This window comes from Sanguibacter sp. TS_SC_8 (genome assembly GCF_055361235.1).
Genome location: NZ_CM143955.1, coordinates 3,315,924 through 3,546,609, shown reverse-complemented (window position 1 = coordinate 3,546,609; position 230,686 = coordinate 3,315,924). Strand labels below are relative to the sequence as shown.

The following is a 230,686-nucleotide window of genomic DNA, read 5'->3' as shown; positions in this document are numbered from 1 at the left end:
GGCCCTGGCGCACCTGAACTTCTTCACCGAGGACCTCTCGCTGACCGGCCCCCTCGACCCGCTCGACGTGGGCGGGATCCTGCACGCCATCCTTGGCACCCTCATCCAGATCAGCATCGCCCTGGTGATCACTATTCCGCTGGGGCTGTCCACCGCGGTGTACCTCAACGAGATCAAGGGCAAGTTCGCGACCTTCGTGCGGACCGTGGTCGAGGCGATGACCGCGCTGCCGTCCATCGTCGCCGGCCTGTTCATCTACGCCGCCGTGATCCAGGGCCTGGGGCTGCAGAAGTCCGGGCTGGCGGCGGCGTTCGCGATCACCGTGATGATGCTCCCGATCGTCATCCGGGCGGCCGACGTCGTGCTGCGCCTGGTCCCGGGGAACCTGCGTGAGGCGAGCCAGGCGCTCGGCTCGACGCAGTGGCGCACCGTGTGGCACGTGGTGCTGCCCACGGCCCGGCCCGGCCTGGCCACGGCGGTGATCCTGGGGACCGCCCGCGGGATCGGGGAGACCTCACCGGTGCTGCTCACCGCGGGCATCTCCGCCGCGGTCAACCTCAACCCGCTCTCGGGTCCCATGATCTCCCTGCCGCTGCAGGTTTTCGAGTTCGTGAAGTCTCCCGAGCCGGCGTTCATCGCCCGCGGCTTCGGCACCGCGGCGGTCCTGCTCATCCTCGTGCTCATCCTCTTCGCCGTCGCGCGCGGGCTGGGCGGGCGGTCGCCCCAGCAGCTCTCACGGCGGCACGCGCGGGCCGTGGCCCGGGCCTCCCGCCAGGACGCGGCCAGGTTCGCCGTGCGCGACGGCGCCCGCGGCGCCCGCGACGCCGACGACGCCGGCTCGCCCGGGCGTGCCACCGCGCCGGCGGACAGCTCCACCCCATGACCGGGCCACTCACGCCACCAGTCCCAGAAGGGCAGTTCCCCATGCATGCCTCCCTCATGTCCCCGGCCACCCGGCCGGCCCGCAGGTCCCAGCTCTCCTTCGCCGCGCTCCTGCTGGCGCTCGTCGTGCTCGTGAGCGCCGGAGCCGTCACGGCCCCGGCCCGGGCCGACGACTATGCCCATATCACCGGGGCGGGCTCGACGTGGTCGCAGAACGCGATCGACCAGTGGCGCAGAAACGTCAAGGCGAACTACGCCATGACCGTCAACTACGAGGGTGTCGGCTCAACCGTGGGGCGTCGCCAGTTCATCAACAACCAGGTGGACTTCGCGGTGAGCGAGATCCCGTTCCAGGTCAAGGGTGACGCGACGACCGAGCAGGAGCAGGCCCCGACCGGCACCTACGCGTACATGCCGATCGTGGCTGGTGGGACGGCGTTCATGTACAACCTCAAGATCAACGGCAAGCAGGTCACGAACCTGCGACTGTCCGGTCAGACGGTCTCGAAGATGTTCACCGGGGTCATCACCAAGTGGAACGACCCGGCGATCCAGGCGGACAACCCTGGCCTCGTGATGCCGGACCGGGCGATCACGCCGGTGGTCCGTTCGGACGGGTCGGGGACCACCGCGCAGTTCACCATGTGGATGTCCAAGCGGCACGGTGACCTGTGGAACGCCTTCTGCGCCAAGGTGGGGCGCGCCACACCCTGCGGCCTGACCTCGCAGTACCCCGTGGCGGACGGCTTCAAGGCGCAGAACGGCTCGCTGGGCGTCGCCGGATACGTCTCCCAGGGCTACGGCGAAGGCGCCATCACCTACGTCGAGTACAGCTACGCGCTCAAGGCGGGCTTCCCCGTGGCGAAGCTCTTGAACGAGTCCGGGTACTACGTGGAGCCGACCGCGTCCTCGGTCGCGGTGGCGCTGCTCGCCGCGCAGATCAACACGGACGAGAGCTCTCCCGACTACCTCACCCAGATCCTCGACGGGGTGTACGCCAGCCCGGACCCACGGGTGTACCCGCTCTCGAGCTACTCGTACATGATCATCCCGACCCAGGTGCGCCCGGGTGGCACGTTCAGTGAGGCGAAGGGTGAAGCGCTGGGTGCCTATGCCCGGTACTTCCTGTGCGAGGGTCAGCAGCAGGCGGAGGCGCTGGGGTACTCCCCGCTGCCGATGAACCTCGTCCTGGCCGGCGCCGAGCAGATCAAGCGCATCCCGGGGGCGGGGGCGGCCGGGCTGGACATCAACGCGTGCAACAACCCGACCTTCAAGGCGGGGGAGAGCCCCGCGGACAACCAGCTGGCGAAGTCCGCGCCGCAGCCGGCGGCCTGCGACAAGGTGGGCTCGACGCAGTGCGCGACCGGCACCGCCGGTGCCAAGGGCGACACGCCGACTTCCGCCGGACCGGGTGCAGTGGCCACCGATACGGGGGCCGGCGGGGCCGGCGGCGGGGTGCAGGTAGACACCGGTACCTCGGACGCCGGGGCTGGTCCGGCGGACGGCGGGGCCAGCGGGGAGACGGGCGTGGTGGACGAGGTGGTCGACCCGGCCCTCTTCGACGCCGACGGCGTGCCACTGGCCGGCTCGGCGGCGAGTGCGCAGTCGCGGGGGGTGGCGTCAGCGACGCCGGTGAGCCTGGCGACCGCAGGCGGGTGGGGGCCCGAGCAGATGCTCATGGTCCTGGCGGGGTTGTTTGTGCTCGGCCTGGTCGTGGCCCCGCCGCTGGTAGCGACGAGGCTGCGCCGGGGCGCCGGTCCGCGGGGGTGAGCTGGGGATCGCGCGGGTGGCCCCGAGCGTTCATCCACCTCTCATCCGGTGTTGGTTCTCCGGTGCTCGACGAGGTGGAACTCTTGGGAATAAGAAAATGAATTGCGACAAGGTAATCACTGGCGACGGAACGCTGGACACGCCCCCGCCTCGACACAGCACCGAGAGGTCACGATGACTGCAACGACAGCCCGCCTGCGGGGCGCCCGCCTGGCTGCCTGGGCGGTGGGGGCGGCTTGCCTGCTCGGCACGGCGCTCGGCCCGGTCGCGGCCGCCGCGCCGCTGGACTCCGTCGCGGTAGCCTCCGTGGACACCCTCGTGGGCGGTGCGACGCAGGCGGACGGCGGTTCTGCGCAGACCGTCACGATCCCCGCCGACCACCCGGACGCGAGCCTGCGCGGCCTCGAGGTCACCGTCTCCCAGACCGAGGGTCTGGTCAACCAGGCCGTGCAGGTCACCTGGCAGGGCTGGCAGCCAGGAGACACGCTCCGCGCGTACAGCGGGAACTACTTCGTCCAGGTGATGCAGTGCTGGGCGGACGAGGACCCCGAGGTCCCCGGCCTCCCCGACCGCAGGTCCTGCGTCTGGGGTGTGACCACTACTACCTATGGGAACCGCGAGTCGCGGTACACCACCAGCGGCAGCAATCCCGTCCCGTTCCTCGCGGTCACGGGTGAAGAGATCAGCACCGAAGGCGCGGCCACCGGAGCGAACCAGTTCTGGACGCAGAACACGACCAACGCCGTCGGCGGCGTGATCAGCACCGGCTCCGGGACCGGTGAGGTGAACTTCGAGCTCCAGACGGGGGCGGAGAGCCCGGGGCTCGGGTGCGGGGACCGGATCACCGCGACGACGGGTGCGGTCGAGGGACGGCACTGCTGGCTGGTGGTCGTCCCGCGCGGTGCCGGGGACACGACCGAGTCACCGATGAATCCCGCGGTCTGGGCGACCGCCCTGGCCTTCAAGATGGACTTCCGCCCCGCCGGCCAGGCCTGCGAGATCGGCTCGAGCGAGGTGCGGATCGCCGGCTCCGAGCTCCTCGTCGACGCCAGCCTCGCCTGGCAGCGCCAGCTCTGCCGGGAAGGGACCGCCTTCGCCTACAGCCAGCTCGGCGAGCCGGAGGCGCGGCGTCAGATGCTCACCGGCTCGGCCGGGGCGCCGCAGGCCAGCGTGACCGTTCAACCCTTCGGTGCTGACGACCTCGCGGACGGGCAGTCGGTCGACTACGCGCCGATGGCCGTGACGGGCGCGGTGATCGGGTTCAACTTCGACGCCAATCCATACGCTGGTGCGCCGCCTGAGGTCTACGCCCAGCTCGGCATGCGGATCGACGACATCAAGCTCACCCCCCGCCTCGTAGCGAAGATGCTCACGCAGTCCTACCGCGGGTCCCTGTCTCAGGCGCTCTCTGGCAAGTGGGTGAGCGGGGTGTTCTACGACTCCTACCCGGCGTCGGCGGCCTACCGCTGGGGCGAGACGAACCCCCCCCACCTGTTCAAGGACCCGGAGTTCCAACGGCTCAACCCCGGAGCGAAGTACTGGGACGACGTCGATGGATTGGGGACCCAACCCATGGTGTCCCTGGACAACAGCGACGTGGCCTCCGCGGTCTGGTCCTGGATCCTCGCCGACGAGGCGGCGCGCAGCTGGCTGGCCGGGGCGCCCGACGAGGACGGCATGCGGGTCAACCCCTACTTCACCACGACCGCCGAGCTGAACGCCTCGGGGCAGGCCATGGAACTGCCCCGGACCGGGTACCCCCTCGCGGACCCGTGGTGCGACCAGTACCCGCTCCTCATCCCGGGGCTGCAGGGCGGTCAGGAGACCCGGACGGAGCGGTGCGCAACCGACATCACCCCCTACGTGAGCGACATGCACCAGGGGGCCCAGTACGCCCTGGCCGGCGTGCTGCCGGCAAAGAGCGAGTGGGACAGCCTGGCGAGCCCGCCGGCGTGGAAGGGCGCGCCGCGCCAGATCGCCAGCCGCAAGCTCCGCTTCACGATCACGGACGCCGCGTCGGCCTCCCGGTACGGCCTGTCGGTCGCCACCCTGTGCAGCAGCGCGGGAACGAGCTGCGTCAAGCCGTCGCAGGAGTCGCTGCTGGCAGCGGTGCCCGCCATGACCTCGATCGAGGGCACCCGCGTCCGCCAGCTCGAGGCGAACGCCGTCCCCGAGGGGGCCTACCCCCTCACCCTCGTCCCGTACCTGGCGGTCCTGTCCGGGGACGAGGACGGCGACGGGACCGACGACCGTCCGGCCGAGCTGCGCGAGGCGCTCGCGACGTACGTCACCACAGGGGTGACCACCGGGCAGGAGCCCGGCGGCGGCGACGGGCAGCTCCCTGGCGGGTACGCCCCGCTGCCCGAGGGCCTGCGGACTGAGGCCCTCGCGGTGGCCACGCGCCTCACCTCCGCCCAGACGCCGCTCCCCGTCGTCTCGCCCGGACCGGCGACGTCACCGGGGACCGTCCCGTCAACCGCCGCCCCGTCGACCACCGCCCCGCTTGGCGGCGGGACCGCGCAATTCACGGTCCCGGGAACTGCCGACGCGCTCGGTTCCCCCGGCGCGGACGCGGTCCCGGTCCTCTCCACGACGGCCGGCGACCCCGCCGGGGCGGCCGACCCGCTGGGCGCCGGCCAGCGCTCGAACCCGCTCGCGGGCTCGGCGACCCCGGCCGACCCCTCAGGGCTGCGTGGGCTGCTGCTCCCGGGACTGCTCGGCGCGGGTCTGCTCATCGCGGTGACCATCCCGCTGCTGGGCCGCTTCAGGCGCGGCGACGTGCCCTAGGCCTCGCCCCACGAACGCTGCCGGCCGGACGGGTCCTCGACCCGCCGGTTCGCAGTGCCGGAGCCCGGGCGACCGGGCATCGGCTGCACCACCCGCAAGACCCGCAGGGGCGCCCGTCCCTGCGGACTGAGCACTTGACGAAAGAAGTGTGACATGCGCGTTACGCGTATCTCGGCTGTCCTCGGGACAGCAGCAGTGGCCTCGGTCCTCCTGACCGCGGTCGTCTCACCCGCCTCGGCCGACCCGGCCGCTGGCACGTTCCCCTCCCTCGCAGGCACCGGCTCGGACACCACCCAGGAGGTCCTCAACGGCCTCGCCAACCCCTCGACCGGCAGCCTGACCAACGTCGGCTCGTGGAACGCCACCGGGACCCCCACGATCTCCGTGACCTCCGGCGGCGCCGCCTTCAAGCGCCCCAACGGGTCCAGCGCCGGCATCAAGGCGCTGAGCCGCTCGATCGACGGCGGCCTCTACGAGACCGTCTCGGTCGCCGGCCAGCTCGACTTCGCTCGCTCCTCCCGGGGCACCAAGGCGGGTACGGACCTCGGTGCTACCGCACCGCTGACCTTCGTCCCCTTCGCCCGCGACGCCGTCTCCTACGCCTACAACGGCTCGGGCCTGGGCACCCTCACCATCGCCCAGCTGAACCAGATCTACTCCGCCAACTCTGCCGCTGCTGCCGTCGTCGGGGGCGTCCAGACGTACCCGATCCTGCCGCAGACGGACTCGGGAACCCGCGCGTTCTTCCTCAACGCCATCGGCGTGACGACCGTCGGTTCCTTCGTCAGTCAGCCGGGCGTCCAGGAGAACCAGGCCGACGGCGTCCTCACCACCGCGGGCCAGGTCGTCCCGTTCTCGGTCGCCAGCTGGATCGCCCAGTACAACGGCGTGAGCGCTGACCACATGAGCACCGCTTACGCCGCCGGCGCGGACCTGGGTACCCCGGTCCGGAACCTGGGCGTTCCCGTCGCGCCGACCGCGGTCTCGGGAGGTGACCTGGCGCCCAACGGGGCGTTCTACTCCAATGGCACCTTCGGTCGGGACGTCTACAACGTCCTGGAGACCGCGCGCATCACGCCCGGGAACGCGAAGTACGACTCGACGCTGGTGGCGACCTTCGCCGGCAGCACCTCACAGATCGCCTCGGCGGCCTCGGACGCGACGGTCGCCACCTTCGGGTTCCTGCCCGTCGCCTACGCCGGTGACACCGACATCCCCGGCGCTCCGACGGACCTCTCCGGCGACCACGCCCGCGGCGGAGTGCTCGAGTAGGTCGTTCTTGCCTCCTGCAGCTCCTGACGTGGTACCCGCTTGACCTGGTGGGGGCGGCCCTGGGTCGCCCCCACCAGCCCCGCACGCCCCACCAAGAACACGACCATGTCCCCGAAAGGACACCCTGATGACAGCACGACGCACCGTCGCCACGACGATCGCGGTGGCGCTCGCCGCGCTTGCCACCTTGACGAGCGCGACCACGGCCGGCGCCCACGAGGTAGACGGCCACGAGTTCCTCCCCCTGACGCTCGTCACCGACGTGACCCCCGCGTTCGTCCCCACGGCGATCCTCACCATGACTGACCCCGGTGACTGCCCGGCGCCGTCACGCTCCATGTACGCCTTCTCCCGTCCCGGCGAAGAGCTGCAGCCGGCGAAGTGGATGGGGTTTGGCCGGACGTTCAACAACGGCCTCACAGGAAGGAGCCTCTCTGGGCTGGTGGAGGCCACGGTGTCACAGGACACCCTCGCCGTGTGGGAAGAGTCAACCAACTCCTACGGCACCACCTGGTCGTTCTCCGTCTCGTGCTGGAACAGTGCGGCCACCGAGCAGGCCGCGGGCACGCCCGTGTACATCACCTCGATCCAGAAGCTCACCGAGGCGGAGTCCGCCGCGGCGGGCGTGGGTCCCGGGTACTACACCGTCGTCCCGTACGCCGCGCCCGCGGTCGAGGCTGTGCCGTCGGCCCCGACCGGCCTGACCGTGACGCCGGGCATCTCGACGCTGAGCGCGACGTGGACCCCCGTGGCGGCCTCACCCGCCGTGACCGGTTACGCGGTCTCCGTGACGGACGGGGGTGGGACTCCAGTGACCGGCTCGCCCTTCGTGACCGCCGCCGGGGTGACCAACGCGGTCGTCAGCGGGCTGACGCCGGGGGTGTCCTACTCGGTGAGCGTGACCGCCACGAACTCCCTCGGTGCGAGCCCGGTGAGCACGGCGGTCCAGGGGACCCCGCTCGCCCCGCCCGTCGTCGAGGGAACCGGTGACATCGTCGCCGAGGTGACGGTTCCGACCTCGACCGTGGGAACCATCTCGCTCTCGGTCCCCGCCTCGGGCAAGGCTGATCTGGGCACCGCGGCCGAGCAGACCGACGGCACCTTCAAGGCGAGCGGGAAGCTGGGCACGGTGACCGTGAGCGACCTGCGCGCGGTCGCGAGCCAGTCCGCATGGACCGTCCAGGCGACGGTGGCGAACTTCCAGTCCGCGCAGACACCGGCGAACACGTTCTCCTTCGCCCAGCTGGGCTCGGTGCCGGTCGTCACCGGCACCGGCGTCACCAAGGGCGCGGACCACGCCGTCGGCGGCGCTGCGGCGGTGCGCAAGCTCGCCACGGGCGCAGCCGGAGCATCAGGCACCGTCGACGCCGATCTTGACCTCGTGGTCCCCAAGGGCACCCCCGCCGGGGCCTACTCCTCGAAGATCACGATCGACCTCGTCAAGGGCTGATCCACCCGCCCTCCACACGCGACGGCCCGGGACCCGATGGGTCCCGGGCCGTCGCCATACCAGGAGTTCACCGCCATTTCACCTGGTGGTGGCCCGCGGTCTGCTGCATTGCGTCAATCTACTCGGGTGCATCCATTCCAGAGCATCTCCCGGCCGCTTGAGCCCCACCCCGCACGTCGTAGCCGCTGGCTGGTCGCCGGGCTGCTCACGGCGCTGCTGCTCGGCCTCGCCGGCGGACCGAGCCGCGCGGCCGAGCCGACCGGACCGGCCGTCGTCGCGCAGGTCGGCACCGAAGCAAGCACCGAGGCACCTGCCTCGGACGCCGCCTTCTCGGCCGACCCCGCGACCGCCGACGGCCGGGACGGCCGGCAGCGGTTCTCCTACCAGCTCGACCCGGGACAACGGGTCGACGACTACGTCGAGGTGACCAACGAGGGCGCGACGGCGCTCACGCTCGGGCTGTACGTCACCGACGCCTACAACACCCCCGACGGCGCCTTCGCGGTGCTGACCGCCGACCAGGCCCCGCAGGACGTGGGCGTCTGGTCCGACCTGGGGCAGCGCTGCGACCCGCAGGCCGACCCCGCCTGTGTGATCCCCTCGCGAGCCGAGGTGACCCTCGAGCCGGGGGCGAGTGCAACCGTGCCGTTCTCGGTGACAGTCCCCGCCGACGCCCGCCCAGGCGACCACGGCGCCGGCCTGGTCGTGTCGGTCGCGTCGGGGGAGGGGCAGGTCGCCGTGGAGAACCGGGTGATCACCCGGATGTACGTCCGGGTCGCCGGCGAGCTCCAGCCGCACGTCGCGGTCGGCGGGGTGCTGACGGACCTGGAAGGGGGCCTGCTGCCGACGGGGCGGGACCTCGACGTCACCTACACGCTGACGAACACCGGCAACATCGCCCTGGGCGGGCGGCTCACGGTCGTCGCCACCGGCCCGTTCGGGAACGTCGCCGCGTCCGCGGAGCAGGCGGACCTCCCCGAGCTGCTCCCGGGCCAGGCCCGCACGTCGAGCGTCCGGCTGACCGGGGTGTCCCAGCAGGGCCTGCTGACCGTCAAGGTCCGCCTCGAGCCGTCCGTGGCCCCCGGCGCCCTCGACCCGGGGGTGCTGTCGAGCTCGACGCGCGAGGCCACCGTGGTGGCGGTCCCGTGGCTGGTCGTGGTGGTCGTCCTCGCGGCGGCCGGAGGGCTCTGGTGGCGGCTGCGCCGTCGTCGGTCTCGGGCCGCGGCCCAGCACGCTCTCATCGAGGAGGCCAGGGCGGCCGGGCGGGAGCAGGCCCTCGCCGACGCCGAGGCGCACGCCGAGCCCCTCACCGACGCAGGTGCCGACGCGCCTGCAGGCCACCAGCGCGGACTGCGGGTGTGAGCAGCGGGTGGGGGCGAGCAGCGGAGTTCACCGAGCATTCACCTGTTCGTAGCCGTCGCCCGATGTGCATTGTGCCAATCTATAAGTGGCGGACATCTTCGCCACGACCTCCCGGTCGCCACGACCGCCTGAGCGCTCCGGTCAGGCCCTCCGATCGTCTTCGTACCGAAGGACACCCGTGACCCTCCTCGCACCCGCACGGTCCCTGGCTGCCGTGATCGCCGTCGCCGTCTCTGTGCTCGCGAGCCCCGTCGCCCTGGCGGCCGAGCCGACTGCGGACCCGAGCGCGCCGCCGTACTCGGCCGAGGTCGTCGTCCCGCAGGCCACCGGTCCGGTGACCGCGACCATGCACGAGTTCCGGCTCGTCAGCGACGACTCGCTGATCACCAGCGTGCCCCAGCTCATCACCGGGCAGCGGGTGAGCCTGCTCTGGCGCGGGCTTCCGGCCGGCGACTGGCTGGGTGTCCTGACCGGACCCGCGTCGTCGGCCCGCGTGGAGCTCGGGCTCGTCGAGGTCACCCAGAGCGAGCTGGCACACACCTTCTCGGTCCCGGCCGGCCTCGCCACCGGGACCTACACCGTCAGCTTCACCCTGGACGGACGCGAGCTTCGGCCCGCCTTCACCTTCACCGTGGCGGCGGCGCCCATGCCGGGGACGGCCGCTCCCGCGACGCCGGCCGCAGCGGGCGTCCGCGGCGCGGTGACGGCCCCCGTCTCGAGCGGAACGACGAGTTCCCCCGCGTCACGCGGGCAGGGCCCTGCCCCAGTCACTGGCGCGGCCCCGACGACGGAGACGACCCCGGACACCGACGTCGCCGGGGATCCGGCGACAGGTGCCCCTGAGCTCGCCGCGGCGCAGCCGATCCTCAGCATCGGCGGGGTCCGCACGATCTACCAGGGTGAGCTCAACCCCTTCGACGGCGCGCTCGGGGTGACGTACACGGTGAGCAACACCGGCAACACGCCCGTGGCAGGACACGTGACCTTGACCGTGCGCGGTCCCTTCGCCGAGCTCGCCAGCCTCCAGGACGGGGACGTCGTCGCCCTCGAACCGGGGGAGAGCCGCACCATCTCCACCGATGTCCCCGGCGTGGCCCAGGCAGGCATGCTCCGCCTGGAGATCAAGCTCACTCCCGACCCGGCGACGGCCAGCAGCACCGAGCTGGCCACCGTCTACCGCGAGGCGTCGACCTGGGCTGTCCCGTGGGCTGCCCTGGTGGCGATCGCGGCCACCGGCGCCGGCTGGTTCGCCTGGTCCCGACGCCGGCGCGCGGTCGCCGGGTTCCCTGCCGCCGCCGAGGCCGCCGAGGTCACCGAGGCTCCCGCCGGGGCCCCCGCTGAGCGCGGAGACGACCGATGACCCTTGTCACCGACCGGCCCTCCCCGCAGCCCGGCACGCAACCAGACGCCGCCGAGGGCCAATCCCCTGAGGTGGAGGTCTCGCCCGTCCGCTCCGGTCGGCGGCGCACTCGGCGCGCGGCTCGGCCCGCACCGCGCCCGGCACCCACCCCGGTCGGCCCGCCCAGGCCGCCGCTGCCCGCGTCGGTGCGCGCCGTCCAGGGTTCCCTCACGGCGCTCGCCGCGATCCTGCTCGGCGTGGTCCTCAACCTCGTCCTGGTCAGCCCCATCACCCACGACGCCCGCCAGGCGACGGCCTTCGACGAGTTCCGTCAGGTGCTCGCGAACGGCACCGCCCCGGTCTCCGAGCTCACCATGGACGGACTGCTGCTGGCCTCGGGCACGCCCGTCGCGCTGCTGCGCATCCCGTCGATCAGCATGGAGGAGGTGGTCCTGGAAGGGACCACCTCCGGGGACCTCACGCAGGGTCCCGGGCACCGCCGGGACACCGTGCTGCCCGGGCAGGAGGGCACCAGCGTGCTGCTGGGCCGGGCCGGGGCCTACGGCGGTCCCTTCGGCCGGATCGAACAGCTCGCGCCGGGGGAGACCTTCACCGTGGTGACCGGTCAGGGCGAGCACACCTACCGGGTCATCGGCGTCCGCTACGCCGGCGACTCGTCCCCACCGCCCCCCGGAGCCGGGGAGTCCCGGCTGGTGCTCACGACCGCGCGCGGACCGGCGTTCATGCCCTCGGGGGTGGCCCGGGTCGACGCCGAGCTCATCAGCCCCGTCCAGCCCGCGGGCGGGCGGTACACCACGGCCACCACCCGAGGGGCGGCCGCGGACCCCATGGCCAACGACCTCTCGACCCTGTGGGCGCTCGTGTTCTGGCTCCAGGCCCTCGTCGTCGTGGTGATCGGTGCGGTCTGGGCCTTCCACCGCTGGGGCCGCTGGCAGACCTGGATCGTCTTCGTCCCGACCGTCACCGCGGTGGGCTTCCAGGTCGCCGACCAGATCACCCGCATGCTTCCCAACCTGCTCTAGCAACGACTACCTCTGCGAGGACCCCATGCCCCACCCCCTGGACCGCTCGTCCGAGCGCACCGTGACGCTAGCGCGGGTCTCGGCGTTCCCGACGACGGTCGACGACGTGCCCGCCCTGGCGGTCCTCGGCCCCAGCGTGGACGAGGGCGGCGACGTCGCTGAGGCTGGTATCGAGCCCGAGGCGACCCGCTCGCGGGCGAGCAGGCGACCCGCCGCAATCCTGCCCGTGCCGGAGCCGCTCGCCGAGCTCGACGCCCGCAACATCTCCGCGTGGTTCGGTGACCACAAGGTGCTCGACCGGGTGTCCCTGACGATGCCCGCCGGTCGGGTCACGTCGCTCATCGGACCGTCGGGCTGCGGCAAGTCGACCTTCCTGCGCATCCTCAACCGGATGCACGAGATGATCCCCTCCGCCTCCCTCGCCGGGGCGGTGCACCTGGACGGCGTCGACATCTATGACCCCGCCCGCAAGCTCACCGACGCGCGCCGCGCCATCGGCATGGTGTTCCAGAAGCCGAACCCCTTCCCGGCGATGAGCATCTACGACAACGTCCTCGCCGGGCTGCGGCTCACCGGCACCCGGGCCGACCGGGACACCAAGGACGAGCTCGTGGAGACCTGCCTGACCAAGGCGGGGCTGTGGAAGGAGGTCCGCGACCGGCTGCGTGCCCCCGGTGGTGGCCTCTCCGGCGGCCAGCAGCAGCGGTTGTGCATCGCCCGGTCCCTGGCCATTCGTCCACGGGTGCTGCTCATGGACGAGCCGTGCTCGGCCCTCGACCCGACCTCCACCCGGGTCATCGAGGAGACGATGCTCGAGCTGGCCAAGGAGGTCACCATCGTCATCGTCACCCACAACATGCAGCAGGCGGCCCGGGTCTCTTCCCAGTGCGCGTTCTTCCTCGCCGCGCAGGGCACCCCGGGCGTGATCGTCGAGCACGGCGACACGGACGCGATGTTCGACTCGCCCCAGGACGAACGCACAGCCGACTATGTCCACGGCCGATTTGGGTGACCGGCGCGCGGTGAGCCACCGGCCCCGGCACCGGCAGGCCACCCGACCTCGGGGCCGACACCGGACCGCCGCCCAGGCGCTGCGCATGACGTTCACTGCGGGGCTCGGCATGGGACTGGGGCTCGTCGTGGCGAGCGCTGTAGACCCGGGGTGGGGTGGGCACAGCGGTGGTCTCCCGCTGGCACAGATGACCTACCTCGAGCTGTCGACCCCGTCGCTCAGCTCCGCGGGCGCACCCGGGCGCCCGCTGCTCGACGGCGTCCCGCTGCCGTCCGTGCCTGACGACGCCGGCCCCGACCGGCTGCGCCCCGCCGTCGATCCCGGACCGGGGGTGCCCTACGCATTCTCCGAGTACGACGGGCTGGGCGCCCCCGTCCGGGTCGACCCGTGCCGGCCCGTGCACTACGTCGTCCGTGCTCGGAACCTCCCGGCGTCGGCCCTGGAGGCGCTCCGGGCTGCGGTGGATGAGGTCGAGCGGCTCTCCGGACTGTCCTTCGTCGAGGACGGCGCCGTGGACGAGGCGCCGACCCTGGACCGGGCGGCGATCCAGCTCGGGGTGTACGGGGACCGGTGGGCTCCGATGCTCATCACCTGGTCCTCTCCCCAGGAGTACCCCACCCTGGCCGGATCGGTGGCTGGGCTCGGCGGCGCTGTCGTCGTGGAGGTGCCCGCGGGCGACCGCCCGCGGATCGTCAGCGGGTCCGTGATCCTCAACGCCGAGGTGCTGGACCCGATGCTGACGACGAGCCAGGGACGCCGAGACGTCGAGCTGGTCCTCGTGCACGAGCTGGGGCACGCCCTCGGGTTGGCGCACGTCTCAGACTCCTCGGCCCTCATGTTCGACGGTCCGATCACCGCTACAGGCCCCGGCCCGGGCGACCGAGCGGGGTTCGCCCTGGCGGGGGCGGGGGAGTGCCGCGATGACACCTGACCACGCCAGCGGCGCGGACGACGTGACCCGGACGACCCACCCTCGGCGGGCGGGCAGGCAGGGCCGGACCGTCCTCGTGCTCTCCGGGCTGGGTGTGCTCGTCGGCTGCCTCGTGCTGCTGGGACGGGTCGCGGCGGCGAACCCGGTCGGATGGGGCGAGGTCACCGTCCCTCCGCAGGCCCCCCGTCCCGTCCTGGCAGCGGGAACCGACCCGGCCCCACCGGCCGGCGTGGAGTCCGCAGGCGGGGCGGCGCTCTCCGCGAGAGCCCCGACCGGTGCGGGCGACGGCGCGGGGGACGTCCCTACGACGCTGCAGCTCGACGGCGCTTGGGTTGAGCGGGTCGCGGCCGCGAGCGGGATTTCCGAGCGCGGACTCACCGCCTACGCCCGCGCCTCCCTCCTGCTGGAGGCGGAGGACCCGGCGTGCCGGGTGGGGTGGACGACCCTGGCGGGCATCGGCGCGATCGAGTCCGGGCACGGCACCTTCGGCGGGACCTCGCTGCGCGCTGACGGGCGCACCGAGACACCCATCCTCGGTCCGGCGCTCGACGGACGTCCCGGCTTCGCCGCGATTCCCGCCACCCCGCAGAGCACCGCCTTGCACGGCGACCCGCAGTGGGACCGGGCCATGGGGCCGATGCAGTTCATCCCCTCGACCTGGGCGCGGTGGGCCTCGGACGGCGACGGCGATGGGACCTCCGACCCGCACGACCTCGACGACGCGGCGTACACGGCCGCCCGGTACCTGTGCGCCGCCGGCGGTGACCTGAGCACGTCGCAGGGCTGGGGGCCGGCGATCCTCAGCTACAACAGGTCGCAGGAGTACGCGCTCGACGTGCTGGCCCGCGCCAACCACTACACCGAGGTGGCGTCAGGTGCCTGACGGCGCCCGCACCCCGGCGCGGGCCCCGGACGACGCCGACCCGACCCCAGACGTGGTCCTGGGGGGCCGCTACCGGCTGGGGCGGGTGCTTGGGACGGGCAGCTCGGCCACGGTCTATGAGGCCGTGGTCCTCGAATCGGTCGTCCTCAAGCCCGGCGCTACGCACCCGACGGGGGTCGACAGCGCCGAGCGGCGGGTGGCCGTCAAGGTGCTCCACCCCCACGTCGCCACGGACGCCCAGGCCCTGGCGGCCTTCGCGGGGGAGGCGCGGTCCGCCGCCCAGGTGCACCACCCCGGGATCGCGGCGGTGCTCGACGTCGGGCAGGACCAGATCGCCGGCGAGCCTGTGGCGTGGATCGCCATGACGCTCGCCCCTGGTGGCACGCTGGCCGACCTCATGGCGTCCTCGCCCCACGGGCTCCGTACCCTCGACGCGCTCGACATCGCCGCCCGGGTGCTGCACGCGCTCGCGGCCGCGCACGCGGTGCCGCTGGTGCACCGCGACGTCTCGCCCCGCAACGTCCTGGTCGAGGTGAGCGCCGATGGGCAGGTCCGGGGGGTCACGCTGCTGGACCTCGGGCTGGCTCGGGTGCCCGGGACGGTACCGGAGGGGATGGGCGTCGGCGGCACGGCCGCTGACGGCGCGGGCGCACCGGAGGAGACGGTGGCCGGGTCGGCCGCGTACATGTCACCCGAGCAGGCGCGAGGGCACTCGGTCGACGCTCGCAGCGACCTCTACGCTGTCGGCGCCCTGCTCCACCTCATGCTCACCGGCCATCCGCCCTTCGAACGGTCTGACGACCGGTCCGTCCTGCAGGCTCATGTCGGGGCACCCGTCCCGTCGCCGTCGGCCCGCCGCCCCGGCCTGTCGCGGTCGGTGGACGAGGTGGTGTCTCGGGCACTGTCCAAGAACCCCGCCGCGCGGTGCGCGTCGGCGCTGGAGATGTACCAGGCGATCACGGACCTCCGCGAGGAGGAGCTGGTGAGCACGGGGGGGGAGGGGTCCGAGCTACGGGTCCACCCGCTCGATGGCCGCAGCGGCCCCGCGCACGTCCCGGCGTCACGGGGCGCAGGGCGTGGCGGACCTGTCAGCCGGGACGCCGCGCACCTCCGAGGCGCCCTCCGGCAACCCGGATCCCCGGACCCAGGGGCGTCGGCTCACCCGCGAGGGGGAACCCGTCATGAGGGCAATGGGCGCCGGGAGGGCCTCCGTGGTCCTGCTCGCGCTCGTGGTGGCGCTCGGGGGGATCGGGTGGTTCGCCGCCATCGAGCAGCCGCGCGCAGCCGGCGCATCGGCGACGACATCGCCCGCGAGCCCCGAGCCGGAGACGACGGAGCCCGAGCCGGTCCCCCTCGCGCCCGCCGGACCCGACGCAGACGTGCTCGAGCTCCCCGCCGGGCCCGTCGAGGTGAGCGTCCCCGACATCACGGGCCTGGGGCTGGCCGAGGCCACCGGGAACCTCACCGCGCTGGGTCTGGTGGTGGAGGAGACGACGGCGGACGGGGTCGCCCCGCTGGGTACCGTGATCGCGAGCGACCCCGCCCCAGGCGCCCGCGTCGCTCCGGGCAGGGTCGTGAGACTGACGACCGCCTCCGGTTCGTCGACGGTCCCCCTGGTCACGGAGCTGTCCTCGGACCAGGCCGCCGCGGCGGTCGTAGGCGCCGGGTTCGTCCCGTCGCTGGTGGCCCGCGCCGACGCCAGGGTGCCTGCCGGCCATGTGGTCGTGACCGACCCGGTTGCTGGCACCCGGTTGCCGCTCGCCTCCGTCGTGGCCGTGGTCGTCTCGGACGGACGGCCGGCCGAGGCCACGCCCCATCCCTCGGCGACGCCGACCACGAATCCCCCACCCGAGCCGCCCCCCGGCGCGACTCCAGGTCCGTCACCGGCACCGACACCGACCGGTGGACCGACGGACGGACCGCCCTAGGATTCGAGTGCGCAGGCTGTCGGTGGAATGATGAACCCCATGACCGAATCAGCGAGCCGTCCGCACCTCTCCGCGTCTCCGCAGGCGGTGAGCCCCTTCGAGCCCGAGGGGATCGTCTGGCAAGGTGTCTCGGCCAAGTTGGCGACCGCACGGTTCATCCTGCTCGGCGTGTTCTTCGGCGTCCCGCTCATCGCGCTCGTGGTGCTGGCTGTCGTCCTGCCCCAGGCCGGCCCGTGGCTGTGGATCGGCGCAGCGGTGGTCGCGGTGCTCACGGCGTGGATCGCCGTCGTCATCGGGCGGCAGGTCCGCGCGATCGGGTTCGCCGAGCGCGACGAGGACCTGCTCATCCGCAAGGGCGTCATGTTCCGGAGCCTGGTGGTGGTGCCCTACGGCCGCATGCAGTTCGTCGATGTGACCGCCGGCCCGCTCGCCCGCAAGCTCGGCATCTCTTCCCTCCAGCTGCACACGGCCTCTCCCGGGACCGACGCGACGATCGACGGGCTGGTCCCGAGCGAGGCGGCCCGGCTCCGCGACCGGCTCGCCTCCCGCGGCGAGGCCAAGCTGGCCGGACTGTGAGCGACATGCTCCCTCCGTCTCCGTCTCCGTCTCCGTCTCCGTCTCCGTCTCCGTCTCCGTCCTCCCCGGACACGGCCGTCTCCGGCGCGCCCGGGCCGGACGCCCCGCCCTCCGGCCTGGACTGGAAGCGCCTGCACCCGGTCACCCCGTTGGTGCGCGGCTGGGCGGTGGTCGCGGTCCTGCTGGTCGTCGTCGGGCAGCGGTCGATCGAGAGCGCGCCCGAGGGTGGTATCCCGGTCGATGCCGGCAACTGGTGGATCTTCGCGTCGGGGTTCGCCGTGGCGGCGATCATCGGCGGTGTCTACGCCTGGCTCTCCTGGCGGGTGACCCGGTACGCCTACGACTCCGACGCGGTGTACGTGCACTCTGGCATCCTCTTCCGGCAGCAGCGCAAGGTGCGCCTGGACCGGCTCCAGGCGATCGACATCGTCAAGCCGCTGCTGGCCCGCTTCTTCGGGCTCGCCGAGCTCAAGCTCAGCGTCGCCGGCGGCGGGGACTCCGGCGCGAAGCTCGGGTTCCTGCGCGACGCCGAGGCGAACCAGCTGCGCAACGTCCTGCTCGCCCGGGCCGCAGGTCTGGACGAGACGCCCGACGGCGAGCTCATCCCCGAGGCCCCCGAGAGCGAGGTGCTCCAGGTCCCGCCGGGCCGGCTGGTCGCGTCGCTGCTGCTCTCCGGCGCCACGATCGTCTTGTTCCTCATCATCGTGGGTGCGGTGGGCGCTGTCGTCGCGGCGCGCAGCGCCGCCCCGCTCGCGTCGATCCTGCCGGGCCTCATCGGTGTCGGTGCCTACGTCGCGTCCCGGTTCACGACCGAGTTCAACTTCACCGGGGCGATCTCCCCGGACGGCATCCGGCTGCGTCACGGCCTGCTCGAGACCCGTTCCCAGACGATCCCGCCCGGGCGGGTCCAGGCGATCCGGCTGACGCAGGGCCTGCTGTGGCGCAAGGCCGACTGGTGGCGTGTCGAGGTCAACGTGGCCGGCTACGCGGAGTCCTCGGACGGCAACCAGGCCGGGACCGTGCTGCTCCCGGTCGGCTCCCGCGAGGAGGCGCTGCGGGCGCTCTGGCTCGTCCTGCCCGACCTCGGTGTGGAGGACCCACGTCCGATGCTCGAGGCGGCGCTGAGCGGATCGGGTCCGGGCGAGGGGTTCACCACGAGCCCGCGCGCTGCCCGGTGGGTCGACCCGCTGGCCTGGCGGCGCAACGGCTACCGGGTCACGGACCGGGGCCTGCTCATCCGCCGTGGCCGGCTGACCCGGCGCCTCGAGGTCGTCCCGCACGAGCGGACCCAGTCGCTAGGGCTTGAGCAGGGCCCCCTCCAGCGTCGTCTCGGGATCGCGACCTTCGTGCTGCACTCCACCCCGGGTCCCGTCTCGCCCCGGGTGCCGCACCTGTCCGACGCCGACGCCGCGCACCTGCTGCGCGCCCAGGCCGACCGCGCCCGCGCCGCCCGTACGCAGGCCGGACCGGAACGCTGGATGCAGGCCCCAGCCACCGAGCACCTCCCGGTTCCCGCCCCACCCGCCCCACCCGCCCCACCCGCCCCACCCGCCCCACCTGCGCCACCCGCCCCACCCGCTCAGCACGACGACGAGCCGGTGACGAAGGACCTGCCGTGAACCTGGACGGTCTCGACGGTCCCCGCAAGCCGGGCCGCCTCGGCGTGGGGATCGTCGGCGGCGGGCGCGTCGGTGCGGTGCTCGGCAGCGCCCTGCGCGCGGCCGGGCACGCGATCGTCGGGGCGAGCGGGATCTCGGCCGAGTCCCTCGAACGCATCGACGCCCTGCTGCCCGGTGTCCCGGTCCTGGAGGTCCGCGACGTCGTCGAACGCAGCGAGCTCGCTCTCCTCACCGTGCCCGACGACGTGCTGCCCGGCCTGGTCGCCGGCCTCGCCGAGCTCGGTGCGTGGCAGCCCGGCCAGCTCGTGGTGCACACCTCGGGGCGCTACGGCACCGACGTGCTCGCCCCGGCCCGCGCCGCCGGTGCCATCCCGCTGGCCATCCACCCGGCGATGACGTTCACCGGGACCTCCCTCGACCTGTCCCGGCTGGAGGGCACGACCTTCGCGGTCACAGCCCCCGGCCCGGTGCAGCCGATCGGTCAGGCGCTCGTCGTCGAGCTGGGCGGGGAGCCGGTGATGATCGACGAGGGCGACCGCGGCCTGTATCACGCCGGGCTCGCGCACGGCGCGAACCATCTGGTGATCCTCGTGGCCCAGGCCGCGCAGGCGCTCCAGGTCGCCGGCATCGAGAACCCTGGACGTGCGCTCGCCCCGCTCCTGCATGCCGCCCTCGACGGTGCGCTCCGCGCCGCGGACGGGGTGAGCGACCCGATCCGGACCCTGACCGGCCCGGTCTCCCGCGGCGACGCGGGGACCGTCGCCGAGCACCTGGCGGTGCTCGCCGACCTCGCCACCCACCGCGAGGCGAGCGACACCGTGGAGAGCTATCGGGTGCTCAGCCGCGCCGCGACGATCCGGGCGCTGAGCGCCGGACGGATCAAGGAGGCCCAGGCCCAGGCGCTGCTCGACGTGCTCAACACCCCCCAGAAGGACACCTGATGGCCCCCGCCCCCACCAAGCCCTTGGTCGTCACCACCCGAGCCCAGCTCGCCGAGGCCCTCACCCCCTCGGTGGACGAGCCTGTGGACGGTGCGGTGGACCCGACCGGGAAGGTGGGGCGGGCCGTCGTCATGACGATGGGGGCGCTGCACGCCGGGCACCTCGAGCTCGTCCGGGCGGCGGTCCGGCTCGCCGACCAGGTCGTGGTGACGATCTTCGTCAACCCCTTGCAGTTCGGCCCCGGCGAGGACTTCGAGCGCTACCCCCGGACCCTCGACGCCGACGTCGCGCTGCTCGCCACGGCCGGCGCCGACGTCGTCTTCGCCCCGTCGCGAGAGGAGATGTACCCCGGTGGCGCCCCGATCGTGACCGTCTCCTCGGGGCGGTTCGGCACGGTCCTGGAGGGGAGCTCGCGCCCCGGGCACTTCGACGGGGTGCTCACGGTCGTGCTCAAGCTCCTCCACCTCACCGCTCCCGACGTCGCGGTGTTCGGGGAGAAGGACGCCCAGCAGCTGCTGGCGATCACCCGGATGGTCGCCGACCTCAACGTCCCCGTCCGCGTCCACGGCGTCCCGATCGTCCGCGACGACGACGGCCTCGCCCTGTCCTCGCGCAACGCCTACCTCGCCGCCACCGACCGGGCCCACGCCCTCGCGCTCTCCGGCGCGCTGCGCGCCGGGCGCGAGGCTGCGGCGTCGGGCAGGGACGCGGTCGGTGTGCGCGCGGCCGCGGAGGGAATGCTCGCCGCGACCCCCGGCGTTGTAGTGGATTACCTGGCGCTCGTGGACCCGACTACCGTGGAGACTGTTCCACAGGCCTACGTCGGTCCGGCCCTGCTGCTCGTGGCAGCCAGGGTGGGGGCCACCCGACTGATCGACAACATGGCGGTCGAGCTGCTCGCAGCTCCCCAGCCCGCCAACCCAGGAGGCACCCAGTGACGTCCTTGCAGCGTCCCATGATGATCGGCAAGATCCACCGCGCGACCGTGACGCAGGCGGACCTGCACTACGTCGGCTCGATCACGATCGACGTGACCCTGCTCGACGCCGCAGACCTGTACCCCGGTCAGCGGGTCGACATCGTCGACGTGACCAACGGCTCCCGCCTGACGACGTACGTCATCCCCGGCGAGGCCGGGTCCGGGCAGGTCTGCATCAACGGGGCTGCGGCGCACCTGGTGCACCCCGGTGACACGATCATCGTCATCGCCTACGGCATGATGGCCGACGCCGAGGCCCGCCACTACCTCCCCCACGTCGTCTTCGTCGACTCCGGCAACCGCATCGTCGAGGTGTCCGAGGAGCCCGGGCTCGTGCCGTCCGGCTACGACCTCGAGCCCAGCGGGCTGCCCATCACCCCCTTCCAGGTAGTTGCCGCCCCACAGGCGCTCGGCGCCGACGCGTGAGCACCGGCGCCGTCGACCCGGTCACCCCGGTCATCCCCGTCTCCCTCGTCACGACCCTGGCGGCCCCCGAGCCCGGGTGGACCACCGAGGCCGACGTCATCGTCGTCGGCTCCGGGATCGCCGGGCTGACCGCCGCCCTCGAGCTGCGCTCCCGGGTGCCCCGGGTGCTCCTGGTGACCAAGGGTGAGCTGTCCTCGGGGTCGACCGTGTGGGCACAGGGCGGCATCGCCGCGGCCCTCGCCCCGAGCGACTCCCCGGCCGCGCACCTGGAGGACACCCTGGTGGCCGGCGCGGGGGTCTGCGACCCGCGGGCCGTCGAGGTGCTCGTCACCGAGGGCCCCGCGCGGGTCCGTGAGCTCGTCGCGCTCGGCGCGCTCTTCGACACCGACGGCGGCGGGGAGATGTCGCTGACCCGCGAGGGCGGCCACCACGCGGACCGCATCGCCCACGCCGGCGGGGACGCGACCGGCGCGGAGATCTCCCGCGCCCTGGTCGCCCAGCTCGAAGCCGTGCGCAACGACCCCGGCATCGAGATCATCGAGCACGCCCTCGTCATCGACCTGCTCACGAGCGCCGGACCGGTCACCCCGGCCACGCCCGACGGCGAGCGCCGCGCCGCCTGCGGGGTCACCCTGCACGTGCGCGGGGAGGGCAGCCGGGACGGCGTCGGTGCTGCCCGGGCCCGCGCCGTCGTGCTCGCCACCGGCGGGATCGGTCAGATCTACGTGTCCTCGACGAACCCGCCGCAGGCCACCGGTGACGGCATCGCTGCTGCCCTGCGGGCCGGCGCCCCCCTCGGGGACCTCGAGTTCGTCCAGTTCCACCCGACCGTGCTGTGGCTCGGCAGCGGCGCCCGCGGTCAGCTGACCCTCATCTCCGAGGCGGTCCGCGGGGAGGGTGCCTACCTCATCGACACCGACGGGCACCGCTTCATGCCCGCCGTCCACGAGATGGCCGAGCTGGCCCCCCGGGACGTCGTGGCGCACGCGATCGTGCACCAGATGGCCGTCACCGGCTCGGACCACGTCTTCCTCGACGCCCGCCACCTGGGCGCGGACTTCCTGCGCAAGCGGTTCCCGACGATCACCGAGCGGCTGCTCGACCAGGGCTTCGACATCACCGAAGAGCCGGTCCCGGTCGCCCCTGCCCAGCACTACCACTCCGGCGGGGTCATCACGAACCTCGACGGGCGCAGCGGGGTGCGCGGGCTGTACGCGATCGGGGAGGTCGCGTGCACGGGTGTGCACGGGGCGAACCGGCTCGCCTCGAACTCGCTCCTGGAGGGGCTCGTCTTCGCCCACCGGGCCGCCGCCGACATCGCCGCCCGGATGGCGGCGGGGGAGCTGCCGCTCAAGGAACCGGTCGCCCGCCCCGGACCGACGGGTCTGGTCATGGCCGCCACCCGGTCGCGGATCCAGCGCGTGACGACCGACGGGTCAGGGGTGCTGCGCTCGGCGGACAGCCTGGCCACCGCCGCGCGCAAGCTCGCCGCGGTGCGCACCGACGCCAACTTCCCCGAGGCGATCGCCGGTGACCTCAGCGCCCAGCCGCAGACCGCGGAGTGGGAGACGAGCAACGTCCACCAGGTCGCCTCGGTCCTCACCGCTGCGGCTGCCGTGCGCACGGAGAGCCGGGGTGGGCACTTCCGCACCGACTTCCCGGACCGGGACCCGGCCTGGGAGCGCCGGGTGGCCGTCCAGCTGGAGGACGACGGCACCTTGACGGTGACCGCCCCCGCGGTGATCCCCGCCGCCCCCGACCCCGCGCCCCCCGCCGCGCCCCTCGCCGCGCCCGCCCCCACACCCGCCCCCACCCCCGCCCCGCCCCGCTGAGTGCGGTCGAACGGCTGCCTCCTGTCCGATGTGGGCAGCCGATCGCCCGCACTCAGCGAGGGGCGGGTAGGTTTGGGCGGGTGACTTCGACCTCGCTCCCCGCCGCGTCCGGCCCCGCCCCCACGCCAGCCCTCACCTCCGGGCTCGACCCGGCGTGGGTGACCGAGACGGTGCGCCGCACCCTCGACGAGGACCTGGGAGGCTACCCCGGGCGGGACGTGACGAGCCAGGCGACGATCGCGGCGTCGTCGGGCGCGGTCGCCCACCTCATGGCCCGCGCGGACGGCGTGGTCGCCGGGCTCGACGTCGTCCAGGAGACGGTCACCCAGGTCAGCGACCGGTTCGGGCTGGCGCCCGTCACGGTCGTCCTCGACGTGGCCGACGGCGCGCGGGTCACCGCAGGTCAGCGCCTCGCCGTCCTCACCGGCCCGGTCCAGGCGATCCTCGTCGCCGAGCGGTCCCTGCTCAACCTGGCCAGCCGCGCCTCCGGGGTCGCCACAGCGACCCGTGCGTGGGCGGACCGGCTCGACGGGACCGGCGCGATGGTCCTGGACACCCGCAAGACCACCCCAGGCCTGCGCGCGCTGGAGAAGTTCGCGGTCCGGGCCGGCGGCGGCACCAACAAGCGCATGGGCCTGTACGACGTCGCGATGGTCAAGGACAACCACATCGTCGCCGCCGGGTCGGTCGCGGCTGCGATCGACGCCGTCCGCGCGGCCTTCCCGGACGTGCTCGTCCAGGTCGAGGCGGACACCCAGGATCAGGCCGTGGAGGCGATCGGCGCGGGCGCGCGCTTCCTGCTCCTGGACAACATGACCACGCCGGTGCTCAACGCCACGGTCGCCGCCGTCCGGGCGCTGGAGGCCGAGGTGGGCCAGGTCGAGCTGGAAGCGACCGGGAACCTCACCCTGGACCGTGCGGGCGAGGTGGCTGCCACCGGGGTCGACTACCTCTCGGTCGGCGCACTGACCCACTCCGCACCGATCCTCGACCTGGCGCTCGACCTCGTCTCACGCTGACCGTCGGTGCGCGGGCCCGCCGCCGTCCGATCATCGCGGGCGCACGACTAGGATTACCGAGTGACTTCTGAGCAGACCGTAGCCCCCACACAGCCCACCACCGCCACCGGCGACGAGGACCTCCCCGAGCAGTTGAGGGTGCGCCGGGAGAAGCGGGACCGGCTGCTCCAGCGCGGCGAGGAGGCCTACCCGGTCTCGGTGCCGCGCACGCACACCATCGCCCAGGTCCGTGAGCAGTACGCCCACCTCGCCCAGGGCGAGGAGACCGACGACCTGGTCGGTGTCGCCGGCCGGGTGGTCTTCCTCCGCAACTCGGGCAAGCTGTGCTTCGTGTCCCTGCAGGACGGCGAGGGGAACCGGCTGCAGATCATGCTCAGCCTCGCGGTCGTGGGGGAGGAGTCTCTCGCGGCCTTCAAGACCGATGTCGATCTCGGCGACCACCTCTTCGCCCACGGTCGGGTGATCAGCTCCAAGCGCGGTGAGCTGAGCGTCTTCGCCGACTCCTGGCAGATCGCTGCGAAGGCCCTGCGCCCGCTCCCGGTGCTGCACAAGGAGCTCTCCGAGGAGGGGCGCGTGCGCCAGCGCTACGTCGACCTCATCGCCCGTCCCGCAGCCCGCGACGCTGCGCGTCTGCGCGCGGGCGTCGTGCGATCGCTGCGTGACAACCTCCACCGGCGCGCGTACCTCGAGATCGAGACGCCGATGCTCCAGACCATTCACGGCGGGGCTGCCGCGCGACCATTCACGACGCATATGAATGCCTTTGATATGGACCTCTACCTGCGCATTGCCCCCGAGCTGTTCCTCAAGCGGGCGGTCGTCGGAGGAATCGAGCGGGTCTTCGAGATCAACCGAAACTTCCGCAATGAGGGGGCCGACTCGACCCACTCACCGGAGTTCGCAATGCTCGAGGCGTATGAGGCGTACGGCGACTACAACACGATGGCCGCCCTCACGAAGGACCTCATTCAGACGGCCGCGGACGAGGTGCTCTCCACGACCGTCGTCACGCTCCCGGACGGTTCGGAATATGACCTCGGCGGAGAATGGGCCGAACTGACGATGTATGGGTCGTTGTCGGAGGCGCTCGGTGAGGAGATCACTCCCGAGACCACCGTCGCGGAACTCCTGGTGCACGCGGGACGAGCAGAGATCACGATGGACCCCAAGCGGGTCAGCCACGGAAAGCTCGTCGAAGAGCTCTGGGAGCACCACGTCGGAGATGCTCTCTACGCGCCGACCTTTGTCCGTGATTTCCCGGTCGAGACGTCCCCCCTGACTCGGGACCACCGGTCGATCCGCGGGCAGGTCGAGAAGTGGGATCTGTACGTGCGCGGATTCGAGCTCGCGACGGCCTATTCCGAGCTTGTCGACCCGGTCATCCAGCGGCAGCGGTTCGAGGCGCAGGCGGTGCTCGCCGCGGCCGGTGACGCCGAGGCGATGGTGCTCGACGAGGACTTCCTCACAGCGATGGAGTACGCCATGCCGCCGAGCGGTGGCATGGGCATGGGCCTGGACCGCCTGCTGATGGCCATGACCGGCCTCGGTATCCGCGAGACGATCCTCTTCCCGCTGGTCAAGCCGCAGCGCTGAGGCCCGACCGAGCCGTCCGGCCTGCCCCGCCCCCCTCGCGGCGTCGAGGTGGCGGGCGGCCGCGGGGCCGCAGACGGCGCACGCCCCCCCGGCCGCGCGCCGTCCGCGTGGCGGCACACCTCCGGGCGCGCCGTAGAGTGGATCTGTGAATACGTTCTGGAGTGCCCTCGCCGCGTTGGTCCCCTCGCTCGGTGTGGGCGTCATCTTCTACTTCGCAATGCGCTTCGTGGTGCGCGCCGACCGCAACGAACGCGCCAATCTCGCCGAGCTCGACCGCCTCGATGCGCAGGCTCGTGATGACAGCGAGACGACTCCGGGAACTCCGACCGCCGCCTAATGTCACGCACCAAATTCCTGAGCGTTTGACGCCCGTCGAATATGGGTGTGATGATTGCCTCTCGACGATCTATCAAATTGTGAGGTGTCCCAGTGGCTCAGAAGGTTCAGGTCATTCTTGTCGATGACCTCGATGGCGGAAGCGCTGACGAGACCGTCACGTTCTCCCTTGACGGTGTCTCCTACGAAATCGACCTCTCGACCGGGAATGCCGCCGCTCTGCGCGACTCCCTTGCGTCCTGGGTCGGTCACGCTCGAAAGGTCGGCCGTTCCGCTGCCGCCCGTCCTGCGCGTCGTGCCGGTCGTTCCGGCGGTTCCTCTGACGCGAACGCGATTCGCGAATGGGCTCGCGAGAGCGGTATCGCCGTGAGCGAGCGCGGACGTATCTCCGCAGAGACCAAAGCAGCATATGCGGCAGCTCACTGAGAGCTGCTCGACGAGCTGCTCGACCGGATGAGTGGGTGGTGAGTCCTCGGACTCACCACCCACTTCTCTGCCATGACGTGCGTCCTGTCGGCGTCTGCCCCCGATCCCCAGAGGTGAAGCTGTGCAACGGTTGATCATCGGTACCTACCCCACGGGCGAGACGCCAGACTCGGGCGAAGGGCTCTGGGAGGTTCACCTCGACCCGGCCTCCGGCGGGCTGAGTGGCGCCCGGCTGGTCGTGGAGACGGCGTCCCCCTCCTTCGTCGCGCTCCACCCGGACGGCCGGACGGTCTTCGCGGTCGCTGAGCTCGACGAGGGACGCGTGACGTCGTTCACGCTCACCGGTGGCGCCCTCGAGGAGCGGGAGAGCCGCCCGACGGGCGGGGTGCACCCCTGCCACGTCGTCGCGCGGGAGGGGGCCGTGTGGGTCACGAACTACAGCTCGGGCACCTTCACCGTCCTGAGGCTCGACGCCGACGCCGCCTTCACCGGCGACGTCGCGTCCTTCGGGCACACCGGGTCAGGACCGGACACGGATCGCCAGGAAGGACCGCACGCCCACTTCTGCCTGCCCGCACCGAGCGGGGACGGTGCGTGGGTGGTCGACCTGGGAACCGACGAGATCCGCCGGTACGCGGAGGGCGCCGCCGCAGGTATCGCCGCGCGTCTGCCGGCCGGCGCCGGCCCGCGGCACGCGGTCACCCACCCGGGCGGCACGGTGTTCGTCGTCGGCGAGCTCGACTCCCGGGTGCACCTGCTGCGCGCCGACCCGGCCTTCGGGGAAGCCGGGGAGCCCGGGGAGACCGGGCAGGCGGGGGAGACGTGGCAGGCCTACGCCTCCGTCCCCGCCTGCGTGAGCGCTGACCCGGGGACCGGGTCCTTCCCCTCGCACGTCGCGCTCAGCCCCGACGGCTCGCGGCTCTACGTCGCGGTCCGTGGTCCGGACGTGCTCTCGACCTTCGCGGTCGCCGCCGACGGCGCGTCGATCACCCACCTCGCCGACACCCCGATCGGCGGGGTGTGGCCGCGCCACTTCGCCGTCGTGGCCGCGGGTCCTGCTCAGGGTGCTGACCGGGGCGATCTCGTCGTCGTGGCGAACCAGAACTCCTCCACCCTCGCGGTGCTCCGGATCGACCCGGTCACCGGCGCGGGGACGATCACCGACCGGCTCGACCTGCCGGCGCCGGCCTGCGTGCTGCCGGTCTGACCCGCCCGCCGCGGGCAGGCCGCAGCCCAGACCACGCAGCACGCACAGATGCCGGTGGGATCCGCAGGGGGATCCCACCGGCATCGGCGAGTGGAGGGGAGTCAGACGACCGGCGGACGGCTCAGCTCGACCTGGACGAGGCCGGCGACCACCGGCAGGCAGTGACCACAACCGCCACCCGCCCGGGTGACCACCTGCACGTCGTCGAAGCTGGCACATCGTCCCGACCGAAGGACTTCCCGGATCTCCCCGGCGCTGACGTTGTTGCAGCCGCACACCAGGTGATCGTCGGTCAGGGCCTCGCACTCGGCGGCGGGAGCGGGGACAACCGGCTGGGGCTGCTCCGGGCTCTCGTCGAGCATGAGGCGCAGGGCTGCGAGTGGGTCCGCTGTGCGCTGAGGCGCTGCCTGCTGTTCCATGGATCAATCGTCCCTGACGCACCGCCTTCGCGGTAGGACCTTCGACCCTCGCGCACCCTGCCGCGGCGCTCCTCGCTCCGACGACCCCCGTCCCGGCCCTGCCTCGAGTCGCTGTCCGGTGCCATCCCACCCCGCCCCGGAGAGGTGGGAGACTGGGGTATGCGTACAACCCCTGGACGGCTATGACCAACGACTCGCCCCGCGTGGCGATGCTCTCCGTCCACACCTCCCCGCTCGCTCAGCCCGGCACGGGCGACGCCGGCGGCATGAACGTCTACATGACCGAGCTGTCCGCGGCCCTCGCCCGGCGCGGGGCGAGCGTGGAGATGTTCACCCGCCGCACCTGCTCCGCCCAGCCCGACGTCGTCGAGGTCGCCGACGGCATCCTCGTGCGGCACATCACCGCCGGTCCGTTCGAAGGCCTCGACAAGAACGACCTGCCCGGCCAGCTCTGCTACTTCACGGCCGGTGTGCTGCGCACGGAAGCGGCCCGCCGGGCCGGCTGGTACGACGTCGTGCACTCCCACTACTGGCTCTCCGGGCAGGCCGGGATGCTCGCGGCCGACCGGTGGAACGTCCCGCTGGTGCACGCGATGCACACGATGGCCCGCGTGAAGAACCTCACCCTCGCTCCGGGCGACGTCCCCGAGCCGATGGGACGGATCATCGGGGAGGAGCAGGTGGTCGCGGAGGCGGACGCGCTCATCGCGAACACCCCGGCCGAGGCTGACGACCTCATCACCGAGTACCAGGCGGACCCGGCCAAGGTGCACGTGGTCACCCCCGGCGTCGACCTGGAGACGTTCTCCCCGGCCACCGCCTCGGGCCCGGGCAGCAAGGCCGCCGAGCGTGCCGGCCTGGGCCTGGACCCCGCCGGCAAGATCGTCGTCTTCGCCGGCCGGGTGCAGCTGCTCAAGGCGCCCGACGTGCTCATCCGCGCCCTCGGCGTGCTCGCAGACCACGGCGAGGTGGTGCCGACCCTGGTGATCATCGGCGGCGCGAGCGGGCGCCCGACGGCGCTGCGCGAGCTCGAGGCGCTCGCCTACCAGGTGGGGGTCAGCGAGAACGTCCTCTTCCGCCCGGCGGTCCCGCGCACCGAGCTCGCGCGCTGGTTCCGCGCCGCGGACCTCGTCGCGGTCCCCTCGCGCAGCGAGTCCTTCGGCCTCGTCGCGGTCGAGGCGCAGGCGTGCGGCACACCGGTGGTCGCGGCCGACGTCGGCGGGCTGCGGACGGCCGTCGAGGACGGCACGTCCGGCGTCCTGGTCCCCGACCACGACCCGCACCGCTGGGCCAAGGTCCTCACCGAGCTGCTGCACGACGACGTCCGTCGCGCCGCGCTCGCGCGCGGCGCACTCGCGGTGGCGGCCCGGTTCCGCTGGGACACCACGGCCGAGGAGACCCTCAAGGTCTACTCTCTCGCCGCGCGCGGCTGACCCCGACGCAGCCGGCCCGACCAGGAGGCGTCCATCGGTCGAAAGGCCCATGCGCGTCGAGCCGAGGATGCGGCAAGATAGGGACCATGACATACACCCTTGTGCTGCTCCGCCACGGCGAGAGCGACTGGAACGCAAAGAACCTGTTCACCGGCTGGGTCGACGTGCCCCTGTCCGAGAAGGGCACCGGCGAAGCCAAGCGCGGCGGCGAGCTTCTCAAGGAAGCCGGCATCCTGCCCGACGTCGTGCACACGTCGCTCCTGCGCCGTGCGATCACGACCGCGAACCTCGCGCTCGACGCCGCGGACCGCCACTGGATCCCGGTCAAGCGCAGCTGGCGCCTCAACGAGCGCCACTACGGTGCGCTCCAGGGCAAGGACAAGAAGCAGACGCTCGCCGAGTTCGGCGAAGAGCAGTTCATGCTGTGGCGTCGGTCCTTCGACGTGCCGCCGCCCGCGATCGAGCTCGGCTCGGAGTTCTCCCAGGACAGCGACCCCCGGTACGCCGACGCCCCCGTCGTGGCGACCGAGTGCCTCAAGGACGTCCTCGAGCGCGCCCTGCCGTACTGGGAAGGTGAGGTCGTCAGCGACCTGCGCGCCGGCAAGATCGTCCTCGTCGCCGCGCACGGCAACTCCCTGCGCGCGATCGTCAAGCACCTCGACGGCATCTCCGACGAGGCCATCGCCGGGCTGAACATCCCGACCGGCATCCCCCTCGTCTACGAGCTGGACGAGAACTTCGTCCCGGTCGTCAAGGGCGGTCGTTACCTCGACGCCGACGCTGCCGCAGCCGCGGTCGCCGCAGTCGCCAACCAGGGTCGCTGACCCCGGTTCTTCCGACCTGCACGACGAAGGGCGCATCACCCACAGGTGATGCGCCCTTCGTCATGCGGAGCGGCCTCGCCGAGCTCGTGTCCGGCCCGCCCACTCGTGTTCCCCTCGCCGGCCTCGTGACCGGCCCGCCGAGCTCGTGTTTGCGCCGCCGAACTCGTGAGCGAGAACGGTTCAGAGCCGAGGACGGCCCGTCGCTCACGAGTTCGCCGAGCCATTCACGAGCTCGGCGGGGCCTTCGGGCCGGGGCCGGGGCCTGGCGGCCCGGCGCCGGCCCGGCGCCGCTTCGGCGCGGGTTGGGGCTAGGCGGAGATCGTGGGGACGCCGCGCTCGTCGGCGAAGTCTCCGGTCACCAGGTACACGACCCGGCGGGCGATCGAGACGCCGTGGTCGCCGAACCGCTCGTAGTAGCGCCCGACGAGCGTGACGTCGATGGTCGCCTGGGCGTCACCGGTCCAGGCGTCGGTGAGCAGGGCGGCGAAGGTGTCCTGGTGCAGCTGGTCCAGGAGGTCGTCGTCGCGCTCGATGTTGGCAGCGACGGTGAGGTCGCGGGTGGCCAGGAGGGTCGTGGTGCGCTGTGCGACGCGGGTCGCGGCGTCGTGCATCGCGGCGAAGGTGGGCTCGACGCCGGGGGCGATGGCGTGGCGGGGGTAGCGGCCACGGGCGACCTGGGCGATGTGCCGGGCGAGGTCGCCCATCCGCTCCAGGGTCGCGCTCATCCGCAGCGCGCTGACCACGATGCGCAGGTCGGTGGCCACGGGCTGCTGCTTGGCCAGCAGCAGCACGCACCGTTCGTCGAGCTCGCGCTCGATCTGGTCGATCGCCCGGTCGTCAGCGATGACGGCCTGAGCAAGCTGCAGGTCCGCGGTGAGCAGAGCGGTGCCCGCGCGGGTGACGGCAGACTCGACCAGGCGGCTCATCTCGGTCAGGTCATCACCGACCTGCTTGAGTTCGGCTTCGAAGATCTCGCGCATGTGTTCCCTCTCGTGGTGTGGTGCAGCGGCAACGATGACAACCTCAGGTGTGGGGCGTACGGCGCGAGGGTGAACGACGCACCGACTCCAGGTGAACACTTCACGACGTCGCCCCGCAGCCGCCGCGGATTGCCGCGGTTCCGAACGTCGCGACCAGGGGTGTCCGTCCTGGTCTGTGCGGGGCAGCAGGGCGAGGACCGTAGGGTGGTCGGCGTGGATGGACTTCAGATCGTAGTCGCTGGTCTGCTCGGTCTTGTGACCGGAGTGGCCGCGACCCTCGCTTTCCGGGTGAGCGAGCATCAGCTGCGCACGGTCCCCGAGCAGCCGCCGGCTGAGCTCGACCCTGGCGTCGTCCGGGTGCTGGCGATCCTGCGGTCCGCCGCGGTCGTGCTCGACTCGGACAACACCGTCATCCGGGCGAGCGCCCCGGCGTACGCCCTCGGCCTCGTCCGCGGAGACGTCATCGCCCACCCCGCCATCCAGGACATGATCGACGCCGTCCGCCGCGACGGGGTCATCGCCGACGAAGAGCTCGAGCTGCCCCGCGGACCGGTCGGTCGCGGACGCGTCATGCTCCAGGTCCGGGTCGCCAACATCGACACCGAGCACGTGGCGGTCCTCGCCGAGGACCGCACCGAGGCCCGGCGCATCGAAGCCATCCGCCGCGACTTCACGGTCAACGTCTCCCACGAGCTCAAGACCCCCGTCGGGGCCATCTCGCTGCTCGCCGAGACGATGCAGGACGCCGCGGACGACCCCGAGGCGGTGCGCCACTTCGCCAGCCGGATGCAGCAGGAGTCGACCCGGCTCGCCGCCCTCGTGCACGAGATCATCGAGCTGTCCCGGCTGCAGGTCGCCGGGGCGCTCCGGGAGATCGCGGTGATCAGCGTCGACGCGGTGATCGACGAGGCCGCCGACCGGGCCCGCGTGGTCGCCGCGTCCAAGGACATCACGCTCGCCCTCGGCGGGGACTCCGGCCTGACCGTCTACGGGGACCACTCCCTGCTGGTCACCGCCGTGCGCAACCTGCTCGACAACGCCGTCGCCTACTCCGGGCCCAACACCCGGGTCGGGGTGGGGGTCAAGCTCGTGGGCGACCTCGTCGAGATCGTGGTCGTGGACCAGGGGATCGGGATCTCCCCCGCTGAGCAGAGCCGGGTCTTCGAGCGGTTCTACCGGGTGGACCCGGCACGCTCGCGCGACACCGGCGGCACGGGCCTGGGCCTGAGTATCGTCAAGCACGTCGCCGCCGACCACGGTGGGGACGTGAAGATCTGGTCCGAGCCCGGCCGGGGATCGACCTTCACCCTGCGGATCCCGGCCGCCCACCCGGACGGCGCCCCGTTCAGCCACCTGTCCGCGTCCGACCCCGTCGACGCGACCACCCCGTCCGACCCCACCACCCCGTCCGACCCCAACGATTCACCCGACTCTCAGAAAGAGGTGGATGCGTGATCCGCATCCTGGTCGTCGAGGACGAGGAGTCCTACCGCGAACCGCTCACGTACCAGCTGACCCGCGAGGGCTTCGACGTCGTCGCCGTGGCCACCGGCCCCGAGGCGCTCGCCGCCTATGACGCGGGCGGCGCGGACCTCGTGCTGCTCGACCTCATGCTGCCCGGGCTCTCGGGCACCGAGGTGTGCCGCGAGCTGCGTCAGCGCGGGGACGTCCCGGTCATCATGCTCACCGCCAAGGACGGGGAGATCGACAAGGTCGTGGGCCTCGAGCTCGGCGCGGACGACTACGTCACCAAGCCGTACTCCTTCCGCGAGCTGCTGGCCCGGGTGCGTGCGGTCCTGCGTCGGCGCCAGCCGGCGTCGGAGTCCGAGGACGACACGGCCGAAGACCTGCTCACCACGGGCCCGGTGGTGATGGACGTCGAGCGGCACGTCGTCACGGTGCGCGGGGAGGTCGTGCCCCTCCCGCTCAAGGAGTTCGACCTGCTCGAGTTCCTGCTCCGCAACGCCGGCCGGGTGCTCACCCGCGGCCAGCTCATCGACCGCGTGTGGGGATCGGACTACGTCGGTGACACCAAGACCCTCGACGTGCACGTCAAACGGCTGCGGGCCAAGGTCGAGGCCGACCCGGCGAGCCCCGAGCTGCTGCTGACCGTGCGCGGCCTCGGCTACAAGCTCGTCGAGACCACCTGAGCGTCCCGGCTCCACCCCGCGTGCCCGACGGCGCGTGCCCCACCCGGGCACGCGCCGTCGGGCATTATCGGAGCCCGCAACGGCGCAGGCTCGCCGTGGCGCCGAACTGTCTGCGAACTGTTCATCTCCCGTTCACCCTCGCCACCTCGACGCGTCACCCGGGGTGCTTAGCGTCATCGTTGATCGCAGAACCTCCTGTGACCAAGACTTTGAGGATGGGTAAGACAGTGAAGCGTGTGAACAACCGCAGCCTCGCCAGCATCGCGCTGGTCGGAGCACTCGCAGCAACCCTCACCGCATGTGGTTCCGACGCCACGACGTCGAACACCACGACCGGAGCCGGGACGGACGCCGCGGCGACCGACGCGGCCGCAGACCTCTCGGGCAACCTGGCCGGCGCCGGTGCGAGCTCGCAGGAGAAGGCCATGGGCGGCTGGATGGCCACCTTCAGCCAGACCGCGCCCGACGTCACCGTGAGCTACGACTCCGTCGGCTCGGGCGGTGGCCGTGAGCAGTTCCTGTCCGGCGGCGTGCTCTTCGCCGGCAGCGACGCTGCCCTCAAGCCCGAAGAGCTCACTGCTGCCGAGGCACGCTGCTTCGGCGGCGAGGCCATCGAGGTCCCCCTCTACATCAGCCCGATCGCCGTCATCTACAACCTGCCGGGCGTGGATGCCGACAACATCAACATGTCGGGCGAGACGATCGCCAACATCTTCAACGGCACCATCACGACGTGGAACGACCCCGCGATCGTCGCCGAGAACGACGGCGTCGAGCTCCCCGACCTGGCGATCATCCCGGTCAACCGCTCGGACGAGTCGGGAACGACGGAGAACTTCACGGAGTACCTGGCGGCCGCCTCGAACGGTGCCTGGACCTACGAGGCCAGCGGTGACTGGCCCATCTCGGGCACGCAGTCCGGCAACAAGACCTCGGGTGTCGTCGACACCGTGACCGGTGCCGAGGGTGCAATCGGCTACGCCGACGCCTCACAGGCCGGTGACCTCGGAACCGTGGCGCTCAAGGTCGGCGAAGAGTACGTGCCGTTCTCTCCTGAGGCTGCCGCGATGGTCGTGGACGCCTCCCCGCGTGCCGCCGACGCCACCGACAAGCGTCTCATCGTCGAGCTGGACCGCTCGACCACGGCCGCCGGAGCGTACCCGCTCGTGCTCATGTCGTACTCGATCGCCTGCTCGCAGTACGAGACCGAGGCCGACGCCGCGAACGTCAAGGCCTTCTTCAGCTACATGGCCAGCGCAGAGGGACAGGACCTCGTCTCTTCGGCTGACGTCGCCGGCTCGGCTCCGATCTCGGACGCTCTGCGCGACGAGGTGCTTGCCGCGGTCGAGTCGATCTCGGTCGTCAGCTGACCTGACAAGAACTCCAAGGCCGCGTCCGGTGCACACCGGACGCGGCCAAGGTGCTTCCGCACCAGTGCCAGCGAGCACATCCCTGCACCGCACATCGGGGCCAGTCGGCCCCAGAGAGCTGACGGAGATCCCGTGGCCGTTCTGAGCCCCGCCCCCACGAAGAAGACCTATGAGGAAGAACCCCCCGTGAAGAGCAACAAGGGTGGCCTCGCCGGTCGGGTGTTCCAGTACCTGTCGACCGCGGCCGGGCTGACCATCCTGGTGACCCTCGCGGCTGTGACAGCCTTCCTCGTGATCCGCGCCTGGCCGGCCATCACGGCCTCGCCCGAGGAGCTCCAGCAGATCTCCTGGTTCAAGGCGGAGTCCCTCCTCGGGTACACCGGCCCCCTGATCTTCGGCACGCTGCTCGCATCGGTGCTCGCCCTCGGCATCGCCGTCCCGCTCTCGCTGGGCATCGCGCTCTTCATCTCGCACTACGCGCCGCGTCGCCTCGCACAGGGGCTCGGGTACATCATCGACCTGCTCGCGGCGATCCCCTCGGTCGTCTACGGCCTCTGGGGCGCGCTGTGGCTCGCGCCCACCCTCGACCCGGTGTTCCAGTGGCTCACGGGCTTCCTCGGATTCATCCCGCTCTTCGAGGGCTACCAGCCCCCGGCCAAGAACATCCTCACCGCCTCGGTCGTGCTGGGCGTGATGATCCTCCCGATCATCACCGCGGTGGCCCGCGAGGTGTTCCTGCAGACGCCGCGCCTCCACGAGGAGGCCGCGCTCGCCCTCGGCGCCACGCGCTGGGAGATGGTCCGCATGGCGGTGCTGCCCTTCGGCCGGTCCGGTCTCATCAGCGCCTCGATGCTTGGCCTCGGCCGCGCCCTCGGCGAGACGATGGCCGTGCTCATGATCTTGTCCCCGGGCTTCCTCTACTCCTTCTTCCTCCTCAAGCCCGGCCAGCACCAGTCCATCGCCGCGAACATCGCCGCGAAGTTCCCCGAGGCCTCCGGCCTCTCTGTCAACGCGCTCATCGCGACGGGTCTGGCGCTGTTCGTCATCACCCTCGCGGTCAACATGGTCGCCCGCTGGATCATCTCTCGCCGCAGCGAGTTCTCAGGAGCCAACTGATGACCACCGCCTCACTCAGCGTCTCGCCCTCCGGTTCCGCACCGGACGGACCGAGCTCGGCCGCCCTCGACGGCTCACGTCGTCGGACCCGCCTCAAGCCGTGGGCCCCGTGGGCCGTGGCAGGTGGCGCGCTCGTCGTGTCCTTCCTCCTCGTCCTGGTCCTGGGGACACCGACCGTCGCCTCGGTGGGTGCGCTCACCGCGGTCCTCTACGCGGTTGCGGTCACCATCGTCTCCCGCGTGGTGGAAGGTCCGCGCTGGGCGACGGACCGCCTCGCGACGACGCTGGTGAGCTTCGCCTTCGGGCTGGCGCTCATCCCGCTCGTCTCGCTGCTCTGGACGGTCCTGTCCAAGGGGTCGGCGCTCTTCAGCCTCACCTTCCTCAACACCAACATGGTGGGCGTCTTCGGCGACATGACCGAGGGTGGGGTCTACCACGCGATCGTCGGCACGGTCCTCATCACCGCCGCAGCCGCGGCGATCTCGGTGCCGATCGGCATCCTCACGGCCGTCTACCTCGTCGAGTACGGTCGCGGGCCCCTGGCCCGCGGGATCACCTTCCTCGTCGACGTCATGACGGGCATCCCCTCGATCGTGGCCGGTCTGTTCGCCTTCGCGCTCTTCACGCAGGTCTTCGGTGCGGCCTTCCGCGCCGGCATCATGGGGGCCGTGGCACTGTCCCTGCTCATGACGCCGGTCGTCATCCGCTCGGTCGAGGAGATGCTGCGGCTGGTCCCCAACGAGCTGCGCGAGGCGTCCTACGCCCTCGGCGTGCCCAAGTACCTGACGATCATCAAGGTGGTCCTGCGGACGGCGATCGCCGGCATCGTCACCGGAGTCATGCTGTCCGTGGCCCGGGTCATCGGGGAGACCGCACCGCTGCTGCTCACGGTCGGCATCATCGCCCAGGTCAACTGGAACCTCTTCGACGGGCGTATGACCACCCTGCCGGTGTTCGCCTACAACCAGTACTCCCAGGGAGGCGTGGGCGTCGACCGGGCCTGGGCGTCCGCCCTCACACTCATCCTCATCGTCATGCTGCTCAACGTCATCGCGCGTCTGATCAGCAGGTTCTTCTCCCCGAAGGCTTCTCGCTGAGACTGCCCTCCCCGGGAGTCCGCACAGAAAGGCAGCACATGTCCAAGCGCATCGAGGTCAACGACCTCAACGTCTACTACGGGGACTTCCTCGCGGTCGAGGACGTGTCGATGACGATCGAGGCACGGTCGGTCACGGCACTCATCGGTCCGTCCGGCTGCGGGAAGTCCACCTTCCTGCGGACCCTCAACCGCATGCACGAGGTCATCCCGGGTGCCCGCGTCCAGGGCAAGGCCGTGATGAACGGCCAGAACCTCTACGCGGCCGACGTCGACCCCGTCGAGGTCCGCCGTCAGGTGGGCATGGTCTTCCAGCGCCCCAACCCGTTCCCGACGATGTCGATCGCGGAGAACGTCCTGGCCGGGGTCAAGCTCAACAACAAGCGGATCTCCAAGTCCGACGCGAACGACCTCGTGGAGTCCTCCCTGCGGGCGGCCAACCTGTGGAACGAGGTCAAGGACCGCCTCGCCCGTCCGGGCTCCTCGATCTCCGGCGGGCAGCAGCAGCGCCTGTGCATCGCCCGCGCGATCGCGGTGCGCCCCGAGGTGCTGCTCATGGACGAGCCCTGCTCGGCCCTCGACCCGATCTCCACGCTCGCGATCGAAGACCTCATGGCCGAGCTCAAGAACGACTACACGATCGTCGTGGTCACCCACAACATGCAGCAGGCCGCTCGGGTGAGCGACCGGACGGCGTTCTTCAACATCGCCGGGACGGGCAAGCCGGGCAAGCTCATCGAGATGGACGACACCTCGACGATGTTCTCCTCACCCACCCAGAAGGCGACCGAGGACTACATCTCCGGCCGCTTCGGGTGACCTGCCCCCACCCCACCCCCACCCGCTGAGTGCGGTCGAACGGCTGCCGGATGTCCGGTGTGGGCAGCCGTTCGACCGCACTCAGCGGGGTTCCGGGGGGAACGACGACGGCGCCGGCTCCCCGCAGGGGGCCGGCGCCGTCTGGCGTGCTGGGGTGTCTGGTGCGCTGGGGTCAGCCGTTGGTCGGGACCGCGTCCGCGTACTCGGGCCACGAGCCGTCGAGCACGGGGACGAAGACCGTCTTGGACTCCCCGCCGAGGTCGGTCACGGTGACCTCGAGGGTCTGCCCGGGGGCGGCCGGGACCGAGGAGATGAGGCCGAGCTCCTTGCCGTCCTGGAAGAAGTTCACGGTCGAGTTCGCCTTGACCGGGACGGGGATGTTGACCGATCCGTCCTCCGAGACCAGGGTGACGCTGCCGGCCGACCCCGAGGAGTTCACCGCGGCGCCGAGCAGCTGGCCCGGCTCACCCTTGGCCAGCGTCACGATCGAGAGGTTCTCCAGAGTGAAGTCGCCCAGGGTGGCGCGAATGCCGTCGGAGGCGGCGTACGGCTTGTTCGTCGTGGTGGGGGAGCACGCGGACAGGGCCAGGCCCAGTCCGGCCACGCCGACAACCAGTGCGGCTCGGGACTTCTTCAGCTGACGAATCACTCGAACTCCTGTGTTGGCACGTGTGCGGGAAGATCTTCGGCTGACCGAGTCGGTCCGCCGGATACGGCCGCGCCGCGTGCGGTGATCGCTCGCAGCCGCTACGCGGGGAGACACAGGGAAAAGGCCGTATGGCGCAAGCCTAGTCCGTCTGCCCCGCCCGCACGTAGTGAATTCGGTATGGTTCGCGACACACCGGCCGGTCGCCGGGCGGCCGCACACCGGCCACCTCCTGCAGATCAGGGGCGTGGGGCGCCCGTGCGGCGCGTGGGGCTTCGCGAGCGAGACCGCACGGCGGGCGCGGAATTTCAACGATCTGACGTGGTAAGATGGGGTTCCGCGAAAGGGGACATCCACAGATGACGTTCACAGTTGGGGAGACGGTTGTCTACCCGCACCACGGTGCCGCTCTTATCGAAGAGATCAAGACCCGCACCATCCGCGGCGAGGACAAGCTCTACCTGAAGCTCAAGGTCACTCAGGGAGATCTGACCATCGAGGTCCCGGCAGAGAATATCGACCTCGTCGGCGTCCGGGACGTGGTTGGTCAGGAAGGCCTCGACCGCGTGTTCGAGGTGCTCCGCGCGCCGTACACGGAGGAGCCGACCAACTGGTCGCGCCGCTACAAGGCCAACGTCGAGAAGATCGCCTCGGGCGATGTCATCAAGGTGGCCGAGGTCGTCCGCGACCTCTCACGTCGTGACGCCGACCGTGGACTCTCGGCCGGTGAGAAGCGGATGCTCGCTCGCGCCCGTCAGATTCTGGTCTCCGAGCTTGCGCTCGCCGAGCACACAGAAGAAGAGAAGGCCGAAGCCATCCTCGATGAGGTCCTGGCGTCCTGACGACGGGCGTCAGCGGCATCACGGTCGTCTCGCGTGGACCAGGTCAGATGACATGGTCGACGGAGGCCTGCGCATGAGGTCCGGAGCCGTCGCCGTCCTGACGGCGGCCGGTTCCGGCGCCAGGCTGGGCCTCGGTTTTCCCAAGGCTCTCGCAGAGCTGGCGGGGTGCTCCCTGGTGGGGCACGCCGCCAGTCGTCTGTGCGCGACCGGTCAGATCGAGGGCATCGTCGTGACGGCACCCGTCGAGCACCTCCCCGCCTTCCACGCCGCGCTGTCGGCCGCGGGGCTCACCGTGCCCTGGCAGGTGGTGCCCGGGGGGCCGAGCCGGCAGGCGTCGGTCGCCGCCGGACTTGCCGCGCTCGAGGCGGCGCGGGACCCCGACCATCACTACGACGTGGTGCTCGTCCACGACGCCGCCCGCGCCCTCGCCCCCGCTGCCATGATGCGGGCGATCATCGCTGCTGTGCGCTCGGGCCACGCGGCCGTCGTGCCCGGCCTGGCGGTCACCGACACGATGCTGCGGGTCGCTGACACGAGGTCCGACGACGCGCACCCCGCCGCTGGCGACGCCGCCCACGGCGCTGCCCCTGACGCTGAACCTTCCGCCCCCGCCGTGCTGCGATCGGCGGGCACCGTGGACCGGATCACCCTCCGGGCCGTCCAGACCCCCCAGGGCTTCGCGTGGGACCTGCTGCGCAGAGCCCACGCCGCCGGCGCGGCGCGCGCCGGCGACGAGGCGACCGCCGCGACCGACGACTCGACGCTCGTCGCAGCGCTCGGTGAGCACGTATGGATCGTCGCCGGAGACACGCGCGCCATGAAGATCACCACGCCCCAGGACCTGGCGCTCGCCCAGATCCTGGTCCTGACCGAGGAGACCTGATGGACACCGCACCGCCCGCTCTTCCCCGGATCGGGATCGGGACCGACGTCCATGCCTTCGCCGACCCCGCCCAGGGGCGTGAGCTGTGGATGGCAGGGCTGCGCTGGCCCGGGGAGAACGGGCTGGCCGGCCATTCCGACGCCGACGTCGTCGCGCACGCCGCGGCGGACGCGATCTTCTCCGCGACCGGGCTGGGGGACCTCGGGTCGAACTTCGGGACCAGTGCCCCGGAATGGGCCGGCGCGAGCGGGGCCAGCCTGCTCGCCGAGGCGGCAGCCCGCGCCCGCGCCGCCGGGTTCCGGATCGGGAACGTCGCCGTGCAGCTCGTGGGGAACCGGCCCCGGCTCGGTCCACGCCGCGCCGAGGCCGAGGCCGTGCTCAGCGCGGCCGCCGGTGCCCCGGTCACGGTGACCGCGACCACGACCGACGGGCTGGGGCTGACCGGGCGCGGCGAGGGCGTCGCCGCGATCGCGACCGCCCTCGTCCTCGGGCCCTGAGCGGACGGCTCCTCTCACCTTCCGCGACGCCGGCGTCCGGTTTAGGCTGAAAGCCCAGCTGTCCGACGCCGCACACCCTGGAGCCCACGATGAACACGATCTTCCCCTGCCTGTGGTTCGCAGACCAGGCCGAGGCCGCCGTGACCTTCTACGTCTCGGTCTTCGACAACTCCACGATCGTGGAGACCGCACGCTACGGGCCGGGAGCCCCGCTGCCCGAGGGGACGGTGCTGAGCATCGACTTCGAGCTCGACGGCAACCGGATGCAGGCCCTCAACGGCGGTCAGGACTTCCCCTTCACCGAGGCGATCTCGCTCTCCGTCGCCGCCAAGGACCAGGCGGAGGTGGACCACCTCTGGGACGCGTTGACCGCCGACGGCGGCGAGCCAGGACGGTGCGGGTGGCTCAAGGACAAGTACGGGCTGTCCTGGCAGGTCGTGCCGGACGCCCTGGGCCCGCTCATGTCTGACTCCGACCCGGCCCGGGTGAACCGGGTGATGCAGGCGCTCCTGGGCATGGACAAGCTCGACGTCGCCGAGCTGCAGGCCGCCTACGACGGCTGACGTCCCCGGCCAGCCGCAAGCCGCCCGCCACCCGCCGCCGGCCGGCCTCGCCGCCGGCCGGCGCTCAGTCCCCGAACACCCGACGGGTGTAGGCGTTGGCGAACAGCCCGGCCGGGTCGTGGCGGTTGCGCATGGCCTGGAAGTCAGCGAACCGCGGGTAGAGCTCGCCCAGCTCACGGGCGCCCAAGGTGTGCAGCTTTCCCCAGTGCGGGCGCCCCTCGGCACGGCGCAGGATCGTCTCGACGCCGGCGAAGTACCGCTCGTACGGCGTCCTGATGTACTGGTGGACGGCGATGTAGGCGGACTCGCGGCGGTACGCGGTGGACAGCCAGACGTCGTCGGGCGCGGCGAAGCGCACCTCGACGGGGAAGGACACCCGCTCGCCCGACGCCTCGATCCACCGGTCGATCTCACCGAGCACCTCGGGCAGATCGGCCCGCGGGACCGCGTACTCCATCTCCCGAAAGCGCACCCTGCGGTGGGTGATGAACACCTCGTGCGAGGGCGCCGTGTACGTCCGGGCGGACAGCCCGCGCGAGGCGAGCTGGTTGACCCGGGGGATCGTTGACGGCGCGAGGACGCCCAGCTCGTTCGTGACGGTGAACACCCCGTTCGAGAGCAGCTCGTCGTCGATCCACCGCCGGGCCCGCGACCAGCGCGAGAGGCCGCCGCCCGGGCCGCCCACGCCACCTGGCCCGCGGTTGTTCCGCTTGGTGAGCGTGCCCCGGGTGTGGGGGAACCAGTAGAACTCGAAGTGGTCGTTCCCGTCGACGAGGTTGCCCGGACCGGTCAGCCCGTCCAGGACCGCCTCGAGGGCCCACGGCTCCTCCTGCGCGGTGAGGGAGTAGGCCGCAGCGGTCCGCAGCGTCACGGTGAGCAGCACCCCGATCGTGCCCAGACCCAGGCGCGCCGCCTCGAAGAGCTCCGGGTGGTTCTGAGCGTCGGCGTCGTAGACCGACCCGTCGGCGGTGAGCACCCGCACACCGCAGACGAGCGCGGCCAGGCCGGTCAGGCGGGCGCCCGTGCCGTGGGTCCCGGTGCTCAGCGCACCGGCCAGCGACTGACGGTCGATGTCGCCCAGGTTGACCATCGCGAGCCCGTTCTGGGCGAGCAGGGTGTTGAGGGCATGCAGGCGGATGCCCGCACCGACCGTGACGAGGGACCCGCCGTCGGGCAGCGGCACGAGCCGTTCGAGGTCGGTGAGGTGGTCCAGGCTGAGCATCGTCCCGGCGGTGGCCGCCGCGGGGGTGAAGGAGTGCCCGGCGCCGACGGCGCGCACCGTCTCCCCGCGCGCGGCAGCCCCCAGCACGGCGGCGCGGACGCCCTCCTCGTCCCGGGGAGCGACCGCCCGCGCGGGGGTGCACGCCGCTGTGCGGGCCCAGTTGGTCCATGGCTGTGGGCGCGGCGCCTGTGGCCGCGGCGTCGAGGTCGTCATGGCGAGAACTCTAGCCACCCGGCAACCCGCACAATGCACATAAATGGTGGTTCCGGTGGGATCGGGGTGCTGGATGTAGTCCATGATGGACTGGGCACGAGGAGGTACCCGAAGCACTCGACCGAGGAGAGAGCATGGGATGGACGCTCGAAGAGCGCCGCGACCGGATCGTCGACGGGGCCCTGCAGCTGGCAGCGGACCAAGGGATCGAGCACGTGAGCCTGCGCGCCGCGGCCCACAGCGTGGGGATCTCCTGGGAGTCCGCACGGGAGGTCTTCGACGACCACACCGAGCTCCTCAAAGCCATGAGCGTGTCCGTCACGACCAAGAACATCTCCCCGGACAGCCTCAAGCTCGATGCCGACGGTTCCGTCGCGGAGGTCCTGGACGCCGTCGCGGGCCAGGTGTGGGTGGCGCTGTCGGCCCGGCGTGACTACCAGCTCGTCAGCTATGAGCTCGCCCTCTTCGCGTTGCGCCGCACCGCGCTGCGCAGCCTGGCGACGGCACAGTACGACAAGGGGCGTGCCTTCGCCGCCGCACTGCTCACCGCCTTCGCCGAGCACCAGGGCATCACGTGGACCCGGCCGATCGAGGAGATCAGCCGGTTCACCTCCAGCTTCCTCGACGGGGTGTCGTTGGCCTGGGTCGTCGACCGCGACGACGCCGCCGCCGCGCAGCAGGTGCTCATGATGGCGGAGTACATCGCGTCCCTCGTGGAGGAGCGCTGACCCTGGGCCGGCGTCTCGACGCCGCGACGGCAGGGCTGCCGGCCCCGCTCGCGGTCGTCGACCTCGACGCCTTCGAAGCCAACGCAGACGCGCTCGTGCGCCGCGCCGGCGGCACGCCGATCCGGGTCGCGTCCAAGTCCGTGCGGGTGCGCTCCCTGCTCACCGCAACGCTCGCGCGCCCAGGGTTCCGGGGCGTCATGGCCTACTCCCTGCGCGAGGCCCTGTGGCTGGTCTCGACCGGGGTCGACGACGTGCTCGTGGCCTACCCGAGCGTGGACCGCGGCGCGCTCGCCGCGCTGGCCTCCTCCCCCCGCGCCCTCGCCCAGATCACGATCATGGTCGACGACGCGGCCCACCTCGACCTCATCACCGCGGCCCGCGCCGGTATCCGAGGCGACGGAGTGCCCGACGCCGACGACCTCCCGGTGCGGCTGTGCCTCGACGTCGACGCGTCGCTGCGGCTCGAGCTGCACGTCGCGGCGGCGGTGGCGACCGTGCACCTGGGGGTGCGGCGCTCACCCGTGCACACCCCGCAGGAGGCCGCCCGCTTCGCCGCCCGCGCCGCGGCCACCGACGGGGTACGCCTCGTGGGCGCCATGTTCTACGAGGGGCAGGTCGCCGGTCTGCCGGACACGAGCCTCGCGCTGCGCCTGGTGAAGAAGTTCTCCGTGCTCGACCTCGCCTCCCGCCGCGGTGAGGTCGTGGCGGCCGTCGAGGCGCACGTCGGCCCGCTCGAGATCGTCAACTCGGGGGGGACCGGGTCGCTCGAGACGAGCTCGGCCGACCCGGTGGTCACCGAGGTCGCCGCGGGTTCCGGGCTCTACAAGCCCGGCCTCTTCGACGGGTACCGCACCCTCGACGCGGTCCCGGCAGCGTTCTTCGGCCTGGACGTCGTGCGCCACCCCACCGACCACCACGTGACGGCCTTCGGCGGCGGGTACATCGCCTCCGGCCCGACCTCGCGCAGCCGCCAGCCGCTCGTGGTGTCCCCGCACGGGCTGGGGCTGCTGCCGCGGGAGGGCGCCGGCGAGGTGCAGACCCCGCTGCGGGTCCGGCGTCGGGCAGGGCGCGGGGCGCCCGCTGCGGCGCTGCCGGCGATCGGGGACCGGGTGTGGCTGCGCCACGCCAAGGCGGGGGAGCAGTACGAACGCTTCGACGAGGTGCACCTGGTCCGCGGTGACACCCGGGTCGAGACCGTCCCGACGTACCGCGGCGAGGGCAAGAACTTCGGCTGAGAACTGCGCGCCACGCGCACAATTCCACGCAGGAGCGGGCCCGCCGGTAACCTTGCCTCTGTGACCCTCCGCCTGTACGACACCGCTACGCGAGACGTGCGCGACTTCAAGCCCCTGATCGAGGGCGAGGTCGGCATCTACGTGTGCGGTGCGACGGTGCAGAGCCCCCCGCACATCGGGCACATGCGCTCGGCCGTGGCCTTCGACGTGCTGGTCCGCTGGCTGCGCCGCAGCGGCAGCACGGTCACCCATATCCGCAACGTCACCGACATCGACGACAAGATCCTCGCGAAGTCCGCCGCTGCGGGCCAGAAGTGGTGGGCCTGGGCGTCGACCAACGAGCGGGCCTTCAGCCAGGCCTATGACGCGCTCGGCAACCTGCCCCCCACCTACGAGCCGCGTGCCACCGGTCACGTCACCGACATGATCGACCTCATGGACCGCCTCGTCGCGGCCGGGCACGCCTACCAGACCGGCCCCGGCGACGTGTACTTCGACGTGCGCTCCTGGGAGCCCTACGGGTCCCTGACCAACCAGCGCCTGGAAGACCTCACCCCCGCCGTCGACGAGGCCGAGGCGAGCGTCAAGCGCGACCCCCGCGACTTCGCGCTGTGGAAGGCCGCCAAGCCCGGCGAGCCACAGACCGCCTCCTGGCCGACGCCGTTCGGGCGCGGGCGCCCCGGCTGGCACCTGGAGTGCTCGGCGATGGCTCAGCGCTACCTCGGCCAGGAGTTCGACATCCACGGTGGCGGCCTGGACCTGCGCTTCCCGCACCACGAGAACGAACAGGCGCAGTCGCAAGCGGCCGGCTACGGGTTCGCTCGACACTGGATGCACTCCGCGTGGGTCACCCAGGGCGGGGCGAAGATGAGCAAGTCCCTGGGCAACGGTCTGCTCGTCGCCGAGGTGCTCTCCCAGACCCGCGCGGCGGTGCTGCGGTTCGCCCTCGCCGGGGTGCACTACCGCTCCATGCTCGAGTGGACACCGGAGACGGTCGCGGAGGCCGACGCCACCTGGGACCGCTTCGCCGGCTTCGTCGAGCGAGCCACCGAGCGCGTGGGCCCCCTGCCCGACGACGAGGTGCGCACCGCCGGTCTGCCCGACGCCTTCGTCGAGGCGATGGACGACGACCTCAACGTCTCGGCGGCCCTCGTCGTCGTGCACGAGCGGCTCAAGGCCGGCAACACCGCACTCGCGGACCGGGACGACGCCGCCGCACGGGCGGCCCTGCTCGCGGTCTGCTCGATGCTCGACGTGCTCGGGCTCGACCCGCGCCAGTGGACGGCAGGGACCGGCGACAGCCGGTACCGCAGGGCCCTCGACTCGGTCATCACCTGCGAGCTCGAGGCACGCGCCGAGGCGCGTGCCGCCCGAGACTTCGCTACTTCCGACGCCATCCGGGACCGCCTCGCGCGGGCCGGGATCATCGTCGAGGACTCAGCACTCGGTGCGCGATGGACACTCGCGGCCACAACTACGGAGGACCAGAACTGATGGCAGGCAACTCACAGCGCCGCGGAGCGGTGCGCAAGCCCGGTTCGAAGAAGGGCGCCCGCAAGGGATCCGGCGGATGGGGCGAGCAGGCCCTCGAGGGCCGCGGCCCGACCCCCAAGGCCGAGGACCGGCCCCACCACCCGGCCGGCAAGCGCAAGGCGTCCGCCGAGCGCACCGGTGCCGCGCCGGCGTCGGGTCGCTCGGAGTACAGCCGTCCGGCTCCCGGGCGCAGCTCGGCCCGCCCCGGTGCGGGACGGTCCAAGCCCGCCAAGCGCACCGGCTCGGCCACCCACGAGATCCTCTCGGGCCGCAACGCCGTCCTGGAGGCGCTGCGCGCCGAGGTCCCCGTGACGAACGTCTACATCGGGTCCCGGCTCGAGTCCGACGACCGCACCCGGGAGATCCTGCAGATCGCCTCCGGGCGCGGGTACAACCTCCTCGAGGTCACCAAGCCCGAGCTCGACCGGCTCACGGACGACTCCGTGCACCAGGGCGTCGCGATCCAGGTCCCCCCGTACGTGTACAAGGACGCCGAGGACCTGCTCGACGTCGCCGCCGAGCTCGGCCAGCCCGCGCTCATCATCGCCCTCGACGGGGTGACGGACCCGCGCAACCTCGGGGCCGTGCTGCGGTCCGCCGGCGCCTTCGGTGCGCACGGCGTGCTCCTGCCCGAGCGTCGCTCGGCCGGGGTGACGGCGTCGGCCTGGAAGGTCTCCGCCGGTGCGGCGGCCCGGGTGCCGGTGGCTCGCGCGACGAACCTCACCCGCACGCTGGTGGAGTACAAGTCGGCCGGCTGCTTCATCGTGGGCCTCGACGGCGGCGGCGAGGTGTCGGTCGGTGACCTGGCGTTCTCGGTCGACCCGATCGTGCTCGTGGTGGGCTCCGAGGGCAAGGGCCTGTCCCGCCTGGTGCGCGAGACCTGCGACGTCATCGTCTCCATCCCGATCGCCTCGACCGTGGAGTCGCTCAACGCCGGCGTCGCTGCGGGCATCGCGCTCTACGAGGTCGCCAAGGTCCGCGCCGCCCAGGCCTGACCCAGCGCGACCCACGACGGGCGGTGCACCTCACGGTGCACCGCCCGTCGGCGTCCCCGGCCGGTCCGGCGCCGCCCGCCGAACTCGTGAGCGGTTCGCCGAGCTCGTGAGCGAGGGGCGTCTGGCGACCCGGAACGGGCGTGGCTCACGAGTTCGGCGGGGCTGGCACGAGCTGGGCGCCGGGCGGGGGACTACTCCTGCTGGTCGGCGGCTTCGGGGGGGAGGCCGAGGATGGCCATCTCGTCGGGGCGGTCGACCAGCACGTTGTCGATGTAGCTCGCGACGGCCTCGGACAGCGGGACGTCGCGGTTCTGCTGCTCGGACATGAACCAGCGGTGGTCGAGCACCTCGTGGAAGAGCTGAGCGGGCTCGAGCTTGCGGCGCTGGTCGCGGGGGACGGCGCGCACGGTGGGCTCGAAGACGCCGGAGAGCCAGTCGTGGGCGACGAACTCCTCGTCGTCGTTCTGGCGGTCCGTCGCGGCGCGGTAGGAGTCGAGGTCGTTGAGCAGGCGCCGGGCCTGGTTCTCCTGGACGTCGAGCCCGGTCAGGCGGAGCAGACGGCGGGAGTGGTGCCCGGCGTCGACCACCTTGGGCTGGATCTGGACGCTCGTGCCGTCGATGTCGGTCGTGATCTCGAGCTCGCCCACGTCGAAGCCGAGGTGGTTGAGCCGGTCGATGCGGGCAGCCACCCGCCACCGCTCGTTGGCGCCGAAGGACTCCTCGTCGGTCAGGGCGCGCCACAGCTCGTTGTACCGCTCGACGAGCGCGTCGCCGATCGCGATGGTGTCGATGTCCTCGTCGAGCAGCTCTCCCGCGGCGAGGTCCATGAGCTCACCGATGATGTTCGTACGGGCCAGGTCCAGGTCGTAGTTGCGCTGGCCGGGGCTGAGCTTGTGGTGCAGGTCCCCGGTCTCGGCGTCGACGAGGTAGGCCGCGAAGGTCTCCGCGTCGCGACGGAACAGGGTGTTCGACAACGACACGTCACCCCAGTAGAACCCGATGAGGTGGAGGCGGACGAGCAGCACGGCGAGGGCGTCGATGAGCCGGGTCGCGGTGTCTGGTCGCAGGGTCTGGCTGAACAGGGACCGGTAGGGCAGGGAGAACTGCAGGTGCTTGGTGATGAGCACCGCCTCGAGACGCTCACCGTTCTTGTCCTGGCGGCCGGTGATCACCCCGACCGGCTCGACGCTGGGGACGTCGATGCGGCTCAGCTGCCGCAGCAGCTCGTACTCCCGGTAGGCGACCGACTCGCCGATCTCCTTCACCGCGATGACCCCACCGGACATCCGCACGAAGCGGACCACGTGCCGGGAGAGTCCTCGTGGCAGGGCCGCGAGGACCTCGGCGGGCCAGTTCTCGAGCGGGATGTCCCAGGGGAGGTCGAGGAGCGCCGGGTCGGGTGCGGAGGCGGTGATCTGGAGGTTCTGCGCCACGGGGACATCCTTTCCGTGGTGGAGGAAGCGGGCGACCCCGTCGGGGTGGCCGTCGCGACAGGCGGAGGGTGGGTGCGGAGACATGCGGTGACGTGCGGAGATGCGGAGACGTGCGGTGGGACGGAGACAGCAAAAGGGCGGGTGCGGCTCTAAGCCCGCACCCGCCCCTTAACCTACGTCACTGGCTGGAGAGGCGAAGACCCGAGGTCGGGGAGAACACGTGCTCCTGGCCGGCGCGGATCGAGACGTGGATACGCTCGCCCTTGGCCGGCGCGGTGCGCGGGTTGATGCGGACGATGACCTCGTGGTCACCGGCTCCGGCGGAGGCCAGGTCGGCTCCCGCGAGGTCACCCTTGAGGGTTCCGTAGACGTACGCGTCGGAGCCGAGCTCCTCGACGATGTTGACCTCGATCTCGATGGCCGACGGGTCGCTCTCGGAGACGATGTCCAGGGCCTCGGGGCGGAAGCCCAGAGTGACCTTGCCGTTGTCCGCGGCGGTGAGACCGGCGACGGCGTCACGCGTGAGGGGGATCTGCGCCTGGCCGATCTTGGCCACGCCGTTCGCCACGGAGAAGGTACCGATGTTCATGGCCGGGGAGCCGATGAAGCCGGCGACAAACACGTTCTTCGGGGTGTCGTACAGCGCGCGGGGGGTGTCGACCTGCTGGAGGACGCCGTCCTTGAGGACCGCGATGCGGTCACCCATGGTGAGGGCCTCGACCTGGTCGTGGGTGACGTAGACGGTCGTGACGCCGAGGCGGCGGGTCAGCGACGCGATCTGCGTGCGGGTCTGGACGCGGAGCTTGGCGTCGAGGTTCGACAGCGGCTCGTCCATGAGGAACACCTGCGGGTTACGCACGATGGCGCGGCCCATGGCAACACGCTGACGCTGTCCACCGGACAGGGCCTTCGGCTTGCGGTCGAGGTACTCGGTGAGGTCGAGGATCTTGGCGGCCTCTTCGACGCGAGAGCGGATCTCGGCCTTGGGCTTGCCGGCGATCTTCAGGGCGAAGCCCATGTTGTCGGCGACGGACATGTGCGGGTACAGCGCGTAGTTCTGGAACACCATCGCGATGTCGCGGTCCTTGGGCTGCACGTCGGTGACGTCGCGGTCACCGATGAGGATGCGGCCGGCGTTGACGTCCTCGAGGCCGGCGAGCATGCGCAGCGAGGTGGACTTACCACAACCGGACGGGCCGACGAGGACGAGGAACTCGCCGTCTTCGACGTGAAGGTTGAGCTGGTCGACGGCGGGACGCTCGGTCCCGGGGTAGATCCGGCTTGCGTGGTCGTAAGTGACAGTTGCCATGAGATTTACAGCCCTTCACCGGCAGGTACGTGCCGGACGATCCGTTGTGAAAGGTGTCAGAAGCGTCTTCGCTGACACAGCCCCAACCAGCGATGGTGTGAGCCAGGACTCATCCTGCCACACATACGCCCTCCGGGGGCGACTGTGACCTAGTCGTGACTGCCCGCCCCGGACGCGTCCGAGAGCGCGTCCGCGAGCGCGGACAGGACGGCTGCGGCGTCGTCGGGGGTGGCGACACGGAACCGGGCCGCCGTGGTGCCGGGACCGACCTTGACCGTGAGGTCGCGGGGGCCCAGGGCCTCGAAGGCACGCTCGTCGGTGACGTCGTCGCCCATGTAGAAGACCGCGACCGCACCGAGCTCACGGCTCAGCGCGGTGAGCGCCCGGCCCTTGGACACCTCGACCACGGCGATCTCGACGACGTCCTTGCCGCGCATCGTGTGCGCCCCGAGCTCGGTCCCCACCGCGTGCCCGGCGTCGGCCGCCTCGGTGCCCTGGGGGTCGGCAGCCAGCCGGGTGTGCAGCACCGCCGCGGACGGCTTGTGCTCGACCCAGGCGCCCTCGACCCCGGAGGCGATCTCCTCGAGCCCGCTCCGCACCCGGAGGAGCAGATCGGCCTCCTGGGTGCTCAGCGCGAACGGTGTCCGCGCGACGTCGGCCGCGCTGGGCAGCACCTCGCCGCGCTCGGCGCCGTGGCTGCCGATGAGCAGCGTGCCCGACGGCGCGTGCGCGAGCGCGTCGAGGGAGTCCAGGGTGCGGCCCGAGACCAGGGCGAGACGGGCCCGGTCCTCGGGCAGCTGCGCCAGCCGGGCGAGCGCCGCCGCGGCGGCCGGCGTCATGCGCGAGGCGGACGGGTCGTCGACGAGCGGGGCCAGCACCCCGTCGAAGTCGCTCGCCACGAGCAGCAGGTGCCCGGGCGAGGCGAGGCCCACGAAGGCCGCGACGGCGTCGAGCAGGTCCGCGTCGAGCGGGTGTTGCGCGTCGGTCATGAGTACTCCTGAGTCATTGCCAGCGTGGTGGGAGCAGGTCGCTGGGCGGGCTCGGCGCCCAACGCGCCCAGGAACCCGGCCGACCACTTCGCGACGTCGTCGGTGAGGACCTTGCGCCGCAGCCGGCGCATGCGCTTGCGCTGCTCGCGGGAGTCCATGGTCGCCGCCCGGTAGATGGCGTCCTTCATGCCGTCGATGTCGTGCGGGTTGACCATGATAGCGCCCGCGAGTTCGTCCGCCGCCCCGGTGAACTCCGAGAGGACCAGCACCCCGGCGGTGTCCGAGCGGGCCGCGACGTACTCCTTCGCCACGAGGTTCATGCCGTCGCGCAGGGACGTGACGAGCATGACGTCGGCGGCCAGGTAGAGCGCCGCCATCTCCTCGGGCGGGTAGGAGTGGTGCAGATAGTGGATGGCGCTGTGACCGATCTCGCCGTACTCGCCGTTGATCCGTCCGACGAGGATCTCCACGTGCTCGCGCAGCTCCTGGTAGGCGCCGACGTTCTCCCGGCTGGGGCTGGCGACCTGGACCAGGGTGCACTCGGCCGGGTCGAGGCGGCCGTCCTTGAGCAGCTCCCCGTAGGCCTTGATCCGGTGCCGGATGCCCTTGGTGTAGTCGAGGCGGTCCACCCCGAGCATGACGATCTTGGGGTCGCCGAGGTCCCGGCGGATCTCCCGGGCGCGTTCCTGGACCTGGGGTGAGCGGGCGAGCTCGTCGAAGTGGTGGGAGTCGATCGAGATCGGGAACGGGGCTGCGCGCACGGTGCGGGCGGGGGCGTCCTCGGTCGCGTCGATCGTGATGTGCTGACCACGGGTGGTCAGGTCGGTGAGACGGCGCACCGCGCGGACGAAGTTCGACGCGTCGCCACCGCGCTGGAACCCGATGAGGTCCGCGCCGAGCAGCCCCTCGAGCACCTGGCGGCGCCAGGGCAGCTGCTGGAAGATCTCCAGCGGGGGGAACGGGATGTGGTTGAAGAACCCGATCCGCAGGTCCGGGCGCAGGTCGCGGAGCAGCTTGGGGACCAGCTGGAGCTGGTAGTCCTGGACCCAGACGATCGCGCCGTGGGCGGCCTGGCTGGCGGCTGCCTCGGCGAAGCGCTGGTTGGCCTTGCGGTAGCTGTCCCACCAGTGGCGGTGGAAGGCGGGCGGGGCGATGACGTCGTGATAGAGCGGCCACAGGGTGTCGTTGGAGAAGCCCTCGTAGTACTGCTCGATCTCGCTCGCGCTCAGGGTCACCGGGACCAGGCGCATGCCGTCCGCGTCGAAGGGCTCGGCCACCAGATCGGGTGCGCCGGACCAGCCGACCCACGCACCGTCGGCCTGCTGCATGACCGGCTCGAGAGCCGTGACCAGACCGCCCGGAGACCGTTGCCAGTCCACCGTTCCGTCCTCTGCGACGGACATGTCGACTGGCAGCCGGTTGGCGACGACGACGAGATTGAACCCATCTTTACCCATACATGATCAACTCCTTGTAGTACCCCTAGGGTATCGACACCTGGAGAAACGCGCCGCGCGCACCGCCCGAGCGGCTCCTGCCAGCTACCGTAAGCGTCATGGAGCGGATCGGCATCGAGCCCGGAACTGAGATCGGCGGATACCGCATCGTCTCGCCCCTGGGCGCGGGTGCGATGGGTGCCGTGTACAAGGCCGTCGACGGCGGCGGCCACCTCGTGGCGTTCAAGCTGCTGCACACCCAGCTGTCCGCCGACGCCGAGACCCGACGCCGGCTCGGGCGGGAGATCAGCGCGCTGCAGAAGGTCCACCACCCGGCCGTGGCGCACCTGCTCGACGCCGAGGCCGACTCCTCGGAGATGTTCATCGTCACCGCGCTCGTGGACGGCCCCACCCTCGAGGAGGAGGTCGCCGGCGGCGGGCCGCTCGACGCCATCGACCTCTACGAGCTCGCCGAGCAGCTCCGCGACGCTCTCGAAGCGGTCCACGCCGCTGGAGTGATCCACCGCGACCTCAAGCCCGGCAACGTGCTGATCAGCAACGCCGGGCCGGTGCTCATCGACTTCGGCATCGCCCACGGGATGGAGGACGCCCGGGTCACCTCGGTCGGATTCGTCATGGGCACCCCGGGGTACCTCGCTCCTGAGCTCCTCGACCGGATGGACCCCTCGGCCGCCACGGACTGGTGGGGCTGGGCCGCGATGCTCGTCTTCGCCGCGACCGGACGGGCACCGTTCGGGGTTCGCCCGTTCGAGGCCGTCATCGCCCGAGCCCGCTCCGGAGACCCGGACACCGCGGGGCTCGGGCCCATCACCGCTACCGCGCTGCGCGGCGCGCTCGTGGCTGACCCGGCCGCGCGGTGGGCGCCGACCCGGGTGGTGGCCGCGCTTCGCGAGGCCGCCGAGAATGGCGACCCGGTCGTGGCCGGAGTGGCGGCGGGCGGCGTGGGCGCGCTCGGTGGTGCCGGTGCTGTCGGTGGTGCTGGTGCTCTCGGTGGTGCTGGTCTGGGAGGGGAGGGCCGGACGGAGATCCTCGGCGCGGATCGTGCGCTCACCGAGGTCGTGGGCTCGGACGAGCCCCGGACCGAGGCCTTCGACGGCCGGGTAGGCCAGCACGAGCCGTTCGCCGACGCCGTCAACGTCACGCACACGTCGGTCCTGCCGACGACCCCACCGGCACCACCTGCGCCACCTCCGCCACCGGAAGCCGGGCTGGGCGCGACCCAGGTGCAGCCTGCGGTCCAGTGGCCGGTTCAGGGCGCCGGCGCGGCGTCGACCGAGCGGATGGCCCCGGTGGGGCAAGGGGGCCCGGGGCCCGGTGTGCCGGCGTCGTACGCCCGCGACCCCTACCCCTACGACATGATGAACCCCGACCCGGCCCAGCACGGCCCCGGCCCCGGGTTCCCGGCGCCGCAGGGCTACACCGCGCCGCCGGTGCGGCGTCGGCCCTTCGCTGTGCTCGCGCTCGCCGTCCCGCTCGTGCTGGCCGGGGCCACCTACCCGGGCAAGACGCTCGTGACGCTGCTCGCGCTGACGGTCGTGGCGCACATGGTCGGGATCGTCCACTCCACCTTCCACTCCCGCCGCGAGGTCCGGGGGGTGCGCGGCGGCGACGGGCTGCGCGCCGTCGTGCGCAGCCCGTGGCACGCGGTGCGGGCCGTGGTCGCCGAGATTCCCTCGCTCCTGGTCGCTGCGAGCACGGTCGTCATCGTCGGTGGGGTGGCGTGGTGGGCGCTGACCACCGACCGGGTGATGATCAGCTCCGGCGGCAACGAACCGTGGGTCTACTCGGTCGTGCTGGCGACGGCGACGGCGATCGCTGCCGTGCTGCTGTGGTTCGGCCCGGTGACCTCGCTCGTGCGACACGGGGGGAGGGTGGCACTCAACCGGGTGGCACCCGGGTGGATCGGCACCCTGATCGTCGTCGTCCTCGCCGCGCTGGCGTCCTGGTTCTTCCTCGACCTGGTCCAGTCCGGGCACGCGATCGACTGGTCGCCCATTCAGGAACCGCCCAGTTTCGGCCAGTAAAGTCTGCCGTGCACCGGGCCCTTCTCACAAAGGCAGTAGAACGCAATGGTTACCAAGGAACCTCAGCTCTCGAAGGCTGACCGCCGCGACGCCGCTCGCGCGAACGCCCTGAAGCTGCAGCAGGAGCAGATCCGGCGTGAGAAGCGCACGCGCAACGTGATCATCGCCTCGGTCCTGGCCGGTCTGCTGGTGGTCGTCTTCGCCGGGTACATGATCATGAAGAGCGCCGGACCGACCGTCTCCTCCGGGATCACCGAGTTCCCGGCCGGGCTGGCCGTGCCGTCCGTCTCGGACGATGCAGGCGGAATCAGCTTCGGCGAGTCCGGCGAGGCCGGGTCGACGTCGGGCGACGACGCCGTCCGGGTCGACGTCTACCTCGACTACATGTGCCCGATCTGCGGTCAGTTCGAGGAGCTCAACGGACCGGAGCTCGACGAGCTGCGAACCAACGGCGACATCACCCTCGTCCTGCACCCCGTGTCGATCCTCGACGCCCAGTCCCAAGGTGCCTCGTTCTCGACCCGGTCCGCGCAGGCCTTCGCCTACGTCTCCGAGAAGTCGCCCGCCCAGGCGCTCGCCTTCAACACCGAGATGTTCGTCCAGCAGCCCGCTGAAGGCACCAAGGGGCTGACCAACGACGAGATCGCAGCTGTCGCCACGAGCGTCGGCGTCCCTGAGGACGTGGCCGCAGGGATCGAGGACGGCACCTACAACAAGTTCGTCGAGGCGCTCACCGAGATCGCCTTCAACAACGAGAAGCTGCTCAACGAGCAGGGTGGCTTCGGCACACCGACGATCCTCATCAACGACGAGAAGATCACCAGCAACTGGCTCCAGCCGGGTGCGCTCGCCGCGGAGATCGCCGCCGCTGCAGCACCGGCCGTCGCGCCCTGACCCTGGGCCGGGTCGGCCGGTCGACCGCCGTCTGACGACGGTCGACCAGCCGCCGGCCCGGGTGCTCCCCGGGGCGGGCTCGGGTGGTCCCGGCCGCAGTCCCGGACGGGCCCGGGCGACTGGCCAGGTTCCGCGGGTAGGGAAGTGGCGGTAGGGTTCTCACCGCACGGACTCGTCCGTGCGTGCCGCCTTAGCTCAGCTGGTAGAGCACCGCTCTTGTAAAGCGAAGGTCGTCGGTTCGAATCCGACAGGCGGCTCCATCGAAGGCCCCGTTCCGTGATCCACGGAGCGGGGCCTTCGCCGTGGGGGAGGCGCGTGGCGCGCCGGTCCGGTCCGGGGACGCGCACGGTGCAGTTCGTCGCCGAGCTCGTGAATCGTTCGCCGAACTCGTGAGAGAGGGCCCGTCCGCGCGCCGAGGCGCCCGTGGCTCACGAGTTCGGCGGGCCGTTCACGAGGTGGGCGAGCCGTTCACGAGGTGGGCGAGCCGCTCACGAGTTCGGCGCGCCGGGCGGGAGAGCGGAGGGGACCCGCGGGGCCTACGGGTTGTTCAGGAGGGGGCGGTGCTTGGAGAGGAGGGACTCCTCGAGCTCGCGGGCCTCGTCGGCGGAGGTGGTCTCGATCCAGCCGATGGTGCACTCGCGGACCCACGCGTTGACCGCGGCGACGTCCTTGGCGTCGAGGACGCTGGCCCGCTTGCGGGAGGTTGCCGGCGGGGTCGTCAGGACGTGCCCCGCGACGGCGCGCCGGAAGGCGGACCGGGACAGGTCCGTGGTCGTCCCCAGGTGCGTGCGGATCCGCGACTTCAGTCCCGAGGCCGCAGCGGCGAGGTAGACGACCTCGTCGTCGTGAACCCACGCGTAGACGCCGGGTGACGACGGAATCTGATAGGCCGCGATCGAGGTGGCGGGCGTGAAGGTCGGTGCGGGGACGGAGGTCCAGGGCCAAGAGGCAGTCATGGTTCGACTCTGTCACGGATGCCGCAAGCCGACGACCACACCCGACCCGCCAGCGGTGCCGCAGGGCAGACGGGTTGTTAGGGTTCCCGGATGGATCGCCCCGCGCAGCCCGAGGACCCCAGGACCGCCGACCCCGCCGACCCCGCCGACCCCGCCGCCCCCGCCGACCCCCGGACCGCCGACCTCGCCAGAGTGCTGGCCGCCTGGTCCCCGGTGGGTGTGGCGCAGCGAGCGCTCCGTGACGACTACGCGGACTTCGTCGCCGCTCGACCAACCACTGCGCTCGAGCGCGACGGCGGCCCCGAGCACGTGACCGGCAGCGCCTTCGTCTTCAGCCCCGACCTCACCGAGGTGCTGCTCTGCTTCCACCGCAAGGGACAGTTCTGGGTCCAGCTCGGTGGGCACGTCGAGCCGGGGGACGTCTCGGTGGCCGAGGCGGCGCTGCGCGAAGCGCGGGAGGAGAGCGGGCTCGACGACCTGGCCCTGCTCCGGAAGGCGCCCGTCGACGTCGACCGGCACGGGCTCGGTGACGGCTTCGGCCGCTGCGCGGTCCACTGGGACGTGGGGTACGCCGTCGTCGCCCGCGGGGGTCTGGAGGGCTCGGTCAGCGAGGAGAGCGAGGCGCTGGCCTGGTTCCCGGTCGCGGCGCTGCCGGGGGACACCCCGGACGGGTTCGCGCGCCGGGTCGCCGGGGTCCTGCGCGAGCTCGGCGCGTAGCCGGGCCCCCGCCCCAGCTCGGCGCGTCGCCGGGCCCCCGCCCGAGCTCACCCGAACGGCGTGAGCTCGGGGTATTTCGCTGCCCGGGCGTCGCCGGAGGACTGCTTGCGCAGGCGGCGGGTCGCCCACGGGTAGACGTGCTCACGCAGCCAGTGCGCGTTCTCCCGCACCCACTCGATGCGTGGGACCGGCGCGAGCGGGGTGAGCGGGTCGTCCCACGCCTCGTCGTCGGGCAGCTGGTCGAGGCCGCGCAGCGCGGCCTGGGACACCCTGCGGTGCCCCTCAGGGGTGAGGTGGATGCGGTCCGTGGACCACATCCGCCAGTCCCTGAGGGACCGCATGCCCCACACGTCCATGACGAACGCGTCATGGCGGTGGGCGATCGACCAGATGAGGGAGTTGTAGATGCCCACCCGGCCGCGGGTCATCGACACGATCGGGCTCTCTGCGGTGTCGAAGCCGGTGCACAGCAGGACGTCGGCGCCGGTCGCGCGGATCGCCGCGACGGCGTCCTCGAGGTTGCGGGCGATCTGGTCGATGTCGACCGTGGGGCGCAGGATGTCGTTGCCGCCCCCGATGATGCTCACCAGGTCCGGCTTCATGTCCAGGGCGGCCGGCAGCTGGTCGCCGATGATCGAGCGCATGAGCTTGCCGCGGATCGCGAGGTTTGCGTAGAGCAGCGGGTCGTGCCCGGCGTCGATGCGCCGGTGGGACAGGGTCTGGGCGAGCAGGTCTGCCCAGCCGCGGCACTGGGTGTCGTCGTCGGGGTGCACGTCCCACAGGCCTTCGCTGAACGAGTCGCCGATCGCCACATAGCGTGACCACGGCCCCGGCGACGGGAGGTGCTCCACGCCGTCGGTCGAGGGGTGCGGCGGGGCAGACGGGCCGGACAGGCCAGCCGCGGCCGACGGCGCGGCCTCGGTGGGCGGGCCAGCCGGGGCGGGGGACTGCGGGTTCGGGGAGCTCTCGGACTCGGTCATCCTCCCATTCTGACGCAGATCAACACCGGCGCCTCAGAACGGTCACCCGTGTCGCACCAGCAGCCCGCTCCAGGGCAGCGCGGCCGGGGGCTAGAACAGCACCCCGGCGGGTTCGACGGCCGGCGCGGCAGGTAGCGTCCAGTCGACGGGCGCGGCGCCCTGGGCGACCAGCAGCTCGTTCACCCGGGAGAACGGACGTGAGCCGAAGAACCCCCGGCGGGCGGACAGCGGGCTGGGATGTGCGCTCGCGATGATCGGGACGTCCCCCAGCGCGGGGGTGAGGGACTGCGCGTCCCGTCCCCACAGCACGGCCACGAGCGGCCCGCCCCGGGCGACGAGCGCGGCGATGGCACGGTCGGTGACCGCCTCCCACCCGAGTCCGCGGTGCGAACCGGCGTCACCGGCGGCGACGGTCAGCACCCGGTTGCACAGCAGCACGCCCTGGTCCGCCCAGGCGGTGAGGTCCCCGGTCGCGGGCGCGGGGGCACCGACGTCGTCGTGCAGCTCGGTGAAGATGTTCTGGAGCGACCGCGGCAGCGGGCGGACGTGCGGCTGGACCGAGAAGGAGAGCCCCATCGCATGCCCCGGCGTGGGGTAGGGGTCCTGCCCCACGACGAGCACCCGCACCCCGGCGAGCGGCTCGCGGAAGGCGCGCAGCACCGCCGCGCGCTCGGGGAGCACGAGGTTCGCGGTGGGCACTGTGGGCGCCGACGGTCCCACGGCGTCTGCGGCGTCGGCCGCGTCGGCGACGGGGCGCAGCAGCCGGGCGTCGAGGTCGTCGATGAGGGCGGCGACCGGGGTGAGGGCCGCCGCCCAGTCGGGGGCGACGGAGTCGAGGAGGGGCATTCTCCGAGGGTCCCAGACGAATGACTCCCATGTCATTCGCACGTAAGATGCAGGGATGGGCCGCCCGGTCCTGACCGGTCGGCGAGGTGACGTCTCCCCGCCACGGGCCGGGGAGGTCCTCGGCGGATGTGGTGTGCACGCCGTGCGGACCGCGAGGAGCGGAAGCGCGGGCCGCAGGACATCGAGCAGGACATGAGCCGGACGTGAGCCGGACGTGGACCAGGACAACGACCCGAGCGGGAGGACCAGCAGGTGGGAGTCAGCATGTTCGAGGTAGTCGCCGACCCGCCCCGGTCCGAGGACCAGGCGGGCGACCAGTCAGGCGTCCAGCCCCTCATCCACGCGGAGTCCCCGACAGGCGCCCCGGAGGCCGTTCAGGAGGCTCCGGCCCCGGACACGGCGGTGCTGAGCGAGCGCGACGCCGCGATCCTGGCCTTCGAGAAGCAGTGGTGGAAGTACGCGGGCGCCAAGGAGCAGGCGGTCCGCGAGCTCTTCGATCTGTCCGCGACCCAGTACTACCAGGTGCTCAACACGCTGCTCGACTCACCGGCAGCGCTCGCCGCGGAACCCATGCTCGTCAAGCGGCTCCGTCGGATGCGCGCCAGCCGTCAGCGTGAACGCACCCAGCGCCGCAGTCAGCCCTGAGGCCAGCGCGTCCGTCGAAGTTCTCCGTGGCACCCGCTAACCTTGGGCCGTGAGCAAGCCGACTTCGAAGTACCCCGAGGACGAGTTCGACGTCCTGGAGCCCGACACTGCGCCCTCCGGCGTGCACCGTGCCCCCAAGTCCGCCTGGAACAAGGTCGCGCCTTTCGTCGTCGTCGTGGTGACCTGCGCGGTGCTCGCGGTGGGAACGGTCTACTACCTCGCGCAGTCGCCGACCTCACGGCTGAACATCGCACCGACCCAGGCCGCGACGGCTCCTGTCGAGCCGACCGAGGACGCGGACGCCGCGACCCCCGACGCCACGGATGCGGCGACCCCCGACGTCGAGGCCACTGAGGAGCCTACGGTCGAGCCCGAGGAGCCGGTCGAGCCGCCCGCCGTCGCTGACACCGCGACCTCCGTCCGGGTGCTCAACGCGACCGGCCGGTCCGGCGTGGCCGCCGGTGCCGCCGAGACCCTGGCCGACGCCGGCTGGACCGACGTCGTCGCCGACAACTTCACCGGCACCAAGCCGACCAGCTCCCTGGTGTACTTCAAGGACTCCGCCAGCGAGGCCTCCGCGCGCGAGGTCGCCCAGCTGCTGGGCATCACCCAGGTGATCGAGGCGCCCAAGCTCGTCGGGCCCGTCTCGGTCGTCCTCGCGGGATCGTTCGGGAACTAGTCAGCAGGTGACCGACGTCGTCGTCGTCGGGTCCGGGCCGAACGGTCTCGCGGCAGCGGTCACCCTGGCTCGGGCCGGGTTGACCGTCCTGGTCCTGGAGGCCCAGCCGACCCCTGGTGGGGGCGCCCGGACGGAGCCGCTCGGCCTGGCCGACGGCGTCGAGCACGACCTGTGCTCGGCCGTCCATCCGCTCGCGCTCGCCTCCCCGTTCTTCCGGGCCTTCGACCTGGCCGGGCGCGGCGTCGAGCTGCTCCAGCCCGAGGCGGCGTACGCGCACCCGCTCGACGGGGCGCGCGCCGGCATCGCCTACCGCGATCTCGAGCGGACCGCGCAGTCCCTCGGGGCCGACGCCGGTGCGTGGCGCTCGCTCCTGGGGCCGCTGGCGGCCGCGCCCGCCGCGGCGGTCTCCCTCATGCTCGGGGAGCGGCGCCTGAGGTGGCCCGGGGAACCGGCACCCGGGAGCCAGGCCGGATCGCGGGGCTGGCGCTCGGGAGCTGCGGACCTCGCCGCCACCGCCCGGGTCGCGGCGCACCTCGGGCTGGCCGTCGCCGAGCAGGGGAGCGCCGCGTGGGGGGCCCGGTTCTCCGGTGAGGTCGCCCCGGCGCTGCTCACCGGCGTCGCCGCGCACGCGATCACACCGCTCCCGTCCCTCGCGGGTGCCGGGACCGCGCTGCTGCTCGGGTCCCTCGCCCACTCGTCCGGCTGGCCGATCCCGCGGGGCGGCTCGGTGGCCATCACCGCAGCGCTGCTCGCAGACCTGGCCGCGCACGGGGGAGAGGTGCGCACCGGCGTCGTCGTCGGGGCGGGTGACCTGCCGCCGGCGCGGGCCTACGTCTTCGACACCTCCCCGCGGATGGCCGCCCAGATCCTCGCCGAGACCATGCCGTCGCGGGCACGGCGGGCGCTGGGACGCTTCCGCTACGGCAACGCCGCGGCCAAGGTCGACTTCGTGCTCTCCGGACCGGTCCCGTGGGCGCACGCCGAGGTCGGGCGGGCCGGGACCGTGCACGTGGGCGGTTCCCGGGCGGACATGGCCCGCGCCGAGCACGACGTCGCCCGCGGCCGCCACGCCGCCCGGCCGATGGTCCTGGCGAGCGACCCTACCGTGGCCGACCCGGGCAGGGCGGCCGGCGGGCTGCGACCGCTGTGGACGTACGCGCACGTCCCGGCGGGGTCCGAGGTGGACCCGACCGAGGCGATCACCGCCCAGCTCGAACGCTTCGCCCCCGGGTTCCGCGACGTCGTCGTCGCCTCACGGGCGGTCACCGCTCAGGGCATGGCTGCCCACAATGCGAACTACGTCGGCGGTGACATCGCGGCCGGTGCGGTGACCCCGTGGCAGATCCTCGCGAGGCCCACGCCGTGGCTCGCGCCCTACGGCACAGGGGTGGACGGGGCGTACCTGTGCTCGGCGTCGACCCCGCCGGGGCCCGGGGTGCACGGCCTGGGCGGGTGGTACGCCGCCCGCCGCGTCCTGCGCGAGCGGTTCGGCATCCGCGAGCTCCCCTCCCTCGCCCCCTAGCCGACCCTCAACCCGCCCGCCCGCCCGCCCTCCCTCCCTCCTCCCTCCCGCCCTCCCCCCTCCCTCCCGCCCTCCCTCCCTCGCTGAGTGCGGGCGAACGGCTGGACAAACCGGACGCCTGGCAGCCGAACGGCCGCACTCAGCGGGAGGTGGGGCCCGCCCGGGGCCCGCAGCCGGCCCGGCCTCCGGCCTGGCCGGTGGGCGGGGCGGGTCAGTTGTTGAGGTAGGTGAGGGCGAGGAGGACGTTCGCGCTGCTCCACGCGAGGGGGGCGAGCTGGGCGGGGGAGCCGTCGAAGAGGACCTTCTCCGGGATGGACCCGGTCGTGGTGCGGTGCTCGTCGACCCACCGCAGCCAGCCGACGGCCGCCTCGTCCTCACCGAGCGCGGCTGCTGTCATCGCGAAGACGGTCGTGGTCGGGGTCCAGGAGATGCCGTCCTGCTTCCAGCCGGCCCCGGGCGCGAGGCCTCCGCCGGAGCGCGCCATCGCCTCCGGCGCGGCCGCCCACGCGGCCAGCACGTCGTCGTCGACCGCGTCGGCGAACGGGGGGAGCAGAAACGCGACGGCGGTGTCGACGTCGGAACCGCCCTGCTCCCGGGGGAAGGTCGGGCCGAACTTCTCCCGCACGACGCCGTCGAAGGTCGTCGCGGCCCGCGCGACGGTGGTGGCCCGGAAGGGCTTGTCGAGCAGGACGAAGAGGTCGTCGGCCCCCTGCAGGGCCATGAGCAGCGGGGCCGACGTCCCGAGCGTGGCCTTGCGGGTGCGCTTCTCCCAGTAGTCGGGGGAGGCGGGGGGCAGGGTGGTGCCGTCCTCGGTGAGCGCAAGGGCGTGGGTGGTGCTGCGCTCGATGAGCGGCTTGAGCAGGCGGGCCGCCGCCGCCCGAGCCGCCGGGTCCTTGATCTCGGCGAGCACGGTCGAGGTGCTCCACAGCGCCCACCCGGTCGCGTCGGTCTGCACGCCGCGGTCGTCGGGCGGACCGGAGCCGTCGGGGAGGTAGCGGGCCTCGAAGGACCCGTCCGGGTGCTGGACCTTCTGCAGGAACTCCAGGATCTCCAGGGCGTCGTCGGTGTGCCCGGTCGCGGCCAGCGCGGCGGCGACGAAGGCGTTGTCCCGCGGCCAGGCGTAGCGCCAGTGCGGGGTCCACCCCGCGACCACGGCGCCGTCGTCGAGGGTGAGCGCGTACAGGTCGAGCAGCGCGTTCTCGGACATGTCCTCGAACTCGGTGCCGGCGCCCGGGACGGTGCCCGAGGCGACCCAGTCGCGCATGTCCTGCGCGGCGGCGAGCTCGGCGGGGGTCGCCGTGGCGGGGTCGGCGACCGCGACCCGGCTGCCGTCGAGGAAGACCAGCCCGCTGTCCGGGGCGAGCGGAGTGCGCGTGCCGTCGGGGGCCACCGCGAGGCCGGTCGAGGCGAGGGGGACGACGGCGGTGGTCTGGGCGGGGGCGAAAGGTCCGCGCTGGGAGTGCCAGGCGGCTGCGGTCGTGCCCAGGACGAGGGCGGTGACGACGGCGCCGGCCGCGACCGGGGGGAGGCGGCGTCGGGCACTGTGACTGAGTGGGCGGCGCGGGGGCCATCCGCGCAGGCCACGGCTGCGCACGGGGCGCGGTGGCGACTGCGGCGGCGCGGGAGCCACCTCGACGTCGGCGTCCTGTGTGGTGAAGGTCACGGAAGAACAGTATCGCGCGCGGCAAGACCTGTTTCCGCCGTCGGCGTACCGCTGAGGGGCGTGGAATGGTCGGTCGGCCTTGCACTCTCGGGGGTCGAGTGCCAATAATGGCGTTAGCACTCTCGCACCGAGAGTGACAGAAACATGGGTCGACCAGTGAGGCGCGGACCCGGCGGCGTGACATGAACGCCACCGATCCACGCCGTCCGTCGCGGGCACGAGCCGACCATCACACGCCACCAGTGGAGGATCACACCCCAATGGCAAAACTCATCGCCTTCAACGAGGAGGCCCGTCGCGGTATGGAGCGTGGACTCAACATCCTCGCCGACACCGTGAAGGTCACGCTTGGCCCCAAGGGCCGCAACGTCGTCCTCGACAAGAAGTGGGGAGCGCCCACCATCACGAACGATGGTGTGAGCATCGCCAAGGAGATCGACCTCGAAGACCCGTTCGAGCGCATCGGCGCCGAGCTCGTCAAGGAGGTCGCCAAGAAGACGGACGACGTCGCCGGAGACGGAACGACCACGGCTACCGTGCTCGCCCAGGCGCTCGTGCGTGAGGGACTGCGCAACGTCGCCGCCGGGTCCAACCCGATCGCCCTCAAGCGCGGCATCGAGAAGGCCGTCGAGGGTGTCATCGAGCAGCTGCTCATCGCTGCCAAGGACATCGAGACCAAGGAAGAGATCGCCGCCACCGCTGCGATCTCGGCCGGGGACACCGCGATCGGCGAGCTCATCGCCGAGGCGCTGGACAAGGTCGGCAAGGAAGGTGTCATCACCGTCGAGGAGTCGAACACCTTCGGCCTCGAGCTCGAGCTCACCGAGGGTATGCGCTTCGACAAGGGCTTCCTGGCCCGCTACTTCGAGACTGACGCCGAGCGTCAGGAAGCTGTCCTCGAAGACCCGTACGTCCTTATCGTCGAGTCGAAGATCTCGAACGTCAAGGACCTGCTGCCGCTGCTCGACCAGGTCATGAAGGCCGGTCGCTCGCTGCTCATCATCGCCGAGGACGTCGAGGGCGAGGCTCTTGCGACCCTCGTGCTCAACAAGATCCGCGGCACGTTCAAGTCCGTCGCCGTCAAGGCTCCGGGCTTCGGAGACCGCCGCAAGGCGATCCTCCAGGACATCGCCATCCTCACCGGTGGACAGGTGATCTCCGAGACCGTCGGTCTCAAGCTGGAGACCGCGACCCTCGACCTGCTCGGTCAGGCTCGCAAGGTTGTCGTCACCAAGGACGAGACCACGATCGTCGAAGGCTCCGGCGACGTCGACCAGATCGCTGGCCGCGTCAAGCAGATCCGCTCCGAGATCGAGAAGTCGGACTCCGACTACGACCGCGAGAAGCTCCAGGAGCGCCTCGCCAAGCTCGCCGGCGGTGTCGCGGTCATCAAGGCCGGTGCCGCAACCGAGGTTGAGCTCAAGGAGCGCAAGCACCGCATCGAGGACGCTGTCCGCAACGCGAAGGCTGCCGTCGAAGAGGGCATCGTCGCCGGTGGTGGCGTCGCTCTCATCCAGGCCGGCAAGCTCGCCTTCGAGACTGCTGCCATCCTCGCCCTCGAGGGCGACGAGGCGACCGGCGCGCAGATCGTGCGTGCCGCGATCGACGCTCCGCTCAAGCAGATCGCGATCAACGCGGGCCTCGAGGGTGGAGTTGTGGCCGAGAAGGTCCGCAACCTCCCCTCCGGTCACGGCCTCAACGCCGCCACTGGCGTGTACGAAGACCTGCTCGCGGCTGGTGTGAACGACCCGGTCAAGGTGACGCGCTCTGCTCTGCAGAACGCTGCCTCGATCGCGGCCCTCTTCCTCACCACCGAGGCAGTTGTCGCCGACAAGCCCGAGAAGGCCGGCTCCATGCCGGGCGGCGACGGCGGCATGGGCGGCATGGACTTCTGAGTCCACCCCGCTCCACCGCGCGCTAGCGCTTGCAGAGGGCTGGTTCACCCGGGATTTCCCGGGCGGACCAGCCCTTTGTCGTGCCCGACGGCGTGGGTCCGGTGGTGTGGGCCGGCGACGCCGCCCGGCGGTGGCGCCCGGTGGCGCCCGGTGGCGCCCGGTGGCGCCCGGCGGCGTCGGCCCCGCCGAGCTCGTCCGCGGCTCGCCGAACTCGTGAATGGTTCGCCGAACTCGTGAGCGACGGGGGTTCTAGGGTCGCGGACGGCCGTGGCTCACGAGTTCGGCGAACGGCTCACGAGTTCGGCGCGGGATTCGCGAGCTCGACGGGCGGGCGGCCGCGGCGGGCGTCCGCGGCGGGCGCCCACGGACGCCCGAGTGCCGCGTCTCAGGTTCCCAGGGATCCGATGTTGTTCTGGATGGCCACGGCGGCGGCGCCCTGGGCCCAGGCGGTGAAGCCGGTCGTGTCGACGAGGAGCTCGAGGGGGCTGGCGTCAGGGTCGCGGTCCGCGGCGAGCGTCGCCTCGAACTCCGGGCCGACGGCGTCGAGCAGGGCGATGCCCTCACCCGAGAGCACCACGGTCGAGACCATGGCGATGTTGGTGACCGCGGCGACCAGGCGGCCGAGCGCACGCCCGGCGGACTCGACGACCGCGCGGGCGGGGGCGCTGCCGGCGGCGGCGAGGTCGAGCACCTCTTCGTAGGTGACGGGGCGGCCCAGTGCCGTGGAGACCTGCGCGGTCATGCTCGGCATCGAGAGCATCGCCGTCGAGCAGCCCCGGTGGCCGTCCATGCACAGCGGGCCGCTCGCGTCGAGGGGGAAGTGGCCCAGCAGACCCAGCCCGACGTCGGGGGTGCGGATGAGGCGGTCGTTGACGACCAGGCCGTAGCCGACCCCGGCGCCGATGGTGATGACGGCGAAGTCGGTGCGTCCGCGCGCCGCCCCGAACCAGTGCTCGGCCGCGGTCAGCGCGACCACGTCGTTCTCGACCGTGGTGGGCAGCCCGAGGCGGTCCCGGACCGCGGTCGCCAGGTCGACGTCGCGCCAGCCGAGGAAGGGCGCGCGCTGCACGACGCCGTCGCCGGTGACGTTGCCACCGATGCTGATGCCGATCCCGGCGAAGTGCGACGGCCCGCCCAGAGCCTCCACGACGGCGACGATCGCCTCCAGGACCGCGGGCAGGTCGGTCGTCCCGAACGTCGCGCGGGCGTCCTGGAGCCCGTTGGCGCGCAGGTCCGTGCTCACCCCGAGGGCCGCGTCGCCGGTGATCTTGATGCCGACGAAGCTCAGGGCCCTGACCTGGATGTCGAGCGGGCGAGCGGGGCGCCCGACGCCTCCGTCGGTCAGCTCGGTGCCTTCGATGAAGATGCCCTGGTCGAAGAAGGGCTTGCTCAGGCGGGTGAGGCTCGCGGGGGAGAGACCCAGACGCCGCCCGACGTCGCCGCGCGAGATGGGACCGCGGACGAGAACTTCGCGGGCGAGGTCGCGGGCGGAGTCGCTGAGCGGAGGGCTCGACTGCGAGGTCATGGAGTGTTTCTCCTTGTCGGAGCGTATTACGTTCCATCATCATACTATTTCCAGCCCTGTGCGACGAGAGCATTTCTCAAACCTCTCAAATCGTAGGGGTTGACAGGGCAATTCTTTCCGTCTAGAAATTAACCATGCAACGAAGCACTCTCCACCTGCGCCACGGCGGCACCAGCGTCGTCCTCGACCTCACCACGGGCGGGCTCCCCGCCATCGTGCACTGGGGGACCGACCTGGGCGAGATCAGCCCCGCCGCGCTCGACGGGATCGCCCTCGCCGCCGCGCCTCAGCGGGTCTCCGGCGGGATCGACGTCCCGGCCCGGCTCACCCTGCTGCCCCAGGACGCCTTCGGCTGGCAGGGCACCCCCGGCCTCGACGGCCACCGCGCCGGACGATCCTTCTCCAGCGCCCTTGCGCTCACCGACGTCGCCGCGACCGAGACCAGCGCCACGGTCACAGCCCGGGACGACGTCGCCGGCCTCGAGGTCGTCGTCGAGCTGCAGGTCACCGCGGCCGGTCTGCTCACCCAGCGCCTCACCGTCACCAACCTCGCCGACACCCCCTTCGAGCTCGTCGCGCTGACCCCCACCTTCCCGCTGCCGGCCACCGCGACCGAGGTCCTCGACACCACCGGACGCCACCTGCGCGAGCGCTCCCCCCAGCGCCGCGACCTCACCGTCGGCATCCACCTGCGGGAGAGCCGCAAGGGCCGCCCGGGCGCCGACGCGAGCGTGCTGCTCGCGGCCGGGGAACGCGGCTTCGCCTTCGAGTCCGGACTGGTCCACGCGGTCCACGTCGCCTGGAGCGGCAACCACCGCCTCGCCGCCGAGCGCACCATCACTGCCGAGGCGTTCCTGCAGGCGAGCGAGCTGCTGCTGGCCGGTGAGCTGGTGCTGGCCCCGGGGGAGTCCTACGCCACCCCGCTCGCGATGGGCTCCTGGGGCGAGGGCCTCAACGAGCTGTCCGGGCGCTTCCACACCGAGATCCGGGGGCGTGACGTCCACCCGCGCCGCCCTCGCCCGGTCACCCTGAACACCTGGGAAGCGGTCTACTTCGACCACGACCTGGCCACCCTCACCGCCCTCGCCGAGCGGGCTGCCCGCGTCGGCGTCGAGCGGTTTGTGCTCGACGACGGATGGTTCCTCGGCCGCCGCGACGACACCGCCGGTCTGGGTGACTGGTACGTCGACCCGGCCGTCTGGCCCCAGGGCCTGGACCCGCTCATCTCCATCGTGCGCGGCCTCGGCATGGAGTTCGGGCTGTGGTTCGAGCCCGAGATGGTCAACCCCGACTCCGACCTGGCGCGGGCGCACCCGGACTGGCTGCTGCAGCCGGGCGGGCGCCTGCCCGTCCCCGCCCGCCAGCAGCAGGTGCTCAACCTCGCGATCCCCGAGGCCTTCGACCACATCCTCGCCCGGATCGACGCCCTGCTCAGCGAGTACGACATCGCGTACATCAAGTGGGACCACAACCGGGACCTGCTCGGAGCCGGTGACGCCAGCACCGGACGCGCCGTCGTGTACGAGCACACCCTCGCCCTGTACCGGCTGCTGGACGCGCTCAAGGAACGCCACCCCGGGCTGGAGATCGAGTCCTGCGCCTCGGGCGGGGCGCGCGTCGACCTCGGCATCCTGGCCCGGACCGACCGGATCTGGACGAGCGACTGCATCGACCCGATCGAGCGCCTCGACAACCAGCGCTACACCGGTCTGCTGCTCCCGCCCGAGCTCATGGGCGCGCACATCTCCGGCCCGCGCTCGCACTCCACGCACCGCAGCCACGACCTCTCCCTGCGCGCGGGCGTCGCGTTCTTCCAGCACCTGGGCATCGAGTGGGACATCTCCCACATCACTGATGCCGAGGAGGCCGAGCTCACCCGCTGGGTCGGTGCGCACAAGGCCGCCCGCGACCTCGCCCACACCGGCCGCACCGTCCACGCCGACCTGCCCGACGCGTCGATGGACCTGCGCGGGGTCGTGGCCGCCGACGGATCGCGGGCCCTGTTCACCTTCACCCAGCGCGCGACGAGCGCCACCTACCCGCCCGGGCGCCTGCACCTGCCCGGACTGGACCCGCTGCGCACCTACACCGTCCGTCTCGCGGAGCCGTTCGACGCCGTCCCCGGCCCGGGGCAGTCCCCGTTGCTGTGGGCCCAGCGCGGCGTCACCACGACCGGGCGCGCACTGGCCACCGCTGGCCTGCAGGCCCCCGTCCTCTACCCGGAGCAGCTCGTGCTCCTCGACGTCGAAGCCACCACCTGAGGGCCCGCGTCACCGGGAGCGACCACGCCACCAGCCGGGGCGCTCCCGACCAGCCTCGACAGCCCCGCACCGGGTCGTGTCGTCACCGTTTGCTCGCGCAAGGAGGCGCAGAATGCATCCCACACCGTTCCCGATCAAGACAGACCCGCCCCGTTCCCGCCCAGGGCACACCCACGCCCGACGCCGGCTGCACCGCGTCGTCGCCTCGGCCGCCGTCGCGGCGCTCGGGCTCGTCGCCGCCGCCGGGTGCGCCCCTGAGTCCGAGGGCGTCACCGTGAACTTCTTCCAGTTCAAGCCGGAAGCGATCGCCCAGTTCGACGACCTCATCGCCGGCTTCGAGGCGGAGAACCCGGGGATCACGATCGTGCAGAACCACGTCCCCAACGCCGACACGGCGCTGCGGACCCTGCTCGTCAAGGACAAGGTCCCTGACGTCATGACCCTCAACGCCGGCGCCACCTTCGGTGAGCTCGCCCAGGCCGGCGTGTTTGCCGACCTCAGCGACACCGCGGCGCTGACCACGGTCGCCCAGGAACCGATCGACATCGTCACGGCGCTGGGCCAGTTCGAGGAGGAGATCAGCGGCGTGCCCTTCGCCCTGGCCGCCTCGAGCATCATCTACAACAAGACGATCTTCGCCGAGCAGGGCATCGAGGTGCCCACGACCTGGGACGAGCTCATCGCCGCCGCGGACGCCTTCCAGGCCGCCGGGATCACGCCGTTCTACGGCACGCTCAAGGAGCAGTGGACGGTCCTGCCGGCGTTCAACAACCTCGGTGCGGCGCTCATGCCGGAGAACTTCTTCGAGGACCTGCGCGCGCAGGGGACCGACGTCAGCCCAGACTCCGGGGCCTCCTTCAGCGCGGACTTCGTCGAGCCCGCCGAGAAGCTCAAGCAGCTCTTCTCCTACAACCAGGACAACCGCGACTCGCGCGACTACAACGCCGGGAACAAGGCCTTCGCCGACGGGGAGTCGGCGATGTACCTGCAGGGGACCTACGCGATCGCGCCCATCCTCGCCAACAACCCCGAGCTCGACCTGGGGACCTTCCCCTACCCGTCCTCCAACGACCCGGAGCGCAACCTGCTGGTCACCGGGGTCGACGTGGTGCTCGTCGCGGGGCGGGACACCCCCCACCGCGCCGAGGTCGACCTGTTCATGGACTACCTGATGCGGGCCGAGAACGTGGCCACCTATGGCGAGGCGCAGTCCACCTTCTCCCCGCTCAAGGACGCTGAGCCCTCGACCAACCCCTACCTCGCCGGTCTCAACGACTTCGTGGCGCAGGGGCGAATCACCGGGTACATCGACCACCAGATCCCGTCGGCGATCCCGCTGCAGCCCATGCTGCAGCAGTTCATCCTCGACGGCGACACCGAGAAGTTCCTGACCGACCTCGACAGCGAGTGGCGCAAAGTCGCGTCTCGCTCGTCCAAGAGATGACGGAGCACGACCATGGCACTGGCCTCACCCCCGCTGAGCCCGACGGTTCCTGAGCCGTCGAGCACGAGCAGCGCCCCACGACGCAGCAGCATCGGCCGCGTCGCACCGACCTTCTACTGGATGGTCATCCCGGCCATCGCGCTGTTCTTCATCCTGCACACGATCCCCGTGCTCTCCGGCATCTTCTTCTCGATGACGAACTACGCCGGCTACGGGACCTGGGACTTCACGTGGTTCGACAACTACGTGAACCTGTTCAAAGACGACCAGGTGATCGACGCGTACCTGTTCACCTTCGGCTTCGCGATCGTCGCCACGATCGTGGTGAACGTCATCTCGCTGGCGATCGCCCTGGGCCTCAACGCGAAGATCAAGTTCCAGACCGGGATGCGCGGGATCTTCTTCATCCCCAACATCCTCTCCATCCTCATCATCGGCTACGTCTTCAACTACCTGTTCTCCAACTCCCTGCCCGAGATCGCGGACCGGCTGGGCATCACGGCGTTGTCGACGAGCATCCTGGCCAACCCCGACCTCGCGTGGGTGGGCATCGTCATCCTCGCGGTGTGGCAGGCCGCAGCGTTCAACATCATCATCTACCTCGCCGGTCTCCAGACCATCCCGGGTGAGCTGTACGAGGCGGCGTCGCTGGACGGGGCGGGGATGGCCCGCAAGTTCACCTCGATCACGTTCCCGCTGATCGGTGCGTTCTTCACGATCAACATGGTGCTCTCGCTGAAGAACTTCCTCCAGGTGTTCGACCACATCGTCGCCCTGACCAACGGTGGTCCGGGGACGTCGACCCAGTCGGTGTCGCTGCTCATCTACCGCGGTGGCTTCCAGGGCGGGGAATACGCCTACCAGACGGCGAACGCAGTGATCTTCCTGCTGGTCATCGTCGCCATCTCACTCATCCAGCTGCGTGTCCTGAACCGTCGGGAGGCTTCGTTCTCATGACCACCACCCTCAACCCCGAACCCGCCGAGATCTCCCCGGCGACCCGCGCTGCCCAGCCCAAGACCCGACGTCGGCCACGGCGTGACGAGGAGGGCCGCCAGATCAACTGGTGGATCACCGCGCTGCTCATGGTCTGCGCGCTGACCGTCCTCATCCCGCTGTACTTCACGGTGATCACGGCCTTGAAGACCCCCGACCAGCTCGGCGGGACCGGCTTCGAGCTGCCGACGTCGATCAACCTGCAGAACTTCGCCGAGGCGTGGGAGCTGACGAACTTCCCGCGGGCGCTGATGAACACCGCGTTCATCACGGTCGGTGCGGTCCTGCTCACCCTGGCCACGAACTCGATGGTCGCCTACGCCATCGCCCGGAACATGCACCGCAAGTTCTTCAAGGGCATCTTCTTCTACCTCGTCTCGGCGATCTTCGTGCCGTTCCCCATCATCATGCTCCCCGTGGTGAAGCAGACGGCGCTGATGGGTCTGGACAACCAGGCCGGGCTGATCCTGCTCTACACGGTGTTCGGGCTGTCGACGAACACGCTCTTCTTCGTGGCGTTCATCCGGTCGATCCCGATCGAGCTCGAGGAGGCCGCGCTGCTCGACGGCGCGACGACGTGGATGGTCTTCCGCAAGGTCGTCTTCCCGCTGCTGTCGCCGATGCTCGCCACCGTCGGGATCCTCACCTGCGTGTGGGCGTGGAACGACTTCATCCTGCCGCTCGTGGTGCTCTCCGACCCGTCGGCGCAGACGCTGCCGCTGGCGAACTACGTGTTCCAGGGCCAGTTCAACACCAACTACACCGCTGCCTTCGCGTCCTACCTCATGGCCATGGCACCGTTGCTCCTGGTGTACCTGTTCGCCCAGCGTTGGGTGATCTCCGGCGTGATGAGAGGCTCGATCAAATGACCATGCCCGACGCCGCAGCAGCGGTCCCAGAGACAGCCGCCGGTCCCGCGGTGGGCACCACGCCCACCGCGCCGGTGGCGCCCCCCGCCCCGCCGTGGTGGACCTCCGCGGTCGTCTACCAGATCTACCCGCGCAGCTTCGCGGACGGCAACGGCGACGGGCTCGGTGACCTCGCCGGGATCCGGTCCAAGCTGGACCACCTCGCTGACCTCGGTGTGGACGTGCTGTGGCTGTCCCCGATCTACCCGTCCCCCCAGCACGACAACGGCTACGACATCAGCAACTACGAGGACATCGACCCGCTCTTCGGGTCCCTCGCCGAGTTCGACGAGCTGCTCGCCGAGACGCACGCCCGCGGCATGAAGCTCGTCATGGACCTCGTGGTCAACCACACGAGCGACGAGCACCCGTGGTTCGTCCAGTCGCGGTCCTCGCTGACCGACCCGAAGCGGGACTGGTACTGGTGGCGCTCGCCCCGGGCCGTCGCGGAGTCGGACCTGCCGACTGAGCCGGCCCAGCCGGCCCAGTCGACCGAGCCGAACGCCTGGCGCTCGGCGTTCAGCGGCCCGGCGTGGACCCTGGACGAGCGGACCGGGCAGTACTACCTGCACCTGTTCGCCCCCCAGCAGCCCGACCTCAACTGGGAGAACCCCCAGGTCCGGGACGCCATCTACGCGATGATGAACCGGTGGCTGGACCGCGGGGTGGATGGCTTCCGGATGGACGTCATCAACCTCGTGTCCAAGCGGCTCGAAGACATCGACGGCGACTCTGCCGTCGGCGGCCTCGGCTTCTCCATGGGACCCCGGCTGCACGAATTCATGCACGAGATGCACGAGGCGGTCTTCGCCGGCCGGGACGCGCAGCTGATCACCGTGGGGGAGATGCCCGGGGTGAGCGTGGACGAGGCCCGGCTGTTCACCGACCCGGCGCGCCGCGAGCTGGACATGGTCTTCCAGTTCGAGCACGTCTCCCTCGACCAGGGCGCGGACAAGTTCGACCCGCTGCCGCTCGACCTGGTGGCGCTCAAGGCGTCCCTGGGCCGGTGGCAGGACGGCCTGGCCGACGCCGGGTGGAACAGCCTGTACCTCAACAACCACGACCAGCCGCGCCTGGTCTCCCGGTTCGGGGACGACGGCCGGTTCCGCTACGAGTCCGCGACGGCCTGGGCGACGGTGCTGCACCTGCACCGTGGGACCCCGTACGTCTACCAGGGCGAAGAGCTGGGGATGACGAACGTCCCCTTCGCCGACATCGACGAGTTCCGTGACATCGAGTCGATCAACTACTACCGCGAGGCCGTCCTCGAGCAGGGCCGCGACCCCGGACCGGTGCTCGCGGGGCTGCGCAAGATGGGCCGCGACAACGCCCGGACCCCGGTCCAGTGGGACGGGACCGCCCACGCCGGGTTCACCACCGGTGAGCCGTGGATCCCGGTCAACCCCAACTACGTCACGGTCAACGCCGCGGCCGACCGCGCCGCCGAGAGGTCGGTCTTCGAGTTCTACCGCGCGCTCATCGCGCTGCGGCACACCAACGCCACGGTGGCCCTGGGACGGTTCGCGCTGCTCGAGCCCGAGCACCCGACGCTGTACGCCTTCACCCGGGAGGGTGAGGGCGAGCAGCTGCTCGTCGTCGCGAACATCTCCGGTGCGCCGCTGGCGGTCCCGCTGCTCGAGGACTGGCTCGAGGAGGAGGTCCTCGTGACCAACTACCCGACGCCGGCCCACGGGGCGGGCACCACCCTCGCCCCGTGGGAGGCCCGGGTCTACCACCGCACGACGACCTCGTAACCCTTCGTCGACCTCGTGCCCCCTGCGCCGACCTCGTGACCTGTTCGCCGAACTCGTGAGCGACGGGCGTTTGCACCGTCTGGATGCCCGTCGCTCACGAGTTCGCTGGAGCGCTCACGAGTTCGAGGGTCGTTCGGCTACAGGAAGTTGGTGCGGGCGGCGAGCTCGGCCTCGTCGTAGGTGGCTGCGGTGCGGCTCAGGGCCGCCGTGATCGCGTCGAGGCCGCTCTCCACCTGGACCTGCGTGGCCTGCCACTGGGCGACCACGCCGGAGAACGCGAGCGCGGCGGCCCCCGTCCACGAGCCCTGCAGGTCGGCCAGGTGGCGCTGCATCGCGGCGACCTCCGACCTCAGGGTGGTCACCGAGGTGGCGACCACGACGCTCGCGTGGGAGACCTGGCTGACGTCGACACCGAACTTGCTCATCGTGACTCCTGGGGTCGGTGGTACCCGTGGGTACCCGGTGCGGACTCCCTGGGTGGACTCCGTCGCCTGGGCACCACGCTAGGGAGGCGGCCGGGCTGCCCACCGGCTGTCCCCGCAGACCTGTGGGCCCCGATGGGGCGGGCGGCGACGTGTGGACGGGCTCTTGCCCCGGGCTGACCCCGGGCTGCCCCCGGCAACCCGGGTCACGGCCGAGCTCAGCCCCCGGTGGACTCGCGCACGACGAGCCGGCTGCGCAGGAGCGGCGTCGCGGCGTCGGGCTCGCGGCCTTCCATGAGGGCCCGGAGGTGGGCGCCTGCGGCGTACCCGAGCTCGCGGCCGGGCAGCTCGACGCTCGTCAGGCTGGGCCGGCTGACCTGGGAGTAGGGGAGGTTGTCGAAGCCGGTGACGGCGAGGTCGCCGGGGACGTCCAGGCCCAGCCCGCGGGCCCCGGAGAGCACGCCGTAGGCGTGGGTGTCGGTCGCGCAGACGACGGCGGTGACACCCTGCGCCCGCCAGTCGTCCCACGTCTGGCGGAAGGCCGAGGCTGACTCCTCGAGGTCGATGATCGAGCGGACCTCCGGCCCGGGTGCCCTCTCCATGCCGAGCTGCTGCGCCCGGTCGAAGAAGGCCTGGCGGCGCAGCACGAAGGTCGCGGTCTCGGTGATCGAGTCGAGGTAGGCCACGGTCCGGTGCCCGCGCGCGGCCAGATGCTCGGCGAGCGACCGGGCCCCCGCCGCCACCTCCATGTCCACCGACGGAGGGCCGCCGACGATGTCGGGGGCGTCGAGCAGGACCGTGGGCGCCTCGATCGCCAGGTCCTGGAGGAACTGGGCGTTGGGGGCGTCGACGAGCAGGCCGGCGGGGCGGAAGGCGAAGAGCGCCCGGACGTCGTCGGCCTGGGGGACCTGACCGACGTCGCTCACCGAGAGCAGGAGCTGGTAGGTGGGCCCGAGGGCGTCCTTGACCCCGGTGATGACCTTGGCGAAGAACGGGTTGGCGATGTCGGGGGCGACGAGGATGACGAAGCTGCTCGACCCGCGCGAGAGCGAGCTCGCGACCTTGTCGACGACGTAGTTGAGCTCGCTGATCGCCTGCTCGACGCGGGTGATGATCTGCGGGGACACCCGACCGGCCGTCTTGCCGTTGGCGACCAGGGAGACGGTCGCGGGAGAGACCCCGGCCCGCGCGGCGACCATGGCGGCGGTGACGCGCTGGTACGGGCCGCGGGCGGTCCCGCCCTGCTCAGTCCTGTCCATGCCTCAGATCGTAGCGACCCCAGACCCGCCCATGTCGGTCCGCGCTGGTCCGCGAGTCGTCAAGCGCGTAACCCCTGGTGAACGTCAAGCGCTTGACGTAGCCACCGAGGTGTGTGCAGAATCACTGGAGATCAGCACGGCGACGAGGCCAGCTCACGGTTGCGGCGGAGTGCGGATGACGAGACGAGCAGCCGTTGTGGTCTGCTCACCCCGATGAAGTGGAGACCCTCATGCCCAAGAAGATCATCCTCGACTGCGACCCCGGTCATGACGACGCGATCGCCATGCTCCTCGCCCACGGCAGCCCCGAGATCGACCTGCTCGCCGTCACCACGGTGGTGGGCAACCAGACCCTGGAGAAGGTCACCCGCAACGCGCTCTCCGTCGCCAAGATCGCCGGGATCACCGGCGTCCCCTTCGCCGCCGGCTGCGCCCGGCCGCTGGTACGCGGCATCGAGACCGCCCCGGACATCCACGGCGAGTCCGGCCTCGACGGGCCCGTGCTGCCCGCCCCGGACCTCGAGCTCGACCCCCGCCACGCGGTCGACCTCATCATCGACCTCGTCATGAGCCATGAGCCGGGCACCATCACCCTGGTGCCCACGGCCGGCCTGACGAACATCGCCCTCGCCGCGCGCAAGGAGCCGCGCATCGTGGAGCGGGTCAAGGAGGTCGTGCTCATGGGCGGCGGCTACCACGTCGGGAACTGGAGCCCGGTCGCGGAGTTCAACATCAAGATCGACCCCGAGGCCGCGCACATCGTCTTCAACGAGAGCTGGCCGGTCGTCATGGTCGGCCTCGACCTCACCCACCAGGCGCTCGCCACCGACGAGGTCGTCGAGCAGATCAAGGCCGTGGGCACCAAGGCGTCCCAGTTCGTCCTCGAGCTCCTGGAGTTCTTCGGCGAGACGTACCGCCACGCGCAGGGCTTCGACCACCCGCCCGTCCACGACCCGTGCGCGGTCGCCTACGTCATCGACCCGACGATCGTCACCACCCGCAAGGTCCCGGTGGACATCGAGCTCACCGGCTCCCTCACCCTGGGCATGACCGTCGCCGACTTCCGTGCCCCTGCGCCGCCGGACTGCACCACCTCCGTCGCCGTCGACCTCGACCACGAGCGGTTCTGGAACCTCATCACCGACGCCCTCGTCACCATCGGGGACGTGGAGTGATGACCGCATCGACCGCTCTCACCCCCGGGGGCCCCACTCCCACCACCACGACGCCGCGGGTCCGCGTCGCCGTCCTCATGACAGCGCTGCTCGCCGCGTGCGTCGCCTTCCAGCTCAACGCCTCGATGCTCAGCCCCGTGCTGGTGACGATGGCCAAGGAGCTCAAGACCGACGACGCCGCGGTCGGCCTCTCGCAGACCATGTTCTTCACCGCGGCCGCGCTCTTCTCGCTGTTCCTGCCCCGCCTGAGCGACATCGTCGGGCGCCGCAAGGTGCTCGTCTGGATGCTGGCGATCATGACGCTCGGCACCGTCCTGGCCGCCCTCGCCCCCAACATCGGTGTGCTCTACGTCGCGCGGATCATCCAGGGCGTCTCCGGTCCGGTGGTCCCGCTCTGCCTGCTCATGCTGCGCCACGAGATCTCCGACCCGAAGAAGTACGGGACGATGATGGGCCTGGTCACGGCGGTCAACGGCGGCATCGCCGGCGTCGATGCCCTCGCCGGGGGCATCCTGGCCGCCAGCTTCGGCTTCCGGTCGGTCTTCTGGGTGATCGCCGTCGTCGCCGTGGTCAGCACCTTCCTCGTGGCACGCTTCGCGCCCGAGTCCAAGCCCTCCGCCGGGGTGAAGATGGACTGGCTCGGGGTGCTGGCCCTCGTCCTCTCCATCGCGAGCCTGCTCATCGGTCTCAACGAGGCCGGCAAGACGAGCGCGGCGAGCTGGACCTTCGTGGTCGGTGCCCTCGTGGTGTCGGTGGTCGCGTTCATCGCCTTCTGGACGATCGAGAACCGCACCGCCGAACCGCTCGTGCCCACCCGCTACCTCATGCAGCGCTCCACCTGGGCGCTGCTGCTCACCACGCTGCTCACCATGACCGGGGTGTTCGCGACCGTGAACGGGCTGGTCATGTCGTTCGCGCAGAACCCGACGGCGGGCTTCGACCTCGGCGCCGACGCCGCCTCGCTCGCCTTCCTCACGCCCTACGCCCTCATCGGCTGGATCGTGGGCCCGTTCTCCGGGCGGCTGGCTCCCACCTTGGGATACGGGAACGTGCTGCGGATCGGGCTGGTCGGGTCCGCGGTCTCGATCGCCCTCATGATGACCGTGGGCATCAACTCCCTGCCCGTGCTCGTCGTCGCCACGATCCTCACCGGCGCCTGCTACGCGGGCATGGTCAACATCATGCTCAACGGTCTCGGTGTGGTGCTCTCGCCCAAGGACAACCCCGGGTTCCTGCCCGGACTCAACGCGGGCGCCTTCAACCTGGGCGCGGGCCTGAGCTTCGCGCTGCTTCCCGCGGTGCAGATCATCGGCAGCCCGGCGGGGGAGAGCTCGAGCGACGGCTACGTCAAGGGCATGATGCTGGGACTGGTCATCACCCTCGTGGCGCTGGCCGTCTCGTTCCTCATCCCGCGCCCGGTCGACGCCGAGATCACGGGCTGATCCATGAAAGGCACGAACATGTCCCAGCAGCCGGGCACGATCCTCGTCGTCGGCTCCCTCAACGCCGACCTCGTGGTCCAGGTCGAGCGGATGCCCGCACCGGGTGAGACGGTCCGCGGGTCTGAGCTGGTCGTCTCACCCGGTGGCAAGGGCGCGAACCAGGCCGTGGCCGCCGCGCTGCTCGGCGGGCACGTGGCGATCGTGGGCGCCGTCGGCGACGACGCCCACGGACGCCTCCTGGTCGACGCCGCCGCCCGGGCCGGCGTCGACACCAGCGGTGTGGTCCGCCTCGACGGAGTGGCCACCGGGACGGCGGTGATCTCGGTCGACTCTCGTGGGGAGAACTCGATCATCATCTCCCCGGGTGCGAACGGGCACCTGTCCCCGGACGTCCTCGAGGCCGAGCTCTTCGCGGGGGCGGCGGTGCTGTGCCTGTGCCTGGAGGTCAGCGAGGCCACCGTGCTCCAGGCCGCCCGGTACGCCCGGGACGCCGGGACCCAGGTGCTGCTCAACCTCTCGCCCTACCACCGGGTCGACGACGCGCTGCTGAGCCTGGTGGACGTGCTGCTCGTCAACGACCACGAGATCGCTGACCTGCTCGGACCCGCCGTGGTCGAGGCCGGGTGGGAGGCGGTGCTGTCAGCGCTGACCGCGCTCGGCGTGCGGCGCGCCGTGGTGACACTGGGGTCCCGCGGGTCCGTGGTGCTGGACGCCACCGCCACCGGTGGCGGCCGGGTGGTGGACGTGCCCGCGGTGGCGGTCGAGGCCGTGGACACCACGGGGTGCGGCGACGCGTTCACCGGGGCGCTCGCCCAGCAGCTTGCCGCGGGCCGCACCCTGGTCGAGGCGGCTCACTTCGCGGCGCGCGTCGCCGCGGTCGCGGCCACCCGCGCCGGCGCGCAGCCGTCCTACCCGAGGATGGACGAGCTGCCCGACGCCGGTCCCGGCGACGCCGGTCGGCTCGCCGCCGGGCCGCTCGGCTAGGACCGCTGCGGGTCCCCGGCGCTCTCAGCCAGCGCCGCGGACTCGTCGAGCTTGCGGAGCTCCTTCTGGAGCCTGGCCTGCTCGGCCGCGAGGTTCTGGCGCGCGGCGTCCTCCCAGCCGGTCGCCAGCGGGCTCGTGTAGAGCGCCTTGCGGTCGAGCAGTCGGCTGATGATGCGCAGCCGTGCCCCGAGGTAGTCGCGCACGGGGATGTGCTCGTACTCCTTGCGGATGTCGATGAGGTACGCCTTGTAGCGCTGCGGCTCGGTGGCCAGGATGCCCATGTCGGCGTCGCAGAGGACTGCGCAGTCGTCATCGCCGGCGAACGGCTTGTGCCGGGCGAGCGCGGTGACGAGGTCCTTGACGCGCAGGGCCTTGGGCTCGGGGACACCCAGCGCCACGAGCTCGGTGCGGGCCAGCGCTGCGCTGGCGACCTCGTCCTCCCCGCCCTGGGTCGCGTAGGCGACCGACGACGCCGCGGAAAACACGGCACCGTGGTACCAGGCGGCCAAGCGGACCAGGTCCGGGTCGTGGGTCTCTTCGGCCAGCTCGTCGACGCGGCTCAGCACGTCGGCCAGGTGGCGGACGTTGTGATAGATCCGCCCGGGCTCGTTCCACCGGTCCAGGAGGCTGAGCCCCATGTCGCGGATCTCATTCTCCGGCACGGTTGCTCCGGCAGCCCGGGTGCTGCGGCTCCACGACGACAGCAGCCATTGTGGTGCGTCTGCGCTGACAGGAGGCATGATCCAGCTTTCGACGGGTGGGCGGCGGGCCGCTCACGGTGGTGTCTCAGACGACCGGCAATGGTAACCCTTCGGGAACCGAATCGCTCTCCTGCGTGGCGGCCGGCAGGCACACGCGCACGGTGAGGCCGCCGCCGGGGGTCGCGGCGGTGCGCACGGTCCCGTCCAGGCTCCCCACGATCGCGGCCACGATCGCCAGCCCGAGCCCCGATCCTCCCGAGGTGCGGTTGCGAGAGGAGTCCACCCGATAGAACCGCTCGAAGATGCGCTCGGCGTCGGCGTCGGCGATCCCCGGCCCGTGGTCGCGGACCTCGAGCTGGATGCACCGTCGGCCGCCCACGGTGACCTCGCCGAGCGCGATCTCGACCGGGGAGCCGGCCGGGGTGTGGGTGGCGACGTTGCCCACCAGGTTGGCGAGCACCTGACGGAGCCGGTCGTCGTCGCCGATCACCAGGTGCGGTCCCATCGGGGCGCCGGGGGTGAGGGGGGCCAGGCGGACCGGGCGGGAGGGGTCGAGGGCGTGCAGGTCGCTCACGGCGTCGGCAGCCAGCACCGTCAGGTCCACAGGGACGCGCTGGAGCGCACGCCCTTCGTCGAGGCGGGCCAGGTGGAGCAGGTCCTCCACGAGGGTGCCCATCCGCTTGGCGGAGTCCTCGATCCGGCGCATCGTGTCGTCCATCGCCTCCGGGGTGGTCAGCGCCCCCATCCGGTACAGCTCGCCGTACCCGCGCACGGTCGCCAGCGGGGTGCGCAGCTCGTGGCTGGCGTCGGAGACGAAGCGGCGCATGCGCTCCTCGGATGCTTCGCGGGCGGCGAACCCCTGCTCGATCTGGGACAGCATGACGTTGAGGGAGTGGGAGAGGCTGCCGACCTCGGTCGAGAGCGGGGCCTGGGGGATGCGACGGCTCAGGTCACCCTCGGCGATTGCGGCCGCGGTGCGCTCGATGTCCCCGAGCGGGCGCAAGGAGCGCCGCACCGCGAGGAGCCCGACGACGGCCCCCAGCACCGTGATCGCGAGGGCGCTGACCGCCAGGATCTGCTTGATCTGCACCACGGTGCTCGTGACCGTGTTCAGCGGCAGCGCGACGTAGACGTCGGCCACCTTCGTCCCGTCCCCGCCGACGACCGACCCGGCGAGCACCCGCCACTGGGACCCGTCGCCACCTGTTCCTTGCACGTCGACCGAGGAGGTGGTGAACGGCCCCGTGGGCCGGTTCTCGTCGGTGAAGGTGTAGGCGGTGATCTTGGGGATGCCGTACTTCTCGACCGTCTGGACCTGCACCTCCACCCGCGGCTTGTCGCTGACCGGGTAGATCGCGATGTAGTAGTCGCTCGGCAGGAACTGGCGGATGGCGGCGTCGGAATTCTGGAGCATCACCTGGTTGAAGCGCTGATCGGCGGTGGTCCGCAGCTGGGCGTCCAGCTGGTCGACGAGGAACCTGGACAGGACCGTCGTGGTGAGCACCACGGAGATGCCCAGGCCGGCGAGCAGCACGAGGGTGACGATCCCCACGAGCCGCACACGCAGCGGGGTGCGGACCCAGAACGAGCGGATCGGGCCGACGTGCTCGCCGGTGTCGGGGGTCTCGCCGTCGGGCACTGCGGTGTTGGCGGGTGCGTCGGGGGTCTTGCCGGTCACGTGGACCTCTTCGCCGCCGGCTGCCGCAGCATGTAGCCGATGCCACGCTTGGTCGCGATGAGCGGCTCCGGCATGGTGCCGTCCGGGCGCGGGGCGTTGTCGATCTTGCGGCGCAGGTAGGAGATGTAGGACTCGACGATGTTGGCGTCTCCGCCCCAGTTGTACTGCCACACGTGGTCGAGGATCTGCGCCTTGGACAGCACCCGGCCGGGGTTGAGCATGAGGTAGCGCAGCAGCTTGAACTCGGTCGGGGACAGGTCCACGACCTGCCCGGCGCGGCGCACCTCGTGGGAGTCGTCGTCGAGCTCGAGGTCGGCGAAGCGCAGCACGGCGTCGTCGACCGGCGTCGGGTGAGTGCGGCGCAGCACCGCGCGGATCCGGGCGACGACCTCTTCGAGGCTGAACGGCTTGGTGACGTAGTCGTCTCCGCCCACGGTCAGCCCGGTGATCTTGTCCTGGGTGTCGTCGCGCGCGGTGAGGAACAGCACGGGCATGTGCTGGCCCTTCTCGCGCAGGCGCCGGGTGACGGTGAACCCGTCCATGTCCGGCAGCATGACGTCGAGCACGATGAGGTCGGGCTCGACGTCGCGGACGAGCTTGAGGGCGCTCATGCCGTCCTCGGCCGCGAAGACCTCGAACCCCGCGAAGCGCAGCGAGGTCGCGAGGAGCTCTCGGATGTTCGGCTCGTCGTCGACGACGACAAGGCGTGCTTCGGCTTCGGTCATGGTCCCAGTGTGCGACGTGTTTCTGAGGATCGCCTGAGAGGGTGCTGGGCCTGCGGCGCTCAGATGTAGCGCAGCGGGTTGAACTCTTCGATCGGGATGATGCGCACGCGCGGCAGCGGAGTGGTGAACGCCCCGACGGCCTCTTCGAGGTCGAAGAACTGCAGCCCGCGGCTGCTCAGCTCGGCGAGCTTGCTGTTGACGAACTCCCGGAAGCACAGGATGCCGACCCGGCGGGTGCCGTCGAGCAGCGCCTCCACCTGGGGCAGGAAGTCGCCGTCGTGGCTGGCGAGCAGGACGTCACCCTCGACGTCGGCGATCGCCTCGAGGGTGCGCTGGATACCGATGTCCACGACCTTCTCGTGGCTGGCGCCGGCGAGCGGGATCGGGCGGTAGCCCATGGCGAGCAGCGCCTGCACGAACGGCATGGGCATCTGCCCGGAGGAGGCGTTGAGGAAGAAGAGGGGGTTGACGGGCTGGTTGTCCCAGACCGATCCGGCGAACTCGGAGATGCGGTCCCACCGGGGCCGTTCCTCGGGGCTGGGCCGGTGGCCCAGGACGTTCATCCCGAGGGTCGCGTCGATGTTCTCACCGTCGACGAGCAGGTACGTGGGGCGCTGAGCGCGTGAATCTGAGCCGGACATGGGACCACTCTATGGGGTGTTGATGGTTGGGGGCCCTGACGCGCGGCCGCAGGTAGGGATCCGGCCGGTGCGCGTGGGGGCATGGGGCGAGTTTGGACGGACGGCTCAAGCACGGAGTTGCGAAGCGGTGAGGGCCATTGTCGCCGACGGGTCGATTCTTCCACCGCCCAGTTCTCCAAGGCGGATGTCATGACGTCGCCGTACGCGACGGGACTCCTATGTTTCGGACTCGCGGTCGGTTTGCCCGGTGACTAGCTTGCGGACCCGGACCCGTGTGTGGTCACCGTCCGAGCGACCAGGGTGAGCAACTCCCGCATCCGGCTGTGCTGGCGTCCGCCCCGGCGATCCGCCTTCTGTTGGCGGGTCGCGGCCGTGTATTGGGCGTGCTAAGGGTGAAGTTTCGACAGGTTCTGAGCCGGTTGATTTGGCCTGCGCGTCGACGCCATAGGTCCGGGTTGTGGCCGGTTGAGGACCCCTGAGGGATTCCCGCCGAGCGCGCGCATCGCGCTCAAGCGATGCATGTTTGTGCAGGTCAGAACGACTTTCTGGCCCTGCGCAGCGGGTGCAGGGAGCCTTGTCACAGGGCCTCGCGGCTGGCCCGTCCCGTTGCCAGGCCTTCGGGAAGTCTTCATTGGCAGAGCGAGCGGCGCGTGGGTGGGGCGATGGCTCGGTTGCTGACGAAATGGCCGATTGTGCTAATTTTGCTCCGTCGCGACGAATCGGTCACGGTGTTGAAGCAGGGGGCTGCTCGTTGTCGCGGTACGCGTTGGCATGTCGGCACCGGCGGTGTCCCCTTCATGGAGGGTCGGGTCAGGGTGGTCGCGTCGTCGTTGGTGCGGGCGGACGGGGCCAGAGGACGTCGGACAAGGCCGCCCGTGCAATGGCCTCGATGGGCGCAGCGGTGAGGACGTTCACGGTTGGTGTGGCCGATTGGGTCGAGGCGTTACCTGTGATGACGCCGCGTGCGCTCACGGCGACCGGGTCGGCAGGACCGTTGAGTTTCCTTCGGGGAAGTGTTTAGTGCGCTCTGTTCAGGCTTGCTTGGTCGTCGTGCGTATTGATGGTGTGGGGGACAAACGTATGAATTTTGGTAGCAGCCGGGGACGTGCGGGCCGATTCGTTCTGGTGACACTGGTGGGTGCTGCGGCGCTCCTCTGGAGTTCTGGGACGAGTGCGTCTGCGGCGAGTCCTGTCGAGATCGCGGCGTGGACGTTGTCGGCGTCGCCGGTGGTGGAGTGCGATCCGGGGGACTTGAGGTGTGACGTCGATGGTGATCGGATCCCAGACGTGGTGGAAGAAGTGGTGTGCGGTTCTGCGACGTGCGCAACAGGTCGTGAAGACCGTGACAGCGACGGGCTGGCTGACTGGGTCGAGATGCAGGCTGGCGGTGATGTAACTGGGGTGGATGTCAAAGATGACGTCGATGGTGACGGCATTCCTGACTTTGCGGAGAAGATCGTGTGCGGTTCGGCTCGTTGCGCGACGGGTCGTGAAGACGTCGACGGCGATGGTGTGGGCGACTGGGCTGAAGTGGTGATCTGCGGTGACGTCACATGTTCAGACGGGCAGGAGGACTACGACGGTGATGGCGTGAAGGACGCCACGGAGCTGGCGGCGTGCGTGAGGTACGGGAGCGGGGACGGGTGGTTGGCCCTGACAGGGGTCCGGATCGGATTGCTCGTGGTCGTGGCAGGTCTGTTGGTGGGTGGCGGAATCCTGGTGCAGTCTCGCGTCAGACGTGGACGTGCTGGCGAAGCGGTCAGCGCGCTGTGAGGCGCGGTCTAGGAGCATGGCCCGGGCGTGGTCTGCGCACTGTCGTGGCGGGGACGGCCTGCTCGTCGTTGCTGCTTGCCTTGGCGCCGGCTGCTCTCGCTGGACCGATGCAGCAGGTGCTTCCAGCTTCTGAAGTGATCGAGATGGCGCGGGTAGCTGCCGATGAGTCGCGTGGTGCGCCGAAGGTTGATCCTGGCGATCTCGACCGGGCGGTGTCGGACGAGCCGGACGACGCAGCCGTCTCAGAAGCGGGCGGAGGCGACTCGTCTGTGCAGCCAGCTCCTGCGGCCAGCGTGGTGGGAACTTCGACGGTGACGGCGCCAGACGGCACGGGGACGATTGTGGCCGGGGTCGCATCGACGGTGGATGCAGGTTCCGTGCAGGCCACCTTCTCTGGCCTGGACCTGGCCGACGACGTGGATGTTGCTGTCGGTCCCGTGACGGATACGAGGATGCGTCGTGCCTCCGGGGACGGGCTGCCTGCCGATGCGGTGGTTTTGGCGGCGCCATTTGAGGTTGACGCCACAGGGCCTGGTGGCGAGGTGAGGAGCTTCCCGACGTCCTTCGATGTCGTCGAGTACGCCGATGGTCCGGACATGATCGAAAACGTCGTCCCAGGCGTGGTCTTGGACGTCGACGTCGACCCGAAGGCTCTCGAAGGGCTGGATGCGGGGTCGGTGCGGATCCTGACCCGTGAGACGACTGCTGACACGTGGGTCGAGGTTGCTTCGTACCTGGATCCGAACGGCGCCGTAGTGCGCGGCGAACTTGATCACCTCTCGCAGTTTGTCGTCATCGGGACTCCGTTCGTGCCTGCCGCGGGTCCGCGGGTGGTTCTTGATCCAGACAACGACATCGCCAATACGACCGGTCCGGCGGGTCCGGTCACGGAGCTGCCGTTCAATGCGGCGTTGGCGACCGAGACGGCGAACCGTCTTGCGGCCTATTGCCGTGCGGACGTGCTGATCACGCGCGGTGCGACGCCGGCCGTGGTCTCGCAAGCCACTCGTGCTGGGATGGCGTCGGCGTTCGAACCGGATCTGACGATGACGTTGGCTTTCGACGCGTTGCGTGGTCACCCGTGGGGAACCGAGGGGACCGGAGGCTCGAAGGTCTACTCCCGCGGCGGTTGGGGCGATGACACGGTAGCTGCGTCTCTCAACGAGCAGTTGCCCCTCTACACCGGTCGCCCGTCAGCCCTGCACGGCCCTGGCCGGATTCCCTATGACGACTTTGCGGGGGTGCCCGGTGCGATGGTGCACCTGGAGGCGCTCTACCTGGATCACAACTTCGACTGGGAAGTCATCGCAAACGGCTTCGGGTCTCTCTCCGACGGTGTCTTCACAGGCGCAGGCATGTACCTGGAGAACGTTGGATTTGACTGCACGGACCCCGCCACGGGTGGCTGGCCAGCCAGGCCCTCGGCGGCGGAGCTAGCCCGGTGGCGGCACCTGGGGCATCAGAACCACCTGGCCTTCGGCGCCGACCCTGTCTCCTTCTCCACGGGCAACCTTGTCGAAGACTTCCCGCTGGTGTCATTGCCCGGGGCGGGTGAGCAGATCATCGACCTAGGGCTGACGTACAACTCTCAGGACGGGCGCCCCACTCGCACGGGCGCAGGATGGTCGTTCACCCTGGGCTCGCGCGCACAACGGTTCGACGACGGCTCTGTGCTCGTGGCCAGGTCCGACGGTGCGTCGTTCGTGTTCGACCCCGACGGTGCAGGTGGCTATGTCACCGACCCTGGTGCGGGGTCCACCCTTGCTGAGGACGGACACGGCGGGTTGGTGTGGACGGACGCTGAGGGTGGTGTGTGGACCTTTGATGCCAGTGACATCGAAGGCATCGGAGAGCTGGCCTCCTACACGAATCCCTCTGGACAGATCCTCACGCTCACATATGGGACACCTGATGGTGACGATCAGTACCTGCCGTTGACGGCGATCACCGACTCCGCCGGTCAGCAGGTCTCCGTGACCGCAGATGCGGTGGGTCGTATCGCGGGTTTGAGGCTCCCAGACGGACGAACCTGGTCGTTGGCGTACGACGGGGCGGGTGACCTGGTCTCGATCACCGACGCTGCTGGTGGTGTGCGCTCGTTCACCTACGACGCCTCCCACCAGATGCTCACGGCGACAGATCCGGCGGGAGTCACGTACCTGGTCAACGAGTTCGATGCCTCGGGCCGTGTGGTCAGGCAGGTCGATGGTGGCGCGAACGTGCGCACCTTCAACTACACGGATACCCCCGACTCCAATGGTCTTCGTTCGGTGGTCTATACCGACAACGCCAACCGCGCTCACACCTACCGCTTCGACGCCTCCTACAGGATCGTCTCTGTCACTGATCCGGCTGGGGAGACGCAATCGTTCACCTACGACAGCGCCTCCCAGGTGACCAGCTACACCAACGCGGGCGGACGTACGACTGCATACGCCTATGACGCCGACGGAAACGTGGTCACCGAGACCGCTCCCGACGGGGTCGTCACCAATTACGCATATGCGGGCTCTTACGTGAAAGCCCTGGACGAAGACTCAGGTGACGGCGGTCGACGAACGACCACTTTCGACCTGACGCCAACGGGTCTGGTCACGGCGATCACCGATGCGGGGGGTGGCCTGACGGTCTTGGACCGCAATGCTGGCGGAGATGTGACTCGCGTGGTGTCACCGGGTGGGGCGATCACCACGAAGGCCTACGACGCGCGCGGTAACCTCGTCTCCGTCACGGACCCTCTCGGCCAGGTCACCTCCATCGACTACGACATCTCGAACAGGCCTGTGTCCACGACGAACTCGGCCGGGGCCGTCGTCCGGTACGAGTGGGACGCCAGTGACAAACTCGTCGCCCAGACCGGCCCGGACGGTGCCAGTTCATCGTTCGCGTACGACGCCAACTCCCTCCTGACGTCTTCGACGGCACCTGACGGCGGTGTCACCTCCTACACGTGGGACGCGCTGTTCCACCAGACCTCGACGACTGATCCGCTCGGCGCGGTCACCTCGTTCACCTATGACAGCGAAGACAATCTCACTGCAGTCACCGGTCCGACAGGCGCCGTCACGACGTTTGTCGTCGACGGTGCCAACCGTGTCACCGAGATAGTCGACCCGACCGGTGCCGTATGGGCGAGCGAGTACGAGGGCAGCCTGCTCACCGCACAGGTCGACCCGCTGGGCGGACGCACGCTTTACACCCACGACAAGGCGGCGCGGGTGGTCGGTGTGACCGACCCGACCGGTGCGACCTGGGGCACCGGATACGACGCGGCCGGCCGGGTCGTCAGTACGGTCAACCCGCTCGGGGTGACCACGACCTACACCTACGACGCTCTCGACCAGATGGTCTCGAGCACCGACCCCGCGGGGACTCTCACCTACGCCTATGACGGCGATGGTCACCAGACCCACATGACCAACCGCCTCGGGCAGGTCACCACCTCGACCTTCGACGCGGCCGGCCAGCTTCGGACCGAGACTGACCCCGCCGGTGGAGCGATGACGTTCGACTACGACGTGGTGGGACACCTGGTGACGGTGACCGACCCGGTCGGTGGCGTGAACAGCTACGCCTATGACGCGGCGGGCAACCTCATCACCGAGACCGATCCCGCCGGGGGGACGCGGACGTTCGGCTACGACGCTGCGGGCCGGGTGAGCTCTGAGCAGGACCCGCTCGGGGCAACGCAGACAAACACCTACGACCTGGCCGGGAACGTGCTGACCACGACCGACCCGCTCGGCGCGGTCACGACGCACGCCTACGACGGAGCCGGGAACCTGGTGTCCACAACGGACGCTGCGGGGGACGTGACCGTGTTCGCCCGTGATGAGGTTGGCCGGATCACGACAGTGACCGACCCAACAGGGCAGGACTGGACGTCAACCTACGATCTGGCAGGCCAGCTCGTAGTCGAGACTGACCCGGAGGGTCACCAAACCACCTACACCTATGACAGCGCTGGTCGCCAGACCGGCATCAGCGATGCCGCAGGCGGGACGTGGGGGTCGGGGTATGACCTGGCTGGCCAGGTCCTGGCCACCGTTGACCCTGTGGGTGCCACCACGACGTTCACGTACGACGACGCCGGTCGCACCACGGCCGTGACCGACCCGGCCGGTGAGGTGACCTCGTACGCCTACGACGCCGAGTCGAACCTTGAGGCCGCGACCGACCGGCGCGGGCACACCACCACCTACACTTACGACAGTGCCTCACGTGTGAACGAGATGACCGGTCCGACCGGTGGCGTCGAGTCGTACTCCTACGACCTGGCCGGGAACCTGCTCACGACCACCGACCCGCTCGGGGCTGTCACCGCGTACGCCTACGACGGTGTGGGGCGTCGGGTCTCGGTCACCGACGCGATGGACGGGGTGAGGCGGACAGAATACGACTTGGCCGGGCGCGCGGTCACCCAGATCAACGCCAACGGAGCTGCCACGTCCTACACGCATGACCTGGTTGGTCAGGTCGTCGCAGTGACCGACCCGATGGGCGCGGCCACCGAGCACGCCTACGACCTTGTGGGCAACCGGGTGTCCTCGACCAGCCCTGACGGACAGGTCACGACCTGGGCGTACGATCCTGCGGGCCGGTTGACCACGGTGGTCGAGGCTGACACGACGGGCTACCCCGGGGTCGGTACGGACCCGGTTGGGTTCGTTGGGGACCCGGCCGATTTCGACACGAACCTCACGACCACGTACGCCTACACACCTGCAGGCAACCTCGCCTCAACCACCAACGCGCGAGGCAAGACGACGACCTACACCTACGACCGGGTCGGTCGTGTCTCCTCCGAGCAGGACCCGACCGGTGCCACGTGGTCGTACACATACGACCGTGCTGGTCGGCCGGTGTCCTCCACGGACGCGGAGGGGCAGATCACCGAGCACGCCTATGACGCGCGCGGTGACCTCATCGAGACCTCCTACCAGGTCGGTGCGAGCGCGAGCTTCACTTACGACGAGGAACGCAACCTCATCGCCATGGTCGATGCCACAGGAGCGACCGGGTGGATCTACGACGGTGCTGGGCGGGTCACCTCTCAGATCGACGGCGCCCGCAACGAGCTGACCTACGCCTACGACGACGCTGGCCAGCTGATCACGGCAGGAGTGGGCGAATCCCTGATCAGCTACTCCTACGACGCGGCGGGCCGTCCCGTCCGTCAACATACCCAGTGGGGCACCGCAGAGTACACATGGGACGCGGCAGGTCGCCTGAACGCACTGGCTCGCACGACGGCGGACGGGCTGGACGGCGTGACGTCCACGTTCGCCTACGACGACGCCGACCACACCCTCGCGATCGCTCACCTGACCCCGCAGGCGCCCGCTGTCCCAGGTAGCGCTTCCGACGATCTGGGGGAAGTCGAAACTCCAGAGACCGGTTCTGCCGCCCTGGTGCAGGTCGGCCAGCCGGAAGCTCCGGCCTTGTCGTGCGCGAAGGGTGGGAACTCCGGCCCCTATGTGGCTGGACGCCAAGTCCCATCGACAGTTGCGTGCGAGACGACCGACCACTACCTGACCAGCCGAAACCTCCCGTCGATCGAGCCGGTCGCAGCGCAGGGGGAGGGCATACGGTTCGACTACACCTTCAACACTGCCGGGAACCTGACCGCCGCAACCCGCCAGATCGGGATCGTCTCAGAGGCAACAACGCCCGATGGTGCCGACACGTTGCAGGAACCGCAACCACAGGTCGAGTCCCGGACATACTCCTACGACCGAGCAGGCCGGCTGAACGCCTCGACCTCCTCCACGGGGGTGGAGTCGTCGTATTCCTACGACCAGGTCGGGAACCGCACAGCGTGGTCCGCGACCGACGACCCGCGGACGCTGGTGACGGACTCGTTTGAGTCGGAGACCACCTATGACGATGCCAATCGGGCGAGCACGACGACCCAGGCCCGGGCCGGTGTCAGGTCGCAGGAGTCGTACACCTACAACGCCAACGGTTCCCGGGTGGCGACCACCGTCACCGGTGACCAGGTCGCGGGAGGCGAGCTGGACAGTGTGTCGACCTATGACGGGGCCGGGCACCTGGAGTCGGTGTCCACCGCGGGACGTCAGGAGACCTACGTCTACGACGGCCTCGGGCGCCGGACCCAGACGGTGACGAGCACCGACACGTTCGAGCGTGCGACGACGAGCATCTGGGACGGGTTCGCCCCCGTCGGTCAGTCGATCGTGACCGGTACCGGGGGCGGCGAGAGCGCCGACACGTCGGTGTTCGTCCGCGATGTGTTCGGTCGAAGCCTACTGGAGAACGCTACGGCTCTTGAGGCAACAGCCTCGGGGGAGGCTAGGTGGGCGTTGCTCGATGGCTTAGGGTCGTCGGTGGCGACGGCGTCCGGTGCGGTGATCACGGACCTGGCCTCCTACTCCGACTTCGGTGTCCAGGGCTTCGCCACCGCTGGGTGGGCCAGCACCGCCGGGTTCACTGGTCAGGTCTCCGACCCGGTCATGGGGACGGTCTCGTTCTACTCCCGCACTTATGAGCCGGGTGCTGGCGTGTGGACAAGTGCGGACTCGTGGCGCGGGACGCAAGGCGAACCCCTCTCCGCCAACCGGTACGCCTACACCCAAGGCAATCCGGTCACGATGATCGACGCCGGCGGGTACTTCTCGATGGACCCGCGCCAGTGGATCACCCAGGGCACGAAAGCCCTGAGGAAGATAACGCAGGCGATCACCCCCAAGCTCAAGTCGACTGCTGCAACGTTCGTCAATGCTCTCGCCAAAGTGACCGTGTCGGTGAAGACGGTCGCGACGCGGGTCCTGGGTCAGAGCGTGACTAACCACCTGGCGCGCGCCGTGAGCTTAGCTGTGTCGTCGGTGACCAAGGCGATCAGCAAAGTCACCTCCACGGGCCGAGGCAAAGGTCCGTCCGTCGCAGCGGCCTCGAATACGAACCAGACCTCCGGTCGACACACGGAAACATCCCCTGATGGAAAAGTGGTCCCGGAGTGGCTGTTATGTATGGCGAACCCCGGCCGGGAACTCACCAAAGACGAGTCTGACAGACTTGGAAAGATAAAATACGATCGGTACAACGCACGGCTCCCCGACTGCCCGGACTGGGGCAAGATCCGTTTGCCAGACGGCTACCACGATGTCAAACCCACCTGGTGGGGCTCCATGATCACCGCGACAGTCGGCATCGACGACGCCCTCTCATGCCTTGAAGGACAATCCGGGGGCTGCGTCATGGTGGGGGTCGGGTTCATTCCGATCGGCAAGGCGGCCGCACTCGCGAAAGCCGCCAAGGCCGCCGAAAACACGGCCAGCACGGCAAAAGCCGCCGAGAAAGCAGCAGAAGCCACAAAATCCGGTGACGACCTCGTCGGGCTTTCCACCAAGGGCAGTTGGGCGAACCTCAAGACCCTGGATGACCACTTTGCTCGCCACGGCGCGGACTTCGGTGCCAAGTCGGCAGACGACTACGCGCGGATGGGCTCGGAATTTTTCCAGCGCGGCGCTGCGCAGCACCTACCCACAAAGATTGCTTCGGATGGCACAATCCGGATGTTCGACCCAGCAACCAACACGTTCGGATCATTCGCTCTAAACGGGATGACGAAGACGTTCTTCAAGCCGACCAGTCCGGATTACTGGTCGCGGCAGCCAGGAGCCTTGCAATGAGCAACCTTTTCACTTGTCCTGTCTGTGGCTATGACGAACTGACGGAGGTGCCGCGCACCGAAAGTGGTGGGTCGTATGAAATCTGCTGGTCGTGCGGATTCGAATTCGGAGTCACTGACGATGACCTCGGCTACACCTACGACACCTGGCGTCAGGTTTGGGTAGAGCGAGGCATGCCCTGGGACAGCGAGCCGCTCCACCCCCAGCCCCTCGGGTGGGATCCTGCCCGCCAACTGGCGGCACTTCTTGGTGACGGTGCCGACTGATGGTGGCTCTTCAGAGTTGCGGTGGGAGGGGTGATCCGCCGGCGACCCGCAGCGGTCTTGGCCGGCGATGATCGCCGTGCAGACGATGTCACTGGCGCGGTGATCGGGGAGATGGAGCATCTCCCCGATCACCGTATCGGTCGGGAGCCGCGGACCGCAGAACTGACCTCGACCGCCACGTCTCTACGTCGACCTACACCCAGCTCGATGTCAGCGGTCCCGCGGCCTTTCGCATTGCCCCAGACAGAATGTCAGCCCTCGATGGCCGGTGTGACGGGGGTCGGGGTGATCTGCGGGGCCCCGGCGGAGCTGCCCGTCTTGAGCGCGGCGAGGCGTGCCTCGATCTCGATCTGGGCGCTGGACACCTCGAGCTCCTCGAACTGGGCGTCCAGGGACGACGCCGCGACCTCGGCCTGACCCATCGCCTTGGCCTCCTCGCGGCGCACCTTGTCCTCGAAGCGGGAGATCTCGCTCGTGGGGTCTAGGACGTTGATCGAGTTGAGCGCGCCCTGCACGGACTGCTGCGCCTCGGCGGTCTTGGAGCGGGCGACCAGGGAGTCGCGGCGCGACTTGAGGTCGCCCAGCTTGTCCTTCATCTGCGCCAGACCGGTCTTGAGCTTGTCGACCGTCTCACGCTGGGAGGTGATGAGCGGCTCGGCCTGACGGACCTCGGTCTCAGCGCCGATCTGCTTCTGCAGCGCGATCTTGGCGAGGTTGTCGAACTTGTCGGCGTCGGCGGTGTTGCCCGAGGCACGCAGCTGGTCGGCGCGCTGGGAGGCGGCGACGGCCTTGTGGCCCCAGTCCTGGACCGCGGTGACGTCCTCGTTGTAGTCCTGCTCGGCGAGGCGCAGGTTGCCGATGGTCAGCGCGACGGCGTCCTCGGCCTCGGCGATGTTGTTGGTGTAGTCGCGGACGAGCTGGTCCAGCATCTTCTGCGGGTCCTCAGCGCCGTCGATGAGGGCGTTGATGTTCGCCTTCGCGAGCTGGGCGACGCGTCCGAAGATGCTCTGCTTCTGTGCCATGGGAATGCCTTTCCTCTGGTGTGCGCCCGGAGAACCGATGATCCGCGTGTGGGCTGTTTCACGTGGATCAAGACTGAGAACGTGCCGTGCAGTGGACCTGCAGTGGACCTGCGGTGCGGTGGTTAGAACCGTCCACCCCGGCTGCGGGTCCCTCGGCTGCCGCCGCCGAAACCGCCTCCGCGGGACCTTCCCCCGCCGCCGAAGCCGCCCCCGCGAGACCGGCCCCCGCCGCCGCCGAAGCCGCCGCCGAAGCCGCCACCCCCGCCGCCGCCGAACCCGCCACCACCGCGCAGGATCGAGTCGATGAGAATCCCGCCGAGCACCATGCCGCCGATGTTCGACCCGCCCCCACCGCCGCCGAAGCCGCCTCCGCCGCGCTGCTGGTTCTCCCAGCTCTGCACGTCGGACTGGGCGAGCTGCTGGGCGGACTGGATGAGCTGCTCGCACCGGCGCGTGGCGTCCAGTGCTGCGACCGGGTCGGTGGCCTCGAGCGCGCGCGCTTCCCCGAGCAGGCGGATCGCCTCGGAGAGCCGGGTGCGTGCCTCCGGCCCGACGGCGCCCTTGCGGGTGGCGATGAAGTCGTTGACCGCGCGGATCTGCGACTCGGCCCGGCCCAGGCTCTCCCGCAGCAGCGCCGCGGCGCGGGCGCGCTGCTCGGCGAGCTCCCGCGAGGGGGCGAGGGCGGAGTCCAGGCTCGCTTCGGCGTCGGCCAGGGCGGCCAGGGCGGCGAGCGGGTCGCCGCCGGACCTGGCCCCCTGCGCCTGGGTGATGACCTGCTGGGCGCGGGCTGCGGCGTCGGTCACGGCGGGGTCACCCGCGCCGATCGCGCGCGCGTCGGCGAGGTCGGACTGGATCGAGGAGAGCGCGGCGTCCAGGCGCGGCCCGGCGGAGGCGAGGTCCGCACCGGCGCGGTCCACCGCGTCGAGCAGGGTCACCGCCTGCCCGACGGCGTGGGTCGCGGCGCGCAGCTGCGCGACGGCGGAGGCGCGGTCACCGGCGGCGACGTTCGCCTCCCCGGCGGCCACGGCCTGCGCGGCGGCGTCGAGCAGCTGGGTGGCCTGGTCGGGGTTGGTCGAGATGGAAGCGAGCGCCGCAGGAGGGTAGGTGAGGGCGAGGCCGGCCAGCGCGGCGCGGGCGGGTTCGATGCGGGCGCGGACGGTGGGCACGTCGCGGCCGGCCGCGGCGAGCAGGTCCGGGGCCTTGGCCTGGAGGTCGCGCAGGTCGTCGAAGGGCTTGGAGCTGGCGGCCAGGGCGGCGTCGACCTCGGTGCACACCGTGATGATCTCGGCCATCATCAGGCGGGCCTGCGGCTCGGCCTCGGCGACCTCGTCGTCCAGTTGCTGACGCAGGGTGAACGCCCTGGTTACGCGCTGGCGGGACTGCTCGAGCACCGCGGCGAACTCCCGGGTGGCCTCGTCGCCGAACTGGGCCTGGGCGAACCCGAGCTCCTGCTCGGCGGTCTTGAGCTCGTCGTCGATCGCGACGAGCGCGCTGCTCGCGCGGCGGTTGAGGTCGACCGTGGAGAGGGTGGCGAGCTGGCCCTCGGCGGGGTTGCCCGCGGTGCCGCGCTTGCGGCTGGAGCGCCACATGATGAAGGCGACGATCGCGAGGACGGCCAGGCCTCCCACGAGCAGGACGGTGAAGGCGCTGGTGCCCCCGGCTCCGCCACCCCCGGTGAGCGCGTCGCGCATCGTCTCGGCGGCGGCGATCGCGGCGCCGTCCCAGTCCCCGTCGGAGAGGTTGCCCTCCACCGTGCGGGCGATGCGGTCGAACTCCTCGTCGGTGATCGGCGCCTCGAGGTCGATGACGAGCGAGTAGCTCTCGTCCTCGATCGCGACGGCGAGGAGCGCGTCGTCGACACCCATCCCGGAGAGCTCGTAGGTCTGGTTGGCCCAGTCCTCCCCGCTCAGCCCGTCGAAGGTGTCGACGTAGACGACGAAGAGCTGCATGTCCGTGTCCGTGCTCAGCCGGTCCAGCGCGTCCTGGACCGCGGCGGTGTCGGTGAGCGCGCCGGCGGGGTCGGTGATGTCGCCCGGGACGTTCATCGGGTCTTCCGCCCGGGCCGAGGACGCACCGGTCGCGAGGAGGCCGACAAGCAGCGCGCAACTGACCAGCACCCCCGCGAACAGGCGGATGAGCAGGGACTTCTCTGTCAGGAACGAGCGAATGGGCACACAGCGATCCTCAACCACCACGGTACAAAGTGCAACGTCAGCGGATGGGGACCCGGTCCTGCACGCGGCTCGCGAGCTCTCGAGGGTGGTCCCGATCGGGCTCGCGATCGAGCTCCCGGCACCGCGCCGGGGCTCCCGACCTCGTGAGCGGTCCGCCGAACTCGTGAATCGGCTCACGACCTCGTGAGCCACGGCCGTTCCGGGCCGGCTGGGAGCGCTCGCTCACGAGTTCGGCGAGCCGCTCACGAGTTCGGCGGGGGAGGGGGCCGGCGAGGGGGCGGGACCGGAGGGCGGGGCGACCGTCAGGCCGACCCGCTCACGCGCCCCGGACCCGCTCACGCGCTCGGCGTCGGGGTCACCTCGTCCGCGTCGACGATCCGGTACGCGTACCCCTGCTCGGCGAGGAACCGCTGGCGGTGCGCCGCGAAGTCCTGGTCCACCGTGTCCCGGGCGACGATCGCGTAGAAGTGGGCGGTGCGCCCGTCGGCCTTGGGGCGCATGATCCGGCCCAGCCGCTGGGCCTCCTCCTGGCGCGACCCGAAGGACCCCGACACCTGGATGGCGACGGAGGCCTCGGGCAGGTCGATCGAGAAGTTCGCCACCTTGCTCACCACGAGCTTGGTGATCTCCCCGGTGCGGAAGGCGTCGAAGAGCCGCTGGCGCTCGCGGACCGGGGTGGCGCCGGTGATGATGTCCGCGCCGAGGTGGTCGGCCAGCTCCTCGAGCTGGTCGATGTACTGCCCGATCACCAGGGTCGGCTCACCCTCATGCCGCGCCACCAGGAGAGAGACGAGAGCGTTCTTGCCCGGTGCGCACGCGGCCAGGCGGTACTTGTCCTCCGGCTCGGCGGTCGCGTAGATCATCCGGTCGCGCTCGGGCAGGGTGAGGCGCACCTCGACGCAGTCGGCCGGGGCGATGTACCCCTGGGCCTCGATGTCCTTCCACGGTGCGTCGTAGCGCTTGGGCCCGATGAGGGAGAACACCTCGTCCTCGCGCCCGTCCTCACGGACCAGCGTCGCGGTCAGCCCGAGCCGGCGCCGGGCCTGCAGGTTCGCCGTCATCCGGAAGATCGGCGCGGGCAGCAGGTGCACCTCGTCGTAGATGACCAGGCCCCAGTCCCGGGCGTCGAGCAGCTCAAGGTGGGTGTAGACACCGCCGCGCTTCGTCGTGAGCACCTGGTACGTCGCGATGGTCACCGGCCGCACCTCCTTGCGTGCCCCGGAGTACTCCCCGATCTCGTCGTCGGTCAAGGTCGTCCGGCGCAGCAGCTCGTCGCGCCACTGCCGGGCGGAGACGGTGTTGGTGACGAGGATGAGCGTCGTGGTCCCCGACCGCGCCATCGCCGCGGCCCCCACGATCGTCTTTCCGGCCCCGCACGGCAGCACCACGACGCCGCTGCCACCGTGCCAGAACCCGTCGACCGCATGGTTCTGATAGGGCCGCAGCGTCCACGGCGCCCCGTCGCGCGCCGGATCGGTGGGGCTCAGCGCGATGGGGTGCTTCTCGCCGTCGACGTACCCGGCGAGGTCCTCGGCCGGCCAGCCGAGTTTGAGCAGCACCTGCTTGAGGTGCCCGCGCTCGGAGGCGTGCACCACCACCGTGTTGTCGTCGATCCGCTCCCCGACCAGCCCGGCGGTGCGCTTGGACTTGAGCACCTCGGCGAGCACGGCGCGGTCGGTCGAGGTGAGCACGAGCCCGTGCACGGGGTGCTGGGACAGCTGCAGGCGCCCGTACCGGGACATCGTCTCGGCGACGTCGACGAGCAGGGAGTGCGGCACGGGGTACCGGCTGAAGTCGAGCAGCACGTTGACGACCTGCTCGGCGTCGTGCCCGGCGGCGCGGGCATTCCACAGACCCAGCGGGGTCAACCGGTACGTGTGCACGTGCTCGGGGGCGCGCTCGAGCTCGGCGAAGGGGGCGATCGCGCGGCGCGCGGCGTCGGCCTGGGGGTGGTCGACCTCGAGGAGCAGGGTCTTGTCGCTCTGGACGATCAGCGGGCCGTCGGGCATCCGGGGGTTCTCCGTACTCGTAGATCAGGTCAGGGTTCTACCGGCGCGGCGCCGGCGATGCGGTGCACCGCGACGGTCAGCTCCGACTCGCGGGCCACATCGACGGCGCGCAGCCGCCCGGCGTCGATCTGCAGCGGGCGGACCCGGCGCCGGGTCACCCCGCCCGCGGGCCCGACCATCTCCAGCCACACCTCGCGGCCGTCGGCCGCCGCCTCACGCAGCAGTCCCAACGCGACCAGCGGGTCAGATGTTCCCGCACCGCCCCCCACGAAACCACCCCTGCCGCCGTCCCCGCCGCGTCCCGTGCCCGACGACGCAACGACCGGCCCGCCGGGCCCCGCGCCCTGGGCGCGGCGCGCCTGGGTGAGCTCGCTCTGGTCCCGCAGCCGGGTGATGAGGCCCTGGAGACGCTCGGTGCGCTCGGGGGCGCTGAGCACCCGCTCGGGGGCGCCGTCGACGGACCTCGAATGGCTCACTCGCCGGCTGCGTCGTCCCGGGAGGCGCACGTGCGCGGCGCGGCGGTCGGCCACGACGACGTTCCCGTCGCGGTCTTCCATCGCGGGGGACAGGCCGCGCTCGCGGAGCGCGGCGAGCAGCGTGGCGGCCGGTGCGGTGGCCGCCAGGACGGTCGGGGCCAGGGCGAACAGGCCGAGGGCGGCGAGCTTGGGGTCCTCGACCAGGCCCGCCAGGAGCACCGGGTCCTCGACCCGGACGTAGCTGGCCGCCACGCCCAGGCGCACGCGGCCGTGGCGGCGCGCGGCGTCGTGCACGAGGTAGTCCAAGGGCTGGGGGATCGGGCCGCGGGAGTGGTGGGCCAGCTCGTCCAGGAGGCCGGCGGCGGTGCGTCCGGCGTCGAGCGCGCGGGTGATGGAGGCCCCGGTGAACCGGACGGTGATGGCCGCCCCGCGGGACTCCACGTCGGCGGAGTCGGCGAGCAGCGCCTCGAGGGCGGGCGTGGGGCGCCCCGGCACGATCCCGGTGAGGTCGCCTTGCAGCAGGACCTCGTCGACGGGCTCGGGGAGCGTGGCGGCGAGGGAGGCGGCGAGAGCAAGGCGGGTGGCGTCGTCGGGCACGGTGAGCGGGGGAGCGGCGGCGAGCAGCTGGCCGCCGGTGGCCAGCGCGCCGGCGCCGGTGATCCCGAGCAGGGCCGCCTCGCGCAGCAGCGCGGCCACGGGGCCGCGGGGTGGGGCGGACCGGGGGGAGCGCCAGGTGAGGACGTCGGTGACGGCGTCGGCGTCGACGGCGGCGAGCGGGGCCTGGGCGAGCAGGCGGAGGATCTCCGAGCGCAGGCGCGGGATCCACACCCGGTGCAGCTCTGGCTCCAGGGCGCTGCGCAGGGTGCCACGGTCGTCGCGCGCCCCGACCAGCCAGGGCGCCCGGGCCGAGGTGCACCAGGGGGCGACGAGGGCGACCCAGCGGTCGGGCAGGTCGGCGGCCAGCCAGTCGTCGGCCTCCAGGGTGGGGGCGAAGACGGCCGGGTCGCCGCCGTCGCCGGTGATGAGGGCGGCCACCTGGGCCAGCTCGACGACGAAGGCCGTGGCCTCCTCGTCGAGGTCGAGCTGCTGGGCGAGGCGGCGCAGCTCGCGGACGCCCAGCCCGCCGGACTTGAGGGCGGGGGCGGGGGTGACCTGCCAGGTGGCCACGACCTCGGCGACCAGCCGGACGATCTCCTGGGCGGCGCGAGCGGACTCGGCGTCGACGGTGGCCTGGGCCAGGGACGGCGCCGGGAGGGTGGGGGCGGGGGGCAGCCCGCGGTGGGTGCGCCCGGAGCGCAGGTCCATCGCGATCTCGCGGGGGAGCAGCACGTGGTGGGCGTCGACCTGGCGGACGAATCCCGCGTCGATGAGCCAGCGGGTGGGGGCGGAGGTCGGGCTCGTGGGGGCGGTCGGGATCCGGCCCACCGGGGGCCCCCACTGCAGGGCCGCGAGGATCGCGCGGGCGCCGGCCGGGGCGTCCGGGGAGTCGAGGAGCGTGAGGTCGGGGCGGTCGTCGTGGGGGCGCAGCGCAGGGCCGAGGCCGGCGGGGTAGGCGTCGAGGGTGTCGTCGATGCCGGGGGCGGGGCGGTGGGCGCCCGGGTTGCTCTGCCAGAGGAGGGCGAGGTCGGTGAGGTGGTCGAGGACGGCGGGGAGGGCGGCGGCGTCGGGTGCGTCGGGGGAGGCCGCGATCGCGGCGATGACGAGGTCGATGGTGACGGTCTCCCCGAGGGAGTCGAGGACCGCCACCGACTCCAGGACCGTGAGGTGCACGGCGTCGAGTGCGGCGGTGGCGCGCTGCAGGCTCGCGCGGCTGGTCGCCCGGGCCGCGAGGGAGAGCAGGGTGGACGGCGACGGCGATGCGAGGTCGGCGCGGTGGGTGAGCAGTGCCACGAGCTGCGCGTCGGAGCGCGCACGGAGCCAGTCGCTGAACGTCACCACGGGTGTGACTTTACGTCGTCCCCGCTCGGTGCTGGGTCGTGCGTCTGGTCTGCAGGTACCAGGCGGCGAAGAATCCGAGGGCTGCCCCGGCGGTGTTGGCGAGGACGTCCTGGAGGGTCCCGAACCGTTCCGGACGCAGGACCGACTGGGCGATCTCGGCCAGGGATGACAGGATCGCGGCGCTGCCCACCACCTGCCACCAGCGCAGACGCGGAGTGGTCAGTGCCACGAGGAAGCCGATCGGGACGAAGAGGGCGACGTTCGCGGTGAACTCGATGCGGGAGTACGTCACCCAACCGAGGCCGTGGGCGGCCAGAGAGCGCGTCAGCGTGGCGAGTGGACCGGCGGCTGAGGCATCAACCGGGGTGGGCCAGGCGAGCACCGCTAGAACCCCGAGGGCGTAGACGGCGAGCACGGCTGCGACGAGGTGACGATGGTGCCGAGAGATGATCCTTGCGCCCCTCATACAACGTCGAGTACTGCCGATAATGACCCCAAAGCCCGGGTGCGGTGTCCGGGCTGATTCGATCTACATGGGAGAATCTACCGTGGGTCTCGCCGGCCTTGGGGGTTCTAGGGGGATTCGTGACTGCGACCGAACTTGTCCAGCGCGCCGTTGTCGAAGGGCAAGGTGGCCAGGCAGCGGGTGGGTCAACCGCCCAAGCGCGGAGGTTCCGGCCGTATGTCCTTCGCATCGCGGGCACCGACGTCATCGCCGCTGCTGTTGCCATCGCCGTAGCTTTTGTCGTGCGGTTCGACGCCGATGGGGCGGCGCGAGTCGGCGGTGAGTTCTCCCCGAGCTACCTGGTGGTGTCCGTGGTGCTTTTCGCGGCATGGACCGGGGCGCTGGTCCTTGGGCGTACATATGACCACCGCATCGTCGGCGTAGGGCCTACCGAGTACCAGCGAGTCTGGCAGGCATCCTGGCGGCTGGGCGCTGCCGTCGCAGTCGTGGCCTACATGCTGCGCATGGAGATCGGACGAGGTTACCTGGGCATCGCGTTCCCCCTCGGCCTCGCGTTCATCCTCCTGGGGCGGTACTCATGGCGCCAGTGGCTGCACCGACAGCGCGCGGCTGGGTTGCTCCAGTCCACAGTGCTCGTGGTGGGACACCTGCGCAAGGCGGCGTTGTTGGTCACGGAGCTCAAGGATGCACCGAACACCGGATTCGGTGTGATAGGAGCATGCGTGCCCGCCGGCGAAGCGCTCGAAGGCGAAGCCGTAGGTGTTGAGATCCTGGGGTCAATGGACGATGCTGCGACGCTTGCCATCGACCACGAGGTGGACATTGTTGCCGTCGTCGGGTCGGACAACATGACGACTGAGGCGCTACGCCGACTGGGCTGGGACCTCGAGGGAACTGGCATCGATATCGCGCTGACGATGGCGATCAGGGATGTGGCGGGACCGCGCGTGACGATGCAGCCGGTCAACGGCCTGCCGTTGGTCTACGTCGATGAGCCGCGGTTCGCTGGACCCAAGTACGCGCTTAAGTCCGCCATGGACTGGGTGTTGGCGTTCGTGATCCTCGTGGCCATCTCTCCAGTACTCGCGGTGATTGCTGCTCTTGTGAAGGCCACCAGTCGCGGACCTGTGTTCTACCGGCAGGAGCGGGTGGGGGTCGGCAGCAAGACCTTCAAGATGATCAAGTTCCGATCGATGGTCGCGGACGCGCATAGCCGACTGGACGAGGCGCTGGCGGCCGAGGGGATAGAGAGCGTAGGACCTTTCTACAAGCCGAAGAACGATGCCCGCGTAACGGGCCTGGGGCAAGTGCTACGAAAGTACTCCTTGGACGAACTCCCCCAGCTCGTGAACGTGTTGCGCGGGGAGATGAGCCTCGTTGGTCCTCGGCCGCAGATAGACCGCGAGGTCGCGCAATACGACAGGGTGGCACATCGCCGTTTGCTGGTGAAGCCCGGGCTTACAGGACTCTGGCAAGTCTCAGGCCGTTCGGAACTCAGTGTTGACGAAGGGATCCGGATGGACGTTTTCTATGCGGAGAACTGGACGATCTTCGGCGATCTCCTGATCCTGGCGCGGACTGCGAAAGCGATGGTCGCGGGTGAGGGTGCCTACTAGTCGCGTGCGCGCTACCCAGGACCTCGACGCAACGCACTCCACCTCAACTACCGCCTCAGCGCGTTTGCAGATCTTCTTGAGCGCTTGGGATCCGTGTCCAGCCATGAACGAAATCCGAAATCCCGGCGCCTGAGCGCCCACGTCCCCTGGGAGGCCCCGGACGAGAAGTACCCTACAGATTGCTGGAAGATCTGGTGCGCCTCTCGTCGAGCCAACCCGACTCGATGTCTAGCCCGTCCGAAACTCGCGAAATTGGATGCCCTCTGACCATGGCCGTCGTGGTAGTTGTAGCCGTCCGGGGAAACGGAGCCTCCCGGTGCCGTGCGCGCGGGGCCATATGCTAAGAAAGGTCAACCATGCCATCCACTGAAACAGCACCCAAAACGTCTCGATCACGGGTTGTCTATACGGCACTGTTGGGCGACTACGAAAAGATGATTCCTCGCACGCCATTGCGGGAAAGTGATATCGACTGCATCATTTTCACTGATTCGCGGACTGCGGTCGCACCCGAGGGTTGGCGATGTGTCCACGTCTTCCCGCGGTTCCCCCAAGACACGGTAAGGAGCGCCAGATTCCTAAAGATTATGGGACACCCCGAGTTGCAGAAGTATGCCGAAACGCTGTGGGTGGACAACAGGGTTGTGCTGACAGGGGATGTGCATCAACTTTTCGACCTACTCGGCGATCACGACATTGCGATTCCTCAACACTCGTTCCGCGAGTCAGTTTTGAACGAGTTTACAGAGGTGATTGCATCCGGCTATGACGCGCCAGACCGGGTTCGGATGATGTACGAAATTGCACGAGAGGCGGGAGTTCTTCAGGAACGACCCCTTTGGACGGGCCTGATGGTGCGCAGACAATCGCCCGTGACGACAGGAGTGATGCGAATTTGGTACGAACTGCTACTACTCACAACTCGTCGGGATCAGTTGTCAATAAATGTTGCACTCACCAGATCACCCGCACGTGTACGGGTCCTGGACATCGACAATCTGCAATCACGGTTCCACGGGTGGGAATCCCACAATAATATGGGACGAGATAAGTCGATCCAGATCTGGAGGTCGCGGCGCTCAATGATTCTGCTCGTTGGGGATGTGATCAGGTCAATTCCCGGGGGCCGGAAAGCGCTTCGGGGCCTCTCCCGCATGGGACTTGTGTTGCCGAGTCTCCCGAAGTAACAAGTCGGACAGGAACGGAACCATGAGGCACAGAGTGCGTCTGAGATCGCGTTGGGATGAGAACCCAGAGTGTTGCCGAGGCCAGGAAAAACCCGGCAACTGCAAACCAAGTACTTCCGAGAGCGGGTGTCAATGCCCATGATTTCCACGCTTCCACCGAAAGATCCGGCGCCCTTAGCCCGTCGACAAGCAAAAATCTCGCGCCGTTCTTCCAAAGCAGACGACGAAATACACGAAGCCAGAAGACGTTCGAGGGCTTTCGCTTGGCTCTGCACTCTGCAGGCGCTCGCAAGTATGTCCACAGGAGCACTGACTTTCACGAAGCACCCTCACGATTGGCGAGTGCTTACGGGATCGCTGGAGACAGAGTCATGGGTCTTGGCTGCGGCCACCGTCCTGCGGTTGCTCGTTCTTCTCGTATGCGTCGGGATCTTCTTTTCGCATGGGGGGATGAGTACGACTCCGACTTTGGGACTATTCGTCTTGCTAGCGATCCCTGCCTACCTGTTCTATGCGGGGCTGCACGATGGGACTGGCTTCACTGGAAAGCTCCTGGAACTCGTACAGATTCTTGTCTTCTGTATGGCGCTCGTAGCCCTGAGGCCGAGGCCCCATGACCTTTCGGTGATTGGGGCAATCGGCGTTGCGACTGCTATGTTCTCACTAGGCTATGCTGGAGCATTTCCGGACAACGCATTTATGCCCGATGGTTGGAATCAGAAGTGGCTTCCAGCTATACCAGCTCTCGCGGGTCCGTTCAACCACTCGAATACCCTTGGCCTGCTCCTCGCACTGTCGGCGCCGTTCACGCTGTATTTCAAGAAGCGGCGGTCACGACGGTTGGCGATTGCTATTTTGGTTCTGGTCGTCGTATCGAGTGCGTCAAGGACCGCAATGATTGGACTCGTCGTCGCGGCGGTGCTCTACTGGGTGTGGACGATAGCAGCCGAATCGCGGCGGAAACTTTTCCAGACGGGGTTAATTGGAATGGGTCTAGCCATTGTCGGGGTACCGCTAGCATCGCAGAATGCTAGTGATTTCTCAGATCGCGGAATAATCTGGTCGTGGGCGTTTGATCAGTTCACACGCGACAGTCAATATATCTTGGGCGCTGCGGCAACCTGGCCCTCTCGTGCCACACCGTGGAGTGAGGGAGCGCCCGCCACCTCGGCTCATAATCTAGCCGTACACTGGTTCTTTACGGGGGGGCTGTTGCTTGTAGTCGTAGGCCTCTTTGTGCTTGTAGCGTATGCTCGTCGCGCGCTCAGTCTCGAGATACTCGGCGACTCGCCCGCCGTCGCGTTGCATCTCGCGACGCTGTTGTTTGTCTCTCTATTTGAGTTTGTGTTTGTGATTTCGCCTGGATCTCCGCTCTTCTTAGTGGTCGCGCTCCCGGTAGGTGCTGTACTGACTATCCAATCGGGCGCGGAACGTCGTCCGGGCATACAACGAAGGCAATGGTGAGCACGGATGCGCAAGAACACCAGAACTGTGGGAAGAGTCGCACCTGGCGGACGCCATATTCTCAACGAGGAATTGAATGCGGAGAAGGCCGCGTCTCAGATTGGACCGTCGAGCGTAGTTGTCGCGGGAATCGTCACATACAATCCGGAGATTGATCTCCTGCTCGAGAATGTGCGGGCGATCGCGCCCCAAGTGAGCCGCGTCATTGTCTTTGACAACGGATCCGAAAATGTGGATCTCCTGCGGGAGAGCCTTCGGCAGTACGCCAGGACTGAACTGGTCGAGCATCCGGACAATCTGGGAGTTGCTGGTGCCCTAAATAGACTAGCAGAACGTGCCCGCGGTCACGGGGCGTCTTGGCTGGTGACACTTGATCAGGACAGTGTCTCCGGTCCTGAGATGGTCTCTGAAATGGTGCTCGCCTCGGAGGGGTCTGTGGGTATGGTGACACCCTTCATCATCGACCGAAACAAGCTCACGCTGCCAGAGTATCAGCGCGCCGATCTTCCTTCAGTTCAGTACTACAAGCACGCGGCCAGCAAAGGTGCGATCACATCGGGGGCGCTTCTTAGTTTGGAAGCACTGCTCAGTGTCGGCGGCTTCGATGAGCGATTCTTTATTGACTATGTTGACTATGATTTGAACATGCGCCTATTTAGGGGCGGCTATCGAATTGCGCGTGCAAATCGGGCTTATCTACATCATCAGGTTGGGGATGCTTGGGCAACGAGGCTTTGGACACCGCGACGCTCGATGGATGGGCACTGGAGCTGGGAGCGATTCTACGCTTTTGGGCACGGGTCAACTCGCTGCTACCACAAGGCGCGGAATCGGATCTTCTATTCTCGGAAGCACTGGCGCAGCATCGGCTGGGCAAATGAGGGGATTGTTCAAATTCCCCAGCAGGTCATATTGACCGTGCTATTTGAGACGGACCGTGTCGCCAAGCTTCGCTCGTTCGGCCGAGGAATCATTGATGGTATGCGTACTCCACTCAGATAGGCCCGGCATAGGGGCATTCCGGTTCACGGTGTTGCCAGGATTCATCTGGGCGACAAGTCGCGGAGGGTGATGAGCGCGATCCGGTCGGGGCAATGACCAGAACCAACACTACGTCTAGTATGCGCGTGCCAAACTTGGCCGCAGTCGTCCCTCACGTGTTTTGCGATTTCTCGCATAGATCCAGGAGCAATTGCTATGAGTCCGAATGAACCTGCCAGTGATAGTGTCGTTGACCTTCCGACGTCGACTGGCGTCGACAAAGGCTCGTCATTGGGGCGCCGTCCACATACGATGTCGAGGAATGTTCTGGTCGCGGCTATCGGAAACTTCGTGCCGCCTCTTGCTGCGATAGCCACACAACCAATCCTCGCGCAGAGTCTGGGTGTCGAAGGAAGGGGGGAAGTTGCCGCGGCAACGGCTCCGCTTCTGCTGGCCATTGTAGTAATGGGTCTGGGGATACCGGAGTCTCTCACTTTTTTCGTTGCCCGTCGTGCGGCTCAGATGCTCCGTTTGGCACTGTGGGCGATGTTCGCGCTTTGCATTGCCGGTTTCGTTGGTACTTTGCTGGTTTTCGCTTTCTCAAGTTCGCTGAGTGCGCAAGACCAAGAGTTGGCAGGACTTATCGGGTTGGCTTCACTTGCGCTGACTCCTGGACTTTTCGTGAGTGGCCTTCGCGGCGTGGCGGCGGGCCAGCAGCGATGGAGTCTGATCGCCTGGGAGCGCAGCGCTTCTGCGTGTCTCCGCTTCACCTTGATAGGCGTTTTGGCTATAGCGGATCAATTGTCAGTTGTCTCGGCTACTGCTGTAATCGGATTGACCACGTTCGCTGGTGGATTGGCCTACGCCGCTGTGCTTCGTAGGCGAGCCTATAACGGTGCTCGGGAGCAGATTGGAGAGCTTCCAAGATTCTACACCTATGCTGGTCGTATTTGGTTGGGAGCATCGGCGGGAGTCTTGTACTCGAGGGTCGATCAATTACTAGTTGCACCATTGTCTGGAGTGCAACAGCTGGGTGTGTATGCGGTGGCAGCCAGTATCAGTGAAGTGGTACTGCTTTTGAACTTGGCGATTCGGGATGTCGTGTTTTCGGCGGAGTCTGCAGCTCTCCACGATGTTCGTTCCCGGGAGGCTGCGCGCATTTCGACGCTTATCACTTTCTTTGGAGGTGGAATCTTGGCCCTGGTTACCCCTTGGATGGTGCCCTGGCTTTTTGGCGATGATTTTCGTGCTGCGGTGCCTGTCGTGCTAATTCTCATTGCGGCAGCGATTGTGGGAAACCCGGGATCAGTGGCGGGTGCGGTGCTGAGCGGTCGTGGGCGCCCTGGGCTTCGCAGTCTTTCGCTCGCCATCGGTCTAGTGGTCAACGTTGTCGGAGTGTTGTTGTTGGTTCCGGTCCACGGGGCGGTTGGGGCTGCTCTGGCCACTCTCATTGCTAGCGCCGTCGCGGGCAATAATCTCAACGTCGTGTGGATGCGAGTTGTGTATGGTGTTCCTATGGCTGATTTCTTTCTGGTGCGGGGTGCGGACATTCGTGTCTTGTGGACTCTAGCGGGGCGGTTATTGCGAAAAGGGATTGGATGATGCTTGACTATTCGGACGGTCGGCGTGACTCCCCGTCCACTTGAGTTCGATCACCTGGGATGTAGCTTCCCTGCTTCGGACCCGCTGATGACAGATTGGCTGGATGGAGGCGCGGGTGCTCGGGGAGGTCGCCAGATGCAGGGTAGGGAAGCTCAGGGCACTCTGATGGGCAGGAGTCGCGACCTGTGGTCAGGTGAGTGTCTAGCTGGCTTGCAAGATCGTGGCGGTTTCGTGTTCCCTTCCATTCCTACATACCGCGCGGTCAGGACCCAACCGGCCTAGCGCCGTGGTGGACGTAGAGATCAGAAGGTGCACGGTTGCCCACCTGCTCGGTGCCGCCTGGGTTGAGGCGCGACCTTCACGCTAGGTTTGGCCCATGCGCATCTCAGTGATCGGTTGTGGCTACCTCGGTGCTGTCCACGCTGCCTGTATGGCAGACCTCGGCCACCACGTCGTCGGCGTGGATGTCGATGCAGGCAAGATTGCCGCGCTAGCCGAAGGACGAGCCCCCTTCCACGAGCCCGGCTTCCCCGAGCTCCTCGCTCGCGCCCTCGACTCCGGACGCCTCGAGTTCACCACTGACCTCGCCCGCGCGGCCGATGCTGAAGTCCACTTCGTGTGCGTCGGCACCCCGCAACGCCCAGGCAGCGACGCGGCAGACATGACGTATGTCGACGCTTCCATCACCGACCTGGCCGAGGTGATCAGGTCGAGTGAGCGGACCCCCCTGGTCGTCGGCAAGTCCACCGTCCCCGTCGGAACCGCAGCCCGCCTCGCCGCCCAGCTCGAGTCCGTCGGATCCGCGTTGATCTGGAACCCCGAGTTCCTCCGCGAGGGCTACGCGGTCCACGACACCCTGACCCCGGACCGCATCGTCTACGGCCTTCCGCCCGGCGCCGCCGGCGACGCAGCCCGCGACACCCTCGACGACGTCTACGCCGACCAGCTCCGCCGCGGTATCCCTCGCCTGACCACCGACTACGCCACGGCCGAGCTCGTCAAGGTCGCCGCCAACTCCTTCCTCGCCACGAAGATCTCCTTCATCAACGCCATGGCCGAGATCTGCGAGCTCACCGGGGCCGACGTCACCCAGCTCGCCGGCGCGATCGGGATGGACGACCGGATCGGCAAGAAGTTCCTCCAGGCCGGCGTAGGCTTCGGGGGAGGGTGCCTGCCCAAGGACATCCGCGCCTTCACCGCCCGGGCCGACGAGCTCGGTGCCCACGACTCGGTGGGCTTCCTCCGTGAGGTGGACAAGATCAACCTGCGGCGCCGCGACCGCGTGGTGCACCTGGCGCAGGAGGCCCTGGGTGACCGGCTCGCCGGGGCGAAGGTGACCATCTTGGGCGCCGCCTTCAAGCCGCACTCCGACGACCTGCGGGACTCACCCGCCGTCGAGGTCGCGACCCGGCTGCGCGACCTGGGCGCCGACGTCGTCGTCACCGACCCAGAGGCGCTCGCCCCGCTCGCCCGCCTGCACCCCACGCTCCGCCAGACCGACCAGACTGACGACGCGCTCAAGGGCGCGGACCTCGTGGTGCTGGTGACCGAGTGGCGCGAGTACGTGGTCCTCGACCCCGTAGAGACGGCAGCCCTCGTCAACAGCCCCGTCATCATCGACGGCCGCAACGTGCTCAACCCGGCCAAGTGGCGCGCCGCAGGGTGGACGTACCACGGCCTGGGACGGCCCTGACCGAGGCGGTTTCGGCCGCCGGTTAGGCGACTGGCCCGTTCTGCACGGATAATGAGCGTGACTCACTGTCGGGCGCAGGCCCGATACCCTGTGAGGTCACATCCCGACGAGCACTGGCGAGGACTCACGTGCCCACCGGCAAGGTCAAATTCTTCGATGTAGAACGCGGTTTCGGCTTCATTGCGAGCGATGACGGCGAGCAGGTGTTCCTGCACGCCTCGGCGCTGCCCGAGGGCATGACGTCGCCCAAGCCCGGAGCCAAGGTCGAGTTCGGCGTCGCCGACGGACGCAAGGGCCCCCAGGCCCTCTCCGTGAAGTTCCTGGACCCCGTGCCCTCGGTCGCCAAGGCGCAGCGCAAGTCCGCTGACGACATGGCGGTCATCGTCGAGGATCTCATCAAACTCTTGGACGGCTTGGGGAACTCGTTGCGACGGGGACGCTACCCGGAGAAGTCGGCGGCGTCGAAGGTCGCGACCGTGCTCCGAGCTGTCGCGGACGACATCGAGGCTTAAAACACATGCCAGCAGCAACATCCACAAGCCCGGCCCCGCGCACGCGGGCACCCCGGGCGAAGCCGGACGCGGTCCTCCTGGGGGCCGTCGACATCGCCCTCCACGCGGCCCAGGACGCGGCCGAGCACGCCGGCGACGTCGGTGAGCACCTCGGTGCCACGACCGACGCCGAGCGGCTCGTCTCCCACACCTTCGCGTGCACGATGCGCGGCTACCGGGGGTGGCACTGGACGGTCACCCTCGCCCGGGCCCCCCGCGCCAAGAACGCCACGGTGTGCGAGGTCGAGCTGCTCCCCGGCGACGACGCGATCCTCGCCCCCGAGTGGCTGCCGTGGTCGGAGCGCCTGCGCCCCGGCGACATCGGCCCCGGCGACGTGCTGCCCTTCGCGGCCGACGACCCGCGCCTGGAGCCCGGGTACACCCCGACCGGCGACGAGGAGCAGGACTACGTCGCGATCGAGGAGCTGGCCCTGGCCCGCATCCGCGTGCTCTCCCCCGAGGGCCGCGACGCGGCCGCGAAGCGCTGGTACGAGGGCTCCCACGGCCCGACGACGCCCGGCGCCATCCAGGCCGCAGCCGGCTGCGGATCCTGCGGGTTCATCGTCCCGCTGCAGGGCGCACTGGGACAGCTCTTCGGCGTGTGCGTCAACGAGTGGTCGCCCGACGACGGCCGCGTGGTCTCCCTCGACCACGGCTGCGGCGCGCACTCCGAGACCGACGTGCCCGCGCACCCCACGGACTGGCCGGACTCCGACCCCGTCATCAACGAGATGAAGCTCGAGATGGTCGACATGGTCGAGCGGGACACGACCGACGCCGCAGCGCCTGAAGCCGCAGCGCCGGACGCCCAAGCTGTGGAGACCGCAGTGGCAGACGCCGCAGTGCCGGAAGCGGACGCTGCACCCGAGTGACGACCGATCCGTTCGGGACCGCTGAGCTGCGCTCAGCGGTCCTGGACGCCTGGCAGCGGTCACCGGCCCGGTTCCGCGAAGACGCGAACACCGAGGAAGACCACGCGACCGGGTACTACCGCGACCGCGTGATCGTCGAGCTCGCCCAGAACGCCGCCGACGCCGCCACCCGCGCCGGAGTGCCGGGCCGCCTCGCGCTCCGGCTGGTCGAAGACGACCACGGAGCCCGCCTCGTCGCCGCGAACACCGGCGCAGGCCTGGATGCGGACGGCGTCGCCTCGCTCGCCTCCCTGCGCGCCTCCGCCAAGACCGGGGCACCGGCCGCAGGAGCGGTCGGACGGTTCGGCGTCGGCTTCGCCGCCGTGCGCTCGGTGTCCGACGACATCACCGTCACCTCCCGCGACGGCGGCGTGCGGTTCAGCCTCGACGAGGCCACCGCCGCGCTGGCCCACCTGCCCGCACTCGCCGAGCAGATCAGCGCCCGGGGAACCGCGCTGCCGATCCTGCGGCTGCCTTTCCCGGCCGCCGACCACTCGCCCGCCCACCCCTCACCCACCGACCACGCACCAACCGGCGACCTCACCGGTTTCGACACCGTCGTCACCCTGATCCTGCGCGACGCCGCGGCCGTCGCCGCGGTCCGGCACCAGCTGGCCGCGGTCGACGACGCGCTCCTGCTGGCGCTGCCGGCCCTCGACGAGGTCGAGATCACCGACGGTGACCAGCGCGTCCTGCGCGACGCCCCGGCCCGGTGGATCGCGGTGACCCGCACCGGCGCAGTGCCGCCCGCCCTCCTGGCCTCCCGGCCGGTCGAGGAGCGGACCCGCACCGGGTGGTCGGTCACCTGGGCCTCCCCCCGCGACCCCGCCCACCACGTGACGGACAACGTGCTGCACGCCCCGACCCCCACCGACGAACCGCTCTCCCTGCCCGCGCTGCTCCTGGCGACCTTCCCCCTCGACCCCTCGCGCCGACACGTGGCCGAGGGTGATCTTGCCCAGTTCATGGTCGCCGCCGCGGCCGCGACCTACGCCGAGCTGGCCCTCCAGGTCCCGCACCCGCTCGACCTCGTCCCCACCAGCCTGCCGCGCGGGCGCCTCGACGCCGAGCTCTGCGAGGCGGTCATCGAGGAGCTGCGCACCGCGCCAATCTTCTCCGGGCGCCCCGCCGCCGACGTCACCGTCATCGAGGGGGAGGTGAGCGGCGCCCTGGTCGCGGCGCTGGCCCCCACCGGCCTCGGCGTCGTCGACGTGGACCGGCGCCACCTGGCCGCCGCACGGCGCCTGGGTGCACCCGTGCGGTCCCTCGCCGACGTCATCGACGCCCTCCCCGACGCGCTCACCCCCCGCCAGTGGCATGGCCTCTACGACGCGCTCGCGCCCTACGCCGACCAGGACCGCGCCGCGCGCGAGGCCCTCGACGCGATCCTCGTCCCGTGCACGGACGGCGGGACCGTCCGCGGCCTGCACGGCCTGGTCCTCAGCCAGGGCGCGGCCCCGGCGGCGATCGAGGGGCTGCGCGTCGTGCATCCGGACGCGGCGCACCCCCTGCTGCACCGCCTGGGTGCCCTGCCCGACGACGACCCCGCCGTCCTGCACCTCCCAGCGGTGGAGCAGGCCGTCCGGCGCGCCGGTGAGGACCTCCTGGACCGCGACGTCGACCGGCCCGGCGCCTCTGCCGTCCCGGGCGAGCTCGCCGCGGTGATCTCCCTCGTCGACCGCGTCGTCGCCGCCCGTGACCTCACACCTGCGGACCTGCCGGGCTGGTTCTCCCTCCTGCCGCTGCCCGGCGACGACGGGCTGTGGCAGCGCGCCGACGAGCTGTCCTGGCCGGGCACGTGGGCCGCCGAGCACCTCGACCTGGCCTCGGTGGATACCGCGAGGATCCCGGTCCTCACCGAGGAGACCGCCCGTGTGCTCGGCGTGCGCTTCACCCTCGCGGCCCAGCTCGTGGATCCCGCTGGCGACGTGACCCTGCCCGGGTGGGCCGACTACGAGGACTACCTGTCCGGGCTGCTCGAGGGCCGGGAGAGCGCCGACGCGGTGTGGACCATCGCCGACCTCGACGTCGTCCACGACGCCTCCTGGCCCGCGGTGCTCGAGCGCCTCACTCACGACGGCGACCTCAACCGCGCCCTCGTGACGCGGGTGCGCCCCGGCGCGGCCGGGACCGGGACGGTGACCGAGGCGCTCTCCTACGCCGCCTGGTATCTGCGCGACGTCTTCGGCGCACCGTGGGTGCTCGATGCACCGGCCGGGCGGGGGAGCAGTGACGAGGCGGGACGGGACCCGCGGGAGGATCTGCGGGTTATTCTCGCGCCGCAGCCGGCGGACCTGGGGGACCTGGGTGAGGTTGACCCGGAGCTGGTGCGCGCCCTGGGCGGTGTCGCGACCTCCCGCGACCTGGACCGGTTCCTGGCGACACCAGACCCCACGGCCTGGGACGGGTTCTTCGCGGGGCTGAGCGGCTCCCTGGACGATGCGACGAGGATCGGGACCGCGGTAGCGCTGCCGCTGGCCCGGGTCGTGTGGACCGCGCTTGAGCGCGCCTGCCAGGGCGGACTCGAGCTGGATGCTCTGCCCGAGGTGATGATCGCGCTGCAGGGTGTCACCGCCCGGATCGTCGCCGCCGACGACGTCGTGGTCACCGACGAGCCGATGTGGGCGCAGGTCCGGGCGGTCGTCCCGGTCACCGCGCCGCATCTGCTCGGGGCGGTCGCCGACGCCCTCGACTGCGATATCCCGGACGCTGCCGCCGTGTCGATCCAGGGCGGCAGCGACGACGCCGACGACACGGACGAGCCCGGCGCCCCGGTCACCCGGGAGGTCCCGGACTGGATCGCCGACCTCGTGCCGGGTGTGCCCGGTGGCTGGACCGAGCACCCCCAGCTCAGCGTCGACGGCCGCGAGGTCGACTGGTGGGTCGGGGCGGGCGGTGAGGTGCACGTGCGGGCCGGTGGGCCGGCGTCGGGCATCGCTCAGGCGTGCGCGCAGGTGGCGGGGCGCTGGGAGACCCGCCACCTGCTCGAGATCGCCTTGGGGGAGGGCCGGCGCCGCGCGGACCTGGCGTCCGCGTGCGCCTGGGACGACCTCACCCCCCTGACGAGCTCAGCCCTTGACGGCGCCGCTCATGACGACCTCGGCGATGGCCCGTACCGCGGGAGCGAGCTGGGCGAACGACTCCCCGTAGACACGCGCCGACCGACCGTACGGGTCCACGACGTCGTCGTCGTCGGGGATGGAGTGCACCTGGCCGCGCTGCGCGGCGGCCAGCGGGAGCAGCGCGGCGAGGCGCTCGGCGGGGGTGCCCAGGGGGAGGGCGTCGGGCGGCACGCTGTCGCTGAGACGGGCCAGTTCGCGGACGGTGAAGGTACGCCGCAGCGCGCCGGGGAACAGCTCGACGATTCGCGAGCGGTGCGAGCGGGTCAGGGCCAGGACGAGGCGGGTCTCGCGCAGCATCGTCTCGGTGAGCTGCCGGGCGGCGAAGCGGTCGGGGGACGCGCCGTCGGCGGCGAGCAGCCGGGCCATCTCGTCCGGGATCGGCGACCCGACCATCGCGTGGGTACCGGCCGAGGCGACCGCGATGCCGGAGTCCGGGCCGAGGGAGGCCGCCAGCAGACGCTCGACCGCGGGGGACCGGCAGATGTTGCCGGTGCAGACCGCGAGAACGGTGAAGGGGGCAGCAGGGTCTGGCACTGACACGGGCAGGCTCCAGTCTGTTGGTGAGGCGACGCCCGGTGGTGCGCACGAAGGCGTCACCACCAGGTCGGGTGCGACCAGTGTCCCGCACCCGGGCGGGCTGACGGCACGGCTAAACTCGCGGTGCTTGTGTGGCCTGCTCGAACGACCCTGGGGGAACGCTGTGACGCACGAGAAGTGGGGCAGCCAGTGGCACATCCCTGAGGGTGCCGGTCGAGCGCCCGACCGCGACCGCAGCGGCGCGCGACGGCACGTCCGCTCATCCCCTCGCCGCGCCCGCCGCACCGCCCGCCGCGTCCTCCTCGCGGTGACGGGTGTGCTCGTCCTCGTGGTCGGCTGGGGGGCGTGGCTTGCCGTGGACGGCCTGCAGGCCTACGACGACCTCCAGGCAGCAGCCGAGCTTGTCTCCACGTTCGAGGAGCAGGCGCTGACCGGTGACGCGGCAGGGAGCGCTGTGACTCTCACGGCGCTCCAGCAGCACGCCGGCGCCGCTCGCGACGCGCTGCACGGCCCGCACTGGTCGCTGGCCGCGCAGGTGCCACGCCTGGGCGCCAACGTCACGGCGGTGCAGGTGGTCAGCGAGGTGGTCGACGACCTCGCCCAGCGCACCCTGCCGTCCCTCCTGGACGTGCTGGACCAGGTGGACCCCCGATCCTTCGAGCTCGTGGACGGCCGGATCGACCTCGCTCCCATCGCCGCTGCGGCCCCAACCGTGCTGGCGGCCCAGAAGTCCGTCCAGGACCAGCAGACCCGGATCGGTGACGTTGCCGCGCTGCGCCTCATCGGCGCGGTGGCGACCCCGGTCAACGACCTGGACGGCCAGCTCAGGGACCTTGCCTCGACCATGAGCACGGCAGGCAAGGCGGTCCAGCTGCTCCCCTCGATGCTCGGCCACGACGGCCCGCGCCACTACCTGCTGCTCGTCCAGAACACCGCCGAGCCTCGCGCCACCGGAGGAATCCCCGGATCGGTCCTGCTGCTGCGCGCCGAGGGCGGCGCCGTGAGCATCCTCGACCAGCGCTCCGGCGGCGAGATGGGCAACCTGGCTGCCCCGGTGCTCGACCTGACCTCCGAGGAGATGTCGCTGTTCGGCCCTGACCTGGGGGCGGACATGCGCGACGTGAACTTCACCCCCGACTTCCCCCGGTCCGCCCAGATCGCCGCGGCGATCTGGGCCCAGGAGGTGGGCGGGGAGATCGACGGCGTGCTGTCCATGGACCCCGGAACGCTCGCCCTGGTGCTGGGGGCGACCGGCCCGGTCCCGATGCCACCGGGACCGGTCGCCGACGTCGCCGGCCCGCTGCTCACCGCGGAGAACGCGACCCAGGTGCTGCTCAACGAGGTGTACCTGAGCATCGAGGACCCGGCCGAGCAGGACGAGTTCTTCACCCTCACCGCCGCGATGGTCTTCGCCGCAGCGGTGTCCGGGCAGGGTGACCCCGCAGCCATCGTCGACGCGCTCGTGGCGGCGGCCGGCCAGGACCGGCTCATGGTGTGGTCCTCCCGCGCGGAGGAACAGGCGCAGCTGACCGGCACGGTCATCTCCGGCGACCTCGAGGGAGCCGACGGCGACTCGCCCGTGGTGGGGGTGTACCTCAACGACGGGACCGCCGCCAAGATGGGGTACTACCTGCGGGCCGAGGCCACCGTGGACGCAGACGTGTGCGTCGGTGAGGGCTCCCGGCTGGTCACGGTGAGTCTCACCCTGACGAACACCGCACCCGCCGACGCGGCCGACCTGCCCGCGTATCTCACCGGCGGCGGGACGGTGGTCCCGGCGGGAGAGATCCGCACCAACGTGCTCCTCTATGCCCCGGCCGGCGGTCTCATCGAGGATGTCCGGCTCAGCGAGGGCCAGCCCGGGTTCTCCTCGCAGGTGCACGACGGCCTCGCGGTAGCTGCTCTGACGCAACAACTCATACCTGGGCAGTCGGTGACGATGAGTTACGACGTGACGACTGGCCCGTTCTCGGGACCTGTCACGATTCGGGCAACTCCGCTCGAGGACTTGCGGGTGACCAGCGCAGAGGCTCCAACACAGTGTGGCTCTGACGTGTAGCATCGCAGGGAAAACAGTTTCCGTCGTGGTTCTACGGCGGTGCACCGCCAAAAGGGGATTCTTTCCATGAACCGTCGTTCTGTTCTGATCGCGACCGCAGCTGTCTCGCTCATCGCGCTGCCCTCCGCCGCCATGGCGTACGAGGCGCCGGGCGTCGACGTCACGGTCACGGATGCCACCCCCGCCCTGGGCGCGCCGATCACACTGACGATCTCTGGTGCTGAGCCCAACGAGCTCGTCGGGCTCACCGTGACGTCGAACCCGACCTCGCTGCCCAACGACTCGATCACCATCGCCGGGACCAAGTCCTTCGCGAAGGTCGCCAACGCCAGCGGCGTCGTCACCTTCACGGTGACCTTCAGCTCCGGTGGAGTCTTCACGGCCGTGGCCGAGGGCACCGCGAGCGGCCTGCTCGGTGACCAGGTCCTGACCGCCGCAGACGGTGGAGCGGCAACCCTCCCCGTGACCGGCGCCACCACGACCGGTGGCGCACTCGCGATCACCGGCTCGAACGCGACCACCCTGGCGCTCGGCGCCGGCGTGCTCGTCGCCGCCGGTGGCGCAGCAGTCGTCGTCGCGCGTCGTCGCAAGGCGTCGCAGTCCGCCTGAGCGCCCCTCGCGCCTGTGGCTTGAGTGAGACAGAAGGGCCCGAACTCCACTGGAGTTCGGGCCCTTCTGCGTGCTCCCGGGTCCGGCGCGTCTCCGCCGAGCTCGTGAACCCTCCGCCGAGCTCGTGAGCCAGCGCCGGTCACGAGCGGAGTCCGGCGGTGGCTCACGAGGTCGGCGAGCCGCTCACGAGGTCGGCGAGCGGTAGACCTAGTGCCCCATCGGGGCGCCCGGCCAGGTGCGAGGCGACTCGGCCTCGTCCTGCAGCACGCTCGCGAGGGACGCGACCTCCTGTCCGTCCGGCATGCGCCGGGAGCGCTGCGTCGCGCTGACGCGCTCCGGGCCGGCCGATGCCGCCTGAGGAGCCGGGCTCTTCCGGGCACCGGACTGCTCCTTGGCTCGCGTCGTGGATGCGGGCCTCTTAGAACCCTTGTCACTCTTGGTGCCCTTGGACTTCTTGGTGGGCTTCGCCGGTTCCAGGGGGGCGTAGTCGTAGTACGAGTAGCCCTCGTTCTTCTTGTGGGTCAGGCGGTTGACGACCAGGCCGAGGACCCGGGCACCGACGGTCTCCAGAGACCGCATCGACTCACCGAGCTGCTGGCGGTTGACGGTGTTGGCACCCACCACGACCAGCGCACCGCCGGTGATCCGGGAGAGCACGGCCGCGTCGGTGACGGGCAGCAGCGGCGGGGTGTCGATGAGCACGATGTCGTAGGTGTTGCTCAGCGTCTCCAGCAGGTTCGCCATCGAGGTCGACCCGAGCAGCTCGCTCGGGTTCGGCGGAATCTGCCCGGAGGCGAGCACGTGGAGGTTGCCGTTGCCCCACGGCTGGACCACGTCCTCGATGCTCGCCTGGCCGATGAGCACCGTGGTGAGGCCGACGCTTCCCTCGATCTCCATGTACGGGGCGATGGACGGGCGGCGCAGGTCGGCATCGACCAAGATGACCTTCGCTCCGGAGTCGGCCAGCGTGATTGCCAGGTTGACCGACGTGGTCGACTTCCCTTCACCCGGAAGGGTGGAGGTGATGACGATCGTGCGTGGGCGGCCGGCGACGTCGAGGAACTGCAGGTTGGTCCGCAGCCGGCGGAAGGCCTCCGCGCGCGGGCTCTGCGGGTGGGTCTGCACGATGAGCGGGTGCTTGGGCGCGTCCTCGTCGAAGTCGATCTTGCCGATGATCGAGGACTCGGTGACCTGGCGGATGTGCGCCTCGGTCCGGATGCCCGTGTCGAGAACCTCCCGCAGCACCGCGATGCCGACGCCGAGCGCGAGCCCGACGAGCATGCCGAGCGCGATGTTCAGCTTGGTGTTGGGAGCCGCGGGGAAGACCGGTGCCGTCGCGAGACGCACCGGGCTGATCTTGACCGGGGAAGCATCGTCGTCGGGCTTCTCGAGCTCGGTGACCTGCGTCGCGAGGGAGTCGGCCGTCGCGTTGGCGATGTCGCTGGCGATCTGGGGATCGATATCGGTCGCGGTGATGTTGATGAGCACCGTGTCGAGGGGAGAGTCCGCACTGATCATCTTGGCGAGCTCGTCCGGCGTGGTCGCCAGGTCCAGGTGCTCGATGACCGGGGTGAGGACCCGGGGGCTGGTCACCAGGTCGGTGTAGGACTTGACCTGCTTCTGGGTGAAGCTGCTGCCCTGGAGCAGGTCGTTGGTCGTCCCACCGGTCCGGACTGAGACGAAGACCTGTGCGCGGGCCTCGAACGTCGGTGTGGTGAGCATCGAGACCAGGAGACCTGCTGCTGCCGCGAGGACCGTGATGACCGTGATGGAGACCCATCGCGCCCGGAGAATCTTGATGTAGTCCTGAAGTTCCACGCGCAACTACTCCCGTTGTGGTTCGGCTCTTCGGCCGAGGCCGCGACGAACCACAATTCTCTCATGATGGGCATGCCGATCCGGGTGCCACTCGCAGGGCATAGAGTCTCAGAAGTGCTGATGACGAAGGAGAATCCCGATGCCTGACGGCCAGGCGCGCCGAAAGCGAGCAACACTGCTGGTAGGCGGCGTGGTGGTGGCTTCCCTGGTGGCGACCGGCGTCGTGTGGACGCTGCGTGACGACCCGGTCCCCGTCGTCGCAGCACCGGAATTCACCCCGTCCGAGCAGGTCGCACCCCCGGTCCAGGTGCCCCCTCCGGTCACTCCCGCACCGACCCCCGCCGGTTTCCCGGTCGACGCCGCGGGCTACGAGCTCTCGGCGTTGCCCGCGGTGGGAGCGCGCGAAGTGGTGCGGGCACTCGAGGTGGACGCGACGCCCGGTGACCCGGCGCTGCCCCTCTCAGCGACGCCGACCGGCACAGCGATCCCCGTGTTCCGGACCCCGGGGGAGGTGCCGGTCGCCCAGATGCTGCGTGAGCAGGACCACGACGGCACCCTGGTGCCCGTGATCGAGCAGCAGGACCACTGGCTCAAGGTGCTGCTGCCGTCGCGGTCGGGCCTGCCGTCCGAGGGCGTCGTCGGCCAGCAGGCGGGGTGGGTGCGGGCCGCCGACGTCACCGTGACCACGAACACCTACGCCGTCTCGCTGAGCCTGTCGAGCGGCGAGCTCGTCGTGACCAGCGCGGGGGAACCGATCGCCACCCTCCAGGGATTCGGCTACGGCGTGCCCAACACACCGACTCCGATCGGGCGGACCTACATCATGACGATGTTCACCGACCCGGGGCTGCGGTACACCCGCGGTCTGCCCGTCGTCGCGCTGGCCGTGCAGTCACCGACGCTCGACGGGTTCTCCGGGCAGGACGTGGCCGTCACGGCCTTCCACTACCACGACGCACGCGCCGGGGCGATCTCCAACGGGTGTGTGCGGGTCGATGAAGCGACGATGCTCGTGCTGGCTGGGCTGCCGCTGGGGACACCGGTGATGGTCACCGCATGAGCAGAGTGGTGACTGCGGCGGTCGCGGCCGTGCTGCTGTGCGGGCTCGCGGCGTGCGGGCCGGACAGCGCTGAGCAGCCGGCGCCTCAAGCGACGCAGGGCGCCGACATGAGCTCGCCCGAGGATTATGCAGCGGCGCTCTTCGACGGGACGAACGGTGCTCGGACCGCCGAGGGGCAACCGGCGCTGGCCTGGTCGGATTGTGCCCAGGACCAGGGCGCGGTCCGCGCGCAGGCCCTCCGCGACGCCGGCGAGGAGCTCGTCCACGCCCCGCTCGGTCCGGTGATCGAGGCTTGCCCACCGGCGTCGACCGCGGGGGAGAACCTCAGCCGCGCGAGCCTGGGCCCGGACGCCGTCGTCGACGCCTGGATGCAGTCGCCAGGGCACCGCGAGAACATCGTCACCCCGGACTTCACCGAGCTGGGCATCGCGTGTGTGGTCAGCGGCGAGCCCGGGGATGAGCAGATGCTCTGCGCGCAGATCTTCCTGGGATAGATCAGGCGGTCAGGCCAGGTTGAGCTGGCGCACCGTCTCCAGGGCCCACGGCAGGGCCGTGAGGTAGGCCCGCGCCACCTGGTCCGGGGTCCACGCCGTCGCGGTGATGGCGGCGGCGTCGCCCTGCTCGTGCGCGATGACCGCTGCCAGCGTCGCACCGAGGGGCCCCGCGAAGCTCTCGAGCGCGGCTGCGACCTCGGAGGAGACGAGAGACTTCTCCACGAGCACGCTCGCCGGGATGCCCGTCTCCTCGGAGAACGCGGAGAGCAGGCCCACGGTGTACCCGGTGTCGTCGCCGTAGAGCTCGCGACAGGCCGCGGCGCGGGCGAGCAGGAACCACAGCGCGTCCATCTGCTGCACTCGGGAGCTGATCAGCGACGCCATGACGAGGGTGGTCAGGCTGGTGGGGCCGAGCATGATGATCGCGCGGTGCAGCGAGTCCACCCGTTGGGGCAGACCGACGGCCACGGAGTTCACCATGTGCAGCACCCGGACGGTCATCTCGGGGTCGCTCGAGAGCACCTCGGCGATCCGGGCGGTGTCGACCTCGGGGGCGGCGAGCAGACGGACCGTCTCGAGGCACTGGATCTCTCCGGCGTCGAGGGCGCGGTGCTGCAGCCGGGGCTTCTCGTGCTGGTAGATCGAACCCATGATGTAGTCGACGCCGTACTCCCAGGCCTTGGCCGGGCCGAGCTTGCCCTGGACGTTCTCCGCGATGACGGACACGCCGGAGTTGTGAGCGATCGTGACGAGGTCGGCGACCTGCGCCTCGGGGACAGACGCGTCGACCATGACGTGGGAGACGAAGGGCAGCAGAGCGCGCTGGCCGGGCTCATCGGTGAAGTCGACGAGGATCGTGCGGATCGACCGCTCGGACAGGGCGATGATGTGCTCGGCACCGTCCGCGCGCAGAGCCGCGTCGGGGTGGATGAGCAGACCGACCCCGCCGGTGCTCGGAGGGATCGAGGCGTCGCCGGTCAGCATCTCGTCGGTGGCCCAGATGAAGGCCGGGCGGTCGGCGACGTACTTCCCCAGATCGACCGTGCGGTAGGCGAGGTGCAGGGCCTCGGTGAGCTCTGCCGCGGTGGGCTCGGGGTCGCTGATGATGGGCAGGGCGTAGGCGAGGACCTGACGGCGCCGGTCGACGATCGCCAACCGTCCGAGGACCGGGGGCACGGTGGGCTGGGCGGTACGGGTCGCCCGGGTGTGGATTTGGGACAGCGAACTCGTGTGGTCCATGGAGTACCTCGGGTGTGGGGCGCCGGGCGGGCGGGGAAACGGGACGTTCAGGCAGCGACGAGCGGGGCGCGCAGGGGCCAGGGAGCCCCTTCGAGGATCACCTGGAGCGCCTCCCCGGTCTCGGTGTTCACGACGACGGGAGCGAGGAGGTTCGCGCTGGCCGGCGCCGTGTCGGTGCGGGGGGTGACGATGACGAGCACCGCGCAGCGTGCGTCGGTGCCACCGTCGAGATGGATCGGCGCGAGTGTCGAGCCGTCGAGCGTGGGCTCGTACTCCGAGAAGTAGGGACCGGGCTGGATGAGGAACAACCGGGTCGAGTCGTCCCCGGTGCCGCGCAGGCTGAACAGCAGACCGTTGTCGTCGAGCGGGGCGAGGGTGAACCGGGTCCCAGAGGACAGCCCGGGCAGCGGCTCGACGAACTGGACCTCGGTGATCACCGCAGGTAGTCCAGGAGGCTGGGCTGCAGCACCCGGGCGGTCGCGCCGAGGGCCGCCTTGTAGGCGACCTCCTGCATCTGCAGCTCCATGAGGGACTGGGGCAGGTCGATGTCCTCGACCCCGGAGATGTCGCCTTTGAGGTTCATGATCTTGTTCGTGAGGTTCTCCTGGGCTCCGGTGAGCTGGTTGGTGCGTGCGCCGACGCTCGCGGCCTGGCTGAGCATCGACGACATCCTGGAGTCGATCTTCTCGAGGTCGGCTGAGATGTTCCCGCCGGCCCGCAGCGTGTTCGTGATGTCGGTGAGCACCGCGAAGATCATGGGGTCCGCGCCGTCGGGGTCTGCGTCGGTGCCGAACACCGCACCGCCGGGTGTGTCGACCCGCACGGTCGTGCCGGCACCCACCCGGCGCTCGACGGTGCCCTGGGTGTTGGCGAAGGTGTAGGCGCCCGTCGCTGTCTTGGTGAACGCCGGTCCGTCGGCGGTGCCGGCAAAGACCGACCGGCCGAGGAACGTCGCGTTCGCCTGGGCAGCGAGGGCCTCGGTGATGCTCTCGAGCTCGGCAGCGATGCCCTCACGGCCCACGGAGCCAAGCGTTCCGGTGTTGGCTCCTTGGACGACAAGGTCGCGGGCGCGCTGCAGGTAGGCCACTGACGTGGTGAGCGCGGTGTCGGTGCTGGTCAACCAGCTCACGCCGTCCTGGGCGTTGCGCGCGTACTGGGTCGAGGCGCGCTCCTCCTTGCGCAGGGCCATCGCGTCGGCGGCCTTGGCCGGGTCGTCGGAGGCCTTGGTGATGAGCTTCCCGCTCGAGGCCTGAGCCTGCAGGGTCGACATCTTGGCGAGGTTGGCCTGCAGGTTCGCCAGCGAGGTGCGCTGGGTGGACTGGTGCGTGACACGGGTGATCATCGGCCAACGACTCCTGTTCGGTTGATGAGCTGGTCGAGCATCTCGTCGATCGCGGTCATGACCCGGGCCGCACCCTGGTAGGCGCGCTGGAAGGAGAGCATGTTGACGCTCTCCTCGTCCTGGTCGACGGCCGTCTGGGAGAGCTGGATACCTTCTGCGGTAGCCCGCGCCACCTCCGAGACGGTCGCGCTCTGCAGGGCGGCCTTCGCCTTGACCCCGGTGCCGACCACGAAGGCCGACCACACGGTGTCCGGGCTGTCCTTGGCCTCGCCGATCTGGGAGATCTTGTCGGCGACAGAGCTGTCGTTGGCGCCCATGCCCGGGGCGCCGGTCGCGATCTGGAGCGTGTCGGTGATGGCGACTCTGAGGCCGAGCGCGGGTGGGGAGTTCGCATCGAGCGTGAAAAAGTCGACGCCCGGGACCTCGGCGCCGGCGACGTGCGTGACACCGGCGGTGTGGATCGCGTTCACGGTCTCGGCCAGCTTGGTGGCCAGGTCGTTGTAGGACTGGGCGGCCTGAGCCAGCAGCCCTCCGGTGCCCTGGGCATCAGCTGGAGCCAGCACGCTGAGCACTCCGGCGAGCTCGCCGCCCTCGAGAGCGGCCTTGGTACCTGCGGGCACCCGGTCCCACTCGACGCGGACGGTCTCGGTGCCGGTGGCACCGGCCATCTCCGGGCTGCCGACGAGCTTGAGCTTGTTTGCGCTCACCCCGGTCACCAGGGGGTTGCCAGCGAGGTTGACGTCCACCGTCCCGTCCTCGCGGTGGCGCACGGTGGCGCCAGCGAGCGCGGACAGCGACGTGGTGAAGACGTTGCGCCGGTCGATCAGCTCGTTGGCGTTGCCGCCCGAGACCGAGATTGATCGGATCTTGTCGTTCAGCTCGGCGACGGCGGAGGCGGTGGCGTTGATGTTTGAGACGAGCGCAGCGGCCTTGGACTGGGTCTGGTCCCACTGGGTGACGACCGCCGAGTAGCCGGTGGCGATGGCACGCTGGGCGGAGTTGGCGCCCTCGAGCAGGACCTGGCCGACGGCGGCGCTGCCGGGAGAGGCAGCCATGTCCTGCCAGGTCGCCCAGAAGTCGTCGAGCTGCTTGGCGATGCCGTTGTCCCCGGGTTCAGCGATCGTCGACTCGAGGCGCTTGTACGCGTCGGTGCGGGTGGCGAGATAGGACGCTGAGGAGGTCGTGGTCCGCACCCGGGCGTCCATGAACAGGTCACCGAGGCGAGAGACTCCGGTGCCCTGGACGCCGTTGCCGATCAGGCTGCCCTGGGAGAAGAGCGTGGCACCCTGCCCGGCGCTGACCGATGCCATGTCCAGCCGCTGCCGCGTGTAGCCCACGGTGTTGACGTTGGCGATGTTCTGGCCGGCGATCTCCAGGGCCTGACGCTGGGTGGTCAGGGAGGAGAGTGCCGTGGACAGGCCGGAAAAGGTGCTCATAGGGTTCTCAGAGTTTCTGGTCTAGGAGACGAGCCGCGACCTCGCGCTGGGCGGTCGAGCCGGTGGCGTCATAGGTCTGGGAATCGTGGTGGAGGTTGGCGAGGGCCTCTTGGGTGGCTCGGTGCGACGTCGAGATCAGCTCGCGGTTGCCCGCCGCGAGGGTGTCGATCTGCGTGGTCAGCTCGAGGAAAGCCTGGCGGTGGGCGCGCAGCAGCTCGTCCCACGGGGACGGGGCCGCGTCGGCGAGCTCGTGGAGGGAACGGCCGGCGTCCAGACCCAGGCTGCGGGCGACGGCGTCAGACTCCACGGAGCGGCCGAGCTCGACCTCACGGATCTGGTCGAGGACGTTCTCGACCTCGCGGGTCGCGTGGCTGAGCCAGCGAGTCTTGCCGTTGGTCAGCAGCAGCTGTTCTTCTTCGAGCTTGAACAGCAGGAGTTCAAGGAGCTGGCGTTCGCGCCAAAGGACACTGGTCAGCGCTTGCAGGGTCATGCGGGCTTCGCTCCTTGTCGACGGTCGGCGGCATGGGGTTTCTCTCTTGGTTAACATCGGGTGACGAAACGCATCCATGAGAGTTCCTGACCGGCGACCTCACCTCCACCCCGTCACGTGGGTGGCCTCGGGGGTGAGGCGGCCGGTTCGGAGATCGCGATCCAGGTCAGGATAGGCCTTGACGGGGCTGAGCGCTCGCGACGGACAGTGTTTGTGCAGGTCGGAGGGAGATCCCGTGAAAGCGCTGTCCGCAGCGCGGGACGAGATGGGTACTACTCCCCATTGCCATACGGTCACGGTTCTGCATCCGAGCGGGTGAAAACGATCGTCAATGGTTGAACAAATCCGATTCACCCTCGATATTGGTCACATGCAGCCCATGGACGCCGACCAGACCCAACTGGTCACGAGAAACCTCCCGCTGATCGGGTATCACGTCAGCGAGATGCTCATGCGCGTCCCTAGTCACGTGTCCCGGGACGACCTGGCCTCGGCCGGAGCGCTGGCGCTGGTGCAGGCTGCCCGCGCCTATGACGTCACTACCGGCGTCCCCTTCAACCGCTATGCCTCGATCCGGATCAAGGGCGCCATGGTCGACGAGCTCCGCTCGATGGACTGGGTCACCCGCGGTGCCCGGCAGCGTGCCCGCCGCCTCACCACAGTGGCCGACGAGCTCACCGCAGACCTCGGCCGCGCGCCGACCCGTGACGAGCTCGCCGCCGCGCTCGGCGTGGCCGTGAGCGAGGTGGACTCCGCCCGCGAGCACGCCGCGACCCGGGTGCTGAGCCTCGAAGGCTACGACGGCGCGCTCGCCGAGGTGCTCCCGGCCCGCGAGATCGGTCCAGAAGAGTCGGTGCTGGTCGACGAACGGCTGCGCTACCTCAGTGCGGCGGTCGAGGCGCTGCCCGAGCGGTTACGCGTCGTCGTCGAGCAGGTGTTCTTCCACGACCGGTCGGTCACCGACATCGCGGTGGACCTCGGGGTGACCCAGTCCCGGGTGAGCCAGCTGCGCGCCGAGGCCATGGTGCTCCTGCGGGACGGGCTCAACACCCACCTCGACCCAGCGATGATCGCAGCACCCGCCCAGCCCGACGGCGTGGCGCAGCGACGGCGCGAGGCGTACTTCACGGCGATCGCCGAGCGGGCTACGCGCAGCGTCTCGAGCGTCGCCATCGCCGGGATGGCCGTCGCCGAAGCGATGCAGGCGAGCTCGCTGGCGTCAGCGAGGCCTCTCGGGTCGGACGACCAGCCGGGCCTCGTGGCTGTGGGCTGACACTCACGCCCAGCGCTCGACGGCCCCGTCCGCACGGTCTTCAAGACCGGCGCAGGCGAGGCCGTCGGCGTTGCGGACCCCGCTGCAACTGAGCCTCTGGCGCGACGTCCTCATTCCTGCCGCCCAGTGGCCGATGGGCTGAGCGTCACGACAGAGGGAGCACAGCATGTCCAGCTCGTCCACGAGACCTACGATCTCGGCCGTCTACATCGTCAAGGACGAGGAGGACGTGCTCGACGCATCGCTCGCCGCAGTCGCCTGGGTCGACGAGATCATCGTCTACGACACCGGGTCGAGCGATGCGACGCGCGATATCGCTGCCCGGCACACGCCGCACGTCATCGAGGGCTACTGGGACGACGACTTCGGTGCAGCGCGCAACCGGGCGATCGCGCACGCGACCTCCGAGTGGATCCTCGTCATCGATGCTGACGAGATCTTCGAGGGAGACACGGCGCACCTGCGCCGCCAGCTGGCCTTGGGCGCGACGAATCTCTTCCTCGTGTCTGTCGAGGAGACCGGTGAAGCAGGCAAGCTCGACGGGACGATCGTCACGGGCCGCATCTTCCGACGCCCGGACTACACGTACGCCGGGCGGCTCCACGAGCAGCTCAGGCTCATCGATCCTCGAACACCCGCGGTGCTCGAGACCATGCTCCATGTCCGCATCAAGCACTCCGGGTACTCAAAGGAAGCGATCGCCAAGCACGACAAGGGAAGGCGCAACGTCGACATCGCCCAGCGCGACCTCGACGAGGCCCTCGAGGCTGGAGCCGCTCCGCGGGTCCTCGACGTCCTGCGGATCAACCTCGCACGCGCGCTCGGGATGGCCGGAGAGCACGAGGAGGCGCTGGTGATCGCCGATCTCGTCCGGGGGAACGGGATCGCCAGCCGGCCCGACATGACCCAGCTGGCGACGTCGGCCGTCGGCTGCGCCGCAGCACTCGGTCGCGAGGATGCGGTCGACGACTGGTTGACCGTCTGGGAAGAGGCGGACCACTCGCCCGTCTGGTCCCGCGCGGTGCGGGTGCGGGCCCTCTCGGCACGCGGACGACCTCAGGAGGCGCTCGACGTCCTCGACCAGCTGCCAACGACGACCGTCGACGCCGCCTGCCGTCGCTTCCACAAGCACTCGCTCGCAGCATTCGAGGTGTCGGCGCTCCTTGCGACCGGCCGTCGACGGGCTGCTGCCCGCAGAGCGGCCGAGACCGTCCGGTCCGGACACATGAGCGTGGGCCCGACCGACCTCGCACAGATCTTCGCGGACGACACCCAGCTCGAGGCCTACATCGTCGCGATCCCGGACGTGCTGTGGCGCGAGCACGCCGTCTGGTGCGTGCGCGAGGCGTCTGCCGAGTCGATCCGCTTCTTGTTCACCATGGCCGACATGCGCGGGGGCGACGTGACGGCGCTCCTCTGCCTGGCGCGACTCGCACCCGCACTCGGGATCGAGGAGCTCGCCGTGTGCGCGACGGCGGTCCGGCGAGCGGGACTCGCCGAGCACTGCCCGCTCGTCGCCGTGAGCACGGACGCGGACGCGGCACCGGGTCGACGGGCTGTCGCTTCGGCGATCGCCCTGTCCATCCACCAGGACGAGCGAGCACTCCCGGGACTCGAGGCGGCACTCGCCGACGTGGCTCCCGAAGACGAGGCGGACGTGCTGAAACAGCTCGAGATCCTCGCTCCCGGCCTCGTCGGCCCAACCTGAGAAAAAACTCCTTCTCAGAAAACCTCATGACTGTCGGCTGGTGCCGATAGGCAGAGTGGCAGCCCACGGACGGGCACCGCACTTCGGCCTCACTCACGGAAGAAGAACATCATGGGTCTCTCGATCAACCAGAACATTGCGGCAGTCAACTCCTACCGCAACCTCTCCAACACCCAGAACGACCTGAGCAAGTCGCTCGAGAAGCTCTCCTCTGGTTTCCGCATCAACCGTGCCGCTGACGACGCTGCCGGTCTTGCGATCTCCGAGGGCCTGCGCTCGCAGGTCGGTGGCCTCAAGGTTGCCGCGCGCAACGCCCAGGACGGCATCTCCGTGGTGCAGACCGCTGAAGGCGCACTGACCGAGGTTCACGCCATCCTCCAGCGTCAGCGTGACCTCGGTGTTCAGGCCGGTAACGACTCGAACAACGCAGCTGCCCGCACGAACATCAAGGCCGAGTCGGACAGCCTGTCCGAGGAGCTGACCCGGATCGCCGACTCCACGAACTTCAACGGCGCCGACCTGCTCAAGGGTGGCACCATGGCGTTCCAGGTCGGCGCGGGCAGCGCGACCGCGACCAACCAGATCGTGGTCGACCTCGCCGACATCTCCACGCTGGGCACCAGCATGGCGGCCCTCGCGTTCACCGATTCAACTTCGGCCGCCGCCTCGATCGGCCTGATCGACGCCGCGATCGAGGAGGTCTCGACCGCTCGTGCCGGCCTCGGTTCGGTCCAGAACCGGTTCGAGCACACCATCAAGAACATCAACGTCTCCGTGGAGAACCTCTCGGCTTCCGAGAGCCGGATCCGCGACACCGACATGGCGTCCGAGATGGTCAGCTTCACCCGTGCGCAGATCCTCTCCCAGGCCGGCACGTCGATGCTCGCGCAGGCCAACCAGATCCCCCAGGGCGTGCTCTCGCTCCTGCGTTGATCCGGTCAGCTCTGACTGAGTAGCAGCACCGCACGACAGCACCACTGAACGGCAGCAACCGCAGCACACACTGGCGGTGGGGGGACCTCGTCCCACCACCGCCAGTCGTGTTTGCCGGCCCGAACCACCACGCGCGACCGCGCGGACAGCAGCGACCGTGGCACCCGGCACCCAGCATGCGTGAGGCAGGGCCACACTTCGAGAAGGAGCACCTCATGGCAGGGATGGGCATCGACGGACTGGTCAGCGGCCTGGACACCACGGCACTGATCTCCCAGCTCATGCAGGTCGAGGCGATGCCGCAGACACTGCTGAAGTCGAAGGTGACCAGCTCGCAGGCGTACATCAGCGCCCTGCAGGGCCTCAATACGAGGATGGCCTCCCTCGGAGACGTGGCGAAGCTCGCCGCGAAGCCCGACTCCTGGAACGCCACCACGGCTGCGAGCTCCGCGACATCGGTGACGGCGACGACGTCGACCGGGTCGCAGGCGTCCTCGCTGAGCTTCACGGTCGACAAGCTTGCCACCGCCCAGACATCCGTAACCGGCAGCCTGTCGTCCCTCAACAGCCTCTTCGGCCCCACGATCCCCGCCACGGTCACGCTCGCCTCGGGCGAGGGCGCAACCGCCAAATCGACCGTGGTCGACCTCACCGGCGTCACCGACCTCGCCGGGTTCGCGCAGAAGCTCAACGCCTCCGGCGCCGGCGTGACCGCGAGCGTCGTCAGGATCTCCGACACCGAGTCCCGTCTGCAGCTCACCAGCAAGGGGACCGGTGGTGTCTCGGCCTTCGACCTGCACGCGGGAACCGTCGCCGAGGCGGACATCCAGGCGGGCACCGCCCCGGCCCCGCTCATCGCCCGGGGGGATGCGAAGACCCAGGCAGGTGACGCGGAAATCCTCGTCTGGGGCACCGAGCGGGTCACGTCCTCGACCAACACCTTCTCCGAGGTGCTCACCGGCGTGAGCTTCACGGTCTCGGCCGTCGAGGCGGACCCGGTCACGGTGACCGTCGACCGCGACGACGCCGCGCTGAAGAAGCTCGCCTCCGACGTCGTCGGCTCTCTCACTGTGGTCCTCTCCGAGATCAAGTCACGGACAGCGCCGACGACCACGACGGTCGACGGACGGACCGTGGTCACCGCAGGCGTCCTCGGCGGCGACAGCGCGACGCGGTCCCTGAACCAGAACGTCCTCACGGCAGCCTCCTACCCGATCGACGGGACCTCTCCCTCCGAGGTCGGGATCGTCATCGGCAGGGACGGCACCATCACCTTCGACGAGGCGAAGTTCACCGCCGCCATGGCGGCCGACCCGGCGAAGGTCCAGAAGGTCGTCTCTGGCGTCGCCGAACGGATCGCGGAGGTCGCGACCCAGACCTCGGACAAGTACGAGGGCAGCCTCACCCTGAAGATCAAGAACCAGGAGGGCTTCACCAGGGACCTCTCCGCGCAGGTCGAGGACTGGGACCGTCGTCTCGCAGTGCGCAAGGAAGGCCTGCAGAGGACCTACTCGGCTCTTGAGGTCACCCTCAGCGGGCTCAACGCGCAGTCCTCGTGGCTCGCGGGTCAGCTCTCGTCGCTGCCCTCATGGAGCTGACCTGGCAGGACTGACTCACCAGCACGTCCCACACGTCAACCGGAGGGGCGGTAGGAGGAGCACGACTCCTCATACCGCCCCTCTGGGCGTCGATATGGAAGTTATGAGTTTCTCGACGAGTGCGACCCAACGCGAGCGGTTCCTCAACGACACCGTGCTGAGCGCGAGCCCCGCGCGCCTGCTGACGATGCTCTACGACCGCCTCGTCCTCGACCTCGACCGGGCCGGCAGGGCGCAGGTGGCGGGCAACCACAACGAGGCGAACACCCACCTGACCCACGCCCAGGACATCATCAGCGAGCTCATGGTGACCCTCGACGTCACGGCGTGGGAGGGCGGTCCGGGGCTCCGGGCCCTCTACACGCACCTCCTCACCGAGCTGGTCCGAGCCAACATCACCCACGACGTGGACCGGACCGCTGCCTGCCGGGAGATGGTGGAACCCCTGCGGGACGCCTGGCACGAGGCCGCAGCCAGCCTGAACGCGTCGGCGCGTCCGCCTGCTCGCGCGACGTTGGTCGCCGCTGGTGGTGTTCTCGGTGTCGGCTGACACTGCCACGGAGACTGACACCGTCACCGCCAGATGGTCCCAGCTCCTCGATGAGCTCGAGGCGGACATCCGCCTCGCGCAGGACGTCCTCGTGGGTGCTCCCGGCGGCACTGGCGTCAGTCAGTGGACCCCGCCCTCGGACCTGGGGACGATGCCAGAGAGCCTGCGCGCGCGCGCCCAGGCCGTCGTCAACCTCCAGCAGGCCCTCACCCGGTCGCTGGCCGACGCGCGGGACTCCACCCGTGCCCACCTGCGCATGGTCGAGACCTTGAGCCAGCGCAACGCCCCCCAGGCCGTCTACCTCGACACCCTCGGGTGAAGTAGACGCACGTCGTTCGGGCGCCGGTGAAGAAGTCCTCATAGCTCCCGTCAGGCAACCGATGAGTTGAGGTGAGCCAGGACGGCTCATGCAGCAGGCCAAGGATCGGCCGTTCAACCCATGAACCCAGGGGACAGCCGTGTTCGATTCAGTGACCTATGTGGCGCTCAACAGCGCCCTCGACGGCCTCGCGCTCCGCCAGCGCGTGATCGCGAACAACGTCGCCAACATCAACACCCCGAACTACCTCGCCGGCCGGGTGTCCTTCGAGAAGGAGCTCGCCTCGGCGGTGCGACGCGGCGACGGAGCCGTGAGCGCCCGCGAGGCCAGGTCCCTCGAACCGACCCGGCTCGACGGCAACAACGTCAACCTCGACGCCGAGACGCTGCTTAACGTCGACACCAACCTGCGCTACCAGCTGGCCACCCAAGCGGTCGACGGCACCTACTCCTCCCTACGCGTGGCCATGAGGAGCAACTGATGACGACCTTCGGCGCGATCGGTATCGCGAGCACCGGCATGACGGTGAACCGCAAGTGGCTCGACGCGGTGAGCGACAACCTCGCGAACATGAACACCGTGGCCGCCACCGACGGTGCCGCCTTCCAGGCGAAGTACGTCGTGGCCACCGCCGTGGGCTACCCCGAGAACGGCCAGGGCGTCCAGGTCGCCGGGATCGAGCTGGGCAGCGCCGAGGGGCGCATGGTCTACGAGCCCGAGCACCCCCTGGCCGACGCCGAGGGGTATGTGAAGTACCCCGACATCGACATGGGCAGCCAGATGTCCCAGATGATCATGGCGCAGCGTGGCTACCAGGCCAACGCCGCCGTCGTCGACCGCGCCAAGGCCACCTATGAGGCCGCACTCCAGATCGGACGCAACTGATGCCCATCCCCGCCCTCGAGGCCGTCTCGGCCCTGACCAGCGGCGCCTCCGTCGCCCCGACCGGATACCTGACCGGAGGCGACGTGATCGACCCGAGCCGGGTCGCGGCCTCCTCCGGTGCCTTCGGCAGCGTGCTCACCGGCGCGGTCGACAACCTCCAGGGGCTGCAGGCCACGTCCAACGCCCTCGCGGTCCGCGCCGTGACCGGTGACCTGGACGACATCCACGACTACACGATCGCCTCGACCGAGGCGAAGATCACCCTCGAGCTGACCGCCGCGATCCGCAACAAGGCCGTCGACGCGTTCACCGAGATCATGAGGATGCAGGCCTGATGCCACCGCAGATCACCTCGGCCGTCGGCCGGATCACCTCCTCCGTCCGCGAGTTCACCGTCGCCCAGCGCACCCTGGCGCTGATCGGTGTGGCCGTCTTCGCCGTCGCAGTGATCGCGCTGACCGCCTGGTTCTCCCGCCCCCAGTTCTCCCCGCTCTACACCGGCCTGGCCCCCGCCGACGCGAGCGCGATCGTCGACCAGCTCACCACCCAGGGCGTGCCCTACGAGCTCACCAACGGCGGGACCACAGTCCTGGTGCCCTCGGACCAGGTCTACGACATGCGGCTCAAGGTGGCCGCGAGCGGCATATCCCCGACCAGCGACGGCGGGTACGCCCTGCTGGACTCGATGGGAATGAGCTCCTCGGAGTTCCAGCAGGACGTCACCTACAAGCGCGCCCTCGAGGGCGAGATCGCCAAGACCGTCTCCTCGATGACCGGCGTCGAGCTGGCCACGGTGAAGCTGGCGATGCCGGAGGAGAGCGTCTTCGTCTCCACCAAGGCCGACCCCACCGCGTCCGTCTTCATCCAGACGAAGTCCGGGGCCACGCTCAACGACGACCAGGTCCAGTCGATCGTCCACCTCGTCTCGGCCAGCGTCGAGGGGATGAAGACCACCGACGTCGCGGTCATCGACTCGACCGGCACCGTGCTCTCCGCAGTCGGCACGGGAACTGCCGCCACCGGTGCCAACAAGCAGACCGTCGCCTACGAGGAGCGCGTCGCAGCCTCCATCCAGTCGATGCTCGACCCGATCGTGGGGGCCGGCAAGGCCGTGGTGACCGTCACCGCGGACCTCGACTACGACGCGACCGAGCGCACCCAGGAGACGTTCACCGCGACCGAAGGGGTGCCCGCGCTCACCGAGCGCAACACCCTCGAGGAGTTCACCGGCACCAACTCTGCCGCAACCGGCGTGCTCGGCCCGGACAACATCGCCGTGCCCGCCGGCGAGACCGGGGACGGTGCCTACCGCAACGAGTCCACCGAGGCGAACAACGCCGTCGACAAGCTCACCGAGCACACCGTCGCCGCTCCCGGGACGGTGCGCCGCCAGTCCGTGTCCGTCGCGGTCGACCAGGAGGCCGCCGCCGCGATCGACATGGCCGAGCTGCAGGCCATGGTCGCCGCCGCGGCCGGGATCGACCCCGCCCGTGGTGACGTGGTGACGGTCTCCCGGATGGCCTTCGACACGGCCCCGGCCGCTGCCGCGCAGGAGGCGCTGGCCGCGGCCGCCGCCGCCGACGAAGCCGCCGCGAAGGCCAAGAACCAGCAGACCCTCATCATCGCCGGCGGAGTGCTGCTCGCCCTGGTGATCCTCGGCGTCGTGCTCGCCCGCCGCCGCCGCCCCAAGGAGGACCCGCGCGAGTCCCTCGACCTCGGTGAGCTCTCCCTCGTCGACGACGCCCTGGCGCTGAGCGCCGTGGCGCTGGCGAAGGCGGAGATCCTCGAGCTGCCGGAGAGCCCGAGCGGGCCCACCCCCGAGCAGCTGCAGGTCGAGCGCAAGCGCTCCGACGTGGCCAACCTCGTCGACGAGGAGCCCGAGCAGGTCGCCGAGCTCCTCCGCGAGTGGATGGGTTCGAGGTCCAAGGCATGATGACGGCGACGCTCACCGGGACCCAGAAGGCGGCGCTGGTCCTCATGCAGATCGGCCGGGACCGTGCGGTCAAGGTGCTGGCCCAGCTCGACGACGCCACGATCGAGGAGATCACCGCCGAGATCCTGCAGATGGAACGGGTCGACCGGCAGGTCGCCGACGAGGTCATCGCGGAGTTCCACGCGATCACCCTGGGCGGCTCGTCGAACATCGCCAACGGTGGTCTCGGCTACGCCCAGCAGCTCCTCGAGGCGTCCATGGGAGCTGACCGCGCCCAGGACATGCTCGGCCGGCTCGCCGCGTCGATGGCCGGGCAGCCCTTCGAGTTCCTCCAGCAGGCCGATGCCCGCCAGGTCCTCGCCCTGCTCTCCGGGGAGCACCCGCAGACCATGGCCTTGGTCCTCGCGCACCTGCGCCCCGAGCACGCCTCGGCGATCCTGGCCGGGCTGCCCAGCCAGACCCAGGGCGACGTAGCCCACCGCATCGCGCTCATGGAACGCGCCGCACCCGACGTCGTGTCGGTCGTCGCGGAGTCGCTGCACCGCAAGGCCTCGGCCGTGCTCACCCCGCGTGAGACGTCCGCGATCGGCGGAGTCGGCCCGCTCGTGGAGATCATCAACCGCGCGGACCCCGGGACCGAGAAGCTCATCCTCGAGGGCTTGGAGACCCGCGACGTCGCGCTGGCCGAGGAGGTCCGCTCGCGGATGTTCATCTTCGCCGACATCGTGCTGCTCGAAGACCGTGCGCTGCAGCTCGTGCTGCGGGGCGTGGAGTCCGCGAACCTCGCGCTCGCGCTCAAGGGCGCCGGCGGCGGAGAGCGCGACGCCGTGCTGCGCAACCTGTCCGAGCGGGCCAGCGAGAACCTCCTCGAGGAGATCGAGATGCTCGGCGCGGTGCGCATGTCCCAGGTCGAGGAGGCGCGCTCGGCGATCGTCCAGGTCATCCGCAGGCTCGAGGAGGCCGGTCAGATCGTCATCCGCCGCGATGGCGAGGACGAATATGTCTCCTGAGAGCACCTCAACCTTTGGTTCCACCCGCCTCACCGTGGTGACCGACGACCGCGTGCGGCTCACCTCCGAACGCGCCCACGTCGCCGGGTATGCGGCCGGGTTCGCGGCCGGCAGCCGCGCCGCGGCCGAGGCCACGCAGGGCCTGCACGAGCAGCTGCGCCGTCAGGCGGCCGCGGCTGAGGCCGCCCGCGAGGACGCCCACCGCGCGGCGGTGCTCGCCCTCGCGCGGGCCACCCAGGCGGCCACCGCGCGCGTCGTCCCGGTCCTGGACGAGGCCCGGGACCTGCTCTACTCCCGCGCCCTCGAGCTGGCGGCGGCCGTCGTCGGCGCCGAGCTGTCCACCGCGGAGACCTCCGCGACGACGGCCCTGGCCCGCGCCTGCCGACTGCCCCACGACGTGCGGGTCCAGACGGTGCGCCTCCACCCGAGCGACCTCGCGGCGCTGACCGCGGCGGGCGGGGCCCTGGGCGGCGCTGCGCTGGGTGAGACGACCGGCGTCGAGCTGGTGGCCGACTCCACGCTCGCTCCCGGCGACGCGGTGAGCACCTTCGAAGGCGGGTTCTTCGACGCCCGGATCGAGACCGCCTTCGACCGGGCCCGGGCAGCCCTGCTGGCCAGCCCGGCGCTCATGCCGAGTTTCGCCGGAGGGCTGTGATGTCGACCGCGACCGCGACCGCGACCCCGACCGTGGCCGGAGACTGGGCGCGCGTGCTCGGGGCCGCCCGGCCCGAGCGGGTCGGTCGGGTCAGCGCCGCCGTCGGGCTCTCCCTCGACGTGGTCGGCCTCGACTGCGCGCTCGGCGACGTGCTCACCCTCGGCGAGAGCGACGACCCGGAGTCCTCGATGCTCGCCGAGGTGGTAGCCGTGACCGAGACGGCCGCCCGGTGCATGCCGCTCGGCGCCATGCGCGGGGTGCGCCCCGGGTTGGCGGCCCGGACAACCGGCGGCGCCCTGCAGGTACCCGTGGGATCGGGTCTGCTGGGCCGGGTCGTGGACGGCCTCGGGCGTCCCATCGACGGCCGCGGCCCGCTCACCGGGACCACGACCGTCCCGCTCGACGGCCGCTCGCCCCACCCGTTGGAGCGCCAGCGCGTGCACGCCCCGCTCACCCTCGGTGTGCGGACCCTGGATACGCTCACGACCGTGGGCCGCGGCCAGCGCATGGGGCTCTTCGCCGGATCCGGCGTGGGCAAGTCCACCCTGCTCTCGATGATCGCCCGCGGCACCGACGCCGCCATCTCGGTGATCGCCCTCGTCGGGGAGCGTGGGCGCGAGGTCCGCGAGTTCCTCGAGGACGACCTCGGCCCCGAAGGCCTGGCCCGGTCCGTCGTCGTCGTGGCGACCTCCGACGAGCCCGCCCTCGTGCGGCTGCGCTCCGCCTTCGTGGCGACCCGCATCGCGGAGCACTTCCGCGAGGAGGGCCAGGACGTGGTGCTCATGATGGACTCCCTCACCCGGGTGGCCATGGCCCAGCGGGAGATCGGCCTGTCCGTCGGGGAGCCCCCGGCCACCCGCGGGTACCCGCCCTCCACCTTCTCCCTGCTCGCCGGGCTGCTCGAGCGCGCCGGGACGTCCGCGCGCGGCTCGGTCACCGGGATCTACACCGTCCTGGTCGACGGCGACGACCACAACGAACCGATCGCCGATGCCGCCCGCTCGATCCTGGACGGCCACGTCGTCCTGGACCGCAAGCTCGCCGTCGCCGGCCACTTCCCGAGCATCGACGCGCTCGCGTCCATCTCCCGCGTCGCCACCCGGGTGACCGACGCCGGTCAGCGAGCCGACGCGACGACACTGCGCAAGGTCATGGCCGCCCGCCGGTCCGTGCAGGACCTCGTCGATGTCGGTGCCTACGTCTCGGGCAGCAACCCGCTGGTCGACGCCGCGCTCGCCAACCAGGGCGCGATCGACGCCTTCCTCCAGCAGGGCGTCGACGAGTGCGCACCGGCTGCGCAGTCCTGGGCTGCGCTGCGCGCCCTCGTCCGCGGTCCGGGGATGCCCGCATGAGCCGCCCCTACCGCCTGGCCGGGCTGCTGCGTCTGCGCAAGCTCCAGGAGGACCAGGCCGCCTCCGACCTCGCCGTCGCGAACGGCGCGCGGCGCGCCGCGCTCGCGCGCCAGGACGAGGCCGTGCAGGAGCTGGCCGGACACGGCTTCTCTCCGGTGACCGACGTCGGAGCGTGGCGGTCGGCGATCGCGAGCCGGGTCGCGCTCCGCGGGCTCATGCTCGAGGCGTCCGCGGGCGCCGAGCTGGCGGCGACCGAGGTCGACCAGCGTGAGCTGGCCTGGGCCGACGCGCGCCGGCGGGCGGTCCCCCTGGAGAAGCTCGCCGAACGCCACGACGAAGCCGAGATGGTCGAGGACCTGCGCCAGGAGCAGATCGTGCTGGACGAGATCGCCTCCCGCGGGGCGCTCCGGGACACGCTGGGAGATCCGTCATGACCCAGATCACCGGAATCTCCGCGGTCAAGGACCGGATCGGGGAGATCACGTCCCGGATCGACGCGCTGGCGTCGTCGGTCGCGGCGGGCCCGACGGCGCAGCAGGCCGGCACGGCGTCGGCCGCGTCGACGGCGTGGGCCGCGTCGACGACGTCGACTGCTGCGGCTGCCGGGTCGAGCGGGCGGGACTTCGCCTCGGTCCTGGCCGGGGCCGACCTCACGACCGCGACCGGCGTCGACGCGCTGATCGGCGCGGCCTCTGCCACGACCCCCTCGTCGGGTGCCTCGACCGCGACCTCCACCTCGACGTCCACCGCGACCGGGGACGCCCTGGTCGCCGAGGCGCGCACGTACCTGGGCGTGCCCTACGTCCTGGGCGGAACGACCGCGGCGGGTCTCGACTGCTCGGGTCTGGTCCAGCGCGCCCTCGGTGCGCTCGGCGTCGACATGCCCCGGGTGGCCCGGGCGCAGATGACCCAGGGCGCGGCCGTGGCCTCGCTGGCCGAGGCGGTGCCCGGTGACCTGCTGGTCTTCGGCGGTGGCTCGCACATCGCGATCTACACCGGCAACGGGCAGATGATCGACGCTCCGAAGCCCGGGGACGTGGTGCGCGAACGCGCCGTCTACGAGACGCCGACCGCCATCCGCCGCATCGTGGGGGCCCCCGGGGACTCCCCGGCAGGCTCGACCACACTGGCCGCTGCTGCGGCGGCCTCAACCACCAGCACGGCGGCTGCGCTGCAGGACGTCCTCGCGGCGTCGGCGGCCCAGCGATCCGCACTGTCCCTTCGACTTGGAGACGTCGCATGAGTCCCATGACACCGCCGGGCCTGCGCGCCCAGGCCCCTTCTGTGGCAGGGGTCCAGGGCGCTGCCCGGCCGGCCCGGACCGGCTCGGGTGACGACTTCGCCCGCGCGCTGCGTCAGGAGACGCACGACCGGGTCGCGCCGCGTCCGCACGACGTGGCGCGCCCCGAGCGGGCAGCCGACCGCTCGGTGAGCCGTCCGGTCACCGGAACGGTCGATCGCCGCGACCGCCCGGGTGCCGACGGGAGTGTCCGCACCGACCGGGTCGACCGGGCCGACCGGGCCGGGGGGCCTGACCGGGCCGACGCCGCACAGCAGGCTGAGCCCAGCGCTGAGATCGTGGCCGAGACGACCGAGGGACCGGTTACCCCCGCCCTCGACCCGGCGCTCGAGGCCGTCCCCCTGGTGGTGAGCGGTCTGGTGGCGAGCGGTTCCTCCTCGGCCGAGCTGCTCGTCCGGGGTGCCGTCGTCGTCCCGGCTCCCGCACCCGCCGGTGCCGGAGGCGATGTCGCCGGGTCGGTCGGCGCCGCGTCCGCCGTCACTGCTCTCCCGAGTACTCCGGTGTTCGCCGCCGCGCTGCCGGGTGGCCTGGTCGCCGGTGCGGTGCCCGGCGTCGGATCCGGTGCTGTGCCCGGCGTCGGGCCGGGTGCTGCCGGTGCGCCGGTCGCCGCCGGCCTGCCCGACGCGGCACCGTCCGGGACCCACCTACCGCCGGTCGCTGCGTCGTCGGCCACTGCGAACGCCACTGCGAACGCCGCGTCGATCGCCGCGTCGTCGGCGGGAGATGCCGGGACGGGCGCGGCCCAGGCCGGGCTCCCCGCGGCGGCGGGGCCCATCGTTCCCGTCGTCGTCTCGCCGGCGCCGACCGCCCCGGCCGAGCTCTCCGTGCTTGCGCCGGGCCTGGCCGGCACCGGCGCCGCACCCGGTGGCCAGGCGGGCGGTCCTGGCACCGGCTCCGGTGCGCCGGGGACCGAGGGCATGACGCCGGTCGCCGCACCCACCTCGGGGGTAGCCCCGGCGAGCGCGTTCGCGCAGGCACTCGCCGGGGTCGGCGCCGTCGACCGGGTGGTCGCCCCAACCACGACCGGGCCGGCGTCGCAGGTCTCGTTCGCGGAGCAGGTCCGCGGACCGGTCCTCGCGCTGCGGACCGCGGCACCGGGGGAGCACCTGCTCACGCTCAAGGTCACCCCGGACAACCTCGGCCCCGTCCAGGTGCGCGCCCACATCGGGGCGGAGGGCATCCGGATCGAGCTGGTCGGTGCCACCGACGCGGCCCGTGAGGGCCTGCGGAACCTGCTCACCGACCTGCGCCGGGACCTCGCCGGGACCGGCATGAACGCCTCGCTCAGCCTCGGGTCGGACTCCGGCCCGGGCGCGCGGACCGGCCAGGGGGCTCCGGGTGACCTCGGGGCCGGTTCCTCGCAGGGTCGCCCCGGACATCCCGGTGGCGGCGCGATCCCTGACCTCCCGGTTCCCGCGCCGGCTCCTGTCCCCACCTCCTCGGGCGCCCACGGCGTCGACGTACTCACCTAAGGACCGCACATGCCCATCGACACCACGATGACCACGCCGGTCGACACGACGGCGGTCAAGAACGCCTCCGGTCTGTACACGGGCTCGGCCGGCGTCCGCGAGCCCAAGAAGAGCCTCGACTCTGAGACGTTCCTGACCCTGCTGGTCGCCCAGCTCAAGTACCAGGACCCCAGCTCGCCGATGGACACCAACGAGATGATGGCCCAGACCACCCAGCTGGCCAGCATGGAGCAGCTCACGGCGCTCACGACGACGATGTCGGAGAGCTTCGCGCTGCAGATGCGGGACACCGCCTCAAGCCTGATCGGCAAGCAGGTGACCTACACCGGCGAGGACGGCGTGCCGGTCTCGGGGATCGCAGCGTCGGTCTCCTACAAGTACTCCGTCCCGCTGATCATGGTGGGCGGCAAGGAGATCACGCTGGACGCCGTCGCCTCGGTGCGCCCGGCGGGGGCTGCGCCCGATCCGGTCGACCCGGCGGACCCGGCGGACCTGGTTGATCCGGTCGATCCCGCTGATCCGAATGCTGCCTGACGCGGCCTGACCCGCGGGACTCCCGCAGCGTGACCCGCAGCTCGACCCAGCTCGACCTATAGACCTCTCCAGCACCGCCCACAGCCGCACCTTCCGAAGGGACACTCCTCATGCTTCGCTCACTCTTCTCCGGCATCTCCGGTCTGCGTGCCCACCAGACCATGCTCGACGTCACCGGCAACAACATCGCCAACGTCAACACGACCGGCTTCAAGGCCTCCCAGATCCAGTTCAAGGACACCCTGTCCCAGGTGCTCACCAATGCCGGTGGCGCCCAGGGTGGGGTCGGTGGCACCAACCCGGCCCAGGTGGGGCTCGGGGTCCAGGTCGCCGGCATCACCACGAACTTCCAGCAGGGCGCCGCGCAGGTGACCAACCGCAGCACCGACATGATGATCTCCGGCGACGGGTTCTTCGTCGTGAGCAAGAACGGTGAGGACTTCTTCACCCGCTCCGGCGCCTTCGACTTCGACGCCAACGGCAACCTCGTCACCGGCGAGGGAGCGCTCGTACAGGGCTGGGCCGCGGTCAACGGCGTCGTGGACCCCAACGGCCCGCTGAGCGACCTGCGCCTCCCGGTCAACGCGCTCAACGGCGCCCAGGCCACCACCACCGTGAGCTTCGACGGGAACCTGCCCTCGGACGCGGCGGTCGGCACCGTGCTCAACCGCGACGTCGAGGTCTTCGACGCGTTGGGCGCCTCCTCGGTCATCACGCTGACCTTCGACAAGGACGCGACGGGATGGAACGTGACGCCGTCCGGTGGCGGTGCCACCCAGCCCGTCACCTTCGACGCGAACGGTGTCATGACCGGAACCACCTCGGTCGCCGTCGCCGGGGTCACCGTCGACTTGTCCACGGTGACCGGCTTCGCCAAGCTCTCCACGGTCGAGGCCGCTTCCAAGGACGGCCAGTCCGCGGGGTCGCTGCAGTCCTTCACCATCAACCCGGACGGCACGATCATCGGCGCGTTCTCCAACGGCATGAAGTCCGCCGTCGGACGCATCGCACTGAGCACCTTCGCCAACCCGGTCGGCCTGGAGAAGGTCGGTGGCTCGCTCTACACGACCTCGGTCAACTCCGGCGACCCGCAGGTCGGCACCGCCGGCGCCGGCGGCCGCGGGGCGCTCGTCGGCGGGGCGCTCGAGATGTCGAACGTGGACCTGTCCTCGGAGTTCACGAACCTCATCATCGCCCAGCGCGGTTTCCAGGCGAACTCGCGCGTCATCACCACCTCCGACGAGCTCCTCCAGGAACTCGTCAACCTCAAGCGCTAGCCCGCTAGCCCGCTAGCCGCTAGCCCCTCGCCGAACTCGTGAGCGCCCCGCCGAGCTCGTGAGCCACGCCCCTCCTGAGCCCAGGACGTCCCGTGGCTCACGAGTTCGGCGAACGGTTCACGAGTTCGGCGGCGGGTTCGCGAGCTCGGCTAAGGGCTCGTGCGCCCGGTGACCTCGGCGAACCGGTCTCGAGTTCGGTGAGGGGTGGGGAAGTCCTCATATGTGCCGCTCAGCGGCCGAAGAGAGACCCGAGACGGTTCATGGATGGACCGGAGCACTTTCCACGGATGGATGTACAAGTGATAGTCGTGACGCGTCTGAACGGGCCGCCCTTCGCGGTCAACCCGGACCTCGTGCAGCGCATCGACAGCGCACCCGACACGATCCTCACGCTCGTCGACGGCACCAAGTACATCGTCCAAGAGTCCATGCACGAGATCATCGAGCTGGTCAACGAGCACCGCTCGCACATGATCGCCCGGGCCCAGGAGATCCAACGCGGGGACCTCGAGTCCGCACGCGAGGGCCGGGCGAGCCTGCGCAGCGCCCCCGACCTTCCCCGTGACGACCGTCCGCGAGACGACCAGGATCACCGATCCGGCACCTCGCCTGCGTCGCAACAACCCGAGCTGGCCTTGGTGAAGCGCATTTCCGAGGAGGACGCATAGTGGATCCGGCATCTCTGGTCGGGCTGCTGATCGCCTTCGGGGCGATCATCGCGGCCATCTACATCGAGGGCGCCACGCCCATGTCGGTGCTGCTCCCGGCGCCGATGATCCTCGTGTTCGTGGCGACCTTCGGCGCCACCCTCGCCGGCGGGACGCTGCGCGACGCGATCGGTGGGCTCAAGGCCCTGCCCGGGGCCTTCACCCGCAAGCCGACGTCGGCCGACGAGTCGATCGACACGATCGTCGGCCTCGCCGAGCGGGCCCGCCGTGAGGGTCTCCTCGCGCTCGAGGACGCCGCCCGCGAGATCGACGACGAGTTCCTCAAGTCGGGCCTGCGGTCTGCGATCGACGGGACCGACCCGGAAGACCTGCGGGTCATCCTGGAAGACCGCATCCACTCCAAGCGGCAGTCCGACAAGACGTCCTACAAGTTCTTCAACGACATGGGCGGGTATGCGCCCACCATCGGGATCGTGGGAACCGTCGTCTCCCTCGTGCACGTGCTCGAGAACCTCGCCGACCCTTCGGAGCTGGGACACATGATCGCGGCGGCCTTCGTCGCGACCCTGTGGGGCATCGCCTCCGCGAACATCATGTGGTTCCCGATCGCGAACCGGCTCAAGCGGCTCTCCGAGCTCGAGTGCGCCCAGATGGAACTGGTCGTCGAGGGACTGCTCTCCGTGCAGGCCGGTGCGAACCCGCGGCTCGTGGGAGAGCGGCTGCGCAGCCTCGTGCCTGCGAACGAGCTGCGGGCGAAGGAAGCAGCGTGAGCAGCGCGCCGCGCGGCAAGAAGCGCGCCGTCGAGGAGGAGCACGACGACAAGGAACGCTGGCTGGTGAGCTACGCGGACATGATGACCGTGCTCGTCGCGCTGTTCATCGTGCTCTACGCGATGAGCGCGGTCGACGTCGACAAGTTCAACGAGCTCCGCACCTCCCTGGCCGCCGGGTTCGGCGCCCCACAGGTCTCGATCCTCACCGACGGGGCCGGGGTCATGCCTGACACGAGCTCCCAGGTCACCGTCCCCACGATCGACTCCATCATCCCCGTGCTGAGCAAGGACGTGGCCGACCAGGCCGGGGTGGCCGGGGACGGGACCGCCTCCGGGACCGCGACCGGCGAGGACATCGCGGCGGCCGACCTGGCCGCTGCCCGCGCCGAGTACGAGAGCCTGGAAGACCTCGCCGCGCGCATCGACGTCGCGCTGGCCACCGAAGGCCTCGGCGGGGCGCTGCAGTTCCGGATCAACGAGCGCGGGCTGATCATCGGTATGGTCACCGACGAGGTGTTCTTCGCCGCCGAGAGCCCCGCGCTGACCGCGACGTCCCAGCTCGTCGTGGACACGGTGTCCCCCTTCCTGGTGCCTCTCCCCAACGAGATCTCCATCGAGGGGCACGCCAACTCCGTGCCCACGACGTCGTACACGACCAACTGGGAGCTGTCCTCGGACCGGGCGACGCAGGTGCTGCGCCGGCTCGTGGAGGTCGGCGGGCTGCCCGGCGCCCGAGCCGCCGCGGTCGGCTACGGAGACGCCCGCCCGCTGCTGCCCAACGAGACGGCGGAAGGCCTGGCGGGCAACCGGCGGGTCGACCTGGTCGTGCTGAGCGACAAACCCGAACGAATCCGGGAACTCCTCCCGTTGATTCCCAACAGCGAGGGGGAGTAAGCACGATGCCCATCGAACAGCGAGTGATGAACGCACCGCGCACGCCGATCGGCGGACGCCCGAGCGCTGCCCCGGCCGAGACGCCGGCAGCTGACGACGCACCGAAGTCCGGCAAGAAGAAGAAGATCCTGATCCTTGTCGTCGCGCTTCTGGTGGTGCTGGTCGCCGCGGCGGCCTACTTCCTCGTGCTCGCCCCGAAGGGCGAAGCGAGCGTCGAACCGCCACCTGAGCCGGGGGAGGTGCTCACCGTCGAGGCGATGAGCATCAACCTCGCGGAGGGTCACTACCTGCGCCTGGGGCTGGGGCTGCAGATGACCGCCGAGGCGCTCGAGGCAGACTCGGCGAAGGCCCGCGATGCAGCCATCGCCCTCTTCTCCGGCCGCACGGTCGAGGAGATCTCCGACCCGGTCACGCGCGAGGCGCTCAAGACCGAGCTTGCCCATGTGCTTGCCGAGCTGTACGAGGGCGAGGTGATGGGGGTCTACCTGACCGACTACGTCACTCAGTGAGTGACCAGTGACCGGCACGGACGCCGGTGATCCGGGGCGCCATGGAGGGCGCCGCACGACCTGACGACGCACGCTGACTCCCCTTCGGGGGACGGGGTGCTGCGACGTCCAGGGGTGGAGAGCACGCGAGCCGCTTTTCCTCATACCCGCACCGCGCGTGCCGATGTTGGCCTTCGTGACGGTTCAGGACAAGGCGCGCACCGCGACGCGCCGACAACGCCCAGCTCAGCCGGAGGCCTACGACTTCCGGCGCCCGATGACTCTTGCCCGTGAGCACGGTCGAGCGTTCGAGATGTCCTTCGAGACCTTCGCCCGCCAGTGGGGCACCCAGCTGACCTCCCGCCTGCGCGTCATGGTCGGGGTCTCCCTCGACGGCGTCGAGATGGTCTCCTACGACGAGTACGTCCGCCGGCTTCCCACGCACACCACCATGGTGCTGTGCTCGGTCGAGCAGACCCGCTCGACGGCGGTGCTCCAGTTCCCCAGCGACACGTCGCTGCTGTGGGTGGACTACGTGCTCGGCGGGCCGGGGCTGGTCCGCGAGGAACCCCCGCGCGAGCTCACCGAGATCGAGTCGACGCTCATCTCCGAGATGCTCGCTGGAGCGCTCGCCGATCTGCGCTATGCCTTCGCCGCCGTCGTGCCGCTCGACGTGCGGGTTCGCTCGATCCAGTACAACCCGCAGTTCGTGCAGGCCGTCCCGGCCTCCGACGCGGTCATCGTGGCGACCTTCACCCTGGTGATCGCCGAGCGGGCCACCTCGGCCACGCTCATGATCCCCGCCGACGTGCTGCTGGCGTCGCTGCGCGCGGGGGAGGGCGTGGTGCTGCGCAGCAAGGAAGAAGAGGCCGACCGCGCGACCGCGAGCCGCCGCCTGCATCAGACCATGCACACCGTGCCCGTCGACGTCGGGGTGCGCATGCGTCCGCTGACCATCCACCCGCGCGACGTCGTCCACCTCGCCATCGGTGAGGTCATCCACCTGAACCACCCCGTGTCCCGCCCGCTCGACGTGGTGGTGGGCGACCTCGTCCTGGCCCGCGGCGTGGCAGGGAACAACGGACGACAACTGGCCTGCAAGATCGTGGACGCTGAGGAGACAGACTGATGAACACCACCGACGCGGGGCTCACCCCCGAGATCGCCCAGCTCACCCAGGGCGCCGCCGACGCGCTCGCCCTCCTCGTGCCCTCCGACGTCCCGCTCACCGCGGTCGCCCAGCGCTCGGGCTACGGGCCCTCACCCGACGAGGTGTCCGTCACCGCGTCCCTCGTCGGCGCACGGAGCGCCGACCTCGTCGTCGTCGCCAAGTCCGCGATCGAGGAGGCGCTCTCCGGCGCCGGCGCCGGCGCGCTCATCTCGGTCGCCGACGCGCTGCGCCCGGCCCTCGAGGCCGCCGGTGCCACCCTCGGTGAGGGGGTGCTCGGGGAGGCGCAGATCCGCGACGCCGGCACCGCCTTCGGAGCCGACGACGTGCACGTCTTCTCCCTCGAGGCCGCCGGACAGGTCCGTGGCTGGTTCGGGCTGCGCCTGCGCGCCGATCACAACGTCGCTGCGGTGACAGCCGCCGCCCCCCGCGGAGGCATGGTCGGGGACAACCTGCGCCTGCTCTACGACGTCGAGATGACGCTGACCGCCGAGATCGGCCGGGCCAAGCTGCCGGTCCGACAGGTGCTCGAGCTCCTCCCCGGCGCCATCATCGAGCTCGACCGGGTCGCGGGCAGCCCCGCTGACCTCATGGTCAACGGCCGACTCATCGCCCGCGGCGAAGTTGTGGTCATCGACGAGGACTACGGGATCCGGATCACCGAGATCGTCGACCAGGCGGAGGCCTCTGCCTGATGGACACCGCCGTCCTCGCCGTGCGCACGATCCTCTCGTTGACAGTCGTCCTCGGCCTCATCTGGTATGCGGGCCGCCGCTTGAACGACTCGACGAGCGGACGCGACGCCCGCGGGGACGGCATGCTCGCCGGCTGGGTACGCAAGGCCGGCGGCGTCGTCGGCCGCGCCCCGGCCCGGGGAGGCCGCCGCGCCGCGCGCGCGCCGGTCGTGTCCGTCGTCGGCCGCCAGGCGATCGGCCCCAAGGCGAGCGTCGCCGTGGTCGACGTCGGTGGTCAGCGCCTCGTGCTCGGTGTCAGCGAGGCCGGGGTCACCTTGTTGACGACGATGGACACCCCGATCGAGGAGGTCGTGATCGAGGAGGTCGCCGTCGCGGCGGTCACCACCCCGGCGGTGACTACCCCGCCGGTCGACCTCCCCACCTTCGACGAGGCGCTGGCCGCGGCGACCGCCGCCCCCAAGACCGCCAACCCCAGGGCCGCCGCTCCCCAGACCGTTGACCCCCGGACCGCCGCTCCCCAGACCGCCGATCCCCAGACCGCCGCCCCCCGGACGGGCCGCGTCGCCGGCTCCGTCCTCTCCCCGGCCACCTGGCGCCAGGCCCGCGCCGCGCTGCGCCCGGGACCCACCCCATGACCCGGAACCCCCCGCTGAGTGCGGCCGAACGGCTGCCCACACCGGACATCGGCCAGCCATCTGCCCGCACTCAGCGAGGGGGAGCGGGGTGGTGGGCCCGCGGCATGCTGCTTGCGGTCGTCGCTCTCGTGACGGTGCTGGGTGGCGTGGCCACCTCCGGAGGGGACGCGTACGCGGCCGGGGCCGACAGCATCACCGTGGCTGCGGCGTCGGGCACGGTGCTGCCAGCGCTGCCAGCGCTGCCGGCCGCGCCCGGGGACCCGCTCGACCCGCTCGACCCGATCGACCCCGTCGCCCCGGTCGAGGAGGCCCCCGGCATCGTCTCGATCAACGTCAACGGCGACAACGCGAAGCCGTCCAGCTCGGTCGTCGTGCTGCTGGGCATCACCGTGCTGTCCGTGGTGCCCTCGCTGCTCCTCATGATGACAAGCTTCACGAAGATCTTCGTGGTGCTGGCCCTGACCCGCAACGCCCTCGGGCTCACCGGTGTGCCGCCCAACCAGGTGCTCGCCGGGCTCGCGCTGTTCCTCTCCCTGTTCATCATGGCTCCCGTGCTGACCAGCGTGAACGACCTCGGTGTCCAGCCCTACCTCAGCGGCGGTCTCGACTTCGCCGCCGCCCTGGACGCCGGCTCCGCGCCGCTGCGGGAGTTCATGCTCGGGCAGACCCGGGAGGAGGACATCGCCCTCATCACCCGGGCCGCCGACCAGGCCAACCCGACCGACGCCGCTTCCGTGCCGATGCTCACGCTCATCCCGGCCTTCATGCTGTCCGAGCTCCGGGCCGCGTTCATCATCGGCTTCGTCATCTTCATCCCCTTCCTCATCATCGACCTCGTGGTGTCCGCCTCGCTCATGTCCATGGGCATGATGATGCTGCCGCCGGTGATGATCTCGCTGCCGTTCAAGCTCCTGCTCTTCGTCCTCATCGACGGGTGGGGCCTGATCGTCACCGCCCTCGTCGGAAGCTACGGATAGGCCCCCCGTGGACACCTCAGCCGTTCTCGACCTCGGCGTGCAAGGCCTGATCATCGCGGCCAAGCTGTGCGCCCCCATCCTCATCACGGCCCTCGTCGTGGGCTTCGCCGTGTCCCTGCTCCAGTCGATCACCCAGGTGCAGGAGGTGACCTTGAGCTTCGTCCCCAAGGCCATCGCCGTCTCGTTCGCGCTGCTGATCACCGGTCACTGGATGATCGCGGAGATGGTGGCCTTCACCCACGAGCTCTTCGGGCGCATCCCCGGCCTGCTGGGCGGCTGACCCGCGATGACGCTGAGCCTGTCGCTCGCCACGGTGGAGTCGCTCATGCTCGTGAGCGTGCGGATGATCGCCTTCCTCGTGATCGCCCCACCGTTCGCGCACAAGGGCATCCCCGCCACGGTCCGAGTCATGTTCGCGCTCGGGCTGGCGCTCGCGGTCACCCCGCGGGTGAGCGGCCCGTCCGCGGCGGACACCGCCGCCTACATGGGCGCGCTCGTCCAGCAGGTCCTGATCGGCGCGGCGCTCGGCTTCCTCGTCGCCCTCGTCTTCTCCGCCGTGCAGTCCGCGGGTTCGCTCATCGACCTCATGGGCGGCTTCTCCCTGTCCCAGGGGTTCGACCCGATGACGCAGGTCAACGGTGCCCAGTTCGCCCGCCTCTACCAGCTCACCGCGATCGTGCTGCTCTTCGCCTCGGAGGGCTACCAGATGGTGATCCTCGGTCTGGTGCGCACCTTCGACGCGGTGCCGCTGGGCGCCACCCTCGACCTGGCCCGGATGGGCGCGGCCGTCACCGAAGGGCTCACCGGGATGTTCCTGGCCGCCCTGCAGATCTCCGGCCCGCTCGTCGTCGTGCTCTTCCTGGCCGACGTCGGGCTCGGCCTGCTCACCCGGGTCGCCCCCGCGCTCAACGCGTTCGCGCTCGGCTTCCCGCTGAAGATCTTGCTCACGCTGTCCCTGTCCGCGCTGACCTTCCTCGCGCTGCCGCGGATCATCGCGTCCCTCACCGGGACGTCCCTGTCGACCATCGTGGGGGTGACCTCATGAGCGGCGACTCCGGGGAGAAGAGCGAGAAGGCCACACCGAAGCGGATGAAGGAGGTCCGCAAGGAGGGGTCGCTGCAGAAGTCCCAGGACCTCAGCTCCTGGCTGGGGATCGGGGCCGCGGCCGTCATGCTGCCGTCGGTCCTCTCCGGTGCTGGCGCGGCCGCCGTCGAGCAGCTGACGCAGGTGCGGGACGTCATCGCCAACCCCGACCCGCTCATCCTGGTCGACCTCCTCGGCGCCGGCCTGGACACCATTCTGCGCTCGCTCACCCCGCTGCTCATCGTCGTGGTGCTGGCCGCGATCATCGCCAACGGCGCCCAGGGCGGGTTCCACGTCTCCACCAAGAAGCTCAAGCCGCGGTTCAGCCAGTTCAACATCCCCAAGGGCATCAAGAACACCTTCGGCGCCCAGTCGTGGTGGCAGGGAGCCAAGGCGCTGGCCAAGACCGCAGTCGTGGGCGGGGTCCTCTACCTCGCGATCCAGGAGCTCATGCCCGTGCTGCTCACTGCCGGTGGCCTGTCGATCTCGTCGCTGCTCACCGCGGCCGGAGGCGGGATCAGCACCCTGCTGTGGAGCGCGATCGCGGCGGGACTCGCCCTGGCCGTGGCCGACATCATCGTCATCCAGCGCCGCAACCTCAAGAAGACCCGGATGTCTCGCTATGAGATCAAGCAGGAGAACAAGGCGTCCGAGGGGGACCCCCAGCTCAAGGGGGCGATCCGGTCCAAGCAGCTGTCCATGAGCCGCAACCGGATGATCTCCGCGGTGGCCAACGCCGACGTCGTGCTCGTCAACCCCACCCACGTCGCGGTCGCGATCACGTACGAGCCGGGCACCGGCGCCCCGCGCGTGGTGGCCAAGGGCGCCGGGCACGTGGCCACCCGGATCCGGGAGAAGGCCGCCGAGGCGCGCGTCCCGATGATCGAGGACATCCCGCTGGCCCGGGCCCTGCACGGGGCCTGCGAGCTCGGCCAGGAGATCCCCGCAGAGCTGTACACCGCCGTCGCCCAGGTCCTCGCCTTCGTCATGGCGCTCAAGCGCCGTGGCGGCGGGACCGGGGGAATCCGCACGATGACCACCCCCACGACCGTCCCTCCCGCACCGTCGAAGGCCGCAGCATGACCTCCGCCCACCAGCCCCACCAGCCCCGCCCGCCCCGCCCGCTCGTCCAGCGCCCGTCCCCGAAGGAGGCCCGACCATGAAGGCTCGTGACCTTGGCAAGATGGCGGTGCCGGTCGGCGTCGTCGGCATCGTGATGCTCCTGGTGATCCCGCTGCCCGCCTGGATGCTCGACCTGCTCATCGTGGTCAACATCGTCGGCTCGCTCGTCATCCTGCTCACCACGATGTACGTCCAGCGCCCGCTGGACTTCTCGGTGTTCCCCTCGCTCATCCTCATCGCGACGCTGTTCCGGCTGGGCCTCAACGTGGCCTCGACCCGGCTCGTGCTGCGCGACGGCTACGCCGGAGAGGTGATCGGCGCCTTCGGTCACTTCGTCGTCGGGGGCTCGCTCATCATCGGGCTGGTCATCTTCCTCATCCTCGTGGTCATCCAGTTCGTCGTCATCACCAACGGCGCCGGGCGGGTCGCCGAGGTCGGTGCCCGCTTCACCCTCGACGCGATGCCGGGCAAGCAGATGGCCATCGACGCCGACCTCAACTCGGGCCTGATCACCGAGGAGCAGGCCCGCAAGCGCCGCGCCGACGTCGCAGCCGAGGCCGACTTCTACGGCGCGATGGACGGTGGGTCCAAGTTCGTCAAGGGCGACGCCATCGCGGGCATCATCATCACGATCATCAACCTCGTCGGCGGCATCGCGATCGGCCTGATGCAGCGCGGGATGGAGATCGGGGAAGCCATCGAGACGTACTCCCTGCTGACCATCGGCGACGGCCTCGTCACCCAGATCCCGGCGCTGCTGGTCTCGGTCTCGACCGGCCTCATCGTCACCCGGGCGACCGCCGAGTCCGACCTGGGCAGCTCGGCGAGCAAGCAGCTCTCCCAGTCCCGCACCTCCCTGCTCATCGCCGGCAGCGCCGCGGTCGCCCTCGCTCTGCTGCCCGGCATGCCCAAGCTGCCCTTCGTGCTGGTCGGCGCGGGCCTGCTGCTCGCAGCGCAGCGGATCAAGGCGAACGAGGCGAAGGCCGCCCAGGAGGTCCTGCTCGACGCCGCGATCGCCACGGTCGGTCCGGCAGCGGACACCCCCGAGAAGCTCATCGAGGAGATGCGCGTCTCCGCCCTGGAGATCCTCCTCGCCCCAGACCTCGTCGACCTCGTCAGCGCCGGGTCCGACGACGACCTGCTCGCCCGGATCCGCGGGCTGCGGCGCAAGATCGCCCTCGACCTCGGCATCGTCGTGCCGCCCGTGCGCACCCGCGACTCCGTCGAGCTGCCGTCGGCGACCTACGTGCTGCGGATCTCCGGGGTCGAGGCGGCCCGCGGGGAGGTCCCCCCCGGGCGGGTGCTCGCCCTCGGCGACGACCTCGGGTCGCTGCCCGGCACCGAGGTGCACGAGCCCGTGTTCGGGCTCGCGGGGAAGTGGGTCCCGGCCGAGATGCGGTTCGCCGCGGAGATGACCGGGGCGACCGTCGTCGACCGCGTCTCCGTCCTCATCACCCACCTGAGCAGCGTCATCACCGAGAACGCCGACCGGCTGCTGAGCCGGGAGGACGTGCGGGTGCTCACCGAGGGCGTCAAGCAGGTCAACCCGGCCGTCGTCGACGAGCTCGTCCCCAACCTGCTCACCCTCGGTGAGGTGCAGCGGGTGCTGCAGCGCCTGCTGGCCGAGCAGGTGCCGATCCGCGACCTCGGTCGCATCTACGAGGCGCTCACCCTGCGGGCGAAGGTCAGCACCGACCCCGAGGGGCTGGTCGAGGCCGCCCGCGCCACCCTCGCCCCGGCGCTGACCGCCCAGCACTCCCGCGACGGCGTGCTGCAGGTCATGACGCTCGACCCGGTGCTCGAGCAGGCGCTCCTGGAGGGACTGCGCCCGGGGGAGCACGGCACCCAGATCCTGCTCGACCCGAACCGCCTCGAAGGCATGCTGCAGTCCTTCACGAAGCTGCGCATCATGGTCGAGAACCAAGGCAGCACGGGGGTGCTGGTCTGCGCACCGGCGCTGCGCCCCGCGTTGCGTGCGCTCATCGCCATGCACCACGGCGAGGCGCCGGTCATGTCCTACTCCGAGGTCACCGGATCCGGTGTGAAGATCGAAGCGGTGGGGGTGGTCCGCGATGTCGAAGCGATTGCTGCTTGAGGGGACCGACCTGGAGGCCCTGATGGTCAGGGTCCGGGCCGAGCTGGGCCCGCGCGCGCGGGTCGTCAAGGCCGAACGGGTGCGCTCGGGCGGGGTCGGCGGGTTCTTCGCCAAGGAGCGGTTCGAGCTCACCGTCGACGTGCCCGACGACGCAGCTCCGGTCCAGCGCGTGCCGGCCCGTCCGGTCGGCGGGGTTGCCGGCGGGGCCTACGGCGGGGCTCACGGCGGGGCGGCCGGACGGTCGGGTAGGGCCGGGGAGGACGAGCCGGTCACCACCGCGGTCGGGATCGAGGCGCTCCTGGCCGCAGCCGACGCCGCGGACCGGCACGGCGCAGAGCTGGGCCGGGCCGCGGAGCCCGGGGACCTCTCGACCGAGCAGCACACCTTCGTCTCCGTCCTCGACGCCGTCCGCCAGCTCGCCTCGGAGACCACGGCCACAGCGGCCGACGCGGCGGCCGAGGCGGCCTGGCCGCCGGTCGCGCCGGGGCCGAGGGTCTACGGACGCACCGCGCGCGGGGGACGGGCACCCGGTCGCTGGGCGGGGGAGGCCTTGCAGGGTGAGGTCATCCCCCCGACGGTCACCTCGGCCGAGTTCGTCGTCGTGCGCCGGACCGGGGCCACCTTGCGTGAGCTGGCGGACCTGGGCCTGCCTCGGCGGATCCTCGCGAAGCTGCCGCAGACCCAGGAGCGGTACACCCTGTCCCAGGTGCTCTCCTACGTCCCGCGCGCACCCGAGCTCGTCCGCGACCCGGCCGCGGTCATCGTCGTGGCAGGTCAGGGTGAGGCGGTCGTCGCGGCGGCGTCGGTGGTCGCCCGCCGGATGGGGGTCCCCGACTCCGGGGTGGCGCTCGCGGGTCGGCTCACCCCGCAGACCGGATACGGGCCGTGGGTGCTCACGGGCGTCTCCGCGCGCCGGCTGCGCGCCGCCACGGTCGAGTCGGAGACCCCGCTCGTCGTCGCGCTCGGGGTCGGCGCGGACGCGTCCGACTGGGCGATCGCCTCCGCCCTCGTGGCGTCCTTCGACCCGGACCAGGTGTGGGCGGTCGTCGAGGCGGACCGCAACGTGCTCGACGTCCGACGCTGGATGGCCGCCACGAGCGTGAACCGCCGCTACGACGCGATCACCGCGAGCAACGTCGCCAGCACGAGCGCTCCGGCCGCGATCCTCGACTTCGACGTCCCCGTCGCCATGATCGACGCGCTGCCGGCCACCGCGGTGGTGTGGGCGGCGCTGCTCAGCGAGCACCTCGCCGACCCGCAGTGGGACTGACCACGGCCGGCGCCCCGCCGGCCTCGTGAGCCGCCCGCCGAGCTCGTGAGCCGCCCGCCGAGCTCGTGAGCCACGGGCCTTCTGGGGCCGCAGGGGCCGCTCGCTCACGAGTTCGTCGGCGGATTCACGAGTTCGGCGGAGGGGGGCGGCGGTGGGTTCGCGAGTTCAGCGGCGGGAGGTGGCGAGGGGCCGGGCCGGGCTGTGGGGATGTGCTGGGGTAGTCTCGGGGCATGTTGGTGCTGACTCGACGCGTGGGGGAACAGATCCTCATCGGTGACGACATCGTCGTGACGATCCTGGATTCCCGCGGCGACGGTGTGCGGATCGGCATCGACGCCCCGCGCTCCACCCGGGTCAACCGCGCCGAGGTGGTTGCAGCCGTGAAGGAGTCGAACGTCGCCGCGACGACGGGCGACGCGGCAGCCGAGGACGACCTCCTCCGCCTGGTCACCGGGCCCCCGCCCCCGACGGCGCCCTGACGCCCGCAGACTTCATCCGCACCGCGGTATTCCGCGGCGCAGCATTCCTCATACACGCACTCTCCTGACCGATCTGCATCGGTGACGGGTAGTTCCATCCGTCGCTAGGTGGAGGGAGTGCGTCAGTGGATGACATTGACGACATCGTTCGGGAATTCCTGATCGAGAGCTACGAGAACTTGGACCAGCTGGACCAGGACCTCGTCGCGTTGGAAGGTTCGCCCGGTTCCCGGGACCTTCTCTCGAGCGTGTTCCGCACGATTCACACCATCAAGGGCACCAGCGGGTTCCTCGCTTTCGCCGCCCTCGAACGGGTCGCGCACGTGGGGGAGAGCCTGCTCGTCGAGCTGCGTGACGGCCGTCGACAGATGGACGGGCACACGACCGACGTGCTGCTGTCCATGGTCGACACGATCCGTGACTTGCTCGGGCGGATCGAGGCGACCGGCGCCGAAGCCGGCATCGAGGTCGACGCGGTGATCGCGGTGATCCAGGCTGCGCTCGACGGTACCGACGTCGCGGCCGAGGAGATCGCGGTCGACGTCGCGGAGAGCCCGGTCCCGGAGGTGCCCGCTACCGAGGTGCCTGCTGCCGAGGCCGCAGTCTCCGACGCGCCGTCGCCCATCGCCTCTGCAGAGCCCAGCGCACCCGCAGCGACTGCCGCCCCCGCAGTGGTCACCGCGCCCGCATTGGTCACCGCCCCCGCGGCGGTCGCCGCGCCCGCGGTTCTGCTCAAGGCCCCGGCCCAGGCCCAGGCCGACCCGCCCGAGACACCGACCTCCCGCGGCACGTCCGACTCCTCGATCCGGGTTGACGTCGACCTGCTCGACGCGCTCATGCGTCAGGTCGGTGAGCTCGTGCTGGTCCGCAACCAGATCGCCCAGCTCGCCGGGTCCGACTCCGACGCGGAGCTGACCCGCTCCTCCCAGCGACTCAGCCTCATCGCCTCCGAGCTGCAGGAGGGGGTCATGAAGACCCGCATGCAGCCGATCGACCACATCTGGTCGAAGATGCCACGGATCGTGCGCGACCTGGCCTCGGCCTGCGGCCGCGAGGTCCGCCTGGACATGGTCGGTGGAGACACCGAGCTCGACCGCTCCCTGCTCGAGTCCGTCAAGGACCCGCTGACGCACCTCGTGCGCAACGCGATCGACCACGGTATCGAGTCCACGACAGACCGCGTCGCGGCGGGCAAGCCCGCCACCGGCGTGCTCACCCTGCGGGCCTACCACGCCGGTGGTCAGGTCATGGTCGAGGTGCGCGACGACGGCGCGGGCATCAACCCGGAGCGAGTCGCCGCGAAGGCTCTCGAGCGAGGGCTCAGGACGGTCGAGCAGCTGGAGGCGATGGCGACCTCGGACCTCCTCAACCTCGTGTTCCTCCCGGGCTTCTCCACGGCCGCCACGGTCACGAACGTCTCCGGCCGCGGTGTCGGGATGGACGTCGTCCGGTCCAACATCGAGTCCATCGGGGGCGCGGTCGAGGTCGACAGCGAGGTCGGCAAGGGCACCACCTGGCGCCTGCGGATCCCGTTGACCCTGGCGATCATGCCTGCGCTGACGGTCCGCAGCGGGACCGAGATCTACGCGATCCCGCAGGTGAACCTGCAAGAGCTGGTCGCGCTGGACACCCAGAAGACGCAGGAGGCCATCGAGCACATCGGATCCGCCGAGGTCTACCGGCTGCGCGGTTCGCTGCTGCCACTGGTCCGCCTCAGCGACGTGCTCGGCCAGCCGCGCGGTGAGGCGGACTCCGCGGTGATCGCGGTGCTCCAGGCTGACAGCCAGCGGTTCGGCCTCGTGGTGGACAGGGTCCTCAACAACGAGGAGATCGTCGTCAAGCCGCTCGCCGCCCAGCTCAAGTCCATCGGCGTCTTCGCGGGTGCGACACTCATGGGCGACGGTCAGGTGGCGTTGATCCTCGACGTCCAGACGATCGCCCGTCGCACCCTGACCGGTGAGATCATCGACACCGACATGCGTGCGGCGGCTGGTCGGGCGGTCTCCTCGAAGGAGGTCACCGAGCTCCTCGTGGTGGGTATCGGCTCCGGGCGCCGGGTGGCGATCCCGCTCGCCCTGGTCACCCGCCTCGAGCTCGTCGCGGCCGAGCGGATCGAGCTCGTGGGAGGCCACGAGGTCATCCAGTACCGGGACGCGATCGTCCCGATCTCCCGGCTGGGACGGTCGTTGGGTTCCTACGACGACGAACCCGGTGAGGAGGTCCCACTGGTCGTCTTCACCCGCGCCGAGCGCACCGTGGCGATGGTCGTCTCCGAGATCGTCGAGATCGTCAACGACGACGGCGCCGAGCGCAGCACGGTCGACGACATCGGCCTGCTCGGCTCGATCGTCCTGTCCGGGCGGGTCACCGAGCTCCTCGACGTCCCGGCCGCGCTCACCCAGGTGGACCCGCAGTTCTACGCCGAGGCCACCGACGAGCTGTCCGCCAAGCTCGCCGTCGACGGCATCGCCGGGATCAGTGGCATCGCCGGTCTTGATCCACGCAGCTCAGAGATGGCAGGTGTCTGATGGCGACCCAGTACGTGACGTTCCGGATCGGCGACGCGTTCTACGGCGTCGAGGTCATGCGGATCTCCGAGACGCTCGGGCACCACCCCCGCACCCCGGTGCCTCTGGCCCCGGCCGGCATCGCCGGCCTGGTCAACCTCCGCGGGCAGGTCGTCCTCACGGTCGACCTGCGCCCGCGGCTGGGTCTGCCCCCGCTCGCGGCCGACGCCGAGTCGATGATGGTCGTCGTGGAGGTCGCCGACGACTCGATCAGCCTCCTTGTCGACGAGGTCGGCGAGGTCCTCACCCTCGACGAAGACCAGTTCGAGCTGCCGCCCGACACCCTCGGTGCAGACCTGCGTGAACTCATCACGGGCGCGTTCAAGCTCGAGACCGGACTGCTGCTCACCCTGGACGTCGACGCCGCCCTCGCGGCCTGAGACGTCCAACCCCCCGCTGCACGGCGTAGTACCGCACTCACCTAAGGACCCCCCATGTCTGTCGCCACCTCCTCCCGTCCGCCAGCCCTCGCGCAATCGGGCACGAGGCCCGTTCCCTCCTCCGCCCCGGACGGCGGGAGTGAGGGACCCGGGCACCCGACCGTGCGGTTCGGGATCCGGTGGCGGATCGGTGCGCTCATCGCGACCTTCGTCCTCGTCCTCGGCGTCGTCACGGTCGTCTCCGCGTTGAGCACCAAGGACCTCGCAGCCCACGCTGCGAGCATGTCCAGTGCGCAGGTCGCCATCTCCGTGCCGCTGAACAGCGTGCACCAGAACCAGCTCAAGGGCCGGATGATCGTCGCCCAGATCGCGGCCTCTCCCACCGCCGAGGCCGCGAGCGAATGGCTGGTCAAGCAGGATGAGAACGACGCTGAGGTCGACGCCGCGATCGCCATGCTCAAGGGCGCCCTGGGAGACAAGAGCGCAAACGCGACCGACTTCTACACGAACTACGGTGCCTGGCGCGACGCTCGCGACGCGACCATCGTCCCGGCCGCCCTCGACGAGGACCCGACCGTCTACATGGAGGTCCTGGACTCGGTGTCGCAGCCGCTCGTCGACAAGTATGTGGCGAACCTGGACGCCGCGGCGATCGAGATGTCGGCGTACATGAAGTCCCTCGCCGACGAGGCCGCGTCCGCGGCAACCACGTCCCAGATCACCACGATCGTGGTGAGCGTCGTCGGCGCGATCCTCGCCCTCGTCTTCGGTCTCGTCGTCGCAGGCGGGATGCGCCGGTCGGTCGTCGAGGTCCAGTCCTCGCTGCAGGCCATGGCCCGCGGTGACCTGACGGTCCCGGCGAACGTCACCTCCAAGGACGAGCTCGGCGTGATGGCGGCAGACCTCAACGAGGCGCTGCAGCGCATCCGCACGACCCTCTCGGGTGTGGTGGAGGCAGCAGGGAAGGTCAACGACTCCGCGCAGGACATGACGGCCGGCTCGGCGCAGATGACCCAGGGGGCCGAGGAGTCCAGCGCCCAGATCGGCGTCGTGGCCGCCGCGGCCGAGCAGGTCTCGCGCAACGTGCAGACCGTCGCCGCCGGTGCGGAGGAGATGGGTGCCTCGATCCGCGAGATCGCCACGAACGCGAACGAGGCGGCCAAGGTCGCACAGACCGCGACGACCGTCGCGGAGTCGACCAACGTGACGGTGGCCAAGCTCGGCACCTCGAGCCAGGAGATCGGCAACGTCGTCAAGGTGATCACCTCGATCGCCGAGCAGACGAACCTGCTCGCTCTCAACGCGACCATCGAGGCTGCCCGTGCCGGCGAGGCCGGCAAGGGCTTCGCCGTCGTGGCCAGCGAGGTCAAGGACCTCGCCCAGGAGACGGCCAAGGCCACCGAGGACATCGCCCGCCGGGTCGCCGCGATCCAGGTCGACACGGCCTCCGCGGTCGAGGCCATCGCCGAGATCTCCGCGATCATCGCGAACATCAACGACTACCAGCTGACCATCGCCTCGGCCGTCGAGGAGCAGACCGCGACGACGAACGAGATGAGCCGGTCCGTCTCCGAGGCCGCCACCGGGTCCGGGGAGATCGCCGCGAACATCTCGGGAGTGGCCGTGGCCACCGAGTCCTCGAACGTCGTCATCGCGGAGATGGGGTCGCGGGTCCGCGACCTCGCCGGGATCGCTGACGAGCTGCGGCTCAAGGTCGCCACCTTCACCTTCTGATCCCACCGCTCCTGGTTTCCCTGCACAGGCTCGCCCGGCTCACCCGCCCGGGCGGGCCTGTGCAGTCCCGATGGTGCACGACGCACCCCTCATACCCCGCACGTCCCCACATATGCCGAGGTCAACGATGAGCTCCCAACCGTCCCAGCCCCACACCACCGACGACCGGCCCGCGCAGCAGGCCGTGCATCGACGAGTCCAGGAGTGGGGCGTCGCCCGTCTCCGAAGAGGTGTGGGGAGCCGCTGGGCCGACCGGTCGATCGCCACGAAGATCATGGTCGCGGTCTCCGTCATGGCGGTCGCTGCGGTGGTCGCCGGCGGCGTGGGTGCCGCCTCGCTCGCCCAGGTCGACCGGCAGGCCGCCCAGCTCTACGACGACGACGTCCTGCCGATGCAGACCCTGTCCACCTTCCAGCAGGGCTTCCAGGCGGACCGTGCGCGGATCATCCAGTACGGGGTGGCCGACGAGGCGACACGGGCGATCCTGCAGGAGGAGCTCAAGGTGAGCCTCGCCGCCCTGCAGGACCTCATGACCGAGTACGCCCCGGCCGCGATCGAGGCCAAGGATGCCGACACGGTGACCTTCGGCCTGCGCAACTACCACTCCACCGCCCGTGCCGGGCTGTTCCCCCTGGCCCACGGCTCCGATCTGGTCGCCTACGGAGTGTTCGTCAACGAGACGATCCAGCCGCTCAGCCGTGCTGTCGTCGATCCCGTCCAGCGGGAGATGGCGGCGCACTCGGCGCGCGTGGCCGAGCGGTCTGCGCAGATCCACACCCAGACCGTGCGCTCCACGATCCTCATCGTCATCGCCACGAGTGTGGGAGCGCTCTCAGCCTTGCTGCTCGGCGCGTTCGTGGCGCGGTCCGTCCGCGCCCGGCTGCTCTCCGTGCAGAGTACACTCACCGCGCTGGGTGACGGGGACCTCACCGTCCGGTCGCAGGTGAGCGGCGGCGACGAGGTCGGCGCCCTGGCCGGTTCGCTGAGCACGGCGCAGGCCAACCTGCGGGGTCTGATGACCAAGGTGTCGGCGGCGTCCCGCACCGTGCGGGACGCCGCCGGCGACCTGGCCCAGGCGAACGACGCGGTGACGCGGGCGTCGCTGGCGACGAGCGCCCAGGCCGGTGTGGTCGCGGCCGCAGCCGGCGAGGTCAGCTCGAGCGCCCAGAACGCCTCGGCGGGGGCCGAGGAGATGGGTGCATCCATCCGGGAGATCGCCTCCAACGCCCAGGCGTCCGCCCAGGTCGCCCGGGGGGCATCGGCGGTCGCCGAGTCGGTCCAGACCTGCATCGAGGAGCTCAGCAGCTCGAGCGAGCGGATCGGTGACGTGGTCGTGGCGATCACCAAGATCGCCGCGCAGACCAACCTGCTCGCGCTCAACGCACGGATCGAGGCCGCCCGCGCCGGAGAAGCCGGGCGGGGCTTCGCCGTCGTGGCGGGGGAGGTCAAGGACCTTGCCGGGGCGACTGGGCGGGCGACCTTGGAGATCGTCTCGCGGGTCGAGGAGATCCAGGCCGGTGCGTCCGCCGCCGCGGAGTCCGTCGCCGAGATCGCCCGGATCATCGCGGCGGTCGACGACTACCAGGTGATGATCGCGTCGGCGGTCGAGGAACAGCGGGCGACGACGGCCGAGATGGCCCGCAGCGTGAGCGAGGCTGCCGCCGGCTCGGGGGAGATCGCCGGCACGATCGCCGGCGTGGCGGAGGCGGCGACCAGCTCGAGCGAGGTCCTCACCCGGATGGGGCGGACGGTCGACCACCTGCAGCAGACGTCGGTCGAGCTCGACCACCAGGTGGCCCAGTTCGTCCACTGAGGAGACGACCTGCAGACCGTCGGCTGGCAGGCCGGCCGGGCCAGTCCGGTCAGAGGATCACTCACACCCGAGGTGATCCTGCCGATAGGGCTCTCAGCGACCGCTCACCCACGTGGGTGAGCGGTCCAAGACCCCCCAACGACGACCACGGCAGCGATGCCGAGGGTCGTCTGTCGAGAGCAGGTAAGTGCGCCATGCGGTGGTACCGGAACACAAGGCACGGTGTGAATCGACCGTCGACCCGGGGAGGCGCCCTCGCCGGGGCCGTGCTCCTCGCCGTGAGCATCGGGCTCACCAGCTGTTCCGCAGACGCGGGCTCCGACAGCGAGGTGCAGCTCGTCGGCGTCGCGATGCCGACGACGACCTCGCTGCGCTGGATCGAGGACGGCGACAACGTCAAGGCGCAGCTCGAGGCCCTGGGCTACGAGGTCGAGCTGCTCTACGCCGAGAACGATGTCGCGACCCAGGTCGCCCAGCTCGACGCGATGATCGCCCACGGGGCGGACCTGCTCATCGTCGGATCCATCGACGGAACGGCGCTCACCGCCCAGCTCGCCTCTGCCGCCTCGGCAGGTATCCCGGTCATCGCGTACGACCGACTCATCCGCGACTCCCCGGACGTCGACTACTACGCGACCTTCGACAACTACCGCGTCGGCACGCAGCAGGCGACGTCGCTGCTGCAGGGCCTCGGTGTCCTCGACGACGGCGGCGCGCCGACCGGGGCGGCCGGCCCCTTCGTCGTCGAGGTCTTCGCAGGCTCACCCGACGACAACAACGCCACGGTGTTCTACACGGGGGCCTTCGACGTCCTCCAGCCCTTCCTCGACTCCGGCGTCCTCGTCGTGCCTTCGGGCCAGACGGACTTCCAGACGATCGCCATCGAGGCCTGGGACCCGGTCGGTGGAGGTCAGCGGATGGACACGCTGCTCGCAGAGACCTACGCGGGCAGCGATGAGGTCATCGACGGGATCCTGTCGCCCTACGACGGGATATCCCTGGCCATCCTCGAGTCGCTCAAGAAGGTCGGCTACGGCACACCGGACCGGCCGCTGCCGGTCATCAGCGGCCAGGACGCCGAGCTGCCCTCGGTCAAGTCGATCATCGCCGGCGAGCAGTACTCGACCATCTACAAGGACACCCGCCAGCTCGCCGAGGTGACGGTGGCCATGGGCGACGCGCTCCTCAAGGGCGTCGAACCGGAGGCGAACGACGTGACCTCCTACGACAACGGCACCAAGATCGTCCCGACCTACCTGCTCGGCCCGCTCCTGGTGACCCAGGAGACGTACACGTCGATCCTCGTCGGTGGCGGCTACTACACGGAGGACGAGCTGCGATGACTTCCCCGCAGAAGGCAACCGAGACCGGCGAACCGGCCAGGCACTGGTTCTGGGACCGCTCCGTCGGGCTGAAGATCGCCACGTCGCTCGTGGTCATGGGTGTCATGTTCGCAGCCGTCGGTGGCATCGCGGCCGTGGCGCTCGCCCGGGCCGGTGACAACCTCCAGGAGGTCACCCGGCTCACCGGCGACCTCCAGGGGGGCATGGGCGACCTGCGTGCCGCGCAGGCCGAGAGCCACCTCCTCGTCCGCCGGGCGGTCGGTGCGGTCGATCCGTCCCAGCGCCTGCAGCTGACGACGTCCTCGGAGTGGAACGACCGGTCCGTCGAGTCGCTGATCACCGAGGTCAGCACCTTCGAGCAGTCCGACACCCAGCAGTGGCGTGACTTCGTCGACCGGTGGACGGCGTGGACGCAGTACCGCGACGCCGTCGTCATGCCCCTCGTGGCAGCGGGCGACGTCACCGGCGTCGAGCAGGCGCTCGCGGCGGACGTAGCCGGTGACCCCGCGCGTGCCGGACGGGCGCTCCTGCTCGCCCAGGGACAGATCGACTTCAGCGTCGGCCGGATCCTCTCCGGCGCCGAACAGGAGGTCGCCCGGACGATCCTCGTCCTCGGTCTCTCCTTCGTCGTCGGGGCAGGTCTCGCGGTGAGCCTCGCGATCATCGTGACCCGCCGCATCACCTCCGGGATCCGGGACGTGCAGAGCTCGCTCGAGCTGCTGGCCACCGGCGACCTCACCCGCCCGGCGCGGGTGCGCTCCCGGGACGAGCTCGGGCAGATGTCACTGTCCTTCGACGTCGCCCAGGCAAACCTGCGGGAGGTCCTGGGGGGCGTCGTCGCCACGGCAGGGATCGTGGCGGCTGCCGCCGCGGAGCTCTCGTCCTCCAACCTCCAGGTCGCCGCGGGGTCTGAGGAGACCTCCACCCAGGCCGGTGTGGTGGCCGCCGCGGCCGAGCAGGTCTCGCGCAACGTCCAGACGGTTGCCGCGGGCGCCGAGCAGATGGGCGCCTCGATCCGGGAGATCGCGACGAACGCGAACGACGCCGCGAGGGTTGCGGGCGACGCCGTGCGTCACTCCGCCGCGACCGCGGTCACGGTCGGTGCCCTCGGTGACAGCTCGCAGGAGATCAGCGACGTCATCAAGGTCATCAAGAGCATCGCGAAGCAGACGAACCTGCTCGCGCTCAACGCCACCATCGAGGCCGCCCGGGCCGGGGAAGCCGGCAAGGGGTTCGCGGTCGTCGCCTCCGAGGTCAAGGAGCTGGCTGCGGAGTCCAGTCGCGCAGCGGAGGACATCGCCCGCCGGATCGGGGACATCCAGCTGCAGACCGGGTCTGCGGTCGATGCGATCAGCGAGATCTCGACGATCATCGCGAGCATCAACGACTACCAGCTGACCATCGCCTCGGCGGTCGAGGAGCAGACGGCCACGACCAACGAGATGAGCCGCAGCGTGACCGAGGCGGCAACCGGGGTCGGTGAGATCGCGGCCAACATCACCGGGGTCGCCTCAGCCGCGACGGACTCCTCCGAGGTCGTCGCCACGATGGGCGCCTCGGTCTCCGAGCTCGCCACCACGTCCGCCGACCTGCGCCAGCGCGTCGCACAGTTCACGATCTGATGCACCGAGAAGCAGGAGAGAACTCATGACGATTCGCATCGTGGTCGTCGACGACTCGGTGGTGATCCGCCGGCTCGTCGTGCAGGCCCTGGAGAGCGACCCTGAGTTCGAGGTGGTCGGGACCGCCGCCAACGGCAAGCTCGCTCTCTCCAAGGTCGAACAGCTGGCCCCGGACGCGGTGACCATGGACATCGAGATGCCCGAGCTCAACGGTGTCGAGGCGGTGCGCGAGCTGCGCCGGCTCGGGCACCGCATGCCGATCATCATGTTCTCCACCCTCACCGAGCGGGGGGCGACCGCGACGCTGGACGCTCTCTCGGCCGGCGCCTCCGACTATGTGGCGAAGCCGTCCAACGTGGGGAGCATCAGCCAGTCGCTCGCCGCGGTGGCCGACCAGCTCATCCCCAAGATCCGGGCGCTGCTCCCGCACGCCCGGATGTCGGCCGCACGCCCCGCGCTCTCGACGGGCCCGCGGGCGCGCATCGCGGCACCTGCTCGCGCCGCAGCCGTCGCCCGCCCCGGCGTCCGCCGCCACCCCGTCCGCGCAGTGGTGCTCGGGTGCTCCACAGGTGGGCCGGAGGCGCTCTCCCGCGTCGTGGAACGGCTCACCGTCCCGCTCCCGGTCCCGATGCTCGTGGTCCAGCACATGCCGGCGGTGTTCACCCGCCAGCTCGCGCACCGGCTGGACCGGCTCGGGCCGTCCCAGGTCTACGAGGCGGAGGACGGCCAGACGCTCGTGCCGGGCAGCATCTACATCGCCCCCGGTGACACCCACCTCGAGGTCGAGGGCAAGGCAGGCCGGTTCCGGGCGCGGATCACCCACACCCCACCGGTGAACTTCTGCCGCCCCTCGGTCGACGTGCTCTTCCGGTCGGCCCTCGACGTGATCGGCCCCGATCTTCTCGCGGTGGTCCTCACCGGGATGGGAGCGGACGGCAAGGCCGGTGCCGGCGCCATCGCCGAAGCTGGTGGGACGGTCGTCGTGCAGGACGAGCAGACCTCGGTCGTGTGGGGCATGCCCGGCGCGACCGCGACCGCGGGCTATGCCCACCGCATCCTCCCGATCCTCGAGATCGGGCAGACCATCTCCGGCCTGGTGCAGGCCGGTTCACATGCCAAGGAGGTGTCACCGTGAGTCTGACCGCAGAGAGCTTCACCTTCGTCGCAGACCTGGTCCGCAAGCGGAGCGCGATCCACCTAGCTCCGGGCAAGGAGTATCTCGTCGAGAGCCGGCTCATGCCGCTGGCCCGACGCCAGGGGGTGACCGTCGACGACTACGTGCGCCGGCAGCGAGGGACTCCCAACCAGCTCGAGTTCGAGCTGATCGTCGAAGCGCTGACCACGAACGAGACCAGCTGGTTCCGTGACGCGTCCCCGTTCCAGACACTCACCGAGCACATCCTGCCCCAGGCGGTGGCTGCGCTGCCGGCCGGGGCGCCCCTGCGGATCTGGTCGGCCGCCTGCTCGACCGGGCAGGAGCCGTACTCGATCGCCATGACGATCCGCGAGCAGCTGCAAGCGTCCCGCCGGGTGGAGATCACCGCGACCGACCTGTCCGGGGAGGTCCTCGAGAAGGCAAGCCGGGGGGTCTACTCCCAGCTCGAGATCAACCGGGGGCTGCCGGCGAAGTTCCTCGTCAAGCACTTCACCAAGCGTGGAGCGGAGTGGGCGATCGCCGACGAGCTGCGGTCGATGGTGCGGTTCACCAAGCACAACCTGCTCACCGCGCCGCCGATCGGTGGGCCCTACGACATCGTCTTCCTGCGGAACGTGCTCATCTACTTCGACGTCGCCGTCAAGCGCGACATCCTGCGGCGCCTGCGCATGGTCATGCGCCCGGGCGGGTTCTTGGTGCTGGGTGCCGCGGAGACCACGGTCGGTATCGACGACGCATGGAACCGGGTCCAGGTGGGCCGCAGCTCGATCTATCAGAACTCAGGGAGCAAGGCATGAAGGCACTGGTCATCGACGATTCACGGACCATGAGACGGATCGTGTCCACCGTGCTCAAGGACTTCGGCTACGAGACGGTCGAGGCCGGAGACGGCCAGCAGGCCCTCGACGCCCTGGCGGAGGTCGGCGACGGCACAGGATTCGACCTTGCGTGCATCGACTGGAACATGCCGGTCATGGACGGGTTGACCTTCGTCACCAAGGTCCGGGAGAACCGGGCCTGGCGGGGCATCACCTTGATGATGGTCACGACGGAGAGCGAGCACGGTCAGATCGTGCGGGCGCTCGCCGCCGGCGCGCACGAATACCTGATCAAGCCGTTCACCCCGGACGCGCTCCGGGACAAGCTGGAGCTGCTCGGGCTGCTCCCCATCGAGGAGTGGGCATGAGCACTGCACTGGTAACTGTGGGCAAGGACCAGATCCTGGCCATCACGCAGGACGTCTTCGCGGCGATGATCGACGGCGGCGAGGTGCTCGTGTTCGAGAGCGACGGCGTCGTGGGCGACTTCGTCGACCCCGTCTGCGCCTGGGTCGACATGACTGTGGCCGTGCTCGGACTGGGCGCGCGCGCCGTCGTGCGCACCGAGACCGCGGCGGCGCACGAGCTCACGCGGGCGCTGCTCATGATGGACTCGGGGGAGGCCGTCGGTCTCGAAGACCTCACCGATGCCTTCGGAGAGCTGGCCAACGTGGTGGGCGGGAACGTCAAGTCGCTGCTGGCCGCGCCTGCGGTGCTCAGCATGCCGACCGTGGCACCGCACGCCCCGGAGCTCGACCCCGGGCAGTTCTTGCAGGACCTGACGCTGGACTGGCGCGGACACACACTGGTGGTCTCGCTGTGGGCACTGGTCTGAGCACCACCACCTGACGACGTTGAACTGAAGCTAGGAAGGGAACCCCATGTACGTACTTGTTGCCGATGACAGCCGAGTCATGCGACAGATCGTGATCCGCACACTGCGCCAGGCGGGCTACGACTGGAAGATCATCGAGGCCGCCGACGGCCAAGAGGTCTACGATCTTGCGCTCGCGGAGCAGCCGGATCTCATCCTCTCCGACTGGAACATGCCCAACGCCACCGGGATCGAGGCATTGAACGCCCTGCGTCAGGCTGGGTGCGACATCCCCTTCGGGTTCGTCACCTCGGAGGGATCTCCGGAGATGCGGGACACCGCCGACGCGGCCGGTGCGCTCTTCCTCGTCGCGAAGCCGTTCACCGCGGAGTCCTTCCGCGCCGTCCTCGACCCGGTCCTGGCATGAGTGCGACTCCGCTGCCCAGCGCCAAAGAGACCCGCGAGGTCCTGGAGGGGCTGCTCGGCAGGGAGGTGTCCGTGCTCACCGGCGGGCCGATGGTCGACCCGGCAGGCCCGGGCGGCGCGATCGTGGCCGAGTACATCTCCGACCAGATGAAGCTCGCCGCCATCATCGTGATGGACGTGGCGATGGCGGCGCGGGCCGGAGCGGCGATCGCGCTCATGCCCTCGGGTACCTCCGAGGCTGCGGTCGCAGACGGTGAGCTGACGGACGTGCTGCTGGAGAACGCGGGGGAGATCCTCAACGTCCTGGCGTCCCTGTTCAACGCCGAGGGTGCCCCGCACCTGCGGCTCAACGCGGTCCACGCCCCGAACGACGCCCTGCCGGGCGACGTCGCCCCCTGGGTCATGGCCTACGTGCCCCGCCTCGACATCGAGTGCGACGTCACCGGCTACGGGCCCGGCAACCTCTCCGTCCTCGTCATCTGACTCCACCTCGAGCCAGCCCTGCCGTCCGCCCCGATCCGCTGAGTGCGGCCGAACGGCTGCCTCATGTCCGGTTTGGGCAGCCGTTCGCCCGCACTCAGCGAGCTCGACCGGCCCGAGGGCGCCGCCGGGAGAGGCGTGGTCAGGCGGGGGGTGGGGGCGCGTCGTCGGGCAGGTCGTCGACGACCTCGCGGGTCTCGGCGACGGCGCGATAGCGACGGCGGTTCGCGTGCTCCCAGGCGAGGGCGAGGAGCCCGAGCCCGAGCCCGGTCGCGCACACCACGAGCTGGTCGGTGACGTCGACGTCGAACCCGGCAGCGAGCACAAGAAGGACGGCGGCACCGGCGCACCACAGCGCGATCCCCACGACGATGACGCGCCGCAGGTCCACCTGGCGGGGCTGGGGCGCGGCGCGGCGCCGCTCGGGGTGGAGGAAGAGATCAAACATCGAACGCACGCCCTCAGCGTAGTGGTCCCTCGACGGATGGCAGACCGGTCTGCGCCAGATGTGCACCTCGTGCGGCGAGACGATGGCGTCCGGGCACCCACCGATCGGGCACAATATTGCTCATGGCGAACACCCAGACCCTTGACAAGGCGCCGCCCAAAGGCGCCATCGACCGGTTCTTCAAGATCACCGACCGTGGCTCGTCCATCGGTTCGGAGATCCGCGGAGGGCTCGTAACCTTCTTCGCGATGAGCTACATCATCGTCCTCAACCCGATCATCCTCGGCAACGTCGCGGACGGCACGGGGAGCTTCCTCGGCGGAGGTGACGCCCCGAACATCGCGATGATCGCTGCCGCGACCGCGCTCATCGCCGGTGTGCTGTCGATCGTCATGGGCCTGGTGGCCAACTTCCCGCTCGCGCTCGCCGCGGGCATGGGCCTCAACGCGGTGGTCGCCTACTCGATCGCCAGCCTGCCCGGCATGACCTGGGCCGATGCCATGGGCATCGTCGTCCTCGAGGGCATCATCATCCTGCTGCTCGTGCTGACCGGGTTCCGGGAAGCGGTCTTCAAGGCCGTCCCCGTCGAGCTCAAGGCCGCGATCAGCGTCGGCATCGGTCTGTTCATCGCGTTCGTCGGCATGGTCGACGCCGGGTTCGTGCGGATCCCGGCGAGCCTGGCCACCCCGGTCGAGCTCGGCATCGCCGGCTCCGTCGCAGGCTGGCCGCTGGCGATCTTCGTCTTCGGTCTCATCACCTCGATCGTGCTCATGGTCCGCAAGGTCAAGGGCGCCATCCTCATCGCCATCATCGCCTCGACCGTGCTCGCCGTGATCATCGAGGCCGTCGCGAAGGTCGGACCGATGTTCGGCGTCGACGGCGTCAACCCCCACGGCTGGAAGCTCAACGTCCCGACCGCGCCGGACAACGTCGTCGACGTGCCCGACTTCTCCCTGCTGGGCCAGTTCTCGCTCTTCGGCTCCTTCGAGAAGATCGGCGCCGTCGCCGTCATCCTGCTCGTCTTCTCCCTGCTGCTCGCGGACTTCTTCGACACCATGGGCACCATGGTGGCCGTGGGCTCCGAGGCCGGCCTCGTCGACGAGAACGGCGACCTGCCCAAGACTCGCCAGATCCTCGTCGTCGACTCCGTCGCCGCCGTCGCCGGTGGCATGGGCGGCGTGTCCTCCAACACGAGCTACGTCGAGTCCGCCGCCGGCGTGGGCGACGGCGCGCGCACCGGCCTCGCCTCGGTCGTCACAGGTCTCGCCTTCCTGCTCGCGACGTTCTTCGCCCCGGTCGTGGACATGGTCCCCTCCGAGGCCGCCACCCCGGCGCTCGTCGTCGTCGGTTTCCTCATGTTCATGCAGATCTCCGGGATCGACTGGAAGAACTACGAGGTCGCCATCCCGGCGTTCCTGACGATCGTCATCATGCCGTTCACCTTCTCGATCTCCGCGGGCATCGGCGCGGGCTTCGTGGCCTTCGTGATCATCAAGGTGTTCGTCGGCAAGGTCAAGGTCATCCACCCGCTCATGTGGGTCGCGGCCGTGATGTTCGTGCTGTACTTCGTGCGCGGGCCGCTGGGCGACGCGCTCGGGGCTTTCTGAGCGTTCCGATCGGCCCTGACGTAGGGTCATGCCCGTGACACCGAGCCACATCTTCCGCCTGACCAACCAGCTGCAGCACTACGCCTGGGGGTCCACGACGGCCATCCCCGCGCTCCTGCGAGCGCCGGGGGACGGTCGTCCGGTCGCGGAGATGTGGCTCGGTGCGCACGCCCTCGGGCCCTCGATGGCCGACGACGCAGCCGGCTCTGCGGGCGGGCGGGGCGATCTCGCGGCCACCGGGCCGCGCTCCCTCGCGGACCTGCTCCGCGCCGAGCCCGACCGCCTGCTCGGCCGCGCCGTCGTCGAGGCCTACGGCCCGCGCCTGCCGTACCTGCTCAAGGTGCTCGCCGCGGCCCAGCCGCTCTCCCTCCAGGTCCACCCCAAGCCGCACCTGGCCCGCGCCGGCTACTCCCAGGAGAACGCGGCCGGGGTGCTCCCGGACTCACCCGAGCGCAACTTCAAGGACGACCAGCACAAGCCCGAGATGATCGTGGCACTGACGCCCTTCGAGGGCCTGTGCGGCTTCCGCCGCCCCGCCCGGACGCTCGCCCTGCTCGACGGCCTCGAGGGGGAGGTCGTGGGACGCATGCGCGCCGCGCTGATCGCTTCGCCCACGCCCGACGGCGTGCGGGCGGCCTTCGAGGTCGCGCTGGCCGCCCGCGACGCGGACTGCACCGCTGACCTCACCCGCACGATCGACTCGATCCGGGCGCGGATCGAGCGCGGGGAGTCGACCTCGCGCGGCGACCAGACCGCCCTCGACCTGGCCGAACACTTCCCCGGGGACCCCGGGGCGCTCGTCTCCCTCATGCTCAACCGCATCTCCCTCGCCCCCGGTGAGTCGGTGTTCCTCGGGGCGGGTGAGGTCCACGCGTACCTGTCCGGGCTCGGCATCGAGGTCATGGCGAGCTCGGACAACGTGCTCCGGGCTGGGCTGACGAGCAAGCGGGTCGACGTCGAGGTGCTGCTGCGCTGCGCGAACTACGCGCCCCGGCCCCCGGAACGCCCGGTGCTGCGCGCCGAGCCCGGCGGACTCACCGGGTACCGGGCCCCGGTCGCGGAGTTCGCGCTGCTCTACGGGTCTGTGGCAGGCGAGGCGTTGGTCACCCACACCGGCCCGCGGATCCTGCTCTGCCTCGAGGGCGAGGTCGAGATCGCGGGCCCGCTGGGCGCACTGGGCCCGGTCGGGCGGATCGCCCAGGGCCAGTCCGTCTTCATCGGGCACGACGCCGGCCAGGTCACCCTCGTGGGGTCCGGCGTCGTCGTCGTCGCGTACGTGCCGTACGCCTGAGGCGCGCGCCGCTCCCCGCCGCCTGCCAGGCGGTCGCCTGCCCGCCCACCCGCGGTCGGCCGCCTGCCCGGCCGCCTGCCCTGCGGCCTGCCCGCCGTCGGCCGCCCGCCCGCCGTCCGCTGAGTGCGGGCGTTCGGCTGCCCGGTGGGCGTTCTGTCCAGCCGATCGACCGCACTCGGCGGTCGGGGCGCTGACCGGGCGGCGCAATGTCCTTACCTAAGGTAATGAGTTAAGGTAAGGGCATGAGCCAGGTCGACGTGTGCACCCCAGGGACCCTCGGAGGGCAGCTACGTGTCTCCCTGACCCGCATCGCGCGCCAGCTGCGCGCACAGCGCGGGGAGGCGGACCTCTCCGAGGGCCAGTTCGCGGTCCTCACGTCGATCAACCGGCACGGTCCGATGACCCCCGGGGCGCTCGCCGAGCACGAGAACATCCGGCCGCCGTCGATGACCCGTACGGTCAACGCCCTCGTCGAGCTCGGACTCGTCGTCAAGGCGAGCGACGAGTCGGACAAGCGCCTCGTCGTCGTCGAGCTCACCGAGGCCGGGCGCAACGAGATCAAGGTGACCAGGCGGCGTCGTGACGCCTGGCTGACGAAGAAGCTGGGTCAGCTGACCCCTGAGGAACGGCAGACGCTCGCCGACGCGAGCGAGCTGCTCACGAGGATTGCCAGTCGATGAGTCCGACCTTCGCCTCCCTGAGGTACTACAACTACCGCCTGTGGTTCGGTGCCGCCCTCGTGGCGAACATCGGCACCTGGATGCAACGCGTCGCGCAGGACTGGCTCGTGCTCACGGTGCTCACCGACCACTCCGGGGTGGCCGTCGGCGTCGTGACCGCGCTCCAGTTCGCGCCGGTCCTCTTCCTCTCGGCCTGGGCCGGGCTGCTCGCCGACCGGGTCGACAACCGGAAGCTGTTGATGTTCACCCAGACGGCGCTCGGCGTGCTCGCCCTCGCGCTGGGCGTGCTCGTGGTCTCGGGGAAGGCCGAGCTGTGGCACGTCTACGTCTTCGCGACGCTGCTCGGCTGCGTCACCGCGATCGACAACCCGGTGCGCCAGACCTTCGTCGCGCAGATGGTCCCGGCCGAGAAGCTTTCCAACGCCGTCGGCCTCAACTCGGCCGGCTTCAACGCCGCGCGCCTCGTTGGCCCGGGGGCGGCCGGACTGCTCATCGCGGCCTTCGGACCGGGGTGGATGTTCATCATCAACGGGCTGACCTTCGCCGCCGTGATCGTGGCCATGACGCGGATGCGGGTGAGCGAGCTCAACCGGCTGCCGATCGCCCCGCGGGCCAAGGGACAGATCCGCGAGGGTCTGCGCTACGTCAAGAACCGCAGCGACATCGTCGTCATCATGGTGGTTGTCTGCGTGGTCTCCACCTTCGGCCTGAACTTCCAGCTGACCTCGGCGGTCATGGCCACCAAGGAGTTCGGCAAGGGGGCGGGGGAGTACGGGATCCTCGGGTCCATCCTCGCCATCGGCTCGCTCGCCGGCGCGCTGCTCGCCGCGCGCCGGGTGCAACCGCGGGTGCGGCTGGTCATCGGGTCGGCGTTCGCCTTCGGGGTGGCTGCCGGGGCGATGGCGCTCATGCCGACGTACCTCACGTACGCCCTCGCCAGCATCCCGGTCGGCTTCGCGAGCCTGACCATGATGACGGCCGCGAACAGCACGATCCAGATGACCACCACCCCGCAGATGCGAGGGCGGGTGATGGCGCTGTACATGATGGTCTTCCTCGGCGCGACGCCGATCGGATCGCCGATCGTGGGCTGGATCGCCGAAGCCTATGGCCCGCGCTGGTCCATCGGCATCGGGGCGATCACCGCCATCCTCGTGTCCCTCGGGGCCGCGGTCTGGACCCGCCGCAACTGGGAGTACACGGTGAAGTACCAGGTGTTCCACCGCCCGCACGTCGCCGTCACCTACGCCGGCCTGACCGACGACGACCCCGTCCCCCCGGACGAGGCGTCCAAGCGCCGCGAGGTGGCCGACCGCCTGGGCGTCCAGGAAGCCAAGGACCGCACGACGGCGGCGTGAGTCGCCCTCGGTCGTGGGTCGGGGCGTGGGCCCGCCGCGTCCTCGTCCCTCGCCGACCCTGTGCCCGTGCCTGTGCCCGTGCAGTGCCCGTGTCGTGCAGCCCCGGGCCGTCGTGTCCCGTCTGGCTCCGCCGAGCTCGTGAGCCCTTCGCCGAGCTCGTGAGCGAGGGCCCTTTCTCGGCTCCGGGTCGGCGTGACTCACGAGTTCGGCGGCTGATTCACGAGGTCGGCGAGGAGCGGCGTCGGGCACGGGAGAGGGAGGGGGAGGGGGCGAGGGCGCGGAGGGGACTCGCGGCGGGTTGAGTCAGGCGAAGGTTCGACGGCGCTGCTGGCGGCGGAGTGCGTCCTCCAGCCGGGACACGAGGGCGGTGGCGTCCCACAGGTCTTCCCACATGACGCGGACCACGAGCCAACCGAGCTCTTCGAGGGCGTCCTGTCGGCGCTTCTCGTCGAAGAAGGCGGCGCCTGCACCTGACGTCTCGTACTTGATTCGCCCATCGAACTCGACCGCGACCTTGAGGTCTGACCAGCCGAGATCGACGTACCGCCGGCCCAGATGGGTGTCGACGGCGATCTGGAGCTCGGGTGTCGGCAGCCCGCCGCGCACGATGAGGAGCCGGAGCAGCGATTCACCGGCGGACTCGGCGCGAGCATCGGCGAGGGGCAGGATCGCGTGCGCCTTGCGAATCCCTCGAGACCCGCTCGCTCGGACGAGGGCGGCCTCCAGGTCTTCGGCTGACAGCCCGCGTCGAAGCGCCGAGTCGGCGATGACCAGAGCCTGTCGGTCGCTGAGTGTGCGTGCGCAGTCGACCACCGTCCGGGCGAGATCAGTCACAGGAAGCCCGTCGACGACGGTGGCCTCGCCGACGCGCAGCGCGGCGGTGTGGCGTCTGACCTGGGGGTTGGCGCCCCGCTGCTGATTGTGGAGCTGGATCAGGTGGGCGAGCCCGTCGAGAAAGACGGTCTCGCATCCGTGGATCACGGCGGCGGAGACTCCACAGAACCAGTGGGCGGTTCGGAGTCCGGCATGGACGGCGGCGATCAGCGCAACCGACTGCGCAAGGGTCGCGCGAGCGGAGCCGTCGGCCGCGGTGGGCAGATGGAGCCAAGCCCAGCCTCGGTAGAGGGGCGTGACCGTGGCCGGACGATACTGCCGGCGCGGTGCGCCCGGCTTGAGGATCGTGGGGGCGAGGATCTCGAACGGTCGTGGCGGAAGCTGGATGGGTGGTCGCATGACCCGACACTGCGGCCGACGCGTCTCCGACCGTGCCCTCGGCGGCCAGAATTGTGGACGAGACGGCTCCCGCAGCGCCCTGTGCACCACGTCTTCTGTGGAAGACGTCCCACCCACCCAGCCAGGCCTCACCCGCGCGCGCCCATCCGAGCGCGCGAACTCGTGAGTGCGTCGCCGAACTCGTGAGCGACGGAGCTCCGCGGCAGAGAAACCGGCCTGGTTCACGAGTTCGGCGAACGGTTCACGAGTTCGGCGGGTGGCTCACGAGTTCGGCGAACGGTTCACGAGTTCGGCGAGCGGTTCACGAGTTCGGCGAGCGGTTCACGAGTTCGCTGACAGCTCACGAGGTTGGTGGTCGGCTCCGCGACCGACCGACCGACCGACCGACCGACCCCCGACCGACCGCGCCCAGCGGACCGCGTCCGACCAACCGCGTCCGACCACCCGACCGGCCCCCGGCGGACCGCGCCCGACCGACCGCCTGCGCCCGACAGCCCGACCGGCCCCCGGCGGACCGCGCCCGACCGACGGCCCCCGGCCCGGCCCACCCGCCCCGATCAGCCGGTGTGCTCGATGACGTAGTCGATCGAGGCGGTCAGCGCCTGGACGTCGCTCGGGTCGACCGCGGGGAACATGGCCACCCGGAGCTGGTTGCGCCCGAGCTTGCGGTACGGGTCGACGTCGACGACCCCGTTGGCGCGCAGCGTCCGCGAGATGGCCGCCGCGTCGATCGAGTCGTCGAAGTCGATGGTCCCCACAACCGTGGAGCGGGTGGCAGGGTCGGCCACGAACGGCGTCGCGAAGCTGCGGCTCTCCGCCCAGGAGTACAGGTGCGCCGCGGACTCCGCGGTGCGCGCCGCAGCCCACGCGAGCCCGCCCTGGGCGAGCATCCAGTCGATCTGCTCCGCGAGCAGGAACAGCGTGGCGATCGCCGGGGTGTTGAGCGTCTGGTGTGCGCGGGAGTTGGTGACCGCGTTCTGCAGCGACAAGAACTCCGGGATCCATCGGTCGCTCGCGTCGATCTCGGCGATCCGCTCGATGGCCGCAGGGGAGGTGACCGCGAGCCACAGCCCGCCGTCGGAGGCGAAGGACTTCTGCGGCGCGAAGTAGTAGACGTCGGTCTCGGCGACGTCGACCGCGAGGCCGCCGGCCCCCGAGGTCGCGTCGATCAACGTCAGAGCGCCAGCCGCTTCCGACCCAGGAACGCGCCGCACCGGAGCCATCGCACCGGTCGAGGTCTCGTTGTGCGCCCAGGCGTAGACGTCGGCGTCGGCTACGAGCTCGGGGAGCACCGCGGTGCCGGCCGGGCTGGACGTCACCGCCGACGGAGCCAGGAACGGGGCGTTCGTGGTGGCCTGGGCGAACTTCGCGCCGAACTCACCGAAGGTGGCGTGCGCGGCGCGCTCGCGAACCAGGCTGAACGTCGCGGCATCCCAGAACGCCGTCGACCCGCCGTTGCCGAGCAGGATCTCGTAGCCGTCGGGAAGCGAGAACAACGAGGCGAGCCCGGCCTGGACCCGCGCCACGAGGTTCTTGACCGGGGCCTGGCGGTGGGAGGTCCCCATGAGCGATCGTCCGGTCGCGGCGAGGGCGGCGAGCTGGGCGTCACGGACCTTTCCCGGACCGGCGCCGAAGCGGCCGTCGACGGGCAGGATGCTGGCGGGAATGGTGAGGTTCTCAGTCACGCAGCACACCCTACGCGCTCGACTCCGCCCCACGCGCTGGCCTGTGCACAGGAGAGATAGGGTGGGCGTAGATACGTGTGAACGGCGCTGACCTGCGTCGCTCGAGGCCATCTGACGCACTGGAGGAACGCGTGAGCGACCTGATCGACACCACCGAGATGTACCTGCGGACGATCTACGAGCTGGCGGAAGAAGGCATCGTTCCGCTGCGGGCGCGCATCGCGGAGCGGTTGGGTCACTCCGGACCGACGGTCTCCCAGACCGTGGCTCGCATGGAGCGCGACGGGCTGGTCGTCGTCAGCGGGGACCGCCACCTCGAGCTCACCGGAACCGGGCACACCAAGGCCATGCGGGTCATGCGCAAGCACCGCCTGGCCGAGCGCCTGCTCACCGACGTCATCGGCCTGGACTGGGAGTTCGTCCATGAGGAGGCCTGCCGCTGGGAGCACGTGATGAGCGACCGCGTCGAGAAGCGCCTCGTGGACCTGCTGGACCACCCGAGCTACTCCCCGTACGGAAACCCGATCCCGGGCCTCGCGGAGCTGGGCGACGCAGCCCCCGAGGTGGGCTTCCTCGACGGAGTCGTGTCCCTGTCCGCGTTCGTCGCGCGGTCCGCCATGGGCGTCCTGCCCGACGCCGCGCCGCTGGTCGCGACGGTGGCTCGCCTGGGCGAGCCGCTGCAGACCGACGTCGAGCTGCTGACCCGTCTGGCAGCGGCTGGAGTCAAGCCCGGCGGGGTTATCCACATCGAGGCTCTTGAGCGTGGCGCAGGCATCTCCGTCACCTCCGAAGGTGCCCTCGTGGTGCTTGACCTGCCCGAAGAGGTCTCGCGTCACATCTTCGTCGCGATCTGACCCGTGCGACGTCCGCCAGGACGTGAAGAAGTCGTCGTGATCAGAACGTGACATGTGGTGTTCATGTGAGGTACCTTCAACTTGCTTCATAGGAACGCACACCGACGAAGTACTTGAGCGGACGCCAAACCTTGCCACCGCTCATGGTTGCCTAGAACCCGCTGGCAAGGACGGGGGACCCAATTTCGGGTGCTGCTCGCAGCGCCCTTGGGGTGAAGCCTCGCGAACTTCGGTTCGCAGGCCGGGTGTACTCCTACCCGAACCCGACAGCTGACCTCGCAGGCGTATTGGAGCAAACATGACCTCTAGCTCGATTCGTGCTCGCCACCGCGCGGCACGTCGCCCGATCACGCCTCTCAGCCTGTTCGCCACCGCCGCTTCCGAGAACGTCGTCTCGGTCGGCAAGCGTTCGGCTATGGTCGCCGCCTCGTCCGGCCTCCTCGTCTCGCTGATGGCGGCCGCACCGGCCTCCGCAGCCCCCGTCTCCGGCGATGCCGCGGTCTCGACCGTCGACGTCTCGGCCCTCACCACCGAGGCCCGCGCCGCACTCAGCACCGCACCGACCGTCACCGTCGCAGCTGACGCGTCATGGACGATCGAGCAGACCGAGATCTCGGTCACCCCGGCGCCGGCGCCGGAGCCGGTCAAGCCCCGTGCCGCCGCTGCCGCCTCGCGGACCGCCGAGCGCACGACGACGACCACGCGCACCGCCGCAGCCGCCCCGGCCGCCGCCGCTGCATCGACGGCTACGCCCGCCGCCGCCGCCGAGGTCGCAGCTCCCGTCTCCGTGGCTCCGGCCTCGTCGGCCGGCAGCTCGATCATCGACATCGCCAGCCGGTACGTCGGTGTCCCGTACGTCTCCGGCGGGACGAGCCCGTCCGGGTTCGACTGCTCCGGGTTCACCGCGTACGTCTTCGCCCAGGCCGGCATCTCGCTCCCGCGCACCTCTGGTGCACAGGGCGGCGTCGGAACGGTCATCCCCCGCGACCAGGCTCAGCCTGGTGACCTCATCTGGAGCCCGGGCCACATCGCGATCTACGCCGGTGGCAACAGCCAGATCGACTCCCCGAAGCCGGGGTCGACCGTCCAGTTCCGTAGCATCTGGCAGTCCAACCCGACCTTCATCCGGGTCGGCTGAGCACTCCAGCACCTGTCGGAGAAACCCGAGCCGCTCTGCGGCTCGGGTTTCTTTGCGTCCAGGAGGGGCCTGATCGCCTTCCGCATAGCCGACCCCCCCGCGCTGTGTCGCGAACAGGCGAGGACTGCGTCACGAGCGGGTAATGTCTACCGCACGTAGGTCCCAGTTTCGTCCTGCAGAGGGAGATCACGATGTCGCACCCAGATGCCATCCTTGTCGGTGTCGACGGCTCGGCGTCGAGCCTGCACGCCCTGGACTGGGCGACCGCCCTCGCAGCGCGCAGCGGCCAGCCCCTGACCGTCGTCTGCTCCTACTCCCTGCCCTCCTTCGCGGCGGCCTCCCTCGACGGCGGGTACGCCGCGCTGGACGACTCCGCCATCCAGGAGGGCGCACGCGCGGTCCTCGACGACGCGAAGGAGCGCGCCCGCCGCGCCGGCGTCGAGGCGACCACCCAGCTCGCGACCGGGGACGCCGCCGGGGTCCTCGTCCAGATGTCGAAGGACTACACCCTCGCCGTGGTGGGCACCCGCGGCCACGGCGGGTTCGCCGAACGCCTGCTCGGCACGGTCTCCTCCGCGCTGCCCGCGCACGCCCACTGCCCCACGGTCGTGGTCCCCTTCCGGGACGACACCGCCGACGCCGTGGCGATCCGCCCGCTGCGCCGGATCGTCGTCGGGGTGGACGGGTCGCCGTCCGCCTACGGCGCGCTGCACCTGGCGATCCAGCAGGCCAAGATCTGGGACGCCGAGCTCGTGGCGGTAGCCGGGGTCCCGGTGGGTTCCGGGGCCGGGCTGCTCGCCTGGCTGCCGGCGGCGATCGATCACGAGCAGGTGCTCTCCGACGTGACCGACGGCCTCAACGCGATCGTCGACAAGGCCGAGGCCGCGAACCCGGGCGTGACGATCCGCCGGATCGTGCTCGACGGGACCGGCGCCGAGCTGCTCACCGAGTTCTCGAATGCGAGCGACCTGCTCGTGGTGGGGTCCCGTGGTCGTGGAGGCTTCGCCGGCCTGCTGCTCGGGTCGACGAGCCAGGCCGTGCTGCACCACTCCCAGTGCCCGGTACTCGTGGTCAACAAGCGCTGCGAGATCCCTGGCGACTGACGCCGCCTCCGGCCGCTAGAGGGCCTCCGCGACGAGCTCGGAGTCCGCGGCCCGCTGCTCCAGGACCGACCGCAGCCGGTCCAGCCCGAGGTCGAGGTCGTCAGGGGCGATGGTCAGCGGGGGAGCGAGCCGGATCGTCGCCCCGTGGGTGTCCTTGGCCAGCACCCCGGCCTCGAGCAGCGCGAGGCACAGGTCGTGCCCGGTGCCCTGGCCGGGCATGAGGTCGATCCCGGCCCACAGCCCGGCGCCGCGCACCTCGGCGAGGAGCTCGTCGGTGACGAGGTCGTCGAGCCTGGTCTGGAGATGGTCGCCGAGCACCCGTGCGCGCTCCTGCATCTCACCGGTCGCGAGCAGGTCGACGACGGCCAGCCCTACGGCGCAGGCCAGCGGGTTCCCCCCGAAGGTCGACCCGTGGGTGCCCGGGGTGAACACGTCCAGCACGTCCGCCCGCCCGACGACGGCGCTCACCGGGAGGATCCCCCCGCCCAGCGCCTTGCCCAGGGTCACCAGGTCCGGGCGGACGCCCCACAGGTCGCAGGCCAGCGTGGTCCCGGTGCGACCCAGCCCGGACTGGATCTCGTCGGCGATGAGCAGGATCCCCGCGTCGTCGCACAGCGTGCGCACGCTCGCCCAGAACCCCGGCGGTGGGACGACCACCCCGGCCTCGCCCTGGATGGGTTCCATGAGCACCGCGACGGTCGACTCGTCGATTGCCTCGGCCACCGCCTGGGCATCGCCGAAGGGGACGACCCGGAAGCCGGGGGTGTACGGCCCGTAGCCGTCGCGGGCCTCGGGGTCGGTCGAGAAGGAGACGAGCGTCGTCGTGCGGCCGTGGAAGTTGCCGGCGGCGACGATGATGACCGGCTCGAGGACGCCGCGGCGGTGGCCCCACTTGCGGGCGGCCTTGATCGCGGTCTCCACGGCTTCGGCGCCGGTGTTCATCGGCACCATCATCGCGGTGGTGCCCTCCAGCGCGAGGGAGTCGGCGACCAGGGCGCACAACGCGTCCGCGAACGGCTCCAGCAGGTCGTGGCCGAAGGCCCGGGAGGTGAGGGTGACCCGATCGAGCTGGGCCGTGACGGCCGCCACGAGCGTCGGATGACGGTGACCGAAGTTCAGCGCGGAGTAGCCGGCGAGGAAGTCGAGATGCGCCCGGCCGCGTGTGTCGGTGACCCACGCGCCTTGGGCGGTGGTGATCGTCACCGGCAGCGGGTCGTAGTTGTGCGCGAGAGTCGGGTGCTGTGTCACGTCTGCTCCAGGGGTGCGGGCCGGATCTCGAGGGTGCAGCACTTCGCGCCGCCACCGCCGAGCAGCAGCTCGGAGGTGTCTACACCGAGCGGGGTGTACCCGCGCTCGGCCAGCTGGGCGATGAGGTGGGTGGCGCGGGGGGTGAGCACGACGTGGGTGCCGTCCGAGACGCCGTTGAGCCCGAGGACGAGCGCGTCGGCCTCGGTGGCCAGGACCGCGTCGGGGTAGAGCGAGGCCAGCAGGTCGGCGCTGGCAGGGGAGAAGGCGCCGGGGTAGTAGGCGATCTGGCCCACCGTCGGGCCGGCGCTGGGCGGGGTGGCGGCGCCGTTCGGGGAACCGGCACTGCCTGCGCTGCCGTCGCCGCCCTCGCTACCTTCGAGGACGATCACGGCGGTGTCCAGGTGGTAGAACCGCGGATCGTCGAGCTCGAGGGTGACCACCTCCCGGCCCCACAGCGCGGCGGCCTCGTGGTGGGCGGCGACGTCGGTGCGGAACCCGGTCCCGGCGAGGGTGCGCCCACCGACGGTGAGCAGGTCGCCCTCGCCCTCGTTGCGCTGGGCGGCCTCGTGCACCACGAATCCGTGCCGGGCGAACCAGTCCAGGTAGGCGGCGGCCTCCCCGGCACGTTCGGCGACGGTGAACCTGGCTCCGTAGACCACACCGTCCAGGACCGTCGCACCGTTGGCCGCATAGACCATGTCCGCCAGCCCCGGCACGGGGTCGATCAGCTCGACCGTGTGCCCCAGGTCCAGGTAGACGTCACGCAGCCACTCCCACTGCTTGACGGCCAGGGCGGTGTCGGTGGGGTGGGCGCTGTTCATCCACGGGTTGATCTCGTAGCTCACCGTGAAGTGGTCCGGGCGGCACATGAGGTACCGGTGCCTGCGTGTCATGATGACCCCCTCACCAGCGGTGCTGAACTGGATGCCTGGCCACGAGACTACGCCGCAGCGCGGCGCAGCGGCGGCAGGGCCGCCCGGCCTGTCGCCCGTCCGGTCAGGCGACCGTGACCTCGCGGGCGAACCTCGCCAGGGCGAGCCGCATCATCGCCGCGAGCACCGGCCCGACGACGGCCCGCGTCACCCGGGCGGGGAGAGGTCCGGCCAGGTAGGCGTCCTCCCACCAGGTGACGCGCGCACGGGCGGCGCCAGCCGGCTCCACGGTGATGCCCGCGGTCCCGAGCAGGACCGGACCGGCCTTGCGCAGCGTGATCTGCGACGTCGTCCGCCCGGTCGGCTCCGCAGGTGACTGCTCGGGCGACTGCTCGGGCGAGGCGGCGCGGACCTCGGTGACGATCATCCGGTCGGGCATGCCTGGACCGGAGACCATGGTGAACCGGGTCCCCACGGGGAAGGGCCCGGGTGGGAGCGGGCCGGTCGCGGTCATCGGGTACCGGCCGTGGGTGAGCGGGATCCATCGTTCGTGGTTGCGCACGTCCGCGAGGAGGGCGAACGTCGATGCCGCGTCGAGGTCGACCACCCGGGTGACCTGGACGCGGCGCGGGGAGGGGTCGCGTGCCGCCAACCGCGCCACGAGCGCCACTGTGGGCACAGTCGACCCAGCCGGCACGGCCCGCGCAGCGGTGCCGGTCATCGGCGGCCGAGCTGCGGGTCGTCGGGCCCGGCGTCGATCGGGAGCGGGCCATGGGCCTTCTCGCTCACCGGCGTGAGGAAGCGCGTGGGCGCAGGCCCGAACGCCTTGCTGGTCTGGTGGACGACGGTCCGGGACAGCGCCCGCCCGCCGAGGACCCCCACGACCGCGCCGATCCCGAAGGGGATCACCCGGCCCAGGGCCAGCGAGCTCTGCTTGACCATCATCCGCTTGACGAAGCGTCCGGTGAGCACCTGGTTGACCTGGCGGATCGTGTTCTTGGGCATGGAGGTCAGCAGCACCGTCCCCCAGGCGCCCATGGGCTTGCCGGCGACGTCGGTGAGCGCCTGGGCACCCGATTCCCCGAGCACAGCGGTGAGCAGCAGGGCCCGGCGGCGCTCGACGTCGTTCACCTCGATCCCGTGGACCTCGGCGACGGCCAGGGCGTAGGCGGCGGAGGCGGCGAAGAAGGTCGCGACGTCGGCCGTGCTCAGCACGAGGCTCACGCTCGTCCCGATGCCAGGGACGACGGCGGCCGTGCCGACGGCGCCACCCGCCCCCTGCAGCAGGAGCGAGTACTCCCGCGTGAGCAGACCGATGATCCGCTGCGGCGAGGCCTCCGGGTTGCGCCTGCGCAGACTGTCCACGTGGGCGCGGACGGTCGAGGACGGGATGGTCACCGCTTGGTCGATCGCCGCGTCCAGGAGCGTGTTGCGCCGGGACAACGTCGCGATCACTCCGGGACGCGTGGCCTCGACGCCGTTCGGAGCGGCCGGCTGCACGCCTGACTGCGCGGTGTAGGAGGCCTTCTGTGCAGCGTCCTGACGCCCCCGCCTCATGCGTCCGCGCCCCGTCCTTCGACCGAGTCGATGCTCAGCTCGATCGTCGCGCCCGCCTTGAGCGTGCGGCCCACGGTGCAGGCCTGGTCGATCGCGCGGGTCACCACGGTGATGAGGCGTTCGCGGGCGGCCTCGTCGAGGCCGCTCAGGTCGACCTCAAGACGTTCGACGAGATGGGGGTAGTGGTCGTCGTCGAGGTTCTTGACGCCGGACACATGGATCGTGGCCGGGTAGTCGTCCCCGAGGCGCCGGGCGAGCGGCGCGTCGGAGGTCAGGCCGGTGCATCCGGCGAGGGCGATCTTCATGAGCTCACCCGGGGTGAAGGTCCCCTCCGCCGCTGCGCCACCGATCTGCACCAGTCCGCCGCGCTCGGAGTACCCGGTGTAGCGACGGGTGCCGGTCCGTTCGATCCACAGTGCTGGCTGCTCAGGGGCCTGCGGCTCGGCGGGGGTCGGAGCGTCGGTCTGCGGGGCGGTCGCGAGGGCGTCAGTCATAGTCGATTGTCGCACCGGATCAGTTCTGGGGTCGAGGCAGCCCGCGTGGATCCGTTGGTGCGCCCGGGCAGATTCGAACTGCCGACACCCGCTTTAGGAGAGCGGTGCTCTATCCCCTGAGCTACGGGCGCGTGAGCGTGACCAGATTACCCGACCGCGGGACCGTGCCGTGTCCGGGCGCCGCATCTGCCGGGGGTGGCACGGGCGCGCGACCTGCGGCGCCCTCGCGTTTGTGTCCCCGTGGCTCGCTCCGAGGAGGGGGCGGGTGAACGTGCACACGATCGATTGACTCCGCCGGTTGCAGCGTGCACACTTTTCTTCGACAGTGCGTGCCGCCTGCCCCCTGCGCGGCACGCACTGTCTTCATGTCCGGAACGTTCTGCCCGGCGGTCGCAGACCGTCGGCGCCCCCGCCCCTCCTGTTGGGCGCCCTACGGCGCGTCAGGGGATTTTTCCCCGCCGGGCCGGTTAGCGTGCCAGGGTGACACTTCCCGATCGCGAGCACGCGCCGGGGCACCGGGGCGCCTCCGTGGACCGGACGCGGGTGCGCTCCTTCACGCCAGACACGTCCACGGAGAGAACCCCGACATGACTCACAGCACCGCGACCGACCAGTCTGCGGCCCCCGCGTCGCCCGACCGCGGCGCGGACGCCACCAGTCAGGCAGCCCCTGCGATCGTCAAGCAGGCGACGACCGGGGAGATCGTGGGCGCGGCCGTGGACCGCTGGCGGACCACGCTCGTCGCCCTCGCCGGCGGCTCGACCCTCGCCGACGTCAACCTGCTCGGGGACGCCGTGCTCGACCTCACCGCCGCGCACCCCTCCGGGATCGCCCAGCTCTTCGCCGGCCGCAGCACCCGGCTGGCCAACGTCTTCCGTGAGGGCAGCTCGCTGCCGGTGGCCCGGCGTCGGGCACGGGCGGTGGCCCAGCGCTCCCAGGAACAAGGGGAGCGGTACGGCATCGCCCCGACGTACCTCGCGATCGGCGTCGCGACGTGGACCGAGCAGATCATCGACGAGGCGGCCGACGACGTGGCCGCGCTGGCCCGGGCGACCGGCGGCCAGCTCGCCGGTCAGGGCGTGTACGACGGCGCGAGCCCGGTCCGGGACACCGTGCGCACCGTCCGCGCCCCCGTCCTGCTCCGCCCGATCAACATCCAGGCCCGGGGCGGCGGGGAGTCCGACTACGAGCTCACCCTCGAGCCGACCGCGGAGATCAACCCCGTCCTGGCGCGGGCGCTGCGCTCCCGTGGGGCCCTGCTCGACCCGGCGGCTCTGGCCCGCGGCGCGTTCACCGGCTCCGGGTTCGACCCCTCGACCGCGCTGGACCGCATCAACTCCCTCGGCGGAGCGGTGCTGAGCGACTTCACCATGGTCGACAAGCTGCTCGTGGGGACCTTCGTGCACCCGGGACAGATGCTCGTCGACGACCTGGACGACCTCCTGGTCGGGCTCGAGCGCCACGAGATCGTCGCCGCGCTCGCCGGCGACCCGGCCGCCATCGAGTCCCTCGCCCACCCGCTCCCCGCGCTGCACACCGGCGACGCCGAGCCGAACATGGAACGCGGCGTCGGCGACCTCGACCCGTCGGCGCGACGGGTGCTCGACGCCCTGGCGACCGGCAGCCACCTCTTCATCGACGCCCCGGTCGGCGCGGACTCGACGGGTGCGATCGCCGCCGTCGTCGCCGAGGCCGCCGCGATCGGGCGCAGCGTGCTCTACGTCCCCGGGCACCGACGCGCCGCCGACGCGCTGAGCCTGCGCCTCGCCGAGCTCGGGCTCGACGACCTCGTCCTCGACGTCACCCCGCACCCGAGCTGGCGGGCCAGCGTGTCCCGGCGCCTGCTCGGCGCGATGACCCTCGAGGCCCCGCACATCGACGCGGCGGCGCTCGCCGACCTGCGCCTGCAGCTCGTGGAGACCCGGACCCGGCTGAGCCGGACGATGGACGGGCTGCACCAGCCCCGCGCGCCGTGGGCCATCTCCGCCTACGACGCGCTGCAGGCCCTCGCTCGGCTGACCTCGGAGCGCCCGTCCCCGTCCACCCAGGTGCGCCTCGAGGCGGGGCCCCTCGCCCGCATCGCGGCGACCCGCCAGGCGATCGGCGCCGACCTCGTCCGTGCCGCGAACCTCGACGCCTTCACCCTCCGGCAGGCCTCCACGCCGTGGTTCGGTGCTGACCTGGAGACCGAGGACGCCGCGAGCGACGCGACGGACCGGATCACCCGGCTGCTCGAGCGGACCCTGACCGACCTGCGGACCCAGATGACGACGGTCGTGGAGGACACCGGCATCCTCGCCCCGCGCACCGTGAGCCAGTGGGGAGAGCAGCTGGCGATGCTCTCCGGGATGCGCACCACCCTGGACGTCTTCCAGCCGATGGTCTTCGAGCGCACGGCCGACGACCTCGTCGCCGCGACGGCCTCGCGCCACTGGCGGGCCGAGCACTCGATCGAGATGAGCGGGCTGCACCGGCGACGCCTGGTCAAGCGCGCCAAGGACATGATCCGACCGGGCACCCGGATCGCGGACCTGCACGCCGGTCTGCTCGAGGTGCAGGCCCAGCGCGAGACCTGGGCCGCGCACTGCCCGAGCGGCGGCTGGCCGCGCCTGCCCGACGGGCTCGCCCGCATCGAGGCGACGTACGCCTCGGTGACGAGCGACCTCACCGCGCTCGACACGGTGCTGGCCACCACCCCCGGTGGTGCTGGGCTCGCGGACCTTCCCCTGGGCGACCTCACCGAGCGGCTGCAGAAGCTGCTCGACGACCGCTCCGCGCTGCACACCCTGCCCGAGCGCACCCGGGTGATGCGCGAGCTCGCCTTCGTGGGGCTGGGACCGCTGCTCGAGGACCTCGCCGCACGCCGGGTCGAGGTGGGCCTCGTCGAGGCCGAGCTCGACCTCGCCTGGTGGAGCTCGGTGTTCGAGCAGATCCTCGCCGCCGACCCGCACCTCGCGGAGGTCGACGGGCAGGGCATCGAGGCCCTCGCCGACCGCTTCCGGCGCCTCGACCGGGCGCACGTGGAGTCCCTGAGCGCCCCGATCCGGGCTGCCGCGATCCAGCAGATCCACGGTGCGCTGCGGGACAATCGTGACCAGGCCGAGGGCCTGTTCGCCCAGCTCGTCGAGGAGTCCCTGACGAGCGTGCGCACCGCGAGCGACGACTTCGGGGACGTGCTGCGCAAGCTGCGCCCCTGCCTCATCGCGACCCCGACCCTCGTGCCGCACCTGCTGCCCGCGCACCGCACGGTCGACCTCGTCATCCTCGACGCCGCGCAGCACCTGCCCGTCGAGTCGGTGCTCTCGGCGATCGCGCGCGGCCGGCAGGTCGTCGTCGTCGGCGACGCCCGCTGCGCTCCCGGTGAGGCGGTGCCCGCCCTGGCCGCCCTGCTGCCCACGGTCGCGCTCGCCGGCGACGCCTCCCGCCGCGACCCGCTGCTCACCGCCTTCCTCGTCGACAACGGCTACCAGGGCGTGCTGCGCCCCATGCCGCTGCCCTCCGCCGAACAGCTGGTCACCTTCGACGCGGTCGACGGCGCCGGGATGCCCGACGCCGCCTCTGGTGCCGTCGAGTCCACCCAGGTCGAGGTGGACCGGGTCGTGGAGCTGGCGATCAACCACGCTCTGGACCGGCCCGACGAGTCTCTCGCGATCATCACCGGATCACGGACGCACGCCGACCGGGTGCGTGAGGCGATCCTGTCGCAGGTGCGCCAGAACGCCGCACTGGGGCCGTTCTTCGACCCGCGGCGGCGTGAGCCGGTCGTCATCTCCGACCTCAAGAGCGTCGCCGGGCTCTCCCGCGAGGCCGTGATCTTCTCGGTCGGGTTCGGCCGCACCCCGCACGGACGCGTGCTGCACCGCTTCGGCGACATCTCCGGTCCTACCGGGCAGGCGCTGCTGCTCAACGCGGTCGGGGCGACCCGGCGCCGGCTGTCGGTGGTCAGCTGCTTCGGCGCCGCGGACCTCGACCCCGAGCGCCTGCGCGGCACCGGCGCCCAGCTCCTCGGCGGGCTGCTCGACTTCGCCGAGCACCGCACCGAGACCCAGTCCCAGCCCGTGCACGACGACGTGACTGCCGCGGCCGCCGCTCAGCCGCACCCGGACCGCCTGGTCATCGACCTCGCCGAGCGTCTGTGGCGCACCGGGCTCACGGTCGAGACCCAGCACGGCCCGGTGGGCGGGGAGCAGATCCCGCTCGTGGTGGGTCACCCCGACCTGCCCGGTGAGCTGCTCGTCGCGGTGCTGACCGACGACTCCCGCTACACCGACGAGCCGAGCGTCCGGGTCCGCGACCGTCAGCGCGCGGAGCGTCTGGAGCGTCTCGGCTGGCAGGTCATCCAGGTGTGGTCGGTGTCGTTGTTCCTCGATCCCGAGGGCCAGGCGAACCGTATCCGCGAGGCCGTCTTCGAGATCGAGGCCCGACGCCGCGCCGCCCGCCAGCCGGTGACCGGCGCACTGCCCCTGGTCGCTCTCGACGACGCGGCGCTGGTCGTCCTGGAGGAGGCTCAGGGGACCGGCGGCGAGGATCTCGTCGACCCGTCCGCTCCGGTCGCCTCGACCGGGGCTGCGGCGACCGGGGATGGCAGCAGCCCGGCGGTCGGTCGCCCGGTGATCGCACGGACCTCCCGGCCCGCCCGGCCCGACGTCGAACCGGGGCTGCCGATCTCGGCCTACGGCGACAACGAGCTCGACGAGCTCGTCGCATGGATCGCCGGCGACCAGGTCACCCGCGACGCCGAGCAGCTCGCCGGCGCGTTGCGCGCCGAGCTCGGGGTCACCCGCCGCAGCACCCGGGTCGACACCGCGGTGACCAGCGCTGTGCGCCGCCTCCTCGGGGGATGAGGCGATGACTGTGTCTTCGTCGGACTCGGTGCCCGCGGATCAGACTGCGGACAAGGCTGCGGATCAAGCTGCGGACGAGGCTGACGCTCCGGCGGCGCGGTCGTCGGACGCTTCCGGGTCGCCGGTCCGCCCGCGCCGGCACCGTCGGGTCGTGCGCACCGGGGTGGAGACCGAGGCGGTCTCGGGGCTGAGCGGGGACGAAGCAGCCACCGGATGGTCCGAGCCGCCGGTCGCCGGGGGCGACAGCAACGACGAGCAGCTCAAGAGAGACGTCCCGCCGCACTGGTGAGCGAACGACCGAGACGACACGAGCGGGTGACCCTGGGGTCACCCGCTCGTGGTGTTCGTGCAGCCCGTCAGGGCGTGCCGGCTGTGGTCAGTAGCCGACGGGAGGTGCCGGCGGGACTGGGCTGGACGGACCGGTCGTGCCGGTGCCACCGGTCTGAGCGGCGAGCAGGTCGCGGATCTGCGCGAGAAGAATCACGTCTTCGGAGGGCGCCTCGGGCTCGTCGATCAGTCCACGCTTGCGCAGGCTCTGCAGGTGGTTGATCGGCACGACGACGAAGAAGTACAGCGCCGCCGCGATGCAGAGGAAGCTGAAGACCGCGTTGAGCACGAGGCCTGGATAGAAATGTGCGTTGTTGATGGTGAACGCCCCGACCGCTGTGAGGTCGGGCTTGCCGAAGATCATCGCGACGATCGGCGTGATGATGCCGTTCACGAGGCTCTTGACGATCTCCGAGAAGGCGGCGCCGATGACGATGCCGACCGCGAGGTCGATGACGTTGCCTCGCATGATGAACTCTTTGAAGCCGTTGAGCACGTTCTTCATAGGTTTCCCTCTCTGGTGCTCGAGACTGACGCTCAAGACTGACGGTCTGCCGCGGCAGACCTCTGGCAAGGCTCTGACGAGCCTCGGACAAGACATTGTGGACGGGGGCGGGACGGCTGCCCGTCAACGGCTCGCTGGGACCCGTGCCGTGGCGGACGGGTGAAGATCGGACGCCCCGCCGTCGATCATTGCACGACCACCGCGGTGACCACACCCCAGCCAGCTACATTGGCCAGGAACGCGGCCTCCTCCGGAGTGACCGCCACGAGGATGAGGTCCGCGGAATCGTCCGCAGCCTCGGTGCCCAGGTCAAGTCCGGTCGAGGCCCCAGGTGCCACCCCGCGTGGGCGGGGCAGGACCAGGGCGCGCCGGGCCAGGTATGTGGCCGAGGCTGTCTCCTCGACCGGCTCGTCCGCGCTGCTGTCGGAGTGGTCTGACGGGGCGAGGAGGTCCACGTGCATCCCGGGGCCGACCATCCGAGCCAGCGCGGGCTCCCCGAGCCGCACAGCCGCCACCACCGTCCCGGGTGGGCCGAGCGGGCCGCCGTCGGGTGCCACGAGCACCGGCGCGCTGAGCACCGTGCCCTCCGAGACCGGGACCGCGAGGATCCGCCCGACCGCCTCGGCCGGGTCGCGCAGGGCGTCGGTGGGTCGGGCGCGCGGTGGAACCCGTTCCGTGCGGACGTCGTCGGTGGTCAACGACTCCCCGGCGAGCACGGGCCGGTCCGCCACCACGATCGCGACGAGCACCGGGGGAGGAGGCCGCAGCTGTCCTACGGTGATGGCCGCGGCGAGCCCCAGCGCAGCGGCGACCACGAGGAACCGGGCCTTCCAGACGAGGGCGCGCAGGCGGCGTCGGGCACGCGCGGTGCGCTCGCGCCGTGGCGCGCCGTGCGGGGAGGGGCGTGCGAGGCGGGACGAGGCAGCGGTCATGCCCGCACGCTAGGTGCGGGCAGGCCGGTCCCGGTGGGCGGTGAGCCCCGACCGGGTACGGTCGCGCCGAGGGACCCGGTGTGGGCGACCTCTAGCCGCCCGATGCGCGGGGTGCTACCTCGCGCCGGCCGGCGAGGAGGACGACGACGTCGTGGAGGAGGAAGGGGACGACGAGGACGAAGCCCCTGACGAGGACGACGATCCCGACGACGACGACGACGACGACGCAGCGGGCGCGGATCCGGACGTCGCCGCGCTCGTCGAGGACGCAGACTCCTTGGCCGAGCTCGTGGACTCGGCAGCCTTGGGCGTGGCAGGCACCTTCGACTTCGACGCGGCCTTGTTGTCGGTGCGGTAGAAACCCGATCCCTTGAAGACGACCCCGACGGGGGAGAAGACCTTGCGCAGCAGGCCGTCGCACTCGGGACACACGGTGAGGGAGTCGTCGGCGAAGGACTGGTGGATGTCGAAGTTGTGGCCGCACGCGGTGCAGGTGTACGCGTAGAGGGGCACGAAGCCTCCTGTGATCCTGTAGTGGGGGTGGTGCCTGACCGGCCAGCGGCGAGATGACGTCGCGCGCGACCGAGGGTTGGCACTCGAAGCAACTGAGTGCCAATCATACGCCGGGCCGCGGACCCGTTGGAAGCGCGCCGTGACAGTGCGAGCAAGTAGTGTCGCATCGTGCCTCATCGCCATGTGATCCTTCGTCGTTCCCTCGTCTCGGTTGCCGTCCTGCTCGTGCTGGCGCTCGTCGCCGCCGTCGTGACCGTAGCGGTCGTCACCCGCCGTCCGCTGCCCGCGGCGGGCGGGGAGGTCACCATCCCCGGGTTGAGCGAGAGCGTGCGCGTGGTCCGTGACGCGCAGGGGATCCCGGACATCTACGCCGCGACCGCCGAGGACCTCTTCCAGGCGCAGGGGTACGTCCAGGCGCAGGACCGCTTCTTCGAGATGGACTACCGCCGCCACGTCACCGCAGGACGCCTCGCCGAGCTCGTCGGCGACAACCCGGACGCGATCGAGGCCGACAAGGTGATCCGCACCTTCGGGTGGCGCCAGGTCGCCGAGGCGGAGTGGAAGATCCTCGACGCACCGACGAAGTCCTACCTGAGCGCCTACGCCGACGGCGTCAACGCCTACCTCGAGGGCCGCGCGCCGGGCGACATCGCCTTCGAGTACACGGTGCTGGGCCTCCAGGTCGACGTCGCGGCCCCCGAGCCGTGGAGCCCGATCGACTCCCTGGCCTGGCTCAAGGCGATGGCCTGGGACCTGCGGGGGAACTACGACGACGAGCTCGGACGGGTACAGGCCTTCGCCAGCATCCGGGACGTGGGCAGGGTCAACGAGCTCTTCCCGGACTACCCCCAGGACCTCAACGCCCCGATCCTGGATGCTGACCAGGCCGGCGCCAACCTTGCCGCCAACCCGGCCTCGGCTCCCGGCGAGGTAGAGGGCGAGGAGCTGGGCGAGGTCGACGCGTCCTCCGTCGCGACCCTCTACGACCCCGAGGACGCCGGGCTCGCGCTCGCCGTCGACTCCGCGGCCCGCGCGGTCGACGCCGTCCCGGTGCTCGTCGGGGACGGCGAGGGGATCGGCTCCAACTCGTGGGTCGTCTCTGGTGACCTGACCGACACCGGCGGGCCCCTGCTGGCCAACGACCCGCACCTGAGCCTGGGTGTCCCGAGCATCTGGTCGCAGGTCGGGCTGCACTGCGTGGAGACGAGCGCGGACTGCCCCTTCGACGTGTCCGGCTTCTCCTTCGCCGGGTTCCCCGGTGTGATCATCGGCCACAATGTGTCTCTGGCCTGGGGGATCACCAACCTCGGCGCCGACGTGACGGACTTCTTCCTCGAACGGACCGACGGCTCCACCTACGAGGTGGACGGCTCCTGGGTCGCCCTGGACACCCGCACCGAGACGATCAAGGTCAACGGCGCCGACGACATCGAGATCGAGGTGCGCTCGACCGAGCACGGGCCGATCATCTCCGACGTGCTCGACGTCGAGGACACCAGCGCCACCCCGATCGAGGGTGCCGACGGCGAGCTGCTCCGGCGGACGAGCTACGCGGTCTCCCTCGCGTGGACGGCACTCACCCCGGGGCTGACCGCCCAGGCCATCTTCGCGATGGACACCTCGACCTCGGCGCAGGACATCAAGGTCGCCGCCGAGTACTTCGAGGTGCCCTCCCAGAACATCATCTTCGCGACCGTCGACGGGCACATCGGCTACCAGGCGCCGGGGCGGATCCCGGTGCGCGAGGAGATCACCGGGCCCGTCCCCTCCGACGGCACATGGCCCCGACCCGGCTGGGACTCCCGGTACGACTGGCAGGGATGGGTCGATCCGGCAACGATGCCGTCGGTGCTCGACCCCGCCAGCGGGTTCATCGTCGCGGCCAACCAGGCCGTCGCCCCGGCTGGGGCGGGTCCCTTCCTCTCCCGGGACTGGGACTACGGCTACCGGTCCAACCGCATCCAGGATCTGCTGCAGGCCGAGATCGACGCGGCCCGCCCGATCAGCGTGGACACCATGGCGCAGATCCAGAACGACACCGTCAACCCCTACGCCGAGATGCTCGTGCCCACGCTCATGGAGCAGACCATCCCCAGCTCCTTCGACCGAGCCGGTCAGGACCTGTTCGTCGGCTGGGACTACAGCCAGGACGCCGACTCCGCTCCGGCCGCGTACTTCGCCGCGGTGTGGGTCGAGCTGCTGTCGCTGACCTTCGACGACGAGCTCTTCGACGCGTCCGCCCCGGACGGGGGGAGCCGGTGGCTCGAGGTCGTGCGCACGCACCTGGACGACCCCACGAGCCCGTGGTGGGACGACCGCAGGACGGTCAACGTCGTGGAGACCCGGGACGAGATCCTCACGCAGGCGCTGGTCAAGGCGCGGGAGCAGCTCACCAAGAAGCTCGGCCGGGAGGCCGACGAGTGGCAGTGGGGCAAGCTGCACCGCCTCGCGCTGAAGCACCCGGTGCTCGGTGGGTCGAGCGTGCCCGGAGTGGTCCGCGGCTTCGTCAACCCCAGCCCGGTCGAGATGGGTGGAGGGTCCTCGATCGTCAATGCGACCGGCTGGGATGCGTCCTCCGGCTCCTACGACGTGACCTCGGGTCCGTCGATGCGGATGGTGGTCGACCTCGCCGACCTGGACCGCTCGACCTGGGTCGTGGTGACCGGGGTGTCAGGGCACCCGGCCAGCGGCCACTACGCCGACCAGCTCGACCAGTGGGCCGCCGGGGAGACGTTCACCTGGCAGTTCAGCGAGGCGGGCGTCTCGGGCGCCGGCAAGGACATCCTCACCCTCACGCCCTGACCGGGCGTGAGGGCAGGGCGCGAGGGCGCGAGCCGGACTGGCCGCTCGGCCCGGCGCCCGGACCGGTTCAGTCGCGGATCCAGTGCCATTCCAGCGGGGTGACCACGCCGTCGACCTGACGATCGTGGACCTCTTGGGGCAGCGGCCGCTCGGCGGCGTCGTAGATCTCCTCGGGGAAGACGACCGCGATCACCTTCACACCCGGGCGCACATGGGCGAGGGCTCGGTCGTACCAGCCGCCACCCTGACCGAGGCGGTTGCCGTGGGTGTCGACCGCGAGGGCGGGGGCGATGACGACGTCGGCCGTCTCGAGCGCCTCGGGTCCGAGTGCGTCCGTCGACGGCTCGGGCGGGCGACCCGGGGCGCGCTGAAGGAGGTCGTCCTCCCCTGCGTAGAGGGCCCAGTCGCGCTGCAGCCCGATACCGAGCACAGGGAGCAGGATCTGCTTGCCGAGCGCGTCGAGTGCGGGCATGAGGGCCGAGGTGCCGGGTTCGTTGGGCCGGGCGGCGTAGAGCCCGATCCGCTGGGCGTCACGGACCTCGGGGATGGTCAGCACGATCTCGGCAAGCGCCTTCGCCGCCTCCTCGCGACGTCGTTCGCTACGGGTGTCGCGCGCCGCGCGGATCGCCCCGCGCAGGGCGTTCTTTGCGTCCTCTGCCTCGAGGGATGCATGGATTGGGTAGGGCTGCACTGGACTACTCATGGTCAAAGTATGTCAAAGAAATGGTGCGGTGGATGTCTCCTGTGGATGTTCGCGGGGGATTTGCTTTTCTGCACTAACCTGTCCCTCATGACTGCAGGAACGCCGTGCGTGCCACCGGATGCGACGTCGTGGTGATCCGGTGAGGAGCGTCCAGGACCAGCTCGCCGCAGTCCTCGCCGTCGCGCTGCCCGTCCCCGCCCTCGACGTCGTGCTCACCGATGCGGCCGGCTGCATCCTCGCCGCGGACATCGTCGTGGCAGAGGACATCCCGGCCCGGCCCGTGGCCACCAGCGACGGATACGCCGTCTTCGCCCGCGACCTCGTGGGAGCCAGCGCGCAGCATCCCGTCGTGCTCCCCGTCATCCACGACGTGTGGTCGGCGGTGGACGAACCCTTCCGCCTCGTGCCCGGGCAGAGCGTGCTGCTCAGCAGTGGCGTCCCGATGCCCATCGGGGCCGACACGCTGGTCCCGGTGTGGGCCACCGACCGCGGCGAGGCGCGGGTCCGGATCACCACCGAGTTCAGCCAGGGGGCTCACGTGCGCGCCGCCGGGGCCGACGGGCTGGCCGGCTCCGTGGCGCTGCGCGCCGGGATCCGCCTCGACGCACGCCAGCTGGCCTTCGCCGCGAGCCTGGGCTACGCCCGCATCCGCGTGCACCCGGCGCCCCGCGTGGTGATCCTGCCCGTCGGCGACGAGCTCGTCCAACCCGGTTCCTCCCGTCCCGGCGTCTTCGACGCCAACGGCCCCTCGTTGCGGACCGCAGTGCAGGACGCCGGTGCGATCGCGATCCAGGTCGCCCCGGTCAGCGACGACCAGGCCAAGCTCCGCGACGCCATCGAGGACCAGCTCGTGCGGGCCGACCTGCTGGTCACCACGGGCGGTCTGAGCGAGGGGTCGCACGACACCCTCAAGGACGTGCTCGCCCCGCTGGGCACTGTGCGTTTCGACCATGTGGCCATGGTCCCCGGCCGGAACCAGGGGCTGGGTACCCTCTACGCCGGGATCGGCGTCGACACGGGTGCGCCCGGGGACACGATCCCGGTCTTCTCGCTGCCCGGGCACCCGGTCGCGGCGCAGATCTCCTACGAGGTGTTCGTCCGTCCGGCGCTGCGCGCGATGGCCGGCTACACCGAGATCTACCGGCCGTCCGTCGCCGCGCACGCCGCAGTCGGCTGGCGCAGCCCCGCGGGCATCCGCCAGTTCGTGCCCGCCACGCTGCTCGGCTCGCCCGAGGAGGGCTACCACGTCACCCCCGTCGGCGACCCGACCCGCCTGGACGAGCTGTCCATGGCGGCCCTCGCGGGGGCCAACGCCCTCGCGGTGGTCCCCGAGGGGGACACCGAGGTCCACTTCGGTGACCGGGTGCACTGCCTGGTCCTCGAGGCGTGAGCGTGGTCTTCTGGCGACGGTCGCCGGCGTGGCCGGTGACGCTGCGTGACGACTCCCTCGACGACGTCCGCACCGGCGTCCCAGGCGGGGTGCTCCTGCTGCGACGGCTCGCCCGCCACGACCGCGACGAGTGGATGGAGCTGCGTGAGCACAACGCCTCCTGGCTCGAGCGGTGGGAGGCGACCGTGCCGCCCACGCCCCCCGGCCACCATCCCGGCACCGGGAACCGCGCGGCCCCGACCTTCGCCGAGTACGTCCGCCTGCTCGACGCCGCGGGCCGGGACGGCACGACCCTCCCGTTCGTGATCGAGCTCGACGGTGAGCTCGTGGGTCAGCTGACCGTCTCCTCGATCACCTACGGGTCGATGTGCTCGGCCAGCATCGGGTACTGGGTGAGCGAGCACGTCGCCGGCCGGGGGATCGCGCCGACCGCGGTCGCGCTCGCGGCCGACTACTGCCTGTTCGAGCGGGGCCTGCACCGGATCGAGGTGAACATCCGCCCCGAGAACACACCGAGCCTGCGGGTGGTGGACAAGCTCGGTCTGCGCGACGAGGGCCTGCGGGTCGCCTATCTGCACATCCAAGGTGGCTGGTGCGACCACCGGACGTTCGCGGTGACGGCCGAGGAGGTCCCCGGCGGGCTGCTGACCCGCTGGCGAGGCCAGCAGTAGCACCCGGCACAGGGTCACTTGTCCGGGCGACACACCGGAGCGCGTCCGCGTCGCGGTGGTGCGGCTCACTTACCGTCGTCGTGTGGACTCACTAGCCGGCGTCGCTGTTCTGGCAGTGGTCGGTCTGTGGTTGGCCTACCTGGTCCCGCATCGACTGCTCCAGCGGCAGCAGATGCTCGAATCGCGGGTCAACGACCGGTTCTCGGGAAGCCTCCGGGTGCTCGCCGTCGCAACTGCGGGCGCCCCGGCGTACCTGGGCGCGACGCGAAAGATCGGCCGGAGCTCCACAGCAGTGGCGCTCCACTCCCACGGCGACTGCACGACGTCGTCAAGCGTGACCGCACCACTCTTGACACCGCCTCACGGGATGTCCGTGCGGCCCAGGCGCCACCACCCGGAAGGAGAGCAGGACATGGAGCAACCACCCTCCCCGACATCGACGGCCGGACCTGCGCGCGCGGGGCTGCATGCCCGCCGTGCGGCGGCCGCGCGACGTCGCGCGCTGCTCACCGTGACCTTGCTCGTGCTGACCGCCGCGACGGGCACGCTCGCCGCGACGACCGCGGTCTCGGTCTGGTTCGTGCTTGCACCGGCCGTGCTGCTCGGCGCGGTCCTCGCGCTCGGGCGCAAGGCCGTACGTGCCAACGCCCATGCCGACGCCGCGTGGGAAGCACGTGAGCGCGTCCGGCGCTCCGCTGCGTCCCCCACGGACGCCCGCCTCGCCGGGCGACCGGCACCCGCGGTCCGCCTGCAGGTGACCGGCCGGGCCGTGAAGTCGTCGCAGTCCCACACGCAGATGATCGCCCGGGTGCGCCCCTCCGCCGGCTCGTCGCCGAGCTCGACAGTCGAGGCTGACCGCTCGGGCTCGGGCTCGGGCTCGGTCGCTGGGGAGACGTCCGGCGACTCCGGGACTGTGAGCGACGCCCAGGGCGGCGCCGAGGCGCCTGCCGGGGCCTCGGCCGGTGCCCGTGCCGACTCGGCCGCTGCTGCGTCGTCTGCCAGTGCCTCCAGCACGTCCGACGCCGCCGGCCGGTCCGGGGACGCGACCGAGTGGACCTCCGTCCCGGTGCCGCGTCCCGTCTACACGATGAAGTCGGCTGCTCCGCGCTGGGAGCCGGCACCGCTCACCGCCGAGATGGCGCAGATCACCCAGGCGCGCCGGGCCGAGCTCGCAGCCGGCGACAGCGCGCCCGCTGGGGTGTCGACCAGCGTGCCGGCCGGCGTGCCTGCCGGGGACGCGCCGTCGGCCACGAGCGAGCCCGAGGCGCCCAGCGACAGCCTGGGTGTCAACCTCAACTCCGTCCTCGCCCGGCGTCGCGCGGTGGGCGAGTAGCGCCTCACCTGCAGGCTGCAGGCCCGGCCCGCGGTCGTGGTGGTGCTCAGGGGGGCATGCGTGGTGCTAACCTAGATAACGCTTCGGGAGTTCGCTTCCGTGAGTGGAGGGGCTATGGCGCAGCTGGTAGCGCGCTTCGTTCGCATCGAAGAGGTCAGGAGTTCGAATCTCCTTAGCTCCACAGGCAATGACAGTGACAGACGAAGGAGCCTCACCCCGCACGGGGTCAGGCTCCTTCGTCGTCTGCCGGGGGCCGCAGGGGCTGCTCGTGTGCGACCCGGTGGTGCGTGACGTGCGGTGACGGAGGGGATAGTCTGGCGACGATCCGGCTCGCGACGGTGTCGGACGCCCCGTCTTGAAGGAGACCGCGATGGCTGCCCTGGACACCCCGCTCGACCTGGACCACGAGTTCACGGCGCCGTTGCAGAAGGACGGAGCCTTCGACGCCTATCTCACCGTGCCGGGGTCGGTCGAGCTCCTCGGAACCCGCAAGGCCGTGAAGGTCACCGGCACGATCGACGGGCACCCCTTCGCGGCGACGCTCATGCCCTCGGGCAGCGGTCCGCACTGGCTCCCGCTGCGGGCGGCCCTGCGCAAGGCGGTCGGCAAGGACACCGCGGGCGACGAGGTGCGGATCCGGCTCGTCCGACGGCTCACCTGACCCGCCCCTGGGTCGGAGTGGGGCGTCGTCGGGCACGGAGAACTTGCTGGCGGATAGGGGGGACAACCCCCTGGATCGCTAACCTACGGTTCCGTAGACTTGCGTGAAGGGCGCCTGTTCGGGCGCCCGTCTTCAGGCAACGAGCGGATAATGATGACGGCAAACAGTGCGGTGATAGGCCAAGACAACCCCCTGGCGAAGCCGGCGTCGGCTCGCGAGCGGCAGGTGAGCGACTTCTCTGCGCTGACCCGCACGGTCCAGGAAACGGGCCTCATGCGTCGCCGGTATGCCTACTACTGGGCTCGGTTCGGGCTCGTCGTCGCCCTCCTGGCGGCGTGCGGAGTGGGCATGGTCCTGCTCGGCGACTCCTGGTGGCAGCTGGCCATCGCGGGCACGCTCGGCGTGCTCTTCACCCAGATGGCGTTCCTCGGGCACGACGCCGCGCACCGCCAGATCTTCAAGTCCGGCCAGTGGAACGACTGGGCCAGCCTCGTCATCGCGAACCTCTTCGGCGGTCTCAGCTACGGCTGGTGGATGCACAAGCACTCCAAGCACCACCAGAAGCCGAACGTGCTGGGCACCGACCCGGACATGCTCAACGGCGTGCTGGTCTGGGAGACGGAGACCCTCGAGAAGCCCACGACAGGTGTCCGCGCCTGGCTCGCCTCGCACCAGGGCTACTGGTTCTTCCCGCTGCTGCTGCTCGAAGGCCTCAACCTGCACGTCAACGGCCTCAAGACGATCTTCGGCAAGGAGCCGGTCAAGCGTCGCGCGGTCGAGATCACCTTCATCATGATCCGCCTGGTCGGTTTCTTCACCGCGGTCTTCCTGCTCATGCCGGTCGGTCTCGGCTTCGCCTTCATCGGCGTCCAGCTCGGCATGTTCGGTCTGCTCATGGGTGCGTCCTTCGCCCCCAACCACAAGGGCATGCCGGTCATCGCCCCGGACGTGAAGATCGACTTCCTGCGTCGTCAGGTGCTCATGAGCCGCAACATCCGCGGTGGGCGCTGGGTCGACGTCTTCATGGGCGGCCTCAACTTCCAGATCGAGCACCACCTCTTCCCGAGCATGCCCAGCCCCGCGCTGCGCAAGGTCCGGCCGCTGGTCATCGAGTTCTGCGCCTCGCGTGGCATCAAGTACACCGAGACGACGCTGATCGACTCCTACCGGATCGTCATCGAGTACCTCAACCGGGTCGGCATCGCCTCGCGCGACCCGTTCCAGTGCCCGCTCACCGCGGAGTTCCGCTCGGCGCGCTGAGGTCCTGCTGCGCTGCACTGCCTGCTTCACTGCGCTGCCTGCGTCACTGCACTGCCCGACGGCGGTCCCTTCTGGGGGCCGCCGTCGTCGCGTTGGGGGGTGGGTTGGCCTGGTCGGGAATGTCGGAGGGTCGGGCTAGGGTCGGGGTAGTGGTTGGGAACCGGGCGATATGGGTTCTCTCGGGCAGGGTGTTTCGTCTTTCGACAGTGACGTCGGGTGGTGAGTCATGGCAGGCACCGCGGGAGGTCGCGCGGCGGGCAGCGCGGGCAAGGCGGCGGGCAGTGCGAGCACGGCGACGCGCAGCTCGGGTGGGTTGACGCTGTTCGGTGAGGTGCCGGGCGCGAGCTTCGGGCTGCCTGCTCCGGCTGCTCCGGCTGCTTCGGCTGGTGTGTCGGTGGTGGTGCAGTCGCGGGTGCGGTGTGCGCGGATCGCGGAGCTGGATCGGTCGATCGCGGTGTTGACGGCGGAGCGGGCGGGGTTGCTGGTCGCGGAGCGGGAGTGTGCGGTGTGGAAGGAGGCGGGGTTCGCCTCGTTCGAGGCGTGGCGGGGGCAGGTCTCCGGTGAAGGGCTGCGGTCCGCCCGGACGCAGGTGAGCGTGGCGGTGATGCTGGAGGAGTCCCCCGAGGCCGCCGACGCGGTGGCCACCGGTGCGGTGACCCTCGTGCATGCGCAGGTGCTGGGCAAGGTCCGCGAACGCGCCGAACGGACCGCTGGTGGGGCGTTGACCGGCGCGGACACGCGCGAGCTGGTGGATCTGGCGGCGGGGGAGGATGCGGATTCCTTCGCCAAGACCGCGCAGCGGTGGTTGGCTCGCCGGGACAGCCTCGCCCACGACGCCACGCATGAGCAGACGCGCCGGCGCCGGTTCCTCTCGATCAGCCACACCCCGACCGGGACCCACATCAAGGGGTTCTTGGACGTGGTGGCCGGGCAGAGCGTGCAGATCGCGGTGGAGGCGGCGATGACCCGCCCCGAGGCCGGGGACGACCGCGACTACGGCCAACGCTGCGCGGACGCCCTGGTGGACGTGGCCGACCGGGCCGTCAACGGAGGATCGCTCAAGGGCGGGGCGTTGGTGCGCCCGCACGTGTCGGTGATCATGACCGAGACCACCTTCGCCCAGACCCAGCGGGAGCTGACCCGCCGCGCCACCCAAGCCGCAGCCGCCGACGCTGGCGCCGCGGCCCCTGACGCCGCCGGCCCGCCTCCTCAGGTCCGCGCCGGTGCCGGTGCCGGTGCCGGTGCCGGTGCGAGCGTGGATGCGGAGGCGGGCGTCTCGGGGTTGGTGGATCCGGTGACCTTCGAGGACGGGACCCCGGTCCCGCTCAGCGAGGTCGCCCGGATCCTGTGCGACGCCGAGCTCACCCGAATCGTGGTGACCGCCGAGGGCGTCCCGGTCAACCTGGGCCGCACCGCACGGGTGTACTCCCGCGAGCAACGCCGAGCGATCATCGCCCGCGACCGCGGCTGCCAGTTCACCGGCTGCACCCACCCCGCCCGCTGGTGCGAGGTCCACCACATCAACTGGTGGACCCGCGACCACGCAGACACCTCCCTCGACAACGGCATCCTCATCTGCCGCTTCCACCACCAAGAGGTCCACCGCCTCAACCTCACCATCCACCGCGGCCCCGGGGGCATTCGCGACGTGCGGGTCACCCGCCCACCGAGCCAAGAAGCACCGAGCCGAGAAGCACCGGGCCGGGAAGCTCAGGGCCGGGAAGCGTCCCCGGCCAGAGCAGACTGCCGCGGGGGATACCAGCGCGTGCTGACAGCACCGCCGACAGCAGGAACGAAGCCCACGGCTAGACCCGAGCGTCAGGTCGGTCCGAATCGAGACACGAGAACCGACCACGCCGCGCCTTGGCACTCGTCTCGGCGGCCGGCCGCGAGTCAACCGATGGAATGTCGAGACCGGATCAGATCACCGAGGTCGTCGGTCTGGAAGGCCCCACCCCGGGACCTGGATGGGACCGACCCACCAAACCCACCCGGCCCACCAAGCCCACCAGTCAGGGGACACCCGCCGGGTCCCTCCGTCAGAGGCAGCGTGCCCACCTCACCGGTCAGAGGACCGGGAGTCGTGAACCACTCTCAGGGCAGACGGTCAGGACCGGAAGGAGCAGTCGCGCACGGGATACTCGTCGACGGTCGTGACGGAGGCTACGACTGACCAGGTGTGGTGCTCGAGGAGGGCGCGGTGCTGTCGGCTACGTGCCGAACGCGCCGATGACCAATGCCATGACCACGAGCGTGACGAGCTCGTGGGCGCAGTTGAGGACGGTTAGGCCGACCGGACGTCCCTCGAACGCGTCGTGAGTGATGAAGCGGGCTGCTGTGAAGCCGGCCCACAGGAACAGTGCGGTCACGATGGCGTTCGTGAGGTAGGTACCGCCGTAGAAGTCCTGGGCGATCGCGATTGAGCCGGCCAGGACGAGGGCCGTCACGAAGCTCACCACGAGTGTCACCACGATCGGACCGACGGCGCTCTTTCCGTCTGCGCCCGGGGTCACCTTGGCCACGCGCATCCAGTAGTTGCCGAAGACCCTCGGCGTGTACCAGATCGACCCCACGACCATGCTCGATGCAGTTGCGAGCAGCACTGCCCAGATGTTGATGTCGGGAACCATGGTCACGCCTCCGGTCTCCACGTCGCGCGACGTGTCATCCGGAGTCTAGGTCTGGCGACGTCCCAGCGCTGGTCAGTGCGCGGCTAGACCCAGCACGACCGGACGCAGCGCGCGGCTAGACCCAGCTCCCGAGCCACATGTGCAGATGCCAGAAGGTGTACCGCACCTCCATGCCCACCCAGACCGGGTAGAAGAAGACGCTGATCGCCACGATGAGACCCAGCAACGCGCCGATCGCCCAGCGCGCGCGGCGTCGCTTCACCGGGTCGTGGACCAACTCCTCCCAACCGACCACGAGGGCGTACGCCAGGGCCAGGTACATCCACGGAGCGAAGGCGATCGTGTAGAAGGTGAAGATCGTGCGCTCGGTGATGAACAGCCACGGGACCCAGCCGGCGAGAAGCCCGGCCAGCACAGCCCCGGCCCGCCAGTCACGGTGACGTACCAGCATGTAGAGCGCAAGGCCGAGCGCCAGCGTGGCGAGCCACCAGATGAGCGGGTTGCCCACTGAGGTGACCGCCTGTGCGCAGTCGTCCGCCCCGCAGGTCCCGGTCCCGTTCTCGGTCTTGTCCCAGTAGAACGACGTCGGGCGCAGCTGCAGCAGCCAGCCCCACGGGTTGGCCATGTAGGTGTGCGGGTTGGACAGGGTGGTGTGGAAGTCCCACATCGCCTCGTGGTAGGCCCACAGGGAGCGCAGCGCGTCTCCCCAGCTCACGATGACGTCGGGCAGCCAATCCGGGTAGGTGTGCGGGTTCTTCTCCCACCAGTCCCGGCCCCACGAGCTCGGGTTCGCGAACCAGGCCCACCACGAGGCGAGGTAGGTGAGCAGCACGGTGGGCACCATGACCCCAGCCGCAGGCAGGGCGTCACGGACGAACGCGGCGAGCGGCCACTGCCGGACGCCGACGGCGCGCCGCGCGGTCGCATCCCACAGGACCGACACGACAGCGAAGACGGCGAAGAAGTACAGCCCGGACCACTTGGTGCCGCAGGCCAGACCCAGGGCGATCGCGGCGGCGAAACGCCACCACCGGAAGCCGAGCGTCGGCCCGAACCGGCCCAGTCCCGCGCCGGAGTCGAGGAGCGTGGCGGACCGGACCGCGAGGCGGCGCCGTGCCCAGTCTCGGTCGGCGACGAGGCAGGTGAAGGCGACCACCACCCAGAACATGAGGAAGACGTCGAGCAGCGCGGTCCGCGAGTGGACGATCGCGACGCCGTCGATCGCGAACAGGCCACCGGCGATGACCCCGAAGATCGTCGACCCGAAGAGCCGCCGGGCGGTCCGGGCCAGCAGGAACACCGCGATGATGCCGACGATCGCCGGGGCGAGGCGCCAGGCCCAGGAGTTCTCCGGACCCCCGAGCCGCATGCCGAGCGCGAGCATCCACTTGCCTACCGGTGGGTGGACCACATAGTCGGCCTTGTCGAGGTAGACGTCCTGGTTGCCCGACTCGAAGCTCAGGTTGGCGTCGTCCGGCCAGTCGGCCTCGAAGCCGTTCATGAGCAGCGAGTAGGCACCCTTGACGTAGTACGTCTCGTCGAAGACGAGGGTGCGGGGATGGCCGAGGTTGACCAGGCGCAGCACCGCGGCGAGCACGGCCACGAGGAGCGGCCCCGCCCAGGACCAGAACCGGTCGGAGCTCGTCGATCCGAGGGCGAGGGCCCGGGCGGAGAAGAGGCGGGTGAGCAGGGACCGTTCGGTGTCCCCGGCGGGTTGCGGTGCGGTGGTGGCGTCGGAACCGGTCGGAACGTCGGATCCAGCCGAGCCGCCCGACTCACGCGAGCCGCCCGACTCAGTCGAGCCGCCTGGCTCAGGCGAGGCACTAGCTCCGGTGGAGTCCGGCCGAGCCGAACCGGCCGCCCCAGCCGCGCCCAGCACGTCTCTGGCGACCGCGTTGCCGGCCTTCTGGTTCCCCGTCACGCCAGCCATCGTAGGGGGACGTGGCAGGCTTGGCCCCATGACAGGCCGCCTCATCCTTGCAGGAACGCCCATCGGCGACGTCGAAGACGCCTCACCGCGTCTGCGTCGCCTCCTCACCGAAGCGGACGTGATCGCGGCGGAGGACACCCGACGGCTGCACGCGCTGGCCGGCCGCCTCGAGCTCAAGCCGGGCGGGCGGGTGATCAGCTACCACGAGCACAACGAGACGGCCCGTGCCGACGAGCTGCTCGACGTCGTCGCCGGCGGCGGAACGGTGCTGCTCGTGACGGACGCCGGGATGCCGAGCGTGTCCGACCCCGGCTACCGCATCGTCACGCGGGCGATCGAGCGCGGGCTGCCGGTGACGTCGGCGCCGGGGCCGAGCGCCGTGCTCACCGCGCTCGCCGTCTCCGGCCTGCCCACGGACCGGTTCTGCTTCGAGGGCTTCCCCCCGCGCAAGCCGGGGGAGCGGGCCCGGGCCTTCGAGCTGCTCGCCCAGGAGCGCCGCACGATGGTCTTCTTCGAGTCTCCGCACCGCATCGACGTGACCCTCGCCGCGATGGCCGACGGGTTCGGCGACGACCGGCCCGCAGCCATCTGCCGCGAGCTGACCAAGACGTACGAGGAGGTCATCCGGGGCGGGCTGCGCGAGCTCGCCGAACGGGCGGCCGGGGAGCAGCTGCGCGGGGAGATCTCGATCGTCGTGGCCGGTGCGCCCGAGCGGGAGTCGGCGACCACCGCCGAGCTCGTCGCCGAGGTGCTCACCCGAGCCGATGCCGGCGAACGCCTCAAGGAGGCGGTGGCCGAGGTCGCTGCGGCCGCTGGGGTGCCCAAGCGGGACCTCTACGCGGCCGCCCTCGCGGCGAAGCCGGCCAAGCCGGCAGGTGCGAAGAAGTAGAAGAAGCAGCTGCAGCGACGGGAGTGACCGAAGCGCCGAAGGAGCGCGACCTGCCAGGTGATCGAATGCATTCGATCTGTGCGCGAGAATGGTCCCCATGAGCCGTGACGACGCACCGATCGAGGACTGGTACGACGGTACCCACCCCGCGCGCACCACCGCCCGCCTGTTCTCCGACCAGCGCTGGCGCCTCGCCGGCGCGGCTGGCGCCTACGCGGTCAAGCACTCGCCCGTCTGGGTGATGCCGGTGCTCACCGCGGAGGTCATCGACATCGTCATCGAGCGGCGCCCGCTGTCCGAGCTGTGGCTGGTGGCCACGATCATGGTCGTCGTGATCGCGCAGAACCTGCCGCTGTCCGTCCTCTACGTCCGCTGGCTCAGCCAGTCGGTGCGCACGATCGAGACGAACCTGCGGATGTCCCTAGCCCGGCGGCTCCAGGAGCTGTCCATCGGCTACCACCGGCGGATGAGCGCCGGTGTGCTGCAGGCCAAGATCGTGCGCGACGTCGAGAACGTCGTCGAAGCCTCCCGCCAGACCTTCGACTCGACCATGGGCGCCGTCACCACCCTGGCCGGTGCGCTCACGCTCACGGCGATCCGCACCCCGGAGTTCCTGCCGGTCTTCCTCGTCACCGTCCCGGTCGCCGCGATCCTCGTCGTCGCGACCCGGCGTCGCATGAAAGACCGCAACGCGGCCTTCCGCAAGCAGGTGGAGGCGATGTCCGCACGCGTCTCGGAGATGACCCACCTCATCCCGATCACCCGCGCGCACGCCCTGGAGAACCGCGAGCTGGACCGTCTCGACGGCACCCTGGTCGGGGTGCGCGACGCCGGGATCCGGCTGGACACCCTCAACGGACGCTTCGGCGCCCTCGCCTGGATCACCTTCCAGCTGCTCTCGGTGGCCTGCCTCATCGGTGCCGCGTGGGCCGCCTACACCGGAACCTTCGACCTCACTCCCGGCGACATCGTCATGCTGTCGAGCTACTTCATGCAGCTCACCGCCGCGGTGACGGTTCTGATGAACCTCGCCCCGGTCATCAACAAGGGGCTCGAGTCGGTGCGGTCCATGGCCGACGTCCTGTCCGAGGAAGATGTCGAGCACAACGACGGCAAGGAGAGCGTGCCCGCCGTGGAGGGCCGGGTCACCTTCGAGCGGGTGACCTTCCAGTACGACGACGCCGCGGCGCCAGCGATCTCCCAGGTCACCCTGGACGTGCCCGGCGGGGAGACGATCGCGCTGGTGGGCCCCTCGGGATCGGGCAAGTCGACCGTGCTCAACCTGGTCATCGGGTTCCCGCGGCCCACGTCGGGGCGGATCCTCGTCGACGGCCAGGACATGGCCGAGCTGGACCTGCGCTCCTACCGCAAGCACATCGCCGTCGTGCCCCAGGAGTCGCTGCTCTTCGAGGGCTCGGTCCGGGACAACGTCACCTACGGCAGCAAGGACCTCTCCGACGAGGTCGTGCTCGCCGCGCTGCGCGACGCCAACGCGGCCGGGTTCGTGGCGGAGATGGGCGGGCTGCACGCCGTCATCGGCGAACGCGGCTCGCGCCTCTCGGGCGGCCAGCGCCAGCGGATCGCGATCGCCCGTGCGCTCATCCGCAATCCTCGGGTGCTCGTCCTGGACGAGGCGACCTCGGCGCTGGACGCGACGTCGGAACGCCTCGTCCAGCAGGCGTTGGAACGGCTGATGCAGGGGCGGACCACGTTCGTCGTCGCGCACCGGTTGTCCACGATCCGCGGCGCCGACCGCATCGCGGTCATGGAGGACGGACAGATCGTGGAGGTCGGCTCGCACGCCGAGCTCGCGGCGCGCGGCGGCGCCTACGCGGCGCTCAGCGCGAACGGCTGACCCGGTCAGGAGCGCGCGAGCACGACTCCCGCCCGGGTGAGCTCGGCTCGCGCCTGGGCACCCTGCTCCGGGGTCACCGGCACGGTGAGGTTCGTGAGCACGCGGGTGGCGAACCCCAGCGCGAGCGCGTCCAGCGCCGTCGCCTTGACGCAGTGGGACTCCGCGATGCCGACGACGTCGACCGAGGTGATCTGCTCCGCGTGCAGGATGGCGGCGAGCTCGTGCCCGTCGTCGTCGCGCCCCTCGAAACCGGAGTAGGCGGCCGCGTACTGGCCCTTCTTCACGCTCACCTCGGCCGCGAGCTCGGCGAGCGCCGGATGCAGCTCGGCCTCGGGCGTCCCGGCGATCCCGTGCGGGGGCCACGTGTCGACGAAGTCGGGAGCGGGCGAGAAGTGCTCGCCCGGGTCGATGTGCCAGTCCTGGGTGGTGACGACGAGGTCGTAGTCGGTGCGGTGGGCGCTCGCGTAGGCCGCGACGTCGCGGGCGACGCGGTTCCCGCCGTCGACGCCGAGGGCACCGCCCTCGCAGAAGGTCGGCTGGACGTCGACGACGAGCAGCGCGCGGCGGACGGGTGTCTGGTCGGTGCTCATCTGATCACTGTATCGAGACTGAATCGAGACTGTATCCAGTGTCATCGAGCGGCCGGCCGCTCTGCGGGCGTCGGGAGCGTCGCCGCCGTCGCGGTCGTAGCATGCTTGCATGCCCCGTGAGATCGAGTTCCGCCGCATCCCCGGCCTCCCGCCGTACGTCTTCACGATCATCGACTCGCTCAAGCTCGCGGCCCGCCGCGAGGGGCGAGACATCGTCGACCTCGGCTTCGGCAACCCGGACCTGCCCAGCCCGCAGATCGCGGTGGACAAGCTCGCCGAGGCCGCGCGCAACCAGCGCAACCACCGCTACTCCGCCTCACGCGGCATCCCCAAGCTGCGTCAGGCGGTCGCTGACCTCTATCAGCGACGGTTCAACGTCACCTTGGACCCGGAGACGCAGATCATCTCCACGATCGGCGCGAAGGAAGGGTTCAGCCACCTCATGTGGGTGCTGCTGCAGCCCGGGGACGCGGCCATCGTGCCGACCCCGAGCTACCCCATCCACATCTGGGGACCGTACTTCGCCGGCGCGGACGCCCGCCAGGTGCCGATCGGAGACGGCGACGACGCCGCGGGCTTCATCGACCGGGTGATGCAGGCCTGGGAGCTGGGCTGGCCCAAGCCGCGCGTCGTCGTGCTGTCCTTCCCGCACAACCCGACCACCACCATCGCCCAGCTCAGCGACCTGCAGCGGCTCGTCGACTGGGCGAAGGACCGCGACGTCGTCCTCGTGCACGACCTCGCCTACGCGGACATGACCTTCGACGGGTGGACGCCGCCGTCGATCATGCAGTGCGAGGGCGCGACCGACGTCGCCGTCGAGCTCTACTCGATGACCAAGTCGTACTCGATGGCGGGCTGGCGGGTCGCCTTCCTCGTCGGGCGCGCTGACGTCGTCGGTGCCCTCGGCAAGCTCAAGAGCTACCTCGACTACGGGACGTTCCAGCCGATCCAGATCGCGGCGACGGTGACCCTCAACGAGGCCCTCGACTTCCCGGCCGAGGTCTCCGAGGTCTACGAGTCGCGCCGGAACGCGCTCTGTGATGGCTTGAGCCGTATCGGCTGGGACATCAAGAAGCCGGAGGGCACCATGTTCGTGTGGGCCCGGATCCCCGAGCCGTACCGGGCGATGGGGTCCATCGAGTTCGCCAAGCTGGTCATCGAGGCCTGCGACGTGGCGGTGTCACCCGGTGTCGGCTTCGGCGCGGGGGGAGACGAGTTCGTGCGGTTCGCCCTGATCGAGAACGAGCACCGCATCGGCCAGGCCATCAGGGGACTGAAGAAGGGGTTGACGCTGCTGTGACCACTCCCGGACGACGCGCCGTCGCCCTCACGACGCTGCTCGCCCTCTGCACGCTCGCGGCCTGCTCGGACGACGACGGCGCGTCCCCGACCACCGCGCCCGCGCCGAGCGCCTCCCCGAGCACCTCCACCGAACCGGAGCCGACGCCGACCAGCACCACCGGCGAGGTGGTGCCGGTCGTCCCGGAGGTCACCGCGACGGTCACCGGCGTGGCCGCGACCGGCCTCGCCGCACCCTGGGGCCTGGCTCAGCTGCCCGACGGCGGGTGGCTGGTCACCCAGCGCGACGACCGCACGGTCCTCGTCATCGACCCGACCGACCCGGCCGGTTCCACCGACGCAGCCGGGTCCGCCCGGACGGTTGTCACCGGCCCGGGCGCCGACGACCTCCAGAACCAGACCGCCGGGGAGGGGGAGGGTGGACTGCTCGGCGTGGCCGTCTCCCCGACCTTCACCGAGGACCACCTGGTCTTCTTCTACCGCACGGGTGAGACTGGCAACGAGGTGCTCCGCGGCGAGCTCGACGGAACCGTCCTCGGCCCGCTCACCACGCTGCTCGACGCGATCCCGTCGGCCGGCAACCACAACGGTGGCCGGCTGGCCTTCGGGCCCGACGGCTACTTCTACGTCTCCACCGGCGACGCCGGTGACACCCGCAGCTCCCAGGACCCGGACTCCCTCGCCGGGAAGATCCTGCGGATCACCGCGGACGGTGCCGTCCCGGCCGGCAACCCCGTGCCGGGCTCGCCGCTGTGGAGCCTGGGGCACCGCAACGTCCAGGGGATGGGCTGGTCAGCAGACGGGCGGATGTTCGCCTCGGAGTTCGGGCAGTCCACCTTCGACGAGCTCAACCTCATCGTGGCGGGTGGCAACTACGGCTGGCCCGACGTCGAAGGCACCGGCGGCGAGGACGACTTCATCGACCCGCTCGTGACCTGGCCGACGTCGGACGCCTCTCCGAGCGGGTTGGCTGTCACCGAGGAGGGTGTCTACCTCGCCGGGCTGCGCGGGGAACGGCTGTGGCGGCTGCCGCTGGCCGCCCAAGGGGTGGGTGAGCCCCAGGAGCTGCTCGGTGCGTACGGCCGGCTCCGGGCCGTCGTGGCGGACCAGGACGGCTCGCTCGCGGTGCTGACGAACAACACCGACGGCCGCGGCACCCCGCGCGAAGGGGACGACCAGCTCCTGCTCGTCGCCGTCGCACCTACCTCCTGACCGTGGGGCCAGCCGAGCCGATCGTCCCCGAGCCGGGAGGTGCCGCCCGGGCCCTCGTCGAGGCCCGCCGCGGCCTCGCTCAGCGGGCACAGGCCCTGCTGGCCGACCTCGACGGCACCCGCGCCGAGGTAGTCGCGGTCATCGAGGCCGACCGCGACGAGCGGGTCGGCCGCGAGCTCGCCGCGATCACGATCGACCGGCTCAACGAGGTCACCGACAAGAACCTGCGGGTCAGGGCCCTGCTCGACGCCGGGTACACGACGGTCCTGTCGCTGCACAAGACCCGGGCGAGCGACCTCGAGGAGCTCGACGGCGTCGGCTCGCACACCGCGCGCGGGGCCGTCGCCGCCGCGCAGCAGCTCGCCGACACGATCCGGGCGAGCCTGCCGACCCGGATCGCCCTGGACCCCTCCAGCACGACGTCGACGACCCTGCTGTCGCTGCTCGCCCGGGTGCGACGGCTCGGCCCGCTGGTCGAGGCGCACCGCGAGGACCTCGCCGACTACGTCCGGTCGATGGCCCAGCTCCTGCCGCTCGCCGGCCCGGCGACCCGCCGGATCACCTTCGCCTTCCGCCGCAGGCACACCAAGGACGCCGCCACGGCGGCGCTCGCGGCGCTGGCCGGCTGGGACCACTGGCTGGCCGAGACGTCCCTGCCCGACGTCGTCGCCCGCCTGAGCGCGGTGGCCGCAGCCCCCGGTCCGGGACCGGTCGCGCTGTGGGACGACTTCGAGCTGCGCGCCGCGTCGTACTACGCCGTCCTGGGGACGATCGTGCCACTGGTCGCCGACGGCGCGGCGGCCCACGGCATGCTGCCCGACGAGCTCGCCGACCGGGTGTCTGCCTACCCGCTCGACGAGTCCCTGCTGCGCGTGGACCTGCGCGGCTACCAGGCCTTCGGTGCGCGGTTCGTGCTCAACCAGGGACGAGTCCTGCTCGGTGACGAGATGGGCCTGGGCAAGACCGTCCAGGCGATCGCCGCCATGGCCGACTGCGCGGCGAAGGGCGACACCCACTTTCTCGTCGTGTGCCCGGCGAGCGTGCTGGTCGGCTGGGTGCGCGAGGTGAGCGCACACTCGCTGCTCACCGCGCACCGGGTGCACGGCGGCGACCGGGACCAGGCGCTCGCGGCATGGACCCGGGACGGCGGGGTGGCGGTGACGACCTTCGACGGGCTCAAGCACCTCCCGCTGCCACCGGGCGGCGCGGGCACCGTCAACCACACGGACGCAGACCCCGAGACAGACCCCGGTACCGGTACCGGTACCGGTACCGGTACCGGTACCGGTACCGACACCGGTCCGGCTGGCGCCGGCCCCCGGGTGGCGCTGCTCGTCGTGGACGAGGCGCACCTGATCAAGAACCCCCGGGCCCAGCGCACCCACGACGTCCGGGCATGGGCAGACCGGTGCTGGCGGGTGCTCTACATGACCGGAACCCCGTTGGAGAACCGGCTCGAGGAGTTCCTCGCCCTGGTCTCCCACCTGCAGCCCGAGGTCGTCGACGCGCTGCCCCGGCACGTCGGGCTCGTCGGGGCGGACGCGTTCCGCGCGGCGATGTCCGGGGTGTACCTGCGCCGCAACCAGGTCGAGGTGCTCGTCGAGCTGCCCGATCTCGTCGAGATCGCGGAGTGGGAGGAGCTCACCCCTGCCGGACGGGCCGTCTATGCCGACTCCGTGGCGTCCGGGAACCTCATGGCCATGCGCAGGGCCGCCTTCGCGACCGCAGACCCGGCCGAGTCAAGCAAGCTCGGCCGGCTCCTGGAGATCCTGGCCGACGCCGCAGACAACGATCACAAGGTGGTCGTCTTCTCCTTCTTCCGCCCTGTGGTCTCCCTCGTGGCGACCTCCGCCACGACCGCCGGCCACGCCGTGTACGGCCCGATCGACGGGGACGTGCCGGCCGTCGCGCGGCAGGGGATCGTCGACGACTTCACTGCCGGGCCGGGCGGGTCGGTGCTCGTCGCCCAGATCCAGGCGGGCGGGGTGGGGCTCAACATCCAGGCCGCGAGCGTCGTCGTGCTCTGCGAGCCTGCGCTCACCCCGGCCGCGGAGGACCAGGCCGTCGCCCGGGTGCACCGGATGGGGCAGGTCCGCACCGTGCGGGTGCACCGGCTGCTCGCCGAGGACAGCGTGGACGAGCGGATCCGGGAGCTCCTCACCGAGAAGGCCCGGGTCTTCGACGCCTACGTCCGCGAGTCGAGCCTCGCCGCGGGAGCCGTGCGCGCGGTCGACGTGAGCGAATCCCACCTCGCCCGCCAGGTCGTGACGGCGGAGCAGGCCCGGCTCGGGTACGGGCCGGTGTGGGACGAGCTCGAGGCCAGCATCGGCGCCGTCCACGAGGAGGGGCGCTGATCGAGGTCAGCGCCCGGACGCCTTAACATTGGCTGCATGGCTCACGACGAGAACGCAGCGCCCGCTGGGGCGCAGTCCTTCTACCTCACCACGCCGATCTACTACGTGAACGACGCCCCGCACATCGGGCACGCGTACACCACGGTCGCCGGGGACGTCCTGACCCGCTGGCACCGTCAGCGGCAGGAGAACGTGTGGTTCCTCACCGGGACCGACGAGCACGGGCAGAAGGTCATGCGTACCGCTCAGGACAACGGCGTCACGCCGCAGGAGTGGGCGGACCGCCTCGTCGAGTCGTCCTGGAAGCCGGTCCTGGAGACCCTGGACGCCCGCAACGACGACTTCATCCGCACCACCCAGCCGCGCCACACCGAGCGGGTCCAGGCCTTCATCCAGGACCTGCACGACAAGGGCGAGATCTACGCCGGCGCGTACGAGGGCCCGTACTGCGTGGGCTGCGAGGAGTACAAGCTCCCCGGTGACCTCGTCGACGGGACGGGGGAGCAGGAGGGCGTCAAGCTGTGCCCGATCCACTCCACGCCGGTCGAGATGCTCTCCGAGCAGAACTACTTCTTCAAGATGAGCGCCTACGCCGACCGGCTGCTGGCCCTCTACGAGGAGCACCCCGAGTTCGTCCAGCCGGCCAGCGCCCGCAACGAGGTGCTCGCCTTCGTCAAGGGTGGCCTGCAGGACCTGTCGATCTCCCGCAACACCTTCGACTGGGGCATCCCCATCCCGTGGGACACCTCCCACGTGCTCTACGTGTGGTTCGACGCGCTGCTCAACTACGCGACCGCCGTCGGGCTGGACTCGACAGACACGGATGAGAAGGCCCGCTTCGCCGCGCTGTGGCCGGCGAACGTGCACCTGGTCGGCAAGGACATCCTGCGCTTCCACGCGGTCATCTGGCCGGCCATGCTCATGGCGGCCGGGCTGCCGCTGCCCACGACCGTCTTCGCCCACGGGTGGCTGCTGGTCGGCGGGGAGAAGATGAGCAAGTCCAAGCTCACCGGCATCGCTCCGAGCCAGATCATCGACGAGTTCGGCTCCGACGCCTTCCGCTACTACTTCATGCGGGCGATCCCCTTCGGTCAGGACGGGTCCTTCTCCTGGGAGGACCTCGCCGCGCGGTACAACGCCGAGCTGGCCAACGGCTTCGGCAACCTGGCCTCGCGGGTCGCGGCGATGATCGTCAAGAACTTCGCCGGTTCGCTGCCCCGGACCGGGTCGGTCTCCGACGCCGAGATCGCCCTCGCCGGTGTCGCGGCGCAGGCCGTGGCCGACGCCGAGGCCGCGATCGACAAGATCTCCCCGAACGAGGCGATCAATGCGATCTGGACGCTCGTCGACGCGACGAACATGTACCTGACCGAGACCGAGCCGTGGAAGGTCGCCAAGCTGCCCGGGGAGATCGGCGACGGCGGCCTGGGGGTCGAGGGCGGACGCCTGGCCACCATCCTCGTGACCGCCGCCGATGCGCTGCGGACCCTGGCGATCCTGCTCAACCCGGTCATCCCCAAGGCCGCCGAGGGTCTGTGGACCTCGCTCGGGGCCCAGGCCCAGCTCGGCCCGCTGGGCGCGCAGCCGGTCCAGACCGCGGCGACCTTCGGGACGCTCGCCCCGGGCACCCAGGTGACCAAGGTGCCGTCGCTGTTCCCCCGCCTGGATGACGCCAAGGCCTGAGCGACGTGGCCAAGAAGCGCGACCTGAGCTGGCCGCCTGCTCCGGAGGGCCTGCCCTGGCCGGTGGTGGACAACCACACCCACCTCGACTCCATCGCCGACGTCCTGCCTGACGGCGCGCCGGTGCCCGCGGTCGCCGAGCTCCTGGCTGCCGCGCGCGCCGTCGGCGTCACGCGGATGGTGCAGGTCGGCTGCGACCTGCCCGCCGCGCGCTGGACCGACCGGGTGGTGCGCGAGCACCCCGAGCTGGTCGGTGCGGTCGCGATCCACCCCAACGAGGCACCGCTGCACGCCGGTGTGCTCGACGTCGGACCGGACGGGCTGGCGCCCGCGCCGGCCGAGCGGCACGGCGTCGGGCTGGACGAGGCGATCGCCGAGGTCGCCGCGATCGCCCGCGGCAACGACCGGATCCGGGCGATCGGGGAGACCGGGATGGACCTGTTCCGCACCGGTGACCTGGGCCTGGCCGCCCAGCGGGAGTCCTTCCGGGCGCACATCGCGCTCGCCAAGGAGCTGGGCCTTGCCCTGCAGATCCACGACCGCGACGCCCACCAGGAGGTCCTGGACATCCTCGCGGGGGACGGCGCACCCGAGCGGACGGTCTTCCACTGCTTCTCCGGCGACGCGGAGATGGCCCGGCTGTGCGCGGGGCAGGGCTGGTTCCTGTCCTTCGCCGGGCCAGTGACCTTCGGGGCCAACCACGAGCTCCGCGCGGCGCTGCGCGCGACCCCGCTGACCCAGGTGCTCGTGGAGACCGACGCGCCCTACCTCACCCCGCACCCCTTCCGCGGCCGCCCGAACGCGCCCTACCTCACCCCCCTCACCCTGGCGACCATCGCCTCCGTCCAGGACGTGCCGCTCGAGCACGCCTGCCGCGTGATCGACGCCACGTCCGAGCAGGTGTACGGGACGTGGTGAACCTCACCGCCCGCCCGCTCGCCCACCCGCCCGTCGAGGTTGAGTTCGGGTCGGGACGTGCCGATGATGCCTGAGAGTGACGTTCACCTGACCGCTTGACCTCGGGGAGTGCGGACCCGGCGACCGCGCGTGCCAGACTGTCCGCAACGCAACGCAACGCAACGCAACGACTCGAAGCAGTGGAGAGGGAAACCCGGCGTGAGCTCCAATCACCGGCAGAGCGGCCAGCGCCGCCCCGTCCGTCGCGCGGTGCAGGGCGCCGTCCTGGTGGCCCTGGTCGCAGGAACGACCGCCTTCACGGCGATGCACAAGACGATCACCATCGAGGTCGATGGGGACGCACGGACGGTCTCCGCCTTCGGGAGCACCGTCCAGGACGTGCTCGGCGGCCAACAGGTCACCCTCGCCGACCGCGACGAGGTCTTCCCGTCCGCCGCGAGTGCTGTGGCCGACGGCGACCTCATCGTCGTGCGGACGATGAGGACGGTCGACGTCGAGATCGACGGTGCCACCCGGTCTATGCAGTCCACCGCTCTCACCGTGGGCGAGGTCCTCGACGAGATCGGACCGCGCGCCGACGGCGCGAGCGTGTCCGCCTCCCGCGCAGAGGCGCTCGGACGCTCGCAGCTGAAGATCTCCACGCTCAAGGACCTGACGATCGCCATCGACGGCCAGCTGATCCCGGTCGTGACCACCGAGGAGAGCGTGCGCGACGTGCTCGCGACCGCCGGTGTGATCCTCAACCCCGGGGACGTGGTCTCGGCCGACCTGGCCAGTCCGGCTGTCGCCGGGCAGGTCATCACGATCGGCCGCGGCGGAGAGGCGGCCACCTCGGTCGCTGAGGTGCTGCCCTTCACGGTCGAGGAGGTCCAGGATCCCAAGCTCGCCATCGGCCAGCGGGTGGTCAAGCAGGCCGGCAAGCTGGGCCAGGCGGTCACGACCTACGACCTGACCCTCGTCGACGGTGTGGAGACCGGACGCAGCGTCGTCGCCCAGCAGGTCACCGTCGCAGCGCGCAACGAGATCGTCCACATCGGCACCATGGAGCTGCCGGACCCGGCGCTGGCGAGCGTGGACCCGGGGACGGCACGGGCCTTGGGGCAGTCGATGGTGCTCGCGAAGGGCTGGGGCGAGGACCAGTACGTCTGCCTCGAGGCGTTGTGGACCAAGGAGAGCAAGTGGAGTGTCACCGCGGACAACCCCTCGAGCAGCGCCTATGGCATCCCGCAGGCCCTGCCCGGGTCGAAGATGGCCAGCGCGGGCGCTGACTGGCGCACCAACGCCGCCACCCAGATCACCTGGGGCCTGGGGTACATCGAAGGGCGCTACGGCACCCCCTGTGGTGCCTGGTCCCACTCCAAGAGCAACGGCTGGTACTGACGGATCCCGCCCCTGCCGCCTGCCCCGCTCGTGGCTGCGGCCCGTCCGACCCGTTCTGCGGCCGTCGAACACCCCGGCAGTCGCGTGCTCGCCCCGGCACGTGACCCGGCGTCCCGGAACCTCCAGAATGATGCCCTCACCTGCGGTGGAGCAGGGCGCGGAGGCATGCGCGGGGTGAGTGTCGAGAATCAGGTATGTGGCGACACGTCCATACACGGTGTGAAGATCGCGTGCACGGGTTGGTGCATGGTCACGGATCGGTTACGGTCGAACGTCGCCAAGGTATGAATCTGTGAGGTCAAACGACCTGACAGGCCCTGGCGATGCTGGCGAGTACGGACGGTCTGCCGTCCCAAGACCGCCTGCGACGGCCGGATCAGAATCGACGTGGCGCCCTCGGGCGGCGGTGCAATCCCGCAGCCACTGTTCTGTGCCCGGATGGATCCACGTCTGGACACTCATGAAAAACCCCTTCAGCGCTTCCTCTGCCCGCTCCGGCGCGCACCCGACGAAGCCTGGTGAGACTCTCAACCTCACCGACGCAGCAGCTCCCGCATGGACCCTCTCCTCAGACAGCGTCGAGACCGACGCTCCCGGCCACGCACCTGACCGGACGAGGCGCCGCACCTGGCCGATCTTCGCCGGTGGACTGGCTCTAGCCCTCGTCGCCGGCGGTTCCGCCGTCTACGCGAACGCCCACAAGACCATCACCCTGGACGTCGACGGCAAGGTCCAGACGGTCACGACCTTCGCCGGGTCCGTCGACGGCCTGCTGGCCGAGCGCGGCATCACGGTCGGTCAGGACGACGTGGTCGCCCCCTCGATGAACGCGGACCTCAGCGAGGACGCCGACGTCGTGGTGCGCTACGCCCGTGACATCACCGTCCAGCAGGACGGCGTGGCCACGACCATCACGACCACCGCGGTCGACGCCGACGAGCTGCTCGCCGCCTACGCCGGCCGTGCCGACGACATCAGCCTCGTCGCGTCCCGGTCCACCGGAGACGGACGCGTCGACCTCGGTCTGCGTCTCTCCCTCGACGGTCCCGTCCAGCTCATGGTGGACGGCGGGGTGACCGAGGTGCCTGCCGGCTCCGCGGACGTCTCCGAGGTCCTCGCCGAGCACGGCGTGGAGCTCGGTGAGCTCGACCGGGTCTCGGTCCAGCACGTCCCCACCGCCGAGGCGCTCGCCGCCCAGCAGCAGCTCGCCGAGAAGGAGGCCGCCGCTGCAGCAGCTGACGCCGCCACGGCAGCGGAGGCCGCTCCGGCCGCCGACGCGGCCGAGGTCGACCCGGCCGCACTCGCAGCCGACCCTGCGGCTGTGCCGTCCGCCGACCCCGCCGCTCCGGCCGAGTCCGCCCCGGACGTCATCACCGACCCGCGCCTGGACGACACCGAGCTCGCCATCGTCGTCAACCGCGTCGCTGTCGCCGACGTGGCTGTGGCCACCCCGATCCCCTTCGAGACGGTCAACGAGAACGACGACACCCGCTTCAAGGACCTGCCCGCCAAGACCACGGTCGAGGGCGTCGAAGGCCAGCAGAGCACCGTCTACTCCGTCACCACGGTCGACGGCGTCGAGGAGTCCCGCACGCTCGTCTCCGACGGCGTTGCCGTCGCCCCGGTGGCCAAGGTCGTCGTGCAGGGGACCAAGGAGCGCCCGAAGGCCGTCGCACCGAAGGCGACGGCTCCCCCCGCCGCTGCGGCCCCGACCACCGACGGCGCCCCGGCGCCCGCTCCCGTCGTCGCCACCGGCGACGTCTGGGGCAAGCTCGCCCAGTGCGAGTCCGGCGGGAACCCGTCGATCGTCTCCAGCAACGGCCTGTACCACGGCCTGTACCAGTTCTCGGTCGGCACGTGGCAGTCGGTCGGCGGCTCGGGACTGCCCTCCCAGGCCAGCGCAGCGGAGCAGACGCGCCTCGCCCAGGTGCTCCAGGCCCGGTCCGGGTGGGGTCAGTGGCCCCACTGCTCGTCCAAGCTCGGCCTGCGCTGACGGTCATCTGACGCAGCACGGCGGTTGAACCTCTAGGCTCATCCGTATGACAGACACCTCGAACGCCCTGCTCGGTCCGGTACAGATCCGCGACCTGGCAGGGCGTTTGGGCGTCCGGCCCACCAAGACCCTGGGCCAGAACTTCGTGCACGACGCCGGGACGGTGCGCAAGATCGTCCGGGCGGCCGGGCTCACGCCGGGCCAGCGCGTCGTCGAGGTCGGGCCCGGGCTCGGGTCGCTGACCCTCGGCCTGCTCGAGGCGGGCATGAGCGTCGTCGCGGTCGAGATCGACCCGGTGCTCGCTGCTCAGCTGCCGGACACGATCGCCGCGATGGCTCCTGACCGGGCTGGTGACCTCACCGTCGTCCTGCAGGACGCCCTCACGGTGAAGGAGCTGCCCGGCGCGCCGCCCACCGCGCTCGTGGCCAACCTCCCCTACAACGTCGCCGTCCCGGTGCTGCTGACGTTCCTCGAGCGTTTCGACACCCTCGAGCGTGTGCTCGTCATGGTGCAGGCCGAGGTCGCCGACCGGCTCGCGGCCCCGCCGGGGAACCGGACCTACGGCATCCCTTCGGTCAAGGCCGCCTGGTACGCGACCGCCCGGCGCACCGCGACGATCGGCCGGTCGGTGTTCTGGCCGGTGCCCAACGTCGACTCCGCGCTGGTGCTGCTCGAGCGCCGCGACCACCCCGAGACCACTGCTACCCGCCAGCGGGTCTTCCAGGTCGTCGACACGGCCTTCGCCCAGCGCCGCAAGACCCTGCGCGCCGCGCTGGGAGGCCTCGCCGGGTCGCCCGCGCTGGCTCAGGAGGCGCTCGAGGCTGCCGGCGTCGACCCGGGTGCGCGCGGTGAGCGGCTGACCGTCGTGGAGTTCGCCCGGATCGCCGAGGCCCTGGACGCCGCGGAGGCGACCCGCGCAGCCGCAGCCGCAGCCGCAGCCGCAGCCGCCCCCGAGTCCGAGTCCAGCTCCGGCTCCGATCCCGCACCCCGGTGACCACCCTCAAGCACCTGTCGAGCGTGGGCGAGCGCCCACGCTCGGTGGTCGTGCGGGCACCGGGCAAGGTCAACCTGTCCCTGCACGTGGGCCCCGTGGGCCAGGACGGCTACCACCCCCTCGTCACGGTCTTCCAGGCGGTCTCCCTCTACGAGGAGGTCACGGCGACGGCGTCGGACACCCTCACCCTCGCCGTCGACGGCCCCGGGGCCGAGCTGGTCCCCACCGACGACAGCAACCTCGCCCTGCGAGCGGCCCGCGCCCTGGCTGAGCACACCGGTGTACAGCTCGGAGCCCACCTGGAGATCACCAAGGGCATCCCTGTCGCGGGCGGCATGGCCGGTGGGTCCGCCGACGCCGCAGCCACGCTCGTCGCGCTCGACGCGCTGTGGGGGACGGGGCTGAGCCGCGAGGAGCTGAGCGCGGTGGCGGCCGGCCTCGGCGCGGACGTCCCCTTCGCCCTCGCCGGCCACACGGCCGTGGGGACCGGACGCGGCGACACGCTGACCCCGGCGATGGTCCACGGCCAGTTCCACTGGGCCTTCGCGCTGCGCAGCGAAGGCTTGTCCACCCCCGCCGTCTTCCGGCACTTCGACTCCATCGCCGAACCCGGCCACGACATGCCCGAGGGCGCCGACACCGAGCTCATGGCCGCCCTGCGCGCCGGGAACGCCGAGCGGCTCGGCCGCGCGCTGTCCAACGACCTCCAGGACGCGGCCCTCGACCTGGCCCCCGACCTCGCCCGGACGATGGCGGTGGCCCAGGCCTCCGGTGCGCTCGGCGTGATCGTGTCCGGCTCGGGGCCGACCGTGGCCGTGCTGGGCCGCAGCCGCCAGCACGCCCTCGCCATCGCAGCCGCCCTGACGGTGGCCGGGGTGTGCGACTCGGTCGTGTGCGCCTCCGGACCGGTGCCGGGCGCCCGCGTCGTCGGCTAGACCCGACCTGACCCGGGCCGACCCGACCCGGGCCGACCAGCCCGACCTCAGTCGGCTAGCTGCGCGAGCTCCATCCACCGCTCCTCGAGCGTGGTCACCTCGGTCTGGAGCGCCTTGAGCTGGTCGTTGAGCGCGGTGAGGCCGGTGAAGTCGTCCAGGTCGTGCGCGGCCATGGTCGCGTGCAGCGCGGTGATCTGGTCGGCCGTCTTGGTCATCTTGCGTTCGACCGCGCTGAGCTCCTTGCGCGCGGTCCGCGACTCTGCATTCGAGGACGACGACGCGGAGGACTTCCCGGACGTCGTCACCGAGGCCTTGCCGGTGGACGGCCGGGCCTTGAGGATCTCCAGGTACTGGTCCACCCCGCCGGGCACGTTCCGGAACTCCCCGTCCAGCAGGGCGTACTGCTGGTCGGTCACCCGCTCGAGCAGGTACCTGTCGTGGGAGACCACGAGGAGGGTGCCCGGCCAGGAGTCGAGGAGGTCCTCCATGGCGGCGAGCATGTCGGTGTCGAGGTCGTTGGAGGGCTCGTCGAGGATGAGCACGTTGGGCTCGTCAAGGAGGATGAGCAACAGCTGCAGACGGCGGCGCTGGCCACCGGAGAGGTCCTTGACCACGGTCGAGAGCTGCGCGCTGGTGAAGCCCAGGCGCTCGAGCAGCTGCCCGGGGGTCATCTCCTTGCCGCCGGCGACGTAGGACGTGCGGTACTGGGCGATGACCTCGCTCACCCGGTCGTTGGCGATGTCCTCGAGCTCGGCGAGCTGCTGGGTGAGCGTGGCGAACTTCACGGTCTTGCCGCGCTTGACCCGCCCGGTGGTGGGCTGGAGGTCTCCGGTGACGAGGGCGAGCAGGGTCGACTTGCCCGCGCCGTTGACACCGAGGATCCCGGTCCGCTCACCCGGGCCGATGAGCCAGGTGACGTCCTTGAGGACCTGCTTGTCCCCGTAGCTCACGGACACGTCGACGAGGTCGACGACGTCCTTGCCGAGCCGTGAGGTGGCCATCTGGGCGAGCTCGACGGAGTTGCGGGCCGGTGGCTCGTTCGCGATGAGCTGGTTGGCGGCGTCGATGCGGAACTTCGGCTTGGCGGTGCGGGCGGGCGCGCCGCGGCGCAGCCACGCGAGCTCCTTGCGCATGAGGTTCTGACGCTTGGACTCGCTCGCCGCCGACATCCGGTCCCGCTCGACCCGCTGGAGGATGTACGCGGCGTACCCACCCTCGAAGGGCTCGACGATGCCGTCGTGCACCTCCCACGTCGCGGTGCAGACCTCGTCGAGGAACCAGCGGTCGTGGGTGACCACGAGCAGCCCGCCCGCGTTCACCGACCAGCGGCGGCGCAGGTGGGCGGCGAGCCAGGTGATCGCCTCGACGTCGAGGTGGTTGGTCGGCTCGTCGAGGAAGAGCAGGTCGTCGTCGCCGACCAGGAGGGCGGCGAGCGCGACGCGGCGACGCTGGCCACCGCTGAGCTCCCCGACGAGGCCGTCCCACGGCAGGTCGGTGACGAGGCCGGTGATGACGTCGCGGATCTTGGGGTCCCCGGCCCACTCGTGCTCGGGGGTGTCCCCGACGATCGACTGCGCGACGGTGAGCGCGGAGTCGAGGGTGTCGCGCTGGTCGAGGACGCCGACGCGGGTGCCACCGCGGGTGGTCACGCGTCCGGCGGTGGGTTCGAGGTTGCCCGCGAGCATCGCGAGCAGGGAGGACTTGCCGTCGCCGTTGCGTCCGACGATGCCGATCCGGTCACCCTCGTTGACGCCGACGGTCACCGACTCGAAGACGAGCTTGGTGGGAAAGGACAGGCGCAGCGATTCGCCGCCGAGGAGGTGGGCCATGGGTCAAGCCTAGGTGGCTCCCGCGGCCCGCCGCGCCGCCGTCCGCTCGCCGTCCGACCGCCGTCCGCTCGCAGTCCGCTCGCCGCGCCGCCGTCCGTCCGCCTGCCGTCCGCCGCTGCCGTCGGGGCCAGGCCCGATCGGGCTGAGACAATGGACCGGGCGCGGCCGCGGACCTCCGCCTCATCTGATCTGACCACCCGCTCGACGGAAGAAGCACATGGCTCACCTCTTGAGCGCCCACGGACTGCGCGTCGTGGCCGGAACACGCGTGCTGCTCGACGGCGTCGGCCTCGGCCTCGACGACGGCGACCGGGTGGGTGTGGTCGGCCCCAACGGCGCCGGCAAGTCCACGCTGCTGCGTCTGCTGGCCGGCAAGCTCCTGCCCGACGACGGCCGGGTCACCCGGGTGGGTGGGCTCGACGTCGGGATGCTCGACCAGCGCGACGAGCTCGTTCCCGGGAGGAGCGTGCGCGACGTCGTGCACGGGGACGCGGCCGAGCACACCTGGGCGAAGGACGCGGCGATCCGCTCGGTCCACGCCGGGCTGCTCGCCGACCTCGACCTCGACCAGGAGGTCGACGCGCTCTCGGGCGGGCAGCGCCGCCGGGTCGCGCTCGCCGCGCTGCTCGTGGCCGACCACGACGTCATCTTCCTCGACGAGCCCACCAACCACCTCGACGTCGAGGGTGTCGACTGGCTGGCCACCCACCTGCACGAGCGCTATGCCCGCCCCGGTGCGCGCGGCGCGCTCGTCGTCGTCACCCACGACCGCTGGTTCCTCGACGCGGTCTGCACCCGGATGTGGGAGGTCACCGGCGACGGGACTGGGGCGGTGGAAGGGTACGACGGCGGCTACGCGGCCTACGTGCTGGCCCGCGCGGAGCGTGCCCGCACCGCCCAGTCGACCGCTGAGAAGCGCGACAACCTGCTCCGCAAGGAGCTCGCCTGGCTGCAGCGCGGAGCCCCGGCGCGCAGCTCGAAGCCGAAGTTCCGCCTCGACGCCGCGGCCGCCCTGATCGCTGACGAACCGCCCCCGCGCGACCCGCTCGAGCTCACCCGGATGGCGACCAAGCGCCTGGGCAAGGACGTGCTCGACCTCGAGGACGTGTCCCTGCGGGTACCGACCGCCGACGGCCACCCCAACCCCGACGGCGCGGTCCTCTTCGACGCCGTGACCTGGCGGCTCGGCCCCGGCGACCGGTACGGGGTCGTGGGCGTCAACGGCGCCGGCAAGACGACGCTGCTCAAGCTGCTCTCCGGGCGCGCCCAGCCGGACTCCGGCCGGGTCAAGCGGGGCAAGACCATCGAGATCGCCGAGCTCACCCAGGACGTCGGCGAGCTCGACGAGATCAGCGGCCTGCGGGTGGTCGAGGTGATCGAGCAGGAGAAGCGCACGGTCGCGGTCGACGGCAAGGAGCTCAGTGCCGACCAGCTCGTCGAGCGCCTCGGCTTCACCCACGACCGCTCCCTGACCCTCGTGCGTGACCTCTCCGGTGGTGAGCGGCGCCGGCTGCAGCTGCTCCGCCTGCTCGTGGGGGAGCCGAACGTGCTGCTCCTGGACGAGCCGACGAACGACCTCGACACCGACACCCTGGCCTCGCTGGAGGACCTGCTCGACGGCTGGCCCGGGACGCTCATCGTCGTCTCCCACGACCGCTACCTGCTCGAACGGGTCTGCGACCGGCAGGTCGCCCTGCTCGGGGACGGCACGATCCGAGACCTGCCCGGCGGCGTCGAGCAGTACCTCGAGCTGCGCCACGCGGCGATGGCCGCCGCGGCCGGAGGCGGGTCGGGAGGCGGGTCGGGTACCGGGTCGGCAGGCAGGGCAGGCACCACGCCGGGAGCCTCGGGAACGGCGGCCGGTGACCCCGGCGCCGCGGCGCCGAGCGGGGCGACCGTGCGCGCGGCGAAGAAGGAGATCAACCGCATCGAACGGCGCCTGACGAAGATCGCTGAGCTCGAGGCGAAGATCCACGACAAGATGGCCGCCCAGGCGACCGACCACGGTGCGGTGACCGCCCTCGGCGGCGACCTGCGGGTCCTGGCCGAGGAGAAGGAAGCCCTCGAGACGCAGTGGCTCGACCACGCCGAGAGCGCCGGCTGATGGCGCGGCGCACGCCGGCGAGCACGGCAGACGGCACCGCCGAGGCCGAGCCGCCGACCATCGGCGGGGCCGGTGACCTGCTGCTCGGCGAGCTGTCTGGCGCGCTGCCGGCGGCGGACTCCGGCTCGCGGGGTGGACGAGCCCGGTGGCGTGTGGTGGCGGCAGTCCTCGCCGTCGTCGTGGGGGCGGGGGTGCTCGTGGGCGGGGTGGTCGCGCTCGTGGTGCAGCTAAGCGTCGGGGACGCGGGGCTGGACCCTGTGCCCGGGGCCTCGGCGGGCCTGTCGTCCGCGGACGGTTCACCCCTCGACCCGGCGGTGGCAGCCGTCGTCGCCGACTTCGAGGACTTCGCCCGTGGGGTGGCGGGGGTGAGCGCGGCCGACGACGCCGTCGCGGTCGCCGTCGAGCCCGACTCGGCCGCAGGCCTTCCGCGCGGCGCGGCCGAGGTGATCCTCGCCGGCGACGGGTGGGAGCAGGCAGATGCGGTCGCCGCCGCGCTGACCGGCTGGACGAGCACCGCCGAGGCCGAGGGGCGGGTGCTCCTCGACGTCAGGCTCACCACGGCGGACGGCTCGGTCGACCTCTCCCGTGACCCGTCGTCGAACGCCGCCCGCCTCGCCGTGGCGCGGGCCGCGGCAGGGGACGACGAGGTCGACACGTTCTGGATCGGATCGAGCAGGGTCGACCTGGTCCTCGTCCCCGGTGCGGCGCAGGGCCCCGCGCTGGACGGCTGGAAGATCCTCGTGGCTGACCTCGCGCCGGCCATGGCCACCACCGTCCGCAGCGCCGACGCCGGCTGACCGGCTGACAGGCTGTCCGGCTGTCCGGCACCGGACTCGGCAGCACGGCGCACGTCGGACGGGGCTGTTCAGACGGGTGAGTCCGACGGATGGGTCAGGCGGGCGGGTCAGGCGGGCTGGTCACCGTGATCGAGGGGAACGTCGCCCGAGGAGGTGGCCGAGGAGTCCGCACCCTCGGCGGCCGAGCCGGCGAGCCCGAAGCTGGACGTCGAGAGGCCGGAGGCTGCGACGCCCGAGACGGCCAGGCCGGGGGCTGCGAAACCGGAGCCGGCGAGGCTGGTGGACGCGAGGCTGGAGGATGCGAGGCTGGGAACGGCCGAGCCGGACGCAGCCGAGCTGGCTGACGGCCTGGTCGTGGCCGGCCTGGCCGCGTCAGCCGCATCGGCCGCGGGGCTGCGGCGGGCCTGCCGGGAGGACCGCGCGTAGTGGATGAGCATCGGCACGACCGTGAGCGCGACGGCTCCGAGAATGACGACGTCGATGTACTGCTGCGCGAACCTGCTCACCCAGGTGATCCCGCCCAGCAGGTACCCGAGCATGACCAGGCCCGCTCCCCAGACCACCGCACCGATGAGGTTGTAGAGGGAGTACCGGCGGTAGTCCATGCGTGCCACCCCGGCTGCGACGGGGGCGAAGGTGCGCACCACCGCGATGAACCGGGCGATGATGACGGCGCGGCCACCGAACCTGTCGAAGAACACGTTGGTCCGCTCGACGTTCCTCATGCTGAACAGCCCGGACTCCTTGCGCTCGAACACCGTGGGACCGAACCGGTGGCCGATGAGATACCCGACCTCCCCGCCGAGGAAGGCCGAGACGGTGATGGCGAGGCAGACCCAGAAGATGTCGATGCTGATCACCCCGGTGTGCGTGAGCAGCCCCGCGAAGAACAGCAGCGTGTCGCCGGGAAGCAGGAAGCCCACGAGGAGCCCGGTCTCGGCGAAGACGATGAAGCAGATCCCGAGCAGCGCCCACGGCCCGAGCTGAGGAATGATCGTCACGGGATCGAGCCACGGGAGAACGGAGGCATGAACCATGTCGCGATTCCCTGTCTGAGTGGGTCGGGTGTGCCGGGCGGGTGGACGAGTCGACGGCTCTACTTGTCAACGCGTGGCGGTCGAGAATCATCCCCGTTCCTGTCGATTGTTTCCCCGGCAGGCCGACGACGCTCGGGGAGCGGGTGCGTTGCGGGCTCGACTGCGACCGGACGCGGCCTCACGACAGGGTGTCGAACTGGGCCACGAGCCGTCGCAAGAGGTCGGCCATCGCCGGCTGGTCGGCCGGGTCCAGGACCGCCAGGACCTCGTGCTCGACGGCGAGCAGGTCGCTGAAAGCGGCGTCGACCCGGGTCAGGCCGGTGTCGGTGAGCCGGACGAGCACGCCGCGGCGGTCGTCCGGGGACGGTGCGCGCTCGACCAGGCCGCGCGCCTCGAGCCGGTCGATCCGGTTGGTCATGGTTCCCGAGGTGACCATGGTCTGGGTGACCAGTGCCCCGGGGGACAGGACATGAGGTTCACCCGCTCGGCGCAGCGCGGCGAGCACGTCGAACTCCCACGGCTCCAGCTCGCTGCGGGCGAAGGCGCCGCGGCGGGCGTGGTCGAGGTGACGGTCCAGCCGGCTCACCCGGGACAGCACCGCCAGCGGGGAGACGTCCAGGTCAGGGCGCACCCGGGTCCAGGCCGCGACGATACGGTCGACCTCGTCCTCGGTCCCGGTGCTCATGCCATGAGATTACTTGACGTCAAGACTCTTGACGGACGCGGTGCCTGACGCGGTGCCCGACGGCCGTGCCCGAGCGGCGTCCGACGCCCCGCCTGACGGCGGCGTCCTACGCGGCGTGCAGCGCGTCCCTGAGCTTGATCCGCGCCCCGGTGCGCAGCACGGCGCCCGAGTAGACCCGGCTCGCGAACCACACGAGCACCGGGATGACCGCGATGTTGATCGCCAGTACCGCGACGACCTGCCAGCCGGGGACCGCACCCAGGGCGACCCGGATCGGCATGATGAGCGGTGACGTGAACGGCAGGTACGACAGCCAGAGCACGAGCGGGTTGTCCGGGTCCCACGGGGCGATCGACACCCCCACGATGTACGGGATCATCATGAGCACGAGGATCGGCGAGGTCACCGAGCCGACCTCCTCCTGGCGCGAGACCATGGCGCCGGCCGCGGCGAAGAGCAGCGCGTACATGGTGAAGCCGACGAGGAACCAGACGATCACCCACAGCGCCGTGGCACCGAGGTTGACGTCCATCGTGTCGGTCAGCCCGAGGGCTGTCGCGCTGCCGACTCCTGCGCCCAGCAGCACGAGCACCTGCAAGAGGCCGATCGTGCCGATGCCCAGGACCTTGCCGGCCATGAGCTGCCAGGGACGGACGGTCGAGAGCAGGAGCTCGACCACCCGGCTCGTCTTCTCCTCGACGACCCCTTGGGCGACCAGCTGCCCGCAGATCTGCAGGCTGATGAAGAGCAGAATCCCGACGATGTACCCGGAGAGGATCTGGGAGCCGTCGACCTCGGGCGGGGGCTCGAGAGAGACGACCTCGACGCTCGCCTCGGCGACTGCGGCCCCGACCGCGCTCGGATCGCCGCCGAGGTCGCGGATCTGGTCGGCGAGGGCGGCCTGCTGGGCGAGCACGGAGAACGCCGAGGCGAGGGTCGCGTCGAGCTGGGACTTGGCGACCACCTCGAAGGACTCGGAGGTCCCCACGACGAGGGCGTCGAGGGACTCGTCGGCGATCGCCGCGAGCCCGGCGTCCTCGTCGACCGTGGTGAGGTCGACCGTCGCGCCCAGGCTGGCCGCGGTCGACACGAGCGGCTCACCCAGGGACTCGGTCTGGGCCGTGACTCCCACATGCAGGACCTGGTCGGACTCGCTGATGAACTTGGCGGCGACGACTCCGACGAGGATGAGCACGACAAGAGCGACGGTGCTCCAGATGAAGGACTTCGCCAGGATGCGCTGCCGGATCTCCCGACCGGCAACGAGCCGGACTCCGCTCCACCCGGAGACGGAGCGGATGTCGGCGCTCATGAGGGTGATCCTTTGCTCGTGCGGGAGAAGCTGGGAACACGGGAGGCACGGGGCGCGCGGGGCGCGACGGGGGTCTCGTCCCGGCTGACCACGTGCCGGAACAGCTCGGCGAGGGACGCGCGTGCGGGAGAGAACTCGCGGACGGGTCCCCCGGCCAGGGCCGCGCGGAGCACCTCCTGCTCGGCGCCGGGGACGTCGGTCACCTCCAGGACGGTCCGGCTGCCGTCGCGGGAGACGACACGCACCCCGGGCAGGCCCGGGAGCCAGGCCTCGGGCGGTGCCGCGGAGTCCAGGAGCCAGCGCGGTGCGGTGGTCGAGCGCAGCTCCTCGACCGACCCGACGGCGACCATCGACCCGGCGCGGATGATCCCCACCCGGTCGCACAGCCGCTCGACGAGCTCGAGCTGGTGGGAGGAGAAGACCACCGGCGCACCCGCGTCGGCGCGCTCGCGCAGCACCCCGCTCATGACGTCGACGGCGACCGGGTCGAGCCCGGAGAACGGCTCGTCGAGGACGAGGATCTGCGGGTCGTGGACGAGGGCGGCGGCGAGCTGGACCCGCTGCTGGTTGCCCAGGGAGAGCTTCTGGACCTCGTCGCCGCGCCGGGCGTCGACGCCGAGCCTCTCGGTCCACAGCTCCATCGACTCGCGCGCCGCCTGTGCGTCGAGGCCGTGCAGGCGGGCGAGGTAGACGAGCTGCTCGCCGACCTTCATCTTCGGGTAGAGGCCCCGCTCCTCGGGCATGTAGCCCACCCGCCGTCGGCCCTCGAAGCCCAGCGGGCCACCGTCCCAGCGGACCTCGCCGGAGTCGGCCGCCAGCACCCCCAGCGCGATGCGCATCGCCGTGGACTTCCCGGCGCCGTTGGACCCGACGAAGCCGAAGATCTCCCCGGCCTCGACCGAGAAGGACAGGGCGTCCAGAGCCCGCAGGCTTCCGAAGTTCTTGGTCAGAGTGTCGAACTCGAGCGCAGGCATCTTGTCCTCAACACGGCGTCGGGCGGGAATGTGGGAATGATCCACCTAATCGCACCGGCGTGGCCACCCGCAAGCGGGCGCGCCGGTCGCCACCGGGAGGGTTTCTCAGGTGCCGGTCACGGTGGGCAGCGACGGACGGCGCTCGAGCCCGGAGAGACCGTTCCAGGCCAGGTTGACCAGGTGGGCGGCCACCTCGGACTTTCCCGGGTGGCGAGCGTCGAGCCAGTACTGCCCGGTGAGGGCGACCATGCCGACGAGCATCTGTGCGTAGATGGGCGCGATCCGCGGGTCGAGGTCGCGCCGTTTGAACTGGTCCGCGAGCAGGTGCTCGACCTGCGTGGCGACGTCGCCGATGAGGCTCGAGAAGGTCCCGGTCGCCTGGGCGACGGGGGAGTCGCGGACGAGGATCCGGAAACCGTCCTCGTTGGTCTCGATGTAGGTGAGCAGCGCGAGCGCGGTGCGTTCGAGCAAGACCTTCGGGTGGCCGCCCGCCGTCAACGCGCCGGTGAGCGCATGCGTGAGGGATTCGATCTCGCGGTCCACGACCACCGCGTAGATCCCTTCCTTGCCACCGAAGTGCTCGTACACGACCGGCTTGGACACCTCCGCACGAGCGGCGATCTCCTCCACGCTCGTGCCCTCGAAGCCCTTCTGGGCGAAAAGCGCGCGGCTCACGACGATGAGCTGCTCACGGCGTTCTTTCGCCGTCATTCGGGAGCGGGGGACGCGTTTGCTGTCGGAGGCCACGGGTCCATCATGCCGGACCCCCGGTACGGTCAGCGTTTGGCGCAGCAGAAAATCCTGGCAGAATGAGCACCGAACTCCTGCAGTCCTCTCAGCGTTCCGCGCTGCGCACCGGCCCGTCGGTTTTCATTCCGCCTTGGTGTAATCGGCAGCACAAGGGTTTTTGGTGCCCTTGGTCCAGGTTCGAGTCCTGGGGGCGGAGCGCGCGCCATGACATGTGGCGTCGCATGGCAGACGATCTCGAGCTCCTGGGAGTCCTACGTGACCACCGCTCAACCCGCGGCTGTAATCATCCTCGCTGCAGGCGGGGGTACCCGGATGCGTTCGACCCTGCCGAAGCCGCTGCACCCTCTGGCCGGTCGCAGCATGCTCGGTCACGCGATCACCGCGGCCAACGGCCTCGACCCGCGACGGGTCGCCGTCGTCGTCCGGTTCGAGCGCGACGCGGTCGCCGAGCACGCCACCTCCTTCGACTCGTCCCTGCTCATCGTCGACCAGGACGAGATTCCCGGGACCGGTCGCGCCGTCCAGTGCGCCCTGAGCGTGCTCGACGCCGCAGCGCAGGCGCAGGCGGCGATCGCCGGTGTCCCCGAGGGCAGCGAGGGCCGCGCCGGCGACGGTCTGACCGGAGCTGTGGTGGTCATGGCCGGTGACATCCCGCTGCTGGACACCGCCACCCTGGCCGACCTGCTCGCCGCGCACACCGCGGGCTCCCACGCCGTGACCGTGCTGACCAGCGAGGTCGCCGACGCGACGGGCTACGGCCGGATCGTGCGCGACTCCGCCACCGGCGACGTGCTGTCCATCGTCGAGCATGGCGACGCCACCGAGGCGCAGCGCGAGATCCGCGAGATCAACTCCTCGATCTACGTCTTCGACGCCGCCGTGCTGCGCCGCGGTCTGAGCCGGGTCGACCAGGACAACTCCCAGGGCGAGGTCTACCTCACCGACGTGCTGGCGATCGCCCGCGACGAGGGCGGGCGGGTCCGCGCGGTGCGCACCCCCGACCACTTCGTCGTGGAGGGCGTCAACAACCGCGCCCAGCTCGCGGTGCTGCGCGCCGAGCTCAACCGCCGGATCCTGCACCGCTGGATGCTCGACGGCGTGACGATCATCGACCCCGGGACCACCTGGATCGACGTCGACGTCGAGCTCGAGCAGGACGTGACCGTGCTCCCCGGGACGCAGCTGCACGGGGCGACGGTCATCCGCGAGGGTGCCACGATCGGCCCGGACACGACGCTGACCGACGTCGAGGTGGGTGTGCACGCGACCGTCACCCGCACCCAGGCCCAGCTGTCGGTGATCGGCGACGACGCCAAGGTCGGCCCGTTCAGCTACCTGCGCCCCGGCACGGTGCTGGGCACGGGGGGCAAGATCGGTGGGTTCGTCGAGACGAAGAACGCCACGATCGGGGACGGCTCGAAGATCCCGCACCTGTCCTACGTCGGCGACGCGACCATCGGTGAGCACACGAACATCGGCGCGGCCACGGTCTTCGTCAACTACGACGGGGTGCACAAGCACCACTCGACCATCGGGTCCTTCTCCCGCACCGGCGCGGACAACCTCTTCGTCGCACCGGTGCACGTCGGCGACGGCGTGTACACCGCAGCCGGTTCGGTCATCCGCAACGACGTCCCCT

193 protein-coding genes, 4 tRNA genes, 3 pseudogenes and 1 riboswitch (2 of these 201 only partly in view) are annotated in these 230,686 nt (G+C 70.7%); of the genes and pseudogenes, 147 read left to right on the top strand and 53 right to left on the bottom strand.

Translation table 11 applies throughout. The features are described from left to right. The 24 genes and pseudogenes from pstA (ACWA15_RS15985) to ACWA15_RS15870 all read left to right on the top strand — a co-directional run. Positions 1-883, top strand: the 3' portion of a protein-coding gene (pstA, locus tag ACWA15_RS15985) for a phosphate ABC transporter permease PstA (protein WP_464056468.1). Its footprint begins 437 nt before the window's first position; the window shows 883 of its 1,320 coding nt (coding positions 438-1,320); the start codon falls outside the window, past its left edge; it ends in the stop codon at positions 881-883. Positions 884-924: 41 nt separating this feature from the next. Next, positions 925-2,652 (top strand): phosphate ABC transporter substrate-binding protein PstS, encoded by a 1,728-nt coding sequence (gene pstS, locus ACWA15_RS15980; protein ID WP_464056467.1) that lies wholly within the window; start codon positions 925-927, stop codon positions 2,650-2,652. A gap of 174 nt (positions 2,653-2,826) precedes the next feature. Beyond that, a complete protein-coding gene (locus tag ACWA15_RS15975) occupies positions 2,827-5,439 on the top strand; it encodes a hypothetical protein (RefSeq protein WP_464056465.1) in 2,613 nt (870 codons plus the stop codon). A 153-nt stretch (positions 5,440-5,592) separates the two neighbouring features. Next, positions 5,593-6,711, top strand: coding sequence for a hypothetical protein (locus tag ACWA15_RS15970; RefSeq protein ID WP_464056464.1), 1,119 nt, complete (start codon positions 5,593-5,595; stop codon positions 6,709-6,711). A gap of 127 nt (positions 6,712-6,838) precedes the next feature. Beyond that, positions 6,839-8,161: a fibronectin type III domain-containing protein gene (locus tag ACWA15_RS15965; RefSeq protein WP_464056463.1), complete on the top strand. Its 1,323-nt coding sequence runs from the start codon at positions 6,839-6,841 to the stop codon at positions 8,159-8,161. 126 nt (positions 8,162-8,287) lie between these two features. After that, positions 8,288-9,523, top strand: a complete 1,236-nt coding sequence (locus ACWA15_RS15960) for a COG1361 family protein (protein ID WP_464056462.1) — start codon at positions 8,288-8,290, stop codon at positions 9,521-9,523. A 178-nt stretch (positions 9,524-9,701) separates the two neighbouring features. Then, entirely contained in the window at positions 9,702-10,883 is a 1,182-nt protein-coding gene (locus ACWA15_RS15955) for a hypothetical protein (protein WP_464056461.1), read from the top strand. Continuing rightward, the gene (locus ACWA15_RS15950) at positions 10,880-11,905 is read left to right on the top strand and encodes a sortase (protein ID WP_464056460.1); all 1,026 of its coding nucleotides are present in this window, start codon (positions 10,880-10,882) and stop codon (positions 11,903-11,905) included. Before ACWA15_RS15955 ends, ACWA15_RS15950 begins: the two co-directional genes overlap by 4 nt. Positions 11,906-12,131: 226 nt before the next feature. Beyond that, positions 12,132-12,917 carry a phosphate ABC transporter ATP-binding protein gene (locus ACWA15_RS15945; RefSeq protein ID WP_464059541.1) on the top strand — a complete coding sequence of 262 codons (786 nt, stop codon included), beginning with the start codon at positions 12,132-12,134 and terminating at the stop codon, positions 12,915-12,917. 85 nt (positions 12,918-13,002) lie between these two features. Then, a complete protein-coding gene (locus ACWA15_RS15940) occupies positions 13,003-13,848 on the top strand; it encodes a matrixin family metalloprotease (RefSeq protein WP_464056459.1) in 846 nt (281 codons plus the stop codon). After that, positions 13,838-14,731 (top strand): lytic transglycosylase domain-containing protein, encoded by an 894-nt coding sequence (locus tag ACWA15_RS15935; protein ID WP_464056458.1) that lies wholly within the window; start codon positions 13,838-13,840, stop codon positions 14,729-14,731. Before ACWA15_RS15940 ends, ACWA15_RS15935 begins: the two co-directional genes overlap by 11 nt. Further along, positions 14,724-15,602: pseudogene (locus ACWA15_RS15930) on the top strand (serine/threonine-protein kinase); the annotation flags it as partial. The gene ACWA15_RS15935 and the pseudogene ACWA15_RS15930, both read left to right, overlap by 8 nt. 157 nt (positions 15,603-15,759) lie before the next feature. Beyond that, on the top strand, positions 15,760-16,659 hold the full coding sequence (locus ACWA15_RS15925; protein WP_464056456.1) for a PASTA domain-containing protein: 900 nt from the start codon (positions 15,760-15,762) through the stop codon (positions 16,657-16,659). Positions 16,660-16,698: 39 nt separating this feature from the next. Continuing rightward, positions 16,699-17,235: a PH domain-containing protein gene (locus ACWA15_RS15920; protein ID WP_464056455.1), complete on the top strand. Its 537-nt coding sequence runs from the start codon at positions 16,699-16,701 to the stop codon at positions 17,233-17,235. 5 nt (positions 17,236-17,240) lie between these two features. After that, positions 17,241-18,854: a PH domain-containing protein gene (locus ACWA15_RS15915; protein ID WP_464059540.1), complete on the top strand. Its 1,614-nt coding sequence runs from the start codon at positions 17,241-17,243 to the stop codon at positions 18,852-18,854. Further along, on the top strand, positions 18,851-19,795 hold the full coding sequence (locus ACWA15_RS15910; protein WP_464056454.1) for a Rossmann-like and DUF2520 domain-containing protein: 945 nt from the start codon (positions 18,851-18,853) through the stop codon (positions 19,793-19,795). Before ACWA15_RS15915 ends, ACWA15_RS15910 begins: the two co-directional genes overlap by 4 nt. After that, entirely contained in the window at positions 19,795-20,733 is a 939-nt protein-coding gene (gene panC, locus ACWA15_RS15905; RefSeq protein WP_464056452.1) for a pantoate--beta-alanine ligase, read from the top strand. Before ACWA15_RS15910 ends, panC begins: the two co-directional genes overlap by 1 nt. Then, entirely contained in the window at positions 20,730-21,200 is a 471-nt protein-coding gene (panD, locus tag ACWA15_RS15900; protein ID WP_464056451.1) for an aspartate 1-decarboxylase, read from the top strand. The genes panC and panD overlap by 4 nt, the downstream gene beginning before the upstream one ends. Then, positions 21,197-23,032: an L-aspartate oxidase gene (locus ACWA15_RS15895; RefSeq protein WP_464056449.1), complete on the top strand. Its 1,836-nt coding sequence runs from the start codon at positions 21,197-21,199 to the stop codon at positions 23,030-23,032. Before panD ends, ACWA15_RS15895 begins: the two co-directional genes overlap by 4 nt. Positions 23,033-23,112: 80 nt before the next feature. Continuing rightward, a complete protein-coding gene (gene nadC / locus ACWA15_RS15890) occupies positions 23,113-24,051 on the top strand; it encodes a carboxylating nicotinate-nucleotide diphosphorylase (protein WP_464056448.1) in 939 nt (312 codons plus the stop codon). A gap of 60 nt (positions 24,052-24,111) precedes the next feature. Continuing rightward, entirely contained in the window at positions 24,112-25,644 is a 1,533-nt protein-coding gene (gene lysS, locus ACWA15_RS15885; protein ID WP_464056447.1) for a lysine--tRNA ligase, read from the top strand. Positions 25,645-25,789: 145 nt separating this feature from the next. Continuing rightward, positions 25,790-25,981, top strand: a complete 192-nt coding sequence (locus ACWA15_RS15880; protein WP_464056446.1) for a hypothetical protein — start codon at positions 25,790-25,792, stop codon at positions 25,979-25,981. Between the two features lie 92 nt (positions 25,982-26,073). Then, positions 26,074-26,406: a histone-like nucleoid-structuring protein Lsr2 gene (locus ACWA15_RS15875; protein WP_464056445.1), complete on the top strand. Its 333-nt coding sequence runs from the start codon at positions 26,074-26,076 to the stop codon at positions 26,404-26,406. A gap of 121 nt (positions 26,407-26,527) precedes the next feature. Then, positions 26,528-27,613 carry a lactonase family protein gene (locus ACWA15_RS15870; protein ID WP_464056443.1) on the top strand — a complete coding sequence of 362 codons (1,086 nt, stop codon included), beginning with the start codon at positions 26,528-26,530 and terminating at the stop codon, positions 27,611-27,613. A gap of 101 nt (positions 27,614-27,714) precedes the next feature. Here the strand turns inward: ACWA15_RS15870 and ACWA15_RS15865 are convergent, their stop codons facing one another. Continuing rightward, the gene (locus ACWA15_RS15865) at positions 27,715-28,032 is read right to left on the bottom strand and encodes a (2Fe-2S)-binding protein (protein WP_464056442.1); all 318 of its coding nucleotides are present in this window, start codon (positions 28,030-28,032) and stop codon (positions 27,715-27,717) included. A 182-nt stretch (positions 28,033-28,214) separates the two neighbouring features. On the opposite strand from ACWA15_RS15865, the gene mshA reads away from it, so the two are divergent. Then, positions 28,215-29,465: a D-inositol-3-phosphate glycosyltransferase gene (gene mshA / locus ACWA15_RS15860; protein ID WP_464056441.1), complete on the top strand. Its 1,251-nt coding sequence runs from the start codon at positions 28,215-28,217 to the stop codon at positions 29,463-29,465. An 86-nt stretch (positions 29,466-29,551) separates the two neighbouring features. Continuing rightward, the gene (locus ACWA15_RS15855) at positions 29,552-30,289 is read left to right on the top strand and encodes a phosphoglyceromutase (protein WP_464056440.1); all 738 of its coding nucleotides are present in this window, start codon (positions 29,552-29,554) and stop codon (positions 30,287-30,289) included. A gap of 308 nt (positions 30,290-30,597) precedes the next feature. Here ACWA15_RS15855 and phoU read toward each other — a convergent pair whose 3' ends face one another. Then, on the bottom strand, positions 30,598-31,269 hold the full coding sequence (gene phoU / locus ACWA15_RS15850) for a phosphate signaling complex protein PhoU (protein WP_464056438.1): 672 nt from the start codon (positions 31,267-31,269) through the stop codon (positions 30,598-30,600). 204 nt (positions 31,270-31,473) lie between these two features. On the opposite strand from phoU, the gene ACWA15_RS15845 reads away from it, so the two are divergent. The 6 genes from ACWA15_RS15845 (at position 31,474) to pstB (ending at position 37,820) form a co-directional block, all read left to right on the top strand. Further along, positions 31,474-32,724 (top strand): sensor histidine kinase, encoded by a 1,251-nt coding sequence (locus ACWA15_RS15845; RefSeq protein WP_464056437.1) that lies wholly within the window; start codon positions 31,474-31,476, stop codon positions 32,722-32,724. Beyond that, positions 32,721-33,419: a response regulator gene (locus ACWA15_RS15840; protein WP_464056435.1), complete on the top strand. Its 699-nt coding sequence runs from the start codon at positions 32,721-32,723 to the stop codon at positions 33,417-33,419. Before ACWA15_RS15845 ends, ACWA15_RS15840 begins: the two co-directional genes overlap by 4 nt. Positions 33,420-33,634: 215 nt before the next feature. Further along, on the top strand, positions 33,635-34,789 hold the full coding sequence (gene pstS, locus ACWA15_RS15835) for a phosphate ABC transporter substrate-binding protein PstS (protein WP_464056434.1): 1,155 nt from the start codon (positions 33,635-33,637) through the stop codon (positions 34,787-34,789). Positions 34,790-34,921: 132 nt separating this feature from the next. Next, complete coding sequence (gene pstC / locus ACWA15_RS15830) at positions 34,922-35,905, top strand: phosphate ABC transporter permease subunit PstC (RefSeq protein WP_464056432.1); 984 nt, start codon at positions 34,922-34,924, stop codon at positions 35,903-35,905. Continuing rightward, a complete protein-coding gene (gene pstA / locus ACWA15_RS15825) occupies positions 35,905-37,002 on the top strand; it encodes a phosphate ABC transporter permease PstA (RefSeq protein ID WP_464056430.1) in 1,098 nt (365 codons plus the stop codon). The genes pstC and pstA (ACWA15_RS15825) overlap by 1 nt, the downstream gene beginning before the upstream one ends. Before the next feature lie 38 nt (positions 37,003-37,040). After that, positions 37,041-37,820 (top strand): phosphate ABC transporter ATP-binding protein PstB, encoded by a 780-nt coding sequence (pstB, locus tag ACWA15_RS15820; RefSeq protein ID WP_464056429.1) that lies wholly within the window; start codon positions 37,041-37,043, stop codon positions 37,818-37,820. Between the two features lie 172 nt (positions 37,821-37,992). On the opposite strand, the gene ACWA15_RS15815 is transcribed toward pstB, so the two are convergent. Next, entirely contained in the window at positions 37,993-38,469 is a 477-nt protein-coding gene (locus ACWA15_RS15815) for a hypothetical protein (RefSeq protein WP_464056428.1), read from the bottom strand. A gap of 356 nt (positions 38,470-38,825) precedes the next feature. Here ACWA15_RS15815 and ACWA15_RS15810 point away from each other — a divergent pair, with 356 nt between their 5' ends. The 4 genes from ACWA15_RS15810 (at position 38,826) to ACWA15_RS15795 (ending at position 41,251) form a co-directional block, all read left to right on the top strand. Then, the gene (locus ACWA15_RS15810; protein WP_464059539.1) at positions 38,826-39,308 is read left to right on the top strand and encodes a CarD family transcriptional regulator; all 483 of its coding nucleotides are present in this window, start codon (positions 38,826-38,828) and stop codon (positions 39,306-39,308) included. A gap of 73 nt (positions 39,309-39,381) precedes the next feature. Next, on the top strand, positions 39,382-40,191 hold the full coding sequence (locus ACWA15_RS15805; RefSeq protein WP_464056426.1) for an IspD/TarI family cytidylyltransferase: 810 nt from the start codon (positions 39,382-39,384) through the stop codon (positions 40,189-40,191). Beyond that, positions 40,191-40,688 (top strand): 2-C-methyl-D-erythritol 2,4-cyclodiphosphate synthase, encoded by a 498-nt coding sequence (ispF, locus tag ACWA15_RS15800; protein ID WP_464056424.1) that lies wholly within the window; start codon positions 40,191-40,193, stop codon positions 40,686-40,688. Before ACWA15_RS15805 ends, ispF begins: the two co-directional genes overlap by 1 nt. Before the next feature lie 89 nt (positions 40,689-40,777). After that, positions 40,778-41,251: a VOC family protein gene (locus tag ACWA15_RS15795; protein ID WP_464056422.1), complete on the top strand. Its 474-nt coding sequence runs from the start codon at positions 40,778-40,780 to the stop codon at positions 41,249-41,251. A 64-nt stretch (positions 41,252-41,315) separates the two neighbouring features. Here the strand turns inward: ACWA15_RS15795 and ACWA15_RS15790 are convergent, their stop codons facing one another. Then, positions 41,316-42,686 (bottom strand): D-arabinono-1,4-lactone oxidase, encoded by a 1,371-nt coding sequence (locus ACWA15_RS15790; protein ID WP_464056420.1) that lies wholly within the window; start codon positions 42,684-42,686, stop codon positions 41,316-41,318. 134 nt (positions 42,687-42,820) lie between these two features. Here ACWA15_RS15790 and ACWA15_RS15785 point away from each other — a divergent pair, with 134 nt between their 5' ends. Genes ACWA15_RS15785 through rlmB form a run of 4 tightly spaced genes read left to right on the top strand, consistent with a single transcriptional unit; the run spans position 42,821 to position 47,177 of the window. Next, the gene (locus ACWA15_RS15785) at positions 42,821-43,414 is read left to right on the top strand and encodes a TetR/AcrR family transcriptional regulator (RefSeq protein WP_464056419.1); all 594 of its coding nucleotides are present in this window, start codon (positions 42,821-42,823) and stop codon (positions 43,412-43,414) included. Further along, positions 43,411-44,649, top strand: coding sequence for an alanine racemase (locus ACWA15_RS15780; RefSeq protein WP_464059538.1), 1,239 nt, complete (start codon positions 43,411-43,413; stop codon positions 44,647-44,649). Before ACWA15_RS15785 ends, ACWA15_RS15780 begins: the two co-directional genes overlap by 4 nt. A gap of 60 nt (positions 44,650-44,709) precedes the next feature. Beyond that, positions 44,710-46,143: a cysteine--tRNA ligase gene (gene cysS / locus ACWA15_RS15775; protein ID WP_464056418.1), complete on the top strand. Its 1,434-nt coding sequence runs from the start codon at positions 44,710-44,712 to the stop codon at positions 46,141-46,143. Continuing rightward, positions 46,143-47,177 (top strand): 23S rRNA (guanosine(2251)-2'-O)-methyltransferase RlmB, encoded by a 1,035-nt coding sequence (rlmB, locus tag ACWA15_RS15770; RefSeq protein ID WP_464056417.1) that lies wholly within the window; start codon positions 46,143-46,145, stop codon positions 47,175-47,177. The genes cysS and rlmB overlap by 1 nt, the downstream gene beginning before the upstream one ends. A gap of 191 nt (positions 47,178-47,368) precedes the next feature. On the opposite strand, the gene ACWA15_RS15765 is transcribed toward rlmB, so the two are convergent. The 4 genes from ACWA15_RS15765 to ACWA15_RS15750 form a co-directional block, all read right to left on the bottom strand. Continuing rightward, positions 47,369-48,610 (bottom strand): DUF4032 domain-containing protein, encoded by a 1,242-nt coding sequence (locus ACWA15_RS15765; RefSeq protein WP_464056415.1) that lies wholly within the window; start codon positions 48,608-48,610, stop codon positions 47,369-47,371. 178 nt (positions 48,611-48,788) lie between these two features. Beyond that, on the bottom strand, positions 48,789-49,919 hold the full coding sequence (locus ACWA15_RS15760) for an ABC transporter ATP-binding protein (RefSeq protein WP_464056413.1): 1,131 nt from the start codon (positions 49,917-49,919) through the stop codon (positions 48,789-48,791). Positions 49,920-50,068: 149 nt separating this feature from the next. After that, the gene (gene otsB / locus ACWA15_RS15755; protein ID WP_464056411.1) at positions 50,069-50,908 is read right to left on the bottom strand and encodes a trehalose-phosphatase; all 840 of its coding nucleotides are present in this window, start codon (positions 50,906-50,908) and stop codon (positions 50,069-50,071) included. Then, the gene (locus ACWA15_RS15750) at positions 50,905-52,365 is read right to left on the bottom strand and encodes an alpha,alpha-trehalose-phosphate synthase (UDP-forming) (protein ID WP_464056409.1); all 1,461 of its coding nucleotides are present in this window, start codon (positions 52,363-52,365) and stop codon (positions 50,905-50,907) included. Before ACWA15_RS15750 ends, otsB begins: the two co-directional genes overlap by 4 nt. 98 nt (positions 52,366-52,463) lie before the next feature. On the opposite strand from ACWA15_RS15750, the gene ACWA15_RS15745 reads away from it, so the two are divergent. The 3 genes from ACWA15_RS15745 to ACWA15_RS15735 all read left to right on the top strand — a co-directional run bounded on the left by ACWA15_RS15745 (position 52,464) and on the right by ACWA15_RS15735 (position 55,543). Next, a complete protein-coding gene (locus ACWA15_RS15745) occupies positions 52,464-54,389 on the top strand; it encodes a serine/threonine-protein kinase (RefSeq protein WP_464056407.1) in 1,926 nt (641 codons plus the stop codon). 45 nt (positions 54,390-54,434) lie between these two features. Further along, positions 54,435-55,283, top strand: a complete 849-nt coding sequence (locus ACWA15_RS15740) for a DsbA family protein (protein WP_464056406.1) — start codon at positions 54,435-54,437, stop codon at positions 55,281-55,283. Between the two features lie 184 nt (positions 55,284-55,467). Continuing rightward, positions 55,468-55,543, top strand: a tRNA-Thr gene (locus tag ACWA15_RS15735). Between the two features lie 276 nt (positions 55,544-55,819). Here ACWA15_RS15735 and ACWA15_RS15730 read toward each other — a convergent pair. After that, positions 55,820-56,239, bottom strand: a complete 420-nt coding sequence (locus tag ACWA15_RS15730) for a GIY-YIG nuclease family protein (RefSeq protein ID WP_464056405.1) — start codon at positions 56,237-56,239, stop codon at positions 55,820-55,822. A 90-nt stretch (positions 56,240-56,329) separates the two neighbouring features. Between ACWA15_RS15730 and ACWA15_RS15725 the strand changes: the two genes are divergently transcribed. Continuing rightward, the gene (locus ACWA15_RS15725) at positions 56,330-56,956 is read left to right on the top strand and encodes an NUDIX hydrolase (protein WP_464056404.1); all 627 of its coding nucleotides are present in this window, start codon (positions 56,330-56,332) and stop codon (positions 56,954-56,956) included. A gap of 47 nt (positions 56,957-57,003) precedes the next feature. On the opposite strand, the gene ACWA15_RS15720 is transcribed toward ACWA15_RS15725, so the two are convergent. Together ACWA15_RS15720 and ACWA15_RS15715 are read right to left on the bottom strand one after the other, a co-directional pair. After that, on the bottom strand, positions 57,004-57,936 hold the full coding sequence (locus ACWA15_RS15720; RefSeq protein WP_464056403.1) for an SGNH/GDSL hydrolase family protein: 933 nt from the start codon (positions 57,934-57,936) through the stop codon (positions 57,004-57,006). Positions 57,937-58,026: 90 nt separating this feature from the next. Beyond that, positions 58,027-58,782, bottom strand: a complete 756-nt coding sequence (locus tag ACWA15_RS15715) for a uracil-DNA glycosylase (RefSeq protein WP_464056402.1) — start codon at positions 58,780-58,782, stop codon at positions 58,027-58,029. Positions 58,783-59,046: 264 nt separating this feature from the next. Here ACWA15_RS15715 and ACWA15_RS15710 point away from each other — a divergent pair, with 264 nt between their 5' ends. Genes ACWA15_RS15710 through ACWA15_RS15700 form a run of 3 tightly spaced genes read left to right on the top strand, consistent with a single transcriptional unit; the run spans position 59,047 to position 61,628 of the window. Next, entirely contained in the window at positions 59,047-59,427 is a 381-nt protein-coding gene (locus tag ACWA15_RS15710) for a DUF3263 domain-containing protein (protein ID WP_464056400.1), read from the top strand. Positions 59,428-59,476: 49 nt separating this feature from the next. Continuing rightward, a complete protein-coding gene (locus ACWA15_RS15705; protein WP_464056398.1) occupies positions 59,477-60,106 on the top strand; it encodes a LytR C-terminal domain-containing protein in 630 nt (209 codons plus the stop codon). A 7-nt stretch (positions 60,107-60,113) separates the two neighbouring features. Further along, a complete protein-coding gene (locus ACWA15_RS15700) occupies positions 60,114-61,628 on the top strand; it encodes a phytoene desaturase family protein (RefSeq protein ID WP_464056397.1) in 1,515 nt (504 codons plus the stop codon). Positions 61,629-61,839: 211 nt separating this feature from the next. Here the strand turns inward: ACWA15_RS15700 and ACWA15_RS15695 are convergent, their stop codons facing one another. Beyond that, positions 61,840-63,291 carry a glycoside hydrolase family 15 gene (locus ACWA15_RS15695; protein WP_464056396.1) on the bottom strand — a complete coding sequence of 484 codons (1,452 nt, stop codon included), beginning with the start codon at positions 63,289-63,291 and terminating at the stop codon, positions 61,840-61,842. A gap of 260 nt (positions 63,292-63,551) precedes the next feature. On the opposite strand from ACWA15_RS15695, the gene groL reads away from it, so the two are divergent. After that, complete coding sequence (gene groL / locus ACWA15_RS15690; protein WP_464056395.1) at positions 63,552-65,186, top strand: chaperonin GroEL; 1,635 nt, start codon at positions 63,552-63,554, stop codon at positions 65,184-65,186. A 385-nt stretch (positions 65,187-65,571) separates the two neighbouring features. Here the strand turns inward: groL and ACWA15_RS15685 are convergent, their stop codons facing one another. Continuing rightward, positions 65,572-66,711: an ROK family protein gene (locus ACWA15_RS15685; RefSeq protein WP_464056393.1), complete on the bottom strand. Its 1,140-nt coding sequence runs from the start codon at positions 66,709-66,711 to the stop codon at positions 65,572-65,574. A gap of 134 nt (positions 66,712-66,845) precedes the next feature. On the opposite strand from ACWA15_RS15685, the gene ACWA15_RS15680 reads away from it, so the two are divergent. The 5 genes from ACWA15_RS15680 (at position 66,846) to ACWA15_RS15660 (ending at position 74,074) form a co-directional block, all read left to right on the top strand. After that, a complete protein-coding gene (locus ACWA15_RS15680) occupies positions 66,846-68,972 on the top strand; it encodes an alpha-galactosidase (protein ID WP_464056391.1) in 2,127 nt (708 codons plus the stop codon). A 112-nt stretch (positions 68,973-69,084) separates the two neighbouring features. After that, positions 69,085-70,416 (top strand): ABC transporter substrate-binding protein, encoded by a 1,332-nt coding sequence (locus ACWA15_RS15675; RefSeq protein WP_464056389.1) that lies wholly within the window; start codon positions 69,085-69,087, stop codon positions 70,414-70,416. Positions 70,417-70,428: 12 nt separating this feature from the next. Further along, positions 70,429-71,373: a carbohydrate ABC transporter permease gene (locus ACWA15_RS15670; protein WP_464056387.1), complete on the top strand. Its 945-nt coding sequence runs from the start codon at positions 70,429-70,431 to the stop codon at positions 71,371-71,373. Continuing rightward, on the top strand, positions 71,370-72,281 hold the full coding sequence (locus tag ACWA15_RS15665) for a carbohydrate ABC transporter permease (protein ID WP_464056386.1): 912 nt from the start codon (positions 71,370-71,372) through the stop codon (positions 72,279-72,281). The genes ACWA15_RS15670 and ACWA15_RS15665 overlap by 4 nt, the downstream gene beginning before the upstream one ends. Next, the gene (locus ACWA15_RS15660) at positions 72,278-74,074 is read left to right on the top strand and encodes a glycoside hydrolase family 13 protein (protein WP_464056385.1); all 1,797 of its coding nucleotides are present in this window, start codon (positions 72,278-72,280) and stop codon (positions 74,072-74,074) included. The genes ACWA15_RS15665 and ACWA15_RS15660 overlap by 4 nt, the downstream gene beginning before the upstream one ends. 137 nt (positions 74,075-74,211) lie before the next feature. On the opposite strand, the gene ACWA15_RS15655 is transcribed toward ACWA15_RS15660, so the two are convergent. Both ACWA15_RS15655 and ACWA15_RS15650 read right to left on the bottom strand, forming a co-directional pair. Beyond that, positions 74,212-74,499 (bottom strand): WXG100 family type VII secretion target, encoded by a 288-nt coding sequence (locus tag ACWA15_RS15655; RefSeq protein WP_464056383.1) that lies wholly within the window; start codon positions 74,497-74,499, stop codon positions 74,212-74,214. A gap of 215 nt (positions 74,500-74,714) precedes the next feature. Continuing rightward, positions 74,715-75,755 carry a LacI family DNA-binding transcriptional regulator gene (locus tag ACWA15_RS15650; RefSeq protein WP_464056381.1) on the bottom strand — a complete coding sequence of 347 codons (1,041 nt, stop codon included), beginning with the start codon at positions 75,753-75,755 and terminating at the stop codon, positions 74,715-74,717. A 230-nt stretch (positions 75,756-75,985) separates the two neighbouring features. Here ACWA15_RS15650 and uriH point away from each other — a divergent pair, with 230 nt between their 5' ends. From uriH to ACWA15_RS15635, 3 genes are read left to right on the top strand one after another with little or no spacing between them, the layout of a single operon-like run. Beyond that, complete coding sequence (gene uriH / locus ACWA15_RS15645; protein ID WP_464056380.1) at positions 75,986-76,930, top strand: uridine-preferring nucleoside hydrolase UriH; 945 nt, start codon at positions 75,986-75,988, stop codon at positions 76,928-76,930. Next, positions 76,930-78,372, top strand: a complete 1,443-nt coding sequence (gene uriT, locus ACWA15_RS15640; RefSeq protein ID WP_464056378.1) for a uridine transporter UriT — start codon at positions 76,930-76,932, stop codon at positions 78,370-78,372. Before uriH ends, uriT begins: the two co-directional genes overlap by 1 nt. A gap of 18 nt (positions 78,373-78,390) precedes the next feature. Then, on the top strand, positions 78,391-79,356 hold the full coding sequence (locus ACWA15_RS15635; RefSeq protein ID WP_464056377.1) for a ribokinase: 966 nt from the start codon (positions 78,391-78,393) through the stop codon (positions 79,354-79,356). Here the strand turns inward: ACWA15_RS15635 and ACWA15_RS15630 are convergent. From ACWA15_RS15630 to ACWA15_RS15615, 4 genes are read right to left on the bottom strand one after another with little or no spacing between them, the layout of a single operon-like run. Further along, positions 79,353-80,096 carry an HD domain-containing protein gene (locus tag ACWA15_RS15630; RefSeq protein WP_464056376.1) on the bottom strand — a complete coding sequence of 248 codons (744 nt, stop codon included), beginning with the start codon at positions 80,094-80,096 and terminating at the stop codon, positions 79,353-79,355. The genes ACWA15_RS15635 and ACWA15_RS15630 overlap by 4 nt on opposite strands. 46 nt (positions 80,097-80,142) lie before the next feature. Beyond that, positions 80,143-81,735: a sensor histidine kinase gene (locus ACWA15_RS15625; protein WP_464056375.1), complete on the bottom strand. Its 1,593-nt coding sequence runs from the start codon at positions 81,733-81,735 to the stop codon at positions 80,143-80,145. Next, complete coding sequence (locus ACWA15_RS15620; protein WP_464056373.1) at positions 81,732-82,460, bottom strand: response regulator transcription factor; 729 nt, start codon at positions 82,458-82,460, stop codon at positions 81,732-81,734. The genes ACWA15_RS15625 and ACWA15_RS15620 overlap by 4 nt, the downstream gene beginning before the upstream one ends. 59 nt (positions 82,461-82,519) lie before the next feature. Further along, complete coding sequence (locus ACWA15_RS15615; protein ID WP_464056371.1) at positions 82,520-83,101, bottom strand: NYN domain-containing protein; 582 nt, start codon at positions 83,099-83,101, stop codon at positions 82,520-82,522. Between the two features lie 1,287 nt (positions 83,102-84,388). Between ACWA15_RS15615 and ACWA15_RS15610 the strand changes: the two genes are divergently transcribed. The 3 genes from ACWA15_RS15610 (at position 84,389) to ACWA15_RS15600 (ending at position 92,792) form a co-directional block, all read left to right on the top strand. After that, positions 84,389-84,874, top strand: a complete 486-nt coding sequence (locus ACWA15_RS15610) for a hypothetical protein (protein ID WP_464056369.1) — start codon at positions 84,389-84,391, stop codon at positions 84,872-84,874. Positions 84,875-85,416: 542 nt separating this feature from the next. Continuing rightward, positions 85,417-92,526, top strand: a complete 7,110-nt coding sequence (locus ACWA15_RS15605; RefSeq protein ID WP_464056368.1) for an RHS repeat-associated core domain-containing protein — start codon at positions 85,417-85,419, stop codon at positions 92,524-92,526. Further along, positions 92,523-92,792: a hypothetical protein gene (locus ACWA15_RS15600; RefSeq protein ID WP_464056366.1), complete on the top strand. Its 270-nt coding sequence runs from the start codon at positions 92,523-92,525 to the stop codon at positions 92,790-92,792. The genes ACWA15_RS15605 and ACWA15_RS15600 overlap by 4 nt, the downstream gene beginning before the upstream one ends. Positions 92,793-93,043: 251 nt before the next feature. Here the strand turns inward: ACWA15_RS15600 and ACWA15_RS15595 are convergent, their stop codons facing one another. The 5 genes from ACWA15_RS15595 to ACWA15_RS15575 form a co-directional block, all read right to left on the bottom strand. After that, positions 93,044-93,814, bottom strand: a complete 771-nt coding sequence (locus ACWA15_RS15595) for a PspA/IM30 family protein (RefSeq protein ID WP_464056365.1) — start codon at positions 93,812-93,814, stop codon at positions 93,044-93,046. Positions 93,815-93,936: 122 nt separating this feature from the next. Further along, positions 93,937-95,988, bottom strand: coding sequence for a TPM domain-containing protein (locus tag ACWA15_RS15590; protein ID WP_464056363.1), 2,052 nt, complete (start codon positions 95,986-95,988; stop codon positions 93,937-93,939). Positions 95,989-96,323: 335 nt separating this feature from the next. Then, positions 96,324-97,997 carry a DNA repair helicase XPB gene (locus ACWA15_RS15585; RefSeq protein WP_464056361.1) on the bottom strand — a complete coding sequence of 558 codons (1,674 nt, stop codon included), beginning with the start codon at positions 97,995-97,997 and terminating at the stop codon, positions 96,324-96,326. 29 nt (positions 97,998-98,026) lie between these two features. After that, positions 98,027-100,411 (bottom strand): helicase-associated domain-containing protein, encoded by a 2,385-nt coding sequence (locus ACWA15_RS15580; RefSeq protein ID WP_464056360.1) that lies wholly within the window; start codon positions 100,409-100,411, stop codon positions 98,027-98,029. Positions 100,412-100,421: 10 nt separating this feature from the next. Further along, positions 100,422-100,877: a VanZ family protein gene (locus tag ACWA15_RS15575; RefSeq protein ID WP_464056359.1), complete on the bottom strand. Its 456-nt coding sequence runs from the start codon at positions 100,875-100,877 to the stop codon at positions 100,422-100,424. Positions 100,878-100,996: 119 nt separating this feature from the next. On the opposite strand from ACWA15_RS15575, the gene ACWA15_RS15570 reads away from it, so the two are divergent. The 8 genes and pseudogenes from ACWA15_RS15570 to ACWA15_RS15535 form a co-directional block, all read left to right on the top strand. Beyond that, positions 100,997-102,493 (top strand): sugar transferase, encoded by a 1,497-nt coding sequence (locus ACWA15_RS15570; RefSeq protein ID WP_464056358.1) that lies wholly within the window; start codon positions 100,997-100,999, stop codon positions 102,491-102,493. Between the two features lie 356 nt (positions 102,494-102,849). Beyond that, on the top strand, positions 102,850-103,680 hold the full coding sequence (locus ACWA15_RS15565) for a glycosyltransferase domain-containing protein (RefSeq protein WP_464056357.1): 831 nt from the start codon (positions 102,850-102,852) through the stop codon (positions 103,678-103,680). Positions 103,681-105,150: 1,470 nt separating this feature from the next. Beyond that, complete coding sequence (locus ACWA15_RS15560) at positions 105,151-106,146, top strand: glycosyltransferase (RefSeq protein WP_464056355.1); 996 nt, start codon at positions 105,151-105,153, stop codon at positions 106,144-106,146. 195 nt (positions 106,147-106,341) lie between these two features. After that, positions 106,342-107,727 carry a lipopolysaccharide biosynthesis protein gene (locus ACWA15_RS15555; RefSeq protein ID WP_464056354.1) on the top strand — a complete coding sequence of 462 codons (1,386 nt, stop codon included), beginning with the start codon at positions 106,342-106,344 and terminating at the stop codon, positions 107,725-107,727. A gap of 376 nt (positions 107,728-108,103) precedes the next feature. Next, on the top strand, positions 108,104-109,420 hold the full coding sequence (locus ACWA15_RS15550) for a UDP-glucose dehydrogenase family protein (RefSeq protein WP_464056352.1): 1,317 nt from the start codon (positions 108,104-108,106) through the stop codon (positions 109,418-109,420). A gap of 128 nt (positions 109,421-109,548) precedes the next feature. Then, on the top strand, positions 109,549-109,932 hold the full coding sequence (locus ACWA15_RS15545; protein WP_464056351.1) for a cold-shock protein: 384 nt from the start codon (positions 109,549-109,551) through the stop codon (positions 109,930-109,932). 5 nt (positions 109,933-109,937) lie between these two features. After that, complete coding sequence (locus ACWA15_RS15540; RefSeq protein ID WP_464056350.1) at positions 109,938-110,843, top strand: DUF3027 domain-containing protein; 906 nt, start codon at positions 109,938-109,940, stop codon at positions 110,841-110,843. Continuing rightward, a pseudogene (locus ACWA15_RS15535) lies at positions 110,840-111,175 on the top strand (sacsin N-terminal ATP-binding-like domain-containing protein); the annotation flags it as partial. The gene ACWA15_RS15540 and the pseudogene ACWA15_RS15535, both read left to right, overlap by 4 nt. 2,775 nt (positions 111,176-113,950) lie before the next feature. On the opposite strand, the gene ACWA15_RS15530 reads toward ACWA15_RS15535, so the two are convergent. Beyond that, positions 113,951-114,739, bottom strand: coding sequence for an arsenate reductase/protein-tyrosine-phosphatase family protein (locus ACWA15_RS15530; protein ID WP_464059537.1), 789 nt, complete (start codon positions 114,737-114,739; stop codon positions 113,951-113,953). On the opposite strand from ACWA15_RS15530, the gene ACWA15_RS15525 reads away from it, so the two are divergent. Both ACWA15_RS15525 and ACWA15_RS15520 read left to right on the top strand, forming a co-directional pair. After that, positions 114,705-116,600 carry a DUF4012 domain-containing protein gene (locus ACWA15_RS15525; RefSeq protein ID WP_464056349.1) on the top strand — a complete coding sequence of 632 codons (1,896 nt, stop codon included), beginning with the start codon at positions 114,705-114,707 and terminating at the stop codon, positions 116,598-116,600. The genes ACWA15_RS15530 and ACWA15_RS15525 overlap by 35 nt on opposite strands. A 66-nt stretch (positions 116,601-116,666) precedes the next feature. Beyond that, complete coding sequence (locus tag ACWA15_RS15520) at positions 116,667-117,209, top strand: LPXTG cell wall anchor domain-containing protein (protein ID WP_464056348.1); 543 nt, start codon at positions 116,667-116,669, stop codon at positions 117,207-117,209. A gap of 207 nt (positions 117,210-117,416) precedes the next feature. Here the strand turns inward: ACWA15_RS15520 and ACWA15_RS15515 are convergent, their stop codons facing one another. After that, entirely contained in the window at positions 117,417-119,027 is a 1,611-nt protein-coding gene (locus tag ACWA15_RS15515) for a tyrosine-protein kinase domain-containing protein (protein ID WP_464056347.1), read from the bottom strand. Between the two features lie 196 nt (positions 119,028-119,223). On the opposite strand from ACWA15_RS15515, the gene ACWA15_RS15510 reads away from it, so the two are divergent. Then, positions 119,224-120,087 (top strand): L,D-transpeptidase, encoded by an 864-nt coding sequence (locus tag ACWA15_RS15510; protein ID WP_464056346.1) that lies wholly within the window; start codon positions 119,224-119,226, stop codon positions 120,085-120,087. Then, positions 120,084-120,581, top strand: a complete 498-nt coding sequence (locus ACWA15_RS15505; RefSeq protein WP_464056345.1) for a CAP domain-containing protein — start codon at positions 120,084-120,086, stop codon at positions 120,579-120,581. The genes ACWA15_RS15510 and ACWA15_RS15505 overlap by 4 nt, the downstream gene beginning before the upstream one ends. Positions 120,582-120,590: 9 nt before the next feature. Here the strand turns inward: ACWA15_RS15505 and ACWA15_RS15500 are convergent, their stop codons facing one another. The 5 genes from ACWA15_RS15500 to flgN are packed head-to-tail and all read right to left on the bottom strand — an operon-like array spanning position 120,591 to position 125,088. Then, positions 120,591-121,820 carry an EAL and HDOD domain-containing protein gene (locus ACWA15_RS15500; RefSeq protein ID WP_464056344.1) on the bottom strand — a complete coding sequence of 410 codons (1,230 nt, stop codon included), beginning with the start codon at positions 121,818-121,820 and terminating at the stop codon, positions 120,591-120,593. Positions 121,821-121,867: 47 nt separating this feature from the next. Then, complete coding sequence (locus ACWA15_RS15495) at positions 121,868-122,257, bottom strand: flagellar assembly protein FliW (RefSeq protein WP_464056343.1); 390 nt, start codon at positions 122,255-122,257, stop codon at positions 121,868-121,870. After that, positions 122,254-123,162 (bottom strand): flagellar hook-associated protein FlgL, encoded by a 909-nt coding sequence (flgL, locus tag ACWA15_RS15490; protein WP_464056342.1) that lies wholly within the window; start codon positions 123,160-123,162, stop codon positions 122,254-122,256. Before flgL ends, ACWA15_RS15495 begins: the two co-directional genes overlap by 4 nt. Continuing rightward, positions 123,159-124,598 (bottom strand): flagellar hook-associated protein FlgK, encoded by a 1,440-nt coding sequence (gene flgK, locus ACWA15_RS15485; protein WP_464056341.1) that lies wholly within the window; start codon positions 124,596-124,598, stop codon positions 123,159-123,161. The genes flgL and flgK overlap by 4 nt, the downstream gene beginning before the upstream one ends. Positions 124,599-124,605: 7 nt before the next feature. Then, entirely contained in the window at positions 124,606-125,088 is a 483-nt protein-coding gene (flgN, locus tag ACWA15_RS15480) for a flagellar export chaperone FlgN (RefSeq protein WP_464056340.1), read from the bottom strand. Positions 125,089-125,458: 370 nt separating this feature from the next. Here flgN and ACWA15_RS15475 point away from each other — a divergent pair, with 370 nt between their 5' ends. The 44 genes from ACWA15_RS15475 (at position 125,459) to ACWA15_RS15260 (ending at position 167,389) form a co-directional block, all read left to right on the top strand. Further along, positions 125,459-126,361 carry a sigma-70 family RNA polymerase sigma factor gene (locus ACWA15_RS15475; protein WP_464056339.1) on the top strand — a complete coding sequence of 301 codons (903 nt, stop codon included), beginning with the start codon at positions 125,459-125,461 and terminating at the stop codon, positions 126,359-126,361. 166 nt (positions 126,362-126,527) lie between these two features. Continuing rightward, positions 126,528-128,069, top strand: coding sequence for a glycosyltransferase family 2 protein (locus ACWA15_RS15470; RefSeq protein WP_464056337.1), 1,542 nt, complete (start codon positions 126,528-126,530; stop codon positions 128,067-128,069). Positions 128,070-128,180: 111 nt separating this feature from the next. After that, a complete protein-coding gene (locus tag ACWA15_RS15465) occupies positions 128,181-129,002 on the top strand; it encodes a flagellin N-terminal helical domain-containing protein (RefSeq protein WP_464056335.1) in 822 nt (273 codons plus the stop codon). A 215-nt stretch (positions 129,003-129,217) separates the two neighbouring features. After that, positions 129,218-130,600, top strand: coding sequence for a flagellar filament capping protein FliD (gene fliD / locus ACWA15_RS15460; protein ID WP_464056334.1), 1,383 nt, complete (start codon positions 129,218-129,220; stop codon positions 130,598-130,600). Positions 130,601-130,703: 103 nt separating this feature from the next. Beyond that, positions 130,704-131,150, top strand: a complete 447-nt coding sequence (gene fliS / locus ACWA15_RS15455) for a flagellar export chaperone FliS (RefSeq protein ID WP_464056332.1) — start codon at positions 130,704-130,706, stop codon at positions 131,148-131,150. Further along, entirely contained in the window at positions 131,140-131,469 is a 330-nt protein-coding gene (locus tag ACWA15_RS15450; protein ID WP_464056331.1) for a hypothetical protein, read from the top strand. Before fliS ends, ACWA15_RS15450 begins: the two co-directional genes overlap by 11 nt. 139 nt (positions 131,470-131,608) lie before the next feature. Next, complete coding sequence (locus tag ACWA15_RS15445) at positions 131,609-131,950, top strand: flagellar basal body rod protein FlgB (RefSeq protein ID WP_464056330.1); 342 nt, start codon at positions 131,609-131,611, stop codon at positions 131,948-131,950. Next, positions 131,950-132,354, top strand: coding sequence for a flagellar basal body rod protein FlgC (gene flgC, locus ACWA15_RS15440; protein WP_464056329.1), 405 nt, complete (start codon positions 131,950-131,952; stop codon positions 132,352-132,354). The genes ACWA15_RS15445 and flgC overlap by 1 nt, the downstream gene beginning before the upstream one ends. Beyond that, positions 132,354-132,689: a flagellar hook-basal body complex protein FliE gene (locus ACWA15_RS15435; protein ID WP_464056328.1), complete on the top strand. Its 336-nt coding sequence runs from the start codon at positions 132,354-132,356 to the stop codon at positions 132,687-132,689. Before flgC ends, ACWA15_RS15435 begins: the two co-directional genes overlap by 1 nt. Then, positions 132,689-134,287 (top strand): flagellar basal-body MS-ring/collar protein FliF, encoded by a 1,599-nt coding sequence (fliF, locus tag ACWA15_RS15430; protein WP_464056327.1) that lies wholly within the window; start codon positions 132,689-132,691, stop codon positions 134,285-134,287. Before ACWA15_RS15435 ends, fliF begins: the two co-directional genes overlap by 1 nt. Further along, positions 134,287-135,297: a flagellar motor switch protein FliG gene (gene fliG / locus ACWA15_RS15425; RefSeq protein WP_464059536.1), complete on the top strand. Its 1,011-nt coding sequence runs from the start codon at positions 134,287-134,289 to the stop codon at positions 135,295-135,297. Before fliF ends, fliG begins: the two co-directional genes overlap by 1 nt. Beyond that, positions 135,287-135,952, top strand: a complete 666-nt coding sequence (locus ACWA15_RS15420; RefSeq protein ID WP_464056325.1) for a FliH/SctL family protein — start codon at positions 135,287-135,289, stop codon at positions 135,950-135,952. The genes fliG and ACWA15_RS15420 overlap by 11 nt, the downstream gene beginning before the upstream one ends. Then, complete coding sequence (locus ACWA15_RS15415) at positions 135,952-137,304, top strand: FliI/YscN family ATPase (RefSeq protein WP_464056323.1); 1,353 nt, start codon at positions 135,952-135,954, stop codon at positions 137,302-137,304. The genes ACWA15_RS15420 and ACWA15_RS15415 overlap by 1 nt, the downstream gene beginning before the upstream one ends. Continuing rightward, positions 137,301-137,738 carry a flagellar export protein FliJ gene (locus ACWA15_RS15410; RefSeq protein WP_464056321.1) on the top strand — a complete coding sequence of 146 codons (438 nt, stop codon included), beginning with the start codon at positions 137,301-137,303 and terminating at the stop codon, positions 137,736-137,738. Before ACWA15_RS15415 ends, ACWA15_RS15410 begins: the two co-directional genes overlap by 4 nt. Continuing rightward, positions 137,735-138,547 carry a C40 family peptidase gene (locus ACWA15_RS15405; protein ID WP_464056319.1) on the top strand — a complete coding sequence of 271 codons (813 nt, stop codon included), beginning with the start codon at positions 137,735-137,737 and terminating at the stop codon, positions 138,545-138,547. The genes ACWA15_RS15410 and ACWA15_RS15405 overlap by 4 nt, the downstream gene beginning before the upstream one ends. After that, positions 138,544-140,076 carry a flagellar hook-length control protein FliK gene (locus ACWA15_RS15400; RefSeq protein ID WP_464056318.1) on the top strand — a complete coding sequence of 511 codons (1,533 nt, stop codon included), beginning with the start codon at positions 138,544-138,546 and terminating at the stop codon, positions 140,074-140,076. Before ACWA15_RS15405 ends, ACWA15_RS15400 begins: the two co-directional genes overlap by 4 nt. A gap of 9 nt (positions 140,077-140,085) precedes the next feature. Then, entirely contained in the window at positions 140,086-140,610 is a 525-nt protein-coding gene (locus ACWA15_RS15395; RefSeq protein WP_464056316.1) for a flagellar hook capping FlgD N-terminal domain-containing protein, read from the top strand. Positions 140,611-140,720: 110 nt separating this feature from the next. Further along, positions 140,721-141,887: a flagellar hook protein FlgE gene (locus ACWA15_RS15390; protein ID WP_464056315.1), complete on the top strand. Its 1,167-nt coding sequence runs from the start codon at positions 140,721-140,723 to the stop codon at positions 141,885-141,887. A gap of 308 nt (positions 141,888-142,195) precedes the next feature. Next, positions 142,196-142,555: a flagellar FlbD family protein gene (locus ACWA15_RS15385; RefSeq protein ID WP_464056313.1), complete on the top strand. Its 360-nt coding sequence runs from the start codon at positions 142,196-142,198 to the stop codon at positions 142,553-142,555. Next, complete coding sequence (locus tag ACWA15_RS15380; RefSeq protein WP_464056312.1) at positions 142,555-143,325, top strand: motility protein A; 771 nt, start codon at positions 142,555-142,557, stop codon at positions 143,323-143,325. The genes ACWA15_RS15385 and ACWA15_RS15380 overlap by 1 nt, the downstream gene beginning before the upstream one ends. Then, on the top strand, positions 143,322-144,221 hold the full coding sequence (locus ACWA15_RS15375) for a flagellar motor protein MotB (RefSeq protein ID WP_464056310.1): 900 nt from the start codon (positions 143,322-143,324) through the stop codon (positions 144,219-144,221). Before ACWA15_RS15380 ends, ACWA15_RS15375 begins: the two co-directional genes overlap by 4 nt. Before the next feature lie 26 nt (positions 144,222-144,247). After that, complete coding sequence (locus ACWA15_RS15370) at positions 144,248-144,730, top strand: flagellar basal body-associated FliL family protein (protein WP_464056308.1); 483 nt, start codon at positions 144,248-144,250, stop codon at positions 144,728-144,730. A gap of 175 nt (positions 144,731-144,905) precedes the next feature. Next, positions 144,906-145,838, top strand: a complete 933-nt coding sequence (locus ACWA15_RS15365; RefSeq protein WP_464056307.1) for a flagellar motor switch protein FliM — start codon at positions 144,906-144,908, stop codon at positions 145,836-145,838. Further along, on the top strand, positions 145,838-146,572 hold the full coding sequence (gene fliN, locus ACWA15_RS15360) for a flagellar motor switch protein FliN (protein WP_464056306.1): 735 nt from the start codon (positions 145,838-145,840) through the stop codon (positions 146,570-146,572). Before ACWA15_RS15365 ends, fliN begins: the two co-directional genes overlap by 1 nt. Further along, positions 146,572-147,207, top strand: coding sequence for a FliO/MopB family protein (locus ACWA15_RS15355; protein ID WP_464056304.1), 636 nt, complete (start codon positions 146,572-146,574; stop codon positions 147,205-147,207). Before fliN ends, ACWA15_RS15355 begins: the two co-directional genes overlap by 1 nt. Continuing rightward, entirely contained in the window at positions 147,204-148,184 is a 981-nt protein-coding gene (gene fliP / locus ACWA15_RS15350; protein ID WP_464056303.1) for a flagellar type III secretion system pore protein FliP, read from the top strand. Before ACWA15_RS15355 ends, fliP begins: the two co-directional genes overlap by 4 nt. A gap of 7 nt (positions 148,185-148,191) precedes the next feature. Then, a complete protein-coding gene (gene fliQ, locus ACWA15_RS15345) occupies positions 148,192-148,464 on the top strand; it encodes a flagellar biosynthesis protein FliQ (RefSeq protein WP_464056301.1) in 273 nt (90 codons plus the stop codon). Between the two features lie 6 nt (positions 148,465-148,470). Beyond that, positions 148,471-149,229 (top strand): flagellar biosynthetic protein FliR, encoded by a 759-nt coding sequence (locus ACWA15_RS15340; RefSeq protein WP_464056299.1) that lies wholly within the window; start codon positions 148,471-148,473, stop codon positions 149,227-149,229. Then, on the top strand, positions 149,226-150,350 hold the full coding sequence (locus ACWA15_RS15335) for an EscU/YscU/HrcU family type III secretion system export apparatus switch protein (RefSeq protein ID WP_464056297.1): 1,125 nt from the start codon (positions 149,226-149,228) through the stop codon (positions 150,348-150,350). Before ACWA15_RS15340 ends, ACWA15_RS15335 begins: the two co-directional genes overlap by 4 nt. 76 nt (positions 150,351-150,426) lie before the next feature. Further along, positions 150,427-152,484, top strand: a complete 2,058-nt coding sequence (locus ACWA15_RS15330) for a flagellar biosynthesis protein FlhA (RefSeq protein WP_464056295.1) — start codon at positions 150,427-150,429, stop codon at positions 152,482-152,484. Then, entirely contained in the window at positions 152,462-153,754 is a 1,293-nt protein-coding gene (locus tag ACWA15_RS15325; RefSeq protein ID WP_464056293.1) for a hypothetical protein, read from the top strand. The genes ACWA15_RS15330 and ACWA15_RS15325 overlap by 23 nt, the downstream gene beginning before the upstream one ends. A gap of 230 nt (positions 153,755-153,984) precedes the next feature. Then, a complete protein-coding gene (gene csrA / locus ACWA15_RS15320; protein ID WP_464056291.1) occupies positions 153,985-154,233 on the top strand; it encodes a carbon storage regulator CsrA in 249 nt (82 codons plus the stop codon). A 125-nt stretch (positions 154,234-154,358) separates the two neighbouring features. Continuing rightward, positions 154,359-156,761 carry a chemotaxis protein CheA gene (locus tag ACWA15_RS15315; RefSeq protein WP_464056289.1) on the top strand — a complete coding sequence of 801 codons (2,403 nt, stop codon included), beginning with the start codon at positions 154,359-154,361 and terminating at the stop codon, positions 156,759-156,761. Next, on the top strand, positions 156,761-157,180 hold the full coding sequence (locus tag ACWA15_RS15310) for a chemotaxis protein CheW (RefSeq protein ID WP_464056287.1): 420 nt from the start codon (positions 156,761-156,763) through the stop codon (positions 157,178-157,180). Before ACWA15_RS15315 ends, ACWA15_RS15310 begins: the two co-directional genes overlap by 1 nt. A gap of 54 nt (positions 157,181-157,234) precedes the next feature. After that, complete coding sequence (locus tag ACWA15_RS15305; protein ID WP_464056286.1) at positions 157,235-158,914, top strand: methyl-accepting chemotaxis protein; 1,680 nt, start codon at positions 157,235-157,237, stop codon at positions 158,912-158,914. A gap of 232 nt (positions 158,915-159,146) precedes the next feature. Continuing rightward, entirely contained in the window at positions 159,147-160,727 is a 1,581-nt protein-coding gene (locus ACWA15_RS15300) for a methyl-accepting chemotaxis protein (RefSeq protein WP_464056284.1), read from the top strand. 224 nt (positions 160,728-160,951) lie between these two features. Next, complete coding sequence (gene chvE, locus ACWA15_RS15295) at positions 160,952-162,070, top strand: multiple monosaccharide ABC transporter substrate-binding protein (RefSeq protein ID WP_464056283.1); 1,119 nt, start codon at positions 160,952-160,954, stop codon at positions 162,068-162,070. Next, positions 162,067-163,692 carry a methyl-accepting chemotaxis protein gene (locus ACWA15_RS15290; protein WP_464056281.1) on the top strand — a complete coding sequence of 542 codons (1,626 nt, stop codon included), beginning with the start codon at positions 162,067-162,069 and terminating at the stop codon, positions 163,690-163,692. The genes chvE and ACWA15_RS15290 overlap by 4 nt, the downstream gene beginning before the upstream one ends. Before the next feature lie 25 nt (positions 163,693-163,717). Beyond that, positions 163,718-164,827, top strand: a complete 1,110-nt coding sequence (gene cheB / locus ACWA15_RS15285) for a chemotaxis-specific protein-glutamate methyltransferase CheB (protein WP_464056280.1) — start codon at positions 163,718-163,720, stop codon at positions 164,825-164,827. Next, positions 164,824-165,645 (top strand): CheR family methyltransferase, encoded by an 822-nt coding sequence (locus tag ACWA15_RS15280; protein WP_464056278.1) that lies wholly within the window; start codon positions 164,824-164,826, stop codon positions 165,643-165,645. The genes cheB and ACWA15_RS15280 overlap by 4 nt, the downstream gene beginning before the upstream one ends. Further along, positions 165,642-166,034 carry a response regulator gene (locus tag ACWA15_RS15275; RefSeq protein WP_464056277.1) on the top strand — a complete coding sequence of 131 codons (393 nt, stop codon included), beginning with the start codon at positions 165,642-165,644 and terminating at the stop codon, positions 166,032-166,034. Before ACWA15_RS15280 ends, ACWA15_RS15275 begins: the two co-directional genes overlap by 4 nt. Continuing rightward, positions 166,031-166,501, top strand: coding sequence for a chemotaxis protein CheX (locus tag ACWA15_RS15270; protein WP_464056276.1), 471 nt, complete (start codon positions 166,031-166,033; stop codon positions 166,499-166,501). The genes ACWA15_RS15275 and ACWA15_RS15270 overlap by 4 nt, the downstream gene beginning before the upstream one ends. A 46-nt stretch (positions 166,502-166,547) precedes the next feature. Further along, complete coding sequence (locus ACWA15_RS15265; protein WP_464056274.1) at positions 166,548-166,907, top strand: response regulator; 360 nt, start codon at positions 166,548-166,550, stop codon at positions 166,905-166,907. Beyond that, a complete protein-coding gene (locus tag ACWA15_RS15260) occupies positions 166,904-167,389 on the top strand; it encodes a hypothetical protein (protein ID WP_464056273.1) in 486 nt (161 codons plus the stop codon). The genes ACWA15_RS15265 and ACWA15_RS15260 overlap by 4 nt, the downstream gene beginning before the upstream one ends. Before the next feature lie 139 nt (positions 167,390-167,528). Here ACWA15_RS15260 and ACWA15_RS15255 read toward each other — a convergent pair whose 3' ends face one another. Next, entirely contained in the window at positions 167,529-167,834 is a 306-nt protein-coding gene (locus ACWA15_RS15255; RefSeq protein WP_464059535.1) for a DUF2530 domain-containing protein, read from the bottom strand. Between the two features lie 122 nt (positions 167,835-167,956). Between ACWA15_RS15255 and ACWA15_RS15250 the strand changes: the two genes are divergently transcribed. The 4 genes from ACWA15_RS15250 to ACWA15_RS15235 all read left to right on the top strand — a co-directional run bounded on the left by ACWA15_RS15250 (position 167,957) and on the right by ACWA15_RS15235 (position 172,770). Then, complete coding sequence (locus ACWA15_RS15250) at positions 167,957-169,441, top strand: NCS2 family permease (RefSeq protein ID WP_464056272.1); 1,485 nt, start codon at positions 167,957-167,959, stop codon at positions 169,439-169,441. A 34-nt stretch (positions 169,442-169,475) separates the two neighbouring features. After that, positions 169,476-170,732: a mannose-6-phosphate isomerase, class I gene (manA, locus tag ACWA15_RS15245; protein ID WP_464056270.1), complete on the top strand. Its 1,257-nt coding sequence runs from the start codon at positions 169,476-169,478 to the stop codon at positions 170,730-170,732. A gap of 242 nt (positions 170,733-170,974) precedes the next feature. After that, positions 170,975-171,412 (top strand): MarR family winged helix-turn-helix transcriptional regulator, encoded by a 438-nt coding sequence (locus ACWA15_RS15240; RefSeq protein ID WP_464056268.1) that lies wholly within the window; start codon positions 170,975-170,977, stop codon positions 171,410-171,412. Then, on the top strand, positions 171,409-172,770 hold the full coding sequence (locus ACWA15_RS15235) for an MFS transporter (RefSeq protein ID WP_464056267.1): 1,362 nt from the start codon (positions 171,409-171,411) through the stop codon (positions 172,768-172,770). The genes ACWA15_RS15240 and ACWA15_RS15235 overlap by 4 nt, the downstream gene beginning before the upstream one ends. A gap of 303 nt (positions 172,771-173,073) precedes the next feature. Here ACWA15_RS15235 and ACWA15_RS15230 read toward each other — a convergent pair whose 3' ends face one another. Further along, complete coding sequence (locus tag ACWA15_RS15230; RefSeq protein WP_464056265.1) at positions 173,074-174,003, bottom strand: type IV toxin-antitoxin system AbiEi family antitoxin domain-containing protein; 930 nt, start codon at positions 174,001-174,003, stop codon at positions 173,074-173,076. A 557-nt stretch (positions 174,004-174,560) separates the two neighbouring features. Next, on the bottom strand, positions 174,561-175,688 hold the full coding sequence (serC, locus tag ACWA15_RS15225) for a phosphoserine transaminase (protein WP_464056263.1): 1,128 nt from the start codon (positions 175,686-175,688) through the stop codon (positions 174,561-174,563). A gap of 131 nt (positions 175,689-175,819) precedes the next feature. On the opposite strand from serC, the gene ACWA15_RS15220 reads away from it, so the two are divergent. The 3 genes from ACWA15_RS15220 (at position 175,820) to ACWA15_RS15210 (ending at position 178,783) form a co-directional block, all read left to right on the top strand. Continuing rightward, on the top strand, positions 175,820-176,542 hold the full coding sequence (locus ACWA15_RS15220; protein ID WP_464056261.1) for a metal-dependent transcriptional regulator: 723 nt from the start codon (positions 175,820-175,822) through the stop codon (positions 176,540-176,542). 138 nt (positions 176,543-176,680) lie between these two features. Next, positions 176,681-176,842: riboswitch (cyclic di-AMP (ydaO/yuaA leader) on the top strand. After that, positions 176,841-177,680 carry a C40 family peptidase gene (locus tag ACWA15_RS15215; RefSeq protein ID WP_464056260.1) on the top strand — a complete coding sequence of 280 codons (840 nt, stop codon included), beginning with the start codon at positions 176,841-176,843 and terminating at the stop codon, positions 177,678-177,680. (Overlaps the previous riboswitch by 2 nt.) A gap of 191 nt (positions 177,681-177,871) precedes the next feature. Beyond that, positions 177,872-178,783, top strand: coding sequence for a universal stress protein (locus ACWA15_RS15210; protein ID WP_464056259.1), 912 nt, complete (start codon positions 177,872-177,874; stop codon positions 178,781-178,783). Positions 178,784-178,798: 15 nt separating this feature from the next. Here the strand turns inward: ACWA15_RS15210 and rocD are convergent, their stop codons facing one another. The 6 genes from rocD to ACWA15_RS15180 form a co-directional block, all read right to left on the bottom strand. Then, a complete protein-coding gene (gene rocD / locus ACWA15_RS15205; protein ID WP_464056257.1) occupies positions 178,799-180,031 on the bottom strand; it encodes an ornithine--oxo-acid transaminase in 1,233 nt (410 codons plus the stop codon). Next, positions 180,028-180,924 carry a dimethylargininase gene (gene ddaH, locus ACWA15_RS15200; protein WP_464056256.1) on the bottom strand — a complete coding sequence of 299 codons (897 nt, stop codon included), beginning with the start codon at positions 180,922-180,924 and terminating at the stop codon, positions 180,028-180,030. The genes rocD and ddaH overlap by 4 nt, the downstream gene beginning before the upstream one ends. A 103-nt stretch (positions 180,925-181,027) precedes the next feature. After that, the gene (locus ACWA15_RS15195) at positions 181,028-181,624 is read right to left on the bottom strand and encodes an SRPBCC family protein (protein ID WP_464056255.1); all 597 of its coding nucleotides are present in this window, start codon (positions 181,622-181,624) and stop codon (positions 181,028-181,030) included. After that, positions 181,621-182,460 (bottom strand): hypothetical protein, encoded by an 840-nt coding sequence (locus tag ACWA15_RS15190; protein WP_464056254.1) that lies wholly within the window; start codon positions 182,458-182,460, stop codon positions 181,621-181,623. Before ACWA15_RS15190 ends, ACWA15_RS15195 begins: the two co-directional genes overlap by 4 nt. Then, positions 182,457-182,954: an OsmC family protein gene (locus tag ACWA15_RS15185; protein WP_464056253.1), complete on the bottom strand. Its 498-nt coding sequence runs from the start codon at positions 182,952-182,954 to the stop codon at positions 182,457-182,459. The genes ACWA15_RS15190 and ACWA15_RS15185 overlap by 4 nt, the downstream gene beginning before the upstream one ends. A gap of 55 nt (positions 182,955-183,009) precedes the next feature. Further along, a tRNA-Arg gene (locus tag ACWA15_RS15180) sits at positions 183,010-183,085 on the bottom strand. A 456-nt stretch (positions 183,086-183,541) separates the two neighbouring features. On the opposite strand from ACWA15_RS15180, the gene ACWA15_RS15175 reads away from it, so the two are divergent. Next, positions 183,542-187,798 carry a hypothetical protein gene (locus tag ACWA15_RS15175; RefSeq protein ID WP_464056251.1) on the top strand — a complete coding sequence of 1,419 codons (4,257 nt, stop codon included), beginning with the start codon at positions 183,542-183,544 and terminating at the stop codon, positions 187,796-187,798. Between the two features lie 4 nt (positions 187,799-187,802). After that, complete coding sequence (locus ACWA15_RS15170) at positions 187,803-188,087, top strand: hypothetical protein (protein ID WP_464056250.1); 285 nt, start codon at positions 187,803-187,805, stop codon at positions 188,085-188,087. A gap of 87 nt (positions 188,088-188,174) precedes the next feature. Here ACWA15_RS15170 and mscL read toward each other — a convergent pair whose 3' ends face one another. From mscL to ACWA15_RS15155, 3 genes are all read right to left on the bottom strand, one after another. After that, positions 188,175-188,630 carry a large conductance mechanosensitive channel protein MscL gene (gene mscL, locus ACWA15_RS15165; RefSeq protein WP_464056249.1) on the bottom strand — a complete coding sequence of 152 codons (456 nt, stop codon included), beginning with the start codon at positions 188,628-188,630 and terminating at the stop codon, positions 188,175-188,177. A 185-nt stretch (positions 188,631-188,815) separates the two neighbouring features. Continuing rightward, entirely contained in the window at positions 188,816-189,562 is a 747-nt protein-coding gene (locus ACWA15_RS15160; protein ID WP_464056248.1) for an SAF domain-containing protein, read from the bottom strand. 114 nt (positions 189,563-189,676) lie between these two features. Further along, on the bottom strand, positions 189,677-190,075 hold the full coding sequence (locus ACWA15_RS15155; RefSeq protein ID WP_464056246.1) for an FmdB family zinc ribbon protein: 399 nt from the start codon (positions 190,073-190,075) through the stop codon (positions 189,677-189,679). Between the two features lie 183 nt (positions 190,076-190,258). Here ACWA15_RS15155 and ACWA15_RS15150 point away from each other — a divergent pair, with 183 nt between their 5' ends. Continuing rightward, positions 190,259-192,877 carry a penicillin acylase family protein gene (locus ACWA15_RS15150; RefSeq protein WP_464056244.1) on the top strand — a complete coding sequence of 873 codons (2,619 nt, stop codon included), beginning with the start codon at positions 190,259-190,261 and terminating at the stop codon, positions 192,875-192,877. 67 nt (positions 192,878-192,944) lie between these two features. On the opposite strand, the gene ACWA15_RS15145 is transcribed toward ACWA15_RS15150, so the two are convergent. Then, complete coding sequence (locus ACWA15_RS15145) at positions 192,945-193,580, bottom strand: 5-formyltetrahydrofolate cyclo-ligase (protein WP_464056243.1); 636 nt, start codon at positions 193,578-193,580, stop codon at positions 192,945-192,947. 139 nt (positions 193,581-193,719) lie between these two features. On the opposite strand from ACWA15_RS15145, the gene ACWA15_RS15140 reads away from it, so the two are divergent. The 7 genes from ACWA15_RS15140 (at position 193,720) to ACWA15_RS15110 (ending at position 201,068) form a co-directional block, all read left to right on the top strand. Next, positions 193,720-194,970: a molybdopterin molybdotransferase MoeA gene (locus tag ACWA15_RS15140; RefSeq protein WP_464056242.1), complete on the top strand. Its 1,251-nt coding sequence runs from the start codon at positions 193,720-193,722 to the stop codon at positions 194,968-194,970. 35 nt (positions 194,971-195,005) lie between these two features. Further along, a complete protein-coding gene (locus tag ACWA15_RS15135) occupies positions 195,006-195,641 on the top strand; it encodes a GNAT family N-acetyltransferase (RefSeq protein WP_464056241.1) in 636 nt (211 codons plus the stop codon). Positions 195,642-196,053: 412 nt separating this feature from the next. Then, on the top strand, positions 196,054-196,974 hold the full coding sequence (locus ACWA15_RS15130) for a hypothetical protein (RefSeq protein WP_464056240.1): 921 nt from the start codon (positions 196,054-196,056) through the stop codon (positions 196,972-196,974). 108 nt (positions 196,975-197,082) lie between these two features. Then, positions 197,083-197,155 (top strand) — tRNA-Ala (locus ACWA15_RS15125). A 189-nt stretch (positions 197,156-197,344) separates the two neighbouring features. Further along, the gene (locus ACWA15_RS15120) at positions 197,345-197,635 is read left to right on the top strand and encodes a DUF1905 domain-containing protein (protein ID WP_464056239.1); all 291 of its coding nucleotides are present in this window, start codon (positions 197,345-197,347) and stop codon (positions 197,633-197,635) included. 225 nt (positions 197,636-197,860) lie between these two features. Then, a complete protein-coding gene (locus ACWA15_RS15115; RefSeq protein ID WP_464056237.1) occupies positions 197,861-198,895 on the top strand; it encodes a fatty acid desaturase family protein in 1,035 nt (344 codons plus the stop codon). 226 nt (positions 198,896-199,121) lie between these two features. Then, the gene (locus ACWA15_RS15110) at positions 199,122-201,068 is read left to right on the top strand and encodes an HNH endonuclease signature motif containing protein (protein WP_464056236.1); all 1,947 of its coding nucleotides are present in this window, start codon (positions 199,122-199,124) and stop codon (positions 201,066-201,068) included. A 37-nt stretch (positions 201,069-201,105) separates the two neighbouring features. Here the strand turns inward: ACWA15_RS15110 and ACWA15_RS15105 are convergent, their stop codons facing one another. Both ACWA15_RS15105 and ACWA15_RS15100 read right to left on the bottom strand, forming a co-directional pair. Then, the gene (locus ACWA15_RS15105) at positions 201,106-201,525 is read right to left on the bottom strand and encodes a DUF1761 domain-containing protein (RefSeq protein WP_464056235.1); all 420 of its coding nucleotides are present in this window, start codon (positions 201,523-201,525) and stop codon (positions 201,106-201,108) included. 115 nt (positions 201,526-201,640) lie between these two features. Continuing rightward, on the bottom strand, positions 201,641-203,455 hold the full coding sequence (locus tag ACWA15_RS15100) for a dolichyl-phosphate-mannose--protein mannosyltransferase (RefSeq protein WP_464056234.1): 1,815 nt from the start codon (positions 203,453-203,455) through the stop codon (positions 201,641-201,643). 28 nt (positions 203,456-203,483) lie between these two features. Here ACWA15_RS15100 and rsmI point away from each other — a divergent pair, with 28 nt between their 5' ends. Then, entirely contained in the window at positions 203,484-204,344 is an 861-nt protein-coding gene (rsmI, locus tag ACWA15_RS15095) for a 16S rRNA (cytidine(1402)-2'-O)-methyltransferase (RefSeq protein ID WP_464056233.1), read from the top strand. A gap of 97 nt (positions 204,345-204,441) precedes the next feature. After that, complete coding sequence (locus tag ACWA15_RS15090; RefSeq protein ID WP_464056232.1) at positions 204,442-206,199, top strand: ABC transporter ATP-binding protein; 1,758 nt, start codon at positions 204,442-204,444, stop codon at positions 206,197-206,199. Positions 206,200-206,204: 5 nt separating this feature from the next. On the opposite strand, the gene ACWA15_RS15085 is transcribed toward ACWA15_RS15090, so the two are convergent. Continuing rightward, the gene (locus tag ACWA15_RS15085; RefSeq protein WP_464056231.1) at positions 206,205-206,789 is read right to left on the bottom strand and encodes an isochorismatase family protein; all 585 of its coding nucleotides are present in this window, start codon (positions 206,787-206,789) and stop codon (positions 206,205-206,207) included. Positions 206,790-206,898: 109 nt separating this feature from the next. Here ACWA15_RS15085 and ACWA15_RS15080 point away from each other — a divergent pair, with 109 nt between their 5' ends. From ACWA15_RS15080 to ACWA15_RS15040, 9 genes are all read left to right on the top strand, one after another. Then, the gene (locus tag ACWA15_RS15080; protein WP_464056230.1) at positions 206,899-208,092 is read left to right on the top strand and encodes an aminotransferase class I/II-fold pyridoxal phosphate-dependent enzyme; all 1,194 of its coding nucleotides are present in this window, start codon (positions 206,899-206,901) and stop codon (positions 208,090-208,092) included. Beyond that, entirely contained in the window at positions 208,089-209,303 is a 1,215-nt protein-coding gene (locus ACWA15_RS15075; protein ID WP_464056229.1) for a PQQ-dependent sugar dehydrogenase, read from the top strand. Before ACWA15_RS15080 ends, ACWA15_RS15075 begins: the two co-directional genes overlap by 4 nt. 2 nt (positions 209,304-209,305) lie before the next feature. Further along, complete coding sequence (locus tag ACWA15_RS15070) at positions 209,306-211,657, top strand: DEAD/DEAH box helicase (protein ID WP_464056228.1); 2,352 nt, start codon at positions 209,306-209,308, stop codon at positions 211,655-211,657. A gap of 36 nt (positions 211,658-211,693) precedes the next feature. After that, entirely contained in the window at positions 211,694-213,340 is a 1,647-nt protein-coding gene (gene metG / locus ACWA15_RS15065) for a methionine--tRNA ligase (protein WP_464056226.1), read from the top strand. Between the two features lie 5 nt (positions 213,341-213,345). Then, positions 213,346-214,257, top strand: coding sequence for a TatD family hydrolase (locus ACWA15_RS15060; RefSeq protein ID WP_464056225.1), 912 nt, complete (start codon positions 213,346-213,348; stop codon positions 214,255-214,257). A gap of 198 nt (positions 214,258-214,455) precedes the next feature. Then, complete coding sequence (locus tag ACWA15_RS15055; RefSeq protein WP_464056224.1) at positions 214,456-215,637, top strand: aggregation-promoting factor C-terminal-like domain-containing protein; 1,182 nt, start codon at positions 214,456-214,458, stop codon at positions 215,635-215,637. 460 nt (positions 215,638-216,097) lie between these two features. Continuing rightward, entirely contained in the window at positions 216,098-217,630 is a 1,533-nt protein-coding gene (locus ACWA15_RS15050; RefSeq protein ID WP_464056223.1) for a ubiquitin-like domain-containing protein, read from the top strand. Between the two features lie 46 nt (positions 217,631-217,676). Continuing rightward, positions 217,677-218,624 (top strand): 16S rRNA (adenine(1518)-N(6)/adenine(1519)-N(6))-dimethyltransferase RsmA, encoded by a 948-nt coding sequence (gene rsmA, locus ACWA15_RS15045; RefSeq protein ID WP_464056222.1) that lies wholly within the window; start codon positions 217,677-217,679, stop codon positions 218,622-218,624. Next, positions 218,621-219,559 carry a 4-(cytidine 5'-diphospho)-2-C-methyl-D-erythritol kinase gene (locus ACWA15_RS15040; protein ID WP_464056221.1) on the top strand — a complete coding sequence of 313 codons (939 nt, stop codon included), beginning with the start codon at positions 218,621-218,623 and terminating at the stop codon, positions 219,557-219,559. The genes rsmA and ACWA15_RS15040 overlap by 4 nt, the downstream gene beginning before the upstream one ends. A 47-nt stretch (positions 219,560-219,606) precedes the next feature. Here the strand turns inward: ACWA15_RS15040 and ACWA15_RS15035 are convergent, their stop codons facing one another. Next, the gene (locus tag ACWA15_RS15035; protein WP_464056219.1) at positions 219,607-221,388 is read right to left on the bottom strand and encodes an ABC-F family ATP-binding cassette domain-containing protein; all 1,782 of its coding nucleotides are present in this window, start codon (positions 221,386-221,388) and stop codon (positions 219,607-219,609) included. Between the two features lie 217 nt (positions 221,389-221,605). Here ACWA15_RS15035 and ACWA15_RS15030 point away from each other — a divergent pair, with 217 nt between their 5' ends. Next, the gene (locus ACWA15_RS15030; RefSeq protein ID WP_464056218.1) at positions 221,606-223,492 is read left to right on the top strand and encodes an ABC-F family ATP-binding cassette domain-containing protein; all 1,887 of its coding nucleotides are present in this window, start codon (positions 221,606-221,608) and stop codon (positions 223,490-223,492) included. Further along, the gene (locus tag ACWA15_RS15025; RefSeq protein WP_464056217.1) at positions 223,492-224,289 is read left to right on the top strand and encodes a hypothetical protein; all 798 of its coding nucleotides are present in this window, start codon (positions 223,492-223,494) and stop codon (positions 224,287-224,289) included. Before ACWA15_RS15030 ends, ACWA15_RS15025 begins: the two co-directional genes overlap by 1 nt. A 374-nt stretch (positions 224,290-224,663) precedes the next feature. On the opposite strand, the pseudogene ACWA15_RS15020 reads toward ACWA15_RS15025, so the two are convergent. The 5 genes and pseudogenes from ACWA15_RS15020 to ACWA15_RS15000 form a co-directional block, all read right to left on the bottom strand. Then, positions 224,664-225,326: pseudogene (locus tag ACWA15_RS15020) on the bottom strand (DedA family protein); the annotation flags it as partial. Positions 225,327-225,504: 178 nt separating this feature from the next. Beyond that, on the bottom strand, positions 225,505-226,011 hold the full coding sequence (locus tag ACWA15_RS15015; RefSeq protein WP_464056215.1) for a MarR family winged helix-turn-helix transcriptional regulator: 507 nt from the start codon (positions 226,009-226,011) through the stop codon (positions 225,505-225,507). 106 nt (positions 226,012-226,117) lie between these two features. Further along, positions 226,118-227,323 (bottom strand): ABC transporter permease, encoded by a 1,206-nt coding sequence (locus tag ACWA15_RS15010; protein WP_464056214.1) that lies wholly within the window; start codon positions 227,321-227,323, stop codon positions 226,118-226,120. Next, on the bottom strand, positions 227,320-228,297 hold the full coding sequence (locus ACWA15_RS15005) for an ABC transporter ATP-binding protein (RefSeq protein ID WP_464056213.1): 978 nt from the start codon (positions 228,295-228,297) through the stop codon (positions 227,320-227,322). The genes ACWA15_RS15010 and ACWA15_RS15005 overlap by 4 nt, the downstream gene beginning before the upstream one ends. Before the next feature lie 105 nt (positions 228,298-228,402). Continuing rightward, positions 228,403-229,008: a TetR family transcriptional regulator gene (locus tag ACWA15_RS15000; RefSeq protein WP_464059533.1), complete on the bottom strand. Its 606-nt coding sequence runs from the start codon at positions 229,006-229,008 to the stop codon at positions 228,403-228,405. A 163-nt stretch (positions 229,009-229,171) separates the two neighbouring features. On the opposite strand from ACWA15_RS15000, the gene ACWA15_RS14995 reads away from it, so the two are divergent. Both ACWA15_RS14995 and glmU read left to right on the top strand, forming a co-directional pair. Continuing rightward, a tRNA-Gln gene (locus tag ACWA15_RS14995) sits at positions 229,172-229,243 on the top strand. A 116-nt stretch (positions 229,244-229,359) separates the two neighbouring features. Further along, positions 229,360-230,686, top strand: partial view of a bifunctional UDP-N-acetylglucosamine diphosphorylase/glucosamine-1-phosphate N-acetyltransferase GlmU gene (gene glmU, locus ACWA15_RS14990; protein WP_464056211.1) — the 5' portion only. 272 nt of this gene lie beyond the right edge of the window; 1,327 of the gene's 1,599 nt are visible here — the first part of the coding sequence; the start codon lies at positions 229,360-229,362; its stop codon lies beyond the right edge, outside the window.

Bases quoted from the DNA above. Each gene is read 5' to 3' on its own strand.
- uriH (WP_464056380.1), top strand. From the start codon at position 75,986: ATGCCCAAGAAGATCATCCTCGACTGCGACCCCGGTCATGACGACGCG.
- ACWA15_RS15575 (WP_464056359.1), bottom strand. From the start codon at position 100,877: ATGAGGGGCGCAAGGATCATCTCTCGGCACCATCGTCACCTCGTCGCA.
- ACWA15_RS15210 (WP_464056259.1), top strand. From the start codon at position 177,872: ATGTCGCACCCAGATGCCATCCTTGTCGGTGTCGACGGCTCGGCGTCG.
- ACWA15_RS15010 (WP_464056214.1), bottom strand. From the start codon at position 227,323: ATGAGCGCCGACATCCGCTCCGTCTCCGGGTGGAGCGGAGTCCGGCTC.
- ispF (WP_464056424.1), top strand. From the start codon at position 40,191: ATGGACACCGCACCGCCCGCTCTTCCCCGGATCGGGATCGGGACCGAC.
- ACWA15_RS15395 (WP_464056316.1), top strand. From the start codon at position 140,086: ATGCCCATCGACACCACGATGACCACGCCGGTCGACACGACGGCGGTC.
- ACWA15_RS15030 (WP_464056218.1), top strand. From the start codon at position 221,606: ATGGCTCACCTCTTGAGCGCCCACGGACTGCGCGTCGTGGCCGGAACA.
- phoU (WP_464056438.1), bottom strand. From the start codon at position 31,269: ATGCGCGAGATCTTCGAAGCCGAACTCAAGCAGGTCGGTGATGACCTG.
- ACWA15_RS15630 (WP_464056376.1), bottom strand. From the start codon at position 80,096: ATGCCTCCTGTCAGCGCAGACGCACCACAATGGCTGCTGTCGTCGTGG.
- ACWA15_RS15500 (WP_464056344.1), bottom strand. From the start codon at position 121,820: ATGGACCACACGAGTTCGCTGTCCCAAATCCACACCCGGGCGACCCGT.
- ACWA15_RS15725 (WP_464056404.1), top strand. From the start codon at position 56,330: ATGGATCGCCCCGCGCAGCCCGAGGACCCCAGGACCGCCGACCCCGCC.
- ACWA15_RS15190 (WP_464056254.1), bottom strand. From the start codon at position 182,460: ATGAGGCGGGGGCGTCAGGACGCTGCACAGAAGGCCTCCTACACCGCG.
- mshA (WP_464056441.1), top strand. From the start codon at position 28,215: ATGACCAACGACTCGCCCCGCGTGGCGATGCTCTCCGTCCACACCTCC.
- fliN (WP_464056306.1), top strand. From the start codon at position 145,838: ATGAACACCACCGACGCGGGGCTCACCCCCGAGATCGCCCAGCTCACC.
- ACWA15_RS15730 (WP_464056405.1), bottom strand. From the start codon at position 56,239: ATGACTGCCTCTTGGCCCTGGACCTCCGTCCCCGCACCGACCTTCACG.
- ACWA15_RS15415 (WP_464056323.1), top strand. From the start codon at position 135,952: ATGTCGACCGCGACCGCGACCGCGACCCCGACCGTGGCCGGAGACTGG.
- ACWA15_RS15290 (WP_464056281.1), top strand. From the start codon at position 162,067: ATGACTTCCCCGCAGAAGGCAACCGAGACCGGCGAACCGGCCAGGCAC.
- pstS (WP_464056467.1), top strand. From the start codon at position 925: ATGCATGCCTCCCTCATGTCCCCGGCCACCCGGCCGGCCCGCAGGTCC.
- ACWA15_RS15400 (WP_464056318.1), top strand. From the start codon at position 138,544: ATGAGTCCCATGACACCGCCGGGCCTGCGCGCCCAGGCCCCTTCTGTG.
- ACWA15_RS15230 (WP_464056265.1), bottom strand. From the start codon at position 174,003: ATGCGACCACCCATCCAGCTTCCGCCACGACCGTTCGAGATCCTCGCC.
- ACWA15_RS15370 (WP_464056308.1), top strand. From the start codon at position 144,248: ATGAACGCACCGCGCACGCCGATCGGCGGACGCCCGAGCGCTGCCCCG.
- ACWA15_RS15080 (WP_464056230.1), top strand. From the start codon at position 206,899: ATGCCCCGTGAGATCGAGTTCCGCCGCATCCCCGGCCTCCCGCCGTAC.
- ACWA15_RS15215 (WP_464056260.1), top strand. From the start codon at position 176,841: ATGACCTCTAGCTCGATTCGTGCTCGCCACCGCGCGGCACGTCGCCCG.
- ACWA15_RS15760 (WP_464056413.1), bottom strand. From the start codon at position 49,919: ATGGCAACTGTCACTTACGACCACGCAAGCCGGATCTACCCCGGGACC.
- ACWA15_RS15330 (WP_464056295.1), top strand. From the start codon at position 150,427: ATGAAGGCTCGTGACCTTGGCAAGATGGCGGTGCCGGTCGGCGTCGTC.
- pstA (WP_464056430.1), top strand. From the start codon at position 35,905: ATGACCACCGCCTCACTCAGCGTCTCGCCCTCCGGTTCCGCACCGGAC.
- ACWA15_RS15470 (WP_464056337.1), top strand. From the start codon at position 126,528: ATGTCCAGCTCGTCCACGAGACCTACGATCTCGGCCGTCTACATCGTC.
- ACWA15_RS15680 (WP_464056391.1), top strand. From the start codon at position 66,846: ATGCAACGAAGCACTCTCCACCTGCGCCACGGCGGCACCAGCGTCGTC.
- ACWA15_RS15740 (WP_464056406.1), top strand. From the start codon at position 54,435: ATGGTTACCAAGGAACCTCAGCTCTCGAAGGCTGACCGCCGCGACGCC.
- ACWA15_RS15255 (WP_464059535.1), bottom strand. From the start codon at position 167,834: ATGTTTGATCTCTTCCTCCACCCCGAGCGGCGCCGCGCCGCGCCCCAG.
- ACWA15_RS15785 (WP_464056419.1), top strand. From the start codon at position 42,821: ATGGGATGGACGCTCGAAGAGCGCCGCGACCGGATCGTCGACGGGGCC.
- ACWA15_RS15475 (WP_464056339.1), top strand. From the start codon at position 125,459: ATGCAGCCCATGGACGCCGACCAGACCCAACTGGTCACGAGAAACCTC.
- ACWA15_RS15145 (WP_464056243.1), bottom strand. From the start codon at position 193,580: ATGAGTAGTCCAGTGCAGCCCTACCCAATCCATGCATCCCTCGAGGCA.
- ACWA15_RS15670 (WP_464056387.1), top strand. From the start codon at position 70,429: ATGGCACTGGCCTCACCCCCGCTGAGCCCGACGGTTCCTGAGCCGTCG.
- ACWA15_RS15435 (WP_464056328.1), top strand. From the start codon at position 132,354: ATGCCCATCCCCGCCCTCGAGGCCGTCTCGGCCCTGACCAGCGGCGCC.
- ACWA15_RS15965 (WP_464056463.1), top strand. From the start codon at position 6,839: ATGACAGCACGACGCACCGTCGCCACGACGATCGCGGTGGCGCTCGCC.
- ACWA15_RS15550 (WP_464056352.1), top strand. From the start codon at position 108,104: ATGCGCATCTCAGTGATCGGTTGTGGCTACCTCGGTGCTGTCCACGCT.
- ddaH (WP_464056256.1), bottom strand. From the start codon at position 180,924: ATGACACGCAGGCACCGGTACCTCATGTGCCGCCCGGACCACTTCACG.
- ACWA15_RS15410 (WP_464056321.1), top strand. From the start codon at position 137,301: ATGAGCCGCCCCTACCGCCTGGCCGGGCTGCTGCGTCTGCGCAAGCTC.
- ACWA15_RS15420 (WP_464056325.1), top strand. From the start codon at position 135,287: ATGTCTCCTGAGAGCACCTCAACCTTTGGTTCCACCCGCCTCACCGTG.
- ACWA15_RS15970 (WP_464056464.1), top strand. From the start codon at position 5,593: ATGCGCGTTACGCGTATCTCGGCTGTCCTCGGGACAGCAGCAGTGGCC.
- ACWA15_RS15920 (WP_464056455.1), top strand. From the start codon at position 16,699: ATGACCGAATCAGCGAGCCGTCCGCACCTCTCCGCGTCTCCGCAGGCG.
- ACWA15_RS15565 (WP_464056357.1), top strand. From the start codon at position 102,850: ATGCCATCCACTGAAACAGCACCCAAAACGTCTCGATCACGGGTTGTC.
- ACWA15_RS15915 (WP_464059540.1), top strand. From the start codon at position 17,241: ATGCTCCCTCCGTCTCCGTCTCCGTCTCCGTCTCCGTCTCCGTCTCCG.
- ACWA15_RS15540 (WP_464056350.1), top strand. From the start codon at position 109,938: ATGCCAGCAGCAACATCCACAAGCCCGGCCCCGCGCACGCGGGCACCC.
- flgC (WP_464056329.1), top strand. From the start codon at position 131,950: ATGACGACCTTCGGCGCGATCGGTATCGCGAGCACCGGCATGACGGTG.
- ACWA15_RS15340 (WP_464056299.1), top strand. From the start codon at position 148,471: ATGACGCTGAGCCTGTCGCTCGCCACGGTGGAGTCGCTCATGCTCGTG.
- ACWA15_RS15130 (WP_464056240.1), top strand. From the start codon at position 196,054: ATGGAGCAACCACCCTCCCCGACATCGACGGCCGGACCTGCGCGCGCG.
- ACWA15_RS15720 (WP_464056403.1), bottom strand. From the start codon at position 57,936: ATGACCGAGTCCGAGAGCTCCCCGAACCCGCAGTCCCCCGCCCCGGCT.
- ACWA15_RS15530 (WP_464059537.1), bottom strand. From the start codon at position 114,739: ATGTGCCACTGGCTGCCCCACTTCTCGTGCGTCACAGCGTTCCCCCAG.
- rsmI (WP_464056233.1), top strand. From the start codon at position 203,484: ATGACAGGCCGCCTCATCCTTGCAGGAACGCCCATCGGCGACGTCGAA.
- ACWA15_RS15000 (WP_464059533.1), bottom strand. From the start codon at position 229,008: ATGACGGCGAAAGAACGCCGTGAGCAGCTCATCGTCGTGAGCCGCGCG.
- ACWA15_RS15390 (WP_464056315.1), top strand. From the start codon at position 140,721: ATGCTTCGCTCACTCTTCTCCGGCATCTCCGGTCTGCGTGCCCACCAG.
- ACWA15_RS15505 (WP_464056345.1), top strand. From the start codon at position 120,084: ATGAGCAGAGTGGTGACTGCGGCGGTCGCGGCCGTGCTGCTGTGCGGG.
- ACWA15_RS15665 (WP_464056386.1), top strand. From the start codon at position 71,370: ATGACCACCACCCTCAACCCCGAACCCGCCGAGATCTCCCCGGCGACC.
- ACWA15_RS15355 (WP_464056304.1), top strand. From the start codon at position 146,572: ATGGACACCGCCGTCCTCGCCGTGCGCACGATCCTCTCGTTGACAGTC.
- ACWA15_RS15120 (WP_464056239.1), top strand. From the start codon at position 197,345: ATGGCTGCCCTGGACACCCCGCTCGACCTGGACCACGAGTTCACGGCG.
- ACWA15_RS15710 (WP_464056400.1), top strand. From the start codon at position 59,047: ATGTTCGAGGTAGTCGCCGACCCGCCCCGGTCCGAGGACCAGGCGGGC.
- ACWA15_RS15950 (WP_464056460.1), top strand. From the start codon at position 10,880: ATGACCCTTGTCACCGACCGGCCCTCCCCGCAGCCCGGCACGCAACCA.
- ACWA15_RS15335 (WP_464056297.1), top strand. From the start codon at position 149,226: ATGAGCGGCGACTCCGGGGAGAAGAGCGAGAAGGCCACACCGAAGCGG.
- ACWA15_RS15600 (WP_464056366.1), top strand. From the start codon at position 92,523: ATGAGCAACCTTTTCACTTGTCCTGTCTGTGGCTATGACGAACTGACG.
- ACWA15_RS15685 (WP_464056393.1), bottom strand. From the start codon at position 66,711: ATGACCTCGCAGTCGAGCCCTCCGCTCAGCGACTCCGCCCGCGACCTC.
- uriT (WP_464056378.1), top strand. From the start codon at position 76,930: ATGACCGCATCGACCGCTCTCACCCCCGGGGGCCCCACTCCCACCACC.
- ACWA15_RS15195 (WP_464056255.1), bottom strand. From the start codon at position 181,624: ATGACCGGCACCGCTGCGCGGGCCGTGCCGGCTGGGTCGACTGTGCCC.
- ACWA15_RS15975 (WP_464056465.1), top strand. From the start codon at position 2,827: ATGACTGCAACGACAGCCCGCCTGCGGGGCGCCCGCCTGGCTGCCTGG.
- flgL (WP_464056342.1), bottom strand. From the start codon at position 123,162: ATGATCACCCGTGTCACGCACCAGTCCACCCAGCGCACCTCGCTGGCG.
- rlmB (WP_464056417.1), top strand. From the start codon at position 46,143: ATGGCAGGCAACTCACAGCGCCGCGGAGCGGTGCGCAAGCCCGGTTCG.
- rsmA (WP_464056222.1), top strand. From the start codon at position 217,677: ATGACAGACACCTCGAACGCCCTGCTCGGTCCGGTACAGATCCGCGAC.
- csrA (WP_464056291.1), top strand. From the start codon at position 153,985: ATGTTGGTGCTGACTCGACGCGTGGGGGAACAGATCCTCATCGGTGAC.
- ACWA15_RS15100 (WP_464056234.1), bottom strand. From the start codon at position 203,455: ATGGCTGGCGTGACGGGGAACCAGAAGGCCGGCAACGCGGTCGCCAGA.
- ACWA15_RS15555 (WP_464056354.1), top strand. From the start codon at position 106,342: ATGAGTCCGAATGAACCTGCCAGTGATAGTGTCGTTGACCTTCCGACG.
- ACWA15_RS15615 (WP_464056371.1), bottom strand. From the start codon at position 83,101: ATGTCCGGCTCAGATTCACGCGCTCAGCGCCCCACGTACCTGCTCGTC.
- ACWA15_RS15260 (WP_464056273.1), top strand. From the start codon at position 166,904: ATGAGTGCGACTCCGCTGCCCAGCGCCAAAGAGACCCGCGAGGTCCTG.
- fliG (WP_464059536.1), top strand. From the start codon at position 134,287: ATGACGGCGACGCTCACCGGGACCCAGAAGGCGGCGCTGGTCCTCATG.
- ACWA15_RS15405 (WP_464056319.1), top strand. From the start codon at position 137,735: ATGACCCAGATCACCGGAATCTCCGCGGTCAAGGACCGGATCGGGGAG.
- fliS (WP_464056332.1), top strand. From the start codon at position 130,704: ATGAGTTTCTCGACGAGTGCGACCCAACGCGAGCGGTTCCTCAACGAC.
- pstB (WP_464056429.1), top strand. From the start codon at position 37,041: ATGTCCAAGCGCATCGAGGTCAACGACCTCAACGTCTACTACGGGGAC.
- ACWA15_RS15310 (WP_464056287.1), top strand. From the start codon at position 156,761: ATGGCGACCCAGTACGTGACGTTCCGGATCGGCGACGCGTTCTACGGC.
- ACWA15_RS15750 (WP_464056409.1), bottom strand. From the start codon at position 52,365: ATGGGTAAAGATGGGTTCAATCTCGTCGTCGTCGCCAACCGGCTGCCA.
- panC (WP_464056452.1), top strand. From the start codon at position 19,795: ATGGCCCCCGCCCCCACCAAGCCCTTGGTCGTCACCACCCGAGCCCAG.
- ACWA15_RS15110 (WP_464056236.1), top strand. From the start codon at position 199,122: ATGGCAGGCACCGCGGGAGGTCGCGCGGCGGGCAGCGCGGGCAAGGCG.
- ACWA15_RS15585 (WP_464056361.1), bottom strand. From the start codon at position 97,997: ATGCCCGACGGCCCGCTGATCGTCCAGAGCGACAAGACCCTGCTCCTC.
- cheB (WP_464056280.1), top strand. From the start codon at position 163,718: ATGACGATTCGCATCGTGGTCGTCGACGACTCGGTGGTGATCCGCCGG.
- ACWA15_RS15655 (WP_464056383.1), bottom strand. From the start codon at position 74,499: ATGAGCAAGTTCGGTGTCGACGTCAGCCAGGTCTCCCACGCGAGCGTC.
- ACWA15_RS15160 (WP_464056248.1), bottom strand. From the start codon at position 189,562: ATGACCGCTGCCTCGTCCCGCCTCGCACGCCCCTCCCCGCACGGCGCG.
- ACWA15_RS15085 (WP_464056231.1), bottom strand. From the start codon at position 206,789: ATGAGCACCGACCAGACACCCGTCCGCCGCGCGCTGCTCGTCGTCGAC.
- ACWA15_RS15275 (WP_464056277.1), top strand. From the start codon at position 165,642: ATGAAGGCACTGGTCATCGACGATTCACGGACCATGAGACGGATCGTG.
- ACWA15_RS15170 (WP_464056250.1), top strand. From the start codon at position 187,803: ATGACTGTGTCTTCGTCGGACTCGGTGCCCGCGGATCAGACTGCGGAC.
- ACWA15_RS15810 (WP_464059539.1), top strand. From the start codon at position 38,826: ATGACGTTCACAGTTGGGGAGACGGTTGTCTACCCGCACCACGGTGCC.
- ACWA15_RS15560 (WP_464056355.1), top strand. From the start codon at position 105,151: ATGCGCAAGAACACCAGAACTGTGGGAAGAGTCGCACCTGGCGGACGC.
- groL (WP_464056395.1), top strand. From the start codon at position 63,552: ATGGCAAAACTCATCGCCTTCAACGAGGAGGCCCGTCGCGGTATGGAG.
- ACWA15_RS15940 (WP_464056459.1), top strand. From the start codon at position 13,003: ATGACGTTCACTGCGGGGCTCGGCATGGGACTGGGGCTCGTCGTGGCG.
- ACWA15_RS15305 (WP_464056286.1), top strand. From the start codon at position 157,235: ATGTCTGTCGCCACCTCCTCCCGTCCGCCAGCCCTCGCGCAATCGGGC.
- ACWA15_RS15250 (WP_464056272.1), top strand. From the start codon at position 167,957: ATGGCGAACACCCAGACCCTTGACAAGGCGCCGCCCAAAGGCGCCATC.
- ACWA15_RS15650 (WP_464056381.1), bottom strand. From the start codon at position 75,755: ATGGACAGGACTGAGCAGGGCGGGACCGCCCGCGGCCCGTACCAGCGC.
- ACWA15_RS15015 (WP_464056215.1), bottom strand. From the start codon at position 226,011: ATGAGCACCGGGACCGAGGACGAGGTCGACCGTATCGTCGCGGCCTGG.
- ACWA15_RS15185 (WP_464056253.1), bottom strand. From the start codon at position 182,954: ATGACTGACGCCCTCGCGACCGCCCCGCAGACCGACGCTCCGACCCCC.
- ACWA15_RS15635 (WP_464056377.1), top strand. From the start codon at position 78,391: ATGTCCCAGCAGCCGGGCACGATCCTCGTCGTCGGCTCCCTCAACGCC.
- ACWA15_RS15675 (WP_464056389.1), top strand. From the start codon at position 69,085: ATGCATCCCACACCGTTCCCGATCAAGACAGACCCGCCCCGTTCCCGC.
- ACWA15_RS15240 (WP_464056268.1), top strand. From the start codon at position 170,975: ATGAGCCAGGTCGACGTGTGCACCCCAGGGACCCTCGGAGGGCAGCTA.
- ACWA15_RS15090 (WP_464056232.1), top strand. From the start codon at position 204,442: ATGAGCCGTGACGACGCACCGATCGAGGACTGGTACGACGGTACCCAC.
- ACWA15_RS15465 (WP_464056335.1), top strand. From the start codon at position 128,181: ATGGGTCTCTCGATCAACCAGAACATTGCGGCAGTCAACTCCTACCGC.
- ACWA15_RS15265 (WP_464056274.1), top strand. From the start codon at position 166,548: ATGTACGTACTTGTTGCCGATGACAGCCGAGTCATGCGACAGATCGTG.
- ACWA15_RS15175 (WP_464056251.1), top strand. From the start codon at position 183,542: ATGACTCACAGCACCGCGACCGACCAGTCTGCGGCCCCCGCGTCGCCC.
- metG (WP_464056226.1), top strand. From the start codon at position 211,694: ATGGCTCACGACGAGAACGCAGCGCCCGCTGGGGCGCAGTCCTTCTAC.
- ACWA15_RS15935 (WP_464056458.1), top strand. From the start codon at position 13,838: ATGACACCTGACCACGCCAGCGGCGCGGACGACGTGACCCGGACGACC.
- ACWA15_RS15235 (WP_464056267.1), top strand. From the start codon at position 171,409: ATGAGTCCGACCTTCGCCTCCCTGAGGTACTACAACTACCGCCTGTGG.
- ACWA15_RS15520 (WP_464056348.1), top strand. From the start codon at position 116,667: ATGAACCGTCGTTCTGTTCTGATCGCGACCGCAGCTGTCTCGCTCATC.
- ACWA15_RS15715 (WP_464056402.1), bottom strand. From the start codon at position 58,782: ATGCCCCTCCTCGACTCCGTCGCCCCCGACTGGGCGGCGGCCCTCACC.
- ACWA15_RS15105 (WP_464056235.1), bottom strand. From the start codon at position 201,525: ATGGTTCCCGACATCAACATCTGGGCAGTGCTGCTCGCAACTGCATCG.
- flgK (WP_464056341.1), bottom strand. From the start codon at position 124,598: ATGAGCACCTTTTCCGGCCTGTCCACGGCACTCTCCTCCCTGACCACC.
- ACWA15_RS15660 (WP_464056385.1), top strand. From the start codon at position 72,278: ATGACCATGCCCGACGCCGCAGCAGCGGTCCCAGAGACAGCCGCCGGT.
- ACWA15_RS15595 (WP_464056365.1), bottom strand. From the start codon at position 93,814: ATGGCACAGAAGCAGAGCATCTTCGGACGCGTCGCCCAGCTCGCGAAG.
- ACWA15_RS15270 (WP_464056276.1), top strand. From the start codon at position 166,031: ATGAGCACTGCACTGGTAACTGTGGGCAAGGACCAGATCCTGGCCATC.
- ACWA15_RS15805 (WP_464056426.1), top strand. From the start codon at position 39,382: ATGAGGTCCGGAGCCGTCGCCGTCCTGACGGCGGCCGGTTCCGGCGCC.
- otsB (WP_464056411.1), bottom strand. From the start codon at position 50,908: ATGACCGACGCGCAACACCCGCTCGACGCGGACCTGCTCGACGCCGTC.
- mscL (WP_464056249.1), bottom strand. From the start codon at position 188,630: ATGAAGAACGTGCTCAACGGCTTCAAAGAGTTCATCATGCGAGGCAAC.
- ACWA15_RS15925 (WP_464056456.1), top strand. From the start codon at position 15,760: ATGGCCGCAGCGGCCCCGCGCACGTCCCGGCGTCACGGGGCGCAGGGC.
- flgN (WP_464056340.1), bottom strand. From the start codon at position 125,088: ATGACCCTGCAAGCGCTGACCAGTGTCCTTTGGCGCGAACGCCAGCTC.
- fliP (WP_464056303.1), top strand. From the start codon at position 147,204: ATGACCCGGAACCCCCCGCTGAGTGCGGCCGAACGGCTGCCCACACCG.
- ACWA15_RS15005 (WP_464056213.1), bottom strand. From the start codon at position 228,297: ATGCCTGCGCTCGAGTTCGACACTCTGACCAAGAACTTCGGAAGCCTG.
- fliF (WP_464056327.1), top strand. From the start codon at position 132,689: ATGCCACCGCAGATCACCTCGGCCGTCGGCCGGATCACCTCCTCCGTC.
- ACWA15_RS15865 (WP_464056442.1), bottom strand. From the start codon at position 28,032: ATGGAACAGCAGGCAGCGCCTCAGCGCACAGCGGACCCACTCGCAGCC.
- ACWA15_RS15035 (WP_464056219.1), bottom strand. From the start codon at position 221,388: ATGGCCCACCTCCTCGGCGGCGAATCGCTGCGCCTGTCCTTTCCCACC.
- ACWA15_RS15025 (WP_464056217.1), top strand. From the start codon at position 223,492: ATGGCGCGGCGCACGCCGGCGAGCACGGCAGACGGCACCGCCGAGGCC.
- ACWA15_RS15620 (WP_464056373.1), bottom strand. From the start codon at position 82,460: ATGACCGAAGCCGAAGCACGCCTTGTCGTCGTCGACGACGAGCCGAAC.
- ACWA15_RS15745 (WP_464056407.1), top strand. From the start codon at position 52,464: ATGGAGCGGATCGGCATCGAGCCCGGAACTGAGATCGGCGGATACCGC.
- ACWA15_RS15855 (WP_464056440.1), top strand. From the start codon at position 29,552: ATGACATACACCCTTGTGCTGCTCCGCCACGGCGAGAGCGACTGGAAC.
- pstS (WP_464056434.1), top strand. From the start codon at position 33,635: ATGGGTAAGACAGTGAAGCGTGTGAACAACCGCAGCCTCGCCAGCATC.
- ACWA15_RS15790 (WP_464056420.1), bottom strand. From the start codon at position 42,686: ATGACGACCTCGACGCCGCGGCCACAGGCGCCGCGCCCACAGCCATGG.
- ACWA15_RS15325 (WP_464056293.1), top strand. From the start codon at position 152,462: ATGTCGAAGCGATTGCTGCTTGAGGGGACCGACCTGGAGGCCCTGATG.
- fliD (WP_464056334.1), top strand. From the start codon at position 129,218: ATGGCAGGGATGGGCATCGACGGACTGGTCAGCGGCCTGGACACCACG.
- ACWA15_RS15795 (WP_464056422.1), top strand. From the start codon at position 40,778: ATGAACACGATCTTCCCCTGCCTGTGGTTCGCAGACCAGGCCGAGGCC.
- ACWA15_RS15050 (WP_464056223.1), top strand. From the start codon at position 216,098: ATGAAAAACCCCTTCAGCGCTTCCTCTGCCCGCTCCGGCGCGCACCCG.